Consider the following 228931-nt stretch of genomic DNA (forward strand, 5'->3'; position numbering starts at 1 on the left):
TGTTCCACGTATGCTTTCGCTTCGTCCGCCAGGGATGCCGGTTCCTGCCAGCCCAGCGAAATACCGCCCGCATAGGCTTTGATGGGACGGCTCCTGCCTCCCAGCATGGTGTAAAGAGGCATCCCGGCCGCCTGGCAGCGGATGTCCCACAAGGCCAGATCCAGGCCGCTGAGCGCCAGGGCCGCCGCCGCGCCCATGCCATGGCTGCCGATCTGCATCTTGTAGACCCTGGCCCATACGCCCGAAACGTCCAGCGCATCCATGCCGACAACCAGTTCGCGCAGGGTCGTATCGACCAGGCGCGCGATGGCGCCGGGACATCTGCCGTGATGGGATTCACCCCAGCCTATCAGCCCTTGATCCGTTTCGACCCGAATCAGGACCGCATCGCGCTTGACACTGCGGCCTATGCCCAGGGTCACCGACTTGTCGGTCGGCACGGGAAAGGAAACGGGGTAGGCCTGTATTTGAACGATCTTCATCATGGAGTCCCTTACGGTTTATTCGTAGACTTCGGGGTTGACCAGGTTGGCGAAGCGCTGGCCCTGCAGCAGGCGCAGCACCTCGTCGGCTGTGCCGCGGCTCATGTTCGTCATGCTCGATTCGGTGATGCCCGCCACATGGGGTGTCAGCAGAAGGCGCTCCAGCCCCGCCGGATACAGGCCCGCCGGAATGGGTTGCGCATCATGCACGTCCAGCGCCGCTCCGCCTATGCGCCCCTCCTCGAGGGCGGCCATCAAGGCGGCGGTGTCCACGACCGGACCACGCGATACGTTGATCAGAATGGCGCCGGACTTCATCAGGGCCAGCGTCGGTGCATCGGCCAGCTTGCGGGTTTCCGCCGTAAGCGGACACGCCAGCACGATGATGTCGGCCTGTGCAAACAAGGTCTGCTTGTCGGCAAAGGCCACGCCTTCGGGCAGGCTTGCGGGCCGCCGCGACAATCCCAGCACCTTCATGCCCATGGCGGCAGCCACCTTGGCCAGCGCCCCGCCTATGGTGCCGACCCCGACTATGCCCAGGGTCTGGCCATTGAGTTCCCGCATGCCGTCCGCGCGGGGACGGTTCACCGCCCAGTCCGCCACCGGATCCCGCAATGCGAGAGCGCTCATATTGCGTTGCAGATGGAACATGGCATTGATGCAGTACTCGACAACCGAAGCTGTATTGGACCCCGGCATGTTCGCCACGGGAATCTTGCGTGCGGTGGCCTGCTCCATGGGGATCATGTCCAGCCCGACCCCATGCCGCACCACGCCCTTCAGCCGCGTCTGGTAATCGAAGATGTCATCGGGCAGTTTCGCCCGCACGACCAGCACGTCGGCGTCCGCGACAAGGGCGCGCAATGTATCGGCGTCGGCGCGCGGCGCCACAATGACTTCGGCATGGGCGGCAAGGCGTGCCTGCTGCTCCGCCTGCATGGAGTTGGTCAGTAGAACCTTGGGCAGTATGGCGCTCATTCGATCAGGCCTCCACGATGGGGTTGCTGAGTTCGCCAAGCTCCTGGATGCTTAGCGTTACGCGCTGGCCGTGCCTGAGCCAGGCGGGCGGATTGTGATTGGCGGCCACGCCGGCGGGCGTGCCCGTGGCGATGATGTCGCCGGGATCCAGCGGCATGCGCTCGGACGCATATGCAATGAGCTCGTCGATGCGGAACAGCATTTGCGCCGTACTGGATGACTGCAAAGGCACGCCGTCCACATCGAGACCAATGCGCAGATCGTAGGGATCGGCAATGTCGTCGGCCGATACGATCCAGGGGCCCAGCGGCCCGGTGGCGGCCTGATTCTTGCCGCGCACGAACCCGCCGTCCTCCCGGACCATATTCGTATAGCTTATATCGTTGAATATCGCATAGCCGCTGACATGGGCCATGGCCTCGTCCCGCCCCACTTTCAGCGCGGGCCTTCCAATGACGGCGGCCAGTTCGGCCTCGTAGGTGACCTGGTTGCCGCCGATCAAGGGAACGGCCACGCCCGGCCCCACCACGGTCGAATGCGATTTCACGAATATGACGGGCTCTTCGGGCGCCGGCCGGTTCGATACAGCCAGCCCGTCCCGATAGTTGAATGCCGCGCCCACGATCTTTCCCGGCCTGGGCACGGGCGCCACCAGACGGACCGCCGACAGGGGCAGCAGGCAGGCATCATCCGGTGCCATGCGTTTAAGGGCCCGGGAAAGCGCCACCAGGCCGGACTCGATCCACGCCATCATCGTCGGCTCCAGCCCCTGCAGGGGTCCGGGCCGGGCGGGATGGGCGCCATCGATCAACTGTTCCGGCTTCCCCGGGCCGGCCGCGGCCAGCAGCACGCCGGCCCTTGTCTTTCCTTGATGCTCGAAGCTTATGAAGCGCATGGCCTATACCGTGTATTTCGCGAGCACGCCGCGATCGATTTCGATGCCGAGACCCGCCCCCGTCGGGATGGCCACGACGCCCTTGCTTTGCACGATGGGCTCCGTCGCAAGATGGTCGCGGAATGGATTCTCGCACTGCTCGAACTCGAAGAGCGGCGGCATGGGGCGAAAACTGGGCGGCTGGTCCGGCAACGCCGCGATGAAATGCAGTGTTGCCGCCACACCGATGACCGAACCCCATGCATGCGGAACGCACTCCACTCCGTGCGCCGTAGCCAGCGCGGCGATCTTGCGGCACTCGCTGAAGCCGCCGGCGGCACAAACGTCGGGCTGCACGATGTCCATGGCCTTGCGGGTGACGATGTCGCGAAAGCCCCAGCGAGTGTACTCGTTCTCGCCCCCCGCAACCGCCATGTCGAGCGCGCGCGTGACTTCCACATAGCCATCGAGGTCTTCGGGGGAAATGGGTTCCTCGAACCACTCCACGTTCAGCTTCTCCAGCTCGCGGCCCAGGCGTATTGCGGCGGGCACGGTAAAGCAATGATTGGCATCGACCATCAGGCGGACGTCGTCGCCAATGGCCTTGCGTACCGCTTCCACCCGGGCGATATCCAGCTTTGGCGAGCCCAGCCCGATCTTCATCTTGATCGCGGTGAAGCCTTCTTCGACATAGCCCTGCGCCTCTTCGACGGCCTCTTCGATCAGCCTGTCCATATCGATGAAGTACAGGCCGGTCGCATAGGCCTGCACCGTGTCCCGGAAAGCGCCGCCTATCAGCTTGTGCACAGGCTTGCCGCAAGATTTGCCGATGATGTCCCACAGGGCGATGTCGATGCCGCTGATGGCCGCGATGGCCATCCCGCTGGAGCCGTAATCCTTGATACGGTTATACAGGTCTTCCCAGATCACCTCCACGTCGAAGGCATCGCGGCCAACGATGCGCGGCCCGAATTGCGTATCGATGAAGGCGCGCGACACATGCGCCGGGCCGTAGCACTCGCCCCAGCCCACCATGCCGTCCTGCGTCTCGATTTCTACGATGCAGGATCCGCGTGTCTTGTAGAGCCACCCCCTGGACGAGGTGAAGGGCCGCTCCACCGGCGCGCTGACGACGTGGCACGTTACTTTCTTGATGATGCTCATTTCTTTCCTTCCGTCTTGAATACCTTGGCGGCGACGCTGTTCAGCGTGTTCTGGACGCCGTTGATTTCCTTGGTCAGATCGTCTCCCGTCAGCGGGCTGATCACGACCCCGTTCTTGTCGGCGAACGACTTGAATTCCTTGCTTTCGATCGCCTTGGAAAACAGCGAGATCAGCTTCGCCCTGACATCGTCCGGGATTCCCGCCGGTGCGACAACGTAGGCCATTTGCACCAAGGGTCCGAACGGGAAGACGTCGTAGCCCAGTTCCTTGAAGGTGGGGATGTCGGGCATCACTTCCAGGCGCTCGTTGGCGAAGACGCCCAGCGGACGGACCTTGCCCGCATCGATCTGGCCTTTGCTCTCGGATGGCTTCAGAACCGCGGCCTGGATCTGCTTCCCGGCCAGGTCGATGATCACCTTCGCGCCGCCGGTATACGGCACATTGATGTACTTGGTGCCCGCCGCGCGCGCGGTCATCTCGGCGAAGATGTGATTCAGGTTATGGGTGCCGGGCGTGCCGATCGACACGCCCGGATTCTTCTTCATGTATTCCAGGAAACCCTTGAGGTCCTTGGCGGGGCTGTCCTGCGGCACCAGCAGGATCAGCGGGTCGACCGACACCCGCGCAATGGGGGTGAACTGATCATTCTGCAGCGGCGTCAGTTTCTGCGCGATCTGGGCCAGCGTGGAACTGGTTCCCATGCCCACGGTATAGCCATCGGGCGCCGAGCGCGCGACCCGGGTCATGCCGATGGAGCCCGTCGCCCCCGGCACGTTCTCCACAATCAGGTTTACGCCCGATTGCTGCTGCATGATGTTCTGGAGCTGGCGCGCCGCAATGTCATTGGACCCGCCCGCATTCCATGGAATGACGAACTGAATGTCGCGTTGAGGGAATTCCTTGTCTGCGGACTGGGCGGCAAAAGGGATGATGGCGGCCAGCGCAAGGGCCGCGATGCGTGGGTATTTCATGTCGTCTCCTGGAAGTGGGATGGGCTGTAAAACAAACCTCTTGAACCTCTGGGATGAATTCTACACATGTTTGTTATAACAAACAACAAATAACAAATATTGGTCTTGCGGGTACGGTTCCGTTAACATAGAGGCATCCATGAACGCTTTTACGTAATATGCTCACTCCTTTGGCGCCCCTAGAGAAAAACAACCTCTCGGACAGGGCTTATGACGCGCTCAAGCAGGCGCTGCTTTCCGGACGCTTCCAGCCCGGCGAACGCATTGTCCTGCGCGACGTCGCGGGCGAACTGGGCATCAGCCTGACGCCGGTCCGCGATGCAATAAACCATCTGATTGCGGAACGGGTGCTGGACCGGGGGCCCGGAGGACAAAAAGGGGGAGCCTCGGTACCCAGGCTGGACGCCGAGCAGTTCCGGCAGCTGATGCTGCTGCGGGCCGACCTGGAGTCGCGATTGGCCGACGCCGCGACCTCCAATATCGACGGCCTGGCAGTGCGCCAGTTGGAAACCATCGTGCAGAAAATGCGCGAATCCATCGACCGGGACAACAAGAACACCTATCTGGACCTGCACCGGCGTTTCCACTTTTCACTCTATGCCCATGCGCGCATGGATGTCGTGAACGACATCACGGAAATACTGTGGCTGCGTTGCGGGCCGGCGCTGAACGCGGTCCTGGGCGAATATGTGCCCAGCCTGAAGCAGCGCGATTTTCACAATGAGGCCGTCACCCACCTCAAGGCAGGGAACGCAAGCGAGGTTGCCGAAAGCATCCGCATGGACATTACGGAAGCCGGCGCCTATATCTATGAGCAGTTGAAGCAGCCCTCACGCCAGCCCGAAGCCGCGGTGAAGGCCTGAAGGATCTTGCGCCGCAGCGAGCGATTACAGCCGCTCTTTCAGCTTGCCGAGGAAAAGATCGATGACACGCTGATAATTGCCCGCGGCATGGCCGGCCGAATGCGGCGAGGCGATGACGTTCTCCATGTCCCACAGGGGAGAATCGGCCGGCAAGGGCTCATGTTGGAACACATCCAGGAAGGCGCCGGCAAGGTGGCCGGAACGCAGCGCGTCTATCAATGCCTGCTCCACCACCACGTCCCCCCGGCTGACGTTCACCAGGCTGGCGCCTTCGGGCAGCGCCGCCAGCGCGTCGGGCCCGACCAGCCGCATCGTGTCCTGGGTCAAGGGGCAGGCCAGGATCAGCCAATCCGCCCGGGGAAGCACGTCGGCCAGATCGCGGTAAGTCACCGTCGCCAAAGCCTGCGGCACGGGATCCGGGCCGTGCCGGGCCACGATGATGCGCAAGCCCAAGGCCGTCAGGAACTCGCCGATCAGGCGCCCTATGGGCCCCCAGCCCACGATCACGGCGGTCTGCCCCGCCAGGTCGGCGGGCTGGGTCAGGGAGGCCGCAAGCGTGCGCCACTTATGCTGCGACTGTTGACGCATGATCTGCGGGAAACGCCGGTTCAGCGCCAGCACGCCCGCCACGACAGTGTGGGCGACGGACTGCGCATTCACGCCCGAAGAGGGAGTGACCTCGACCCCGCGCGCCTGAAGCTCCCCGAAAATCGGCCTGTCCAGGCCCGCGGAATGGATATGCACCCATTTCAATTCGGGCGCATTGCGCAGTACGTCGTAGTAACGGGCCGTCAGGTCGTCCAGCACATGCTTGGTGGAGGTGCCGGTGATGTCGCGGCTGACCAGCGCCACATCGACCTGCCGCAGCAGCGCGTCGTCGGCATGTTCGAACTCGATCAGACGATAACGGGAACCGTCGGCCCACTCCGCCAAGCCGGGCCGCAGGCAAGCGGCGGCCTGGGCCGATACAAGAATATTGATGCACGGCATCGGGTGCTTCCCCGTACTTTATTGTTTGACCACGCCGGACTCGATCAGCACTTCCTTCCAGCGGTCATGCTCTTCTTTGACGAAGTCGCGGAACTGCTCGGAACTGCCGGGCATGGGATCGGCGCCCTGCTGGACCATCTGCTTGGAAACGTCGGGCAACTGGATGATGCGGTTGACGCTGTCGCGCAAGGTCGCGACGATTTCAGGCGGCGTACCCTTGGGCGCGAACAGGCCGAACCATGAGCCCGCCCGGAATCCCTTGAAACCGGCTTCGTCCATGGTGGGAACGTCGGGCAAGGACCTGGAGCGCTTGGGGCTGGACACCGCCAGGGGCTTCAGCTTGCCCGACTCGATCAGCGAGCGTACGGACGGAATGGTGGCAAACATGAACTGCACGCGTCCGGCCAGCAGATCGTTCAGTGCTTCGGCGCCCTTATAGGGGATATGAGTGATGTCCAGGTTCTGGAGCTTGCCCATCAGATAGCCCGACAGGTGGGACGACGTCCCGACGCCCGTCGAACTGTAGTTGAACTCGCCGGGCTTGCTCTTGATCTGCTTGGTCAGCTCGGCGATGTTGTCGATCTTCAGGTGCTCGGGCGCGACGACCAGCACATTGGGCACATCGGCAATCTCGGCGACAGCGATCAGGTCGGTCAGCGGATCGTAGGGAAGCTTGGTGAGCGTGGGGTTGATGGCGATGGGGCCGACGGAATCGATGATGAGGGTGTAGCCGTCGGGCTTGGCATTCACCACATAGGCGGTGCCGATATTGCCGCCCGCGCCGGGCTTGTTCTCGACCACGAAGGCTTTGCCGAATTCCTTGGTCATGTGGTCCGCGACCAGCCGCGCAAGGATGTCGGTGGTGCCCCCGGCCGAGAAGGCCACGATGATGCGGACGGGCTGCTCGGGATAGGCGGCGCGGGCCGGCGATGCCGCCAGGGCGAGGCCCGCGGCCAGCAAGGCGCATGTGGCCACCGAACTGCGCAGCACCGACTTGCCGCGGCTGAATAGCGTTTTGAATCTGTTCTTGTCTTGCATGGTTGTCTCCGATCTGATTTATTGTGGTTTTGAACTGCCTGTGTTTACGGCTCAGGTTTTGTAAGAAGGATCCAGGCGGTCGAGCTTGCGCAGCAGCGCGGGCCACTCCATCAGGCCATAGGGACGCCGTGTGCCGGGTTGATAATTGTTCCAGGTTTCTTCCAGGATCTCGGGCGCTACGGCGCGCAGCGGCGTATTGCACGACATGGCCGCCACTTGCGACCTGCAGGCCAGTTCCAGCCTGTGCATCCAGTTGAAGGTCTCGCCCACGCTGCGGCCCGCGACCAGCGCGCCGTGATTGCGCAGGATCAGGGCTTCGCCCTTGCCCAGGTCGCGCACCAGCGATTCTTTTTCCTCGTCCTTGAGCACCACGCCCACATAGTCGTGATAGCCGATCTTCAGGAAGCGCATTGCCGTCTGGGTTATGGGAAGCAGCCCGCACTCCAGCGCCGAGACGGCCATCGAGGCCCAGCTGTGCGTATGGATGATGCAGGCAACGTCGGGCCGGGCCTCGTGGATGGCGCTATGTATGACGTAGCCTGCCCGGTTGATGCCGTAGTTCAGCTCGCCGAAATCCGGTGAGGACAGGATGTTTCCTTCCAGGTCGATCTTGATGAGGCTGGAGGCGGTGATTTCCTCGTACAGCATGCCGTAGGGATTGATGAGGAAGGCTTCCTCGTCTCCGGGCACCCGCATCGAGATGTGGTTGGCCATCATGTCGGCCATGCCGTACAGCTCGACGAGCCGGTAACAGGCGGCCAGATCGATACGGGCCTGCCATTCTTCCGGGGAACACTTCGATTGCATCGAAGCGATTTTCAAACCGCTCATTGCCGTCTCCTGTCTATGTATTCTGACGGCCTTTCATGGCCGGACACCTGCCTGCTGACACAGCGAACCCGGGCCGACGGCCGATCTTTGAAGACTAAAGCGCATTGCGACGCCGTGCTAGTGTATGGCCCGGCAACGGGTGTTCACAAAGAGTGAAGCATTGATATTTGACGTATATAAGACAGGCAGTCTTTCGTCACTATGGACGATCAAAATGGAAACGGCCCGCAGCGCGTGATGGACTGCGAGCCGTCGACGATACCGATGCCATTGCCGCGCCCGTGCGCGGCAATGGCACCAGGTAGCCGCTATTTGATGGATTTCACGTTGGAAGACATGACGCCCGGCGTCTTCGAGGGTCCGGCCGTCATGCCGCCGCTGCCCTGATAGAAGAAATAGCAGGCGTCGGGCACGCGGGCCACCTCCCATTCGACGCATAGCTCTCCGTTATCCTTGATGGCCCATTTGCCCTTCAAGCTGCTGTTGGCAATGAATAGAGCGCCGCTCTCGCGTACGTCCCAGATGAAAATACGCTTGTCCGACAAACGCTCGTGCTCGACCTTTTTCCCCACCACGGTATTCTTGAGTTCCGCGGCGCCCAGATGGGCTTGCTGCGCACCCGCGGTGGGCACCCAACATGCTGCGACCAGACATGCAGCTGCGCAGTAAGAAGCTGGATTGTGTCGAATCATGGAGTCTCCTTTATGTGCCCCTCTACGGCGTTGGAGAGTGCCGAAACGGCGGGCGTAATGGTGGATGCTGCGTAATCGTTCGCACAATATCATGAGCTTTGTATCAAGACAATACAGATCTTTCCAATAAAACCTGCTGTAGGAAGCAAACGCCATCGCCCATGCCGGGGGGCCTGTCGGGCGCCCGCCGGGTCGAAGCGGCAAGAAGAAATCAACCCTCAATCCGGGTTCGACGGCTGATCCAGGATGAGCTCCACCCGGCGATTGGCGGCACGGCCCTGCTCGCTGTCGTTGCCGGCCAGCGGCCGGGTATCGGCATAGCCGATGGCCCGAAGGCGCGAGCTGTCTATGCCGTTGGCCTCCAGGTAGCGGACCACGCTGCCGGCGCGCGCGCCGGACAGCTCCCAATTGGAGGCGTAGCGGCCACCGCGCACCGGCACCGAATCAGTATGCCCTTCCACGGTGATGGCATAGGCGCTGTCCTTGAAGACGGGAACGAGGCGGCGCATGACGGCCAGGCCCTCCAGGCTGAGGTCGGCCTTGGCGGAGCTGTACAGAATTTCGCTATTGATGCGGAAGCTGATCGATTCCTTGTTCCGTATGATTTCGATGTCGTCGCCCAATTCGGGCAGGACCGGAGCGGCCAGGGTCGGCGGCTCCGCTTCTGCCGCCGGGTACAGCGGCGAGGTGCTGGCTGGCGCTTGCGGGTCATCGGGCGAAGCCATGACATGTTCGAGGATCGCTTCGGGATCGGCCTCGCCCAGGACGTAGTCGGGCGCATCCGACAGGAAGATACCCGCAGCGGGGTCGTCGGGCGAGGTGGATGGCTGTGCTCGAGCCGGCGGCGCATCCGGATCGACGGCCGGCCTGGTTTCCATCCGCGCCGCGGAAGAGGCTTCCGTCGAGCCGGAAGGCGAAGTCGGCGGCACGGCCGAAACCGGCCCGGAAGGCGGTGCAAGGGGCGGCGCAGGCAAGGCCCCTGGCGGGAGCGCTTCGGGGGCCGCCGCCAGCTCCGCTTGCCCGGGAAGCAGGCCGCTATGCGCCGGCAGCAAACCCGCCGTCGCGGGCAGCGGTGGATGCTTGGGCACCTGGCCCGACAAGGTCAGCATGGCCACCAGCAGCACCAGCAGCAAGGTGATCATGTCCAGGTAGGTCAGCAGCCAGCTCTCGGTTTCCTCCTGAGGCTCCGGCTCTACATACCACTTGTTGTGAATCGCCGGATTCATGGCGCCTTGGCTTGCGCCTGGGCGCGGCGGCCCGCACGGTCGTTGAGCTCATCCTCGTGCTGATGCATGAAGGAGTTCAGCGTTTCGCGCATCAGGGCGGGGCTGCGCTTCTGGCACATCATGGAAATGCCCTGCATGACCATGTTCATGACGATCATGCGCTGCTCGGTGCGCCGCTCCAGCTTGACGGCCACCGGCTTGAGCAGCAGATTGGCGAACAGGATGCCGTAGAAAGTCGTCATCAAGGCCAGCGCCATCTGCTGGCCGATGGCGGTCATGTCGCCGTCGCCCAGCAGGAACAGCAGGTTCACCAGGCCGACCAGCGTCCCCACCATGCCGAAGGCGGGCGCAAAACCCGCCATGGTCCGGAACAGCTGCGCTTCGGCGCGCTCTTTCGCGCGCAGGCGGGAAATGCGCCACTGCAGCAGATCGACGATATCCTGTTCAGGCGTCATATCGATGACCAGTTGCACGCCCGTCTTCAGGAAGGGATTGGATACGCCCTCCAGCGCGCTTTCGACCTTGCGGATGTCGCCCTTCATCCACAGGCGCGAGATGGCGATCAGGTCGTCGATGTCCTGCTCGGTATACATGCGCTCGTTGCGCAGCACCGTGCCGATCAGCCGGAAGATGCGCAGCACTTCGCTTAATGGATAACTGATGAAGGTTGCCGCCAGCGTGCCCAGCACAACGATGCCCAGGCTGGGCAGGTCAACGAACAGCGCGGCGTCTTCAGCCGAGAAGGCAAGCACCGCGGCCAAAAGAAGAACGCTGCCGACGATGCCGATCAGAGTGGATGGATTCATGAGGCCGTATTGTACTTGGGCCGCGGCCCGGGATACGGCCTGCTCTGTATGGGAATATCAGCCTTTTTTATAGTTTTGCCTTCGGGGCCGGCCGGCCTCAGTCCTGGTCGACCGGAAACAATTTCACGCCGATCAAGGCCGCGACGCCCAGCGCCATCAGCGCCAAGCCGTAATAGCTGCTCGCGGTGATCAGGCCAAAAGCGTTGGTCATGATACCCGCCAGGATGGCCGGCAGACAGAAAGCCAGATAGCTGAGTATGTAGTAAGCCGCCATCAATCCCGCCCTTTCATGCGGCTGTGCCAGGGGCAGCAGGGTGCGCAAGGCACCCAGGAATCCGATCCCGAAGCCGAAGCCGGCCACGATCGTGCCCAGGAAGAACAGGACTGCGGATGTACTGTGTATGGCCCACAGGGTGGCCCCCACCCCCGCCACCAGAGCCACCGTCCCGGATGTGAGCATGCGCTGAGCAGGCCAGGCGCGCAACAGAAGTACGGACACGGCGGCGCTCATGGTCAGGACAAAGATCAGCACGCCGCCTACGACGGGCGAGTGCATGCCTGTGACCCGCCCGGTCAGCGTGGGCCCCAGCGAGAAGTAGAAGCCCCCCAACGCCCAGGCGGCGACGTCGATGGGGGCGACCAGCAGCAGCGCTTTCCAGGCCTGCCGCGGCACGCTGATCGTGGGCAGCATCGCAGCCAGCGCTCCCGGGCGCCTGCCTGCGGTTTCCGGCAAGAAGCAGGCGGCGATCACCAAAAGGATAAATACGACGGCCAGGACCAGGAAACTCAGTTGCAGAGGCGCGGGAGCGAACTGCACCAGCATGCTGGTGCCCAGGGCCCCGACCGCCAGGCCTACCATGGGCGCCACGCTGTTGATCAGAGGACTGCGCTGGCGGTCCAGATCCATCAGGCCCGCCGCCAGCACGCTGGTGGCGGTACCGGTCGCCACGCCCTGGATCAATCGGGCAAGAATCAGCAAGGGCACGGATGTGGCGGCCATGAACGCCACCATGGCTATCGCTTCGATCAGCAGCGCGCCAATAATGACCGGTCGGCGCCCGATGTGATCGGATAACGAACCCAGCACCAGCAAGGCCAACAGCAGCGCGATGGCATAGACGCCAAAGATGACTGTCAGGGTGATGGCCGAAAAGCCCCATGCCTCGCGATAGACGCTGTACAGCGGGGTGGGCGCGCTGGAGGCAGCCAGAAAAGCCAGCAGGATGAGCGTTTGCAGCCGCAATGCGCCGGGATGGCTGATTGAACGCGACTGCCGCGATTCGCAAGAGGAGACGGCCGAAGAAGAGCAGGATGACATGACTGTTTCCGAAGAGAACATAAATATGATGATCGTCATATAGTATGACGATCATCATATTTATGGCAAGCTTATTTGCACGCGATGTATTTTTTCTGCGATCTATGCGTCGGGCGAATCCGGCGTGGTTTTAGGCGTGCTGTTTTCCAGCCAGTCCACGCCGGATTCGCCGTGCCCCGTCAGCCACTCGTTGGCTTTTCGGAAATGCCCGCAGCCGATGAATGGCCGGGGCGGCCGCAAGGCGGACAAGGGCGACGGATGATTGGCCTTGAGAACAAGGACCGGGCCGGCCGGCGGATGCGATTTAAGCAAGGCCTCTTTGGATTGGGCATGGGCGCCCCACAACAGCAGCACCTTGGGACGGGCTTCGCGCAAGACACACTGGATGATGGCGTCGGTAATGATCTCCCAGCCTTGCTTGGCATGCGAGGCCGGCGTGTGCGCCTCGACGGTGAGCGAGGTATTCAACAGCAGCCCCCCTCGCCGTGCCCAGCGCAGCAGGCTATGGCGCTGCTTCACGAACTCGTCGGGGTACTCCTTGGCCAGTTCCGCGAACATATTTCGAAGGCTGGGCGGTATGGGGCAAAAATCAGGCACCGAAAAGGCCAGGCCTTGCGCCTGGTTCGGCCCGTGATAGGGATCCTGACCGAGTATGACCACTTGCACGTCTTGTGGAGCGATTTCCAGCAGAGCCCGGAAGGGGCGCAGGGGAAATATCTGAACACCCGCGGCAAGGCGGTCTTGCAGAAGCGCGTCCAGTTTATGCAGCGTCTGCTGCTCGCGATCGCCGGCAAAGGCATCCTGCCAATCCTGCGGCAAAGCGCGAAGATGGGCGAACAGGTCGCCCTGAAAAGCATTCTGGGCCTGGGCGGAAGAGCCGGGGGCCGATGTCGACGCGTCTTCGTTTTTCATGGATTTAATGCTAGCACAGCGGCGCGCATCTGTTCCCTATGTATCATTCGCCTATATCGGTAGCGGACTCCATAAGGTGCTTGAATGATCGGCAACATAAATACGCTTTTCGGCCGGCTGCGGCTGAAGCAACTCAATTTGATCATCGCCATCGGAAAACATAATTCGCTGCGCAAAGCGGCCGCCGAACTGGCCATGACTCAATCGGCCGCCAGCAAGGCCCTGCGCGAAGCGGAACTGATACTGGGCGACATGCTGTTCGAGCGCAGGAGGGATGGCCTGTACGCCAATCAGTTCGGAGAGTGCGCCATCAACTATGCCCACATCATCCGCAAGGACGTCATCGCGCTGTCCGATGAGCTAAGGGAAATAAAGACGGGGCAAGGCGGCCGGATACGGGTGGGCGTCATCATGGGCGGCGTCCCGAAAGTGTTGAAGGACGCCATCAACAAAGTGTGCGGCCTGAACAAGGACATCGTCGTCGAAATCCATGAAAGCACCAGCGCCACGATGCTGGGCATGCTTAACAGCGACAAGCTGGACATCGTCATCGGGCGCACCAGCGTCAGCCAGCACGCCGACAATTACGACTACATACACCTGGCCGAAGAAGACGTCTCCATCGTTTCGGGCAATGGCAACCCCTTGACCCGAAAGAAGAAGCTGGCCCTGTCCGACCTGAAGGACGCGCGCTGGCTGGCCTATCCGCAGCGCTCGCCGCTGAACATCCTGCTGAAGCAAGAGCTGGAGCGCGCCGACATCAACAGCTTCACAAGCCCCATCGAAACGGCCTCCACCTTCGTCACCATCACGCTGCTTAGCGGCAGCGACGATTTCGTTGCGCTGATTCCCTCAGACATCGCCTCGTTCTTCGCGGCCCATGGCGTCGTAACCGTTCTGCCGATACAGCTGCCTTCACGCTCGCAGCCATTCGGGCTGATAACCCGAAAGCAGGGCAACCTGTCTCGGGCCGCGAAATCGCTTATCGACGCCATCCTTGCATCCCGGGAAATGACGCGGATGCAAGGAGGGGCATCTTAGAACGCGCTACGCTATTTTCCCCAGCGCAGCACCATGGGGTCCAGTCTCTTGGCGGTTTCGATCAGGCCGTCCCGGGTTTCTTTCGTCATGGCGGGGAAGGGATGCCGGCCGGCGGCGCATTTGATGATGCCGCCTTCTTGCATCAGCGCCTTGCTGGTCAGGATGCCGCCCTGGCGGTTCTCGTAGTTGATCAGCAGCAGCCATTGCTGGTAAAGCTGGACCGCGCGCTCACGGTCGCCTGAAAAATAGGCATCGAAGATCAGCTTGATGCCGTCGGGATAGCCCCCGCCGGTCATGGCGCCGGTCGCCCCCGCGTCCAGGTCGGGCAACAGCGTGATGGCCTCCTCGCCGTCCCAGGGCCCCTCGATGGCATCGCCGCCCAGGCGTATCAGTTCCCTCAGCTTGTTGGCCGTTCCGGGCATCTCGATCTTGAAATAGGAGACATGCTCGATCTCGCGCGCCATCCTGGCCAGGAAGGGAGCAGTCAGATTGGCGCCGCTCATGGGCGCGTCCTGGATCATGATGGGAATGTTCACCGCTGAGGACAGGCGATCGAAGAATTCGAAGATCTGGTTCTCGCCGCAACGTATCGTCGCGCCATGGTACGGGGGCAGCAGCATGACCATGGCGGCGCCATGATCCAGCGCGTGCTGGTTGCGCGCCTGGCAGATGTCGGTGCTGTAGTGCGACGTCGTCACGATGACGGGAATGCGGCCGGCCACGCGCTTCAGGATGGTCTCGGTCAGTATCCGGCGCTCATCGTCGCTGATGGCGAACTGCTCGGAGAAATTGGCCAGTATGCTCAGGCCGTCGGAGCCCGCATCGATCATGAAATCGACGCAACGCTTCTGCCCTTCTAGGTCAAGCTCTCCGTTTTCGTGGAAGATGGTCGGGACGACCGGGTATACGCCCTTGTAGCGGGCCTTGCTGTATTGTGTATTCATAAAAAGCTCGGAAAAGGAAATAAACGATAGGAAACAAGCCCATGGGGCTCACGTGATAGCGCTTGATTGCCATGGCATGAATTCGTTCTGGCTATAACAGCAAAGTCTTGCCTAAGCCGCCCAGGGTGTCTATTGAATTATTGCGAATTTGCGTTCGCTTTCCGGCATCTCAACCTAAGCGCATAGAGGAGAAAAGCTGTTCGCTAAACTTCCACACACAAACCTAGGGGAAAACCATGATGGGCAGCGGCCAGGCAGGACATGGCTCCGCCCTATGCAGAGGCGGCGGCATCCGGCTGGAAATCGATTTGAAGCCGTAATCGGCCTGGGTTACTCTGTTGGTTCTTTCAAGAAGGAGTACACACTTATGGCACAAGCCTCGGCCCGGCACATCCTCGTATCCACCGAAGAAAAGTGCAATGAACTGAAAGCCGCCATCGAAGGCGGCGCGGATTTCGCACAGGTTGCAAAAGAGAATTCCAGCTGCCCGTCCAGCCGCGACGGCGGCAATCTTGGCACTTTCGGTCCCGGCCAGATGGTCAGGGAGTTTGACGAGGTGGTGTTCAGCGCCCCCGTCAACGTGGTGCAAGGCCCCGTCAAGACGCAATTCGGCTACCACTTGGTGGAAGTCACCAGCCGCGAAGACTGATTGCGCCCTGCGGCCGGCCGGTCACCCGGCCGCTGCGGCATCGCGCTTGCGGCGCAGGCGCGATGCCCATATTTTCAAGCGCGCATAGGCGATCACGACGCTGGTTGCGCTTAACGCCACCCCGCCCAGGCTGAGCAGAATCAAGGCGACCTTGCGCGCCACGTCGGCATCCAGCATCGAAGGCATGTCCCAGCTATGCAGGAAATTGAAGAGCCAGCGGCCAGTCCGTTGCGCGCGGCTGGAGCTCAATTCTATGCTGCCGGTATGCGGATCCAGATAGAGCCAGGTTTTATCGCTGTTGTCGAACGCAACACACAGCACCGGCAGGCGCCTTTCGGCGCCACCGTACATCGACGCCTGATCTCGATGGAAGTAATAGCGGTCGTACTGATAGTGCCATCGGGCCGATGCGACAGGAGCTTCGATTGCGCGCCGCCCCGCCTTCAACAGCATGCTCTCGGGCCATTGTTCAATGACTTTGCTGGATGAGCCGTCCGGTACGATCAGCCGGGTCGAGTTGCCGCCGTCGCGGGCCAGCAGGAATGGCGTTCCGGCCAGGACGCGCCACTCGATCTCCACCGCATGAAAGCGCTGCCGCTCCAGCATGGACAAGGCTGCGGGCACGTCCAGCGCCAGCCGCTCGGTGCCTGGCACGCCGCCCCGATACGCAGTCAGCTTGGGCCGGGCCTTCGCATCGAAGATGGCAAGGGGATTCATCGACATCAGGCCGCTGAATATCCAGGTGCAGGTGATGGCCGCGAAAGCCAGGCCCAGCAGATGATGCCATCGCAAATAGCCCGCCCGGTAAGGCGAGCGGGAACCCGACTTGTAGGGACGGCTGAAACGCCAGCGCCATAATCCGGCCAGCGTGCCGGTTACCGCCGCGACCACGCCTATGCCGGACAAGGCAATGACGATCCAGGACCAGACGGGATCGATGGGACGGTCGCGGAACATATACAGCCAGTGCAGCCAGGCGCCGACGTAGTTCCAGGCCCGCTCGGCACGCGGCGCATCCATGACGACCTGCCCCGTCGTATCCGATACGTAAAGCAGGGTGTGGGCGGCATCGTCCATCTGGACGCGATGCAGAGGCCGGTGCGCATTCAGCGTCCCCGAATGCGTCCAGCGGTCCTCCATGACCTTCCCCCGATACGATGGGTCGCCGCCCGGAAGATAAGACTCCGCGGCCCGCAGGGCCCGCCGCTCATCGACGGGCCCTGCGGGCTCGCCCGTAAGCGCATCGACGGTCAGGTAGCGGCCATTGCCCTGCCGCAGGCGGTAGTGGGGCTTGCCCGCAATGGAAGTCAGCACGATTTCCTGGACGGCTTCAGGCTTGGCGGCCAGCCGCAACGCCTGCTCCACCGGCAGGCAGCAGCCCGCGGCCTGCAGCACGGGCAGATTATGCAGGCGCTCCTGGGGCATCAGCTTGGGATAGCCGATGAACAGCATGACGACGCCGCTGACGAACCAAAGCGCCATCAGTATGCATGCGGCGACACCGGTCCATCGATGAACCAGATACACCATGCGCTTGAAGCGCGTCCAGAATGTACTCATGAAGACACTCCGGCGTCAGAACCGGTAGGCGGCAGTCAGCTCGACACGGCGCCCCGGCCCCTGGAACCACTGAGTCTGGTTGTAGTACACCGTTTCCACGTAGCGCTTGTCGAACACATTGAAACCGCGCAGCGACAGGGTCAGGTCGCGTCTGGGCTTCCACTGCAAGGCCAGGTCGGTGGTGGTGTAGGCCGGCAGCTCCAGCGTATTGGCGCGGTCGGCGTAGCGCTTGCCCACATAGCGCAGTCCGGCGCTTGCCGTCCAGTCAGGCAGGAAGCGCCAGCTGACCCAGGCATTGGCCAGGCGCTCGGGCACATCGGTCGGCACGTTGCCGTTGCGCGAGACGGCAACGCCCTTGACCGATTCCGAAAAATCATCGTAGCGGGCGCGCAACATGGCCACATTGGCGTCGATGCGCCAATCGGAAGCCAGCTCCAACCCCACCGTGGCCTCGATTCCCTGCGACGACTGCCGGCCGACCTGCACGCTTCGGGTCGGATCCGACACATCGCGGGTCACCAGGTCATCCTTGACGATGCGGTAGGCCGCAAGCGTCCATTCGCCCTTGCCGTCCCAGAATGCCTGCTTGGCGCCGATCTCGACCTGGCGGCCGGTGGACAGGTCGAAGTCCTGATTGGCCGGCGACAGCATGAGCAAGGCGCTGACGGGATCGGCGGCAACGGAATACTGCGCGTAGACAGCCAGATCGGGTACGATTTCATAGACGGTTCCCACTCGCCATCCCACATTGGAGAACCGCTTGTCCAGAACCTGCCGGCCCACCGTCAGGTCGCGCCGCGTGACATCGGCATGGTCGTAGCGCAGTCCGCCCAGCACGGACCACTTGTCGGTGAGTTCCAGCCTGTTCTCGGCGAAAAGCGAGTACTGGAACGCCTTGTTCCGATACTTGGGCGCCGCCGGGTCCACGTCCAGGAAACCGCCCCGGTCGAAGTCGTAAAGGTCGACGATGCTGGACCCCGAGTACGGCGAGTTATTCGAGTGCTTGAAGGCGCTTTGATTTACGTCGAAGCCCACCGACACCTGGCTGGGCAAGCCAAAGACATGCGTATCGAACTTAAGGTCGGTGGTATTGCCGATTTGCGTTTGCTCGTGCCGGATGTCGGTATAGCTGCTGCGGCGGATCCGCCCGCTGTCAGGCAGATAATCGTAATACTCGGCATTGCGCCAATGGCGATCGCTTTCTATATGATAAAGGCGGCTTTGCACCGTTGTCGCATCGTTGGGGATCCAAAGCGCCGACAATTCCGCCCATTGGTCTTTGTAATCGATGGATGCATCGCCGACGTTGTAGTTCTTCTTGCGCAGGGCATCGTCCTGCTGGCCGTTTATCAGCGGCATGCCGAAGTAGCGCTGGGGCTTCTGCCAGCCCTGGGCCAGGCTGAGCGTCAGGCTGAATTCGGGCGACACGTCCAGGCGCAGGGCTCCCGAGAGCGACAAATTGCGTGACCGGCCCATGTCCACCCACCCATCCGATCGGTTGCCGCTGGCATCGAAGCGGTAGGACCATCTGTCATCGATGGCACCGCCGCTGCCAAAACCCAAGCGTTGTGTATTGTCGCTGCCTATCGTTCCCTGGATCTCGTTTTCCACCGGACCCCGGCCGGGCTTCTTGGGAATGACATTGACTACGCCCCCTATGGCGCCTTCCCCATAGATGACGGAGGCCGGGCCACGCAGCACTTCGATGCGCTCGACCGCCCAGGTATCGAAAGGATAGGTGATGCCGATGCCGCCGTACTGGCGCTTGCCATCGTACAGTTGCATGACCGAGGACGAGCCGGTGAAGCCGCGCGCCGACAGCGCCTGGCCGCCATTGCCTGGATGTCCCACCGCGCTGATTCCCGGCGAACGGCTGATGGCGTCCGTCAGGCTGGCATCGCCCTTCTCGTCCAGTTGTTCACGGGTAATGACGCCGACGCTGGCCGGGGTTTGCAGCACGGTAAGGTCGAGCCCCGAGCCGGTGGACGTTTCCTTGGCCAGCTCGCCCACGCCACCGGCGGTGACGGAGATGGCTGGAAGCTGTGGAACGGAATCGGCGGCGTATAAAGGAGCGGATGCCAGAACGAACGGCAGAATGCGCGCTGCGGCGCGCGCGGTACGAGCAGGATTGCGAAGCATGAAAAAACCTCGGGATTTTCGATAATGGATACCGGCATCGCCAGACGCCGGCACAATAAGGACGAATCAGGCGAGGTTGACAGGAGGGGCGCGCGACCCGAGCGGGGGGCCATACGCCGCAAGCGGCGGCAAGGCCGTGAAAAAGACCGGCGAGGGCGTGTCCCGTCCCTGTTCGGAAGGCAGGTCCGGCATCGGCATGGCCGGAATCATGGCCTGAGAGGCGATCAACCCGAAGGGGCAGTTGTCCGCGGGAGAAAGCTTCTGTCCGGCCGGGCTGTCGGACTCATCGGGCAGATCGAGGGTGGTGAACGCTGTGCCGCCACCCGCTGTGCAAAGCGTCAGGACAAGCTTGCCGCTTTGCAACGCCTTGACGTCCGGCATGAAGCCGACAGGCAGGAAGGCCCGGCACGCGAACGCCGCAACCGTCAGCCACAGCAGGAACTGCCGGCCAACAGAAGTGGGGCGAGAGGATGCGCGTCCGGGAAACATGGACGAAATGCTAGCACGATTACTTCCGTTCCAGCTTGATATTTATCCAAGGCGGCGCAGCGGGTCCTGGCGGTAGTATCGTGCAAGCAGGCCATACCATTCGGGCAGCGACCTGGCCAGGGGCTCCGGATCGATGAAGAAAGCTTCGGTGCTGACGGCGAAGAATTCGGCGTTGTCCGTGGCGGCGTAGGGATCCATCGGCAAAGCGTCGTACCAGGCCGCCCCCGCCTCGGATTCCGGGTCGACATCCCCGGGAATCGCCTCTTCCACCGCATCCAGCGCGTCGTTGAAGCGGTCGAAGGATTCGTCCAGCACTTTCCTCCAGTACGCGGGCCGGATATCGGGATGCGCGGAAAGGCCGGGCATCCCGTCGGCGGATCCGGCATACAGGTCGATCTTGTGCGCGAATTCGTGGATGACGACGTTCATTCCCGGCGCGCCGCCGGGCGCGGCGTCTTCCCACGACAGGATCAGGGGCCCTCCTTCCCAGGCCTCGCCGGATGCCTCTTGGACATATTCGTGGACGACGCCGCTTTCATCGACGTCGTTGCGCGGTATGAGGAAGCCGCCAGGGTAGACGATGATCTCGGTCCAGCCCTCGTACAGCACAGGATCCAGCTTGAGTACGGGCAGCGCGGCCTGGATGGCAATGGACAGCATGATCTCGTCGGTGACCTCCAGGCCGTGCGCGCCGCTGAACGTCTTGCTGGCCAGCAGCCAGGCCGCCCGCTGGCGCAGGGCCTCGTCGTCCTCGGCGGAAAGGCCCGCCAGGAAGGCATGTCTGGCGACCGCGCGTCGCCAGACATCGGGGGAGATAAGCGCCAGTTCGCGCGCTACCTGCCGCTGCGTCGCGCCCCGGCCCAAAAGCCACCTAAGCATGTTTTCCCCTTTTCACCAGGCCGCCCGCCGCCTTCAGGATGGAATCGGTCAGGAAGTCCATGGCCTGCGAATGCACCCGCCAATGCTGCCAGTACAGCGGCACATCTTCCGAGGCCCGGGTGCGCAGCGGTACCAGGCGGCCCTCGTCCAGTTCCCGCTGCACCAGCGGCAGCGGATTCATGGTCCAGCCCAGGCCGCTCAATGTGGCCTGAACGAACGCCCGCGACGACGGCAGCCACCATACAGGAGGCTGCCAGGATGCGCCGCCCATGATTTTTTGCGCGAAACGGGCCTGCATGGCGTCCTTGCGGTTGAACACCAGCACAGGCGCCGTGGCCAGGCTGCGCGCGTTCACGCCCTGCGCAAAGTATCTTTCGTGGAACTGCGGCGAGCAGGTGGCCATATAGCGCATGCTGCCCAACGCGTGGATGCGGCAGCCCTGCACCGGATCGGCCAGCGTGGTTACCGCGCCAAGCACGGCACCGTTGCGCAGCAGGGCCGCCGTGTGATCCTGGTCTTCGGACTGCAGGTCCAGCGTGGCGTTCGTGCCGGCGGCGAAGAGCTCGGCCGCGCGCATGAACCAGGTTTCCAGGCTGTCGTGGTTGACCGCCACCGCAATGCTGGCCGCCGTGGCGGCATCGTCCAGCCCAAGGCGGCCCAAGGCGTCGTGCTCCAGCAGCGCGGTCTGTTCCGCCAGTTGAACCAGCACCCGCCCGTCGGGCGTGGCTTCGGCCGGCACGCCGCGCTGCACCAGCAATCGTCCCATGCGCTCTTCCAGCGATTTGATGCGCTGCGAAATGGCGGACGGCGTCACGCTGAGCGAGGCGGCCGCGCGCTCGAAGCTGCCTTCGCGAACCACGGCCGCCAGCGCTCTCAGATTGCCATGGTCGATTTTCATGACGGTTTTTTTGGTGAATTAGCGTTGCTTAATATAGTTAAATTAATTTAGCTTTATTTTACCCAAGCCACAAGCCAGAATATCCCTGTTGCCTTGAACGCCTCCTGCGCGCAGGGCCTCTGCACTCCCCCCACCTGGATTTTCGGCCATGTTTTCTTTCGCATCTCTTCCATCGCTTGCCGCCTGGGCCAGCGGCACCGCCACCGGCTTGGGGTTGTTCGCGGTGGTCGGCGCACAAAGCGCCTTCATCCTGCGGCAGGGCCTGATGCGCGCCCATCTGCTCAGCATCCTACTGACCTGCGCGCTGATCGACGCGGTCTTCATCTTCGCCAGCGTCTGGGGCCTGCAAACCGTGGCGGGCTGGTTCCCCTGGCTGACCGACGCCATACTGTGGTTCGGTGTCGCCTTCCTGGGCTGGTATGCCTTGCAATCGGCAAGACGCGCACTGCAATCGGGCGCGGGCCTGGCCACTGCGCGCCGCGCCGCGCCCTCACGCCGGGCCGCCCTGCTGGGCGCGGTCGGCTTTACCCTGCTGAATCCGCATTTCTGGCTGGACATGATGGTGGTGGGGTCGCTGGCTTACAGCTTTGCGGAGTCCCGCCTGTGGTTTGCGGCGGGCGCGCTTTCGGCCAGCATCACTTGGCTGGCCGTGCTGGGAGCGGGCTCGCGCCTGTTCGCGCCGGTGTTTTCCAACCCACGCGCCTGGCGGATTCTGGATGGCGTTATCGCCCTTGTGATGGCATGGCTGGCCATACGCCTGGCGTATGGCGGCATCTAGAGGACTGCGGGGATGGCCCCTATTCATGCAAAAAAACTGCGGGCGCACCCGCAGTCTTATCGAAGAACAGGCTCTTGCGGCCCGGCTTATTCGATGGTGATATTGCGCTCTTTGATGACCTTGGCCCATGTCGCCGACTCGCTGGCGATATAGTCCTTGAGCTCCTGGCGGGTGCCCGGCATGGGCGTCAGGCCGATCTTGACGAGCTCATCGTGCACATCGGGCGATTTCAGCACTTTGACCAATTCCTGGTTCCAGCGCTCGAGTATGTTTTCGGGCGTCTTGCCGGGCGCGACGAAAGCGTACCAGTTCGTGGCGTTGAAGCCCGGAAAGCCCGATTCCGCAATCGTGGGCACGTCGGGCAGGGCTTCGGAGCGTTCCAGGCCCGTGGTGGCCAGTGCAATGACCTTGCCCGTGGCGATATGGGGTGCGGCCGAAGACGGCGTGGAGTAATAAGCGCCCACCCGGCCGCCCACCACGTCGACCAGAGCGGGATTTCCGCCCTTGTAGGGGACGTGGAGAATATCGACGCCCGCACGCTGGTTGAACAGCTCGCCCGCCATATGCGAGGCCGACCCGACACCCGTCGAGGCATAGTCCAGATCGCCAGGTTTGGATTTTGCCAAGGCGATGTACTCGGCCAGTGTCTTGACCTTCAGCGTGGGATTCACCACCAGGACATTGGGAAAGTTGACGCCCATGGTGATGGGAGCCAGGTCTTTTTCGGGGTCGTAGGGCAGCTTCATCAGGTGGGGGGCGATCGACAAGGGGCCGATGGAACCCAGCAATATCGATGAACCGTCCGGCTTGGCGTTGGCCATGAGCTGATGGGCGATGTTGCCGCCCGCACCCGGTTTGTTCTCAACCACGACCGAAATACCGAGGTTTTCGGACAGCTTCTTGGCGATGATGCGCGCTGCGGTGTCGGTACCTCCGCCCGCCGCGAAGCCGACCATCAGGGTAACGGGCTTGTCCTTGGGAAATTCCTGCGCCGATACCGGCGAGGCGGCCAACGCCGTGAGGAACCCTGCGGCACACAGCCCCGCAAACAGGCGTGATCTGATCATAATAGTCTCCAGTGTTTAAAGTAGTAAAAACCGGCTTGGGTCAGTCGCCCAGGCCGAGTCGATTGGGCCGCCTTTTTTCGATGGCGCTTTTCAGCAACGCCGCAGCCCTGAAAATACCATGTGCAAACTTCCCATAGGGCATGGTCAGGAAAAAAGCCATCACCACCCCCAGATGCAAGGCCAGCAGCAGCGCCATCGCGCCCGTATCGCGGTAGGCCAGCAGCGCCAGGCCGCTCAGGCTGATCAGGAAAAGCAGGACGATGAACCCCCTGTCCATGGGCCGCTGCGCCGCATCGCCATGCATTGGATGGCGCTTGATGTTAAGCCACAGCAGGCCGGCCGGCCCGATCAGCAGGCCGATACCGCCGAAGATGCCCAGCTGGACGGGAAGGCTGAGTATCGGATACGGCGCCTGATAGTCCAGCAGATAATGGTACAGCGTGGCCACCGATGTGGCGGCGAAACAGAGCAGGAAGCCGTAAAAGGTGAAGTGGTGGAAACGGCGGCGCCATAGCGAAAACCGGTCATCTTCGTTGTTGCAGCCCTCGCCGTGTCCGCCGTCCAGGTACTTCAGGGCCAGCACGTTTTTCGTGGCCTCGACAGCCGCCGCCCCCGTGTCCGGCCCCGCCGGCGGCGACACGCCCCGCCAGAACCGGGCCACGCCGATGCCCAGGGCCACCACCGCAAACAGGAACACCGTCCCGAACATCAGGACCAGCGTATTGTGCGGAAAGACGGCATAGAAGTCGCCCGCCAGCGGCTCGTGGAACAGCGAACCATTGACCAGCAGCGTCAGGATCAGGAACAGGGCCAGGCCAGCCGCGCTGGCCAGGGCCGTCGTCAAGCCGGCGCGCTTGTACAGGGCCCCCAGGGCCGGCGGCCAGGCAAAGTCGGAATACGTCTGCATCCGAACGGTCGCCATGGCCTTGGGCACATTGACCGCGAATTCATGCGGTGGCGCATACTGGCAGGAATGCAGGCAGGCGCCGCAGTTATGGCACAGGTTCGCCAGGTAATGGATGTCGGCCTTGTTGAATTCCAGCAAACGCGTCATGGCCGGAAAGACGGCACAGAAGCCTTCGCAATAGCGGCAGGCGTTGCAAATGGTCATGACACGGTCGACTTCCGCTTCGTCGGTCGTCAGCGGTGGAAGGGCGGGATGGGCCAGCGATGCCGCCTCCCGGGTCAGTGCTTCAAGCTGCTGCATGTTCTTTTCCTGGATGTAGCGTTTTTTCCTCTTGGCCGCGGCTGCCGCTCAGGGCCGCGGCGGCGGCCTGCGTGCCCGCAATACGGCCGAAGGCCGTGCCTATGCTCATTCCCACGCCGGCGGTATAACCCTGCCCCAGCACATTGCCGGCCATCACCTCTCCCGCCGCGAACAGATTTCCGCTGGGGCGGCCATCGAAATGCACGGCGGCGTTCTCGTCCACCTTGACGCCGAGATAGGTGAACGTGATTCCGGGCCGCAAGGCGTAGGCATAATAGGGCGCGGTATCCAAAGGACGGGCCCAGTGCGTCTTGGCGGGCTCCAGGCCTTCGGTATGGCAATCGTCCAGGACTTCATGGTTGAAATCGCCCATGCGACAGGCCGCGTTGTAGCTGTCGACGGTTTCCATGAAGGTCCGCTCATCCAGGCCCAGCCGGCGCGCCAGCTCCGGCAATGAGTCGGCCTTCTCGCCCGGGAACACGGGCGGCATGAAGCGGCCCACGGCCTTGGCATCGATGATGGAATAAGCGATCTGGCCGGGCTGCTTGGCAACCAGCCGGCCCCAGATGGCATAGCGCTTGGGCCAGAAGTCCTCGCCTTCATCGTAGAAGCGCCGCGCATCGCGGTTGACGACAATGCCCAGCGACACGCAATCGACCCGCGTGCAGATGCCCCCGTCGTACAGGGGCGCGCGGGCGTCGATGGCCACCGAATGGGACTGGGTGGGATCGCCGATGGCGTCGGCGCCCGCATCCAGCAGGAACTTGAGCAGCACGCCCATGTTGAAACGCGTGCCGCGTATCAGGAAGTTGTCGGCAGGCCATTCGCCCGCCTCGTTCTGGCCCCAGGCTTCACGCAGCCATTCCCGGTTCGATTCGAAACCGCCACTGGCCACTACACAGGCGCGCGCTTCGATGCGTTCGCTGCCGATGCGGGCCGCGACGAAACGGTCTCCGTCCAGTTCCAGCGCATCGACCGGCGCATCGTAGCGTATCTGCACGCCCAGGTTCTCGGCGCTGCGGTAATAGGCGTTGACCAGTGCCTTGCCGCCGCCCATGAAAAAAGCGTTGGTGCGCGCCACGTGCAAGGTGCCCGACAGCGAGGGCTGGAAGCGCACGCCATGCTTGCGCATCCAGTCGCGACAGGATGACGAGGCGCGTATCACCAGGCGTGCCAGCTTCTCGTTGGTGATGCCGCCGGTTACCTTGAGCAGATCCTGCCAGAACTCCTCTTCGGGATAGGCGTCGACCAGCACGTCCTGGGGCGCGTCGTGCATGCAGCGCAGATTGCGCGTGTGCTGGGAATTTCCTCCGCGCCACTCCTTGGGCGCGGACTCCAGGATCATGACACTTGCGCCCGCTTCGCGAGCCATCAGGGCCGCACACAGGGCGGCATTTCCGCCGCCGATTACGAGTACATCCAGCATCGTTCACTTCCCGGGAGAGTCCAGGGCACAAGCCCCTTCGCTCAAGGCCGCGCCAAAAAACGCCAAGAATAGAAACAATATGTTCCCTGCGCTAGTGGGACGTATCGCAACAGCCCTTCATGGTTCGTGAATAGAAGCCCCCGTCCAACGCCCTTCGCGCACCAGGCGCAGAGCGACGTCGCGCATCACGACACGCGTCGCCAGCCCGGCCGGCGAAAGCTCGTCATCGGACAGGCTGACGAGGAGATTGCGGCGGGTCAGGCCTGGATCGGAGATTTCGGACATCAGAAAGGCCTTGTCGGGCAGGCGCGCAATCGCCGCGCCGGGCTGTATGGTGGCCACCAGCCCCGCGCCGACGGCATCCATCAGCATGGCCAGCGAGTCGATTTCCATGGCGATGTTGATGCTCAGGTCCTGCTGGCCTATGGCCCCCGCCAAGAGGGAGCGCAAGCCGTGCATATTGGTGGGCATGACCAGGGGCAGACTGGTCAGCCCCGCCAGCCGTACCTTCTTCTGCTTGGGGAAACCCTTGAAGCCCTTGGCGGCGATCACGAACAGGCGCTCGTCCAGCAGGGGCATGACCGACCATCTCCGGCCCGCTTCGCTGTTGAACACGATGGCCAGGTCCAGTTGCCGCGCATTCAGCATATTCATCAGATGGCCGGACAGGGATTCGACCAGATGGAAACGCACGTCGGGATAGCGCTCGCGCATCGCCAGCATAAGGGGCAGGCCCATGACCGCCGCCGTGGTGGGCGCCATGCCCACGCTGACGTGCCCCGACAGTCTGGCCTGCTGCGCCGCCCGGGCCGCTTCGTCGACGTGGCGCAGGGCCAGCTGAGCCTGCCTGAAGAAGGCCAGGCCGGCGTCGGTCGGCACGACTCCGGTGCCCGTGCGCTGCAACAGGCGGGTGGCCAGCTCGGACTCCAGGCGGCTGATCTGCTGGCTGAGCGCGGACGTGACCACGCCCAGTTCGCGGGCGGCCTTGCCCATGCTGCCCGCTTCGACCACACAGGCGAAATAGCGAAGTTGACGGATTTCCATACGGACGATTGTAGCGGCTGGCCAGCCTGAAACGGCATGGGGATTGCTGGCGGAGAGCCATCAACCAATGCCCGGAGGAACCCCATGGAAAACAAGCACCTTTCACCCAGCATCGCGGACTGGCCCGAGGACGCGCAGGAAGCGGCGCAACTGGTCGTCGACAAATACGGCGAACCGGATGAAATTACCGACACGCAGATCACCTGGCACCGGCCGGGCCCGTGGAAACGCATCGTCGCGACCCGCATGGTCAGCCAGCACGATTTTCCCGCGCCGCATTACGATTCGGTCGAGTCCGTCATCGATTACCGTTTTCCTCCCGACAAGGCGACGCAAGCCTGCCTGTTCGACGGCAGCGTCGTGATCAATCGCACGAGGGGCGAGGTCTCGGCGCGCTGCCACGATGAGGAGGCGAACTTCCTGGCCCTGAACCTGATGCACGACATTGCGACGGGTGTGAAGGACGTCGAACAGGCACGGGATTACTACGCCAAGGAATTCGTGGATTACCGCCGCAAGAAGCCCACGCCCTATATGCAGGGACTGCGGTTTACGCCGGGGGACGGCGGTACGGCCGATCCGGACCTGCGGATGCTGAGCGACGAAGACCTGGAAAAGGCCGCCCAGGAAGGAAAAGAACGTGGCTGACCGGGACGAGGTCACGGAGGAGGTCGCCGACTTCATGCGCGACCGTTCGCTGATGCTGGTCACGGCCGAGTCCTGCACCGGCGGCCTTATCGCCGCCCTGCTTGCGGACATTCCCGGTGCGGGGCGCTTGCTGGATTGCGCTTTCGTGACGTATTCGCCCGAATCAAAGAAGCGCTGCCTGTCGGTCGGCGCCGAAACACTGGAGCGCTGCAACCTGACCAGCGAAACGGTGGCCAGGGAAATGGCCGCTGGCGCCCTGAAGAACAGCCGGGCGAACGTGGCGGTTTCGAATACCGGCGTCGTCGACGACACGGATCGCGACATTCCGGCCGGAACGCAATGCTTCGCATGGGCTTTCAGCCCCCGGCCGGACGGGGAATCGGCGCGCCAGGCGATGTTCAGCGAAACACGCCGGTTCGAGGGCGACAGGACGGAGATCCGGACAGCCGCGGCCAGGTATGCGCTGGAACGCATTCCCCATTATTTCCTAATTCATGCCAAGGCCCCGGCCGATTCAGGCTCCGGCTAAAGGGGCTAACGCGTGAGCAGGACGTAAGCGCCCTGCGACAGATAGACCACGCCTATGGCCATCACCAGCCCTTGCGTCCAGCGCCGGAACTGGTGATCGGTCAGTTTTTCCAGTACGAATTTGCTCAGGCTGGTGCCAAGAATGGCCATGGCGATGGCGATGCCCATCGCCCATTTCTCGACCTCGCTTTCACCGCCCATGATGTGGGTGAAGTAGATGAGCTTGGCCAGGTGCGAGAAGGTCTGGCAGGCGGCTTTGGTGGCCACCACGCTGCGGCGGTCCATCTGGCAGCGCACGTAGAACACGTCCAGCAAGGGGCCGGATACGCCCGCGATGAACTGCATGGATGTGTTCATGAAACCGCAAAGCTCTGCACCGAAGCGATTGTTGGCCTGAGGCACGAATCTGGCCGGAATCAATACGGCCAGAAAAGGGATGATGCCCAGGGCGATCAGGACCATGGCCCGGTCGGGCACGAAGCCTACGAAGGCGAACAGCAGCCCGGCAACCAGCAGACCCAATATGTAGCGGCCAAAGATTCCGTAATGGGTATGGCGCCGCCAAAGGAGCGCGCGCCATCCGTTGGACGTCATCTGCGCCGTGCCGTGCAGCACCATGGCGGCTGAAACCGGCATGTAGGCGATCAGTATGCCCATCAGTATCATGCCGCCCGCCATCCCGAAGACGCCGGAAACAAACGATGTTCCCAACACCGACACAGCCAATAGGGATAGAAGAGCGATCTGCAAGATTACGTACCGGGTTGTGCAAGAGGATAGCGCCCGATTATAGGACCGAAAGCCTCCGTGCACGCCAGCGGTGAAGGGGAATCGACCCGCAAGAGGCATTGCCAGGCGAAGCCGCCCGCCTGACGCAGCTTTTTTTCAATCTTTGGGAAATAGGGGCAAGGCTCTTTTGTGGGCCGAATTGCGATGCGTGCGCGCGATGACGTCGAAGGCCTCCTGGGAAATATCCTTGCCCTCGAGGAAATCGTCGATTTCGCCGTAGCTCACGCCAAAGGCCTCCTCGTCCGGTTTCAAGGGCGAAAGCGATTCCAGATCGGCGGTGGGTATTTTCATGACCAGGGCCTCGGGCGCGCCCATGGCGGCGGCCAGCGCCCGCACACGCCGCTTGTTCAGTCCGGCCAGCGGGGTGATGTCGGCCGCGCCGTCGCCGAACTTGGTGAAGAAGCCCATCAGCGCTTCGGCCGCATGGTCGGTGCCCACCACCAGCCCCCGGTAAGCGCCGGCCGCCGCATATTGCGCAATCATCCGCTGGCGGGCCTTGATGTTGCCCAGAAGGAAATCCTGCTGCCTGTCGTCGCGGAACTGCACCTCGCCCTGCAGCAGGGCGGCCAGCATGGCGTCGCTGGCCGGCTTGATATTGACGGTAAGCAGCGTGTCGGGCTGGATGACGTCCAGCGATGCCTGTGCATCGTGCTCGTCGCGCTGTTCGCCGTAGGGCAGGCGCATGGCGATGAAACTCGCCTCGCGCCCGCGATTGCGGGCCAGCGCGGCGGCGCGCTGCGACAGGCAGCCCCCGACCAGCGAATCGACGCCGCCGCTGATGCCAAGAACCAGCGCGCTGCTGCCGGTTTCCACCAGGTAATCGGCCAGGAACTTCACCCGCCGTTCGACTTCGCTCTCGGCGTCGAAGTCGGCATCGACGCCCAGTTCCTCGATGATGTCGCGCTGCTTTGCGCGCTGTTCCGGTGTTAGCACGATGTATCCCTTCCGGTTTGAAATCCATTGACGGGCCTGGCGGAACGCCGCTCCGGCCTTGAGGGATTATGATACGACAGGTGCCGCCATTCATATATATGGGCGGCCGCCGACCAAAAAGAAAAAAGGATCTTCCCCGCGCATGAGCAAGCCCATATCGGCGACCGTCGTACTCGTCGCCACCCTGACTGTGCAGTCCCTGGTGGCCATGTGCCTGCTCACCCTGCCGGTGGTCGCCCCCGCCGTCGCCGAAACCCTGGGAATTTCGACCGTGTACCTGGGCTTGTACATTGCCTTCGCCTATGCCGGCGCGATGTCGGCCAGTCTGCTGTCGGGCGGAGTCGTACGCCGCTATGGCGCCATACGCGCCAGCCAGATCGGACTGGCGCTGTGCGCGGCGGGCGTGGCGATGTGCGCCATCGAGTCTCCCATCGCCGCCGCGCTGGGAGCCGTGCTCATCGGCCTGGGCTATGGCCCCATCACTCCGGCAAGTTCGCATCTGCTGGCTCGCAGCACGCCGGCCCACCGCATGTCTTTCGTTTTCTCCGTCAAGCAGACCGGCGTGCCGCTGGGCGGAGTGCTGGCCGGCGTCGTCGTGCCCGGGCTGGCCGACATCGCGGGCTGGCAGGCGGCCTTTCTTGTCATCGCCGCCGCCACCCTGCTCTGCGCCGTGGCCATCCAGCCGCTCTGCGCGGACCTGGACGCCGACAAGGATAGGACGCAGGCGGTGTCATTCGGCAACGGGCTGGCGGCTCCCTTGCGCCTGGTGTTCAGCCAGCGCAGCCTGGCCGTGCTGGCCGCCGTGTCCTTCTTCTTCTCGATTACACAATTGTCGCTGACCACCTATATGGTGACCTACCTGCACGACGACCTGGGCATGGGGCTGATCGTGGCGGGATTCACGCTGGCCGTCGCGCAGGCGGCGGGCGTGGCCGGGCGCCTGCTGTGGGGCTATCTATCCGATCGATTCCTGGGCCCCATCGCCATGCTGGGACTGCTTGCGGTATTGATAGCGATATGCTCGCTGGCGACGCCTTTCCTGCAATACGTCGATTCGCAAACGCTGACGCTGATCGTGCTGTCGCTGTTCGGCAGCAGCGCCGTCGGCTGGAATGGCGTCTATCTGGCCGAGGTGGCCCGACAGGCGCCGCCGGGCCAGGCCAGCATCGCCACCGGCGGCACGCTGTCCATGACATTCCTTGGCATCGTCATCGGGCCCCCGATATTCGGGATGATCGCCGGCGCCTTCGGCAGCTACGGCCTGGCCTATGCATCGCTGGTCGTGCCCGCCGGCCTGTGCATGTGGCTGCTGTGGCGTCATCGCAAGGCGTTTGCCGCTGACGCCGCATAGGCCTGGGCCGACTGGTGGAGGACTTGCGCAAGCTGGCGGGCGGCGGGGCCGGCTCCTTCCTGGCTACCGAAGGTCAGGTAGAGCGAGACGCGGCGGATCCGGCCCTCGCTCAAGGGCAAGGGCCAAAGGGCGCCCTCATCCAGGCGCCTTTGTATGAGATGACGCGGCAGCCAGGCGAAGCCCAGCCCGTCGGCCACCATCGCGGCCGAGGTTTCCAGGCTGCTGACCGTCCAGCGCTGGGCGGAGCCCAGCCAGCCCTCATCGCGCGGGTTCACGGTGCCCGAGTCGCGCAACACGACCTGCATTTCCCGCCTCAGGTCGTCGCCGTCCAGCTCGCGCCCCAGGCGATGCAGGGTGTGCGAGGGATGGGCCACGGCGATGAAGTCCACATCCAGCAAGAGGTTTCCCAGATAGCCGGCGGGCACGCGCGTTCCGACCAGCACGTCGGCGCGCTGGCCGGCCAGGGCTTCCTCGGCGCCCGATAGCACGACTTCGGTCAGTTGCAGGCGTGTCTGCCCCGCCACCCGCGTAAATTGCGCCAGAGCATCCAGCAGCAGGGGCGTGGGCAGCGCGGCATCGACCACCAGCCTGACTTCGGCCTCCCAGCCATGCTCCAGTTGCGCCGCCCTTTGCTCCAGCTTGGCCGCGTCGTTCAACAGATCTACAGCCTGGGCCAGCAATGCCTTGCCGCTTTCGGTCAACCGCGCCTTGCGCCCTTCCATCGCCAGGAGCTGCACTCCCACCTGTTCCTGCAGGCGCGCCACCATGTAGCTGATGGAGGACTGGCTGCGATGCAGCGCCTCCGCCGCCTGGGCGTATCCGCCGTGTTCGACGATGGCTTGCAGGACGCGCCATTGCTCCAGAGTGGTCTTCAATGTTGGCATAGGCTTGAAATATGCCTTCGGCCCCGCCCCCTGGGCCGCAAGGCAATGAAATATCTATAAATCCGATAATAATCGACAGAATTTTGCGCTTTTTTATAGAAAAAATAAATCCTAGAATAGTTTCATCGAAGCCATGGCTTCATCAATTCAGGAGCGAAACATGCTGGAAATCAGGAAAGCCGCAGATCGCGGCCACGCACAACATGGTTGGCTGGACAGCCACCATACCTTTTCATTTGCCGAATACTATGACCGCGCGCACATGGGCTGGAGCGCCTTGCGGGTGATCAATGACGACACGGTCCAGGCGGGCGAGGGTTTCGGCGCCCACGGCCACCGCGATATGGAAATTTTTTCCTATGTCCTGGAAGGCGCGCTGGAACATAAGGACTCCATGGGTTCCGGATCGGTCATACGCCCCGGCGACGTGCAGCTCATGAGCGCGGGAACCGGCGTACAGCATAGCGAGTTCAATCACTCGCGCACCGAGCCGGTGCATTTCCTGCAGATCTGGATCGTCCCGAAATTCTCCGGCATCAAACCGAATTATCAGGAAAAGCGTTTCAGCGACGAAGAGAAACGCGGCAGGCTGCGCCTGGTCGTTTCGCCGGACGGTCAGGACGGCTCGCTGACCATCGTGCAGGACGCGCGCGTCTATGCCGGTCTGCTGGACGGGGATGAAAAAATCGAGCAGCCGCTGCCGGCGGGCCGGCATGCCTACGTGCATGTCGCCCGCGGCCAGCTGACGCTCAATGGGCTATCGCTGTCCGCCGGCGATGGCGTCAAGATCGCCGACGAAACGATGCTGACCCTGGCCGGCGGCGAGAATGCCGAAGTGCTGGTGTTCGACCTGCCTTAGAAGTCGTCCAGCACGGCGCCCGTGCTGGCCGTGGAGGCATTGAAGGCGAACTTGGCCTGCACGCCGCGCGTATAACGCGGGGCCGGCTCCTTCCAGGCCGCACGGCGCGCGGCCAGCTCGGCATCGTCCACATGCACCTGCAGCAGCAATTGGTGCGCGTCGATGGTGATGGAATCGCCCTCGTGCACCAGGCCTATCGTGCCGCCCACGGCGGCCTCCGGCGCGACGTGGCCCACGACCATGCCCCAGGTGCCGCCCGAAAAGCGGCCATCGGTGATCAGGCCCACGGAATCGCCCAGGCCCGCTCCGATCAGAGCGCCGGTGGGCGCCAGCATTTCGGGCATGCCCGGGCCGCCCTTGGGACCCAGATAGCGCAGCACCATGACGTCGCCGGCCTTGATCTTGCCGTCTAGTATGGCCTTGAGTGCGGATTGCTCGTCGTCGAAGACGCGGGCGGGCCCGGTAATGACGGGATTCTTCAGGCCGGTGATCTTGGCGACCGCGCCTTCGGGCGACAGGTTGCCCTTCAGTATGGCCAGGTGGCCCTGCTTGTACAGCGCCTTGTCCAGCGGGAAGATCACCTTCTGGTCGGCGGCGGGCACATCGGGAATGTCCTTCAGAAGCTCGGCGATCGTCTTTCCGGTGATGGTGATGCAGTCGCCATGGATGAGGCCGGCGTTCAGCAGCAGCTTCATCACTTGCGGCACGCCGCCCGCCTTGTGGAAATCCACCGCCAGGTAATGACCGCTGGGCTTCAGGTCGCAAATGACCGGCACGCGCTGGCGCACGCGCTCGAAGTCATCGATGGTCCATTCGACGCCGGCCGCATGGGCAATGGCCAGTATGTGCAGGACGGCATTGGTCGAGCCGCCGGTGGCCATGACCACGCTGACGGCGTTCTCGATGGATTTGCGGGTCACGATGTCGCGCGGCTTCAGGTCCAGTTCGACGGCCTTGAGCAAGACTTTTGCGGACTCGGCCGCCGATTGCGTTTTCTCGTCGTGGACATTGGCCATGGTCGACGAGTAGGGCAGGCTCATGCCCAGGGCCTCGAATGCGGAGCTCATGGTATTGGCGGTATACATGCCGCCGCAGGAGCCGGGGCCGGGAATGGCATGCAGTTCGATCTGCTTGAGCTCCTGGTCGCTCATGCGTCCGGCGGCGTTCTCGCCCACCGCCTCGAACACGCTGACGATGTTCAGGTCCTTGCCGTTCAAGCGACCGGGAAGAATCGTGCCGCCGTAGACATAGATGGCCGGCACATTGGCGCGCAGCATGCCCATCATGCCGCCGGGCATGTTCTTGTCGCAGCCGCCGATGACCACGACGCCGTCCATCCATTGCCCCTGGACACAGGTTTCGACGCAGTCGGCGATGACTTCGCGCGAGACCAGCGAATACTTCATGCCCTCGGTGCCCATGGCCATGCCGTCGGATATCGTCGGCGTGCCGAACACCTGCGCATTGCCGCCCGACGATTCAATGGCCTCGATCGCCGCATCGGCCAGCTTCTGCAAGCCGCTGTTGCAAGGCGTGATGGTGCTGTGGCCGTTGGCCACGCCGATCATGGGCTTGTTGAAGTCTTCTTCTTTGTAACCCAGCGCGTAATACATGGAACGGTTGGGCGCGCGGGCCGGACCCTGGGTAATGTTGGCGGAACGCAGGCGTTTTTGGGTGCTCATTTTCTTCCTTTCGTGAATTCATGGCCCAGGAATTCCGGGCCGGCAAATTATTTTTGAAATCAGTTTACCCCCTAAGGCGATTTGGGGCGCCACCCGCTTTCCCGGGATTTCTTCCGAAACTTGATGCAGATCATGGAATGCAAGTGGAAACAATGTGATTATTCGCAACTGAGAATCATTATTGTTTATATTTATGCAGAGCCTATGGAATAAAGTGCGCGCCGGCCTGGCCGCACTGCTTGCCGCCGCCCTGTGCGCCGCCATCGCACAGGCCCAGCCGGCCGCGAAGTACGAGAAAATAACCTTGGCGGGCCCCACCGCGCTGGTCAGCTTCCCCCTGCTGCACATGCTGGAAACCGGCGCACTGAACGACTATACCGACCGGCTGGAATTCCGCCTGTGGCAAAGCCCCGATCAATTGCGGGTGCTGCTGGCCAAAAAGGAAATCGACTTCAGCGCGGCGCCCAGCAATCTGCCGGCGCTGATGGCCAACCGCGGCGAGCCGGTGCGCCTGCTGAACATCTCGGTCTGGGGAATCCTGTGGCTGGTCAGCCGCGACCCGTCCGTCAAAAGCTTCTCGGATCTTGCCGGCAAGGAATTGCTGCTGCCCTTTCACAGGGATCTGCCCTCGGTCCTGGTCGACACCCTGCTGGCCGCCGACGGGAACGAGCCGGGAAATCGCATACAGCTGCGCCGCACGCGCGCTTCCGAAGACGCCATCGCCCTGATGCTGACCGGCCAGAGCCAGAACGCCCTGCTGGTCGAGCCGACGGCATCGCTGCTGATGTGGCGCAACGAGCAGCAGGGCGGCGCGCCGCTATACCGTGTGGAAAGCCTGGAGGACACCTGGCGGGCCCGCTTCCCGGATCAGGCCGACCTGCCCCAGGCCGGCATCATGGCGAACTCGAACGTGGCCGGCGACCTTGCGCTGAGCCGCGCGGTGGAACGGGCCTATGCCGAATCCGCGGACTGGTGCGTGCGGCATGCTCGAGCCTGCGCCGAGATGGTCAACCGGCATATCCCGCATCTGCCCGTCCCGGCCGTGGAAAACGCCATCAAGTCCACCCGCCTGGAAAGCCGCCCCGCCAGTGAAGCGCGCCCGCAGCTGGAAGCCCTGTATACCCTGCTGGGCAAGGACTACCCCCAGGCCATAGGCGGCCGCCTGCCTGACGCCGGATTCTACGGACCATGAGCCCGCCGACCCTGAACGCACCCCGGCGCACCTCCAGGCGCTGGGCCCTGGCCGGCGCCCTGTTGTTGCTGGCCGGCTGGCAGTTCGCGGCCCAGTACCTGGGGCCCCTGCTGATGGCCACACCCATGCAGGCCTTGCGCGGGCTTGCCGCGCTGGCGGAAAGCGATACCTTCTGGGCCAATGCCGGCGCCAGTCTTGCGCGGATAGGCGCGGGTGTGGGAACAGGCTGCCTGATCGGCTTCGCCCTGGGCATACTGGCGGGGCACAATGCCCGATTGCGCGGCCTGCTGGAGCCCTTGCGCTGGCTGCTGATGGCCATCCCTCCCGTGGTCGTCGTCGTGCTGGCCATGCTTTGGTTCGGCCTGGGCTCTTCCATGGTGATTTTCATTACCGTGCTGATGATTGCGCCAGGCATGTATGTGAATACGGTCAAGGGCATGCTGCTGGTGGATCGCTCGCTGATCGAAATGGCGCACGTCTATCGCTTCGATCCCTGGCTGCGCCTGCGGCACCTGTACCTGCCCGCCCTCGCCGCGCCCTTGACGGCCGCCTTGCTGATCGCCACCTGCGGCGGCGTCCGGCTGGTGGTGATGGCGGAAGTGCTCGGCGCCGACAGCGGCGCCGGCTATGCCCTGGCCAATGCGCGCAGTGTATTCGACAGCGGCGAGCTGTACGCCTGGGTCATCCTGATACTGGCGCTGGTGGCGGCGCTCGAGTTCGCTTTGCTGCAACCCTTGCAGCGCCATCTGAACCAATGGCAGGAGCCCAGCCATGCTTGAGCTGCGTGAAGTTTCCTTGCGGTTCGGCCCCGTGCAGGTACTGGATAAAGTCGACTTCCGCCTTGAACCCGGCGAATGCGTTGGCGTGCTGGGCGCCAGCGGCGCGGGCAAGAGCTCCTTGCTGAAGATGGCCGCCGGCCTTTTGCCCGCCACCCAGGGCGCCTGCGTGAACAGCTTCCGCCATGCTTTGCTGGTTTTCCAGGAACCCCGCCTGCTGCCCTGGCGGCGCACGCAGGAAAACGTGGAAATCCCCCTGATCGCTTCGGGCGTACCGCGGACCGAAGCGCGGGAACGTGCGCTGCATTGGCTGTCCCGGGTCGGGCTGGCTTCGTCGGCCCGGGCCTGGCCCCGGGAACTGTCCGGCGGCATGGCGCAGCGCGCCGCCCTGGCCCGCGCCTTTGCGCTGCAGCCCGACCTGCTCTTGCTGGACGAACCCTTCAGCGCCCTGGACCCGGCTCTGCGCACCGACCTGGCCCGCCTGTGCGCCGAATGCGCGCGCGACACCGGCGCCGCCATGCTGTGCATCAGCCATCATCCCGAGGAGCTGGCCGGCATGGTCGAGCGCTGCGTCCTGATCGCGGACGGCAAGCTGAGCGGCCACGGCTTCGCGCCGTCGCGGAACAGCCCTGCTCCCTATTCCGCCCTTGCGGCGGCATCCTGCATTTCGATTGAAAAGGAAGCCCAGCCATCATGAGTTATTCCGTCCTTGTGACCCTCCATCTGTTCGCCGCGCTGATGTTCGTCGGCACGGTCTTCTTCGAAGTATTGATATTGGAGAGCGTGCGCAAGCATGTGCCGCGCGACATGATGCGCACGCTGGAAATAGCGATAGGGGTAAGGGCGCGCAGCCTGATGCCCTGGGTGCTGCTGATCCTGTACAGCGCGGGCATAGGCATGGCCTGGCATCATCGCGCCGCCCTGGCCCACCCGCTGGAGAGCAGCTTCGGCCTGTTGCTGACCATCAAGATCGCCCTGGCGCTGAGCGTCTTCGGACACTTCCTGACCGCCATGACACTGCGCCGCAAGGGCAAGCTGCGCTCCGTCCATTTCAAATACATCCACTTGAGCGTCTTCTGTCACATGGTGGGCATCGTCCTTCTCGCCAAGGCCATGTTCTATCTGCACTGGTAATCACCTTCAACAAAAATATTCACGGGGAAAACATGTCATCCGCTCCTATTTTTCGCCGCATGGCGCTTGGCCTTGCGCTGTCCGCAATCTGGCTGCCCGGCGCGCAGGCCGACAACATCGCCACTTTGGCGCCAGTGGTCGTCCAGGGCGACGATGCGTCGTCACCGCTGCAACCCAGCCCGGCCAAGGAAAAAGCCCGCCTGCAACGCGTGGCGGGCGGCACCAATGTCGTCACCCCGCAAGAGGAAGTGCGCCTGGCCACCCTGCGCGACGCGCTGGACTACCAGCCCGGCATCGTGGTGCAGGACTTCTTCGGCGGCATCGACCAGCCGCGCCTCAACATTCGCGGCTCGGGCATACAAAGCAACCCGCTCAACCGCGGCGTGCTTCTGATGCAGGACGGCCTGCCTCTGAACGAGGCCGATGGGTCTTTCGTGATCGGCCTGCTGGAGCCGCGCAACGCGCGCCTGATCAGCGTGCGCCGGGGCGCCAATGCCTTGTCGGCGGGCGCAAGCACGCTGGGCGGCGAGCTGGATTTCCAGTCCTATACCGGAACGCAGAACGAAGTCATCAGCGTCGAAGGGGGCAGCTTCGGCCGGCTGGGCCTGCATGCCGCCAAAGGCTTCCAGGGCGACCAGCTGGACGGCCGGCTGAGCGTGAGCCACGACGAGTCCGAAGGCTACCGGAATCATGCGGATTCCCATCGCACCAGTATCCAGGGCAATTTCGGCGTGCGCAACGACCGCTTCGAGAACCGCACTTACCTGTCCTACACGGACCTGGCGTTCGACATTCCCACCGTGGTGCCCAAGCAGCGGGTCTGGGACGACCCGCGCGGCGTGATGGGCGACCAGCCCGGCGACAATCCCAATATCTACAAGCGCGATCCGCATCGCAAGACCGAGCAGTTCCGCCTGGCCAACCGCAGCTACTGGGGCGACGATGCGCTGAACCAGACCTTCGGCCTGTACTGGCAGAATATCGACGATACCTTTACCGAGCCTACGGTGTCGACGCCGACCACCGGGGACACCTATGGCGCCCAATGGCAATTGGCGGGCAAGTGGAATACCGTGGACTATCGCCTGGCCCTGGACTGGGCCCGCAGCGACATGGAGCGCGACCTGTACATCGTCAATCCGAACAATGGCAGCAACATGAAGCGCTTCGGCAACTTTTCCATGCTGGCTGAGAACCGCAGCGCGCTGCTGGGGCTGGAATGGCACATCACCCCGCAATGGAGCCTCGTCGGCGACCTGAAATACACCCAGGCCGTGCGCGATACCAAAGACAGGCTGACCGGTCAGAGCCTGGATCAGGACTGGTCTTACGCCAGCCCCAAGGTGGGCATCATCTGGAAGCCCAGCCAGGCCCTGCGCCTGTTCGCGAACGTCAGCCGCAGCAATGAGGCCCCCTCTTACTGGGAAATCATCACCGGCAGCGTCCAGAACCCCATGGCCGGGCAGGCCAGCGCCACGATGAGCAAACTGGACCTGCAACGCGCCCTGACCTATGAAATCGGCGCCGACGGCATCCTGGCCGAGGGCGATTATGCCGCGAACTGGTCCCTGACCCTTTACCGCAGCCATGTCGATGATGAACTGATGAGCGTGACCAACGCATCGGGCTTCGGCTCGGCCGGCACCTTCAACTACACCGACCGCACGCGGCATCAAGGCCTGGAAGCCGGCCTGAACGGCACCCTGCCCGCTCCCGGCGCAGGCGCCTTCGACTACCGCCTGGCCTATACCTACAGCGACTTCCGCTTCATGGGCGGCGAATTCGACGGCAATCGGATTGCGGGCGTGCCGCGCCACCTGATCAGCGCGGAACTGATGTATCGCATCGGCGGCTGGCGCTTCGGTCCGAATCTGCACTGGATGCCGGGCGATACTCCGGTCAACCATGCCAACGTCGCCGGCACCGAACAGAACTCCTATGCACTGCTGGGTTTCAAGCTGGCCTACCAGCACGACAAGCACTGGAGCGCATGGCTGGCGGGCGACAACCTGACCGACCGCAAGTACATCAGCAGCTATGCCATACGCAACACCTCGCTGGCGACGGCCCCGGGCTATCTGCCGGGCAATGGCCGCAGCATCAGCGCTGGGCTGCGCTACGCCTTCTGAGCGCAACTGGCTGCATACCTGGACGGTTTTTTGACGCATAATGCACCTGGATATCAACCAGCCCAGGTGCATGCATGACGACCCTAACCCCTACGGTTCTCATCACCGGCGCGAGCCGGGGAATCGGCGCAGCCACCGCCATCGCCGCCGCGCGCGATGGCTTCGATGTCGCCATCAATTACGTGAAGGATGCGGAGGCGGCGCGCAGCGTGGCGCAGGCGGTCGAGCTGCATGGCCGCAAGGCCGCCGTCATCCAGGCCGACGTAGGCAAGCCGGACGATATTCCCCGCATGTTCCAGGAGGCGGAGCGGCAGCTGGGCCCCTTGACGGCCCTGGTCAACAACACCGGCATCACCGGACCCATCGGACCGTTTTCGCAGACCACCGACGCGACCATAGAGCGCGTCTTCCAGGTCAATGTGTTCGGCGCCATCCAGTGCTGTCGCCAGGCGTTGGCCTGCTTCGAGCGCAACGGAACCGGCGGGGTCATCGTCAATGTGTCCTCGGTTGCGGCCCGTACCGGCAGCCCCGGAGAATACATACACTATGCGGCCAGCAAGGCCGCGCTGGAAGCCTTCAGCCTGGGGCTGGCCCGCGAAGTCGCCGCTTCCGGCGTGCGCGTATGCGGGGTCTCGCCCGGCTCGACGCTGACCGAGATCCACGCCACGGCGGGCGAGCCCGGCCGCCCCGAACGCGTCGCCCCGAAAATCCCCATGGGCAGGCTGGCCCGGCCCGAGGAAATCGCCGAGACCGTGGTCTGGGTCCTGTCGCCGGCGGCATCGTACATTACCGGCACCGTCATCCAATGCGCGGGCGGACTGTAGGCTGATGGCTGATACACCTTTATCTTCCAAGCGCATGACCACACCCGCCATCGAGGTCTGCCCGTCCACCGACCTGGTGGACGGCGGCCTGGCCCACAAGCTACCGGTACGGCACGCCGGCGAAGCAACCACCGCCTTCTTCGTCCGCTACGAGGGGCGCGCCTACGGCTACCTGAACCGCTGCCCGCACATGGGTTCGCCGCTGGACTGGGAAGGCCATGTATTCACACGCGCGGGCGATCAGTTGATGTGCGCGCGCCATGGCGCCACCTTCAGGCCCGACACCGGCGAATGCACCGGCGGGCCCTGCCAGCCCAGCAGGTTGTCCGCCCTGAAGGTGACCGAAGCGGGCCAGGCGGTGCTCTGGTGGCCGGAAGGCAAGACCGAACCGGCATGATGCGTAGCCGCTCAAGAAAAAAGGCGGATGCGGCCATGCCGTACCCGCCCTGAATGCATGCCAGGGCCGGGAAGGCCCTGCGGCATTTACTTCAATTGCGATACGTCGCGGACCGCGCCGCGGTCCGCCGAGGTCGCCAGCGCCGCATAGGCTTTCAGGGCCTGCGACACCACGCGCTGCCTGTCCACCGGCTGCCAGGCGGCGGCGCCGCGTGCTTCCATTTCAGCGCGCCGCTTGGCCAGTTCGTCGTCGCTGATGGCAAGATGGATCTTGCGGTTCGGGATGTCGATTTCTATCGTGTCGCCGTCCTGGACCAGGCCGATGTTTCCGCCTTCGGCCGCTTCGGGCGATGCGTGGCCGATGACCAGGCCCGACGAACCGCCCGAGAAACGCCCATCGGTCAGCAGCGCCGAGCTTTTCCCCAGACCCTTGGACTTCAGGTAGGACGTGGGATACAGCATTTCCTGCATGCCGGGGCCGCCCTTGGGGCCTTCGTAGCGGATCACGACCACGTCGCCCGCCTTGACCTTGCCGCCCAGGATGGCTTCGACGGAATCTTCCTGGCTTTCGTACACGCGTGCCGTGCCCGTGAACTTCAATATGCTTTCATCCACTCCGGCGGTCTTGACGATGCAGCCTTTGGGCGCCAGGTTGCCGTACAGCACGGCCAGTCCGCCATCCTGCGAATAGGCGTGCTCCCTGGAGCGTATGCAGCCTTTTTCGCGGTCCAGATCCAGTTCCTGATAATGGCGGTCCTGGCTGAACGCGGTTTGCGAACGCACGCCGCCCGGCGCCGCCTTGAAGAAATCTTGAACTTCCTGCGCGGCGTTTCCGCCGCCCACGTCCCAGGCGTCGATGGCCTTGCCCAGCGTGCCGCTATGGATGTTGCCGACATCCAGGTTCAACAGGCCGGCGCGCGCAAGCTCGCCCAATATGCCCATGATGCCGCCGGCGCGATGCACGTCTTCGATGTGGAACTTGTCGGTGGCGGGGGCGACCTTGCACAGGCAGGGCACGCGCCGCGAAATGCGGTCGATGTCCGACATGGTGAATTCCACGCCCGCCTCCTGTGCGGCCGCCAGCAAGTGCAGCACGGTATTCGTGGAACCGCCCATGGACACGTCCAGCGTCATGGCGTTCTCGAAGGCCGCGAAGGTGGCGATATTGCGAGGCAGGACCGACGCGTCGTCCTGTTCGTAATAGCGGCGGCACAGATCGACCACCAGCCTGCCCGCGTCCTCGAACAGGCCCTTGCGGCGCGCATGCGTGGCCACCACGGTGCCGTTGCCCGGCAGCGCAAGGCCCAGCGCCTCGGTCAGGCAGTTCATGGAGTTGGCGGTGAACATGCCTGAACACGAGCCGCAGGTGGGACAGGCATTGCGCTCGGCCTCGGCGGCTTCCGCGTCGCTGACGTTGGGGTCGGCCGCCTTGATCATGGCGTCGACCAGGTCCAGCTTCATCAACACTTTCTGTGTGCCCGGCTCGATGATCTTGCCCGCTTCCATGGGGCCGCCGGACACGAACACGACGGGGATGTTCAGGCGCATCGCGGCCATCAGCATGCCCGGGGTGATCTTGTCGCAATTGGAGATGCAGACCATGGCGTCGGCGCAATGCGCGTTGACCATGTATTCGACGGAGTCGGCGATCAGTTCGCGCGAAGGCAGCGAATAAAGCATGCCGCCATGTCCCATCGCGATGCCGTCGTCCACCGCTATGGTATTGAACTCTTTGGCCACGCCGCCCGCCGCTTCGATCTGCCGGGCCACCAGTTGGCCAAGATCCTTGAGGTGTACGTGCCCGGGCACGAACTGGGTGAAGGAATTGACGACGGCGATGATGGGCTTTTCGAAATCGCCATCCTGCATGCCGGTGGCGCGCCAAAGAGCGCGTGCGCCAGCCATGTTGCGGCCATGGGTCGAGGTGCGGGAACGGTATTGCGGCATTTGAATCCCTGAGATGGAAAATACGGGCGAAAAAAATTCTATGATAATCCATCGTATAGTGGTGGATTACCCGGACACGGCAAGGGGTCGGACACGCCGTGTCCCGCAAGCGAAACATCGAACGCAACATCCTTTTTCAGGAGAATTCGTGAATCAAGCCCTGCCTTCCAACCAGGAACCCGGCGCTCTGCGCAACGACATCCGGACGCTCGGAAAAACACTGGGCGATGTCATCAAGGATTGCCAAGGCAAGGCCATTTACGACGTCATCGAAAAACTGCGCCGCGCCGCCGTGAAGTTCCGCCGCGAAGGCAATATCAAGGACAGCCGCATCCTGGAGCGGCAGATCGCCCGCCTGGAAGACGAGGAAGCGTCGTCCGTGGCACGCGCATTCAGCTATTTCCTGCATCTGTCCAATATTGCCGAGGACCGCGATCAGAACAGGCGCCAGCGCCGGCACGAGCTGGCCGCCGACGCGCCCATGCGCGGCAGCCTCCAGCATGCGCTGGATCTGCTGCAAAGCAAGGGCGTGAGCAGCCGCAAGATACTGCGCTACCTGGAACAGGCCTGCATCGTTCCCGTGCTGACCGCGCACCCCACCGAAGTCCAGCGCAAGAGCACGCTGGACCTGCACAGGGAAATCGCCCGTCAGCTGGCGCTTAGCGACGCCACGCAGACGCCCGCCGAAAAACTCCAGTTGCAGCGCAGGCTGGCCGGCCTGGTGGCCACGCTCTGGCAAACCCGCATGCTGCGCCGGCAGAAGCTGACCGTGCTGGATGAGATCGACAATGCGCTGACTTACTACACCAGCACCTTCCTGACCGCCATCCCGCGCTTGTACCAGGACTTGTCCATACGCCTGCAACCGCCCGGCCGCACGCTGTTCGATGTCAATGCCCGGCCCTTGCCGGCCTTCCTCCAGATGGGCAGTTGGATAGGCGGCGACCGCGACGGCAATCCGAACGTCGATGCCTCGACGCTGGAACAGGCCCTGCTGCGCCAATCCGCGCATGTGCTGCGCCATTATCTGCAAGAGGTCAAATCGCTGGGCACCGAGATATCGCTGTCCCATACGCTGAGCGCGGCCAGTCCAGACCTGCTCGCCCTGTCCATGGCCAGCCAGGATGCGTCCGAACACCGCGTCGATGAGCCCTACCGCCGCGCCTTCATCCATTTGTATGCGCGCCTGGCGGCGACTTCCGTCGCCCTGACGGGGCGGCAGCTGGCCCAGCGCCCTACTTACCCGGCTCCGGCCTATGCCGGCCCGCAGGAATTCCAGCGCGACCTGCGTGTCATTGCCGACTCCCTGGACCGGCATCACGGCAGCCTGATCGGGCAATTGCGCCTGTCGGGCCTGTTGCAGGCCGTCAGCATTTTCGGCTTCCACCTGGCCACGGTCGACTTGCGCCAAAGCTCCGACGTGCATGAGCGCGTGCTGACCGAGCTGTTCAAGGCGGCCAAGGCCACATTCAAGGGCACGCCGGTGGACTACCGCAAGCTGTCCGAGGAAGACCGCGTTCAATTGCTGCGCCAGGAAATCCAGCAGGTCCGCCCCCTGGTCTCGCCCTGGCTGCATTACTCGGCCGAAACGGAGAAAGAGCTGGCGATCCTGCGCATGGCCGCCGCCTGCCGGAAAAAATACGGACCGGACGCCATCAAGCAGACCATCGTCTCGCACACCGAAACGCTCAGCGACCTGCTGGAAGTCCTGGTCCTGCAACAAGAGGCCGGGCTCATTTCGCCCCAGGACCGGAAGGGCGCCGACGGCCTGATGGTGGTGCCTTTGTTCGAGACCATACCCGACCTGGTGCGCGGACCGCTGATCATGGCCGAATGGCTGGATCTGCCCGAAGTCGCGCAACGGCTACAGCATGCGCAGGGCGGCATACAGGAAGTCATGCTGGGCTATTCCGACAGCAACAAGGATGGCGGCTACCTGACCTCGAACTGGTCGCTGTACTGCGCCGAGCGGCAACTGGTGCAGGAATTCAAGAAGCGCAAACTGCGCCTGCGCCTTTTCCACGGCCGGGGCGGGTCGGTGGCACGCGGCGGCGGCTCGAGCTTCGATGCCATCCTGGCCCAGCCGCCCGGCACGGTCAACGGACAAATCCGCCTGACCGAACAGGGCGAGGTCATACAGGGCAAGTATAAGGACGCCGAAGTCGGACGCTGGCACCTGGAGAACTTTGTGGCGGCCACGCTCGAAACCAGCCTGGCGGCCAACACCTCGGTATCGCAGTCGGAGGACGACAATATGGCGCGCTTCGGCGCCATCCTGGACTTCATGTCGGAGGTCGCGCAGCAAAGCTACCGCGATCTGGTGTACGGCACGCCGGGCTTCAACGACTATTTCTTCGCGTCCACGCCCATACTGGAAATCGCCGGCCTCAATATCGGGTCTCGGCCGGCGTCGCGCAAGGCCAGCCGGAAGATCGAAGACCTGCGCGCCATCCCCTGGGGATTTTCCTGGGCGCAATGCCGTTTGATGCTGACCGGCTGGTATGGCGTGGGCACTGCCCTGCGCGCGTATGTGGAGCAAGGCTGCGAGCACGCTCCAGCCACATCGTCGGACCGCCTGGCGCAGCTGCGGGAAATGGCCACGGTCTGGCCTTTCTTCAAGACATTGCTGTCCAACATGGAACAAGTCCTGGCCAAGACCGATCTGGGCATCGCCAAACGCTATGCGGGCCTGGTGCCCGACAGGAAGCTGCGCGAAGGCATCTTCGGCCGCATCCGCGCCGAGTTCGAACTGACGCTGGACATGTTCAAGCGCGTCAGCGGCCACGAGCTGCTGGCCAACGACCCCCAGCTCAGCGCCGCGCTGAGCGAGCGCTTCGCCTATATCGATCCGCTGAATCACCTGCAAGTGGAGCTTCTGCAGCGCCATCGCCAGGCGGAAAAAAAGCCCGCCAAGGCGGGCAGCGAGGAAAGCCGCAGCCAGCGGGCCATACACATGACCATCAACGGCATTGCGGCGGGACTCAGGAACTCCGGCTAGATCATGCTGTCGCCGTCCCGGCTGGCGGCGCGCATGTCGCGGATCAGCGCAACAATCAAGGCCACCAGGACGGCGGCCGAGGCCACGGGCCAGACAAGGATATAGCCGGTCAGAAGCATATTCGTCATGTTCTCTCCTTTAAGCACGGGCGGCTGCGATGCGGCCGCCTCCGGTTGAGACGGGGCCGGGCTGGGCCGCGGCCGGTTCGTCATCCTGGTGGAACGAGGTCACTCGTTCAGCCAGCAGGTCGAAATCGAAACGTTCATTGCTGCGCAGGCTGATGGCGACGCACACCGCCGCGCTCACGCCATAGGCCGTGAGCGAACTGAGCAGCACGACATACTCGCGCAGGAATCCGATGGTGAAGGGCATGGACACGATGGCCGCGCCCACGCCCATCGCGATCGCGACACGGCGGTTGAAGAAGGCGAAGACCATCAAGCCGATCACCACCCCCAAGCCCAGCGATGCGCACAGCTCGAAGAACACCGCCACGATGCCGTCCAGCGGCAGGAGCTCGAAACGCGCGGTCGTGAACAGCGCGACTGCGGAAACGACGGCCCAGGTAAAGGCTTTGTTGCTGACCCGGTTCCAGTAGAAACTGACGATCACGGGAAAGACGATGGCTCCCCACAGCGCGCCCACGAACACCAGCATGACAAGGATGTCGAGCCGCAGGCTGGCGAATATCACGCCCAGCATCGTGGCGACCACCATGGTGATGCGCCCCAGCCACAGCATGCGCTTCGGGCAGGGTTTGCCGCGCGCCAGGTTCTTGCCGTAGACGTCGGTCATCACAATGGCCGACAGGGCGGACAGGTCGGAATCGGCGGTCGATGACAGCGACCCCACCACCAGGATGAAGAACAGCGCAATCCCGAATGGCGGCAGGTAGGTCGAGGCCATCTGTGGAATGATGTTGTTCATGTTGCCGTCGGCGGGCTCCAGCCCGACCAGCAGCGCCAGCAAGCCCAGCATGCCCAGGCCGATGACCACCGCGCCATAGCCGAGCGTCGCCGTCAGGAACGTGGACTTGATCAGGTCTTCACGCACGGCAAACAGGCGCTGCGCGATGGTCTGATTGCCGATCGCATAGGCCAGGACGGCCACGAAATAGGGTGCGCCCTGCTCGAGTATGGCTTTGGTCGAGAAAAAGTCCGCTTGCTGCTCGCTCAGGTTTCCCAGGTTCGCCGCCAGCATGTCCGTGCCGCCGGCATTGAAGAAGATCAGCGGAATGATCACCACCGCGGCCAGGATCATCGCGATCAATTGGGCGAAATCCGTCATGACCGAGGCGCGGAAACCGGACCACAAGGTGTATGACAGCACGCCCAGGCCGGCGATAAGCACTCCCTGTATGAAGCTGAGCGGACTCAGTATGGAAACCAGCGCGCCCGCCGCGGTGAAGTTGACCATCAGGCTGATGCAGCTGCCGATGAGGTTGGACACTGCCATGATGAGCTGGCTGGATGTGCCGTGGCGGGCCTGAATGACCTCGGCCAGCGTATGCGCCTTGGGCGCCAGCTTGCGGAAGCGCCGGCCGAAGGGATAGATGAACAGGATCATCAAGGCGCCCCACAAACCGTAGTGCAGCGGGCCGGAAAGCCCGTAGCGGTAGCCCGATGTCGCACTGGCGTAGAACGATGCCGCCCATATCCAGGTGGCGATCATGCTGGCGGCCGAGAGGCCGAAACCAATGGCGTTGTTCGACACCATGTAGCCGTCGACGTTCTCCTTCTTCTTCCCTATGAGCATTGAAAGCAGAAAGGTCAGTCCGTAGAAACCCACCAGCAGCATCAGCGCCGTGGATGTCGATAGTTTAAAAAAATCAGTTTCTTGCATCGGTAAAACAGTCCTCATGTGCATGGCCGCTGATATCGACGCGCGCAGTCAATCCCGCCCGCGCCGGGAACGACTGAGCTCCAGGGCAGACTGGTTGAAAGACACAAATCAGGTGCCTTGTTGCAGCACCGACAGGCAATGGCAAGACGCCGGATAGCGGCAAGGTTGCAAGCGCCTGTGAGCTGCGATGCCGGCCATGGGGCCGACGTTTGTTCCGCGACCGAATCCGGTCGGGCATATTGTTTCGGCTGGTTCCAGCCGGGCCGCCGCGTGGCAACCGTGTGACGGGAAAAATAATTCCCTGTAAATATCTGCCTGAAATCCCCGCCAGAAGCCTCCGGCGCGGACTCCTTCTCAGGCAGCGCTAAGTCTAGCATTGTAGTGCCGCGCGCCCGACAAGTCCAGACTGCTTGCCAAAGCCGCGGCAAGCGCAGCACGGTTTGCTGCGCCGAGCCATGCTGGAAGTATGATGAAGCACCTGATTTTCGAGGACGCGCCAGCCCTATGACACAGTCTTCAATCTTTGCCGGATACATGCTCGCCATGCGGCCGCCGGCCGCATCCGCATACCTTCCTGAACACGCCTGCTCTTTGCCTCGCCTGACGGGGCACGGCAGCCTGCCGTCGGCTTATCCAGTCACGGAGTTCGCGGCCGCATCGATAGGTACGGCCGCGCTGGCGCTGGCCCGCTACATGGAAGTGCGCTTCGGCACCCAAGCCGCGGTTTCAGTCGACCGGCGCCTGGCTTCCATGTGGTTCGCAACGTCGCTACGGCCCCAAGGCTGGCCGCTGCCCTCAGTGCGGGACCCGGTCACAGGCGACTATGCGGCCGCCGACGGATGGATCCGCCTGCATGCCAATGCGCCCCAGCACCGTGCCGCGGCGCTGGCCGTGCTGGACTGTCCTTCCTCGCATAAGGACGTCGCGCAGGCGATAGCGCAGCGGAGTGCCTTCGAGCTTGAAGACGCCATCGTGGCCGCCGGAGGCTGCGCGGCCGCCATGCGCACCAAGGCGGCGTGGGATGCGCATCCGCAAGGCCGGGCGTTGCACGCCGAGCCGCTTTTCCAGTATTCCGAAGCCGACGCCGGGCCGATGTTGGACGCTCCCGCCGGGCCACAGCGCCCCCTTGCCGGCATACGGGTACTGGACCTGACCCGCGTACTGGCCGGGCCGGTATCCACCCGTTTCCTGGCAGGCTACGGCGCGCAGGTACTTCGGATAGATCCGCCCTTCTGGGCCGAACCCGGCATGGTGCCCGAAGTCACGCTGGGAAAGCGATGCGCGCAACTGGACCTGCGCGAGCCGCGGCAGCTGGACCGTCTTGAATCATTGCTCGTGAATGCCGACGTACTGGTGCATGGCTATCGTGCCGATGCGCTGGAACGATTGGGTCTGGATGACGCAGCGCGCCAGCGCCTGCGCCCCGGCCTGGTGGATGTGTGCCTGGATGCCTATGGATGGACGGGCCCATGGCGCAAGCGGCGCGGATTCGACAGTCTGGTACAGATGAGCTGCGGCATCGCCGACGCCGGGATGAGGCATTACGGCACGTCGCAGCCGGCGCCACTGCCAGTGCAGGCCCTGGACCAGGCCACGGGCTATTTGATGGCGGCCGCCGTACTGGACGGCCTGTCCGCCCGCCGCCGGAATGGCCGCGGGTCGCGCACACGCCTGTCCCTGGCCCGGACCGCCGCACTGCTGATGACGCAGACAGCGACGACGTCGACGCCGCTCGACGCCGAAAGCCAGGACGACAGGATGCCGGAGCCGGAGCATACGCAATGGGGGCCCGCGCATCGTCTCAGGCCGCCTTGCGAAGTCGAAGGCGCCGCAATGCGCTGGGATCATCCCGCCAGCGCGCTGGGCAGCAGCCCCGCAAGCTGGACATGAAAAAAGGGGGCTGCCGGACAATGAGCTGGCAGCCCCTTTACGTTTTCCGGCCTTGCGCCTCAGCCGGCGGCCTGCTTCTTGCGCCGTTTCAGGTAGCGCAGCAGCGGAGGTGTGACGACGATCAGTATGGACACCACCCATAAGCCTTTGGAGATGTTGCTGTCATACAGCACATGCAGCTCGCCATTGGTTATGGACAAGGCGCGCCGCAGATTCTGCTCCATCATGTCGCCCAGCACCACACCCAGCACCAACGGCGCCATGGGGAGTCCGCCCTTGCGCATCAGGTAGCCCAGCCCGCCTATGCCCGCCACCATCAGCAGGTCGAAGCTGCCCGCATTGATGGCATAGACGCCGATATAGCTGACAGCCAGGATGCCCGGCACCATCAGCCAGCCCGGCACGGACAGCACCTTGGAGAACACGCGCACCATGGGCACGTTCATGATGAACAGCATGACGTTGGCGATGAACAGCGAGGCGATCAGGCCCCAGACCAGTTCAGGCTTGGTGTCGAACAGCACCGGCCCCGGCGTGATGTTGTACAGGGTGAGCGCCCCCATCATGACCGCCGTCGTGCCCGAACCGGGCACGCCCAGCGTCAGCATGGGCACGAAGGAACCGATGGCCGACGAGGTGGCGGCCGCTTCCGGCGCCACCAGCCCGCGCATGTCGCCGCGCCCGAACTTGGCCTCCGGATCCTTCTCTTCGCAAATGCGCTTTTCGTTGGAGTAGGCCACCGCCGCCGCGACGCTGGCGCCGGCGCCGGGCAGCACGCCCACGCCGAAGCCCAGGAAGGCGCTGCGCACGACGCTCCACCAGGTGTAGGCCACTTCCTTCAGGTTGAACAGCTTGCGTCCGCTGGATTGCACTTCGACCTTGTGGCCGGCCATGACTTTTTCCAGCATCTCCAGCAGCTCGGACACCGCAAACAGCGCGATGACCACCACAACGAACTGAATGCCGTCGAACAGATGCACCGAATCGAAGGTGTAGCGGTAGACACCCGAGTTGGCATCGACGCCCACGGTGGCGATGGCCAGCCCTATCATCGCGGACAGCACGCCCTTGACCGGCTGGTTGCCCAGCAGGCTGGTCAGGCAGCAGAACGCGAAAACCATCAGCACGAAGTATTCGGCCGGACCGAAAGCCAGCGCCCACTTGGCCAGCAAAGGCGCCAGCACAATGATGCCGACCACCGAAACGATGGAACCGAAGAAGGCCGACCAGGCCGACAGCGACAGCGCCACATTGGCCAGCCCCTGGCGGGCCAGCGGATAGCCGTCCAGCGTGGTCATGATGGCGCTGGCCTCGCCCGGCACGTTGATCAGAATGGAGGTGATCCGTCCGCCGTACTCGGCGCCCACATACACGGCCGCCAGCAGAATCAGCGCGGTCTCGGGCGGCAGGTTCATGGCGAAGGCGATGGGTATCAGCATGGCCACGCCATTGATCGGGCCCAGCCCGGGCAGCACCCCGACCAGCGTTCCGAAGAACGAGCCCAGCGCCGCCACCAGGAGATTGGTCCATGAAAAGGCGACCCCGAAGCCGATGCTCAAGTGAGCCAGGATATCGTTCATAGAAAATTCTCCAGAATGCCCAGTGGGAGAACGACGTCGAGCGCACGATCGAACAGAAGGAAAAACAGTACGCTCATGACAGCCCCACCCAGGGCCACCTTGGTCCATGCACCGCCGAAAAGGCGGCCCACCAATATCGTCATGGCCGTGGTGGCGATGATGAACCCCAATGGCTCAAAGAAGAAAGCGTACAGGAAGCAATAGACCACCATCAGCGCGATGCGGCCGTTCGCACCCGGAGGATTGGGTTCCGCCCTGCCGCGCCCCCGGAATGCCAGCCACGCGCCGCAAAGGGCGATAATGCCCGCCAGCAGCATGGGGAAGGCGCGGGGGCCTACGGGCTCGTAGGAGAACGGCGCCTGTATGCCCCATCCGAACCAAGCCATCAGCGCCGCGAAAACCAGAGCGGCGATGCCTAGTATCCGATCATTCATGCTTTACTTCTTGATCAGGCCGAAGGAATTCGCCAGCTCGGTGTAGGCCTTGACGCGCTCCTTGACGTAGGCATCGAGCTCGGCGCCGCTCTTGTTGAACGGGAACAGGCCCTGCTTCTTCTGCAGTTCGGCGAATTCGGGGCTGGCTTGCGTATTCTTGAACGCCTGCACCCACCAGTCGTAATCCGCGTCGGAGACCTTGGGGCCGACGTAGAAGCCGCGGATGATGGGCCAGTCGATGTCGAAACCCTGCTCCTTGGCCGTCGGGATGCTGGACAACTTGCCCGGCAGGCGTTCGCTGTTGAAGACCGCCAGCACGCGTATGGGCGCGCCGCCTTCCAGCATGATGAAGGCTTCCGCCGCATCGCCCATATAAGCCTGGATGTGTCCGCCGCGCAAGGCCGTGATGGCTTCGCCGCCGCCTTCGAATGCGACGAAGCGCATTTTCTTGTAATCGACGCCCGCCGCCTTCGCCGTCAGGGCGGCCTTCATCCAATCCTGGCTGCCCACGGTGCCGCCCGCGCCCAGCACGATCTTGCTGGGGTCGGCCTTGAATGCGGCCATCAGGTCCTTCAGATTCTTATAGGGGGAATCGTCGCGGACCACCGCCACGCCGAAGTCCGAGCCCACGGCGGCCAGCCAGCGGACGTCGTCGACGTTGTACTTGCCGAACTTGCCCTGCGCCAGATTGAGCAGCGAACCGCCGGAGAAGGCGATGATGCTGCCGCCGTCGTCGGGCTTCTGGGCCACCACGTGGTTGTAGGCAACGGCGCCGATGCCGCCCGGCATATAGATGATGCGCATGGGCGCCTTCAGCTGGCCCGCGGCCTTCAAGCCTTCCTGCGCCAGGCGGCAGGTCAGGTCGAACCCGCCGCCGGGCTGCGCCGGCGCGATGCATTCCGGCCGGCGCGGCTCCTCGGCGGACGCCACGCCCGATACCGCGGCCAGCGCTCCCACGCCCACCAGCAAGCCCGCAAGCTGCTTACAGATCCAAAGTTTGTTCATTCCAGTCTCCTGATTAGAAAATATAGGCGGGACCTCTATGCGGCCCTTCCATTACGAATCAGGGGCAAGCGTACGAAAGCTTTCCTTTCTAAAGGCTTTCAATTCTGGAATTAGCGCTTGCGGCGGCCTCGTCCGGGAGCGAATCAAGGGTAAACACCAATGTTGCACGGCAGCCCCGAGGCAAGGATTCCAGATGGAAATGCCCGCGATGGCGCTGCATGATGGCCTGCACGATCGCCAGGCCCAGGCCGGCTCCGGCGGTGTTCTTGCCCGCCTTGCCCCGGCGGAAACGCACGCCCGCGCGATCGATGTCGGGCTGCGACATCCCGACGCCGTTGTCCTCGACGGCGACGGTCGCCTTGCCCTCGTCCATGGATACCGCCACGGTGATGACGCCGTCCGGCGGCGTATAGCGCAAGGCATTGTCGACCAGATTGACGATGGCTTCCCGTATCTGCCATTCCAGGCCCCAGGTGTACACGGGCGCATCCCCGCCTTCCAGGCCCAGGTCCAGGCGCTTTGCGCGGGCGATGGGGTAGACGTCCTTCAGTATGCCGCGCGCCAGTTGCAACAGGTCGACCCGCTCCAGGTCTTCACCCATTTCAAGGAAGCCATTGTCCCGCGCCCGGGCCAGCGTAAGCATCTGGTTGGCCGTGCGCACCGCCCTGTCCAGGCCTTCGCCCATGGCCACCAGAGCCGAACGGACCTCTTTCGGATCCGACTCGCGCAAGGCATAACCCAATTGCGCGCGCAAGACCGTCAAAGGCGTGCGCAATTGATGCGAGGCGTCATCCAGGAACTGGCTTTGCACGCGGGCCTGCTGCGCATAGCGCTCCATATGCAGATTGATGGCGGTGACCAGGGGCTGGACCTCGGCGGGAATGTCCCGCGCCTCGATGGGGCGCAGGTCGTCATGATGGCGCCCTTCGACTTCCTGTCGCAGGCGCGACAAGGGACGCACGGCAAAGAGCACGCCGAACACGACGATCAATATCACCAGGGCCACGGTCACCAGGTCGCGGCCGATGGAGCGCAGCAGCATGGACTGGATGAAGGCCTCGCGCGTATCGACGTCTTCGCCGACCAGCACGACGACCCGCCCTCCGCGGTCGTTGTACAGCGGCGGATCCATGGCCCGCGCCAGAGCGGCGATGCGCACGGTTTCGCCCAGGTAATCGGCGTTGTAGTACTGGGGCACCCCCGAGATGAGCGGACGCTCCGGCAAAGGCAGTTGCTGGTTGCCGATGTCGGCCAGGCCGTCCTCGGTCATGACCCGGTAGTACACGTTTTCGTTGGCCGTCAGTTCGAAGAATTCCAGCATCAGATAGGGCAGCTCGATCGACAGCCCGCCGCTCGCGGTCGAAATCTGGTGATCGATGGACCGCAAGGCGCCGGCCAGCGAGCGGTCGTAGGCAAGATTGATCTGAGAGCGGAGCATGTGATTGGACAGCCACAAGGCCGTCATCATGAAAACAACCAATGCGGGCACCAGCCACCATAGCAATATGGATTTGAGTCCCGGTTCGCGGCCGGCAAGCGACTTGAGCCTAAGCATGGGCCGCAGCTTCCAGGCAGTAGCCCATGCCGCGCAAAGTCTCGATTTGCGTTCCTGTATTGACGAGCTTCTTGCGCAGGCGATGCACCAGCACCTCGACCGCTTCCAGGTTGATTTCGCGGTCGTCGGAGGCGATGCGGTCCAGTATCTGTTGCTTCGATATGGGCTCGCCGCTGCGTTGTATCAGCACCTTCAACACGGCGAACTCGCGCGGCGACAACGCCAGGGGCTGGCCCGCCACGGTGAAGCGCTGCGCCGCAGTGTCCAGGCTGAGCTCCCCCAGCGCCAGCCGTGGATGCTCACGCCCCCGGCTGCGCCGGATCAGCGCCACCAGCCGGGCTTCCAGTTCTTCGATGACAAAGGGCTTGCGCAGGAAATCGTCCGCGCCTTCGTGCAGGGTGTCGATGCGCTCGGCCAGCGAATCGCGCGCCGTCAGCACCAATACCGGCGTACGGTCGTCGCGCGCCCGAAGGCGGGCCAGGAAGGTGTGCCCGTCCATGCCGGGCAGGCCCAGATCCAGGATGATGGCATCGAACTCTTCCAACGCAAGCCGGCGCTCGGCCAGTTCGGCATCGTCGGCCCAATCGGCGATGAAGCCGCCGTGCCGCGCCAGGCTGCGCGTCAGCCAGTGGGCCAGCTCGCTTTCGTCTTCCACAAGGAGTATGCGCATAGATGACAGCCGTCCACGCTTACAGGATATGAAAGTTTATCCTGTAAGCGTGGACGGCTGCACGATGCTACACCGCGCGGTACGATGGCCCGCGCCTGCCGGGTCAGGAAGAAACCGCTTGCGGCCTGCAATCCTTGACCAGCACGTTGCCCACCGACGACGTCGTGCTGCCCAGGGTCTGCTGCGCATCCTGGGTCAGCATCCTGCCTTCCGCCTCGCCGGCGTTCTCGCGGGTGAATTTGTCCGTCGTCCAGGTGTACCCGTTGCCGCGGAAGGTATTGCCTACCATGTCCGCATTGCTGGTGGTGGCGCGCGTCAGGTCCACGGCCTGATTCTGGTATATGACCTTGGCGGCCAGCGCTTCCTCGCCCTGGAATGTGTATTGCACGCTGAGCGCCTGGTTCGAGCCCGGTCCGCAGCCGTATTCCACCGTTTTCTGCGAGAGCTCGCGGGCATCTTTGGGCGTCGAGCAAGCCGCCAGTCCGATACACATCATCACGCCTGCTATTGCTGTTAAATTACGGGTCATGGATAGTCCTTGTCGTTCCAGGCTCAAGGAAAGCTCTGAACAAGTCATTTCGAGCCTCCGCAGCGCCTGCTCTGGCTTTTTTTATACCATCGGCCATATGGCCGGCCTGTAAGCGCCCGTATCAAATTACCGCTTGCTACAACGATATTAAGCAAATAATTCAAATGCACGCCGCCGCCTCGAGGCTTACCCCGTTCCTGAATCGCTGGGGCGGCTTCATGGCTGTCGCCTTCGCCCTGACCATGGGCTTCGCGACCAGTTCCCTGCCCTCGCCGCTCTACCCCATCTATCAAGCGGACTGGCGGCTGCAGCCCAGCGAACTGACCTATATCTACTCCCTGTACATGGCCGGCGTGCTGACGGCGCTGCTCTGCCTGGGCCGGCTCTCCGATACACTGAGCCGATACACAGTGGTTTGCACTTCCCTGGTCCTCATGACGCTGGGCCTGCTGCTTTCGGGCGTAGCATCAGGTATCAACGCCTTACTCTTTGCGCGGGGCGTCATAGGGCTCGCCAATGGCTTATTGACAACGGCCGGCGCTTTCGCGCTGGCGGACACACATCCTGGAAAAGATCGCCGCGTCGCTTCGGTGGCGACCTCCGCGTCGATCGCCGTGGGCGTCGGCCTGGGCCCCTTGCTGAGCGGCCTGCTGGCGCAAACGGGTGTGGCGCCCTTGCGGCTGCCTTATTTCGTCGTGGCCGCGCTGGCGCTTTGCAATCTTTGGCTCACGTGGCGGTCGCGCCATACCTTTGCACCGCGCGCCGGGGCGCGAGCCCGCCTGTCCATCACCCCCAAGCTGGCGCTGCCGGGCAAGGCGACGCGCGCCGCCTTCCTGTTGGCCGGAGCCGCCGCCTTTACGCAATTCGCGGCGGGCAGCCTGCTGGCATCCCTGGTGCCGTCCTTTCTGTACAACCTGCTGCCCTGGAAGGGTCCGGCTGTGCCGGGCATCGCCTTCCTCATCCTTTCGACGGCGTCGGCGGCCACGCAGCTTTGGCAACGCAATATCGCCGCCGCGAAGGGCCTCGTCCTGGGGCTGCTGACCCTGGCAGGCTGCCTGCTTGCCCTTTGCCTGGGCATCTGGACGGGCAGCGCATGGGCTTTCCTGATCACGATGATCATGGCCGGCGCCGGGCAGGGCCTGTGTTTCATGGCCAGCACGCTGATCGCCGGGCAGAACGCGGACGAAAGCCGGCGCAGCGCCAACATGGCCACCTACTTTTCCATTGCCTACATCGGCGCGTCCATCCCCGTCATTGCCGTTGGCCGGCTGGCCGACCATTGGGGGCTGGCGCCCGCTGTTATCATTTTCAGCGCGCTGGCCGTGCTTGCGCTGGCCCTTCTGGCCTGGCTGGCCAGGAATATCCTGCCTTAGGAGCATATGGATGAGTGTGCAGCATATCGAAGCCTTGGCGAAGCGCGGCCCCGCGGGCCGCAACGCGGTGAAGCTGGCCGCCGCGGCCTACTTCCTGTTGTGGCTGGCGCTGGCGATCGAGCCCGTGGACCGCCCTGCCTGGCTGCTGGAAAACATGCTGGTCGCGGGCCTGTTCGCGCTGCTCTGGTTCATACGGCGGCTGTTCCGGTTTTCCAATGCCTCGCTGCTGCTGATCCTGCTGTTCCTGGCTCTGCATACCGTGGGTTCCCACTATACGTACTCCGAGGTCCCGTACGACAGGTGGTGGCAGGCTCTGACCGGCCACACCTTGAACAGCGTGTTCGGGTGGGAACGCAATCACTACGACCGGCTGGTGCATTTTTCCTATGGGTTGCTGCTGGCCTATCCCATACGCGAATTTTTCCTGCGCATTGTCGAGGTGCGGGGATTCTGGGCCTACTTCCTGCCGCTGGACTTCACCCTGAGCACGTCGGCGCTGTACGAACTGATCGAATGGGGAGCGGCCATGCTGTTCGGCGGCAACCTGGGCATGCAGTATCTGGGCACCCAGGGCGACATCTGGGATGCGCACAAGGACATGGGACTGGCCGCGCTGGGCGCCTTGATCGCCATGCTGGCCGCCGCCGCGATCAATGCGCGGCTAAGGCGCGACCTGGCCTGGGAATGGTCGAGCGCCATGAAAAAGCCCGATTCCAGCCGCTAGACGGCAGGCGCGCCGCCCTTTGGCCGGACGGCGCCTGCCTCGGGCCGCCCGCTATTCCCTATTCCTTTACAGCGCCGGTCATGCCCGAGACGTAGTACTCGACGAAGAAGGAATAGACGATCGCCACCGGCAGCGAACCCAGCAGCGCCCCCGCCATCAGCGCGCCCCAATGATAGACGTCCCCCTCGACCAGTTCGGTGACGATGCCCACCGGCACGGTCTTTATTTCGGACGATGAGATGAAGGTCAGGGCGTAGATGAACTCGTTCCAGGACAAGGTGAATGCAAAAATGCCGGCCGAGATCAGCCCCGGCACAGCCAGCGGCAGGATGATCTTGACCAGTATCTGCCAGCGGGTGGCCCCGTCGATCAGCGCGCACTCTTCCAGCTCGTAGGGTATGGACCGGAAATAGCCCATGAGCAGCCAGGTGCAGAACGGAATGAGGAAGGTCGGATAGGTCAGGATGAGCGCCATGCGGGTATCGAACAGCCCCAGCTGGAACACGATGGCGGCCAGGGGGATGAACAGGATGGACGGCGGGATGAGGTAGGCGAAGAATATGCTCAGGCCGATCTGCTTGGAACCCTTGAAGCGCAAACGCTCGATGGCATAGGCCGCGAACACGCTGGCCGCCAGCGAAATAATGGTGGCGGCGGTGGACACGATGACGGTGTTCCATAGCCAGCTCGGAAAAGGCGTGTCGAACAGCAGGTGCTTGAAATGGCTGAGTGTGGGCGCGAAGACCCAGAAGGGATTGACGCTGCTCAGCATCTCTTCGTTGGGCTTGAACGCCGTCATGGCCATCCAGTAGAACGGGAAAAGCAGCACGAAAACGAAAATGCCCAGTGGAATATAGATGGTGACCCATCGGCGCGGCAGGGATTGCAGGTAATCCATGCCTTGCTGGTCGATGTCCTGTGTCTTGCTTTTTCTCATTTGTCGTCCCCGCGTTGCCAGGCCCGGCGCTGCAGCCCGAAGTAGGAAAACATGATGGCCGCCAGCAGGAAGGGGATCATCATGATGGCCAGCGCGGCGCCTTCGCCCAGCGATCCACCCGGTATGGCGCGCTGGAAGGACAGGGTCGTCATCAGGTGGGTGGCATTCAGGGGGCCGCCGCGCGTCAACACGTAGATCAGCTGGAAGTCGGTGAACGTGAACAGCACCGAGAAGGTCATGACCACCGCAATGATGGGCGTCAGCAAGGGCAGGGTCACGTAGCGGAACTGCTGCCAGGGCGTGACGCCGTCGATGGAAGCGGCTTCGTACAGTGCCGGCGAAATGGTCTGCAGGCCGGCCAGCAGCGTAATGGCCACGAACGGGATGCCGCGCCAGACATTGGCGAAAATGGTGGAAAAGCGGGCCATCCAGGGATCGCCCAGGAAATTGATGTAGGTGTCGATCAGGCCCAGCTTGACGAGAGTCCAGCTGATGATGGAGAACTGCGCGTCGTATATCCACCAGAAGGCCAGCGCCGACAAGGCCGTGGGCACGATCCAGGGCAGCAGCACGATGGACCTGAAGAAGGCCTTGAAAGGCAGGTTCTTGTTCAGCAGCAGCGCCAGCCACAGGCCCAGCGCGAACTTCAGGATACTGGCGATCACCGTATAGAAAATGGTATTGAACAAGGCCAGTTGGCTGACCGAATCGCCTATCAGGTAGGCATAATTGCCCAAGCCTATCCATTCGCCGGCCCGCCCTATCTTGGCATCGGTGAAACCCAGCCAGATTCCCAGCCCCAAGGGGTAGGTCAGGAACAGCACCAGGATAATGACCAGGGGCAGCATGAAGACAAGCCCCAGGACATTGCTGTTGTTCAGTGCGCGTGAAAGCATGTTCTTTCCCGGATTGAAGGCCTATCCCGCCCGCCCCGGCATCGCCGAAGCAGGCAGGATGGCCGAACCGCCCGACCAGCCGGGCGAGATGCCCTTAGGTCTTGTAGTAGCGCTTGGCCCGTTCCGCCGCCTGCGCCGCCGCCTCTTTGGGTGTCTTGGCTCCGCTGGCGGCGTTGGCGATCATGTCCAGCACCACATAATCGGCCATCACGGCCGCAGAAGCCGTGCCCAAAGGACCCGCATGGCCGTTGTCCAGCATGAGCGCGGCCGCGTCGCGGTACACCGTGTGCTTGGGATCGACCGTCCATATCGGGTTGGCCTCGTAGGCTTTCAGCGGCTGGCTGACGTAGCCGATGGCCGCTTCCATCCAGGGGTTGTACTGGTCGGCTTCCATCATGAACTGCATGTAGGCCTTGGCCGCATTGGGGTACTTGGAATGCTTGAACAGCATCATCTGGGTGATCTGCATCAGTTCCGTCGGCTTGCCGATGGGGCCGATGGGCAGGTGGGCGTGCTGAATGTCGTCCGCCATGGCCTTCATCTTGGGATCCTGGGAATTCTTGGCGGAGTAATAGACCGAGATGCCGTTGGCGGTCATGCTGACCTGCCCGTCAAGGAAGGCCTTGTTATTGGATGGGTCCTGCCATGACAGCGTGCCCGGCACAAAAGTCTTGTAGAGCTCCTTGGCGTACTCCAGCGCCGCCCAGGTCTCGGGCGAATCGATCACCACATTGCCCTTGGTGTCGACCATCATGCCGCCGTGCGACCACAGCAGCCAGTGCGCCCAGTTGTTGCCGTCGCCCACCGCCTTGCCCAGGGCGAAGCCGCAAGGCGTGTCCTTGGCCTTGAGAGCCTGGCATAGCTTGAGGAAACCGGCCGTATCCTTGGGCACCCCATCGAACCCCGCCGCCTTGACCTGGCTTTCGCGGTAGCACAGCGCATTGCCCACCACGCCCAGCGTGATGGCGATCCAGCGGTCGCCGCGCATGCCATAGCGCTTGCACACGTCGTACCAGCCGCCGTATTTCTTGTCCAGGTAATTGGCCAGGTCGGTCAGGTCGACCAGTTTGTCGGGATACTGATGCGGATCGTCGAACCAGCCTATGACGATATCCGGACCGCTGCCCACGCTGGCCGCGACCGCGGCCTTGGGGCGGACATCTTCCCAGCCTTCGTTGTCCACACGAACCTCGATGCCGGTTTTCTCGGTGAACTTCTTGGTATTGGCCATCCAGAGCTCTTCGTCGCCCTGCACGAAGCGCTTCCATCGCAGCACGCGCAGCTTGGCGTCTTTTTCCGGCTGGATATTGAGGGTGTCGGTTGCTGCATGGGCGCTGCCGCCCATTGCCGACGCCGCCGCGACCGATGCCGTAGACACCAGAAAATCGCGTCTTGTAAGTTTTGTCATGTCTCCACTCCTTGGTTGATGGAACAAGGTTCCGTATAAAGCGGCCTACACTTCGGTTACCTACTTCAACTGCTGATGAGCGCCTTGCCGGTTCCGGCATCGAACAGATGCGTACGCTCGTGATCGGGCATGAGCCGCAGGCTGTCGCCGGCGGAAAAATCGTGCCGTTCGCGAAAGATGGAAATCAGATCCGTGTTGCAGAAGCGGGAATAGACTTCCGTATTGGCGCCCGTCGGCTCTACCACGCCGACTTCGGTTTTCATGCCCTGGCCCGAGGTATCGATGGAAAGGTGTTCGGGCCGCACACCGTAAATCACGCTCTGTCCGTCTTCGCCGGCCACGGAGCCGTTGCGGCGCGGTGCCGGCAGCCGGGTGCCGTCGGAAAATTCCACCTGGGCGCCGCCCGGGTCACGGCGCAGCACGCCGGGAATGAGGTTCATGGCCGGCGAGCCGATGAAGCCCGCGACGAACAGGTTCTCGGGGCGATCGTAGAGATCGAGGGGCCGGCCCCGCTGTTCGACGATGCCGTCGCGCATGACCAGGATCTGGTCGGCCATGGTCATGGCTTCGATCTGGTCGTGGGTGACGTAGACCGATGTGGTGCGCAAGCGCTGGTGCAGCGCCTTGATCTCGGCCCGCATCTGCACGCGCAGCTTGGCATCCAGGTTGGACAAGGGCTCGTCGAACAGGAAGACCTGCGGGTCGCGCACGATGGCCCGGCCCATGGCCACACGCTGGCGCTGGCCACCGGACAACTGGCGGGGATAGCGCTGCAATAGCGCGCCCAGGCCCAGGATTTCGGATGCGCGGTCGACGCGCTGGCGTACGGTTGCCTTATCGATCTTGGCCAGCATGAGCGAGAACGCCATGTTGTCGAACACGGTCATGTGCGGGTACAGGGCGTAGTTCTGGAACACCATGGCAATATCGCGCTCTTTGGGCGGCACGTCGTTCACGACGCGGCCATTGATCAGGATCTCGCCTTCGGTGATCTGCTCCAGGCCCGCGAGCATGCGCAACAGGGTGGATTTTCCGCAACCGGAGGGGCCGACGAGCACCGCGAACTGGCCGTCCTCGATGTCGATGTCAACGCCCCGTATGACCTGCGTGCCGCCGAAATACTTCTGTATTGCCCGTATCTGCACTGATGCCATGCCTCGTTCCTTTCTGTGTTTGTGCTACTTACGGATGACTGTTCCTTCCTTCTGCAACAACATAGGTGGGCCTGCCCGTTCTGGCCCAGTCGATCAGGTTCTGCGCCGCCTTGCGCCTTAATTCACGCTCGGCGGTCTGGGAATAGAAGGCCGCATGAGGCGATAGCAGCACCCTGGGATGCTGGACGATGCGCGAACCCGTGTCGGGCGGCTCGACAGGCAGCACGTCGAGCCCCGCCGAGTCCAGCACACCCCGGTCGAGCGCATCGAGCAAGGCGTCCGTGTCGACCACCGGCCCCCGGGACGTGTTGACCAGCACGCTACCCGGCTTCATCAAGCCCAGCAGATCGCGGCCGACGATGCCCCGGGTTTCAGCCGTAAGCGGCACATGCAGCGTCAGGGCGTCACTGCCCGAAAAAAGCTCTTGCAGCGTCACCCGCTCGACATAGGCCGGGAAATCGCCGTCGATGATGTAGGGATCGCAGGCAATGACGCGCTTGAAACTGGGCCCCGCAATATGCGCCATGCGTTTGCCGATACGGCCCAGGCCCAGTATGCCCAGGGTCATGTCGGATACGCGGCGCATGACGCCCGATGAGGTGAAGTGCCACGTGCCGGCCTTGACGTCGCGATCGTAGAAGGCAATGTGCCGCAGCAACGACAGCATCATGGCGAAGGCATGTGTGGCCACTTCGCCCACGCCGTAATCGGGCGAATTGCCGACCCATACGCCGTGTTCGCGGGCGTCGGCCACATCGACAGTATCGTAGCCGGCGCCGTAGCGACTGACTATACGGATATCCGGCCGGGCCGTAAATACCTTTTTATTGACCGGCGCATACTGGACCAGCAGGCCCTGGCATCCGGCCGAGGCGTCGATGACGTCGGCCTCGCTGCGGCATTGCGCCACGACCAGCTCGATGCCCGCCGCGCCGTACAGCGACTGTTCGAGTTCCAGGTCGGGAAAATCGTAATCGGTAATGAGTACCTTCATGCGCGCTTCCTTGAGCTCAAGGCCCCTTGGCAGACCCTAATGGCTGTCCTTGGGAATGCCGGCGCCGCTCTTGCCGACCAGGAAGTCCAGGTCGGCGCCCTTGTCCGCCTGCTGCACATGGTCCACATACAGCTTGACCCAGCCGCGGTGCATCGGAGCGGGCGGCGGGCTCCATGCGGCGCGCCGGCGTTCGAGTTCGGCGTCGGATACCAGCAAGTGCAGCGTGCGGGCGGGAACGTCGAGTTCGATCATGTCGCCGTCCTGGACCAAAGCCAGAGGCCCGCCGGCGGCGGCTTCGGGCGCCACATGCAGCACCACCGAGCCGTAGGCGGTGCCGCTCATGCGGGCGTCGGAAATGCGCACCATATCGGTGATGCCCTTGCGCAGCACCTTGGGCGGCAGGGGCATATTGCCCGCCTCGGCCATGCCCGGATAGCCCTTGGGGCCGCAATTCTTCAGGACCAGGATGCAGTTCTCGTCGACATCCAGGTTCTCGTCGTCCAGGCGCTGGTGCATGTGATCGCTGTTTTCGAAGACCACCGCCCGGCCTGTATGCTTGAGCAAGGCCGGCGTTGCCGCCGAAGGCTTGATCACCGCGCCGTCCGGACACAGGTTGCCGCGCAGGATAGCGATACCCGCATCGGGCTTGAAGGGATCGTCGAAGGCCCGAATGACTTCGCGGTTCCAGTTGGGCGCGTCCTTGCAGTTGTCCCAGAGGGTGTTGCCGTTGACCGTCAGCGCACTGCGGTCTATGACGGACTCGAGCTCGCGGATGACCGCCGGCAGCCCCCCCGCGTAATAGAAGTCTTCCATCAGATGTTTGCCGGAGGGCTGCAGATCAACCAGACAGGGCAGGCCATGGCCCAGCTTGTCCCAGTCGTCCAGGGTCAGGTCGACACCGATGCGGCCCGCGATGGCCAGAAGATGGATGACCGCATTGGTGGAGCCGCCTATGGCGGCATTGACCCGTATGGCGTTCTCGAAAGCCGCGCGCGTCAGGATGCGCGACATGATCAGGTCGTCCTTGACCATCTGGACAATGCGGCGGCCGGAAGCGCGCGCCAGCACATTGCGGCGCGCGTCGACGGCCGGAATGGCCGCATTGCCAGGCAGGCTCATGCCCAGCGCCTCGACCATGCTGGCCATGGTCGAGGCCGTGCCCATGGTCATGCAGTGGCCATGAGAGCGATGCATGCAGCTTTCGGCTTCGAAGAATTCTTCCTGGCTCATGTTGCCGGCGCGCACGTCTTCGGACATCTTCCAGACATCGGTGCCCGAGCCCAGCTCGCCGCCCCGATACTTGCCGCTGAGCATGGGCCCGCCCGACACCCCTATGGTGGGAAGATCGCAGGACGAAGCCCCCATGAGCAGCGACGGCGTGGTCTTGTCGCAGCCCATGAGCAGCACGATGCCGTCCAGCGGATTGCCGCGTATGGACTCTTCGACGTCCATGCTGGCCAGGTTGCGAAACAGCATGGCGGTGGGCCGCAGCAAGGTTTCGCCCAGCGACATGACGGGAAATTCCAGCGGAAAGCCGCCGGCCTCCCAGACGCCGATCTTGACCTGTTCGGCCAGCGTCCGGAAATGCGAGTTGCACGGCGTCAGCTCGGAATAGGTATTGCAGATGCCGATGACCGGCCGGCCATCGAACTGATCGTGAGGAATGCCGCGATTCTTCATCCAGGAGCGGTAGATGAAGCCATCGCGATCCTGGCGGCCGAACCAAGCCTGGCTGCGGCGTGTTGGACGTTCTTTATTGCTCAAGACCATGTCCCCTTTTTTTCGAGCAAGTCATCAGATACCGCTATCTCTGCGGGCCGGCACTACATCGTGGGGCCCAGCACCCACGGCGCGAATTCGTCTTCGCCGAATCCATGTTCTTCGCTTTTGCTGCGGCTGCCCGAGGCGACCTCGATGATGCGCCGGAATATCTGTTCACCGACTTCCTGCACGGTTTTCCCGCCGTCGAGGATTTCGCCGCAGTTGATGTCCATGTCTTCGCTCATGTGCCGATACATAAGCGAATTGGTGGCCAGCTTGATCGAGGGCGAGGGCTTGCAGCCGTAGACCGAACCCCGGCCGGTCGTGAAACAGATGACATTGGCGCCGCCGGCCACTTGCCCCGTCGCGGACACCGGATCGTATCCCGGCGTATCCATGAAGACCAGGCCGTGGCTTTGCACCGGCTGGGCGTACTCGACCACATCGGACAGGTTGCTGGAGCCCGCCTTGGCGACGGCCCCCAACGATTTTTCAAGTATGGTCGTCAGGCCGCCCGCCTTGTTGCCCGGGGACGGATTGTTGTTCATTTCGCCGCCCAGCCGCGCGGTGTACTCTTCCCACCAGTGGATGCGCTGGACCAGCTTTTCGCCGACTTCCCGTGTGACGGCCCGGCGCGTCAGCAGGTGCTCGGCCCCGTATATTTCGGGCGTTTCGCTAAGGATGGCCGTACCGCCGTGCTGGACGAGCAGATCCATGGCCGCGCCCAGCGCCGGATTGGCGCTGATGCCCGAATAGCCGTCGGATCCTCCGCACTGCAGGCCCACGGTGATATGGCTGATGGGCACGGGCTGTCGCGATACCTGATTGGCTTTCGGCAACAGGCTGCGTATGAGCTGTACGCCATGTTCTATGGTCTTACGGGTGCCGCCTACATCCTGGATGGTCATGGTGTGAAGGCGATCAGATTCGTGCAGGTTTTCGGCGCCCAACAGCGATGATATCTGGTTGGATTCGCAACCCAGCCCGATGAACACGACGGCGGCGAAGTTGGGATGGCGGATGTAGCCGGCAATGACCCGGCGCAGAAGATCGATGCCCTCGCCCGCCGACGCCATTCCACAGCCTGCCTTATGCGTGATGGACACCACGCCGTCGACGTTGGGGAAGTCGGCCAGGGCATCGCCGCGAAACGCGTCGGCAATCTGGCGACAGACCGTGGCGGAACAGTTCACGCTGCTGACGATGCCGATGTAGTTGCGCGTGGCCACCCGCCCGTCGTCGCGGACTATGCCGTTGAAGACCAGGGATTCGGGCGGTGCTTCCTGTGGCCGGACGTCGGCGCAGAAAGCATAGTCCCGCTGGAAATCATGCATGGCCATATTGTGCAAATGAATGTGCTGGCCGGGGGCGATGTCGCGCGTGGCGAAGCCGATGATCTGGTTGTAGCGGCGCACGGGCGCACCGTTTGCAATGGCCCGCACCGCAATCTTGTGGCCCGCCGGAATGGCGTCGGACGAAACAAGCTGCTCGCCCGGGATGGCCGTGCCCGGCTTGATGTCGCGGGTCGCAATCAGAACGTCGTCGTTCGGGCTAAGCCGTATTGCCATATGCGCGGAATTCGACCGGCCGATGGACTCGACCGGCACCACGGTTTCTTGCGCCACGTTGTCTCCTTGGATTTTCGATCGACGGCACTAAGGCCTGCCGGCCGCCTTCTTCGGCGATTTGCAGGCAGTCTATTACATAAAATCGGACAGGTAAAGTGGTAATACCAAAATTGCTTGACAGTTCTTTTTCGGTATGAAACCCTACGCCTTACCGGTCGGGCCGCCTGATCGGGACTCATAACAATAAAGAATCAGAACGACGCTACACACGCAGTTCCCGTGCCATTCAATATAAAAGAACACCCCCGGAGGACGACAAGATGAGTATCAAAACCACTATCAAATTCACCGCTGCCGCCGCAGCCATTTTTGCGTCGGGCATCGCCAGCGCCGCCTGGCCGGAACGCCCCATTACCGTGATCGTGCCATGGGCCGCCGGCGGCGGCACTGACGCCACGGCGCGCATCGTGGGCACCTTGCTTGAAAAGGAATTGGGTAATCCGGTCAACGTCGTCAACCGCGCCGGCGGCAATGGCGTGGTGGGCCATCAGGCCATTGCCAGCGCCAAGCCCGACGGCTACACCCTGGGCATGCTGACGGTGGAAATTTCCATGATGCATCACCAGGGGCTGACCAAGCTCACGCCCAGGGACTACACCGCGCTAGGGTTGATGAATGTCGATCCGGCGGCGATCACCGTCAGCCAGGAATCGCCCTATCAAAACATGGGCGACCTGCTCAAGGCCATCAAGGCCGAACCGGGCAAGCTCAAGGCTTCCGGAACCGGCCAGGGGGGCATCTGGCATATTGCGCTGGCCGGCATGCTTAAAAGCTTGAACATAGACATCAATGCCGTTCCCTTCGTCCCATCCAATGGCGCGGCTCCGGCCATGCTGGAGCTCGCCGCCGGCGGCATCGCCATTGTCCCGGCCGCCCTGCCCGAAGCCCGCGCCATGATCGACGCCGGCAAAGCCCGGCCGCTCACCATCATGGCCGATACGCCCTCCGCGCTCTACCCCAAGGTTCCTACGCTTAAAAGCGCCACCGGCAGCGACTGGAGCATGGGCGTCTGGCGCGGCATAGCCGGCCCCAAGGGCTTGCCCGAAGATGTCAAGACCAAGGTTGAAGCGGCCCTGAAAAAAATCAACGAAAGCGCGGAATTCAAGGAATTCATGGGCAAGCGCGGTTTTGGGATTGCCTACGCCGACGGCGCCGGATTCGCCAAGTTCATGGATGACGGCGATGCCGCCATGGGCGAAACCTTGAAAATGCTGGGCCTGGCCAAATAAGCGCCATGAAGATCAGCAACTTGCTCGCAGGCCTATTCATAGGCCTGTCGGGGATTGCCATCATCTGGTATGCGCAAACCCTGCCGCTCATGCCCGGCCAGGACGTCGGACCGGGCATGTTTCCCACCTTGATCGGCGCGGGCCTGGTCGTCTGCGCCGTGCTTCTGGCACGGCGCGACCTCAAGCCGCCGGTTCGCACGCCCTGGGTGCGCATACATCCCGAATTCCGCCACGGACGCACCCTGGCGGGTTTTCTGCTGGTGCCGATTTCACTGGCTTTGTATGTATGGTTTTCGGAAAGCCTTGGCTTCATTCCAGCCGCTTTTCTGCTTCAACTGGCGCTATATCTCGTATTTCGCGTTCGTCTGCGAACGGCAATACCCGTAGCCATCGCGGGCGCGCTCGTCATCCACTTCCTTTTCTACACGCTGCTGGAAGTGCCCCTGCCCTGGGGAATTCTTGAATCGATCGCCTGGTAGAAGGAAATCTATACCATGCTGGAAAACCTCATCGCCGCTTTCGGACAGGTGTTTGAACTGCATGTCCTGCTTGTCATATTTCTTTCCTCCGCCTATGGCTTGTTCGTCGGCGCCATTCCCGGGTTAAGCGCCACCATGGCGGTGGCCCTGCTGGTGCCGGTCACTTTCTTCATGCCGCCGGTTCCGGCCATCGCCTCCATGGTCACGGCCACCGCCATGGCGATTTTCTCGGGCGACGTTCCGGGCTGCCTGCTGCGCATACCCGGCACCCCGGCGTCGGCCGCCTATACCGACGAAGCCTATAAGCTGACCAAAATGGGCAAGACCGAACTTGCCCTTGGCGGCGGGCTCGTCTGCTCATGCATAGGCGGACTGTTTGGCACCGTCGTGCTTATCGTTGCAGCCCCCGCGCTCGCAGAACTGGCCCTTCAGTTTTCGTCATTCGAATATTTCTGGCTGGTGCTGCTGGGCCTGACCTGCGCCATCTTCATTGCCTCGGCCGATCCGCTGAAGGGCTTTGTCTCGCTGTTCCTGGGACTGATGATTACTTGCGTAGGCATGGGCAATCCCACAGGCTATCCACGCTTTACCTTCGGCAGCGATGCCATGCTCAGCGGACTTTCTCTGGTGCCCGTGATGGTCGGCATGTTCGCCGTGTCCGAGGTCCTGCGCTATGCCGTCAATGCCGCGAAGGAAAGCGGAAGCGTCGTCGGAAACATCGAAAAGGTTTTTTCGGGCACCTTGAAGCTGGTCGCAAAGTATCCCAAATCGGTCATGCGCGGCAGCGTGCTGGGCACCGTCGTAGGCGCCCTGCCCGGCGCAGGGGCGGATATAGCCGCCTACATGTCTTATGCGCTCAGCAAGAAATTCTCCAAGGAACCCGAAAAATTCGGTACCGGCCATCCAGAGGGCATCGTCGAAGCCAGCTCGGCCAACAATGCCTCGCTGGCCGGCGCATGGATCCCCGCGCTGGTATTCGGCATCCCGGGCGACTCCATCACTGCCATTGTGATCGGCGTGCTGTACATGAAAGACCTGAACCCTGGGCCGATGATCTTCATCAACAACCCGGTATCCATGTACTCCATCTTCATCGTCTTCATCCTGGCCAACCTGCTGCTGCTGCCTTTGGGCTATACCCTGATCAAGCTGTCAAAGCACATACTGCGCACGCCACGCAACATCCTGATGCCGCTCATCCTGCTGTTCTGCATCGTGGGCTCCTACGCCATCAACAACAGCATATTCGACGTGGGCGTCATGCTGGCTTTCGGCGTTCTGGCCTACCTCATGGAGGAAAACGGCTTTCCCATCGCACCCACCATACTGGGCGTGGTCCTGGGCAGCATGCTGGAAGAGAATTACATCAGTTCCGTCATCAAATCCGACGGCAACATCCTGGCGTTCTTCGACCGCCCCATCGCCGGAACGCTGGGCGTCATCACCATACTGGTATGGCTGGCTCCGCTGGCCTTGCGCCACATCAGGCAAAGGCAGGCGCCAAGCGCGTACGCGAATGAATAAGCAAGCAGACCAATTCAAGCAGCATCCAACAGGGAGGACCACATGACGGTGCGCAACAATTACGATTTCTCAGGCCGCCATGCCGTCATAACAGGAGGCGCGGCGGGCATCGGCCTTGCCATTGCCGCCCGTCTGACGGAAGGCGGCGCCGGCGTCACGCTATGGGATCGCGATCCGCAAGCCCTGGCCAAGGCGCAGGCCGACCTGGGCTCGCAATCCATCCGCATCGAACAGGTCGACGTGGGCGACGAGGCCTCCGTCCAGTCGGCGGCCGACGCCACCGTCAAAGCCGCGGGCGCCGTCGACATCCTGGTCAACAGCGCCGGCATCACCGGCCCCAACACCAGCGTCTGGGAATACCCGCCGGCGGAATGGGACCGGGTCATGCGCGTCAACCTGCGCGGCCCCTTCCTGTGCTGCCGCGCCATTGTTCCGCACATGCGCGCGAACGACTACGGGCGCATCGTGAACATCGCCTCCGTCGCCGGCAAAGAGGGCAACCCCAACGCATCGGCTTACAGCGCGTCCAAGGCTGCCGTCATCGCCCTGACCAAATCGCTGGGCAAGGAACTGGCGCAAACCGGGATAACGGTCAATTGCATAACACCCGCCGCCGTGCGCACCGCCATTTTCGACCAGATGACGCAGGAGCATATCGACTACATGCTGTCCAAGATTCCCATGAACCGCTTCGGCAAGACCGAAGAGATCGCCGCCCTGGTGGCCTGGCTGTGCTCCGAGGATTGTTCGTTCTCCACGGGCGCCACCTTCGACATATCCGGCGGAAGGGCTACTTACTGACATGGACAGGCAACGATACGCCGCTCAGGCGCTGCGCGATTTTTCCCAGGAGCTGCTGCAGGCGGCCGGCATGGACGCCGGGCCCGCCGAGGCCGTTGCCGACACCCTGGTGGAAGGCGATCTGCTGGGCCACGATACGCATGGCCTGGCTTTGCTGGCGCCCTATATAAAGGAAATCGAGAACAAAACCATGGAGGTGGCCGGCCTGCCCGACACCTTGTCCGACCGCGGCGCGTCCCTGCTGTGGGACGGGCGGCGGCTGCCCGGTCCCTGGCTGGTCCATCAAGGCCTCGACGCATTGATCCCTCGAGCGCGCGAGTTCGGCAGCGCCACTCTGGTCATACGGCGCAGCCACCATATTGCCTGCCTGGCCGCCTACCTGCTGCGCGCAACCGAGAACGGCCTGCTGATCACATTGGCCAGCTCGGATCCCGCCGTGGCCAGCGTTGCGCCTTACGGCGGCACTCAAGCCGTGTTCACACCCAATCCCATTGCCATGGGCATACCCACCTCCGGCACCCCTTTCCTGGTGGACATCTCTTCGTCCATCGTCACCAACGGCATGTGCAGCCGCCTGCAGAAAGCGGGCCAGCAGTTTGACGACGAATGCCTGCTCGATGCGCAAGGCCGCCCCAGCCGCGACCCCGCCGTGCTGTCGGCCGATCCTCCCGGCACCATCATGCCGCTGGGGGGAGTGACGGCGGGCCATAAAGGCTTCGGCATGGCGCTGATGATAGAGGCGCTGACAGGCGGGCTGGCGGGCCATGGCCGTGCCGATCCACCCGATGGCTGGGGCGCGACTGTTTTTCTTGGCCTGCACGATCCGGAAGCCTTTGGCGGCACCGACGCCTTCACGCGCCAGACCGACCACATCGGACAGGCATGCCGCGAAAATCAGCCCCGTGCCGGGGGAAGCTCGGTCCGGATGCCGGGCGACCGCGGCCTGGCGTTGCGATCGGAACAGCAACAGGGCGGCGTTGCGCTGCACCCCACGATTCCTGAAATGCTGACGCAATGCGCCGCCCGCTATGGCCTGTCGTTTCCCCAGGCATCGGGCTAGGGCCAGCCACGACCAACGGAAAACCGCATGAGGGCCAACGTATAATGCGCGCCGGGAACCATCCAGTCCATGCCTATCAAAATCATCGAACCTCAACGCCTGTACCGCCAGATCAGCGAGCAGCTTCGCACGCTGATCGAAAGCGGCGAGTTTCCGCCGGGGTCGCGCCTGCCCGCCGAGCGCGACCTTGCCGTACAGTTGGGCGTCAGCCGGCCATCGCTGCGTGAAGCCCTGATCGCCCTGGAGGTTCATGGCTATATAGAGGTCCATATGGGTTCGGGCATTTATGTCTGCGACCCGCCGACCCCGCCCTCCAAGCGATACGACCTGTCCCAAGAGGAAGGTCCGCTCGAAGTCATACGCGCGCGCGCCCTGCTGGAAAGCGAGGTGGCGGCCACGGCGGCCAAGGCGGGCCGCAAGGCCCAGTTCGACGCCATCGAGGAAGCCATCGACATGATGGCGGCCGATACCGAGGCGGGCCTGGTTCCCCTTGAAGCCGACCAGCTGTTCCATGTGCGCATCGCCGAAGCCACCGGAAACAGCGTGCTCATAGGCGTGGTAAAACAGCTCTTCGAGTTTCGCATGGGCCCGCTCTTTGACAGGCTGCACGGGCATTTTGAATCCGGCGACGTGTGGCCCCAGGCCATTGCGGAACATCGCCGGATACTGAAGGCCTTGCGGGCCAAGGATCCGGACCAGGCGCGCCTGGCCATGCAGGAACACATGGGCGTGGCATTCAAGCGCCTGACTTCCAGCCTGACGGAATCGCCCAGGCGCCGCAAGGCGGCATCGCCGCGATCGCCGTCCGATACCCAGGCCGGCAGGCGGGCCAAGGCGGCCAAGACCACCAAGAAAAAAGGACTGACAAAATGACTACGGAAAAATTCGCACTTGTCACAGGAGCGGGATCGGGAATAGGAAAGAGCATCGCCCTTGCCTTGATGCAGAACGGCTATTCAGTGGCGTTGGCGGGCCGCCGCAAAGATCCCCTGGAAGCCACGGCCCGCGAGGGCGCCGCATACGGCGCGCGATCGCTGGTGGCGCCGGCCGACATCAGCCGTCCCGAAGACGTCGATCGCGTGTTCGGCCTGATCAAGGAACAGTTCGGCCGCCTGGACCTGCTGTTCAACAATGCCGGCATCTTCGCCCGCGCTGTTTCCCTTGAAGAGCTGGAGTACGAGCAGTGGCAGGCGGCGGTGGACATCAACCTGACCGGCGCCTTCCTGTGCACCCAGGGCGCTTTTCGCCTGATGAAGGAACAACAGCCGCGCGGCGGACGCATCATCAACAATGGTTCGATCTCGGCCCATGCGCCGCGTCCCCACGCCGTGTCGTACACCGCGACCAAGCATGCCATCACCGGCCTGACCAAGGCCACGTCGCTGGACGGCCGCCGGTACGACATCGCCTGCGGCCAGATCGATATCGGCAACGCCGCCAGTGAAATGACCGAAGCCATGAGCAGCGGCGTCCTGCAGGCCGACGGGTCGACCCGTCCCGAGCCGGTGATGGATGTCAGGCACGTGGCTGAAGCCGTGCTGTACATGGCCAGCCTGCCGCTGGATGCCAATGTGCAGTTCATGACCGTCATGGCGACCAACATGCCCTTTATCGGCCGCGGCTGACTCCAGCGCGCCGTCCGGTCGATCCGGATACTCTCCGGCCTGAACCGGCCGACGGCGCAGCTGGCGGCTGCATCCGCCGCCAGCGCGCGCGGATGCAGCCCTTCTTTTAATCCAGCAGGCTGGCGTCCCAGGCGTACAGCTTTTGCTCCTGCTCGCCCAGTCCTTCAATGCCCAGGCGCATGACGTCGCCCGGTTTCAGATATACCGGCGGCTTCTGCCCAAGGCCCACGCCCGGCGGCGTGCCGGTGGATATCAGGTCGCCCGGATACAGGGTGGTGAACTGGCTGATGTAATGCACCAGATGGGCCACGTCGAAGATCATGGTCCGGGTGTTGCCGTCCTGGAAACGCTTGCCGTTCACTTCCAGCCACATGCCCAGGTTCTGCGGGTCGGCGACTTCGTCGGCCGTCACCAGCCAGGGGCCGACGGGACCGAAGGTATCGCAACCCTTGCCCTTGTCCCAGGTGCCGCCGCGCTCCATCTGGTACTCGCGCTCGGACACATCGTTCACCACGCAATAGCCGGCGACATAATCCAGGGCCTCGTCCTTGCCCACATAGCGCGCCTTGCGGCCGATGACCACGCCCAGCTCGACTTCCCAGTCGGTCTTGTTCGAACCGCGCGGGATGACGACGGGGTCGTTGGGGCCGGTGGGCGCCGACCATTTGTTGAACAGTATGGGTTCCTTGGGTATGTCCGCCCCCGTTTCAGCCGCATGATCGCTGTAGTTCAGGCCCACGCAGATGAACTTGCCCAGGCCCGCATAGGGAACGCCGAGCCGGCCGGGATTCTCGACCACCGGCAGCGATGCGATATCGGCGCCGGCCAGCGACTTCAGCTGGTCCGGCTGCAAGGTCTGCGCCGTAATATCGGACAGCACGCCCGACAGATCGCGTATCTTGCCGTCCTGATCCAGGCAGCCTGGCTTCTCCTGTCCGATCGGTCCGTAACGTAGTAATTTCATGTAGTGCTCTCTACTCTAGGGGTTAATGGCGTGTCAGTTAGACCAACCGCCGTCGATGATATGCAATGCGCCAGTTGTAAACGATGATTCATCCGACGCCAAGTACAGGGCCAGCGCCGCGATTTCCCGGGTGCCGCCCACGCGGCCCATGGGTTGGCGCGCAACGAAATCGGCGCGGACCTGCTCTTGGGTCTTGCCGTATTTTCCCGCCTGCGCGGCGATCCGTTCCGCCAGCGAGGGGGACTCCACCGTGCCGGGGCAGATCGCGTTGCAGCGCACGCCCTGTGAAACGAAATCGGCGGCCACCGATTTCGTCATGCCGATGACCGCCGCCTTTGTGGCGCCATAGACGAAACGGTTTGGGACTCCCTTGACGCTGGATGCGGCCGACGACATATTCACGATGGAACCGCGCCGCTGTCCGAGCATGCCCGGCAGGAAGGCCCGCATCGTGTGGTACATCGACGCCACATTCAGTTCGAAGGAGTGGCGCCAGGCAGCGTCGTCGCAGTCCAGTATCGATCCGTCGTGAACATAGCCGGCGCAATTGAACAGCACGTCGATGGCACCCAGTTCATCGGCCAGGGCCTGGATCTGCGCCGGCTGCGTAACGTCCAGCTGGCGGGCCTGGCAGCCTTTCAGGCCGGCCAGCAGGCCCGGATCGATATCGGTGGCAATGACCTTGGCCCCTTCCTGAATGAAGAGCTCGGCCGTGGCCCGCCCTATTCCCTGTCCCGCCGCCGTCACCAGCGCCGTCTTTCCCGCAAGGCGTCCAGTCATGATTATTTACCCGCGCTCAGTACGTTATCGGGGAGCGGCGAGCCATGATATTTCTGATAGATATCGTTCAGCTTGCCGTTCTTCAGGTTGGCGCGCACCCAATTATCGACCCATCCTTTGAGTTCGGTGCTTTGCTTGTTCAGGCCTATGCCCAGCATCGCGGTCGACAGCACGATCTTGGACTCCATGTTTTTACCGGGCGTTTTCTTGTTGATGGCCTTGAGCAGCGGGGGCGCCGTGGCGAAGATGTCTCCCTGGCCGCTGGACACCGCCGTAATCGACGTGGCATCGTCGTCGAAACGCAGAATATTGGTTCCGGGCAGCGCCTGCTTGGTGATCGCAATGTCGTTGGTCGTGCCGCGCGTGGAAATCACCGTCTTGCCGACCAGGTCCTCCAGTTTGCTGATGTTCATGTCCTTGGGCGCACCGACCACCGCCTGTATGGCGGCATACGGCACCGAGAAGGCCACGACCTTCTCGCGCTCGGGCGTGATCGAGAAGCTGGCCACGACAAGGTCGGCTTTATTGGTCAGCAAAAAAGGCACGCGGTTGGCGCCGGTCGTGGGCACGATCTCGAGTTTTACGCCCAGATCCTTTGCCAGCAGTTCCGCCGTCTCGACGTCGGAGCCTATGGGCTTGAGGGTGTCGTCCTTGGTGCCGAACGGCGGCGCGCCCAAGTCGATGGCCACACGTATCACCTTGTCTTCCTTGATCTTGGGCAGGTCGTTGGCCTGGGCGGGCGCGGCGCCCAGACCAAGCAAGCACGCCAGGGCGCCCGCGACGAATACGCGCCGCGATGCGGATGCCGCCTTCAATATAGTGTGTGTCTCCATTTCTTCGTCTCCTGGTTTTGTATTACGTTTACCGGACTTGCAGAACGGCGATGCCGCCGCTGCCAGCCGCTAGCTTCAACATCATCCTTGAACCCGTCCGTGGTCATGCCGCGCCACGAGCGGCGTTCAGTCTTTTCTCCAGTTTCCGGCTCCACACGGACATGGGATAGCACATGGCAAAATACAGCGCGGCAGCGCATCCGAAATAAAGAAAAGGCTCGAACGTGGAGTTGTTCAGAATCTTGGCGTTGTACGACAGCTCCGCATAGCCGATGACCAGGGAAGCAATCGACGTGTTCTTGACGATCTGCACCATGAACCCCACCGTGGGCGGCGTTGCAATGCGCAGCGCCTGCGGCAGGATGACCAGCGCCATGCGCTGGAGGCGGCTGAGTCCAAGGCATTCCGCCGCTTCCCACTGGCTGCGCGCCACCGACTGTATGCAGCCGCGCCAGATCTCGCCGAAATAGGCGCTGGACTGTATGGTCAGTGCCAGCGTGGCGGCAAACAAGGCCGGCACGCTGTTCATGCCCAGCAGGTTGGGGCCGTAGAAGCACACGCCCATCAGCACCAGCAGCGGCGTACCCTGAATCAGCTGGATATAGGACGATGCCGCATGCCTGACCGGTTTCAACGGCGAGACCCGAAGCAAGGCCACCGCCATGCCGAGCATGCCGGCAAAAACAAAGGTCAGGCAGGACAGCAGCAGGGTGCCCCAGGCGCCCTGGACCAGATATTCGAACTGTTGGACATTCATGTGCGGCCGCCCTACAAAGCCGTACCCAGCTTGCGCCGGCGCACAAAGACAAACTGGCCGAACAGCCAGAATACGGCGCGAACCAGCCCCGACAGCGCCAGGTACACCACCCACAGCACAATGAAGACCTCGAAGTTGCGGAAGGTATTGGCCTGGACCGAATTGGAAATGCCGAAGAGTTCGTTGGCGCCTACCGCGGACAAGATGCTGGTGACCAGCATCAGCAATACATACTGGCTGGTCAACGCCGGATAGACGCGTTCGATGGCGGGCCGCAGGATGATGTGCAGATACACCTGTGTCGGGGTCAGGCCCAGGCACTCGGCGGCCTCAAGCTGCCCCTTGTGTATGGATTCGATGCCCGCGCGCACGATCTCGCAGGTATAGGCGCCGATATTGATGACGAGAGCCAATATGGCACCGACCATGATGGGCAGGCGCAGGCCAATGCTGGACATGCCGAAGATCAGGAAATAGCTTTGCACCAGCAGAGGCGTGTTCCTTATGATTTCCACGTAGCCGCCCACCAGCTTGCGCAGCCATGTCGGGCCGCTGCTGCGCGCCACGGCGCACAGAACACCCAGAACAAAACCGGCCAGCGTGGCCCAGAACGACATTTGCAGCGTCGTCCCCGCCCCTTCGAGGAATAGCGGCCAATACGACAGCACGCTTTCGAAATCGAACTGGTAGTTCATGGGTTTTCCTGCATGTGCTTGTTCAACGGGCCGTATGGAATTTGTCGAACAAGAAAATGTCTCGATCCACTCGCTTTTATTAATAAAATTTATTTTGATATATATTCGATTTATCCTATGCCAATATCAAGGCCATGGTCAACGGATATGGAGATCAGCCGGCCTAGGGATATCCCTGATGCTCGCTACGCATAGACAGAATTAACAGGCTATTCGGGCTAGACTATTTTTCTTATAAAAATTATATTTTGCATATAAAACCAATGACGCCATGGCGATGACAGCAGAACAGAAAGGAAAACACAGCGGGACATCCGGCGAGCGGGCGGTCCGCTATGCCGCACCGGCGCTGGAGAAAGGCCTGGATATCCTGGAGGCCCTCAGCGCCAGCGCCGGGGGCTATACACTGAACGAGCTGGCGCAGGCGCTGGGCAGGAATGTCAATGAAATATTCCGCATGGTCGTCACCTTGCAGCGGCGCGGTTATATACAAGCCGACCAGAATGATCGCTACACCCTGACCCTGACGATGTTCCAGTTGGCCAACCGCCAGCAGCCGGTCAAGACCTTGGTGGGTTCGGCGCTGCCTCTGCTGCAGGAGCTTTCCGAGCGGGCGCGGCAATCGTGCCACCTGGCGATCTACCAGGGCGGCCGGGTCGTGATCATTGCGCAGGTCGATAGCCCGGAGCGCTGGTCCTTCGGCCTGAAAGTGGGCGTGGTCATGGGCTTGACCGACACCTCGTCGGGCCACGTGCTGCTGGCCTACCAGGACGAGGTCGAGCGCACGCGCATGCTGAGCAGCCATATCCGCGTTGAAGGCGAACAGACCATGGACCCCGGCCAGCTCTTCACCTTGCTCAAAGAGGTGCGCCGCAACGGGTACTCCTGCATGCCCAGCATCCAGATCCAGGGCGTCACCAACATCGCCTTTCCCGTGCGCGGCCTGGGCGGACGCGTCGTGGCGGCCATCAACGTGCCTCACATCGCCCGCATCGACGGCATGCCGCGCCCCGATATCGTTCAGATCACGGACATACTGGCCGATATCTGCGGCCGCCTGTCCAGCCGCATCGGCTATGACGCCAGCCTGGCGGAAGATTCCACGCCCGCCTGAAAGGCGGCCTCAAGATCCGAGCAAACGCTCGAACACGGCGGTGGAACCCACCTGGCCGCCTTTGAGCATGATTTCCACCCCCCTCAAATGGGGCAGATCGGCATGGATGCCGCATACCGCAACGCCCGGATCCAGCTGCCCCAGATAAGACAGGCCCCAGATGTCCAGGCCGCGCACGCAGTGGCTGGACGTATCGCCTCCCGCCACGCCGACGCGGCGCGGCGCGGCCGCCTGGAGCACACGCGCCAGAAAAACACCGCAGGCCTTGGCCAGCGCCGCCGCCGGAATATCGGGCCTGGCCGTTGAGCCGGACGGATCCGCCGTATAGGCCAGCACATGGCGCCCCTGCGACAAGGCCTGCAACACCTGGGCAAGCACCGCGTCGATCCGGACGGAATCGGCGGCCGCCAGCGCATGGGCGTCCAGGGCGATGCGCTGATAGGACACCGCGGCCTCGATCTGGCGAGCCGTCACCGGCGACATGCTGCCCGACAATACGAACACCGGTCCGTCCGACGGCGCCAGCGTGGCTTGGGCATGCACGGGGTTCGCCCCGAGCGTCTTCATTTCGCTCCAATGCGCCAGCAACGCCTGCGCGACGCCGCTAGGCCCGATGGCCAGCACAGGGCGCTCGCAGGCGCGCGTCCAGATCGCGCGTCCCACGATGGGCAGGTGGGCAACATGGCCGATGTCGAACAGTATGCCCTGGGCGCCGTCCGCAACACGCGCATTGATCAGGGCGTCCAGCTCCATGGACGGCAGGTCGTAGCTGGGATACTGGATGGACGCGATATTCTTCAGGCCTTGCCGCGCCAGATGCAGGCGCAGGTCGGACTCGTGCATGGGCGTGACCGGATGGCGGCTCATGGTGGGATGCCGATCCAGCCTGTATGCCCCCTCGCCTGTGCGGAATGCGGCAAACAGATTGCCGAACACACAATAGCGGCTCAGGTTGGGCTGCCCGCCGACGATGGGCAGGAAGGGCGATGCATCCAGATGCCGGCGCAGTATGCCCACGGCCGCCCCTATGCTGCCCGTATCCGGCGAACTGTCGAAGGTCGAGCAGGTCTTGTAAAGCGTCACCGCCGCGCCCAGCCGCGAAAAATAACGGCCCACGCCGTCCAGTTCGCGTTCCTGTTCCAGGGCGTCCATGGATCGGGCGGCGCCCGCGATGCCCAGGCAGTCCAGCGGGCCGGCCGCCGCGCGTTGCCGATCGGTGGGCGGATGCAAGAACAGCATGGCGCGCAGGCCGGCGCCGGACACTGTCGCCAGGGTGTCGGTCGCGCCCGTGAAATCGTCGCCGTAGAACGCCAGCCTTGGCGCGGGCACCGTCATTGCGTCAGGCCTTCCGAGCGAAAAACTCGAGCGCTCGGCGAAGTTCCGGCGCCTCTTTTGCATAGTCGGCCAGATCGACCCCTTCGCTTGCGGCCTGCCAGGCCTGCCGCAGGCTGGCCACCCCGGCGGCGGGCCCGTCGGGGTGGGCCAGGATGCCTCCGCCCGACATGAACAGCAGATCGTCGTTGCCCACGGCCCGCCATGTAGCCGGCACGGTGCCGGCCCATTGCCCGGATGAGAAGGCGGGCAGGACCGCATCGTCCAGCCCCACCGCCAGGTTGGCATAGCAATCGCGCGCCGACTCCACGACCTCTTCGTCGCTTTGCGAGAATTTTCCCTGCAAGCCGTGTACGTGCATATGGTCCACGCCCGCCAGGCGCCAGAGCGTTTGATAGGCCTGGAAGGAAATGCCCAATAAAGGATGGCGCGACAGGGCGCCATAGCCGTTGCGATGGCCATGCAGGGCCAGGGGTGTGGCACGGCGCAGGCTCTGGATGGCGGAATAGCCGCAAGCATTCAGACTGGCCATGACGCAGGTGCCGCCTTCGCGCTCCACCATATCGGCATGCCGGCGCATGGCGTCGGTTTCATCGGTAATGTTGAAGGCCACCATCACCGGCTTGCCCGTGCGCTGCTGATGCTCGCGTACTACGGCCATGACGGCCGGAACCCGCTCGGCCAGCGGAGCATGGACCGGGTCGGCGCAGACCTCGTCGTCCTTGATGAAATCCACACCGGCCCGGCACAGTTGGCCGACCAGATCGGCCGTTTGCGCCGGCGACAGGCCCACATTGGGCTTGATGATGGTTCCGACCAAAGGCCCTTTGGCCACGCCGGTCAGCCGGCGCGTACCCGCTATGCCGACTTGAGGCATATCGAAGCGCCTGCGGTATTCGGCGGGCAAATGCAGCGTTTCCAGCCGCAGCCCCGTCGTTTCACCCAGGTCGTAAAGATTGCCGGCGACGGTGGAGGCCAGCGTGGGCAGATTCGCGCCGATATTCTCGACCGGGAATGAAATCCGTACGCGCGCGCGCCGCCACGGCCCACGGGTACCCTGCCGGTCCAGCCAGGCATTGGGCAGTGCCGGCCCTGGAGCATCGTCCAGCAGATCCACGCTCTCTACGATGGCCCGGGCACGCAGCCGCAGTTCATCGGTTTCGCCCTGAACCCGCGTGAACGTGCCGCAAGACTGCTCGCCGGCCATGATTTCCGCCACCTTGGCGGGTTCGACCGGCGTTTCGATCAGGTAGCTTGCATAAAAACGGTCAGGACTCATGATGGCAATTCAAAGACGAAAGTTGGGCGGCGGCCGGGCAGCGAAAGCTCAAAGCGTGGCAAGGTCGGGAAAGGCTCGTATGGGCTCGCTGCCGTCCCAGCCCTGCGACTCGGCCCGGATGAGATCGAACAGCTTGCCCTTGGGGCCGGCCACTTCCGACAGCTCGATGACCGTGCCGGGGTGGTACTCGGTGTCGAAGTACACGAAACGGCCCCGCTCGCCCACTTCGCCGCTCATGACCGGGCGGAAGCCCTGAGCCGTCAGCCGATCCAGGTCCGCGTCGTAATTGCCTGTCCAGTAGGCCACGTGCTGCAGCCCGGTATTTCCGGCCCGCAGGAAGTCGCGATACATGGAAGGAACATCGTTGCGGCACTGGATCAGCTCGACCTGGACGAAGCCCGAATTGGCCAGCGCCACCGAATTGTGCGGTTCATGGCGCTCGCCCCGATACTGGTAGTTTTCAATGGGCACTTTGGGGTTGTAATACCAGGGGCCGACGCCCAGGCTGCGGCTCCAGTAATCCATGGCGGCTTCGATGTCCTTGACGACATATCCCAATTGGCGGATCTCGCCAAAAAACTTGCTCATCCCTGCTCCTAATAAAACACATCGCATCCATCCGCCCGCGGCAACCCCGGCCGCGGGACGGCCCTGCCTGCCGCGCTACTTGGCCCCTTCGATGATTTCTTCGGGGATCGGCACACCGGCGTACTTCAGGTGAATCTCGTTGAGCTTGCCGTTCTTCAGGTTCGTGCGTATCCAGCCGTTCACCCAGTCTTTCAGTGCGGGCTCGTTCTTGCGCATTGCCACGCCCAGGCGATAGGACTGGATCACGAACTTGACCTCGAATTCCCGCTCGGGATTGCGCTTGCTGATTGCCTTGATGATGGGCGGCGTAATGGCGACGATATCGGCCTGGCCGGTGGCCGCGGCCGTGATCGAAGCGGCTTCGTCGTCGAAACGGACGACCTTGGCCTTGGGCGCCCCTTCGCTGACCAGCTTGTCTTGCGGCCCCCCGCGCGTCACCGCGACCGCCTTGCCGGCCAGGTCGTCCATGCCTTTCAGGGTCAGGCTTTTAGGCGCGCCCACGGCGGCCTGGATGGCGCCGTAAGGAATCGAGAAATCCACCGCCTTGGCGCGTTCCGGCGTGATCGACAACGAGGAAATGATCAGGTCGGCCTTGTTCGACAAAAGGTTGGGGATGCGCGCCGAGTTGGTCGTTTGCACGATCTCGAGCTCTACGCCCAGGTCTTTCGCCAGCAGGCGCGCCGCTTCGACATCCGAGCCGACCGGCTGCATTTTTTCATCGACATAGCCGTAGAAAGGCGCGCCGAGGTCGATGCCGACGCGTATCTTCTTGGCGGCCTTGATGTCGGACAGCGCATCCGCCGAGGCGGTGCCCGCAACCGCTCCCAGACATGCGGCAATGAGCGTGAAATACAGTGCTTTCTTCAATGACATGGTTGTCTCCGTAAGTTATCGTGTATACAAAATCATGATGTGCGCGCCTGCCGCGACACTCATAGCCCATAGGCCAGGAACTCTTTCAGCTCCGGCGTTCGGGGATCCCGCAACATGCTTCCAGGGCCGGTCTCCCAGACCTTGCCCTGATGCATGAAGATGACGGTGTCGGCCACCTTGGCGGCGAATTCCATTTCGTGGGTGACCAGCACCATCGTCATGCCGTCGGCCGCCAGCGCTTCGATAACGCGCAGGACCTCGCCCGTCAGCTTGGGATCCAGGGCGGACGTGACCTCGTCGAACAGCATCACTTTGGGCTCCATCGCCAGGGAGCGCGCAATCGCGACGCGCTGCTGCTGGCCGCCCGAAAGCTGTTCGGGATAGGACTGCGCCTTCTCCAGCAGGCCAACCTGCCGCAGCACCCGGTTGCTGATTTCCGCCGCTTCGGCCTTTGTTCTCTTCTTGACCGCCCGGGGCGCGAGCATCACGTTCTGCTCGACCGTCAGGTGCGGGAACAGGTTGTAGCTTTGGAAAACGATGCCCACGTCGGTGCGCAAGGCACGCAGATCCACATCCGCTCCATGCACCTGATGGCCGCAAACATGGATCTGCCCGTCATCGATGATTTCCAGCCTGTCTATGCAGCGCAGGGCCGTGCTTTTCCCCGAACCGCTCTGCCCGATGATCGCCACTACCTGGCCTTTGGGCACGGCGAAGGACACGCCTTTCAGGACGGTATTCGTCCCAAAGCTTTTATGGACGTTATCCAGCTCAACAACAATCGACATTTCGTTTCCTTTCATGTGTTCGGCTGCGGGCGCATTTTGTATTGCAGCCGCCCTTCCAGCTTGCGGCTCCATGCGGACAGCGGGTAGCACATCGCGAAGTAGATGCCCGCGATCAGGAGATAGATCAGGAAGGGCTGGAAGATCGAGTTGTTGATCAGCTGCCCCGCGCGAACCAGCTCGACGAAGCCCACGATGGAAGCCAGCGACGTGTTCTTGACGATCTGCACCATGAAGCCCACCGTGGGCGGCGTTGCGATGCGCACCGCCTGCGGCAAAATGACCAGCCGCAGGCGCTGGGCCCGCGTCAACGCCAGGCATTCGGCGGCTTCCCATTGAGTCCTGGCCACGGACTGGATGCAGCCGCGCCATATCTCGCCAAGGTAGGCGCTGACGTAGATGACCATCGATATGCTTGCCGCCACCAGGCCGGACAGGGTAAGCCCCGCGATGCTCAGCCCGAAATAGGACACGAAAAGCAGCACCAGCAGCGGCGTGCCTTGAATGATCTGTACGTATACATAGGCCAGCCAACGGATGGGGGCGACCGGGCTGATGCGGCACAGGGCCACCACACCCCCCGCCACGCCGCCGCCGATGAAAGCGATCAGTGACAGGCAGAGGGTCCAGAGCGCTCCGTTCAGCAGGAAGTACAAGTGATTGATGTTGAAACCGCTGGATATCATGGCGTCACCCCATTACCTTGATCTTGCGCCGGCGGGCGAACACGATCTGTCCAAATGCCCAGATGCCGATGCGCATCAGGAGCGAAAGCGCCAGGTAGGCGACGGCCACCAGGATATAAGCCTCGAATGGGCGGAAGGTATCGGACTGCACATGGCTGGCGACCGCGGTCAGCTCCTCGACCGAGATCTGCGATGTAATCGACGAAGCCAGCATCAGCAACACGAATTGACTGGTCAGGGCCGGGTAGACGTTCTCCATGGCCGGCAAGAGGATCACATGCCAGTAAACCTGGGCCTTGGTCAGGCCCAGGCATTCGGCCGCCTCGATCTGCCCGTCGTGTATGGAATCCATGCCGGCGCGCATGATTTCGCAGGTATAGGCGGCAACGTTGATCACCAGCGAAACCAGCGCGGCGCCGAACGCCGATACATGCCATCCCAGGCTGGCCAGGCCGAAGAAGACCAGGAATATCTGCACCAGCAGCGGCGTGTTGCGGATGATCTCCACATAGAAGCCGCAAGCGCGGGACAGCGGGCGAACGGAGCTGCGCCGGCCGATGGCACAGAGCGTGCCTATGCAAAGACCCAACACCGTCGCCGGAAACGATAGCTGTATGGTCAGCCAGGCCCCGTCCAGGAACTGCGGCCATTCCGCCAGTACGCTTGAGAAATCGAATTCGTAGATCATTCTGCCCATTACCTATGTCTCTGGCGCCATGGTATCCGTGCGCCCTTGCGGATGTCCAGCATTCTAAATGATGTATTTTGATTGAATAATGATACGGGTTTTCCATTAGAACCACGCACTTCGCAGCCAAAAACACGACCCTTCACATTGGATCAATTTATTTGTGATTTAATTTGATGTAATAATAATTACCATCATCAGTGGCTTGGCCGCCCCCACCCAACAACGTTCCCGCGTGCCCATGGAAAATTCACACAAGCGGCGCGGCATGTCCCCGCGTATCGGCATCGCCGACGTCGCCCGGCAGGCCGGCGTATCCACCGCGACCGTAGACCGTGTACTGAATCACCGCCCCGGCGTCCGGCCGGCGACCGTACAGGCCGTGCTCAAAGCCGCCGCCGGCCTGGGCTACCTGCCTCAGGACGATCTGTACAAAGCCCTGCGGCCGCAGCCCATGCGGCTGGTTTTCCTGCTGCCCGCCGGCACCAACCGCTACCTGAACATGCTGGGTGACTATGTGGACGTTGCGCGCGAACAGCTGGAGCCGTTCAACGTGCAATGCCGCTGCCGCCACATCGAAGGGTTCAATCCGCAAGTGCTGGTCGACAATCTGCTGCGCGAAGGCCGGCGCGCCGACGGCATCGCCTTCATGGCGCTGGAGCATCCTTTGGTGCGCGAGGCCGTCAACACACTGGCCGAAAAAAACGTCCATACGATTACGCTGATCTCGGACTTGTCCAGTTCACGGCGGGCCGCCTATGTGGGCCTGGACAATCGCGCCGCTGGCCGCACAGCCGGACTGCTGCTTGGCCGCTTCATCGGGCCGCGCGCGGGCAAGGTCGCGATGATCGCGGGCAGCCGGCACTATCGCGGCCACGAGGAGCGCGAAATGGGCTTCCAGCATATCCTGGAAGAGAAGTTCCCCGCCTTGCGGATGGTGGGCCTGCGCGAAGGCCACGATGACGCGCAAACCAACTACCGGCAGTCCAGGCAATTGCTGGATCAATACCCCGACCTGGTGGGCATTTACAACATAGGCGGCGCTTCCGACGGCGTGGCGCAGGCGCTGAAGGAAACCGGCCGCGACCAAAGCACGGTGTTCATCGGCCACGGGCTGACGCCCGATACCCGCGCGCTATTGGTCGACGGCTCGCTGGACGCCATCCTGAACCAGAACCTGCACTCCACCATCACGAACAGTGTGCGCATTTTCGCCAATCTGCGCGAGGGCCGGGAAGCCATGGCGGGAGTCGAATCCATGCAGATCAGCGTGGTGCTGAACGAGAACCTGCCCTGACCGGAAACTTTGCGCCGCACAGGCGGCGCCAGTGCTACTATTCAGCGTTTCCACCACCAAGCGCCGGCCTTTCCGGCACGGGCGCGGGTCAGGCACATCATGTCCTCCAACTCGACCTCCTATCTGCGCACACTGTATGCGGGCGCCTTCATCGTGCTTCTCGCCATGGGCGTGCGGGCCACTTTCGGCCTGTTCATGCAGCCCATGGGTATCGACCATGGCTGGGGCCGGGATGTATTTTCGATGGCTTTCGCCATCCAGAACCTGGTCTGGGGAATGGGCAGCATCTTCGCCGGCATGCTGGCCGACCGCTACGGCTCGGCGCGCACCATTGTGCTCGGGGCGGCCTTGTATGCGCTGGGGATGATGGGGATGCGCCTGTCGAACGATGAGTTATCGCTGTACCTGTCCGCCGGCGTGCTGGTCGGGCTGGGCCAGGCGGGAACCACTTTCCCGGTGATCCTGCCGGTCGTGGCCCGCGCCGTTCCGGCCGCCTACCGCAGCACCGCCATGGGCATTGCCAGCGCGGGCGGCTCCTTGGGCCAATTCGCCATCGTCCCGACCGGGCAATTGCTGATTTCCCAGATGGACTGGACGGGCGCGCTCTGGATGCTTTCGCTGTTCGTGGCCATCGGCGCGCCGCTGTCGGTGTTTTTAAGAGGCCGTCCGGATGTCCGGACGGGAGAACACAGCCTGAAAACAGCCGTACGGCAGGCCGTGGCCGATCGCTCATTCCACTTTCTGTTCTGGAGCTACGCCGTCTGCGGCTTCCACACCGCATTCATTACGCTGCATCTGCCCGCCTATCTGATCGATGGCGGACTTACCGCCACCCACGGCGCGACAGCCATTGCCTTCATCGGCCTGTTCAACGTCGTGGGCTGCTTCTATGCGGGCAAGCTGGGGGAACGGCTAAGCAAGAAGACGCTGCTGGCCGGCGTCTATTTCCTGCGCGCCTTCGGCATCCTTTTCCTGATCTCCATGCCGCTTACGCCCATGGTGGCCTATATCTTTGCCGCATGGATGGGCGTCTTCTGGCTGGGCACCGTCCCGCTGACGCAGGGCCTGATCGGACAGATATACGGCCTGCGGTATGCCGCCACCCTGTCGGGCATCGTCTTCCTGGGCCACCAGATCGGCAGCTTCATCGGCGTCTGGATGGGCGGCTACGTGTATCAGACGACAGGCAGCTATACAATGGTCTGGTGGGCCGGCATCGTGCTGGCGGTCGCCGCCGCGGTTCTTTGCCTGCCCATCAAGGAACAGGCGCGGGCCGTGCCCCTTCCCGCCTGAAGGGGTTCCATCGATCGTCATCCGGGAGCTTCAGCCATGTCGACGCACGACACTCATTCGCACAGCAATCCCGAGGCGCCCCTGCCCAAAAGGGGGCCATGGGGCTACGCCGGCATTCTTGCCGTCCTGGCCGTCATGGCGCTGGCGTTCATAGGCTACCTGTCACCCGACATGCGGGTGCAATGGGCCAACTTCATGGCCCTTTGCGGATTCTGACTCCGCCCCTGCGCCCATCACGCCGACGGGGCAGCCCTCAGGCTTGCGGCCAGGACATCGCTGGAGGTGCGCAGGAGCCCAAGGTCGCTGCCGGCCGCAACGAATCTGGCGCCGTGCGAAGTATAGAAGTGTGCGGCATCAGCCGATCCGACCAGAATGCCCCATGGCTTGCCGACGACGCGCAAGCGGGCCGCCGCCCCCAGGATGGTCTCGCGAACTTCCGGCGCCTCCGGTTTGCCCAGGTGGCCCAGATCGGCCGACAAATCCGAGGGCCCCAGGAAAATGGCCGCCACCCCCTCTACCGCGGCAATCTCTTCCAGATTCTCCAGCCCGGCGCGCGTCTCGATCTGGACCACGATGGCGATCTGCCGCGCTCCTTCCGTCAAATAAGCCGGATTTCGGCCGAACGCATTGGCGCGCGAGGTCAGTGTAAGGCCGCGAAAACCATCCGGCGGGTAGCTGGCTGCGGCCACCGCGGCCCGCGCTTCCTCCGCATTCTGCACAAAAGGAATGAGCAGATTCTGTACGCCGATATCCAGCAGCCGCTTGATGGCGACGGGATCGTTCGAAGGCGGCCGCACCATGGGACTGAGCGGATACGCCGATACCGCCTGAAGGGCTCCATAGATATCCTTGATATCGGCGGGTGCGTGTTCCATGTCGAAAAGCAGCCAATCGAAACCGCCGCCGGCGCACAGTTCGGCGGTGACGGGACTTGGAATGCTGCACCAAAGTCCCCATTGCGCAGCAACTGAGCGCTCGTACAGGCTGGCCAGGAATCGGTTGGGACGGGGATAGGGTAGCGTCATGGTCGGTATGCGAGTAAGTGGCGGTCAAAGGTCGAGGACAAGCAGCGGGCTCTTGGCACGCGAACAGCAGGGCGTGAACCGGTCATTGCGCTCCTTCTCCTCATCGGTGAAATAAAGGTCCCGGTGATCGCACTGGCCGTCCAGCACGCCGGTGATGCACGTGCCGCAAATCCCCTGCTCGCAGGACACCGGGATGTCGATGCCGTGTTCCCCAAGGACCTGTACCACCGTCCGGCCGGCCGGGACGTCATAGACGTTCCCGCTGCTGGCGACTTTGACACGGAAAGTACCATCGCCTGTGCTATCGAGCGGAGCGGCCTGGAAGTACTCGACATGCAGTTGCTCGTCGCTCCACCCGTGAAGGCGGGCGGCGGCCGTGACATGGTCGATGAAGCCTTGCGGGCCGCACACATAGGCATGCACATCCGGCCCGGGGCCGGCAAGCACCGACGCCAGATCCAGCCGCTGGTCAGCAGGCCCATCGTCATAATGGAAGCCGACCCGGGAGGCGAAGCCCGAGGATGCGATCTCGTCTCGGAACGCGGTCCGATCCGGAGTCCGGACGCAATAATGAAGCTGGAAATCCGCTCCGGATTTTGCAAGGCGCTGCGCCATGCACAGCAGCGGCGTCACGCCGATGCCACCCGCGAACAACAGTGTGCGCTGTGCCTCGACCAAGGGAAAGTGATTGCGCGGCGGGCTGATTTCAATCAGATCGCCCTGCCCTACGGCGTCATGCATGGCGCGCGAGCCGCCCCGCGACTGCGCGTCCCTGAGGACGGCAATACGATAATGGCGGCTATCGCCATCGTCGTTGCACAGCGAATACTGCCGCAGCATGCCGTCGGGCAGCCGCACATCGATGTGGGAGCCGGCGCTGAACTCGGGCAGCGGCGCCCCATCCGGCCGAACCAGTTCGAAGGAAGCGATGTCCTGCGCTTCCAGCGACTTCCGGCGGACTTGCACTTGAATCATAGACATGTCTTTCCGTCGTCAGGTTTATGGTGATCAGGAGAAAGACACGCCGATCGAGCCCAAGGGCCCGAAGTCCGCGTGGATCACGTCGCCCGCGGCCACATCCACAGGACGCGTGAATGAACCCGCCAACAGGATGTGACCCGGCTCCAGCATGATGTCGTGCCGCGCGAGGCGGTTCGCCAGCCATACGATGCCCATGGCCGGATGGCCCATGACCGCGGCCGACACGCCCGATTCCTCGATGACGCCGTTCTTCGAGAGCGTAGCGGCGCACCAGCGAAGATCGACGTCCATGGGGCGTACAGGACGGCCCCCGATCACCATGCCCGCCGCGGCGGCGTTGTCGGCGATCGTATCGACGATCGCCCTCGGCACCTCGGTGCGGTAATCGATGATTTCCATCGCCGGCGTCACGTACGCCGTGGCGTCGAGCACGTCGTATATGGTCACGTTCTTGCCGCCCAGGCGCTTGCCCAGCACGAAGGCCAGTTCGACTTCGAGCCGCGGCGCGGAAAAGCGTGCAGCCGGAATGCGTGCGCCGTCCGCATAAACCATGTCATCCAGCAAGACGCCGTAGTCGGGCTCGGTCATTTTCGACGCCCGCTGCATGGCGCGCGAAGTCAGGCCGATCTTGTGGCCTATCACGCGCGCACCCGCCTGTATGCGCATCTCCGCCCACATTTGCTGCACGGCGTAGGAGTCCTCGATCTCCATCTTGGGCCAGGTCTTGCTGACCTGGACAATGGGCTTGCTGTTGTTGCCTGCTACGAAAAGGGCTTCGGCGGCCTGCTGCCGTTCTTTCTGGCTGATCATGGGGTTTCTCCTTGTTTCGTTCTTTCAAGCACGACGAGGGACGGCCTAGGCCCTTCCGCCTTGCCGGTGATGGGTGGCGGGGGCAACGCGTCGTCGCCGGGCCCGATCACAAAGCTGTGTTCCAGCGAATACCAGCGGCCCTGCACGTCGGCATCGGGAGCGGGGACGTTCTCGTGGACGGCGTAATCGCCAACCAGTGCGCGCGTCACGCCGAATTGCACATCCGTCTCCAGATGCGGATCGTCGCTGGAATAGAGTTGCGAAAACTGCGTCTTGTATCCGGGCTTGTGGATCAGGAAATGAATATGGGCCGGCCGCATATTGTGGCGCCCTTGCGCGCGGATCAAGGCGCCAACGGGGCCGCCCACGGGTATCGGATAACCGGAAGGCTTGACGGTGCGAAAGCGCACGCAGCCATCCGCATCCGTACGGAATTTTCCACGCAGGTTCATGTCCGCCTGCTCGGGATCCTGGTTCTCGTAGTAGCCGTCGGCCGACGCATGCCAGACGTCGACCTCGGCCTCCGGTACCGGCCGGCCCTCGTTATCGCGTATCCATGCCGTGACGAATACCGGATCTCCGGGAGTCGGCGAGCGCACGATCGAACCGCCTTGCGGCGTCACCGGGGAGCCCTTCCGCCAGAAGGGCCCCATCAGGTTGGCCGTGGTTCCATCCGGCTTTCCCTTGCCGTTGTTCAACAGGCACACCAGAGCCGACACACCAAGCGATCCGGCCGCCAGCACGACTTCGTTGTGAGACGCCGTGGTCAATTGGCCCGCCTTGGCGATCACGCCGCAGATCTGCCGGAACTCCGCTTCGGTCAGTTCGGTCTCGCGCACGAATTCATGCAGATGCCGGACGGCGGATGCAAGCAACTGGCGTAAACGCGGATCGGGGGTGCGCTCTACTTCGGCCAGCACCGCAAGGGTGAGGTCCGTCTGATTTTCTACGATCATGGCTATTTGATATGCAGTCCGCCGTCCACCACCAGGGTGGTTCCGGTGATGAAGGACGATTCGTCCGAAGCCATCCAGAGGATGGGATATGCGATCTCGACCGGATCGGCCCAGCGTCCCAGCAGCGAGGTGTCCTGGCGCTGCGTCTTCAATTCCTCGACGCTCTTGCCTGCCGCTTTGGTCCGGTTGACATGAAAATCGGTCAAGGTCGAGCCGGGACACACTACGTTGACCCGGATTCCGGACTCGGCTTCCTCGAACGCCAGCGTGCGGGTCATGGCAACCATGGCGGCTTTGGTCGCGTCGTACAACGCCATCCCCTTGCGACCCTTGACGGCATAGCAAGACGATACATTGACGATGGCGCCTTTGCCGGAGCGGCGCAGGTAAGGCAGGGCCGCTCGGCAGAATCCGGCATTGCCTATCATGTTGACGCCGACGACGTCCTGCCACTCCTGCGTCGTGGCGTCGGCGAAGGCGGAGTAATTACGCATGGCCGCATTGTTCACCAGCACGTCGATTCCGCCGAATGCTTCGGCGCATCGGGCCGCTGCGAGCTCGGCCACCCCCGGCTCAGCGACTTCCGCAACCAGTGTCTGCAGGGCGGCGCCCGGCGTTTTCCGCCGGATGTCCGCAGCGCTGCGCTCCAGAGCCTCGGCATCCCGATCCACCAGCATCACGGCGGCACCCTCGGCACAAAAAAGCGCCGAGGTTGCCGCGCCGATACCGCCGCCGGCGCCGGTAATCAGGGCAGCCTTTCCTTTCAGGCGGCCGCTCATATCGAGTACACCGGTTGATCCTCGCCATAGACCAGATGCTTCCTGGCCCATTCCTGAGGCTTTTGATCACGCGGCAACAGGACGCCGGCCGCCCGGACGGCCTGGGGTCGCGCCTGTGTGGCAGTAGGTTCCTTGCCTTGCTGCAAACCTTCTGTCGCTTCGAACAGCATCCGGCGAGCCATTACTATCGCCCGGTCCGAAGGCAGCAGTTTCTCGGCATCGTGATTCTGGATCGGCCCCATGCTTTCTTGCAGCGAGGCATCCTGCGCGGCAAAGCCGAAGACGCCACTGAAGGAGCGTTTCTCTTTCTGCGCCTGCCGGTCGATCAGGTAATCGTTGTCCTTGTTGGCCTTGGGCCGCCAGGTGCCGCCGGGCACGTTGGTGCCGGGTTCGTATTCGCAATGCACGCCCCGGCCTTCCTCCAGATGCTGGCGCTCTTCGGCCGACAAGGGCCGGTCGGGGCGGAAATTGATGCTCCAGGCCCAGCAGTTGTGGTCATCGATCGGCACCCACACATGACCGCCCAAAGCATGGTCGCCGAACGGCGGTATCAGGTTGTACCAGGGGAAGATCCATTGGGTGACGCGCCAATAATATGAGTCGACCTCGCCATTGCGGCGCCCGAACAGCGTCAGGCCCCCGTCATGCCTCTCGATCTCGAAAGTGACGTTGCCGTCTTTCTTGATGTATTCATTGGCCTTGGTGCCCTGATGGAAGGGATCGTTGTCCACTTCGAACTTATGCACGAAGGAGACATGGCTGGTATCGATGCCGCCTTCCATGGCCTGCATGTAATTGCATTCCTGCATCCGCTTGGACACGAACACGTGACTGTCCGGCAGATTCGCCCATTCCACGCCGGGCCCCTCCGGCTGCTTGTCCTTCGGCCCCATGTAAGCCCACACGATTCCCGCACGCTCCATACAGGGATAGCCAGCGATGGACATCTTTTCGCATATCTGCGGCGCTTGCGGAACATCCACGCACTTGCCTTCGATATCGAACTTCAGGCCATGATAGCTGCAGCGGATGCCATTATCCTCATTGCGTCCGAAATAGAGCGATGCGCCCCGATGCGAGCAGAACTCGCTGATGAGGCCCGGCCGACCCTGGGTATCGCGGAAGGCAAGCAGCTTTTCACCCAATATCTGCACGCGGACCGGCGGACAATCGGCTTCCGCGATCTCGCTGCAAAGGAGGATGGGTATCCAGAAACGGCGCAAGAGCGTGCCGGTCGGCGTACCCGGATCGGTCCGCACCAGCGTCTTCATCATGTCCTTCATAGTCTGTCCATTTGGTGATAAACGAGTTCATTCTACGGACAGACGTTGGCAAGGTCAAGAGGGCGGCATGCCTCCCAGGTTCTTCGTCAGCTGATCCGCCATTCCGCAAAGCGCCAGGCCGAACTCGTGCATCCTTGCTTCCGTAAGCCGAACGTCCGGTCCGAAGACACCCAATGAGCCCGCCACCGTTCCGCTACGATCGAAGAAAGGCGCCGCGACGGCGTACGCTCCCTGTATCAGTTCGTTGTGGCCCATGGCATAGCCGCGTTCGCGCGTCACCCTGAGCTGGTCGGTCAGCCAGCCCAGGTCGGCGTTGGTTCCCGCCGCATAGGCTTCCAGTTGGCCCGGCTTCAAAGGCGTAAACGCCAGAATGGCCCGGCCACTGGCTCCTCGGACCAGCTTCTCGCTGTAGCCTACCCCGCGCCGGAAACTGATAGGCTGCGGGCTCTGCATTTCCGCAACGCAGAGCCGCATGTCGCCACGGGGCACGAACAACGCAACGGTCTCGGCGGTCAAGGCCCATGCTTCGGCCATCACGGGCCGAGCGATCTCGCTAAGGTCCAGGGTGCTGCTCCAGACATGCGCCAGGCGCGCCACAGCAGGCCCGAGCCGGAAACGCTGGGGCTCGCCCGACGATGCGACAAAACCCTTGCTTTCCAACGTGTGCAGCAAACGGTACAGGGTGGGCCGGCTCAGGCCGACGCGCTTGACCAGATCGGCCACCAGCAGTTCGCTGTCGCCCGGCTCAAAAGCGGCAAGCACATCCAGCGCCCGGTCCACCGCCCGCACGCCTTCGCCGCTCTTTTCCGATTGCTTGTCCTTTGCTTTCTGTTCTTGTTCCATACGCTTTCAAAGTAGATTACAGGTGGCGCGGGAGTGACAAATCCCTGACACTGAATGATGGCGCAGCGGCTTGCTCGCCCGGACCGGTCCGAACAGCCCCTCGCCGCCATGCCTTGGGATCATAGAAGAATCCCACGGGATAAACAGCCTCGGGCGGACAGATTTCCTGGGAAAAAACGCTAAATATTGATTCAAGGCAAAACGGCGGGCATTTCTCTTCCAAGGACATGGCTGTGGCACCACCCGTTGGTTTTTAACCTCACTGTCGCCAATTTACGGGAAAACCCTGTTGCCACTGTGGACTTAACACCACGAAAATACGAACAGCTGTCCGCCATACGGACAATATGTCTTATTTTGTTGATAAGGCATCACCCCACAGGAGACATCATGTTCAAACGCAAATTCCTGCGATGTACGGGCGCGGTCGCGGCTGCGACTCTTTGCGCCCTGGCCGCTGCACCCGCCGCCGCGCAGGATTATCCCTCCAAACCCATCCGCATTCTGGTCAGTTTCGCTCCGGGCGGGCTGACGGACCTGATCGCACGCGCTCTGCAACCGGAATTGCAGAAAGGGTTCGGACAGCCGGTGGTGGTGGAAAACCGTCCCGGCGCAGGCGGCACGGTCGCCGAGGGCGTGCTCGCGAAATCGCCCGCCGACGGCTATACGATCCTCGTCAGCGCCGACAGCGTACCCGCCAATCCGCACTTGATGCCCAACCTGCCGTACGACACCTTCAAGGATCTGGCGCCGGTAAGCATGCTTGCGCGCATTCCGCTGGTCATGCTGGTGAACAATAAGGTGCCGGCAAAGACGGTAAAGGAATTCGTCGCCTATGCCAAAACGCCGGGAGAGAACGTAAGCTACGGCAGCCCCGGCGTGGGCACCAGCAACCATTTGTCCTTCGAGGTCCTGAAGGAAATCGTGGGCATGGATGTGCCGCACGTGCCATACAAGGGAGGCGGTCCCGCGATAACGGACCTTCTGGGAGGCCATATCCAGGCCCTGCTTATTTCCAGCACGCTTGCCGCGCCCCAGGCGGCATCCGGAAAATTGCGCGCGCTGGCGGTAACCAGCGAAAAGCGGTTGACGCAACTGCCCGATGTGCCGACCTTCGCCGAGGCGGGGGTTCCCGATTTCAAACCCCAGCAATGGACGGGCCTGTTCGTGCCCAGCGGCACTCCACCGGACATCGTTGCACGCATTCACAGCGAGTTTGCCCAAGCCCTCAAGGCTCCGGATGTGCTTGCCCGGCTTGAGCAGCTGAACGCTGAACCGGTAATGAGCACTCAGGAAGATTTCACCGCCTACCTGAACAAAGAACACCAGGCGCTCGGCCGCCTCATCAAAGCGCGCGGGATCAGCGCTCAATAAGCATGGGGCTGGGGCGTGCCTCGCACATGCCCCAGCCAGCCGGACAGCGGCTCCGTCAAGGTACGGCCAACACTCTTCCCTCCTTCTCGAACAGATCCCCCGTATTTCCCCTTCGAATTAGCTAGTCCGCCATCGGGAGCCCGAACAGCCTCGCGCATGCTTCGCAGTGGTCGCGCACGCGCTCGCCCTGGAACGAGCATCACCCTGTTCTCCTGCCTGTTCAACCACCATACTATCGATTATCGATAGTATTGACCCGATAATCGATATACCCTACCATTCTACTTACACGTCTTCCATCAGGCGGAAAAAGTCGGACACACCGATAAATACAAGGAGCAGACAATGAAACGCTTTATGAAGCAAAACCTTATGCCAGGCCTATTGCTTGCGGTGGCCGCAATCGGCGCAAGCAGCGCCGCATTTGCGCAAGAAAAGCCCATTGAGTGGCGCTACTACACGGCGCATACCGCCGATCGCGATGTCTTCAAGCTTGAAACGGATTGGGCCAACATGATCAACGAAGCCGCCAAGGGAAGGCTCCAGGTCAAGGTCTATCCCGGCGGTTCGCTTGGTTTCAAAGAGAGCGATATGCTTGGCGCCTTGAAGAATGGTCTGGTCGAAAGCAGCTATATCTATGCGGGCTACTATGGCCGCACCCAACCGGCGCTGCCGCTGGTTCTGCCTCAGATGGTTTTCAACACGCGCGCAGAGTTCCTTGACATCCTTCCTGCCGCCTATGCGGCCTATGCCGATCTCTATTCGGAGTGGAACATCAATATTGCCAGCATGTGGCCGACGTCCACCTGCCATATCGCAATCATTGGGAAGGAAAAGTTCAATACCATGGATTCCCTGAAGGGGAAGCGCGTGCGCGTTTGGGAGGCTCAACAGGTCAACTCCCTGCGTGCGCTCGATGTGGTCGGCACGGTAGTCCCGCAGAACGACATATACCTGGCTTTCAAGACCGGCATGATCGATGCCATCGTGCACTATCCCGAAGCCCTTCGCACCCTGTCCCTCGCGGAAGATGCCAAATACTTCTCCTTGCTGCAACCCGTGCCAGTGGTGCAAGGCATCGGCATCAGCGAGCGCGCATTCAAAGCCCTGCCCGCCGACTTGCAGGAAATCGTGCGTAAAACGTCGGACGAGCACAGGAAAAAATGGGCCGCCGACGCGAGCACTGACTGCCAGCAAGAGCAACGCCACCTGGATTGGGCCAAGGAGCATAAAGTGGAACGCCTGCCTGATTTCTCCGCCGAGGACCGCGAAAAACTCAGTCGGGCAGCCATCGAAGCGTGGCGAGCACGCGCCGTCCAGGTCGGCGGAGACGCGGAAAAAGTGCAAAAACGCATGGAAGATGCACTGATGAAGCTTCGAAACGGCTAAGCAAGGACGCCGCGCCGTGCCAGCCAGCCCCAACACGCAAGGCAAGCTTCTCTCCGGCCTTGCCTTCGCAGTGAAGGACAACATCGATGTCAAGGGCTGGACTACCGGTTGCGGCAATCCCGAGTGGGCCCGTCGCCAGAAAGTGAGCGATAGAAACGCAGTGGCGGTCACTCGCCTGTTGGAAGAAGAGGCCGTTTTTCGCGGCAAAACAATTACCGATGAGTTCGCCTGGAGCGCTGCGGGAGACAATCCCCACTACGGAGCGCCAATCAATCCCGCCGCCCCCCAGCGCCTGGTCGGTGGCTCATCCTGCGGCTCCGCCTCGGTGGTGGCACAAGGATTCGCCGACTTCGCACTGGGCACGGACACAGGGGGCTCGGTTCGCATTCCAGCCGCCTTTACCGGGCTATTTGGAATGCGGCCCACGCACGGCGCCATACCGATGGAAGGCGTCATGCCTCTGGCTCCAAGCATGGACACGGTGGGCTTCATGGCCCGCGATGCGCGCCTGCTTCGGGCAATCGGCCGCACACTATTGCCAGTCCGGCCTGCATGGGCCTACTCGCGGCTGCTCATCGCCGAGGATGCCTTTGGCAAGATATCGGTCCGGCACAGGGAAGCGCTGGAACCGCAGGTGGCATTTCTAGCCAGGAACGCTGCCAGAACGGAACAGCTACCACTGTTCCCGGGCGCTCAAGGCATGCGGGATGCCGCAGCGGTGTTTCGCGTCTACCAAGCGGCGGAAATCAGGGACTGTTTGGTACCAATGCTGCGCGGGATGGATCCCTTTCTGGGTGCAAGCCTTGGTAAGCGCATTGCGTATGCCCGCTCCATCACCAAGGGCGAGGCACAAGCGGCACGCAAGCATATTGAAGCGTTGGCGATCCGGCTGCTGCACCATGTCGGGCCAGACACGGTGGTTGTGTTGCCTACGACACATGATGTAGCCCCTTTGAGAACGTCCGCCGAGGCGAGCTTGATCGAGCACCGCCAGAGCCTGATCGAATTGAACTGCGCCGCCAGCATTGCGGGAATGCCGCAAATCACCCTTCCAGCGGCCAGGCTCGACCATGCCCCATTCGGGCTTTCTATCATGGGGCCGCCCGGATCCGACCTTACATTACTGAACCTGGCATGTAGCTTGCAGGAGGCGGATACCGAACGGTTGTTTGCTAAAATGGAAGGGTATGTGACCAGCGATCCTGAACATACACCCGGGCATGCCGGAACGCATGCCGGTTTTCCCTACGGATGGATATAAGTGTCTGCAAAAAAAAATAACGATCACAGCGGGAATGGCTTATTCAACCAATCGCTTGAAAAGGGCCTGGCCATTCTCTTGGCATTCAGTCCCGACATGCGCACCATGAATCTGTCGGACATAGCCAAGGCAACAGGCATTAGCCGCAGCGCCGCACAACGTTTCACTTACACCCTCGAGGCATTGGGCTACCTGCAGAAGCACCCGGTCAACAAGCGGTATTCCTTGCGCGTCTCAACGCTGGCATTGGGGTATCGCTATCTGCTGGTCAACCAGAACGTAGAGCGCGCAAACCCTTTCCTGCTCGACCTGAACCTTACCTGTGGAGAGACCGTCAATTATTCAGAGCCCGACTGCAGCGATATGGTCTATGTCGGACGCTTTCCCACCAGTAGAAGGACCCCGGTCCACATGCCATTGGGCCGCCGGCTGCCCATGTATTGCACCTCCGCGGGCAGGGCTTACCTGTCCCGCCTGCCCGTTCAGCAACGCAAGGAAATACTGGAGGCGTCGGAACGGGTGCCCTATACCCACACGACCGTCACCGACATCGACCAGCTTCTCGAGTTGTGCAACGAAGCTGCCGAGTCGGGCTATGCATATGCCAATGGCGAATACTATGCCGGCGACATGAACGTCAGCGCGGCGGTGCTCGACACCAGCGGCGTACCGATAGGAGTGGTTTCGATATCGGCTCCCGAAACGCGCTGGAGCCTTTCCGATCTGCGGCGCCAGCTGGCTCCTCTGGTCATTGAAACGGCCCGGCTGATATCGGTCCGGGATCCCAGCCCGGCCGAGCTGGAACCCTTCGCCATCGGTGCGGGCAAAGCGCCGCCATCAGTAAGCTAGTTGCCGCTGCCGCCTGCTGCGTTCGCTGAAAGATGCGAGGCGTACAGCGTAGCCGCAGCTTCCTTGCTGATTTTTCCGTTACGGACATCTGCCTCCAGCAACTCTTGCTGACGCAACCCCGGATCGCCATAGCCTCCGCCGCCCGCCGTCTTGATCAGTATGCGGTCGCCCTTGAACAAGGTAGTCACCAGCTTGGAGGGAACGATCTCTTTCGCTCCCGTCGCACGCGCAATGATGGTTTCCGCCAACGCGCCCGACGAACCTCCGTTCGCCCCCGAGGCAGCGCAATAATGCCGCTCTCCCCGATGGGTAAAGCTGATCTCGCCTTCCAGTATCTCGTATTCGCGCACGATGCCCAAACCGCCACGTTGCTGGCCCGCACCGCCCGAGTCGATCTGCAGCGCGGATTGATGCACGCGGATCGGAGCATCCGACTCCAGCGCCTCGACCGGCAAATTCATGCAGTTCGTCGCGTCGGTTTCGATGACATCGACTCCATCGCCATCATGGCCCGCTCCACTACCGCCCGCGATCAGCTCTCCAACCACGAACGCCTTGCCGTCCGGTGTGTGCCCACCGAAGGAAAGCAGCAACATTTCTCCCGCCGCGTCGGCGCCAATGGCTTCAGGCACAACTTGCCGAAGCGCCCCAAGGATGACTCCTGTTACACGTTTGATGGTAGCCGTCCTTGCATTTACCGGCGCCGGCTCCAATGGATTCACAATGCTGCCCGAAGGCAGGTGCAGGGAGACAGGCCTGAAGCAGCCGCCGTTGGTGGGGATGTCGGCGCCAGTTATGACCCGGCTTGCAAAGTAGGCCGCCGCCATGGACCCCGAAGGCACCACGTTGAACGGCCCGCGGACTTGTGGGCTGGATCCGGTGAAATCGCAATGGAACCGGCCGTCCTTGATGGTAACGGCCACCTCTATCCTGATCCGCTTGTCGAGTTCTATGCCGTCATTATCATTATGATCGACGTAATGATAGGTTCCTTCCGGCATGGCCAGAAGCGCATCGCGCGTCATGCGCTCCGACCGGTCCAGCAGGTCGCTGAATATCCTGCGGAGCAGGCCGGCACTGAACTTTTCCGACAAGTCCTTCAGGCGATTAAGACCGATGGTGCATGCTGATATCTGTGCATGGATGTCGCCGATGAACACATCCGGTATGCGGCTGTTCAAGCGCATGATCTTTACGATGCTCTCGTTCATTTCAGACCCGCTGCGCAACTTCAACGGGGGAAGCCTCAACCCTTCCTGGAATACCTCGGTGGCATTGGTCGGCACCGATCCAGCGGTCATTCCGCCGATGTCCTGATGGTGTGTCATCGAGCCGCTGAAGGCAACAAGCTCGCCTTGGCAGAAGATCGGCATCACAATACCGATATCGGGCAGATGTGTTCCCCCAAGATAGGGGTCGTTCATCATGTAGACATCGCCATCGCGCATGGTATCCAGGGGAAACTCCTGAATGATTCTTTTAACGACGGGTATCAGCGTGGCCAGGTGTATGGGAATCGCGACAGCCTGGGCAAGCGTTTCCCCATCGACGGTAAACAGGCTGGCCGACGCGTCCAGGCCTTCGCGCACGATAGGAGAGAAGGATGAATGGAACAAGGTCATCTGCATCTCATTGGCGATGCCCTCAAGCTTGTTGCGTACAACCTCTACAGTTATGGGATCCAGTTGCTGTGTCATGAGACCGCCCTATTACACTTCGGTTTTGGTAAGGATGATGTTTCCGCTTTCCTGCACGTGCGCGCTCCAGCCCGGGTAGACTATCGTGGTTGAGTCGGGCTGCTCCAGGATGGCCGGCCCTTCGAACACCGCGCCTGCCGGAAGGTCATGCCGGGCGAAAACCTTGGCCGCCATGGGCTCTCCATGGCCTATGACCGAGATCTCGCGCACACCCTTCGCCGGATCAGGGCCGCCCTTCATGGATGCGGGCCCCATATCGCCGGTCTCGGGCTCCAGTCTATGGATCGCACGCAGGTTCACGATTTTCTCCGCCGTTCCGGGGCTATGGCCGAAAACCCGTTTATAGGCTTGCGTGAAACCCTCGCGCAGCTGCAGCAGTGTGTCCACCCGAAGCTCGAATGGCACCTCTATGTGATGAGCCTGTCCTATATAGCAGACGTCGGCAAAGTACTGGACCGTTACGCGGTCCACGTCCTTGGTTTCGCGCGACATCAAGGTCGAGCACTGGGCGTCCAGCTCGGCAATGGCTTTCTGGATATCGGCAAGATTCGCGGAAGCCAATGGCGTGGGGAACGCCATTGATACCTCGTGCTCGACCGGCGCCATCAACATGCCCAATGCCGAAAGGACGCCGGGATGCTGGGGCAGAAGTATCCGGGAGGTACCCAGCTCGGCCGCCAAGGCGCATATATGTATCCCACCGCTGCCGCCCAAGGGCATCAGGGTGAACTCGCGGGCATCGAAGCCCTGCCTTATGGAGACCAGCCGGATCCCTTCCACCATCTGGGCGGCCACGACTCGGTGTATGCCCAGCGCCGCATCGCGGACGGAGATTCCCAATGGCTCGGCGACCTTCTCGGCAATAACCGAATGCGCCAGTTCGGGTTTCAGCTGGAACCGGCCGCCGGCAAAGTAGTTCGGATCGATATAGCCCAGGACGATGGACGCATCAGCCACAGTGGGCTCGGTTCCTCCCTGGCCATAGCACGCCGGACCGGGCACGGAGCCTGCGGACCGTGGACCAACCCGCAACCCGCCTGCCCCGTCTATCCAGGCCATGCTTCCCCCGCCGGCGCCGATGGCGTTTACATCCACCATGGGAACCCGCACCTGGTATCCCGCAACCAATCCCTGGGAGCGGATCAAGGGCTCCCCCGCGCGGATCAACGCGATATCCGAGCTTGTGCCGCCTATATCGACGCTGATGATGCTGTCGATGTTTTCCATTGTCCCCATGCGCTGTGCGCCGATCACCCCCGCCGCCGGCCCCGAAAGGAACAGCCTGACCGGGCGCTGCCGTGCGATGCCAGCCAGCGAAATGCCGCCCCGCGACTGCATGATCTGCAACTTGGCGGCAACGCCGCCCTGCGCCAATCCGGATTCCAGATCCGATAGATAGGTGTTCACCACAGGCTTGATGTAGGCGTCCAATGTCGTGACGACAGTGCGCTCGTACTCGCGGAAGGTAGGATCCACTTCAGACGATATCGAGACGTCAAGACCCGGATAGGTTTCCCTGATCAGTTCTGCCGCCCTGCGCTCATGCACCGGATTAAGAAAAGAGAACAGGAAGCAAATGGCTATGCTTTCCACACCCTTGTCGACCAAAGATGCCACTGCCTCCGTCAGCGCGGCCTCATCCAATTCAGTCACGACCTGGCCGCTTGCGGAGATGCGCTCGGGAACCTCGGCACGAAACTCGCCCGGCGCGAGGAAAGAAGGAACCTCCGGCTGGAGCCTGACAGAGTAGACGGAGGTTCTCATCTGGCGTCCCAGCTCCAGGATATCCTTGAATCCTTTGGTGGCGATCAGCCCGGTGCGCGGGCCGCGGCGCTCGATAACCGCGTTGGTGGCAACGGTGGTCCCGTGAATGAAGCGCCGTATACCTTCAGGAGTCACCCCCCATTCCTGACATAGGGATCCGATCGCATTCAATACCGCCTGGCTGGGATCGGGCCGCGATGTAGGAACCTTGGCCACATGTAGCGGCTTGCCGCCCTCCCTGCATACGATATCGGTAAACGTTCCGCCGATATCCACTCCAATTTCTATCATTCTGATTTTCCTCTAAACAGACATATGATCTGGGTTACATGGCACTGGGCAAGTAGGTGGCAAGCTGCGGATAGACGGTGATCAAGGCCAGCACCGTCAACAGAAGAATGATGTAGGGTATGGAGCCACGTGCAAGCTCGCCCATCGTGGTGTCCTTGCCTGCTATTCCCTTCAATATGAACAGCACGAAGCCCGCGGGAGGGGTGATCTGACCGACTTCACACAGGATCACGATCACGACCGCAAACCACACTGGATCATGTCCCAACGCGAGTATCAAAGGGAAGGTGAACGGAAGTGTCGTGACCAGCATTTCCGTTGCGCCGATGAACATCCCGAAAATGAAGTAGAAGACATATATGGCAATCAAGAGCATCCAGGGCGACATCTGAAGATCCTGGACATATGCGACAATTTCACGGGGCAGTCCCACCACCGCGAGCGCCATTGAAAAAATCATCGCGCCCATCATGACGAAGCCAATGGATGCACACGTGACGCTGGTCCCCAGCAAGGCCCGGCCGAGGCGCTTCAGCGTGCAGGCCTTGTACATCAATCCGATGATCACAGACGCCAGGACACCCAAGGCGGCGGACTCTGTTACCGTCGCCAGTCCAAAATAGATCGTTCCCATCACGCAGCCGATCAGCGCGATCACGGGCAGCAGATTGACCAGTGCCGGCAACGTCTCACGCAAGGGCAGTACTTCGCCGGCAGAGGGGGTGTATTCAGGCCGGAATTTGGCCTGGATCATGACATATGCCAGAAATAGCGAGACTGCAATGACGGCTGGAATGACGGCTGCCACGAAGCTCGCTCCTACCGAGACGTTGGTAAGGGAGGCATAGATGATGATGGGAATGCTGGGCGGAATAAGGATGCCTAAAGTTCCCGATCCGGCCAGGCTGCCCAGCAAGGCGGTCCGGTTGTATCCTTTCGCCCGCAATTCCGGATAGGCGGCGGACCCCACCGTCGCTGCCGTGGCCATGCTCGAACCGCTGGTAGCGCCAAACAGAGAGCACAGCACGACATTCGACAGCAGCAGCTTTCCAGGTAGACGCTCGAACAAAGGAGTCAGTGCGCGATAGACGCGAATGCTCAGCTCGAACTGCACCAACAGTTCACCCAGCAAGATGAATAGCGGCAAGGCCACCAAAGGGAAGCTGTACAGCATGTTCCAGATGGCGACGGTGGCGATCTGAAAGGAATTCGTTCCTCCACCAAAGAAATACAGAATGATAAGACCGGCAATCCCAAGACCGACTCCCATCCAGAGCCCGCCCGCCATGATGATCAACAGATAAGTAGTAGCTAGTGTCGACATGCTTTCCCCTTGTTCAAGCTTCGTTGTCAACGCGGGTGGAAAAGAATATTTCCTCGCACAACTGATACACGACGACGACGGCAAGCCATGCCGTGCTCGCCACCATCACGGCTCGCCAAGGAGGCTCGTAAATATATGCGGTTTCACTGTGCGCATTAAGTTGATAGCCCAATACCAGGAAATCGAAGGTCAACTGGGCTAGAAGACCAAGAAACAAGAGCGTCGTCAGGTGCACAAGCACAGACATCAAGATCCGCAAGCCGGGACTCAGCAGGGGAAGCAGGGCCGAGATGGCAATGTGCCTTCCTTTAAGCGCCGCATAAGGCAAACCCAGGAAAACGCAGGAAACCAGCAGAAAGCTGGATAGCTCCTCCGTGACGGAAAGCGCGCTTCCCACGAAGTACCGCATGACTGTGGAATAGCCGATGAGCAGCGGCATCGCGGCAATTGCCACTGCGCTCAATATCGCCATGCCAAAACTGACGGCATGCACTATGCGCCGAACTTCATTCATGAGCTTGTCTCCTGTTGTTTTTTGATCTTTCTTCGCTGCTATTGCGACGATATTGCAGCTGTTGATGGAGTATGCCATACTATCGATTATCGATGCAAGCAAATTGAATATCGATACAATAATATTTATGGAGACAAGTCTGTGTCGCTACCCAAGCACAAAAAAGGTGCGCTTTGATGACAGCACCGAATCACATTTCAGCCCACTGCCGCGATGCGGATTTCCCGGCACACGCTGCTTCCGTGTGGGCGGATACGCCGCCCCGCACCATGGAAGGCGAGGCTCCTGCTTCGCTCCGCGGCACTCAGAACGCCGACGTCGTCATCATTGGAGGCGGGTTCACCGGCCTCAATGCCGCCGCCGAGGCGTTGCGGCTCGGCTTGTCTTGCATAGTGCTGGAAGCGCGGCGCGTCGGTTGGGGCGCAAGCGGCCGCAATGGGGGAATGGCCGTACTCCGTTACAAGTCATCCTGGAGCGAGATGGCCGCGAAGTTCGGCAACGCGGCTACAAAACAGCTCTACGGTTATATCCACGAAGCGGTGGACAGCCTGGAACAAAACGTCGACTCGTTCGGCATAGACTGCGAGTTCTCCCGCTATGGGCATCTGACGGCGGCATACCATGTTCGTGCGATGCAGCGGCTTGAAGCTGACGCCGACTGGCTGAAAAGCCAAATCGGTGACACCCGGATAAAGCTCATCGGCAAACAGGAAACTGCCGAACTGATCGGAAGCCAACTTTATGCTGGCGCCTACTTCGATCCCCGCTCAGCGGGCCTGCATCCACTCAACTATTGCAAGGGCCTGAAAGCCGCGTTAGAAAAAAGGGGAGTGATTTTTTTTGAAGGGACGGCGGCTGATGACATCGTGGTGGAACAGGCGGGCGTCGTGGTTACCGCAGCCCAAGGCGAAGTACGCGCCCGGCATGCGCTCATATGTACCAATGCATACACGGACGGGCTTCCCATTGCCTCGGACATTGAACGCCGTATCCTGCCGATTACCGTTGCCGTCGTGGCAACCGCACCGCTGCCACCGGCGCTGCGCTCAACCATCCTGCCGCAAAACCACCTCGTCACAGACACCAAAAACCTGCTTAATTATTACCGCCTTGTCGATGGCGGGAGACTGCTTTTCGGAGGCCGCGGCGAACCTGCATACCAGGACCACCCAAAGAATCATCAACGCCTGCGTGACGAAATGATCCATGTTTTTCCGAACCTCGCCGACATTGGGATCGATTACCGATGGACGGGCGTCGTCGGAATAACGCGAGACAATTTTCCCCACAGCGGCGCCATAGGAGATCGCGTTTTCTACGCAATTGGCTATGGCGGACGAGGTGTGGCACTGACGCATTTACTGGGTAAGCACCTTGCCCGCCGAATTACCGGAGACACAAGCTCACTGGGCGCCATGACGGAAGGGGCCTTCAAACCGATCCCCTTCAAAGGATTGCGCTTGCCGTTGCTAAAAGCTGGGACGGCGTACTACAAGCTCAAGGACAAACTGGAAGCACTTTAATCACTAGGAGGAAAAAAGATGGCTACCGTAACGACTGATGACGGCATAAAGATCGACTACGAATTTGATGATTTCACGAACCCATGGGACGATGAGGCCGAGACCATAGGCTTGCTTCATGGCTCCACCCTGAACAAGAAGTTCTATGCCCCGATGGTCCCGTATCTGGGACGCAAGTTCAGGGTGCTGCGATGGGATCAACGCGGACGAGGCGCATCCACAGCCCCGCCGCCCGGATCGACGCTGTCCGGCGCGCCTGTCGACGATGGCGTAACGGTGGTGCAGCGTTATGCCCGGGACGCCCTATGCCTCATGGATCATCTGGGCATCAAGAAGATCCATTGGGTCGGTGATTCCAGCGGCGGCATTACCGGCGCCAATTTCGCCCTGATGTTTCCCGAGCGCGTTCATACATTGACCTGCATACAGGCCCCGCTGGTCAAGATACCCGCCGACTTCGAGAAGGCCTGGGCGGCCGGGGAAAAGGATCCGGCCACGGCAATAGAAAAATACGGAATGGCTGACTATTACGAGCGAATAGGAACTACTTGGGTTACGGATCCCAAGAAAGGGAATGAGCGTTTCCAAGCCTGGCAGAAGGAAGAGCGAAAGAAAATCGCCACGCATTCCTATATTGGGCACTGGAAATGGCAGTCCCTGGCCGATCTGACAGAGCAGCTGCCTGGAATGAAAGTCCCGGTACAGCTGCTCAGCAGCGATCGCAGCGGCATCTGCCCAGTCGAGCAGCAGGAACGCATACGCGACCTCATCCCCGATTGCGAGCTCAAGATCTATTCCGACTATGGACATGGCATCGCATTCCTTGAACCCGAGCGGATTGCTGCCGACGTCATGGACTTCATTGCCCGCAAGCGGTAGGTAAGCGGCCACATGACAGGAAGGCGGCATGGTGATGCCGCCTTTTTCCAACTTTTCTTCGGAAATCCTAAACAATGCTCGATTACTGCGTCATCGGCGGCGGTATCGTAGGGCTGGCAACCGCGATCGAATTGCAGCAAATGCACCCCGCGTCCAAGATCATGCTTCTGGAAAAGGAAGTGGGCGTCGCGGCCCATCAGACGGGACATAACTCCGGCGTCATTCATGCGGGCATCTACTACCCCGTAGGAAGCCTCAAGGCTCGGCTATGCCGCGACGGCGAGATCGCCACCAAGGAATTCTGCTCCGCCAACGGTGTCCCTTTCAACACTATAGGGAAACTGGTCGTAGCCACCTCCCGGGCCGAGATGGAGCGCCTGGATGCCTTGGCGCGGAACGCCAGTGCCAATGGCATTCCGGCGTCCTTGCTGACTAGGTCCGAGCTCTTGAAACGGGAGCCCATGATCACCGGCCTGGCGGCGCTGCACGTGCCGGCATCCGGCATCGTCGACTACAAACATGTCGCCCAGGCCATGCAGGCCCGGTTCGAGCAGCTTGGCGGTGTAACCGCCTTGGGCGTTCATGTGGATGGCATCAACGAAGACGAACACTATGTCAGCGTGCAGGCCGGCCAGCGCAAATGGCGCAGCAGGCAGCTCGTTGTATGCGCTGGACTTCAGGCCGATCGCATGGCTGCGCTGAGCGGCGTCGAGATCGACTTCCAGATAATCCCATTTAAAGGAGAGTACTACAGCATTGCGCCCGCAAAACGGAATATCGTGCGGCACATGATTTATCCGGTTGCCGATCCCGCCCTGCCTTTTCTAGGCGTACACCTGACACCCACGATGGATGGCTCGCTTCTGGCCGGACCCAATGCAGTGCTCAGCCTGGCCCGCGAAAACTACCAACGTTTCGGCGCCAGTGGCAAAGACGTATCCGAATACTTGAGATTTCCGGGCTTCTGGAAAGTAATCCATGAAAATTTGCGCTCTGGGGCAGGCGAGCTCTATCGCTCTTTATCCAAGGCGGCCTACCTGAAGAGTTGCCAGAAATATTGCCCAAGCTTGACGGAGTCCGACCTGGGCGAATATCGCAGCGGCATCCGCGCCCAAGCGGTCACTCGTTCGGGAAAACTCGTCCATGACTTCCTGTTTCATCAGACTGCGCGCACACTTCATGTCTGCAACGCGCCCTCGCCCGCCGCCACGTCGGCCATACCCATTGCAAGAATGATCGTCGAACGGCTCATGAACGTATCTTGAGCGTTCATGCCCTGAGCATAATTCCATGGCCACGAACGCGTCATGGCGTCGCCCCGTATAATCAGGGTTTACCCTGAGGGACGCCGAGTTCAGCATGGCTGATTCACCCAAGACAAACAAACCCCACTCTCCCGGCTGGGTCCTCTTCGCCCTGGCCGTGGGGGCATTCGCCATCGGGACGACAGAGTTCGCCACCATGAGCCTGCTGCCCTACTTCGCCCAGGATCTGGGCGTGGACGCGCCCACCGCCGGGCATGTCATCAGCGCCTACGCGCTGGGCGTGGTTGTCGGGGCGCCGGTCATCACGGTGCTGGGCGCGCGCGTTCCTCGGCGCACGATGCTGATCTGGCTCATGGCCATGTTCGCCCTGTTCAACGGCCTGTGCGCTTTCGCGCCCAGCTACGGCTGGATGCTGGTCCTGCGTTTCCTTAGCGGCCTGCCCCACGGCGCCTACTTCGGTATCGGGGCTTTGGTGGCGGTGTCGCTCGTGCCGCTGAACAAACGCAACCAGGCCGTCGGGCGGATGTTTCTTGGGCTTACGGTGGCCACGATCATCGGCGTCCCGTTGGCCAACTGGCTGGGGCAGTCGGTGGGCTGGCGATGGGGATTCGCCCTGGTCGCCTTTACCAGCCTGCTGACGGTGATCCTGATTGCTCTACTGAGCCCCAATGCGCCCGCGGCGCCTGGTTCCAGTCCGCTGCGCGAACTGGGCGCGCTCAAGCAAGGCCAGGTCTGGCTGACTCTGGCTGTGGGGGCCATCGGCTTCGGAGGCCTTTTCGCCGTGTACACCTACCTGGCCGACACGCTGATGCAGGTCACAATGGCAAGCCCCGAAACCGTGCCCATCGTGCTGGGCGTATTTGGATTGGGCATGACGGCGGGCAACATTGTGGTGCCCAAGCTCGCGGATCACGCGCTCATGCCCACCATAGGCGGCGTGTTGGTCTGGAGCGCCTGCACCACGGCCCTCTTCAGCGTGACGGCTCCCAGCTTGTGGGGTGTTTCCATCACCGTCTTTCTGATCGGTATAGGCGGCGCGCTCGGCACTATCCTCCAGACGCGCTTGATGGACATCGCCCGCAACGCGCAAGGCCTGGCCGCGGCGCTGAATCACTCGGCGTTCAACTTTGCCAATGCTCTGGGCCCCTTGCTGGGCGGCATGGCCATTGCACGCGGTTACGGATGGGCCTCTACGGGATGGGTCGGATCCCTGCTGGCGCTGGGGGGGTTGCTGTTGTTGTTTCTGTCGATAGCGCTGGACAGGAAAACGGCGGCCGGCCGTTAGCCGGCGCCATTGTCATTGATCGTTGAGGTGGCAAGCCGAAAAATGGCCTGGCGCGATCTTTTTCTTGACGGGTATCTCCGTCTTGCAGCGCGCATGGGCATGGGGACAGCGCGGATGGAAATGACAGCCTGGCGGCGGCGCCAATGGACTGGGCAGCTCGCCCTTCACCGTCTCGAAACGACGCTTGCCGGGCTTGATGCGTGGCACTTCCGCCAGCAACGATTGCGTATACGGATGATTGGGGCGCGCAAATACTTCCGCGACCGGAGCCTCTTCCACGACGCGGCCCAGGTACATGATTGCCACCCGGTCCGAAATATGCTCCACCACCCCAAGGTCGTGACTGACGAACAAGTAGGTCAAATCGAGCTGTTCGCGCAGGTCCATGAACAGGTTCAGGATCTGCGCCTGGATGGACACGTCCAGCGCCGCCACACTTTCGTCGCAAACCAGAAACTCGGGCTGTACCGCAAGCGCGCGCGCAATGTTGACGCGGGCACGCTGGCCGCCTGAAAACTGGTGAGGCAGGCGGCGCTTCATGGTGGGGTCGAAGCCCGACTTATTCAGGTAATCATCGACATAAGCACCCCGGTCACCCTTGATCAAGCCATGGATGGAGGCGGCTTCCCCCACCAGCGCTTCGATGTTCATGCGTGGATTCAGGGCAGCCATCGAGTTCTGGAAAATCATCTGGGCAGCCAGATCGGCATCGCGCGCAGCCTTGCCTTCCAACCCTGCCCGATCAAGGCCCTTCCAGTACACGGCGCCGTCCGAAGGATTCAATATGCCGGCGGCGATGCGCCCCAGCGTGGACTTCCCACAGCCGCTTTCACCGACCAACCCAAGCACTTCCCCCCGCTTGATGATCAAGTCGACCTCGTCCAAGGCATAGACGACAGGAGGAGGTTTTGCCACACCAAGCGCAATGGAAACGCGAGCGGCCAAGTCGGGAGACGCGCCGAAGCGGCGCGAGACCTTGCGCAGCTCCAGCAAGGGCGCGGAATCGTAAGAGGTTGCCGTAACGGTCATGTCTATGCCTGTTCGTAAGAATGAAAGCAGCGGTAATAATCAAGCTCGGTGCCCGTGGCTTCGGGTTGCATTGCACAGGCGTCGGTGGCCCGCTCGCAACGAGTACGGAAGGCGCATCCCCGCGGCATGCGCGACAGACTTGGCGTCACACCGGGAATTTGCGCCAGGCGGCTGCCCCGGCTGTTTTCTGAAGGCACCGAGCGGATCAGGCCACGCGTGTAGGGATGACGCGGCGACTCCAGCACCGAAGCGATAGGGCCCGTCTCGACGATACGCCCGCCATACATGACGGCAATCCGGTCCGCCAGGCCGGAGACGATGGCCAGGTCATGTGTAATCCAGATCACGGCCGTGCCTTGCTGCTCCGTCAGTTTCTGAAACTCGGCAAGGATCTGCGCCTGGATGGTGACGTCCAGCGCTGTCGTGGGTTCGTCGGCAATGATCAAATCCGGGCTATGCAGCAAGGCTATGGCAATCGCCACACGCTGCCGCATCCCGCCAGAAAGCTGGTGCGGATAAGCATCCAGGCGCTCTTCCGGGCTGGGGATTCCAACCATGCCAAGGGCGTCGCGCGCCCTGATGCGCGCTTCCCGATGACTGATCTTCACATGGGCATGCAAGGTTTCCATAAGCTGGACACCTATGCGCAACACCGGGTTGAGCGTCATCATGGGATCCTGGAAGACCATGGCAATGCGCCGCCCCCGCAAGCTGCGGCGAGTTTTTGCGTCAATGGCGGTCAGTTCCTGGCCATCGAACAGAACCTGTCCCGATGCAACACGACCCGGCTTCTCGACCAGGCCCATCAAGGAGAATCCCGTCACGCTCTTGCCGGATCCGCTTTCTCCGACAAGCCCCAGAACCTCTCCGCGGTTCAGTTGAAGCGAGACCTCGTTGACAGCCCGCAGGGGCTTGCCGTCTTCACCTGGAAATTCTGTGACGAGGTCACGGACATCTAGCAATGGAGTCATCGGGTTTTCCTGGGGTTGAGCACATCGCGCAGACGATCACCAACCAGATTGATCGACACAATGGTAATAAGCAGGGCGATACCGGGGTAGAAACTGATCCAGTAAAGGCCGGAAAGCATGAAACGGTAGCCATTTGAAATCAACATTCCCAGCGAGGGCTGTGTGACGGACGCACCCAGTCCAAGAAAGGACAGCGTGGCTTCCAGGCCAATGGCACGGGCGACCTGCATCGTCGCAATCACGATGATGGGGGCAATGCAATTAGGCAGCAGGTAGCGCAGCAGCACGCGGCGCCCCGGAATACGCAGGCAGCGCGCCGCCTCGATGTATTCTTTCTCGCGTTCCACCAATGCCGTACCCCGCGCCGTGCGGGCATACGTTGCCCACTCTGCCACAATGATGGCAAATACGACATTGGTCACCCCGTTGCCCAGAATGGCCAACACCATGAGCGCCATCAGGATGGTGGGAAACGAAAGCTGCAAATCGACCAGGCGCATGATGAAGCTTTCGAGGCGGCCTCCGACATAAGCCGCCAGCAAGCCGATCGTCGTACCAAGAAGCGCCGCGACAACGGCTGACGCAATACCCACCAGCAGCGACGTGCGCAAGCCATACATAATGCCCGATAGAATATCGCGCCCCTGTCCGTCGGTACCCAGATAATAAGGTATGCCGTCGAAGTTTTCCGAGCCCGGCGGCAGGCGGCTGTCCAGAATGTCCAGTTGCGTCAGGTCATACGGATTTTGCGTTGCAAGCCAGGGGGCCAGCAAAGCGACCAGGCAGATAATGAGCAAGCCGATCGTGCCCAAGGCCGCCGTGGGAGACGAAAAAAATCGCTTCAAGGCCGGCATGGCGCGAGGCGGAGGGGGCTCGACAATATCCGGTGTGCCGGACGCGCCGGCAATGCCTGCAGAGGCAGCAAGTTTGGGATCCATATCGTTCATGCCTTCCCCTCGAGCCGGACGCGCGGGTCGAGCAGCGTATAACAAACGTCAATAATGAAATTCAGCGACACGAACAAGACGACCATCATCATCAGGTACGCCACGATCACAGGGCGATCGAGCAGGTTGATGCTGTCGATGATGAGCTTGCCCATGCCAGGCCAACCAAAAATGGATTCGGTCACGACCGAATAGGCGATCAGCGAGCCGAACTCCAGCCCGACGATGGTGATCACCGGGATCATCAAGTTCTTCAGGATGTGCACGAAGATGATCCGCTTCTCGCCCAGCCCCTTGGCATAAGCGAACTTGACATAGTCCTGCATGATCACTTCCTGGACACCCGCGCGCGTCAGCCGCAAGATCAGGGAAGTCTTGAAAAGAGCAAGGTTCAATGCCGGCAACAGCATGTATGACAGGCCGTCAAGGGTCAAGAAGGACCAGCTGCCCATCGTTTCGCCGCGCCCGTTCGACGGAAGCCAGCCAAGCTGTACCGCGAACACCAGAATCATCATCAGCCCGACCCAGAAGGTCGGCAGCGAGAAGCCCAGGATGGAGCCCGCCATGATGAACTTCGCGGAGAACTTTTCCGAACGCAGCCCCGCATACAGTCCCAGCGGCAGACCCACCGCCACAGCAATGATCGTGGCGAAAATGGCCAGTTCCAGCGTGGCGGGCACGCGCTCCATGATCACATCGAGCGCGGGCCTGCTGTACACGAAACTATTGCCGAAGTCGCCGTGCGTCAGCCCGGACAGGAAATGGAAGTACTGCTGCCATAGTGGTTTGTCCAGACCGAGATGCGCGACCATCTGCGCCCGCTCGGCCTGATTGAGATCCGGATTGATCAGAATATCAACCGGGTTACCAATAACATTGACACCGATGAATACAAGTATCGTCATCGCAAAAATGACGAACAGCGATTGTATTAAGCGTCGAATGAGCGAGGTTATCATTTCCTGTTCCTGAGCGTTTACTCGACGCTGATGGCCATGCCATCACGCTGCGGGTCGGCCGCACCGGCCGAGCGGCCACCATCTATACGAATGCCGTGCAGCGCCGCAAAAGCAAAAGTTTGCGGTGAACGCACAACGTCGTACCCGTCGGCGGCCAACTCATCAGAGACCGAACGCCGAATGCGGTTGCAAATGTCGATGGAATTCGAAACACCGACCAATCGTGGCGCTGCGACAGCCGCCTCGATACTCATATCATAGTCAACGATGTTGACGATGCTTTGAGCCACGGTTGGAGCGATGTAGCTGCCACCCGGCGCGCCGATGACGATCGACGGATCGTCCCCTTCAAAGACTATGGTCGGCGCGGCCGAGCTGGCCCGGCGCTTGCGCGGTGCGATCGATGCCGCCTTGCCGGGACGAGGATCGAATCGCGCCATCAGACCGTTGTACATGAAGCCCAGACCGTCGGTGATCGCGCCAGACGGACTGCCCAACGAATGGGTCAAGGCCACGGCATTGCCTTCCTTATCGACGACCGAAATATGGGTCGTATCGCGCTGGGACAAATCCAGGCGCTCGACGTTGGCACGCTCGCCCCGCTTGATCTGATCCGCCAGCATGGCGGCATAGTCCTTGGAGAGCAGTTTCTCGACAGGCACGTCGACATAAGCGGGGTCGCCCATGTTCGTATCCTTGTCGATGGTCATGCGCTTCATGGCTTCGAACAGCGTCCGCACATACTCGGTGGAGCCGTGCCGCATGCTGCCGATATCGAAATTTTCCAGGATATGCAGCAGTTCGATCATGGGCATGCCCGACCCCGGAGGAGGGCTGGAGGCAATACGCCGCCCACGATAGCTGCCCCACACAGGCGCAGCCTTGCTGACGCCGTACTGGGCCAGGTCTTCCAGGCCGATCAGGCCCCCGTTGCGGGCGAAATCGTCGGCGATCTGCTGGGCAATCTCGCCATGGTAGAAGATGTCCGAAGAGCCGCTTTTCGCAATGCGCTCCAGCGTCCTGCCCATATCGGGGTTGCGCAGGATATCGCCTACCTGACGCAACGATCCATCTTCATGAAAATACACGCGGCGGCCCGTTTCGGAAAAGCGCAACTTGTCCAGCGTGTTGGCCTGCCCGTCGCCGCTCTGATCCTTGGTCCAGTACCAGTGCATATGCGGGCGAACCATGAAACCCTCTTCGGCATAGCGAATCGCCGGGCGGATCAGGTCGGCCCAATCCCAGGTGCCGTAGTCCTTCAAGGCTGCTTCGTAGCCTTTGAGCGAACCGGGCGTGCAGCAGGCCAGATAGCCGATTTCGGAGATATTGCCTTCGAGCAGGAAGCCGAAGCCGTCACGGCTCTGGCCAATCAGCTTGTCGAGCCACATGTCCGGCGTTGCGGCGATAGGCGCCAACGCATAGAACTCGAGAATCTCGTGTATGCCGCGTTTAGGCATGTAGACATGCATCGAACCAAACCCGCCAATGCCTGACATCTGCGGGTCAACCACGCCCTGGGTGAATGCGCAGGCCAGCGCAGCATCTATGGCGTTGCCGCCACGTTCCAGGACGCTGGCGCCCGCTTCGACGGCTTCAGGCTGGGGCGCCACTATCGTCGCATTGCGATTCATGCGCGATTCTCCTTGAGCACTTTGGCCAGGAACGCCTTGGCATGGCCCAGAACTTTCATGCGGTCATGCGATACGCCGGCGACCTCTTCCAGCGTCACGCTGACGCCAGCCGATTCAAATGAAGCCTTCAGCGTGCGCAAACGTGCGGGTCGGCTATCGCCGGCGTCGTTGGCACCTTCCATGTAATAGGCCGTTCCGGGCCTGCGGACGATCTCCCAGGTTTCAAGATCAAGGTCGCCCACGAGCATCTGTGTGGGCACCTTCGCCAGTGCGGCGGCATTGAACGGGCGGCCAAACTTCTCGGCCAGGTCGCGAACGCCAACCCACCAATCCTTGTCGGGATCCAGCAGCGTCACCGAACCGGGGGCGCCTATGCTGACCGCCCACAGTTTCTCGGGATGCAGGATGGCGAAGCGGTGGGCGAACTGCCCGCCGCCGGAATAGCCGAACATGGCGAACCTGGACCAGTCCTGCTCATACTTGGCGGCCATTTCCTCGACCATCGCCAGCACGATCTCGTCGTAGCGGATGTCGCCCTCGAACATGTACTTGTAGCCCGAGCGCTCGCCATCGCCCCGCACATTCATCGGGAAGATAGGACAAAGGATGGCGCAATCGTTATAAAGGCCGAATTCGGCAAAACCATCGCGAAAGTCGATGGCCGAGGTGCGGCCCGTTCCGTGCACCGCCACCAGCAGATCGAGCTTGCGGCCATCGGCAACGGTAGGAGGCACATACAGCAACATGTGAAAACGGGGGTCGACGGCCGACGCAAAAATCGCGGTTTGACCGTAATCGTAGACCGCACGCGCACGCGCAGCGGCGGCGGCGCTCGAGCCAGGCTCTTGCATAACTTCTCCTGAGGGATTTGTCATATGCGCCGGGGAGGCGGCTTGCCACCCCGGCAAACGAAGGGGCAGAACAGCCCCTTGATATCAATGCTTACTTGGCGTTGCCCGCGGGACGAATTTCGAAAGCCATCGTGTACTTGTCGCTACGGGGCGTGAAATCGACCTTCTTGCTCGCGCCCAGCACCGCGTTCTCGTAGTGCATGGGCAGTATCCATAGATGGTCAAACGTCAACTCCGACACTTCCTGCAGTTGCTTCTCGCGATCGGCGTCGTTCAAGTTCGATGTAGCCTTGGCCAACAGCTCGTTGATTTCAGGTACGTCGACGCCACCACCGTTGTAGCGGCCCGTGCCTTTCTTCGGATCGCGTCCAGCCACCAGCGCCAGCGCGGGATTGGACACCTCGCCCGTGTTCACGCCCCAGGCGCCCAGGAAGAAGGAATAGTCACGCGCAGCATACTTGGGCGAGTACACGGACCATGGCACGACCTCGACCTTGGTCTCGATGCCGATACGAGCCAACATCTGGCCTACTGCCTGCAGGACTTCGCTGTCGTTCACATAACGACCCGCGGGGCCGTGAATGGTCAGAGCAAAACCATCAGGATAGCCGGCTTCGGCCAGCAATTCCTTGGCCTTGCGCGGATCATACTTGACGGGTTGAACCTTGTCGGAGTGCCCGAAGAAGCCTTCGGCAACGAACTGATCGGCAACGGTGCCATTTTTCTGCATGACGCGGTCGACGATAGCGGGACGATTGATCGCCATGAGCATGGCACGGCGCACACGCTCATCCTTGAAGGGATTTGCGGCCAGCGGCGAGCCGTCCTTGGCTTTGGCAAACGGCGTTTGGTCGCGGAAGACGTCCAGTCCCAGATAGACCAGGCGGGTCGATATGCCACGGATGATCTTCAGGTTCTTGTTTCCTTCAACGCGGCTGACCCCTTCGGCGGGAAGGTTTTCGATGATATCCAGGTCGCCCGCCAGCAACGAAGCCAAACGGCCGCCATCATCGGTGACCATGCGCAGTGTCACCTTGCTCCAAGGCATGGGTTTGGCAAAATAATTGTCGTTGCGCACGAGCTCGATGCGGTCGCCAGGCGTATAACCGGCGAACTTGAACGGCCCTGTGCCAACGGCCGCCTTGCCGGTCTCGAAATCCGCCACGCTGGCATTGGCATAATCGGAACTGATGATGCGGATACGGCTAAGCGAATTCAGCAGCAGGGGGTCGGGCCGGGTGGTTTCCACGACGATGGTGTAGGGGTCCTTGGCAACGACATTGGCAATATTGCGGGTGTATGCCGCAAAAGCCTTGGTCGGCTTGTCGCGCGCACGCAGCAACGACGCCACGACGTCGTCCGCGTCGAACTTGGACCCATCGTGAAAGCTCACGTCTTTGCGCAGGTTGAACTGCCAGTGCGTGTCATCCACGACCTGCCACGATTCGGCCAGTTGCGGATTATTCTCGGCCCGGCCGCCGCGGCTGATCAGGCTGTCGAAAATGTGGCGCGAAGCCGCATTGTTGGGAGAGTTGGAGTCCTGGTGGGGATCCAGTGATGTGATCGGCGCCGCCAGACCCACGTTCAACGAGGGATCTTGCGCCATGGCCGGAACCGCAGCCGCGGTCAGCAGCGTAAACGCAGCGCCGCGCAGCAGATGAGTCAATGATGATTTAAACAATTTTTGCTCCTTTTGGCGGCGAACATCAGGCCCATGCCAGCCAATCTTTTGTATGTCGTCGGCACCTGAAACGTCGTATATAAACAAAGCATTCACAGTTATGTCAAACTTAATTTCTTCGTTTTTTATCTAGTAAAATAAACTGAGCAGCGCCCAAAAAGCAGCTTTCGCCGCAAGACGAACGAATGGAAGACACTCATGAAAAATGAAAAATATGTAATAGAATCAGTGGATAAAGCTTTTTCTCTGTTGATCGAAGTCGCTCGTTCGCCGCGTTCTAACCTAACGAATCTCGCGGAAAAGGCTAAACTGAACAAATCAAGAGCCTATCGTTTGTTGTACACAATGGAACAGCGCAAGGTCATAAAAAAAGAGGAGAACAATACCTATAGCCTGGGCGACACCATGCTGATCCTGGGCATCACCGCAAGCGCCCAGCTCGATCTGATCCGCCTGGCCACCCCCATCATGGAGGACCTCTGCCAGCGAGTGAACGAAACCGTGCAACTGCGCACTGTGGACCATCTCGACGCGCTTTGCATCGCCAAGACCGAGCCCTCCCGCGACCTGCGCGTACACGCCAACATAGGGCGTCGGCGCCCGCTCTATACAGGCTCGCCCAAGTGCCTGCTGGCCTACCAAAGCCAGGAGTTCATCGATCGATGCATTCCCGACTATCCCCCGCCACTCACCGATCACACGCCCAGGACTCGAGACGAGGTCCTTCAGGCGCTTGCAAGCATCCGTCAGCAGGGATATTGCGTCAGCCGCGGCGAAGTCGATACCCATCAGATCGCTTGTTCAGCTCCGGTTTTCAGCTTCAACAACGCCATTGTCGCGACGATACACGCCGTCGCACCCAAGTTCAGAGTCGGTGAGTCCGAGCTGGAGCATATGATCCGTCAAGTCACGTCGGCGGCAGAACGGCTATCGGCCGAACTGGGGCGCTGAACCATTCAGCGGTGTGGAACCAGCACGCCAAGCGGCACGCTGTGGCGGCAGCAAGGCCGGACAATTAGGCATGGCTCCGGATGGCGAAGAACACCCGCCGCAACTGCTTGCGAAGCGCCGCCTTGCCTCGTGCACCTGTCCCGCGAGCCTGAAATACATTCTTTGCAAGATCAATGCCGATTGGCGTAATCTTCATGGTGGACGCCCTTCTGAAATGCAGTGAGTGTTGGCACCCTCGCGGCAGGCACTGCGATACGGGCGTCTTCAGATAGCGGCGCCCATTCCATTGTTTCGCCGCGTGGATGCCAATCATGGATGACGACGCCCTCTCCTTCAATTCACTTCGGCCGCGATTGCAGCAGATCGCCTACCGGATGCTCGGCTCGGTGGCCGAGGCCGAAGATATTGTGCAGGATGCCTGGCTGCGCTGGCACGGGGCGGCGCGCGAGGAGATCGGCAATGCGGAAGCCTGGCTCGTTGCCGTAACGACACGAATTTCCATAGACCGGCTGCGTGCCGCCAAGGTCCAACGCGAGGCCTACACCGGCATCTGGCTGCCGGAACCGGAGATGACCAGCCTGCCCGCCACGCCAGAGCAACTCACGGAGCGCGCCGACGATGTCTCGCTGGCCTTGCTGGCGCTGCTTGAACGGCTTACACCCGAAGCACGGGCGGCATTCCTGCTGCATGAAGTCTTTGATGAAGATTATTCAAGCATCGCGGAAACGATAGGCAAGACGCAGGCCGCCTGCCGCCAATTGGTAAGCCGGGCCAAAGCTCAATTGCGGGAGGGGCGCAGCCGCCGCACCGTGCCGCCCGAAACCCATCTGCGCCTGCTGGAGTCCTTTGCCCGCGCCATACATATGGGCGACTTTGCCGCGATCAACGCCATGCTGGCCGAAGACGCGGTCCTGGTGGGCGACGGCGGCGGGAGGGTCACCAGCTTTCCCCGTCCCATGGTGGGCGGCCGACGCATTGCTCAGCTTTTCTACGCGTCCTTCCTGCGTTTCGGGGGCGAAGCACGCATGCGGCTCGTGGCCCTCAATGGCCAATGGGCATTCCTGCGCTTCATCGAAGGCAAACTGGAATCCGCGATGTCCATCGAATCGGATGGAGAACGTATCGTCCAGATTCAGGTGCAGCGCAATCCGGACAAACTGACGCATATTGCCGCAGCCATTGGAACGGATTGATTTCCGCGCGGGGTGGCTTGCGGCTTTTGGTGCCTGCAGGTCAACACCCTGAGTCCGCCCGGACGCCTACCGCCGATGGCGGCGCAGGTCTACGATGTTGTCCAGCGGCGCATTGCCGCAAAGCGTTCCCGAGTTCCTGGGAAGCTTCTTCATCGTCCGCCTGGAGAAACCATGACACAGCGCATCAACTACATGCAGCAATCGCCCGAACTGTTCAAGAAATTCCTTGAATTCAGCAACCAGCTCAAGTCAGGAGCCATAGAGGAAACGATCCGCCACCTGGTCGCCATCCGCGCTTCGCAGATCAATGGCTGCGCGTTTTGCCTTGACATGCATGTCAAGGAAGCCTACATCCATGGCGAACGTCCCCTCCGCATCCATCATCTTGGCGTATGGCGCGAATCGACGCTTTTCGCTCCCCGCGAACGCGCCGCGCTGGCCTGGACGGAGGCGTTGACGCAGTTGCCCGCGCACGGCGTATCCGACGACGTCTACGAAAAGGTTCGCACGCAATTATCCGAGAAGGAGCTGTCCGACCTGACCTTCGAAGTCATGTCCATCAATGCCTGGAACCGGGTCAATGTCGCCTTCAGGACGGTGCCGGGCTCGGCCGACAAGGCGTGGGGCCTGGATAAGGCGAACCTGGCCTGAGTTCGGCCCGGGCCGCCCAACGAAGGCGCGGCGCGCAATGGACCGCATTGCCGCGCTCGCCCGGTCTGGCCAGGGCATCAATCCCCCGCCAGAGCCCGCTCCAGAAATTCCAGCCTGTCCTGCCCCCAGTATGGCTCCCCGCGATAGACATACCATGGAGCGCCGAAGACCTGCAGCCTAATGGCTTCGTCCGTATGGTGTTCGTACAGATCCGCACCCGCCTCGCGACCGGCATGCAGGGCGGCGCCGTCCAGGCCGCAGTCGTCGGCGATCTGGATCAAGGTCGCGGCATCGGCGATGTTGCGTTCCTCGGCCCAGACCGCGCGCAGCATCGCACCGGACAGCTTCAGGGCGCCGTCGTTATCGCCGGCCTTGGCGACCGATGCAATCATCTTGGAGGCATCCGTCTCGTCGACGGGAAAAAACCGGGGCTGTACGATAAGCGGCATGCCCAGGTGCTGCGACCACCGCTTCAACTCGGTCAGGCGGTAGGCCTGGCGCTGAGGCGGTCGCTTGTCCAGCGGCAAGCCGCCGGACAATGGAAATACCCTGGCCAGATCCATGGGCCGCGGCTCCACGATGGCGCCATGCCGCCTGGCCAGTTCCAGCATCCTTTCGTGGCCAAGGTAAGTCCAGGGAGATTTTGGAGAGAAGTAATACTCGATCGTTTTCATCAGCTTGCGCCTTCGTCCTTGGTGAGGCTCCTACTTTACTACCTCGCCCGGGACGCGGGTGGTGCATTACGCCTTGTACTCTTCTATCGCCGCCTGCAGGAAAACCTCGACCAATTGAATCCGCGGCGACGATCGTGCCCAGATCAACCCAAAACGCCTGGGTTCGCAAGGCGTCGGAAGCGGAAGGCTCACCACATTCAAGCCTTGTTGCCACAGGTTCCAGGCGTGGGGCACTATGGCCACGCCCAGGCCCTTGTTCACCATAAGCGATATGGACTCCGTGGAGGCCAGTTCGAACCGCTCTTTGGGAACGATGCCGGCTTTTTTCAAATACAACTCGATCTGTTGGCCGACCCAGCTATTCTTGTCGTACCGGATGAATGGCTCCTGCTTCAGCAGGTCATGTGCGCTTCTGCCCCGATATCGAGCGGGCGCCAGCAAAAAGAAGTGCTCTTCGCTTAGTAGGCGCCAGCCTATTCTTTTGGGAATTTCGAACGGCGGCTCCAGGGCAATCGCCGCGTCCAGTTCATTCTTTTCCACACTCGGATAAAACTCGGTCGACAAGCCGGGCCGTATGGACACCTGCAGAGAGGGATAACGCTTGATCAGATTGGCAAGAATATTGGGGATGGTGCTGTTGAGCGATGTATTGCCGGCGCCCAGCCGCAGCTCTCCTTTTATTTCCTGCGCATTGGCCAATGCCGTCAACGAATCGATGTCATCCAATATTTTCTGCGATTTATCGAGTATGCGGTGCGCGGCGTTGGTCAGGTGCACGGTCTTTCCGGACCGGGTAATCAGCGTCACGCCAAGCTGCCCCTCCAAGGCCCTCATCTGCTGAGCCACCGCGCCATGCGTTATGTTCAGCCGACGCGCGGCCTCAGCCATGGAGCCGTAGCGATGCACGGCGATGAGGGTGTTCAGGAAGGCGCTGTTCATAAAGATAGTATATATATCTTTTAAAGGTAGGCAGCAAGCAACCTGTCCGGGCACTTGATGCGCACAATGGTCACCCAAGGAGACCAGACATGCGAAGTAAATTATTTGTGCCGGCCTCGCGCCCCGAACTGTTTGCCAAGGCAATGGACAGCCAGGCGGACGCCATCAGTTTTGACCTGGAAGATTCGGTGCTTCACGAGCGCAAAGAGCATGCCCGCAAAGAACTGAGCGCCTTGTTCAATAGCGAGGATTTCGAGCAAAAAAAACAGGCTACGCGCAAGACCGTCATTGTCCGCATCAACCCGCTTGATACGGAGTATTTCGCCGAAGACCTGAAAGCCGCCTGCCATGCGAGCGTGGACATCATCAACATCCCCAAGATAGATTCGGCGGCAGACGTTCTTGCATTCATCCAGCGGCTGGCCGAGACCGAAAGCAGCTACAACGCCAATGCCGGCCGCAAAGCCCATATACGGATTCTGGCAAACGTTGAAACCCCCATCGCCCTTCATAATGCCGCCGACATCGCGGCGGCGCACTCAAGGGTGTGGGGCTTGCAACTGGGCCTGGGCGACATGTTCGAGCCGCTGAACATTGCCCGCTACGATGCGCAGAATGTGCACGCCATCATGTTTTCGCTGCGCATGGCGTCGGCCCGCTCCGGCTGCGTGGTGTACGACTCCGCCTACGCCGACGTGGCCAATATCGAGGGTTATCGGCAGGAAGCCTTGCAGGCCAAGAGCTTGGGATTTCTGGGCAAGACCTGCATACATCCAAGCCAGATCCGTGTCGCCAACGAAGTATTCAGCCCGACCGAGCAGGAAGTCGCCTGGGCCCGGAAAGTCGTTGCCGCGGCATCCGAAAACGACGTCAACGGCGCTTATCTCGTCGACGGGAAAATGATCGATGCCCCCTTCGTTGCGCGCGCCCGCTTCATCATCGAACATGCCAGGCAACTGGCAGCCACCCACCATAGCTCGTAACCCCTATCGGAGACAAAAAAATGCTGAAACCACAATCATTCCTCAACGCCCGTGCCCGAATCGCTGGGGTCTTGTTCCTGGCGGGGTTTGCAGCCGCGTTCGGACCGGCCGCCAACGCCGCCGAACCGTTTCCCAATGGCCAGCCCATAACCCTGGTGGTTCCCTATCCCCCCGGAGGATCGAACGATTCATTCGCGCGGGCTGTAGGCGCCAAGCTCGGCACCAAGTTGAATACCTCGGTCGTGATCGTCAACAAGGGCGGAGCGGGGGGTTCGATCGGGGCCGCGCAGGTCGCGCGATCCAAGCCGGACGGCTACACGCTGGTTGCCGTTTCATCCAGCTTCACCACCAACGCAGCCATACAAGAAAACCTGCCCTTCGATGCCGAAAAGGACTTCAAGGCCGTGGCGCTCATGGCCAAGGGCCCCTTCATTGTCGCCGTGAAAGAGACACTGCCCGTCAATTCCGTAGCCGAACTGATCGCTCTCGCCAAAAAGAACCCCGACTCCATCAATTACTCCAGCTCGGGCCCCGGCAGCAGCAACCAGTTTGCCACCGAGATGTTCAGTTCGGCCGCCGGCATCAAGATGATGCACATACCGTATCGCGGCATGGGCCCGGCCACGGCCGCCTTGATGGGCAACGAAGTCGATGTCCTGATCGCGAGCGGCCCTTCGCTCCTGCCCGCCATCAATACGGGAAAAGCCAAGGCTATCGCCATCACCAGCCTGAAGCCCAGCCCCATCGCACCCGACCTGAAGCCGGTTGCCGAAGCAGTGCCCGGTTACGAGTTCAGCTTGTGGTGGGGAATACTGGCTCCAGCTGGAACTCCCGATCCCATCGTCAACAAACTGAACAAGGCGATCCAGGAAATCGTGACCGAACAGGAGATGAAGGATTTCTTCGTTCGCGAAGGAGCCGAGTATGCCACTGCCTCGGCCCAGGAGTATCAAAAGATCATCAAGGAAGATCTCGTCCGCTGGAAGCAAGTTGCCAAGAAAAGCAACATCACCGTTCAAAAATAAGCCGCAAGCCCGCAGGTTCCCGAGTGTTCGGGAACCTGCATGAAACACCATGGTATCCGTCTATGTCAACACCAAGTTCAGCGCCCCTGTCAGGCATCAAAGTTTTGGATCTAAGCGCATACATTGCGGGCCCGTACGGCTGCAGCCTGTTGTCCGACCTGGGGGCGGAGGTCATCAAGATTGAACCGCCGGACGGCGACAATCTACGCAAGTACCCCTCGACACTGGAGGCTGAAAGCCGCGCTTTCCTGGGAGTAAACCGCGGCAAGACAGGTCTGTGCCTGGACCTCAAGAGCACAATGGGCTACGAGGTTCTGGCAAGGCTGGTTCGGGAAGCCGACGTGCTGGTGCATAACTTCAGGCCGTCCGTGCCGCCACGCCTGAAGATCGACTTTGAAACCCTGAGCCGGATCAACCCCAGGCTGGTCTATTGTTCCATGACGGGTTATGGGAACAGCGGGCCTCTTGCCGACAAGGCGGGCTACGATCAGGTGCTTCAAGCCTATAGCGGCATCTGTGCTTCCCAGGGAAGCGCGGATCAGCCCGAGATCGTCTACGGCTCCGCTGTCGACTATTACGCCGCATCCATGGTCGCAACGGGTGTAACGGCCGCGCTTTACCAGCGCGAACGTAGCGGAGAGGGCCAGGAGGTCAGCGTGTCCTTGCTGGGCAGCGCCCTGGCCATGCAGTCGGCACGGCTCGTCATGGCCGAGGGCGAGCCGAAGCATATCGAACGGGACATGCGCTCCGGCGGCATCACCGGCATACATCCGACAAAAAGCGGCCATCTGTACATATCGGCCAACGCGCCCCATTTCTGGAATGCACTATGCACGCTATCCGGCGTACCCGAGCTGGCGGCCAATGAAAAGTATGACACGGTCAAGAAGCGCGCCCAGCACGCCGGTGAAATCGTGCCTGTGATCCGGCAAGCTCTTCAGGCGAAAACAGCCATGGAATGGGAAGAGATTTTCGGCGTCTCTGTACCGTGTTCGGCAGTGCGGCGCGTTGAAGACATGTTCGACGATGCGCAGGTCGCCGACCAAGGTTTCGTCGTGGAGCAACGTCATCCGAAGGCGGGCGCTTATAAGGGCGTTGCCCGGCTCATAAAGTTCAGCGCCGCCCAGCATAGCGCTCCGCCTTGCAGCGCCCCTCTGTTGGGCCAGCACTCGCGGGAAATTTTGCGCGCTCTGCGATACAGCGAAGAACAGATACGTGCGGCACTGGATTCAGGAGCGGTAATCGACGCTGCCGTCGCCGCCGGCGCCGACGACTCATAAGCCAAACATCAAGGAGCGGTGCGCGGCTGTGCCTGCCATTGCTCCATCGCCTACCGCCAGCGCCACGTTGCCGGCCAGCCTGGCCGCATCGCCGCACGCGAACACGCCCGGAACAGAGCTTGCCTGGGTGGAATCCGTTCTGATCTGCATGCCCATCGGCATCTCCTCGAACTCGCAGCCCAGCTGCGCCGCGATGGGGCTGCCCGGAGTGGTGCGCGTCGTTGTAAACAGGCCGTCCAAAGGAATGATGCGGCCGTCCTTCATGACGACATCCAGGTGTTCGCCGGAGAGCCGCTCGATCGGACCATCCTCGATATGAACGCCGCGGGCCTGCAATGCGGCCTGCTGCTCGCTGTCCGGCGCAAAGCTTCCGTTCAGGAAAAAGGTGGTCTTGCCCCAGTCGGGAAGCATGAGCGCATGATGCATGGAAAGCGCCGAACTCGCCAGCACGCCGATGCGCCCTTGCTGGAGCTCGTATCCGTGGCAGTAGGGGCAGTGAAACACCGTGCGCCCCCAGCGCTCCTTCAAACCAGGCAGGTCAGGCAGATGATCGGTGATTCCGATGGCAAGAATGATCCGCTGCCCTCTCACGGAGCTGGCCCCGTCCATGGATACGAGGAAGCCGTCTTCGGTCTTTTCCACACGCTGAGCCTGGGCATCGAGCCACTCTACGGTAGGATAGGCCAGTAGTTGCGCTCGCCCTTCTGCCGCAAGCACATCCGGCGGGCTGCCATCCCTCGTTAGAAACCCGTGCGAGGCCGTTGCGTAGCGATTGCGCCTCTGTCCCGCGTCGACGACCAGCACCGACCGGCGAGCTCGCGCCAATTGCATTCCCGCGGACATGCCCGCATAGCTTCCGCCAATGATCACGACGTCGTAGTTCATCGAATTCTCCTGTGGCCGCTGTTCAATTTCATGCATCTTAAAATGATACATGATATTCGTCAACAATCGCGCGACGGTTCCACTGAAGGCGGGTGGTTCAGCGGCCTGCTGGACGGCGGGGACGCTTGCCTTTACTGGCGCACAGGGCATCGAAGTCGCCGGCAAGATCGGCCAGGCTGACAGCCTTGAGCCGGGCAACCAGCAGGGACTCCGCCTGCTGGAACGCCTCCTTCAGCGACGCATTGACGACGCGCTCGACGCCGCATTCGGGATGTTCGTTATCGATGCCGATTGCAAATATCTTGGGCCCGCCTACCGCACGATGAATGTCCAGCAGCGTAAGTTCGCTCAGGTCGCAGGCAATGCTCCACCCGCCGCGGTGCCCTTTTTCGGACCGGACATAGCCGGCCCGCCGCAAGCCCGCCATCGTGCGCCGGACAACGGCAGCGTTGGTTGAGAGCATCCGGGCGATCTCTTCGGAAGTGAAAGGCTGATCGTGCCTGGCCATATGAAGCAGCACGTGCAACATGCGGGAGAGGCGGCTGTCTGTTCTCATTCGATTCCAGAATCAATGTGGCGTTTCGAATGCCTAAGCATACATGGGTCCCGAGACCGGCGACGCCAAGGGAGTCCCTTGGAATGAGTGGTGCAAGGGTTTGCGGTCCAGGCGTGCGATTTGGCAACCGGACTTCCTTGGCGTTCGTCGTTAAATCTCATCTAATTCATCATATCAATTCATAATATCAACTGGCTTCAATTACCGTTGCGCCGGCGGCCAGGGCACTCACCAGACAGAACCGACTTATTTCCAGGAGCATATTCATGACAGAACAAAAGCCACATATCGGCCTGATCGGCGTCGGCCTGATGGGGTCGGGCATCGCCGCCAGCCTGTTGCGCCACGGCTTTCCATTGACCGTGCTCGACCATCCGGGCAACCAGCCACTGGACGGCTTATTGGCCGCTGGGGCAAAGACCAGCCAACAGGCTGCGGATCTGGCCGCCGCAGTCGATATAGTCATCCTTTGCGTGACGGGCTCGCCCCAGGTGGAAGAAGTGCTTTTCCAGAAAGGCGGCGTGCTGGAGGGCCTGAGGCAGGGCGGCACGATCATCGACTGCTCCACCGCAATACCCTCCTCCACACTGAAAATAGCCAAGGCGGTCCATGAAGCCGGCGGACGCTTCCTGGATGCTCCCATGACGCGTACCCCCAAGGAAGCCGCCGAAGGACGCTTGAACCTGATCGTTGGAGGCGACCGCGAGGTTTTTGAAGATTGTTTGCCTGTGCTGCAGAGCTACGCCGAAAACATCGCCTATGCGGGCGGCGTTGGCTCCGGCCACCAGATGAAGTTGCTGCACAACTATGTGTCGCTGGGCTTCTCGGCCGTACTGGCCGAAGCGTCGGCATGCGCCCGCCAGACCGGCACGGACCCACAAACCTTCTGCGACATCCTTGCCGCAGGCGGAGGAGGAGGGGTCGTCCTGAACCGATTGCGCCCCTACATCGAATCGGAAGACCCTTCGGGTTTCCGCTTTTCAATGTCCAATGCACTGAAGGACATGGGCTATTACTGCACCATGGCCGAAGAACAAGGCTCCCAGGGCGCAATCGCCCTTGCAATCAAGGAGCTGTACGCGCAAGCGGCGCAGGCCGGGCTCGACCAGTCGCCGGTCCCTGTGCTTATCGACCACCTTTCCGGCCTGGCCACAAGGCAACCGGAATAAAGGCACAAGAATGGCGCGCATCGCAACGGCTCGATTGGCGACCATGGAATCCTGTATGCCCTACAGTCGACAGCGGTGTTAACATCGGCTCCATCGTCGGCGTGGCAGCCGGCCTTGGCAGCAACCATTCCGTCGGAGCGCAAACTTGAAATACCGCAAACTTGGCAACACCGACCTCGAGGTCAGCCTGATCGGCCTGGGCACCATGACCTGGGGCGAACAAAATACCGAATCCGAAGCCCATGAGCAGATTGATTACGCCCTGTCGCAAGGGGTGAACCTGCTGGATGCCGCCGAGATGTACCCGGTGCCCCCAAAGCCGGAAACACAAGGCCGTACGGAAACGTATATTGGCACGTGGCTGGCCAAGACGGGACGACGCAAAGACATCGTGCTGACCAGCAAGGTCTCGGGCCCCGCCACCGATCCGAAACGCCCCGGCCATATCCGTGGCGGCCAGACGCACCTGGACCGCAAGAACATGACCGAAGCGCTGGATGCCAGCCTGAAGCGCCTGCAAACCGACTATCTCGATCTTTACCAATTGCATTGGCCCGATCGCACCACGACTACATTCGGCCGTCCCAACTACCCATGGAAGGACGACGCCTACACCGTACCCATCGAGGAAACCCTGGAAGTTTTGCAGGACTTCATCAAGGCCGGCAAGGTTCGCCATATCGGGGTGTCCAACGAAACACCCTGGGGCGTGGCGCAATACCTGAAGCTTGCCGAAACACGAAATCTGCCTCGCATCGCGTCCATTCAAAATCCCTACAACCTGCTCAACCGCGTCTACGAGAACGGCCTGTCGGAATTCAGCCATCTGGAAGGCGTGGGGCTGCTGGCGTACTCGCCATTGGGCATGGGCGTACTGGCAGGCAAATACCTGAACGGGGCTCGTCCAGATGGAGCCCGCATGACGCTGTTCACGCGCTTCGTCCGCTACTCTAGCCCTCAGGCCGAACGCGCCACCGCCGAGTACGTGCAGTTGGCACGCGAGCGGGGCTTGTCGCCCGCAGCCATGGCGCTGGCATTCGTGAACCAGCAGCCTTTCGTCACCAGCAACCTGATAGGCGCCACCCGGCTGGACCAGCTGAAAGAAAACATCGACAGCGTCGACCTGACCCTATCGGAAGACGTGCTGGATGCCATCCAGGCCATTCATCAGCGATACCCGAATCCGTCGCCTTGACGGCTGATGGGTGCAGCGTTACAGCAAAGTGTGGCATTCAGGCCGGCCTGAAGATGCTTGATCGCTGCACAGGCTGATCAGGCGGGCAGCATGACGCGATTGCGGCCAAACCGCTTGGCCTCATAAAGCAGGCTGTCCGCCCGATCCATGAGCGTATACAGCGTATCGGTCAGTCTGCCCGACGCGACGCCTATGCTCGCCGTTACCCTGTGCGTGTGCGGCAGGCCAGGAAACTGGTTTGTGGCGAGGCTCACGCGTATTCTTTCCGCGAGGTCGCGCGCGCCGAGAATATCGGTTGCCGGCAGCAAGATGGCGAACTCTTCGCCACCGATGCGGCCGGCGATATCGCCCGCCCGAATCGTACGCCGGATGATCCGCCCTACCTCGGCCAGCACCGCGTCTCCCACCGCATGGCTGTACGTATCGTTGATCAGTTTGAAGTCATCCAGATCCACCAGCAGCAGGCTGGCGGCGGCCCTGTCGGCGGTGCGCCGGTTCAGCGCAGGCTGCGCATGGCTTAAAAAGCCGCGCCGATTCAAGATGGTTGTCAACATATCGTGATCGCGATCACTCCGCAAATCCGCGATTTTCTTCTCCAGAACGCCTATCAGCAATAAAACCGACAACACGACGATAAAGAGCACGGAAACAAGATGCGTTGCAGCCCAACCTGCCACCTGGTCGACACCGGCCGCCTCGCTTCGTATCGACGCCACGGACAGGCGTATCGCATACAAGAACAGGCTGATCATGAAACTGGTGTAAACCCAATAGAGCGCCCGATTGGTGAACGTGCCTCGCCGAAGCACACCTATTTTGGACCATGCCAGCAGCAGCATCAGGCCGCAGCCAAGATTCAGGATGTGCATCCGCGTCGCGAGCTGAGGACTGACATAGCAGAAGTACAGCTGACCGACGACTATTAAGGAAAACACGGTGGCGTAGAGAACCGGCCTGAAGTTTCTTTCGCGCGCCCGGCACACAAATCCGTTCGCCAGCAGCCAGGCACTGAGCGAGTAAAAGAGGCTTGCCAGCACGCTGCTGATACCGAGGCCACGCGTAACAAACAAACCTTCAAGGGCTGCACCGCCTGCAAAGCACGCAAAGGCGGCGGCCTGGTACAGCACACAGCGTTGTCTGCCGTGCTTGCGCCATAGCCACATAAAGCATGAAGCAAACAGCAGGGCCAGCGTCGGCCCGAGCAGCATCAGGGCCTGCTCCGCACTAACAGGTTGGAATTTCATAGGGGCATCGATGGGAAGCTGCGCTGTGAAATCTCCACTATGCCGCCTTGGGCATCGTGGTGAATGGTCGCTATCTTGGTGGCGCCCAGGCCGTCCACCTCCTGCGGAGTCAGCGCAAAGCTGCGCGCCAGATGCCCTATTCCCACCGCCTGGAGCGGCTTGCGGCGATCCAGGCCTTTGAAGCGCCAGTGGTTGTATAGCGCCCAGGAAATCAGGATCGCGGCGTTGAGCGCGGCAAGGGCGGCGTAGGCGGACAGCGTAGCCAGTGTGGGCAAAAAGGGCAGCAGCAATGGTGATTGCGGTCCCCGCTCCGCGCCATGCACGATGGCCAGGATGCCGGTGCCGAACAGATAAAGAAACCCGGCCCACCCGATGATGGTCAGGATCGCGTCAAACAGAAGGCCGGCGCGGGAACGTGTGGTAGTGATGATCATGATGCGTCTGAAGACTTGATACCCCGGTCGGGACTGGTCCAGCGCGCGCGCCGGGCTCGTCTGCGGAGCATGACTTTGGGAAAACTGATTAGCGTCGTGAACAGGCTTACCATCCAATAGGCTAGCGGATACCAAACAACCCAGAACAGGGAACGCAGCAAACGGGATTCGTAGCGTGAATCGATCAAGAGGCTGACCGCGAATTGCAGCAGGCACACCATGGCCAGCATCATGCCGGTAAATGCGGGGGGCAGCAGATTGGCAATATGCAGATTGTTGGGCAAGGGAGTGAACTGATTGATTACCCAAAGCGCAATGGATATGGCGAACGCGAAGGCCCACAATGTTGACAAGCCGAACTCCACCATCAGCGGCCACAGGCGCCGGTGCCTCCATATCCAGATCGAACGCAGGTTCTTGAGGAAGACCTCGGCGCCTCCCTGGGCCCAGCGCAAGCGCTGTTTCCATAGCCCCCGCAGCGTCTCTGGCATCAGGATCCAGCACAGGGCGCGCGGCTCATAAAAAATCGACCAGTGATCAAGCTGAAGCTTCCAGCTGATATCGATGTCTTCAGTGATCATGTCCAGGCTCCAGTAGCCCACCCGGTCCAGCGCCGTTCGGCGAAATGCGGAGACTACGCCGGAGACGGTGAACACCTTGCCATATACTCGCTGGGTACGCTTGATCAACCCGATGATCGACGAAAACTCCCCCACCTGGACACGGCCTATCAGCGTCGACCTGGTGCGGATACGCGGGTTCCCCGTGACGGCTCCTACGCGGGGATGCGCCATCAAGGGTGCCACCATGAACACGGCCGCGTCCGGGTCGAGCACCGCGTCGCCATCGATGCAAACCAGATACTCGCTTCTGGCGACCAATGCGCCCATGCGCAGGGCCATGGCCTTGCCTTGATTGCGCCCCAGATGAATGACGCGCAACCTATCATGCCGAGCGGCAAGGCGATTGAGCATCTCGCCGGTGCCGTCCGATGAGCCGTCGTTGATGGCGATCACCTCGATATGCGGGTAGCGCTGGGCCAGCGCCGCCATCAAGGTCTCCTCGCCATGCTCGACTTCGTTATAACAAGGCACCAAAATCGATATCAGCGGCTGGCCGGGCAGTTCCGGTACCTGCTGAGCTTCGCCGCGGGACCAGTGGCGTTCCCAGTGCCACCAGAAATACAGGCCGCCGGAAATCCATAAACCCGACATCAGCAGAGGGTAGAAGAACACAAAGCCAAGCAAGGCCTCGCTGGTGAGCACGAACGTGAACCCGAGGGGCACGCCCAGCACCAGGCATAGTATGAATAAGGCAAACAGGCGATCAATCATGGAGCTGGATACCAGTTAACGGAAATGGCAGGGCGGATGTCCCGCAGCCTGGGTTGATCTGTGGCGTAGTCGTCGGGGTAGTAGCCGAAACTTCGGGCACCGCGCAGCTGCAGCCGCTTCATCCAGCCCGCCAGGATGCCAGTGTCGACGGGGGTGGCTTCAGGCCGCCCTGGGCCAATGCGCCAATCCCGGCTCTGGAGTTCAAAAACAGTGCGGTTCAAAGCATCCGGGCGGCTTTGGGCGACGGCGTCGACCAACTGGTCCAGCCAGGCGTGCTCCTGTCCCGAAGGAACGTTCTCCATCAGGGGCATGGCCATGGGCGCCGTCCAGTCATACGCTTCCAGGAAGTCATCGAGATTCTGGGCGAACCAGGTTTCGCTTTCGGGTTGCAGTATGGGAGCCGCGAAGATGTTGCGGGCAGTCTTCAGCTTGGGACCACGGATGGCGCGGACCCGGTCAGCCAGCTGGACCGTGAAGTCGACAAGGTAGCGGCTCTTGAAACGCGTCCAGCGCCGTAGCATGGCCGGGTCCGCTCGCAGCCGCTCGATGCTGTCAGGCAGACCGGCCTCGCGGTAGGCGGCAAGCGCGGCCGGGCTTGCGTCTTCGAAGTCGCTCAGAAGCGCATCGTCATGGAACAAGATGCCATCGAAAAAGGCATGGCGGGCAAGATCTTCATAGAGTTCACCGATGCGCGCACGGGCAAGGGGGTCGAATGGAGACAGACGCTGGTACTGGCCGGCATCCGGCATGGGTGACGCCTGGGGATCAGCCGGATCCCAGCGCGTGACGTGCGCTATGCCGGCATCGAGATCGAAGGAGAGCACCGGCATCCAGGCATAGACCTCGATATCGGCACGGTTGCGCAGTTGCCATGCCGCTCGATTGAAGAGGTCGGCGCGCATCGGCAGCAAGCGATTGGGAAAGTACAGCGACCTCACTGTACCGTCGCCCTGTGGGTCGGCGAAGGCCTGCAGGAATACGGTATTGACCCGCATGTCCTTGATACGTTGCACCAGCTCCCCCAGATTGCGCTCCATCTGAGCCGGATCGGCATCGTAGACATAGTCCAGATCCACGTGAGCGACTCGCATGAGGGGCCTTGCCTCCATGCCGGCGATGCTGTCCGCAAATGCACGAAGCTGCGGATCGTTGGCCAGCAGCATGCGCGGCGTGGACATGAGCCTGCCCACTTGAGCCGGGCCGTCTTCCAGCGTAAGCGCAAGCTCGTAGCCGTTGGCAGCCACAACCCGCAGCGCGCTTCCGCCTTCAGCGCCATACGGCCAGACCCAAACCCGCGGCGGCTTGCCTGTGGCCTTCAGTATTTTGCGGGTAATCCGGACCACGTCCCGGTCCAAGCGGCGCATGAACGCTGTGTCGGTCTCGTAGCTTCCGGTGCTGCCGTCATAAGTACGAATGGCAGCGGCCGGCTGAGTATTGCCTTGTGGATTGGCGCTGGCGCCATAATGCGATGCGTCGGTGTGCGCCGCGATCTCCACCAGGCCCGAGCGTGAAATCTCAGTGATCTGCGGCCAGGTCAGAAAACGGCTTCGCGCCGTCATGGCTCCGCCGAAATCCACCTTCTGATCTATGGGCGTGTCCATCCACACACCTACCGGCGCCAGCACGGCAGGCCAGTCGAATGCCTTCAGCACAGGCAACACACGCGTATAGAAACTGCGGTAGCCGTCGTCGAAACTGAGCAGCACGGCACGCGCTGGCAGCGGCTTGCCTCCCTGGCGCGCTTCGATGATCTGATCGACCGATACAGCCTGATAGCCGTTCTCGCGTAGCCAGGTAAGTTGTTCAACAAGCTTATCGGTACGAACGCTCAGGTAGGCCTGATCCGGGTCCTGGTCTTCCACATCGTGGTAGGCCAATGCGAGAAAGTGGTTTTCCGGCCAGGGCTGGTCGCGTTGCGCGACCGGCCGCTCGTTCGGGGCGACATAGACGGGGATGTCTTTGGCACATGCCGACATCAACACAAGGACGAGCATCAGCAGGCCGGCCAGAAGAATACGATTACAGTGACTGTGCATGATTGGGTCAGAAGCGATAATTAAGATCAAAGACGATGCGCAGCTCCCGCTCGCGCTCCCCGTCGTAAGGCCGGCTGATACCGGTCAGCATTACGCCCATATCCAGCACATCGTTGCTGCGATAGCGCTGGCCGTAGCCCAGTGCCAGCACGCCGCCGGAGCCATGGCCGCGCTGGCTGTACCCACCGGCTGCCACCGTGCCGACCTGTTCCCATATGGTTTCGTAATGCCTGTACAGCGTGTGCGTTGCGCGCAGCCCCGGCAGAATCATGAAATCGGAGCGCGGATTGAAGTAAGGCACATCGCTGCCCCCACTATTGCGCTGCGCGGCGATCTCCAATGTGCCGTCAAGCTTTAAATGCGGACTGGTGTAAAGGCGCTCTCTGCCTTGCACGCTCAGGCCGTGCCGATCGTTGCCGTCACTGAAATGGGAGAACGAAGCCGATAGTCTCCATTCGCGCTGCTCGTGAGGGCGCCAGCGTACGTACGCCTCGGCGCTATTGGATGAAATATCGCTGTGCAGGGCACGCAACGGCGTATTGCGGGACATTGCCTCGCCCGTGGCACCCAGTTGCCAGTGATCATCCACGTCATAATCGACTGTCAGCCTTAGACCGGGTTTTGCACCGTGCCCATAGTTGTGGGACGACACTTCGCCTTCGACGACAAGGTCTCGGCCGCGCCACTGCGCGCCCGCGCGCAGCCATCGGTAGTTCGCCTCGCCTTCATCGAAGTTCCCCCGGCCATAGCCCCCGCCCCCGAAAATCCGCCAGTTGTAATCGATCGGGGAGGAATAGACGACTGTGTCGATGCCAAGATCATGGCCGCCGTACACCGGGCTGTCGTTGGCCAGGCCCCGATAGCCGTTTACCTGGAGTTCGGGTTTGTTGTGGACCTCCCACTCTCTGCGCAGCCTGCGCACGTCCAGGCCCTCGGGATAGCGCTCATGCGTGTCGCGGCTCAATGCTTCGGCCTGACGCCATTCCTGAAGGTCCATGGCTGTAAATCCCTGCCCGTTCTCGACCACCACGCTACGCGGCGTAAGGGTTTCGGCCATTTTGAGCATGCGTTCGGAAGAACGAGGCAGCAGCCTTGCCCGATATACCGCCGCCAGGTCGGCGCGCAAGCCCGTATGGTTAGGGGCACCGCTAATCATCTCTTCCAGTTGCCGCTGCGCCGCCGGCGTGTCATCAGCCTGCAGCCGCGCGGCGGCTTCCAGGCGGCGGCTCTGCAGGTACAGATCGTTGGGCATGCGCATGGCCAGGCCCTTGTGATACAGCCAGGGGGCATAATGCGGCCCCGACTCGTGAAGCACGCCGCCCGCATCGCCGAACTGTTCATTTTCAGCATAGGCGTAGTACAGCCCGCTTTCAGTGTTGAACTTTTCCACCGTGCCGGCCCGCCCTGTATCCGGGCGTTGAGCCAGCCGGCGATAGAGCTGGGCCGCCTTGTCCGGATGGCGCTCATACAAGTAGGCGGACGCGACATCGCCCAGGGCATAGCCAGGCACAAGCACACCTTCGGCCGACAGCGCCTCGTACTCACGTATCACATCCTTCATGCGCACCCGTGAATGCAGCGCACTCAGCCGGTCGATACGCACCCGGGTGATATCCGGGCGCGTATCGGGTCCGCGCTTGCTCCAGTCTTCGATCAACGCCTCGTAACGAGCCAACGCCCGGTCGGCGATCACAAAGCGCTCGGACTCGGTGCGCGATGGCATCGCGGAGATCCGAACTTGTTCCGCTACGGCATCCGCCTCCAGCCCGCGCATATAGGCTTCGCTGAGCAGTCCCGGATGCTTGCGCGCTTGCTCCAGAGCGCTGGCGGCCAGGCGGGCGCGGCTCAAGGCAAAGACATATTCGCGCTGCACGCGCTTGCTGCCCGCTGCAATCTTCACCGCCTGGTCAGTATGAAATAAGGCTTCGTAGGGCTTTCCGTTATGCGTGTATACGTAGGCCAGCGCCAGCTTCAGGTCGGTATCCCGCGGGCGCTGCCTGATCTGGGCCAAACCGGTTTGCAAGGCGTCGTCGGCGCGGCCGGCATCCGACAATGTCATGATTTCGCCTGCCGCAAATTCCGCCACACGCGGATAGCGTGCAGCGCCTTTGCGAAACAACGCGATCGCCTGTGGCCAGAGCCGCTGGCCGCGATAGCCACGCGCGGCTGCCAACAGCACATCGGCAGGCACGATGCGACCCGCGGGTATAGCCTCGTAAACCGTCACCACTTCGTCCGGACGGCCCGCCCAGCCCGCAATGATGATGCGATCGTACACAGAACGGAAGCTGGCCCCGGGCTCATGCTTGCGCAGCATTTCCAGCGCCGGCCCATAGTCGCCTGCGCGCGCCCTGGTGATCAGACGGTCATATTCCGGCGGGAGTTCAGCCAGTGCAGGATGCGGCATGCTCCATAGCGAGGCTGCGCATATGCTTCCAATCATGCAGGCTTGCCATCCGGCCCGCAGGCGGCATGAATAATTCGAACGTTTTCTGAAGAAGAGCATTTATTTGAATCGCGGCTATAGGGCATCGGCTCATATCAATCTCCAATGATTGAAAGTGACTTTTCAGCACTTGAGCCGGATTGCGACAGACGCTGACCTGGAGCCATGCCGTCGCGCATCATTGGCGCGGTCGCGCCATCATCCCTTGGTCCGCCCATTTGAGGGATGGGCTCGGAAGGACACAAGCGACTTCGTTGTGAGGCGCTATTCTGGCGGAGTGAGACTGCCCGGACTTATGCTTTTCGGACCAAACGTTTGGAATATTCACTATCGCAAAGACTTATATGTCAACGATGGTAAATTGCCGCGCCGACAGTCCGGCGGCCGCTTATGCCGGCTGCCGAAACCGCCGGATAACGCTCAAGAAAGTGGAGGTGGGGAAAATGCAGGCGGCGCCTATTGCGCGTGCTTCCGGAATGCCGAGGGGGCCTTGCCCCAGAACTTACGGAACTCGGTCGAGAAATTCGTGGCTCTTGAATAGCCCACTTCTGCGGCGATGTACGAGATGTCCAGCGTGGTTTGCGACAGAAGCAACGCCGCCTTGCGCATTCGTTCGTGACGGACGAACTCAAACAGGCTTATTCCTGAACAGGCTTCGAAAACCACATTCAGACGCCGCTCGGATATCGACAACATGGCGGCAAGCTCCGATGTCTTGATCGGGCCGTCCTGACGTTCCATGATGATGCGAGATGCCGCGGCAAACAAGGTTTTGTACGAAGGCGGCACGTTCGGTTGCGCATCCATGTCGATGCGCGGAACACTGTTGCCGGCAACCGGCGTCGGCCGCTCCAATCCCAAGGCGAGATCCCGAGCGATCTCGAGGTGAATGCGCACGCGCTCCAATACCTCTTCGGGCTGGAACGGCTTGATGATGTAGTCCACGGCTCCCAAGCGTAGCCCTGTAAGGCGCTCTTCCAGGCCCTGGTGCGCGGACAGGAAGAGGATGGGAACGCGCGCGGTGATCGGATTGGCCTTGAGCATGCGCGCAACTACAAATCCGTCGGGATTGGGCATACGCACATCAAGCAATATCAAATCCGGCTTATTGCCCACCGCCCGGGTGTATCCCTGAGCGCCGCCCATGGCGACAGTAAGACGATAGTGTTTATTACCCAGCACCTCGATCAGGAGACGGAGCTGGTCGGGATTGTCATCGATCAAAAGGATATGTTGCGGATTACTATCTTGCATGGGGGGAGGCAAACCATCTGTATCAAATATAGGCTCTTCCGCATAGGGGGCGACCAGCGGCATCCATTAAGCTTGTTTCTGCGAAGAACAGGCTTAATGGAGTCAATACCGGTGCCTCTTGATTCTATCCCAGGAATAAAGGGTTTGGTGGCCCAGCGCGGGAACCGGCTCGGCACGTGGGCCTACCTAATTCCCTGCCAGCAAAGTCAGCACTTGCCGGGGAAGCTGGTTTGCTTGCGCCAGAACGGCTGCGCCAGCTTGTTGAAGGATCTGGCTACGCGCCAGGCTGGATACTTGCTGGCCGTAATCAGCATCCTCGATGCGGGAGCGGGCCTGCGCAAGATTAATGAGGTCGTTCCGATGTCCGGTAACAATGGACTCCAGCCGATTATGCGCCGATCCCAAATAACTGCGGTAGTCGTTAAGCTGCGCTATGGCGGCATCAATCTTGGCTAAAGGTTCGGCGGTTGCAGGCGTCTGTCTAACGATAGCGATATCGTTGGCGCGTGGGCCGCTCAATATGAACGGCCCACCATTGCGCGCAAAAGCCTTGCCGTGGAAATCATAGTAAAGCACCACCTTGCCGTCGGGTGTCATACCGCTCTTGGCGATGATGGTCGCCTCGGTAGCAGGCTGCGGCGTAGACACTCCGTTGTCCGGGTCGATGTAGGTACGCCCTTTATTGGAGGTAATGACAAGCGTCGCCGTCCCCTTGGCGTAGTCCAGCTGAAGCGATACGTCCTCCTCGATCATGTAATGATCGCCAAATTTGGCAATGAAATATCCTTGTACTTCAGTACCGCTAAGCGGGTCGATGACACGGTGAATCGTGACCTCTGCTGGAGTCGTTCCGTAATAAGCAGCGGCTTGTTCCAGGTTAAGGACAGTATCCCAGTGCGTAACGCCGTTCACCTGCAATTTATAGGCGCCAGCGCTTACGCCGGCTCCAGCGTGCGTTGTCTGTATGGGTGGGCTTAACTGCAAGGGGTTGCCGCCCTCGATTATGCGAAAAGGGAAAAGGCCATTCTCCAGGCCCAACGCAGCCAAGCCCAGGGAACGAAGGTTGAAAGGAAAGACATCGGCCTCGGTATCGTTCGGGCCCACCTGCATGGAAAGCGAACCCGTTTTGGCGAGCAATTCGATACCGTTAAAGTTCGTTTTCTGCGATATATCCTGAACTTGCGCCAGCCGCTGATCGATCTCTTGCTGAATCGCATGGCGGTCAGAAGCGCCAAGAACGCCATTCCCCGCTTGCACGACAAGCTCCCGGACTCGCTGCAGGGCCTCATTCAGTTCATGCACCCCCGCCTCAGCGGTCTGCACCATTCCTATGGCGTCCCCGGCATTGCGCAGAGCCTGATCACGGCCACGCACTTGGCTGGTCATGCGATTGACAATGGCCAGACCCGCTGCATCGTCTTTCGCCGAGTTGATGCGCAAGCCAGACGATAATCGTTCAATAGCTTCGGATAACGATTTTCCCGACCCGCGCAGGGCCTGCTGCGCGAGTAAGGCGTTTAGGTTGGTCTGGATCCTCATGGCGTAGCAAAGCCGCGGCCAAATGCCGCATCATCGGGAAATTGATCTTTGGGGAGTGGCTAGCGGGATAGCGTCCATTGACGCGGCTGGCTCTCTTGTTTACGGCTTCCAGCCCCAATTTCTTTACCACTATCCGGGCTTTAAATTGTAAATGTCCCCGCCCCGCCTTGATCAGAATACGTGTTGTCGGCCACGCCCAAATGCAACGTGGAGAGTCAGCGCTTCAGCGGCTTTTTCGGGAAAGTTTGTTATTGCATGAATTATTAATCTGCTTTACCATGCCTATACATATAAACGTATATACGTTTATATGTATAGGCATGGCTCGCTGAAAATAGAAACCCATTCAGTGATGGCGCCCTTATCAATCGATACTTACAGCCTGCAACTGGAAATTTATAGAACATGTATCGCGAGCAATTATCAATCTTACAAAGGAGGTTGATCACCAACAGGTCGATCACAGGAGACTTATGAAAATCATATCCACAGTATTTATGACGCTGCTCTTGACGTTTCAAGGAGGCGTCCATGCGCAAGAGGACTTCCCTTCCAAAGGGATAACGCTGGTAACACCGTTTGCGCCTGGCGGCGGTAGTGATCTGGTCACACGTGTCTTGGCTGATGGGCTTCAAAATGCCCTTGGTCAGTCAGTAGTTGTACAGAACGTGTCGGGGGCGGGTGGCGTCGTCGGCTCGCAATTCGTCGCTCGGGCCAAGCCCGATGGCTACACGCTGTTGCTGCACCACATCGGCATGGCGACAGCTCCCGCCTTGTTCAAGGATTTGCAGTTTTCACCGCTGGACAGTTTTGAGGATATCGGCCTTTTTGCCGATATGCCTATGATCATTGTCAGCGGGAAAGAGTTTCCACCCAAGAACATGGCGGAGCTAATCAGCTATGTGAAGGCAAAGAAGACGGATGTGACGTTTGCTTCATCGGGTGCGGGCAGCGCCACGCATCTATGTGCGCTCATGTTCGAATCCCTGGTCGGCGAAAAGGTCACCATGGTGCAGTACCGTGGCGCGGCTCCCGCTTTGATCGACGTGCAAGCGGGACGAGTCGATTTGCTTTGCGATGTAACGGGAGGGATCGTCCCCCACATTACATCGGGCAGTGTCAAATCGTTCGTGATAACGGGCTCCACGCGCCTGAAAAGCATCCCCGAATTACCGACCACCGACGAGCTGGGCCTTAAAGGTTTGGATATCAGTGCCTGGTATGGCCTTTATGCACCATCCGGCACACCGAAGCCGGTAGTTGAAAAGCTGTCACAGGCATTGCAAGCCGTCGTCAAGAACCCAGCCGTCCAAGAGCGCCTTGCAAAAATGGAAACCTTTGTCTTCGATGCACATTCAGCGACGCCCGAGGCGCACAGAAAAAAACTGACGGAGCAAATCAAGTTATGGACCGACGTCATTCGCAAAGCAGGAATTTCCGCCCAATGATCATACCCACCAGACCCTCCGCGGAAGCAAAGCGCGCCCGGCTTCGTTCCGTACTGCACGGCGACCGCTGCATCATGGCCGCTTCCACCTACGACCCCTTATCCGCCCGCGTTGCAGAAGACCTGGATTTCGAGGTCGGCGTGCTGGGCGGCTCGGCGGCGGCGCTGGCCGTTCTGGGCGTGCCCGACATAACCCTGATCACCCTTACCGAGCTCGCCGAACAAGTGCGCCGTATTTGCCGGGCCAGCGACATCCCCCTGCTCGTTGATGCGGATCACGGATACGGAAACTCGCTCAATGTAATACGAACCGTGCAAGAGCTCGCCGATATGGGCGCCTGCGGCGTCTCCATCGAGGACACGCTATTGCCGCGCCGATTCGGGTCTCCGGAAGGCGGCGAACTGATATCGGTGGACGAAGGTATCGGCAAACTAAGTGCCGCCGTCGCGACGGCGGCCGGTAGCGGCATCGCAGTCTTCGGCCGGACCAACGCCCTGTCGACCTCCAGCCTCGACGATGCCGTACAGCGGCTCAAGGCCTATGAAAAATCGGGAGTCGACGCGGCATTCGTACCCTATGTGAAGACACGGGCGCAACTGGACGCCATCGCCGCGGAAATAACGCTGCCCATTATCCTGGGAGGCCCGGCCAAGGAGCTTGTAGACACCAACTATCTGGCAAGCCGCCGCGTTCGGGTTTGCCTGATGGGACATCCAACCTTGGGCGCCACGGCGGAAGCGCTGTACTCGGTGGGAAAAGAGATGGCGGCGGGCAGAGAGTCCGGCGCGACGGTTGCCATGGCCTCGAAAGCGACGATGAACCGGCTTATCAGGGCCGACGAGTACGAACAGCAGAATCAACAGTTCCTGAATCCGGGACAGCACCTTGAAAGGACGAATCATGAAAATTGAACTCACAGATACCGATGTCGGAGCACTGATTACCGGGGTCGACATGAACCGCTTAAGCGACGATGAGTGGAAGGAAATATACAATGCCTGGCTGGACAGGCTGGTGCTGGTCATACGCGATCAGGAGTTCTCCATCGAACAATTTCTTGACCAAGGCCGTAGATTCGGAACATTGAAACCACACCGTGTACGTCGGACACGGCATCCGGATTACCCAGAACTCACGCAGATGGGGCTGGGCACCAAGACGGTGACGGGAAAGGTGGACGACGCGGTCTACAACCGGGGGCTCAACTGGCATACGGACGGCCCGTGGGACACCGAGGTTTGCAAGGCCACGCAGCTGTACGCTCTGGAAATACCATCCTCGGGCGGGGACACGCTGTTCGCCAATATGTATACGGCCTATGATGCTTTGTCCGCCGATCTAAAGCGCCGATTGGATGGCCTTTCGGTGGAGTATGTCTATGGCGGCAGAACCCGGCAGGGAATCGGTTTGCTTGAACCGGAGGATCGCGATCTTCCACCGGCTGTTTATCCGGTGGTTCGCAAGCACCCCGAGACCGGCCGCAATTCTTTATTCATCAATCCTGTTCATTTCCTGCGCTTTGTCGGGCTCCCGGATAAAGAGAACGACGAGCTTGCGAGCGAACTCTTTAATCAGTTGGCAGAACCGGGGGCAGAATACCGTCACAAGTGGAAAGCCAAGGACTATGTCATATGGGACAATCGGTGCTTGCTACATGCGGCGACCGGCGGCTATCCCATAAACGAAAAGCGCATCCACTGGCGCGCTACCGTAATGGAAAAATAAGCCATATGCCTATCCTCAATTGCTGGGCGATCCCGTTCGTTTCCAAAGCAATTGACAAGCTGTCCGCGGGGTTCCTGCGCCTCGGCACTCTCCGGCCTCTTGCCGCCAGGCGGATGTCGATGCACAATCAGCAGGCCCTCCGGACAGCGCCGCAAGTGTCTGGCCGAACCGCTCCACCCCGCTCACCCGTATAATCGGCATGAATTTTCTCAACATTTTCTAACTTAAGAGAGTCAGATCTCGTGGATGACTCAACAGTCCAGTTGGTCCGCACCAACGCACCGCTTTACCGCGATGTGGCCTCTGCACTTGAAGCCTGTATTCGAAAAGGCATATGGAAGCCGGGCGACCAAATCCCCCCGGAAAGCGAGCTCGAGGCACGTTTCGGCGCCAGCCGCGGAACATTGCGTGCCGCAGTGGCGGAGTTGGTCAAACAAGGCTTGCTAAAGCCCCAACCCGGCAAAGGCACCTTCGTCCTCGGGCCTTTATTCAATACTATGGAGGCGTATTTCCGCTATGAAGAAGTGGGACGCGATCCGCGCATCACACCCAAGGTTGAGGTATTGAAGAAGGCCCTTGTCAAAGCGGACGAACAAACTGCCTCTAGCCTGGAATTGGAGCCGCAAACCAAGGTCGGTCTTGTTCGGCGTTTGAGGTTTCAAAAGAACGAACCATTCCTAGTGCTGGATTCGTACTTTATCCCAAGCGTCTGGGAGAAAATCAAGAATGCCGACTTCAAAATCCACCCACTCTATGACGTGCTCAAGGAAAATTTTGGCGTCTATGTCGTATCTGCGGATGAATACTTACGCGCCGGCCTGGCATCGGAAGAGATATCGAAGCAGTTGAACATCGAGCCCGGCAGCGCTGTCATCGAAATCGAACGGGTGGCCTATACCTTCGAAAACCACCCGATCGAGTATCGGCGTGCGACGGGGCGAGCGGACAGGTTCCGCTATCACGTCAAGCTAGCTTAAGAGAGCGGCCTACGCCAGCGTTTCAGCCATTTCCGCCGTAATCCTGAGAAACGCATCCATGTCCTCAGGCGTATGGACGTGCAAGGGCGATACCCGCACCCCCCCTTTCAGCTTGAACGAATCCAGCATGCGCTTGGAGTAGATGCTGCTGGCGACCCGTTCGTAGACGATGACGCCGCGCCGCTCATATTCCAGAACCACCCGCGAGAAATCGAGGTCGCCGATGCCGATCATGATGATGAGGTCGCGTTTGCTCAGGTCGGGATGGTCAAGATAGACCGTTACCTTTGGAATTTCCCGCAAGCCCTTGACTGCGCCTTCACCATTCAGCAGCCGCGATAGCAATGCACGCTCGTGCAGTTCGATCTGGTTCATGCCGCTTTCGAACAAGGCCCGGCGATCTCGGCTGTCGGTGAATTTTCCGCCCAGCCAGCAAACATAAGACACGATTTCCGTGAGGGCAGCGAACTGCCATGGCACTCCGCTGCCCAAGCCCCATGCACCGGCGGGTTTTCCATTCAGCTTATGGTGCGGCAGCACTGCGGCCCGCTCCGACAGCCACGCCATTCCCGAACCGCGCGCGCCAAAAAACTTGTACGGTGCAATATTGATGCCGTCCACCGGCGTGCGCTGTAGATCAATCAGGCCGTGAGGCGCGTGTTGGACGGCATCCACCAGAATATAAAGCTCCGGCTTGATGGCCCGCGCTTTCTGAACGATTGCCTCCAGGTCCAATTTGGCGCCCGAAATATTGGAGGCATGGATGACGTTGAGCAGGCATGTGTCCTGATCGATCAAGCCGATGAGCTCTTCGACATCGATGCCGCCCGTATCAGGATTGCTTTGAGCGACGCGCAAAGCCTTACCCGTACGCTGGGCGTAAAGAGACATGGCATCGAAAGACGAAGGATGCTCCAGCGTGGTGGTCACCATGTTGGAGCCGGGCGCGTTCTCTGCAATAGTGCGCACCATGTCGAACATGACCGCCGAGGCCGTCTGGGCCGTATAGACGCTGCCGCCTTGTGCGTTAAGCAGACAGCGGAAGTCCGCCTCACCCGCCGCTTGAACCTCCTGAAGATAGCGTGCAACGGTATGGACACGCTCTATATTGTCAGGAATCGCATCCAGTTCAGCCATGCGTTCAAGCACCGACTTCAATCGGAAAGCGCCCCCCGCATTATCAAAATACAAGCGCCTCTGCCCCGTATGGTCATGATCCACCTGGTGGAACCGGCGCCTGACTTCAGCCATGATGTCTGCGGGAAGAAACTGGCCTTGAGGAAATGACATAGCGATGCTCTTGACATGGTTGGCGTTGCGAAACTACGGCGATTATGGAATCGATCCCGTTTTAAAGAAAGAGAGATTTTTGTATGGGAACACATGAAATAAAGCGATCTGTCCGGCGTTTATCTACGCGACGCCTTTATAAAATGGAAACTATTTTCCAGACTGAAACGTCAAGGAACTTTCGCCATGACTCATAGGTGTTATCCCGTAGAGCGCGCCAAAGCGATACGGCGCCATGCCTGCTCACAAGCATTGATTTAGCTTGCTTCGAGCGCATTAAAACCTTCTATATTATTGATTTCTAAGTGCTTTATCGGCGCGACCACGCGGTTCCGGGCTTCACGGGCAAAGACATTCCTTTGGGGAATATTCAAACTGGACATTAATTCCCTTTTTCATCCGTGAAACTTTTTGCATGATGCATCCTATGTCGAGATGAGGCGCAGCGGAAAACCTTGCAAATGATGCCTTCGACATGATCGGGCACGTACCCGCAGGCTTTGCCGCTGACATCAAGACAATACGCGGCGTGCTCAAGAAGATCGCGCAGCCGCATCAGCCGCTTGATCGACAACAATCACCCATCTTCGGAGAGACTCATGAAATTCAAACACGCATTGAAAGCCACGGCCATGGTGCTGGCCCTGGGCGCCAGCTGCGCCGCTTCCGCCAACGCTCTGGATGACGTCAAGAGCCGGAATACGCTGGTCTGCGGCACGCTCGGCACCTCGGAACCCTTCAGCTTCCAGGATCCCAAGACGCGCGAAGTCGTCGGTTACGAGGTCGACCTTTGCAAAGAGATAGCGAATCACCTGGGCGTCAAGCTCGAGGTCAAGATGATCTCTGTGGCGGCGCGTATTCCCGAACTGGTCGCTGGCCGCGTCGATGTCGTGGCGGCCAACCTGGGCTGGTCTCCGGATCGCGCCAAACAAATCGATTACAGCTATGCCGACTATGTCAGTCCGCAGAAAATCCTGATCCGCAGCGCCGACGCCGGCACGCTAAAGACACCCGCCGACCTGGCGGGCAAACGGGTCAGTGCCGTCAATGGCTCGTCTTCCGAGGCCGGTGCGAAGCGGCTTATTCCTGACGTCACGACCGTGACGTTCAAAGACCCGCCAACTTCCTACCTGGCTCTGGTGCAAAACAAGGTCTCCGGTTTTGTCGGCTCTGAACTGATGCTGCTGAAATTCAAGCAGGACTCGGATAAATCGGCCGTCAAGACGGAAATCATCGACAAGGCGCTGTTCACCGAGCCTTGGGGCATAGGCGTGCGCAAGGGTGAAAAAGAACTGTTGGCGGAAGTCAACAAGGCCATGGCTCAACTGGAAGCATCGGGGAAAGCGCAAACCATCTTCGACAAATGGTTCGGCAAGGACACGAAGTTCTACACCAAGCGCGAATTCAAGTTCGAGGAAATCAAGGGTTAGTCGGGAAAAAGGGGCGGTCGTTTCATGAACTACACACTCGATTTCGGTGCGTTGCTCAGCAACGGCTACCCCGCGCTGATTCTCGGGGGTCTGATGACGACCCTCAAGATGACTGCGCTTGCCTGGCTATTGGCGTTCGGACTGGGCAGCGTGCTTGCCATACTGCGCATGCTCAACCGCCGTCCCCTTAACTATGTCATTGCGCTGTATGTGGCATTCCATCGCAATGTGCCCATGCTGGTACACATCCTGCTTTGGTACTTCGGCGTCGCGGCGCTGCTGCCCGTGGCGCTGAACGACGCCGTCAATCAGTGGGGCGGCGAGTTTCTGTTTTCCATGATTGCCATTGGGCTGGTAACGGCCGCCTATGTCGCCGAAGACTTGCGCAGTGCGATTCGAGCCATTCCGGATGGCCAAATGGAGGCGTCACGCTCGTTGGGCCTGAGCTATCTGCGTTCTATGCGCAAAGTCATTCTTCCGCAGGCCTTCACCATTGCCATTCCGCCATTGACCAATCAGACACTGCTGCTTTTCAAGAACACCAGCCTGGCCATGGCGATCGGCCTGATCGAGCTTACCGGCGCGGGACGCGAGATCGAATCGGCAACCTTCAAGACCTTTGAAGTCTATACCGTCGTCACGGCGCTTTACCTGGCTGTGTCCCTCCTGTTGATGTTAGGAGGAGCCTGCATTTCCAAACATCGCCTTGCCGCGGCCAAACGTTGAGGAGAGAAGATATGCTGGACATTCTTTCCGACAACTGGCTGCTCCTGCTGGTGGGCCAGTACCCCAACGGCGCGATGGGCGGCCTGGTGGCGACCGTCGGTCTGGCGTTGATAAGCCTGGCACTGGCATTCCCATTCGGCATCCTGCTCGCGCTGGGCCGAATCAGCACCATTCGTATTTTCTACTGGCCCAGCACCGCCATCGTCTACATCGTCAGGGGCCTGCCGCTGCTGATGTTCATTTTCTGGGCGTACTTTTTTGTGCCCATCATCATCAATCGACCGGTGGGCGGCGCAACGACCATGATCGCGGCGCTGGTGATCTATGAAAGCGCCTACCTGGCCGAGATCATCCGCAGCGGCATCCAGGCCCTGCCCGCAGGCCAGCTCGAAGCCGGCCGATCGCTGGGCCTGAGCTATATCCAGACCATGCGGCGCGTCATTCTGCCGCAAGCCTTGTACAACACGCTGCCCAGCATGCTAAGCCAGTTCATTTCGACAGTGAAGGAAACCTCGTTGGGATTTGTAATCAGCGTCCATGAACTGACATTCGCCGCCGCGCAAGTCAACAACATACTGCTGACCAAGCCGTTCGAAGTATTCGGGCTGTTGGCGCTCACGTACTTCACGCTCAATTTGATCCTCAGCGGCTTGGTGAAACTGGTTGAAAACCGCATCCAGATCAAACGCACAATGATTGTTCAGGTGACCTAGATGATTCAATTCAAGAACGTAAGCAAGTGGTATGGCGACTACCTGGCCCTTGACGACATCAACGCGCAAGTCAGGCAAGGGGAAGTCATCGTTGTGTGCGGGCCCTCCGGCTCCGGCAAATCAACCCTGATCCGCACCGTGAACCGCCTCGAGCCCATTCAGAAAGGCGAGATCTACGTGGATGACACACCCGTCCACACCTGCCGTTCGATTGATGAACTGCGCAGCCACATCGGCTTTGTATTTCAGCAGTTCAACCTGTTTCCCCACATGAGCGTCCTGGACAACCTGATGATGGCGCCGGTCATGCTTGGACGAATGAACAAGAAGCAAGCGCAAGAGTCGGCGGCGACGCTGCTGGAACGGGTGGGCTTGTCTCACAAGGCCGACGCGTTTCCCGGGCAGCTTTCCGGCGGCCAGCAGCAACGTGTCGCGATCGCACGGGCCCTGGCCATGCGGCCCCGGATCATGCTCTTCGACGAGCCCACCAGTGCGCTCGACCCGGAAATGGTGAACGAAGTGCTGCTGGTGATGAAATCCCTGGCCAAAGAGGGCATGACCATGGTTTGCGTGACGCACGAAATGAACTTCGCCCGAGATGTCGCCGATGTCGTATGGTTCATGGACGCCGGCAAGATCGTCGAAACAGCGCAGCCCGAACAGTTCTTCACGCAGCCGGCCTCCGATCGGGCACGCAAATTCCTGTCCGACATCAGGCACTGATCATGACCCGACCGCCGTGCCGTAAGGGACCGCAAAATTGCAGCACTGCCGCGCCAGTTCCGCGATCTCCTGGTATAGCGCGCTGTTCATGTTCTTCAAGTACATCGAGCAGTACTGTGACTGGGGCGTGGGCTTGGTGGTCTGGGCGACGATCAGCTTTCTTTGCTGTACCAGGCTATAAAAGTAATCCACCGGCAGGCACGACACGCCGAAACCGGCAACCGTCAAACCCGCCATCGCCAGCAGGCTGTTGATCGTAAAAAGGTTCTGCTCCGCGCTGTGGGGCTTAAGCCATTCATCGTAAATACCGTTAAGCCCCGACTCCTGGTCCTGGCGAATCAGGAACATCTTTGAAATTTCCTCGGGCGTGTATATCTTGTCGCCTGAAATGAGTTCGGGGCTGCCCATCCAGGCGAATTTCAACACCCCCAGCGGCTCGGCCTCCAGCAAGGGGCCGCGCAGGTCGCCATGCAGGAAAGCCATGTCTAGGCGTGCCTCAAGCAGGTTCTTATGCAGTTCCGCCGCCATGCCGATGATGGGCGTCACCGTCAGTTGCGGGAAGAATATCTTCAACTCGCGCATCAGGTCGGGCAGCCAGGTCATGGCGGTGATCTCGGTGATTCCCAGCCGAAGCGTCCCCGAGAATGTGTGATGGCCCTTGAGCCTGATCAGCATCACATCGCGCAGCGACAGCAGGCTGTCCGCCATCTCGAAGATTTCACGGCCCTTCTGGGTGATCACCGCCTTCTTCGAGGAGCGGTCAAACACCTGGATATCGAAGTCGGCTTCCAGTTCTTTGATCCGCTTCGTAATCGCCGACTGCGTCGTATTGAGCTTGTCGGCGGCCTTGGCGAACCCGCCCAGCTCCACCACCCAATAGAGCGCCTCGATCTGTTTGAACGTCAACATGGCATCACCTTGCGCTATTGATCCCTATTAAGTTTTCGGCCACCGTACTCAACCCGACACTTTAGGCTATTTGCGCAAAATTTCCATTTTTATCAGATTCCGCTCCTACACGGCCAGGCGGATCGCCGGCCACGGCATGAAACCGATACCTTCACTTATGCTTTTTTTCTCCAGGCAGCTGGCGCTTCCTGCCGCGGAGTTGCGGTAGAAGCGCCATCCACCGTCGATGAAGGTTTTTTAGGCAAGGCATGGCTGGGATGTCCTGGCTCGAATGCGTCGCGGACAACGATAGGCTCGTTCAGCCAATGCGGGACCACATGCGGCTGCCCCATGAGATAGCCTTGAAGACCATGAGTTCCGGCTTCGACGGCATCCGATCGGTCTCGTTCCGATTCGATTTCCTCTGTAATGACGCAGGGGCTTAAATTGGCGCAGAGCTGGGTGAGATTACGCAAGATGCTTTGTGAGGAAGTTGCTCTATCGCTCATGACCGGGCGTAGATAAGCCATATCGATTTTGACAAAATCGGGACGAGAACGAACAACGAAATCCAGGGTGCTATAGCCAGACCCGATACCATCTATGGCTATCTTGCAGCCGAAAGATCTAAGCGCGCGAAGAATGGTTACTGCTTCCTCGTCCTGAGTAATAGCGCTGGTTTCAGTGATCTCGATGATCAATCGAGAGGCAGCTTCCGGTTGTGCTTGCAGCTCGCAAAATATCAAACGCCACCAGCAGTCGAACTTCAATGATTGCGCTGAAACCTTGCAACCAAGACGTATCCCGGGGTGCTCGGTCAACAAGGCGAAAATGGTCCAAAAGATGCTGCGGTCTATCCTGGCCATCAACTTCAAGCGCTCGAGGGCGGCAATATAGACCGTACAAGCGCTAAATCCCGAGGATGATTCGTCCGTCTGCTGGCGCAGCAGGCATTTCCAGTAAATAGTCGATTTTTTGCTTTCGGCCGATACGACGGGCTGGAAAGCAAGGACAAGCGTCCTGGAGGCCATCATAGAGAACAGACTTATCGCACGCATCATGTCCATTCTATAATATGCTTCCCACTGCCCATTTGACCCGGACGACGATTGTGCCCAGGCTTTGCTATTTAAATGAGTGGCTTCGCTAGTCCCTTTTAGGTATAGGGCTTTGGTTCTCCCGTCTATAAAAGTTGTTTCAACTCTTAGAAACGCCTGCTCTTCTGCCTGTGTGACCGGCGCAAAAGATAATAGGGCATTTATGCGTTCACAGAACGCATCTTTTTTGTACAAATAGGCATCGCTGCATTCCGCCAGATCAATAAAGACGTATTCTTCATTAAATAGAATTGCGGTCTTCGGTATACCTATGGTTGCCAGTTGTATTGTTATAAAGGCTGTGGCATGAAGATAGAAGTCGCTGCCATATGCGGCCATAAGCTCGTTCGAGTTCACGATGCGCACTAGAACGAGCTGGCACGAAGACGCCGCAGATGCGCTACCGTTGTCGATAGCGATCGTGCTGTAGGACATACTCTTGCCTCCTAGATCGTAAAGATATTTGCCGTTGAACTTCCAGCCATCTTTTCCTATGAGCGACCGGCTCCGTCAAGCAGACGTCTTCACTTAGTCATGTAGAAAAATATCGCCAAGCTTTTCAAGTTGATCCAAGGCTTGTCCACAACCGAGCACTACGCAATTCATGGCTTTCTCGGCCACCACGACGGGTAGGCCTGTTTCCTCCTGAAGCAGGCGATCAAGGTCGCGAAGCAGCGCACCGCCACCGGTAAGAACGATTCCCTTGTCGGTGATATCGGCACCAAGTTCCGGTGGGGTTTGCTCCAGGGCCATCTTGACTGCCGAGACGATCTGGTTCAGTGGATCGGTAAGCGACTCCAGGATTTCGTTGGACGACACCGTAAAGCTACGCGGCACGCCTTCGGCAAGGTTACGGCCATTGACTTCAATTTCACGAATTTCGGAACCCGGGAAGGCCGACCCTATTTCTTTCTTGATTAGTTCAGCAGTAGGCTCGCCGATGAGCATGCCGTAGTTCCGCCGGATGTACTTAACAATGGCTTCTTCGAACTTATCGCCGCCCACGCGAACCGAGCCCTTGTAGACCATTCCACCCAGCGATATCACGGCCACCTCGGTGGTGCCTCCGCCTATGTCCACCACCATCGAACCACTGGCATCGGAGACCGACAGGCCCGCGCCGATAGCTGCGGCCATGGGTTCTTCGATCAGGTAAACATGCGAAGCACCCGCTCCCAGTGCGGACTCCCTAATAGCTCTGCGTTCGACCTGCGTGGATCCGTTTGGCACACACACGATAATGCGTGGGCTCGGCGCCAGTAAATTTCGCGGATGCACTTTCTGGATAAATTGCTTGAGCATCTGCTCAGTCACTGTGAAATCTGCGATGACCCCGTCTTTCATGGGGCGGATTGCCTCAATATTTCCAGGCACCCGCCCCAACATCTGTTTGGCTTCACTACCAACCGCTTGAATTACTTTTCTGCCATTGCCGGCCCCTCCTTCATGGCGAATGGCAACCACTGACGGCTCGTCGAGCACAATGCCTTTCCCTCGAACGTAGATCAATGTATTGGCCGTTCCGAGGTCAATAGCCATATCGGTGGAAAAATAACGACGCATAAAACCCATCATCGGCGGCGCCTCTTCAGTGTGCAGCAGCGGAAAGGTGCAGGACGCCGGGATAGAACGTTGTGAGGGTGAGCATGTCCGAGATGAACGCCACCTCCATCAGAATCAAGACGAGAGGTATGATGTAGTTTGATATGGCAGAGACTGAGAGAATCACACGCAGCAATACACGCTTTCCCAGCCACATTGGAAACTCGTCTCCCATCTCGACGCGAGCCATAAGATAATCCGAGCGTGAATGAGACTCCTTTCCCGAGGTCAGCCGTGCGTAGTCGTGATGATAGTCCTCAAGATGGATGCTGGCGTTTGAAGACATGTATCTTGTAAGGCGGCGGCTAACCTCCTTCAGGGCGTCGCCTTCCTGATTGAGCCGGTCGGCTCGAATTTCATATCCAGCCTTACCTGCTATGACAGTGAAGACGAGTACTCCAACCGCCAACAGGACTTGAACCATGGCCATCACGGAAGCACTGAAGCCCAATTGGATTGGCGAGTTCTGTAGCAGTGGAATGATCATCAATCCCACTGCGAACATCATCGATGTGAAAAGCCTGAAGCGGTAGGAACGGCGTAATCGTACGGAGGCGTTGTAGCGGCATTTCTGTGAAATGCGCATCCTCATCAAGAGCTTTTCGGCCTCTGTTCTTGGCCGAGCTGGCTCTGCTTGCTTGGATGGTGCGTCCGCTGCTAAGAATGAAGGGTCTTGAATATCTTTCATAGGCTTTTGTTTAAATAGTTTCCGGATGGATAAGCGCTTGGGCGCTATGGGCCGCTCGAAAAATTCGGCCAAACCCGTAGCGGACGACTGCAAGAGTCGTTCAGAAGCACCAGAGCGAGCGAGGCGGGAAGGAAGCATCGTTGCGCACGCTAAAAGTGTGTCGGGCGGGTGGCCCAGCCTCAACACACTTTGCAGGTTAGATCAGGCGTTTAGAACCGCACTTTCACATAAAGCGAGCCCGCATTATCGGAGTTACCCGAGCCGAACTCGCCGTTATAGCTAAGCCCCATGGCGAAGTACTCATCCAGGGCGACTTCGCCGCCAAGGCCTACGAGGAGGCTGTTCTTTGCAATCGGCGCACCAACTACCGAGAATGAACTGCCCGCCCCTTCTATGAAGCGCATCGTTCGGGTCGGCGAGCGATCCTCTCCCGCATGACGCCAACCGAGGTTGGTGCGCACCGTGAACGCCCTGGTTCCACCCGGAAAGACCAGCGCCGAACGCAGGCCCAAGGTGTAGCTCGAGAGCTTGGCCGAGGTCGCGCTTGAGCTAAGCGCAGCATCGCCGCCAGACTCGCTGAAGCTGCCCATGTGTTGGTCGAACCAGCTGATATTGACATAGGGCTCGACGTTGTGGGTTTCGCCCCAGGGTATGACATAGCCGAGATCTCCAAACAGCTGCCAGGTCGAGCCGTGGTAGTCGGCGCTTAGCTTCTGGCCGCCACCAAGGCTGACGTGGCGGTTGGTGTCCAGGGTGTGCCGGGTATACCCTCCGCCCAGCATCAAGTTCAATTTTCCAGCGCCAACGCGCCAGCTGTTGCCCCCGTACAAGGCGAAGGTGTAGTTATTGATATTGCCTTTGGAGCTACGCGCGTTGACACTGAAGTCACCCGAGCTTATTCCGGCCGCGGCACCCAGGCGCCAGCCACCTGCAAGACCCTTGTCTACGCCCACCAACAGCCGCGTGGGTGAATAGCGCGCCGATGCGGCGTTGTCGTTACCGCCCATGTCGATGCTGGCTGCGTTGAAACGCACCCAAAGCGGGTAATCATTGTATTTGGGCTGTGCACCTGTAGGCGTGTCGCCGACAGCCGCTATTGGCTTGCCCGGTTGCAGCTCGGCCCCCAGGTTGGCGCGCATATGGGACTGCAAAGCGGCATTCGTGGAAAGCATGTCCGAGAAGAGCAGGGATCTGGCGCTCGCATGCACCTCGCCCGAGAGCTGGTCAAAGGCTTGCGCAGGATCCGGGGAGAAGAAGGCCTCGTCGACAGTTGCGTTCGCGCCCGCCACAGAGGCCGCGCCGAAGCCTGTGGTACGCTGATTCTGGGTGAAGCCCATGGTGCTCAAGGCTTGATGGTTGACCCCCATCCGCACCGCCACTGCGTTATCCGAGTAGAGCGTGTTCATCGAAATAAGGGGATATGCGGTTCCCGCCCAGTCGGAGCTTGTGAATTGGCCATCGACTCCACCGGCTGCCGTCAAGACCGTATAGTCGTGGTTCAAACGGAAGCGGCCCTGGCCGTTCTCTTCCGAAACAACGAGCTTCGTGTTGGCGATATTGGCTGCACCGGTCACCTCGACCAGATCCGATTGGCCGGCTTTGTTGATCTCGACCTGATAGACCGTACCGGCTTGCCAGTCAATGCTGGCGGTGCTGATTGCTCCAACGGAGTTTCCAGGCTTGATAATGCCGCCATTCTTGCTGATCAGTTTTCCATCGATTTGCCAGTTTCCGCCCAGTGTTGCATCGTTGACCGTTACATCTTGGGCAGCGTGGATGCGTTGTTCGATCAACCCGCCGCTGGTGACTGCTTTGCCATCGATCGAAAGATTGCCGATCGAACTGCCGCCTTCGAAGTTGATTTTTTGCTTCCCGCCTTCCGTCGTCACTTCGCGTACGCCAGTCATCTTGCCGTCATAAGTGGCTAACGCACCAAGCTTTACATAGGTGCCGCCGCTGCCCGAAAGGGTCACACCAAGGTCATCGACGATATTGCCGGCCGTCACGGAGCCATCTTGCAGGTCAAGGTTGACCTTGCTGTTCCCACTGTCGCCGCTACGGTTGACTTGCAGCAATGTGCCGTTGTTTTCGACCAGCTTGGCGCCGTCGCCAACGACGATGTTTTGAGTCTGATGGCCTCGATCCAGGTTCGATACAAAGCTGGCGCCCGTTGTGCTTATCGTACTGTGGGTCAGATATACATTGGCGCTGTTCTCCAGCTTGATGCCGGCCGATTGCTTGCCAGTGGCGGTCAAGTCGCTTCCGCTGATATGAAGCTCGGAAACTTCACGATTGCGCCGGGATTTTTCAGACGTCACAACAGCCACGGCGGATCCCTTGCCCTCTACATTCACCGTGCTGTTGTTCAGAATAACCTTGCCGCCATCCTGAGACACCACAGCATGGCTGCCCCGGCCAGTTGCGCTGACAGTGGAATCCTCTACCGAGACTTCACTACGTTTTCCGTTTGCCTTGACAGCCACGGCGTTGTTGCCGGTTGCCGACACAGTGGAATCGTTCACTTCAACCTGCGAGGACGAAACATGCCTGTTTCTACCATGCTTGCCGCTCCTGTCCTCCTGTTGGGCGAGCACCGCTATGGAGCTCGACCCGGAAGAGCTGATCTGCGCTCTTTCGATCTGTATGTCTCCACCTGCGGCCAGGGCGCCCACGCTTTTATCACCAAGGGCTGCAACCTCGCCACCTATCAGAATGACTTCGGCGCCACGGGTTGCGGCTACACCCACCGCGGGTTTAGAGGCGGAATGCGATCTATGTGTTTTTTCGCCGCTGCCGGCGACGATCTCGCTGCCGATACTGATAACGGAAGTGCCTTTGCCATCCGCCTGCACACCCACGCTCTTGGCATTCAGACGAGAGCCCAGCAGATAGGCCCGGCCAGCGTCCTGCACATCGACAGCGACCCCGCTCCTGCCATTGGCGGTCAAATCAGCGTCAATCACCGCCGCAACGCTACCACGATCCTCAACCGATAAGGCAACGCCATTCGAACCGGTAGCGGCAATGGAACCGCCTATGACACCGACGCGAGCGCCCTTGTTGACGGCAATGCCCTTATCTCTTCCCTGAACCTCGCTGTTGATCAAAAGAGCGCGTGCGCCTTTGCTCACTTGCACGCCGGTGGAATCATCCCCGGTGGCTTCGATGGTTGTGCCAACAACGGACAGCGAGGAATCATTGCCGCTGACGGACGCACCCGTTGCTCGATCCCCATAGGCTTGAACGTCACTGCCAATGAGTTGCGCTTTTCCTTTGCTCCGAACTTCAACCCCAAGTCCCTTTGCCATGACCGTCGAATTGGCAATCAGAGCTTGGGCGCCGTCTTCGACAAGGATCGCCCGGCCATTGCGGCCACTGCTTTTCAAGCTGGAGCCCAAGACGATGGCTTGACTGCCCCTTCCATCGACGTTCAGCGCCACTCCATTGTTCCCGCTCGCTGATACCTTGCTGCCCACCAGGAACGCCTTGCCGCCGTCTTCCACATCCAGCCCGATAGCGTTATTGCCTTTGGTAGAAACGTCGACGGACTTGCCGATCACCACTGAGCGCTTGCTGGATACGCTTACTCCATTTGCAGAATGCCCACGTGTTTGCACACTGGACTTGTCAATGGTGGCAAGCCCTCCTTTGCTCACGCTGACCCCATCGGCGCCATCGCCACGAGTGGATATGCGAGTCCTGTCGACAATGGCAGTGGAACCATGGCCGGACACCTTTATGCCGTCGGAGTATCGGCCATCGCTCGTGATTTCCGCCCTGCGTAGAGTAACCTCCCCGCCATCGAGCGCCTGGACGACATCGCTTCGCGAGCCCCGGGTGCGCAGCTCGGTGCCATCGACATGAATTTTTCCGCCCTGCTTATTGGCCTGCAAAGCCGGCGAGTTGGCATTATTGGTCGTAATTTTACCGTTCTCGAGCGTCACAATACTGTCGCGGCGATGATGTCCGCGATCACGGTCCCCAGTGGCGCTGACAGCAGGGCCTTGCCCGTATTTGTGGCCGCTGGCCTCGATATCGGCGCCCTTCAGCTTGATCTTGCCCCCGCTGTTCGCGTTGACGAGGTTGCCCGCCTGGCCTTGTATGCTGGTCTTGAATCCGCTGATTTCACCGCCACGCTTGGCCTCGAGGTACTTATAGGAAGTACCGTGCTTGAGCTTGACATCGTCCTTACCGCTGGCCACCACGACTTTGTTCGGGCCCGGGCCTGCGGCATATGCTGGGGAAAACACGACTAGCAATGCCGCTGTGAGCGCCGAGAGGGCGATTGCGGGTCTGGATATATTGAGGCCTGACATCAAGAACTCCCCTGTGCTTACGCACGTTTTGGTTTTTTAATCAACGATTGTGTTTAAAATGGCAACAGCGTAGGTTAAATACTTAAATTTATTCTTTTAAATCAATATATTGTTTCAACAATCTTGATTCATCCTGTTGCAGTCCATTTAAATTATATACACAAGTGTGTTAAAACGGGAGGATGTTGCACGTCAACCACGGGACAGTGGGGAACAGAATGACAAGGCTATTCAAACTGCTTGCGAAACGAACTCTTCAATGCAAGAGGCGGCAAAGAATCACGAGACGAAGAAAGATTGGATGCTTACACCATACGCATTTGCCAGCTTAACGGCGCGTTCCAATGGCATGGAAGTCGTTTATCTTGCGCACAGCCCGCAGCACATAGCTCAATATGCCGATGAACTTCGAGCTTTCGGTTTTAATGTGCTGATTTGCTCCAGCATAGCTGCCGTGCGTTCCTGCTTGGCTGCAAGCGCAGCACCATTGATTGTTTTACAGGCAACCCCGGCCACCGTTCATCTCGCCGTTGCTCAACTTCGTGTGGCCTTTTGCCGCGCCAGCATAGTAGTCATCACAGATTTCCCAGACCGACTGTCAAGAGCGGGCGCGCTGTTGTCCGGTGCGGATGCATGTGTGGATGCTGCACCTGATTCCCTTGAGTTGATCGCTGCGCTTTTGGCCTCGCTGCGTCGCCTGAGGGTTGAAGGAAAACACCGAAAAGTGGAGAATATTTTTCACAAAGAGGCTGATGTCGATCCTGGTGAAAGAGCGACGGCATATAAAGCCGTATGTGAGACCAACCCCCAAGGCGAATGGAGTTTGGAGAATGACGGCTGGATCCTAGAGGCTCCGAATGGGGCCAGGATGGAACTGAACCACTCAGAGCGGAACATAATGCTTCGGTTTTTCAGCCATCCGAAAGAACCTCTGACCCGTGCAAGCCAGGATGCTTTATACAACCCGGAAGGTGGTAGAGTTACCCGTAGCCTCGATGTCGCTATCAGCAGGCTGAGAAAAAAGGCTGCTGCGCATGCAATCCGGCTGCCCATACGTAGTATTAGAGGGGAAGGCTATGTTTTCGCTGCCGGCGAGCTGCTGAACAACAATGATGACGCCCAAGCTTGAAGAGTCGGTTTCTGCTCGATCCAATTACCTGAACAAACAAGCGAATGCATGAATGTTGCACCGCCTATGCAGATACTCTTTGGCATCCTATCGATTCATTTTTCCGGGTGCTTTACCGAAAGCTGGTCCGCCAGGATTTCGATCTTGGTATTCAGCAAGTTCATCGACTCGACGCATAGCGAGATTAAGTCATCAGCATGCATATGGCTGATCAATGTATCCCCATTGCTCCCCTCCTCGGTCAAACCATGGTTACGCACCACATTCAGGAGCGACGCCACACCACAAGCTATGGTTCGTGACGATTCGAGTGCGGACAATAATGGTATTGCATCGATCTCGTGCCGTTCTGCCGCTTCGTATATCGTCCTGTCAAATCGCAGGGTATAAAAATAAGGTAAGTGCTTCTGACGTTCCATTTTTTATCAAGAGGTGATGAGCTTCGTGACATTTTTGTATGATGAATTCATTGCCAGCTGCAATGCGACCTCAGCTGCCACACGGTTTGCATACCCCACCCATGAAACTGGATAGAGAAGGATGAGGATAGGCGTTGCTATCGTCGGGATATGATATTAACCGCAAAAAAGTAAAAAACAAACACAGTTGTGTTTATTTTTTACTTTGTCTTCTGCTCTTCATCATCAGTCGCGTCTAAGAATCGGCAGGATTTTCGGTTCAGGCGCCAGGGCTTCTTCAATGGGCTCCATCGGTCGGCAACGATGGGCTCGATAGGAAATAATAGGCAACGCTGGCTTTACCGCCGCCACGTCTCTTTTGTGGTTTAGACGTATCGCAGTTAACCGTTCTTGCCATTTATGGCGAAGCCGTCTCCCATGCGAAAATAAACAACCAATCGATGTGGCTGAAGCTTTCTGGATTTCAGTTAGTCGACATGGTCGCACCGGCATGCGCCGCTACTATGCAAGGCGTGAACGAATAAATGTTTCGACTATGGAGTTGAGGATGCGTTTCTCGCCAGGGGAAAGCGCCAGGAAGTCGTCGAAGCTCACGCCATGAAAAGGCCAAGCGGTTTGAGCATCGTGCTTTTTTGCCCCCGCATCTTTGCTTAGGCTTTCTTTGCCAGGCTCCCTCGCTGACTCCTTTCCCTGCCTGAGCCACTCTGGCGTTACTTTCAATGCGTGAGCCAGCTTGATGAGAGCTACGCTCGTGGGTTCCGTACGCTGTCCGCTTTCATAATTACCTATAGCACTTTGCGTTAATCCACTGGCTAATGCAAGTTCTTTTTGCGTCCAGCCATAGCGCATTCTGACTTCACGCACTCGTTGGCCAAATGTTGTCATTCTTCTTATGATTTCCTATCCATGATGTTAAGCATCGGAAAAATGCTATGCGTTGCCACCAATGAATTAAGCAGATATTCTGAGTACATGCTGTTACACTTATACTGTCGGGTCGATTAGCCGTTGCGGCTGAAAGCTTATCCTATATGCTTCATCACGGACTACAAATATGTAAATTTGTGTTACAATCATTCGGGTGATAAAGCTTAAGCAAACCCTTCTTGACGGATTCAAGTCCATTTGTTTAGAGGCCGTTACTTCAATAGAAACATGAATTCACGGACCGGTAATGTGCAAGAGGCGCGAGCCAAGGCTTGGCATTGCTAATGACAAAGCCAAACCCACCGGAGAATTTTATACATAAAAATTAACCGCAGCTTTTATGATAAAGGAATATCGTGCTTCTAAATTGCCGAATTCTCCGAAGAAATGCGGCTTACTACTTGCCATGGAAAGCCGCTGACACCTAGAAGAGGAAAACGCGGCGAGTTTATTTAGCCTCCATGATGAATCTGGGAACACCATCAAGCATGGCGGTAAAGCGAAAATGCGACGCCGCATGCTGTTTTTTGAGCGCCAACATTTAAACACACATGTGTTTAAATGTTGGCGCTCAAAACGCACTGAATTCGCTTTTGAGGCAATGGTTGCTCACGCATAACATTCGTCGACAGAGCCATAGGCGCTGAGGTTCGCAGTTGCAACCGGCGCGTCGGCTCCACACCAATACTTTAGGAATGTTGGGAATTACCGCATGCGGGTCTTGGCCCAGTGCGGTTGGAATGGTGTAATTAACCGAGTTTGATGAATGCCCTGATCCCCCGATTATGGGGAAGAGCCGGAAGAGCCAGAGAGAGGCTTGATGCAAGTTTTGGTCGGGGCGACATGATTCGAACATGCGACTCCTGCGTCCCGAACGCAGTACTCTACCAGGCTGAGCTACGCCCCGATTACTCGTGAAGCTTGCCGCCGGACTTCAAACAACAAAAAACCGGCAACAACGGGATTGACTACCTACTACCTATCGCGTTCTACCGCGAAAGAACAAAATTCTAACAAAGAATCGCGATGAACGGAAACGGGGAAGCCGGCCAGGGCTTCCCGGGCCAGTCCGGCCTCGGCGGTGGCCGCCTGGCGGGTGTAGTCCAGCGCCTTGGTGTCCTGTATGGCGCGCGCCACGGCGGCGAAGTCGGCGTCGCCGGTGCGTATGGCGTCCTGGATCAGTTTTTTCTGTTCGGCGCTGCCCACTTCCATTACACGGATGAGCGGCATGGTCGGCTTGCCTTCGCGCAAGTCGTCACCTACGTTCTTGCCCAGCGCGTCGGCGTCGCCGCTGTAGTCCAGGACATCGTCGATCAACTGGAAGGCCGTGCCGATATGCCGGCCGTAGGCGGCGGCGGCCGCTTCCTGTTCCGGCGTGGCGCCGCCTACGATGGCGCCCACCTGGGCAGCCGCCTCGAACAGCTTGGCGGTCTTGTAGCGCACCACCTGCAGATAGCGGTCCAGCGAAACGTCGGGATCGTGGACGTTGAGCAGTTGCAGCACTTCGCCTTCGGCAATGACCGTGGTGGCGGCCGACAGGACTGACATGGCGGGCATGGAGTCCGATTCGACCATCATCTCGAACGAGCGCGAATACAGATAATCCCCCACGAGCACGCTGGCCGCATTGCCGAACACGGCATTGGCCGTGCTGCGGCCGCGCCGCAGGTCGGACTCATCGACGACGTCGTCGTGCAGCAAGGTGGCGGTGTGTATGAACTCGACCACGGCGGCCAGAAGATGATGCTTGCTTCCCGAGTAGCCCAGGGCATTGGCCACCATCAGCACCATGGCGGGCCGCATCCGCTTTCCGCCCGCCCCCACTATGTAGTCGCCTATGGTACGGATCAGGACGACGTCTGAATCGAGGCGCGCGCGTATTACCGCATCGACTGCCTTCATATCGTCTTCAATGGGGGCAATTAACTCGGGGAGATTCAAAGCGTGGTCCGGGTTCAAAGTTAGTATCGACACGATCTTTCGGATCAAGGCTAGGATTATACGTGACCCTCCGGCGGCCGGCCTTCGGTAAATTGGCGATAATGTGGGTTTTTCCCGCGATTTGTTCCTGGAGATTTTTGTGACTGCCAACGACTTGAGTACGCTGATTGGCCGCGCCGAACGTGTTCTGGCGCAGTTGGAAGCGTGGCTGCCCCCCGCCCCACCCGACATCGACTGGACGGCGCACGCCTTCCGCTGGCGCAAACGGGGCGCGCGGGGATGGCTGGATGCGGTCCAGAACGTTTCCAGCATCGATATGCGGGATCTTCAGCACATAGAGCGGCAGAAGTCCATCATCGACCGCAACACGCAGCACTTCCTGCACAAGAAGCCGGCCAACAACGTATTGATGACGGGCGCGCGCGGAACCGGGAAGAGCTCCCTGGTCAAGGCCATGCTGGCCGCTTATGGGGACCAGGGCCTGCGCCTTATCGAGGTCGACAAGGCCGACATGGGCGATCTGGGCGACATCGTCGATCTGGTCAGCGGGCGGCCCGAACGCTTCATCATTTTCTGCGACGATCTGTCCTTCGAGGAAGGCGAACCCGGCTACAAGGCCTTGAAGTCGGTGCTGGATGGCTCGGTCAGCGCTTCCGGCGACAATGTCCTCATCTACGCCACGTCGAACCGCCGGCATCTGATGCCGGAATACATGAGCGAAAATCTAAGTGCCAAGCACCAATCCGACGGCGAGATCCATCCCGGCGAGACCGTGGAGGAAAAGATTTCCCTGTCGGAGCGCTTCGGCCTGTGGCTGTCGTTCTACCCCTTCAAGCAGGACGACTACCTGGATATCGTGAATTACTGGCTGGCCGAGCATGGCTGTTCGCAGGCGGATATCGAGGCCTCGCGCACGGAAGCGCTGCAATGGGCGCTTGAACGCGGCTCGCGCTCGGGGCGGGTGGCACGCCAGTTCGCGCGCGACTGGGCGGCAAGGCATGTCTGAAAACATTCCAGAGGCGCCTGCCGCCCCCGCCTCCGCGGACAAGCCTTTCATCAAGGTGGCGGCAGGCCTGATCCTGCGGCCCGACGGCCAGTTGCTGTTGGCCCAGCGGCCCAGCGACAAGCCTTGGGCGGGGTGGTGGGAATTGCCCGGAGGCAAGATCGAGGCGGGCGAATCCACTCTGGAAGCACTGGCCCGCGAGCTGCAGGAAGAGCTTGGCATCCAGATTACCGATGCCTCGCCCTGGGTGACCTATACCCACGAATATCCCAAGAATATCGTGCAGCTGGCGTTTTGCCGGGTCTATGGCTGGGCGGGCACGCCCGCCGGCCTGGAGAACCAGGAACTGGCCTGGGTCGACCCGCAGGCCGAGCTGCCGGTCGGCCCCTTGCTGCCGGCCACCGAGCCGCCCCTGCGCTGGCTTCGACTGCCGGAGCAATACCTGATCACCTCTATCGGCAGCCAGGACAGGCTTGAGCCTTATCTGGAAAAGCTGGCGCTGGCCCTGCAAAAAGGCGTCAGGCTGGTGCAGTTCCGCGAATCCGCCTGGATGGCCGTATCGAAGCCCGACGCCTATGCCGCATTCAAGCGGATCGTGCAAATATGCCATGATGCCGGCGCCCGCTGCCTGGTCAACAGCGGCCACCCCGAAAGCTGGTGGGCGCTGGCCGACGGCGTGCATTTCCGGGCGGCGGATGCCCGCGCCCTGCTTGACCGCGTGCCGCCTTTGACGGGCGGCGGTGAAAACCATGCATCGCGGAACGCCGGCGAACACACCGCTCCGGCGACGAACGAAATCCGGGCCAAGGTCCCCGGCCTGATCGGGGTGTCGGCGCACGATGCCACCGATCTGGCGGCGGCGAGCGCGCTGGGCGCCGACTTCGCCTTACTGGGTCATGTGCTGGACACGCCCTCGCATCCCGGCCAGCCGGGCATGGGGTGGGATAGGTTTTCCTTGCTGGCCGCCCAGGCCGGCTTGCCGGTCTTCGCCATCGGCGGGCAATCGCCCGCCACGCAGGCCGAAGCCAGGCGGCATGGCGCGCACGGCATCGCGGGCATGCGCCAACTGATCGATCAGGATTGAAGCGGGCCGGCCGCCCTCCCCACAGGAAACCGCGCAGGCCGCGGCCGCCTGGACATCAGGGTTCCGGCAAAGCGGCGGCATCCCAGCCGCCGCCCAGGGCCGCAATCAATTGCACGCTGGCCACCAGCCGATCGGACGCCAGCGACAGGGCGGCCCGCTCCGTGCTCAGCGCGGTGGTTTCCACCTGCACCACGCTCAGGTAATCGATCAGTCCCGCTTCGTACTGGTTCTGCGTCAGGCGCAGGGATTCCCTGGCGGACGCCAGGGCACGGCCCTGCGTTGCCTGCTCCTGGCCCAATACGCGCAATTGCACCAGATAGTCTTCCACCTCGCGCAGGGCGGTCAGCACGGTCTGGCGGTAGGAAGCGGCTTGCGCGTCGTAGCCTGCGCGCGCTTCCTTCACCTGCGCCTCGCGCGCGCCGCCATCGAAGATGGTCAGCGCCAGCGCCGGGCCCAGCGACCAGAAGCTGGCGGGCGCGGTCAGCCACTGCGCCCATTGGCCGCTGCGATAGCCGGCTTGCGCGCTGAGCGTCAGATCCGGGAACCAGGCCGCCTGCGCCACGCCGATGCGCGCATTGGCTTCGGCCGTGCGCCGCTCCGCCGCCGCGATGTCGGGCCGCCTTTGCAGCAATTGAGACGGCAGGCCAACAGGAATAGCGGGTACCAATGCCAGCGCCGTCACGGCTTCGAGCGTGAATGCGGATGGGGCTCTTCCAAGCAGCACGGCGATGGCATGCTCCAGCTGCGCCCTTTGCCAATCCAGGGCCAGCAGCTGCGTGCGGCCGTTCTCCAGTTGCGTACGCGATACTTCGACATCCGCCTGCGCCGCCACTCCCGCGTCATAGCGGTTCTGCGTCATGGCCAGCGATCGCTCGTAAGCCGCCACGGTCTGCTGCAACAAGCGCTTTTCGGCGTCCATGATCCGCAGCCTGAAGTAGGTTTGCGCCAGGGTGGACTGCATGCTCAAGCGGGTTGCCGCGACATCGGCCGCACTGGCCTGCAAACCCGCGCTGCTGGATTCCACTGCGCGGCGCACCTTGCCCCACAGGTCCGGTTCCCAACTTACATTTCCGCTTAGCGTGTACTGATTGCCGGTGCTGTCGCCGCTGCCGGAAAACGAACCGGTGCCGCCGTTGCTGCCGCTGCCCGAACGCGTGGCCGATGCCGATGCGCCCAGCGTCGGGAAAAAGCCTGAACGGCTGGACTGAAGCAGCGCCTGCGCCTGGCGGTACTGGGCTTCGGCCTGGACGATGTCCAGGTTGCCTTCCTGCAAAGATTCCATCAGGCCCGTCAGCACCGCATCGCCGTACATCTGCCACCAGTCTCCCCGCAGTACGGCATCACCCGGTTGCGCCGGCACCCAGCCCCGGTTGGCCGCACTGTCGGCGCCACCAGCCAATGCCTCCTTATAAGCCAGGCCAGTGTCGACGGACGGCCGCTGATAGTCCGGTCCCACGGCGCAGGCGCCCAAGGCCAGCGCCATCCCGGCGACGGCCAGACATCTCAGCGCGGGCCAGCTCATCCTGTTCAGTACAACGAGACTATCCATACGTTCCATATCCATAAAAAACGGACCATCCTGCCAGGACCCTATCATGCCGGTGCCGCCGCGGACGCGCCGCGCCTGCGTTTGGCCCAAAGACGGAAGCGGTCCAGGTACAGATACACCACCGGCGTCGTATACAAGGTGAGTATCTGACTGACTATCAGCCCCCCCACGATGGTCAGTCCCAGCGGACGGCGCATCTCCACGCCTGCGCCCGTGGCCAGCACCAGAGGCAGCGCGCCGAACAGGGCCGAAATGGTGGTCATCATGATGGGCCGGAAACGAACCAGGCAGGCCTGATAGATCGCTTCGCGCGACGACAGGCCGTCGCGCCTTTCCGCCAGCAGGGCAAAGTCGACCATCATGATGGCATTCTTCTTGACGATGCCTATCAGCAGGAATACGCCGATCAGGGCGATCAGGGAGAACTCCTCGCCCAGCATCAGCAAGGCCAACAAGGCGCCGATGCCCGCCGAGGGAAGGGTTGAAAGAATGGTGATGGGATGCACATAGCTTTCATACAAAATGCCAAGGACGATATACATGGTCAGCAAGGCCGCCAATATCAGCCAGGGCTGCTGCGCCATGGATTCCTGCAAGGCCTGCGCCGTGCCCTGGAACCCCGCCTGTATCTGCTGGGTGGGCAGGCCGGTACGCGCGACGGCATCCTCGATGGAACGCGTGGCCTGCTCCAGCGTTACGCCCGGCGCCAGGCTGAATGAAATCGATTCCGCCGCGAACAGGCCTTCGTGATTGACGCTCAGCGGCGCGCTGCCCACCTCGAAGCGCGTAAAGGCCGACAAGGGCACGCGATTGCCATCGGCCGTAACCACCTGCACCTGCTTCAACGATTCGGCATCCTGGGCATAGCGCTCGTCCACGCCCATGACGACATGGTACTGATTCAGCGGACCGTAAATGACCGAGACCTGACGCTGGCTGAAAGAGTTGTTCAAGGTGGAGGCGATCAGGGACATGTTGACCCCCAGCCGCGTGGCCGCATCGCGATCGATGACCAGCTCCACGCGCCGCCCCTTGTCCTCGACGTCGGTGTCCACATCGACCAGTTCGGGCAGGCCGGCCATGGCCCTCTGTACTTTCGGCAGCCATTCCTTGAGCAGCGCCAGCTCGCTGCCCATCAGCGAGTAATCGTAGGATGCGCCGCTGCTCTGGCGCCCCCCTACAAAGATGTCCTGCTGCGGCACCAGCGTAAGCCGCGCGCCCGGCACGCCCTGGAACTTGCCGCGCAGGCGGTTCACGATCTGGGTGGCGCTGGCATTGCGTTCGGCAAGCGGCTTGAGCTGTATCATCATGAAGCTGGAGTTGCTGCCGCCCCGCCCCCCGACAAAGCCCGTGACGCTTTCTATGGCGGGATCCTGCATCAGCGTTTTTCTGAACCCGTCCAGCTTGGGCCTCATGGCATGAAAAGACGTGCCCTGATCGACGCGGAAGAAACCCAGCAACTGCCCGGTATCCTGCTGCGGAAAAAATCCCTTGGGAACGACCGCGTACAAATAGAAATTGAGCCCTATGGTTGCCGCGAGTAACAGCATCATGAAGCGGCCATGCGCCAGCGCCCATCCCAGAGAGCGCTTGTAGCCGCGCCAGAAAAATGCCCCCACGCCGCGCCTTCGGCTTGCTGCCCCCCAAGGGGGCGCTTTTTGCCTTGGGGCGGCCCGGCGGCAAAAAAATGCCCCCACGCTGCGCCTTCGGCTTGCTGCCCCCCAAGGGGGCGCTTTTTGCCTTGGGGCGGCCCGGCGGCAAAAAAATGCCCCCATGGCCTTGAAGGCCCGTGTCAGCATGCCCGCCCGTCGCGGCCGGCGGCCCGGGCCTGCCTTTAGAATCCGCGCGCACATCATGGGCGTCAAGGTGACGGAAATCACCAGGGACACCAGTATGGACACCGACAGCGTAACGGCGAACTCCCGGAACAGGCGGCCCACCAGTCCGCCCATGAGCAGCATGGGAATGAACACGGCCACCAGGGACAGGCTCATGGCCAGGACGGTGAAGCCCACTTCGCGCACGCCACGGATCGCGGCGCGCAAAGGCGACATGCCTTTTTCGATATGGCGCATGATGTTCTCGAGCACCACGATGGCATCGTCGACCACGAAACCGGTGGCCACGATCAGGGCCATCAACGAGATCGTATTCAGGGTATAGCCGAACCACAACATCAGGCTGAAGGTGGTGATGAGCGATGCGGGCACGGCGATGGCGGGAATCAGGGCGGCGCGTATATTGCGCAGGAACAGCAACACCACCAGCACCACCAGGACAACCGCGATCATCAGCGTGATCTCGGCCTCGTGGAGCGACGCCCGTATGCTGGGCGTGCGGTCCTGGGCGACGGTCAGCGCAACATGCGCCGGCAGCATGGCCTCGAATGCCGGCAATTGCTCGCGTATGGCATCGACCGTTTCGATGATGTTGGCATCGGCCTGCCGCCGAATGATCAACAGCACGGCCGGACTGTCGTTGAAATAGCCGGCATTGAACAGGTCCTCGACCGAATCCTCGACCCGTGCGACGTCCTGCAGCCTGATCGGCGAGCCTTCGCGCCAGGCGACGATCAGCGGCTTGTATTGCTCCGCCCGTGTCAACTGGCCTCCCGAACTGAGCTGCCAGTTGTAGCGGTCGTTCTCCACCACGCCGTTGGGACGCATGGTGTTGGCGTTCGACAGGGCCGTACGCACCTCATCCAGTGCCACGCCGGCGCTGTTCAGCGTCTGCGGATTGAGGCTGACGCGTATGGCCGGCAGCGAACTTCCGCCGACCTCGACCTCGCCCACGCCCACCACCTGAGACAGTTTCTGCGCCAGCACGGTGGACGCCAGATCGTACAACTGCCCTTGGGTGGCCGTCTTCGACGTCAGGGCCAGCACCATGACGGGCGCCGAAGAGGGGTTCACCTTGTGATAGGTGGGATTGCTGCGCAGGCTGGACGGCAGCATGCTGCGCGCCGCATTGATGGCCGCCTGCACGTCCCGCGCGGCGCTGTTGATATCCCGATCCATGTCGAACATCATGAAGATGCGGGTCGAGCCTTCGGTGCTGCGCGAGCTCATTTCGCTAAGCCCCGCGATCGACCCCAGCGACTGCTCCAGTGGCGTCGCCACGCTGGACGCCATGGTTTCCGGACTGGCGCCCGCCATCTTGGCCGACACCGATATCATGGGAAAATCGACCTGGGGCAAGGGCGCCACAGGCAGGAACAGGAAGGCCAGCCCGCCCGTCAGCACCAGCGCCGCGCACAACAGCGTGGTGGCCACCGGCCGCATGATGAACAGTGAAAACAGCCTCATGGGGCAAGCCCGCCGTCCGCGGCGCGCCTGCTCCGGTACACGCCGGTGCGTCGCGCCAGCCGGTCGAACATCAAGTAGATGACCGGTGTGGTGAACAGGGTCAGGACCTGGCTGCACAGCAGTCCACCCACCATGACCAGCCCCAGGGGCTGGCGTAGCTCGGAGCCCGAGCCGGTGGCCAGCATGAGCGGTATGGCGCTGAACAGCGCGGCCAGCGTGGTCATGAGTATGGGCCGGAAGCGCAGCAGGGCCGCTTCATGGATGGCCGCCCGTGGCGCCAGCCCCCGGGTGCGCTCCGCATCCAGCGCGAAGTCGATCATCATGATGGCATTCTTCTTGACAATGCCGATCAGCAGAATGATGCCGATGACGCCTATCATGTCCAGTTCCGAGCCGCTGATCAGCAAGGCCAACAAGGCGCCTATGGCCGCCGACGGCAGGGTGGACAGTATGGTGACCGGATGGATGTAGCTTTCGTACAGGATGCCCAGGACGATGTACATGGCGGCCACCGCCGCCAGCATCAGCCACAAGGTGCTGGATAGCGAGGCCTGGAAGGCGCGCGCCGCGCCCTGGAAGCGCAGGTCCAGTGAGGCGGGCATGCCCAGCTCGGCCTGCGCGGCGCGGATGGACTCCACCGCGTCGGACAAGGCCATGCCGGGAGCCAGGTTGAAGGAGATGGTCGTGGCGGGGAACTGCCCAAGACGCTCTATGGATAATAAAGAACTGCTTTCCTCGATGCGCGCCAGGCTGCTCAGCGGCACTGGCGTGCCCGAGGTGGTGGGCACATAGATCTGGGCCAGGGCGCGGGGACTCTGCCGGAACTGGGATGCCACTTCCAGCACCACGCGGTATTGCGCCGATTGTGTGAAAATGGTGGATATCTGCCGTTGCCCGAAGGCATCGTACAGGGCGTCGTCGATGGCCGCATTGCTGACACCCAGGCGGGCCGCCGCGTCTCGATCGATGACCAGCGTGGTCTGCAAGCCGCTGCCCTGCAGGTCGTCGACCACATCGCGCAGTCCCGGCACCTGGCGCAGCGCCTGCACCAGTCTTGGCGTCCACTCCAGCAGGACGCCATGGTCGGGGTCGGACAGGGTCATCTGGTATTGGGTGCGGCTTACGCGGTCATCCACCGTCAGGTCCTGTACTGGCTGCATGAACACCTGGATGTCCGGCAGCGCGGCAAGGTCTTCGCCCAGCCGGTCGATGATGGACCGGGCGTCGGCGCCACGCTCGCCCAGCGGCTTCAGCGCAATCTGCATGCGTCCGGTATTCAGGGTGGCATTGGTGCCGTCTATGCCGATGAACGAGGAGACCGCCTGAACGTCGGGATCCTTCAGTATGCGGTCGACGGCCTGCTGCTGGCGTTGCGCCATCGACGTGAAGGACACCGTTTGCGGCCCCTGGCTGATGGCCTGGATCATGCCGGTGTCCTGTTGCGGGAAAAAGCCCTTGGGCACCAGCGCATACAGCAATCCGGTCAGCAGCAGCGTGCCCAGCGCCACCCATAGCGTGGCGCGCTGATGGGCCAGCACCCATTGCAGGCCTTTGTCGTAGGCATGGATCAGGCGGTCCATCCACTGGCCAGCTTTCTGCTGGAAGCGTCCATACGTCATTTCCGATTCGGGCCGCAGCAGCCGCGCGCACATCATGGGGGTCAGGGTCAGCGAGATCGCCAGCGACAGCAATATGGCGACGGCCAGCGTTATCGCGAACTCGCGGAACAGCCGGCCGATGACGTCGCTCATGAACAGCAGCGGAATCAGCACGGCGATCAGCGACAGGGTCAGCGACACCAGCGTAAAGCCGATCTGGGATGCGCCCTTCAAGGCGGCCTTCAGCGCGCTCTCGCCCTCTTCGATATGGCGGGCGATGTTCTCGATCATGACGATGGCGTCGTCGACCACGAAACCGGTGGCGATGGTCAGCGCCATCAGGGTCAGGTTGTTGATGCTGAACCCGGCCAGATACATGATGCCGAAGGTTCCCACAAGGGACAGGGGCACCACCACGCTGGGGATGAAGGTAGCCGTCCAGCTGCGCAGGAACACAAAGGTAACCAGCACCACCAGGATGATGGCCAGGATCATTTCGTACTGAACATGGTCGATGGAGTCGCGTATGGTCTGCGTGCGGTCGGTGGCGACCTCCACCTCGACCCCCACGGGCAGGGCCTGTTTCAGCGACGGCAGCAAGGCCTTGACGCGGTCCACGACCTCGATCACATTTGCGCCGGGCTGGCGCTGGATGTTCAGCAAGATGGCGGGCGTGGTTCCCATCCATGCCGCCTGACGGATGTTCTCGGCGTCGTGGCGGGCGTCGGCGATATCGCGCAGGCGCAGCGGAGCTCCATTCTCGTAGGCGACAATCAGCTGCTCGTAGTCCTGGATGGAGCGCAGCTGGTCGTTGGCGTTGATGGTGGTGGACCGCTCGGGGCCGTCCAGATTCCCTTTGGGCTGGTTGACGTTGGCGCCCACGATCGCCGAGCGCAGGCTGGCCAGCGTCAAGTCATGAGCCGCCAGCGCCTCAGGGTTGGCCTGTATGCGCACCGCGGGGCGCTGCCCGCCGGCAATGCTGACCAGGCCCACGCCCGATATCTGCGACAGCTTCTGCGCCACGCGTATGTCGATCAGGTCGCGCACCTGGTACAAGGGCAGGGTCGGCGACGTAACGGCCAGGCTGATGACGGCGGTGTCGGCCGGATTCACCTTGTTGTAGATGGGCGGGGCCGGCAGATCGTTGGGCAGCAGGTTGGATGCCGCATTGATGGCGGCCTGGACCTCCTGCTCGGCCACGTCCAGGGGCAGATCCAGATCGAACTGCAAGGTAATCAGCGACGAGCCGCCGGAACTGGACGAGGTCATCTGGGTCAGGCCCGGCATCTGGCCGAACTGGCGCTCCAGCGGCGAGGTGACCAGCGCCGTCATGACGTCGGGACTGGCGCCCGGATACAGCGTCGTAACCTGGATGGTGGGATAGTCGACCTGCGGCAATGCCGACACCGGCAGCAAGCGATAGGCCAGCACGCCCGAGATCAGCAAGGCGACCATGGCCAGCGTCGTGGCGACGGGCCGCAGGATGAACAGGCGCGACAGGTTCACGGTGGTTCCCTAATGCGCCCGGCGGGGAGCGGCCGCCTCCGGATGGGCGCCCGCGCCTGCCGCCAGGCCAGCCGGCGCGACCGGCGGGGCGCTGGACTGGGGGTCGGTAACGATGTCGACCGCCGCGCCTTCGCGCAGGCGATCCAGCCCTTCTATCACCACGCGCTGGCCTGCGCTCAGCCCCGACTCGACCGCGATGCGCTTGTCGTCGACCCGCCCGGTGACAATGCGTTGAATGTGTACCTTGTCGCTTTCATCGACCACGTAGACAAAGGCTCCGATGGAACCTTGCTGGACAGCCATGGTGGGAACCAGCAGCGATTGGGCGGTGTCCACGCGCAGCCTGACGTTGACGAACTGATTGGGAAACAGGGATTCGTCCTCGTTGGCGAAACGGGCCTTGAACTTGACCGTGCCGGTGGCGACATCGATCTGGTTGTCGACGGACATCAGTTCTCCTGTGGCGATCTTGCGCAGGTCGTCGCGGTCGTACAGATCGACCGCCAGGGTTTTTCCGGCGCGCAGCTGGGCCAGGACCTCGGGCAGCTGCGCCTGCGGCAGCGTGAACACCACGGAAATCGGCTGGGTCTGTGTGATGACCACAAGCCCATCCGTATTCGAGGCATTGACCATATTGCCCTCGTCGACCTTGCGCAAACCCAGGCGCCCCGATATGGGCGCGGTGATGCGCGTGAAATCCAGTTGCAGGCGGGCGCTGTCGACGGCGGCCTGGTCGCTTTTGCGCGAACCCAGGAATTGCTGGACCAGGGCGGCTTGCGCATCCACCTGCTGCTTGGCGATGGAGTTTTGCTTGAACAGCAACTGATAGCGCTGCAAATCGCGCTGGGCATTCTTGAGCTGGGCTTCGTTCTGCTTTTGCTGGCCCAGGGCCTGGTCCAGCTGGACCTGATAGGTGCGCGGATCGATCTGCGCGAGCAACTCGCCGGCATTCACCTTCTGGCCGTCGGAAAAGAATATTTTTTGCAGCTCTCCATCCACACGGCTGCGCACCGTGACCGTATTGAAGGCGGTCACCGTTCCGATGGCTTTTAGCGTGTGCTGTATGGGGCCTTGCTGAACGGTCGCCACGCGAACCGGCGTCTTCATATTGGCCATGGCGGCCATGCGGTTGACGCCCGAAGCCGGCCGCCCCCCGGTCGACGAACCGGCGCCGCGCCCGGCAAACCAGTATGCACCGGCGGCCAGCAGGACAAGGACAAGAACGAGCCATGGCCAGCGGCGCTGGCCGGACCGATGAGTTACGGAGCGGGGTTCCGCCATGCAAGGTTCTCCGGGTTCGAACGAAACAGGCGACATTTTCGCCTATTGACGGCCACAGGAACACAGAAATTGCGGATTTGAAATGGAACGCAACAACTATTGAAACGCGGCGAAAACGATGGCGTCTGAAGCAAGCCGCCTGTCGGCCGCCCTGCCACGCCCGAACTTAGACGTTGCAGCGAGCCAGCTTGAAGGACACGTCGTTGGTGACGGGTTGCGGCTTGAGCTCACGGTCTTGTGATGCAAACCGGACCCATATTACGTACTTGTTGGCGCTCATTTCGGGGAAGATGTTCAGCGCCGTGTCGACCCAGACCCGCAATAACTGGAAGACCTTGCCGCCCAGCATTTCCTGGTAGGCGCCCTGCCGGGCCACCAGATCGACCACATCGCCCGAGTCGCGCAGCATGCGCAGGATAAGCGCCAGGCCTTTATAGAGAGGCAGGAAAGGCGTGATCCATCGGTGCAGATCGGTGGATCGCACTTCGGGGGGTTTGATCTGCCAGGAAAAATAGGAAGGCATATCGACCTGCGACGACCCGCCCGGCACGGCAATGCGGCCGCGCAGGCTGGCCAGCCATTCGTTGTCGCGCAATTCCTGGCCTATGCGGCCCTGGGCGCCCAGTTCGGCGGCCGCCCCCTGTATCTCGGCCAGCATGGTGTCCAGCGTTCGGGCATCGACGTCGGGATGCTGGCGCAGCGCGCCCAGCGCCACCCGCTGCCGTTCGAGGTCCTGCAGTACAGCTCCGCGCAGATCGGTACGGTCGCAGATGTCGAGAAGATCGAACAGCGTGGCGACCGAAATCTGGTGATGGTGGACGTCGGTCCCTTTGGCGAAAAAGAACAACCTGTCGAACAGGTGCTCGACTCTTAATAGAGACCGTACGCGCTCGTTGCAAGGGTATTCATAAAGAATCACGCGACCAAAAACCTTTTCAATGACTAGGAACGACTACCGGAAGAGCGGCCAGCCTATTGCCGTGCCAGAACGCACCAGGCATCGTGCAGTTCCCGGGCGCGGCGCACGAGGTCATCGAGACTGGTGTGTCCGTCGTTGAGAACGACGTCGTCGGCAACAGCCAAACGCGCCTCTCGTGACGCTTGTGCTGACATGATACGCGCAATAGCCTCTGGCGTCAGCCCACTGCGGGCCTGCACTCTTTTGACCTGAGTTTCGGGGTCGCAATCGACGACGCAGATGCGATCTACCCGCCCTTGCCAGCGCCCCGATTCGACCAGCAACGGCACCACGAAGACAAGATAACATCCTTGCGCCGAGGCAGCTCTTTTTTGTGTAACCGAACTTATCAAAGGATGAATAATTGATTCGAGTCGCTGCCGGGCCAAGGGACTTTCGAAGACCAGCTCGCGCATGGCCTGCCGGTCGAGCGCGCCGGTGGGTGCAATGATGTCGGGGCCGAATTCATGCCGGATCGCCTCGATTGCGGCGCCACCCGGCGCAGTCAGCTCATGCGCAATGACGTCGGTATCGATGACGGCGGCGCCCCACTCGGCGAATAGATCCGCAACACGGCTTTTGCCGGAACCTATTCCACCAGTCAGGCCAATTTTGTACACAGCTGCACCTCGGCTAGCAAAACCACGAATGTACCGCAGTCGCGTGCAGGAAAACACCGGCGCCGCCCACTGCCAGAAAAGGGCCGAATGGATAAGCGCCCCGGGGCCGCAGCGACCTCTGCCGCCACATGGCAAAGGCCAGGCCTGCCATGCAGGCCAGCAGGAGCGCCCAAGGCAAGGGCTGCCAGCCCATCCAGGCGCCCAATGCCGCAAGCAGCTTGAGGTCGCCATGGCCCATGGCATCACGGCCGCTCAGCCACTTGAAAGCGCCCAGCAGGCACCACAGGAAACCGTAGCCCAGCATGACGCCCGCCAACGCGTCGTGCAAAGCCGGGCCCTCGCCCGCCCATGCGACGCCAAGGCCCAGCCACAGCAAAGGCTGGGTCAGCGCGTCGGGCAGCAGGCCGGTTTGGGCGTCGATGCGCGCCGCCAGCAGCAACAAGATACCGGCCAGCGCGGCGGCAAGGAAATAAGCGCCCGGCCCATGCCGGACAAACAGCAGGAAAAAGCCCGTCGCCATGCACAGCGCGGCGGACATGGAGAAGCCGTAGGCGGGGCTGAATGCAAGCGCCCCTGGGCGGCCTTTCGCGGCCATGCGGGCCCCATCGGCCTCGACGCCGCCGCCCATTCGGCCTGCCGGCACCAGGGCCTCGCCCAATGACAGCGCCATGCTGCGGGCATCGGCGGCTTCGCCGGCATCGATCCTGCGCCGGTAAGCCAGGGCCACACGGCCGCAGCAAGCGCTGAGCACGACGCCGGCGGCGGCCACCGCGGCGGCCGATGCATGCAAGGCGAGGGTGGCTGGCAAATCCGGCAAGGTCCGGTCTCCCAAGGTGAATTCACCGTTTTACGGCGGTGGCAATTAGTGCGTAGAATGCATGTTCCTGGCCCTACTGTCGATGGAACATTATGTCTCGTTCAATTTCGCTCATTCAATGCCTCAGCGGCAAAACCCTGAGTGCCATGGCATTGGCGCTGCTGCTGGCCGGCTGCGCCCAGCAACGCGCGCCCAGCTACTACGAAACCCCGCATGACAGCACCGAGGCCGATGCGCAGAGCCAGGCCCAGGGCCGCAGCGGCGCGCGCGCGCCGTCGCAGATACAGCTGGGCTTCGGGGCCGACCAGAAAGCCGGCAAGCAACAAGCGGGGCAGGAAGCCGCCGGCGAGCAAACCGTAATAAAGGCGCGCCCCCTGGCCGAGGCCAAGACCTTTCTGGGTACCATACCTTGCATGGCCGGCGTTGCGGCATGCTCGGCGCAGCGCCTGACGCTGACACTGGCGCCGGGCGGAGAGTGGCGCTCGCGGGCCGTCATGCTGGACAAGCCCGATGCCAGGCACAACATTATTCAGCAGGGCTGCTGGGATGTAATCGGCACACAGCCCTTGCGCATCGTGCTCAAGCTGAACGAGCAGGCCAGCATGGCCAGCCTGACCTTCGTGAATGACAACGTGATGCGCATCGATGTCATCAACAATGCCAAGCCCACGCTGGAATACCGGCTGACCCGCCAGGCGGACATCGACGCCATCGACGAGCTGGCCGCCAAGGCGCCGCTGCACTGCGGCTGAAGCCGCCGAGGCGATGCGTTAATTGGCGCGCTTGCCCAAAACACAGTGGGCAAGCTCGACCGCGTTTCTGACCTGCATTTTCTGGAAGATGCGTGCCCGGTGTGCTTCGACAGTGCGTTGCGACACGCCCAGTTCCGCGGCGATGATCTTGTTTGGCTTGCCGCGTGCGACGTAATCCATGACGTCGCGCTCGCGGGGAGTCAGAACCGAAAAGGGCGATTCGCCGGCGTCGTGTACATTCCCCACCTTGCTCTCCTTGTTGTTATCGGTGACGCATTCTGTCATGGGGAAATGGACACGTCTGCTGTCACTTCTTACAGATTTCCAGGTTGTCTATAAGGCGGGTGGCCCCCAGCTTGGCGGCGGCCAGCACCACCAGCGGCTCGCCGGCCTGTATCTCGCCGGCCTGGGGACGGAGCAGGTCGCGCTGACGACGCAGCGACACGTAGTCGACCTGCCATCCGTGCGCCGACAGGTCCTCGGCGGCCTGCGACTCCAGCGCCTGCGCGTCGGCATCTCCCGCCTCTATGGCGGCCTGCACTTTTTTCAGGGTGGCGAACAGCCGCGGCGCCTCGGCCCGCTCGGCGGGCTGCAAATACATATTGCGCGACGACAGCGCCAGCCCGTCGGCATCCCGCACCGTTTCGTGGGCCAGGATGTTCACGGGCAATTGAAACTGGCGGCACATATTGCGCACGACCATCAGTTGCTGGTAGTCCTTCTTGCCGAAAACCGCGACACTGGGCTGCACGCAGGAAAACAGCTTCATGACCACAGTGCTGACCCCTCCGAAAAAGCCCGGACGGAATTCGCCTTCCAGGATGCCGCCCAGGTCAGGCGGCGGCTGGATCTGGAAGTTCTGGGGCTCGGGGTACATTTCCCGCTCGTTCGGGGCAAACAGGACATATACATCGCGCTCGCGCTCCAGCTTCTCGATATCGTCGGCCAGGGTGCGCGGATAGCGGTCGAAATCCTCGTTCGGCCCGAACTGCAGCCGATTCACGAAAATGCTGGCAACGACCGGATCGCCATGCTGGCGGGCCAGCTTCATCAGGGACAAATGCGCCTGATGCAGATTGCCCATGGTCGGCACGAATGCGACCCGCAGCTGTCCGCGCAGCTGGTCGCGCAGTTCTTCAATGGTGTGAACGACTTTCAAGAAAATCTCCGTTCGGAATGGAGGTGTCCGGCCGCCGGTCAGGCGGCGGCACGCATGTACGAGAGACGCACGTAGATCGGCGCGTAAGGTTCGGCCTGCGTAATTTCAAGCAGCGACTCGCGCGCCAGCTCCAGCATGGCCAGGAAATGAACGACCACGACGGCGGCGGCGTCGCCCTGGTGGACGCGCTCCATGAACAGCTCGGTGAACTCCATGAACTGCACATCGCTCAGGCGGCGCAGGATTTGGCTCATGTGGTCGCGCACGGACAACTGCTCGCGCGTGATGCGATGGTGGGCATTGAGGCTGGCGCGGCGCATGATGTCGAGCCAGGCGCTGCGCAGATCTTCGGCGCTGACGTCGGGCAGCGCCTGCTCCACCTGCACGTCGGCGTAGGCGTGCGTGCGCTGGAAATCCCTGCCCAGCTGCGGCAGGGCGTCGAGTTTCTGCGCGGCCAGCTTCATCTGTTCATATTCCAGCAAGCGCCTGACCAGCTCGGCGCGCGGATCGTCGACCTCTTCGCCGGTGTCGGACTTCTTGACCGGCAACAGCATGCGCGACTTGATTTCGATAAGCAGGGCGGCCATCAACAGGTACTCGCCGGCCAGTTCCAGGTTCTGCTTGCGGATCTGGTCCACATACGACAGATACTGGCGCGTGACCTCGGCCATGGGAATGTCCAGCACATTGAAATTCTGCTTGCGGATCAGGTACAGCAGCAGATCCAGCGGCCCCTGGAAAGTCTCAAGGAATACTTCCAGCGCATCGGGCGGAATGTACAGGTCTTGGGGCAGGGCGAACAGCGGTTCGCCGTACAGGCGGGCCAACGCCACGCTGTCGACGACATCGGGCGTGCTGTCTATGGCGGGATCGACCAGGGCGGACAGGTCTTGCGCCGCTACCTTGGGCAAGGGCATGCGGGGCCGCTAGTCGGCTTGATAGACGTACGGCTTTTGCGGCACCCGGCTGGCGCGGAAGCCCTCCTGGAATTCAGGATCGATATTTTTGTCCCACAGGCGCGCACGGCCTTCGCGCTGCCGCATTTCGGTGTCGGGGTGTTCCGTTTTGTATTTTTTAAGGAACTGGGTAATTTCGGACTCGTAATTCTTTGCCATAATGCTTGCTTGCCAGATGGTTAACCTTGGAAATCCGAGTGTACTTCACTCGGCCGCAATTTAAACTGCCCGATGCCCCCAGAAACGCCAGCCTCATCCCCCAGCGCCCCCGGCGGCCAGGCACTGTCGGCGCGCGAACGCCGCGCCGTCCGCATGATACCGTTCATCGTCGGCTGCGCCCTGTTCATGCAGATGCTGGATGCGACCGTGGTGGCCACCGCCCTGCCCGTCATGGCGCAGTCGCTGGGCTCCAGCGTGGTGCGCATGAATGTGGCCATTACCAGCTATCTGCTGGCCGTCGCCGTATTCGTGCCGATCAGCGGATGGGCCGCCGACCGCTTCGGGGCCAGGCGCGTCTTCCTGGCCGCCATTTTACTCTTTACGCTCAGTTCCATCGCCTGCGCGGCATCGCAGAACATAGGCCAGCTGGTCGTCTCGCGGGTGATCCAGGGCCTGGCGGGCGCCATGATGGTGCCCGTGGGTCGGATCATACTGCTGCGCAAGGTGCCGAAAACGGAGCTGCTCAAGGCCATGGCCTTTTTGTCGCTGCCCGCCTTGCTGGGTCCGGTCATCGGCCCTCCGCTGGGCGGCTTCCTGGTGACCTATGCCTCGTGGCACTGGATTTTCCTGATCAACATACCCGTCGGGATCGTGGGCATCGCCCTGATCCTGTATTACATACGCGACGACTACCCCGCCCAGCCGCGCCGCCTGGACTGGATAGGCTTCCTGCTGAGCGGCGTGTCCCTGGCCACCCTGGTATCGGGTTTCGAGGCCATCGGCCACCGTTCGCTGCCGCTGACGCAACTGCTCGCCCTGGTCGGCGTGGGACTGGCCTGCGGGCTGCTGTATATCTGGCATGCCAGGCATACCGAGCATCCCATCATCGACCTGTCGCTGCTGCGGACCCCGACCTTCGCCATCTCGACCCTGGGCGGCAACCTGTGCCGCTTCGCCGTCGGCGCCACGCCCTTCCTGCTGGCGATCCTGCTGCAGGTGGGTTTCGGACTGTCGCCGTTTTCGGCCGGAATGATCACCTTTACCAGCGCCGTGGGCGCCATGGCCATGAAGCTGGTGGCCACGCCCATCATCCAGCGTTTCGGCTTCAAACGCGTCCTGACGGCCAACGCCCTGATCACAGGCCTGTTCGTTGCGCTGTGCGGACTCTTCAGGGCGGACACCCCCATCTGGATCATGGCGCTGATACTCATCGTCGGCGGCTTCTTCCGCTCGCTGCAATTTACCGCCGTCAACACCCTTACCTATGCGGACCTGGGCCCCGAGGAAATGAGCCGGGCCAGCAGTTTCGCCGCCATGGCCCAGCAGCTGGGCATCAGCCTGGGCGTGGCCTGCGCGGCGGTCGCCCTGAACCTGAGCATGGCCTGGCGCGGCGGGGTGGAGCTGACGCTGGTGGACATTATCTGGGGATTCGTGGTGATCGGGCTCGTGACCGCGGCATCGGCCCTGTCGTTTGCCCGCCTGGACCCGCGCGCCGGCGACCATCTGCACACCAACAAGCAGGCCCCGAAATAAGCGAAGTCAGCCCGCGTCCTGCCGCGCCGTGGAATCCGCCCCGTTGCCCAGCAGCATGACGAGCTTGCAGTCGGGGCGGGTGGCCAGGCGGAAGGTGATCTGCTGATAATGGAGTATGCCGTCGTGCGGATGGTTGAATTCACGCAGGCCGCCCTCGCGGTCGACCACGGTATGGCGGGTCCACCAGTGGGCGAACACGGCGCTGGACTGCAATAGATCGCCCAGCACCGTGCGCACGTCGGCCTCGTCCGCATGCGCGCCGGCGTCGGCGCGAAACTCCGCCACGACGCGGCTGGCGCGCTGCTCCCAGTCCACGACCAACTCGCGGGCCGCCGGATCCAGGAAGATGTAGCGCAGCAGGTTGGGCGACTCGTCGCGGTCGGGCCAGCCGTCGAACAGGCGCAGCAAGGGGGCATTGCGTGCCAGCACATTCCAGCAGCGGTCCAGGATGTAGGCGGGCGCCGTGATGCTGTGCACGCAGTCCGCCAGCCGGGCCGGCAATGGCGTGATCAGGTCGCGCCCATGATCGGGATCGGCGCATTCGGCCAGCTCGAACAGGTAATGGCGTTCGGCGCGCGCCAGGCTCAGCACCGACGCCAGCCTGGCCAGGACGCCGGCCGATACCGAGACGTCGCGCCCCTGCTCTATCCATGTATACCAGGTCACGCTGATGCCGCACAGTTGGGCCAGTTCTTCGCGGCGCAGGCCCGGCGTGCGCCGCCGCGCGCCGGCGGGCAGGCCCATGGCCTCGGGCTGCACCCGGGCGCGCGCACGCCGCAGGAAATCGCCCAGCGCCTTGCGCCGGGCCGACCCGGCCTGTTCGGCGGAGGCCGCCATGCCAGGCTTGCTGTCTTGCATGACCATGGCCTCGCCGTGCCTATCTTAAGGTGCTGGCCAGGCTGCGGCGCACGTCTTCTTCGTCGCGGCCGCTGCGCCGCACGTAGTCCTTGACCTGGTCGTCGCCGATATTGCCCACGTTGAAATACTGGGACATGGGATGGCTGAAGTAAAAACCCGACACGCTGGATGCCGGATACATGGCATAGCCTTCGGTCAGCTGCATGCCGATCTCTTCGGCCTCCAGCACCTCGAACATCTCCTTCTTGACCACATGCTCGGGACAGGCCGGGTAGCCTGGCGCGGGGCGTATGCCCTGGTACTTCTCGGCAATGATGTCCTCGTTGCTGAGCGACTCGTCGGGAACATAGCCCCACAAGTCGCGGCGCACGCGCGCATGCAGGCATTCGGCAAAGCCCTCGGCCAGGCGGTCGGCGATGGACTTGAGCATGATGCTGGAATAATCGTCGTTGTCGTCCAGGAAAGCCTTGTCGTGCTTCTCGATGCCCAGGCCGCCGGTCACCGCGAACATGCCGATGTAGTCGGCGATGCCCGTCTCTTTCGGCGCAATGTAGTCGGCCAGGCATTTGTTGTCGACGCCTTCGCGCTTGACCGTCTGCTGGCGCACATTGCGCCAAGTGAACAGGACTTCGGATCGCGACTCGTCGCGGTAGATCTCGATGTCGTCATCGTTGACGGTATTGGCCGGGTAAAAAGCCACCACACCGCTGGCCGTCAGCCAACGGCCTTCGATGATTTTCTTCAGCATGGCCTGGCCTTCGGCGTAGACCTTGCGCGCCTGCTCGCCCACGACTTTGTCGTCCAGGATGGCGGGATACTGGCCGAACAGGCTCCAGGTCTGGAAGAAGGGCGTCCAGTCCAGAAAGTGGGCGACCTCGGACAGGTCGTAGTTCTTGAATGTGCGCCGCCCAATGAACTTGGGACGCGGCGGCGTGTAGCTGGACCAGTCGATCTTGGGACGGTCGGCGCGCGCCTGTTCCAGGCTGACCAGCGGCGTCGCCTTGCGATTGGCATGGCGGGTGCGCACCAGCTCGTATTCTTCGGCGACCTCGGCCAGGTAGGTATCGACCTGGTCCGACATCAGGTTGGTGGCCACGCCCACTGAACGGCTGGCGTCGGGAACGTAGATAACCGGGCCTTCGTAATTGGGCGCGATCTTCACGGCCGTATGCACGCGGCTGGTGGTTGCCCCGCCCACCAGCAGCGGTAGCTTGCGGCTGCGGAAATAATCGTCGCGCTGCATCTCCGATGCCACGTAGGCCATTTCCTCCAGGCTGGGCGTGATCAGCCCGGACAAACCAACGATGTCGCAGTTCTCTTCCTTGGCCTTGGCCAGGATCTCGGAACAGGGAACCATGACGCCCATGTTCACGACTTCGAAGTTATTGCACTGCAGGACGACGGTAACGATGTTCTTGCCGATATCGTGCACATCGCCCTTGACGGTGGCGATGACGATCTTGCCCTTGGAGCGCACGTCGCCGCCGGCGGCCTCGATCTGCCGCTTTTCCTCTTCGATGAAGGGGATGAGGTGAGCCACGGCCTGCTTCATGACCCGCGCGGATTTGACCACTTGCGGCAGGAACATCTTGCCGGCGCCGAACAGGTCGCCCACGACGTTCATGCCGTCCATCAATGGACCTTCGATGACCTGTATGGGCCGTCCGCCCGCGGCGGCGATCTTTGCGCGGACCTCTTCGGTGTCCTCGACGATGAAGGTGGTAATGCCGTGCACCAGCGCATGCGACAGACGCGCCTCGACGGGCTGCTCGCGCCAGGTCAGGTCTTCTTCCTTCTTTGCCCCCGAGCCTTTTATGGTTTCGGCCAGCTCCACCAGTCGCTCGGTGGACGTCCGCTCGTCGGCCGGATCGGTCTTGCCCAGCGGCTCGGCCCTGTCCAGCACCACGTCCTCGACCATATCAAGGACTTTCTTGTCGATGTCCTGATACACGCCCAACTGCCCGGCGTTGACGATGCCCATGGTCATGCCCTGCTGGATGGCGTAATACAGGAACACAGTGTGTATCGCCTCGCGCATGGCCTCGTTGCCGCGGAAGGAGAAGCTGACGTTGGACACGCCGCCCGACACCCGCGCGTAGGGCAGATTCTTCGTGATCCAACCCGTGGCCTCGATGAAATCGACGGCGTAATGATTATGCTCCTCGATGCCGGTGGCGATGGCGAACACATTGGGGTCGAAGATGATGTCTTCCGGCGGGAAGCCCACCTCGTCGACCAGCAGGCGGTAGGCGCGCTCGCATATCTGCTTGCGCCGCTCCAGGTTGTCGGCCTGCCCCTGCTCGTCGAAAGCCATGACCACGGCGGCCGCGCCATACTTGCGGCACAGGCGCGCGTGCTCCAGGAAGGCGGCTTCGCCTTCCTTCATGGAAATGGAATTGACCACCGCCTTGCCCTGCACGCAGCGCAGGCCCTGCTCGATGACCTCCCATTTGGAGCTGTCTATCATGATGGGAACCCGCGCAATGTCGGGCTCTGAGGCGATCATGTTCAGGAAGCGGCGCATGCACGCCGCCGAATCCAGCATGGCCTCGTCCATGTTGATGTCGATGATCTGGGCGCCGTTCTCGACCTGCTGGCGCGCGACGGCCAGCGCCTCGTCGTATTTTTCCTCGCGTATCAGGCGCAGGAACATCTTGCTGCCCGTCACGTTGGTGCGCTCGCCCACGTTCACGTACAGCGAGTCCTCGTCTATGGTCAGCGGTTCCAGGCCCGACAGGCGGGTCTTGACCGGAATCTGCGGCACGGCGCGCACCGGCAGGCTGGCCACCTTGTCGGCAATGGCGCGGATATGGTCGGGGGTGGTCCCGCAACAACCCCCGGCCATATTGACCAGCCCGGCCTTGGCAAACTCTTCCAGCAGCGAAGAGGTATCGCCCGGCGTCTCGTCGAAGCCCGTATCCGCCATGGGGTTGGGCAGGCCGGCATTGGGGTAGACACAGATATAGGTGTCGCAGATCTTTGACAGCTCGGCCACATAGGGCCGCATCAAGGCCGCCCCCAATGCGCAGTTCAGCCCTATGGTGACGGGCCGCGCGTGGCGCACCGAATTCCAGAACGCCTCGACCGTCTGGCCCGACAGGATGCGGCCGGATGCGTCGGTGACGGTTCCGGAGATCATGACGGGCAGGCGCACGCCCCGCTCTTCGAAGACGGTTTCCACGGCGAAGATCGCCGCCTTGGCATTGAGCGTGTCGAAAATGGTTTCGATCAGGACGATGTCGATGCCGCCGTCCAGCAGGCCGTTCAACTGTTCGGTGTACGCGTCGCGCAGCTGCTCGAACGTGACGTTGCGCGCGGCGGGGTCGTTCACGTCCGGTGAAATGGAAGCGGTCTTGGGCTGAGGCCCCAATGCGCCCGCCACGAAGCGCGGCCGATCAGGCGTGCTGAAGGCGTCGCAGGCGCCGCGCGCCAGTTTGGCCGATTCCAGGTTCAGCTCGTAAGCCAGCTCCGGCAGGCCGTAGTCGCCCTGGGCGATGGCGGTGGCGCCGAAGGTATTGGTCTCGATGACGTCGGCGCCGGCCTCCAGGTAGCTGCGGTGTATCTCGGAAATGATGTCGGGACGGACCAGCGAGAGCAGTTCGTTATTGCCCTTCACGTCCTTGGCGTGCTCCGCGAAGCGCTGGCCGCGGAAATCCATCTCGCTTAGTTTGTATTGCTGGATCATGGTGCCCATGGCGCCGTCCAGGATCAGGATGCGTTCGGCAAGCAGGCGCGCAAACTCGGCGCCATGCGTGTAAGCGGAAAGGGGATAGGGCAAGGACGGATGGGACACGTGGCTACCTGACAGTAAACAAGGCCTCCATTGTATCGCCCGCCGATGTTCCGCGGCCCGCCGGCGGGACGATGGGCGAGGCAAGGCCGCACTGCCGGCAGGGTCGCGGGATTTCCATGGCCGGCCGCCATGATATATTTCGTCACGAAAAAGGTGCTTTCGAGGCGAAAACCCGCGTCCAGCCAGACCGTGGCCATGCCTTGCGAAAGTTAAATGGGAAACAGGCGTCGCGCTTGCCTTGGCAAGAGTTCCGCGTCCAAACTGTGCTGCCCCCGCAACGGTAAGCATGCCCCGCATGCCAGCCCGACACCGGCCTTGATCACCCTTGGTTCATCTTCCGTTCTGCGTCCAGCCCGCCTGCCGTTTTCCCGGCCGGTCCGGATCGATGCGGAGATGCTTTTTCTTCCGACGTGCGGGGACGCACGTTTTTCAGGGTCCATCATGCCTTTCAAATTAAACCGGCAAGCGCTTGCCGTTCTTTCCTGCTTCCTTCCTCTGGCCGCTGCGGCCCAAACCGACAATTCCGTTTCCCGGCTGGACGACATCGTCGTCACCGCCAGCCGCACGGCGCAGCTGGAAAAAGACGTCATTGGCGACGTAACCGTCATCAAGAAGGAGGATCTTCAAAAGGAAGGCCAGAACAGCGTTGCCGAGATACTGGCCAAGCAGCCGGGCATCCAGTTCTACAGCAACGGCGGCCCGCAGACCGCCACGGGCGTCATGCTAAGGGGCAACGAGCCCCGCCATACGCTGGTCCTGATCGACGGAATCCGCGTCAACAGCATGATCACGAGCGTAACGAACTGGAATGCGATCGATCCGGCCACGATAGAACGCATCGAGGTCATACGCGGCGCGGCCAGCAGCCTGTATGGTTCGGATGCGATCGGCGGCGTCGTGAACATCATCACGAAGAAAACCGGCGAGGACCGGCCGCTGAGCGCATGGGGCAATATCGGCTACGGCAGCAACGACACATTCAAGTCCAGCGCAGGCATCTCCGGCGCCCAGGACGGATGGGACTACGCCCTATCCAGCAGCCTGGCCGAAAGCGGCGGCTTCAATGCCACGCGCCGCCCTGAAAAACCCACCGCGTTCGACATGTACAACAAGGATGACGACGGCTACACGCAGCGCTCCCTCAACGCGTCGCTGGGCTACCGCTGGCAGGCCGGCCATCATATCGGCCTGACCGCCTATAACGGCTATATGAACGGCGACTACGACGCGGGCTCCGATCCGCGCCGCGCCTATGCCATCACGCGGCAGCAAGCCTATTCCATCACCAGCACCGACGACATCACCGATGCCTGGCAGAGCGTGCTGAGGTTCGGTTATTCCAAGGAATTCGTCGATAGCCGCAGCGTCGACTCGTTCACCGGGGAGTTCGGCTCCGGCACGCTAGGCAGCCAGCAAAAATCGTACTCCTGGCAGAACAATCTGAAGTTTTCAGAGAATCAGAACGTATCCCTGATCCTGGAGCGCCTGGAAGAGCGCCCCGGAAGCTCATCCGAATTCACCATCAATCAGCGCAACACGAATTCGGCCGGCCTGGTGTACCGCGGCGACTTCGACCGGCATCACCTTCAAGCCAGCGTGCGCAACGACAACATCTCGGGCTACGGAAACCAGGCCACGGGCGGACTGGCCTACGACCTGGACCTGAACGACCAGTGGCGCGTGGGCGTGGCGGGCAACACGGGCTTTCGCGCCCCCAGCTTCACCGAACTGTATTCGCCGCTGAATTTCGGCTTCGTGGGCAATCCCGACCTGGCGCCCGAAAAGTCCCGGAATATCGAAGCGAGCATCCGTTACACCTCGGATACCACGCGCTTGAGCGCCGTGGCCTATCAGAACAAGGTCAGGCAGCTGATCGACGGCTATGTCTGCTTTCTGGACTGCGGCGGCTTCAACGGAAGCTATCATGCCGAGAATGTGGACTCGGCCACCTTGCGCGGGCTGAGCCTGGAAGCGGAGCAGGATATCGGGCGCACGACGCTGCGCGCCGGCGCGGATTTTCTGAATCCACGCAACGACAAGACGGGCGATCAGTTGCGCTGGCGCGCCAGGCAGGTGTACCGCCTGAGCGTGGATCACCGCTTCGACGCGCTGCGCGTAGGCGCCGAGTATCAGTTCACGGGCAAGCGCTACAACGATGCGGACAACAAGGTATCCATAGGTGGCTACGGCTTGTACAACCTGACGGCGGCCTACGATTTCAGCAAGCATGCCGGAGTGCAGGTGCGCTGGAACAACCTTTTCAACAAGGATTACACCAATGTCCATGGATACAACATGCCCGGCTCGAACGTATTCGTGAACTTCTCGTTCCGGATGTAGGACGCATGAAGCCCGGCATGCGCGCACGAACCGTCGCGGCACGCCTTGCCGCGTACTGTTTCACGGCAGGCGCCTGTGCGATGCTTCCGCCATCCGCGCAGGGCCACACGGATGCGGCCGGGGCGGCGCAGGCTCGGGCCGCCCGCGCCATCACCCTGGCGCCGCATATCACCGAACTGGTCTTCGCCGCGGGCGCGGGGGAGCGCATCGTCGGCACCGTCTCCAGCAGCGATTTTCCGCCCAAGGCAAAAAGCATTCCCCGCATCGGCGACGGAATCAATGTAAACGTGGAAAAGACGCTGGCGCTGCGTCCCGATGTCGTCATCGCCTGGCTGCCGTCGGGCGCGGCTCAGACCCTGGCTCCGTCGCTGTCGCGCCTGGGCCTGCCGCTGCTTTACTCCCGGCCCCAGGCGCTGGATGACATCCCCGGCCAGGTCCGGCGGTTCGGACAGCTGTTCTCCACCGAGGCCGCCGCCCTTCCCGCCGCCAAGGCGTTGGAAGAACGCATCGCGTCCCTGCGCGCCGGGCACGCCGGGGCCAGGACGGTGTCGGTCTTTATCGAGGTCGGAGCATCGCCCTTGTACACGATAGGCGCGGATCCCTTGCTCAACGATGCGCTGCAAAGCTGCGCCGGCGTGAACATCTATGCCGATACCGCCATTGCCGCACCCCAGATCAGTGCGGAAAGCGTCCTGGTCAAGCAGCCGCAGGTCGTCATTGCACCGGCATCCGGCAGCACACGCGTGGACGAAGTGCGCGAACGCTGGGCCGCCCTGGGTCTTCCGGCCGCCCTGAAGGGCCATGTCTACGGGATAGACCCGGATGCCTTCTTCCGCCCGGGACCGCGCCTCGTGGACGCGGCGCAAGAACTCTGCAGCTATCTGGACATGGCCCGATAGCCCCCTGGATCTCCTTTTTTTGCCTGATTCGTCCCTGGATTATGAAAGCGAAGTTTTCAAAAAACCCATTATTTGTAAAAAAATACGCTTCATGTAACAATCCATCACCCTGTGCGGAAGGATAATCGGCCGCTTGGCTGATCGGTTCAACGTTAAGCAGAGAAGAATAATGAAAACACTCTTGATTACCGGCTTGCTGGCGGTTGTTCTGAGCGGCTGCGCGGTGCCCCAGGCCACCCGGAACTACACGGCGGATCTGTATGCCGGCAACGTCCCCGGCGCCACCGAGAACGCCATCCAGCAATCCGATGAAAAAGACGGTGCGCCGCGCAACCTGCTCTGGGCCCTGGAAGCTGGAACCTTGCTGCGGCACAACGGCCTGTTCGAGCGGTCGACCAAGATGCTCGATGGCGCGGAAGTGCTCATGAAAGAGGACGACACGCGCAACCTGGCGGCCAGCGGCGCCAATCAGGGCCTGGCCGTGCTGGTCAACGACAACGTCATGCCCTACAGCCCCGCCGTGTACGACACGGTCATGCTGAACACCTACAAGGCGTTGAACTTCTGGCAGCAGGGGGACTATGACAATGCGCGGGTGGAATGGAACCGCACGGACGACAGGCAACGGCGCGCCGCGGAGCATTTCGAAAGCGAAATCGACAAGCAGCGCGATGAGATCAAAAAGGAACAGAACGCCGATCTGGTCGAGCGCAGCGTTTCCGACTCGAGCGGCGCGCTCAAGGCCGCCGGAGTCGACATCGAGCACTGGGCTCCCTATACGGGCTATGTCAATCCCGCGTCCCTGTATCTGCACGGCCTGTACTTTCTGCTGAACGGCGAGAACAAGGCCGACTACGACAAGGCGCGAGAGAGCCTGAAGCGCGCCTTCGCCCTGACCAAGAACAGCCAGGTCAAGGCCGACATGGACGCGACCAAGCGGCCCAAGAAGCTCAAGCCGTCCATATGGATCATTTTCGAGAACGGCCTGGCCGCCCGCAAGGAAGAACGCCGGATCGACCTGCCGCTGTTCCTGGTCAGCGGCAACGTCAGCTATACCGGCATTGCCCTGCCTGTCATGGGCGACGGCCAGTCGGCCTATCCCTATGTGGCGGTGGGCCGCCAGCAGAGCCAGCTGCTTGCCGATATGGACACCATCATACGCGGTGAATTCAAGACCAAGTTCAGCGGCATCCTGATCCGGGAAATCATACGCGCCACGGCCAAGACGGTCGTGCAGAAGCAGTTGAACGATTCCAATCCCTGGCTGGGACTGGCCGCGGCCATTGCGCAGGCCGCCACCACGCAGGCCGACCTGCGCGGCTGGATGAGCCTGCCGCAGAACTTCCAGTTGCTGAATGTCCCCTACCCCGCCGATCAGCAGCTCGTCCTGAGCTTTCCCGGCGGCAGCGACGTCACCGTGGATCTGCCCGAGAAAAAACAGCCCATCGTCATCTATGTGCGCGCGCTGAATCCGGCAAGCCAGCCCAGCATCCACATGCTGGCCTCCAAATAATCCGTCATCAGCGAGAACCATCGTGAATACCAAGCTCCTGCTCTCCAGTCTGGCCGTGACCCTGGCGCTTACCGGCTGCGCCACCACCACCCATTATGTCGACCAGAAGAACGACACGGTCGCCGTCATGGGCCTGGACTACAAAGACTTCGAAAGCGCCGCCAGTGAAATGGTCAACCAGATGCTGGCATCGCCCCTGATGGTCCACCCCAAGGCATCGCAGGGTGGGCGCTACGTCATGGCCGTGTCCAATATCGTCAACGACACCACGCAGCGCATCGACACCGACCAGCTCACCAAGAAAATCCGCATCAGCCTGCTGAACTCGGGCCGCTTCATCGTGACCACGGCCATAGGCATAAACGGCGCCGAAGACGACATGACGCGCAAATCGCGCCAACTGCGCAATTCGAAGATGGTCAACCAGAAAACCGTGAAAAAGGACGGCCGCGTGATCGCGCCCGACTATTCGCTGTCCGGGAAGATCATCCAGCGCGTGAACCGCGTGAACAGCCGCACCCAGCAGGTCGATTACTACTTCCAGCTGACCATGACCAATCTGGACGATGGCCTGGCCTACTGGGAAGGCGAATACCCCATCGTCAAGCGCGGCGACAACCGGACGGTGACCTGGTAATGAAGACACTTGCCTTCCTGGCACTGGCCATGCTGTGGCCGCTGCAGGCGAATGCCGAAATAGTCGTCGTCCAGGCCAAGGGATATGGCGACACCTACGAACAGGCCGTGGAATCGGCGCTGGGCGACGCTGTCAAGCAGGTCAACGGCGCCAGCGTGGCCACGCGCTCGGCCAGCCCCAAGGCCTATGTGCAGGTCAAGGACGCCAAGGAAACCCGCACACAGGGCTCGGCGGATACCTCGCTGAAAAAGGAAACCAGGGAAGGCGGCATCTTTCACGACACGGTGACCGATAACACCGATACGGCCAAAAGCGCCTTCGACAACACCACGGCCACATCGGGCAAGACCGCGCTGGAGATCGGCGTGGGCAGCAGCAACGAGGTGCGCAGCCAGGGCAAGGTCAAAAGCTACAAGGTGCTCTCGCAGGAATGCACCGACAAAGGCTGCCAGGCCGAGCTTGAAGTCGCCATAGAGAAGTTCGAGTACAAGAGCAAGGCGGCGAAGCTGGAGCGCGACAGCATCAGCGTGGTCGCCACCGGTCGGCTGCGCAACAGCAAGACCGCCGCTCAGTTGCGCCAGGCCGTTACCGACAAGCTGGTAAGAAGCGGACGCTTCACGGTGCTGGACCGTGGCAACGAAGCCGAAATCGAGAAAGAGCTGGCCTTCCTGGACAGCGACAAGGTGTCCGACGAGCAGCGCGCGCGCCTGGGCCAGGCGCTGGGCGCCGACTACCTGCTGGTGCTGAACCTGACGCAGGCCGGCGTGGCCACCAAGGTAAAGGAAACGCATGTGGACATGACCGGCGAATACAGCCGTGAAGTCTCGCACTCCACCAGCGCCTCCATGCGCTATTCACTGGTCGAGTCCGCCACCCGGGCCGTGAAATGGTCCGATTCGATGTCCTTCCGCTCGGGCGGCAGCCAGGTCAACGCCGCCATGGACACGTTCCTGGACAAGGTCGTGGGCGACGTCGGCGAAATCATCAACCCGCCCAAGGTCGTCGGCGTGCATAACGGCAAAGTCATCATCAATCGCGGCGCCGGCATCGCGGCCGCCGGACAAACCTACGACATCTATTCGGTGGGCGAAGAACTGGTCGATCCGGATACCGGCGAAACCCTGGGCGCCACCGAGGAAAACATCGCCACCATCCGCATCGTGGACGTCAAGCCCAAGCTGGCCTACGGCGAAATAGTCAAGGGCAGCGCCGACGCGGTCGAAAAAGGCGCCATCGCCCGAATGAAAGCGCCCGCAGCGGCGCCGGCCAAGAAAAAAGCGCCCGCCCGCAAGGCCAAGCCTTCGGAATCCGATCAGAACATCGATGCGGCGGGGGGCGTCATTCTGTAAAGCGGCCCGCGGCCAAATGGATTATTCTTTTACATTGTCCGGCTGGCCGCAACGCCATCGACAGCGGCCGGCACGGTCAATCAACGCCGAAATTCGTCGCCGCGTTGACGCCACGCTTTAACCATACGCCGCACAATCATGAATCACGCAGATACTTTCACCCTTGCCGGCCGCAGCTATACATCACGTCTGCTGGTCGGCACCGGCAAATACAAGGACTTCGACGAAACCCGCCAGGCCATAGACGCCAGCGGAGCCGAGATCGTCACCGTCGCCATACGCCGAACCAATATCGGGCAGAACGCGGGCGAACCCAATCTGCTGGACTTCCTGCCTCCCTCGAAATTCACCATCCTGCCCAATACCGCCGGATGCTATACCGCCGACGATGCCGTGCGCACCCTGCGCCTGGCGCGCGAACTGCTGGACGGCCACGATCTGGTCAAGCTTGAAGTGCTGGGCGATAAAGACAACCTTTTCCCCAACATGCCGGAAACGCTGGTCGCCGCCAGGACGCTGGTCAAGGAAGGCTTCAAGGTCATGGTCTATTGCACCGACGACCCCATACAGTGCCGCATGCTGGAAGACATAGGCTGCATTGCGGTCATGCCGCTGGCCTCGCTCATCGGCTCGGGCATGGGCATACTGAACCCCTGGAACCTGCGCCTGATCATCGACCAGGCGCAGGTTCCCGTCCTGGTGGACGCCGGCGTGGGCACGGCGTCCGACGCCGCCGTGGCCATGGAGCTGGGCTGCGATGCCATCCTGATGAACACCGCCATCTCGGGCGCCCGCAATCCCGTGCTCATGGCCAGCGCCATGAACAAGGCGGTGCAGGCCGGGCGCGAAGCCTTCCTGGCGGGGCGTGTGCCCCGCAAGTTCTACAGCGCCGATCCCAGTTCCCCCACGGAAGGCCTGATTCAACCCCGCTCCTAGGCAGGCAAGTGCAGCACATGATCCCCAATACGCTTACCATCGCCGGCGTCGACCCTTCCGGCGGCGCCGGCATACTGGCCGACATCAAGACCATGAGCGCCCTGGGCGCCTACGGAACCGCGGTCATCGCCGCCCTTACCGCACAGAATACGCAGGCGGTCACGGGCATATCGCCCGTTCCCCCCGCCTTCGTCGCCGAGCAGATCGACACCCTGTTTGCCGACGTGCGCATCGACGCCGTCAAGATAGGCATGCTGGGTCAGCGGGCGGTCACGCGCGTGGTGGCCGACCGCCTGGCGCACTGGAAGCCCGCGCACCTGGTGCTGGATCCGGTCATGGTGGCCAAGAGCGGCGATCACCTTCTGGAGCGCTCCGCCGTGGACGAGCTGCGCGAAAGCCTGCTGCCCCTGGCCACCCTGCTCACGCCCAATCTGCCCGAAGCCGGCGTGCTGCTGGGATCGTCGCCGGTCGACTCGCTGAAGGAAATGCGCCGGGTAGCCGAAAAGCTGCGCAGGCTGCTGAACGATTCCGGCGAACGCTGGATCTTCCTGAAGGGCGGCCACCTTCCAGGCAACGACACCATCGACGTCCTGCACGACGGCGACCGCCTGATCGAGCTTCCCGGACGGCGCATCGAGACCCGCAATACGCACGGCACGGGCTGCACGCTTTCAGCCGCGCTGGCCGCCCTGCTGCCGCGAGTGAACGACGTTCCGGAAGCCGCCCGCCAGGCCAAGGCCTACCTGGTCCAGGCCATTGCGCGCTCGGGCGAATTGACGGTCGGCAAGGGCCACGGTCCGGTGCAGCATTTTCATGGATGGTGGCCCGCGCCAAGCCAGGGCAAATAAGCTATAGTAGGAAAACTTGGCGCATTCTGCCCGCAGGGCGGCATGCTGGCCTATACGCTACCATTCATTACCTTTGTTTTTCTTTGTAGAAGCTATGAACGTTACTGCGCTGTCTGAAATCGAACGAGCCCGGTTCAATATGGTCGAGCAGCAGATCCGGCCCTGGGAAGTCCTTGACGCACGGGTCCTGCAGGCGCTCTTCGAGGTGCAACGCGAACGCTATGTGCCGGCGCCCATGCAGGGAATGGCCTTCTCCGATGTCGAACTGCCGCTGGTGATCAATTCGGTCGATACGCGCGAAAGCATGCTTACGCCCAAGGTGGAAGCCCGCCTTGCGCAGGAACTGCAGCTCAAGCCCACCGACTGCGTGCTGGAAATCGGCACCGGCTCGGGCTATCAGGCCGCCCTGCTGGCCAAACTGGCGCAGCAGGTGACCAGCATCGAAGTCGATAGCCGGCTGGCCGCCTTCGCGCTGCAGAACCTGCAACGCAATCAGGTCGGCAACGTCAAGGTCGAAACCGGCGACGCGCATGCGGGCTGGGGCACGACCGAATACGACGCCATCCTGCTGACCGGCTCGGTGCCCGTCGTGCCCGACGCCCTGAAGTACCAATTGCGCATCGGCGGGCGCCTGGTCGTGGTCGTAGGCCAGAACCCGGTCATGACGGCATGCCGCATTACGCGCAACAGCGCGGCAAGCTTCGACACCGTCGCCCTGTTCGACACGGTCATCAAGCCGCTGCGCGGCGCGACGGTTCCCCAATTCAAATTCTAGATGCCTAAAGCCCGCCGGCGCGCAAAACAACTTGGATTCGCGCTGCTTCTGGCAATCGGCGCGGCGCCGGTCTACGCCCAGGATCTGCTTCAAATCTGGCAGATGGCGCTGCAGCGCGACCCCATCTATGCGGCCAGCCGTGCCGGCCGCGACGCCGACCAGGAAATCATCCCCCAGGCCAGGGCCCAACTGCTGCCCTACATCACGGCCAACGCCGTCGCCGAAGTGGACGACGCCCGGCGCCTGCAAGGCCTGAACGAAAGCTCCAGGCAGCGCCGCGGACTGTGGGCGCTGACGCTGGTGCAGCCTTTGTTCGACGTTGGCGCCTGGGGCGGCCTGAAGCGCGCCGAATTCATCGCCAAGTCGGCCGATGTCATCCAGGCCCGGGCCTATCAGGAATTGATGCTACGCGTTTCGCAGGCGTATTTCGATGTCCTGGCGGCGCAGGACACCTTGCGCGCCCTGCGGGCCCAGAAATCGGCGGTCGAAACACAATTGCGCGCCGCCAAGCAAGGCTTTGATCTGGGCAGCACCACCATCACCGACACCTATGAAGCGCAGGCGCGGCTGGATCTGCTGAACGCCAGCGAACTGCAGGCGGTCAACGTGCTGCAGGTCAGCCAGGATCAGTTGGCCAAGATCATCAACGAGCGGCCGCAAGAGCTTGCGGAGCTGGCTCCCGGCACCGTGCTGCCGGCGCCGCAGCCGAACCGCCTGGAAGACTGGACTTTTCAGTCATCCAGTTCCAGCCTGGCTGTCGCCCAGGCCGAACTGGCCACCAAGATTGTCGAAAAGCAGATCGACATTGCGAAAAGCCAGCACTACCCCACCCTGCACCTGCAGGCCCAGACCGGCAGCGCCTCGGACCGCGGCCTGTACTATCCCAACGGCGGGCCGCGTTCGCTGGACAGCACGATAGGCGTGCAGCTTTCCATCCCCATTTTCACCGGTGGGGAAATCTCCTCTGTCGTCCGCGAACATACATCGCGGCTGCAACAGGCGCGCTACGAGCTTGAAAACGCCAAGAGACAGGCGGTGCAATCGACGCAGCAGTATTTTTCGGGCGTGACCTCGGGCCTGGCCCAGATCAAGGCACTGCAAGCAGCCGAGAAATCCAGCCAGGCATCTCTGCAGGCCAATCAGACAGGCTACGAAGTGGGCGTGCGCATCAACATCGACGTGCTCAATGCCCAGCAGCAGCTGTACGAAACGCAGCGCAGCCTGTCACGCGCGCGCTACGACACGCTGATGAACAGCCTCAGGCTGAAGGCCAGCAGCGGCATCCTGAACGATCAGGACATCGTCGCCATCAATCAATTGCTGAACGGCAGCGCGCGCTGAATTTTCGCGCCTGCCGCAAACAGCGGATCAACGCCGGATCTTGCCGATCAGGGACGTCGTGGATCGCTGGAACTCAAAAGGTATCGCCACCGCCCTGCCGCCCCAGCTTTTTACGCTGGCGGTCTCGGGCAGGGTTTCCATGTCGTAGTCGCCGCCCTTGACGATGACGTCGGGGCGCAGTTGCTCGATGAGCGCCTGCGGGGTGTCTTCTTCGAAGCTGGTCACCATGCCGACGCAGGACAGGGCCGCGATCAATGCGGCGCGGTCCGCCAGGCAATTCAAGGGACGATCCTCACCCTTGCCCAGGCGGCGGACGGATTCGTCGGTGTTCAGCGCCACGATCAGGCTGGCGCCCAGTTGGGCGGCCCGGTCCAGGTAGGTGACGTGGCCCCGATGCAGGATGTCGAACACGCCGTTGGTGAAGATGAGCGGACGCGGCAACACGCCCGCCCGGATCGCCGCCACGCAATCGTCCCGCGTCAGCACCTTGGATTCGAAGCGTGCGGGCTTGCTTGCCGGCTTGTCGGTGTCCATCTTGGAAATGGGCTCCATTATGCCGGCGACAGCCCTTTCAGCAGGTCTTTGCGGTAGCGGTTCAGGTCTTGCACGGTATTGAAGGTGCTGTCCATGAGCAGCGACATATTGTGCAGGATGCGCGAGCTGACCTTGCCTTCCCAGTCCTTGTCGAAGCAGATCTGGTTGTCGAGCCAGTTTTCCAGCCAGCCCGGCGAGGGCAGCTTGGACTGCACCGTATCCTGAGGGTACATGTCTTTGTTCACGTGCAGGTTGGTGGGGTGCAGGGCCTGCGGCGTGCGATGCGCCGACGCCATGAGCACGCCTATCTTCGAGAATGCGATGCGCGCGCTATGGCCGAATTCACGGCCCTGATGCACCAGGGCGCGCTTCATGTAGCGCAGGTAGGCGCCGGCATGGCGGGCCTCGTCCTGCGCGATGATTTTATAGATGGCCTTGATGACGGGCTCGGTATGCCAGTCGGAAGCGCGCCTGTACCAGTGATTGAGCCGGACTTCGCCGCAAAAATGCAGCATCAGTGTTTCCAGCGCCGGCGCCGGGTCGAACTCGAAGCGCACTTTGTGCAGTTCTTCTTCGGTGGGCACCAGTTCGGGGCGGAAGCGGCGCAGGTATTCGATAAGCGCCAGCGAGTGCTTCTGTTCCTCGAAGAACCACACCGACATGAACGCGCTGAAATCGCTGTCGTCGCGGTTGTCGCGCAAGAACATTTCCGTGGCCGGCAGGGCGGCCCATTCGGTAATGGCGTTCATCTTGATCGTATAGGCCTGATCGTCGCTCAGCTTGCTGGGGTCGAAGTCGTCCCAGGGAATATCGGTGGCCATATTCCAGCGCACCGCTTCCATGGATTTGAACAATTCAGGGTAAAGCATGGGGATCTCTCTTAATGTATATCCGGTACACCGGGCGGGGCTTGGGCTTGCTATCGGCCTTGCACTATAAAGGGGCCATTTAACAAAAACATGTCAGGCCGGAAATTTGGGCGCTTATCGTGCGCCAGACGGGTTTGGAGATTGGACATGGCCTATTGGCGTGTCAGCGCCCACACCGCCACGCCCAGGCCCACCGCAATGACGGCCAGCAGAGCGATCAGCAGCCTGTTTGTCTGCTCTTGCGCGCGCCGCATGCGTTCCAGCTCCAAGTTTAACCCAGGGCCGGTGTCCTGCCGGCTGAGGTTGGCATAGACCAGCCGCGGGATCTGGGGCAGTATCTGCGACCATTGGCTGGCTTCCTTGTCCAGCTGCTTGCGCAGGCCCGCCAGCCCGACGCGCTCGTGCATCCATTTCTCCAGATAGGGCTTGGCCGTTTTCCATAAGTCCAGGCCTGGATCCAGCTCGCGCCCCATGCCTTCGACATTCAGCAGTGTCTTCTGAAGCAGGACCAGCTGAGGCTGGATTTCCACATTGAAGCGGCGCGAGGTCTGGAACAGGCGCAACAGCACCTGGCCCAGCGATATCTCGGACAGGGGCCGGTCGAAATAGGGTTCGCACACGGCGCGCACCGCGCCTTCGAGCTCTTCTTCGCGCGTGGTGGCAGGCACCCATCCCGATTCGATATGCAGCTGCGCCACGCGATGGTAGTCGCGCCGGAAGAAGGCCAGGAAATTCTGGGCCAGATAATTCTTGTCGAATTCGGACAAGGAGCCCACGATGCCGAAATCCAGCGCAATGTAGCGCCCCAGCGTTTCCGGCTGGTCGGACACGTAGATATTGCCCGGATGCATGTCGGCATGGAAAAAACCGTCGGTGAAGACCTGGGTGAAGAAGATCTCGACCCCCATGCGGCCCAGTTCCCGGGTATCGATGCCGGCTGCCTTCAGGCGTTCGATCTGGCTGACCGGGATGCCGCGCATGCGCTCCATGGTGAACACCGTGGTCGCGCAATATTCCCATACGACTTCCGGCACCATCAGCAGGTGCTCGCGGCCGCGCTCGGCGGAGAAATTGCGGCGGAGCTGGCTGCAGTTGGATGCCTCGCGGATCAGATCGAGCTCGTCGTGCAGGTAATTGTCGAATTCGGCCACCACCTGGCGCGGCTTCAGGCGGCGCCCGTCGGCCGCCAGGCGTTCGACCAGCCTTGCCAGCACGCCAAGCAGGGTCAGGTCTTTCTCGATGATCTCGCGCATGCCCGGGCGCAGCACCTTGACGGCCACCTCGCGCCCGTCGTGCAGCACGGCAAAATGCACCTGGGCAATCGATGCGGAGGCGACCGGATCGGTCTCGAAATGCTTGAAGAGCGTATGCGGCGAAGCGCCCAGTGCGGCTTCGATGCTTGCCGCCGCCTGATCGGACGGAAACGGAGGAACCCGGTCCTGCAGCAGGGCCAGCTCCAGCGCCACATCCAGAGGAATCAGGTCGCGGCGCGTGGAAAGCACCTGGCCGAACTTGACGAAAATGGGCCCCAGCGATTCCAGCGCCAGCCGCAGCCGCAAACCGCGCGGCGCCTTGGGCGGGCGCCCGAAACGGACGACGCGCAAAAGGCCATGGGCGACGGGGTGCTTGATGCTCGACAGCACCAGCTCGTCCAGCCGGTAACGCAGGGCGATGAAAATGATATGCAGCAGGCGAAGAAGCGTGAGCATGGAATCAGCCTTTACCCAGGGAGCCGCGCGTTCCGAGCGCCGCCACGCGGGCCTCCAGGCCGTCGAGCCGTTCGCGCATGGCACGCAGGCCGACCGCCCAGTCGTCGAAAGCGGGGCGGGTGGCCATCAGGCCGCTTTCTTCGGACAGGAACTCGCCCACATTGCCGGCCAGCCGGCCCGCCGTCTGCTGAAGGCCCTGCGCCGCGGCTTTGCCAGCCCGCAACAGGCGCAAGGCGGCCATGTCCCCGACCAGCCTGGACAAGTCGTCCTCGACATCCCAGCGCAGGTCGCGCGCCAGGTCGGACACCACCCGGGCCAGGCCGGCATCGCCTTCGATGTGCATGATTTCAGCCAGCGCGTCGGGACTGCGCGAACGCAGCAGCGAGGGCAAGCCGGACAGCTTGTCTGCGGGAATGGTCAGGGTTACATCGGGAATCACGGCCGGATCGCAGGCCTGGACGAAGCCGCTGGCCTGCAAGGCAAAGCCTGTCTTGAAGCCGCCGATCGCGAACCTGACGGTTTTCCCCGCGTGCCGGCTCAGACGGTCGCGCGCCCAGTCTTCCCGCTGCAGCAGCTTGTTCAGGACACGGGCATGTATCGCGGAAGGGGCAAAAAAGGGGGGCAATGAAAACATGGTCGGGCGTGCGCGGCTAAGCCGTATATTTAGAGCCTGTATAGCAAGAGCTCAAGTTTAACGGTTTTACGCGCGCACAACCCCCGCCAGCCGATCAGCTGGCGTATTCGACCGGAATCTGCTGTATGCCCGCCAGCAGCCAGCCGGCGTTGTCGGCCTTGTACAGGTTCCAGACCTCTTCGAAACGGAAAGCCTCGGCATCCTTCGCTTCGCGCAGCATGCCCGAATAACGGACGCTGGCCAGATGGCCGCCCGACACGGCTTCAATGCCCAGGAGTTCGGCGTTGAGCAGCACGACTTCGGTCACGTTTTCACCGCTGCGGGCCAGGATTTCGGGTTTGACTTCGGCGATCAGGTCGTCGGTCATGTATTCGCGCAGCTTGTCCACGTTGCCGCTATCCCATACCGACTGGATTTCGATGAATTGCGCCTTGGCGGTGGCCAGGAAGGACGCCGTGTCGAAATCGCCGGGGATGAACCATTTTTCATCGACGGGAGGCGCGGGCACCGTGCTGGCCGACGCCGCCGGCGCCGCCGTTGCCGCCGCGGCGCCCGACTGCTGGCGCCAGGTGTTTTGCGGCTGGGCGGCGCTTTGCCGGTTCATGGGGCCGGAACCGCCCGCCTGCTGCATGGCCGGACGCGCCGCACCGCCGCGCAGCTTGCGCACGATGAACATCACACCAAAGACCAGCAGGCCGATCAGCAGCAGGCTGGACATCATTTCAAGGAATGCGCCGGACAGGCCCAGGCTGGAAAGCAGGGCTGCGATGCCCAGGCCGGCCGCGATGCCGGCAATGGGACCCAGCCAGCGGGAAACGCCGCTTTTGGCTGCCGTGCCTGCGGCCGCCGCGCCGGCTGCGCCAGCGGCGGGGGCGGCGGCGCGCGATGTGGTGTTGGCGGCAGGCGGGGTAACGGCCTGGCGCTGTTGCGTTACATTGGACGACTGGCGGCCAAAGCTTTTGCCGCCGCCCATGCGGCGGGCTTCGGCGTCGAAGGACACCGACAACATGGCGCCCGCCGAGACCACCAGCATGGCCACCGCAAGCAGCCGTGAAAAGCGTTGAGACATGTATTGCTCCTGTAAGGCAGCACGCCGGCCGGCGTGCTTGCCGAATAAGTTCTCTTTAATAATGTGCATCACCCGCGAGATTAATCTTACGGGAAGCTGAACGTTAGCATAACGTAGGACCGGCGGAAAGAAAAGAAGTTCCTTCAGCCCAGATTGACGCCCTCGTGCAACGCGACCAGGCCGGCGCTGAGGTTGAAATAGCGCACCTGCGACAAGCCCGCCGCGCTGAGCATGTCCGCCAGGGTGGCCTGGTCGGGGTGCATGCGTATGGATTCAGCCAGGTAGCGATAGCTTTCTTCGTCGCCCGCCACCTTCTTGCCCAGCCAGGGCAGGATGTTGAATGAATACCAGTCGTAGGCCGGCGACAGCGGCTTGGCGATGCGCGAGAACTCCAGCACCAGCAGCTTGCCGCCCGGCTTCAGGACGCGCCGCATTTCAGACAGCGCGCGATCCTTGTGCGTCATGTTGCGCAAGCCGAAGGCCACGCTGACGCGATCGAAATAGGCATCGGGAAAAGGAAGCTTTTCGGCGTCGCAAACCGCCGTGGGCACCAGCAGCCCCTTGTCGGTCAGGCGGTCGCGTCCGACCCGCAACATGGAATCGTTGATGTCGGTAAGCCAGACTTCGCCGGTGGCGCCCGCCTTTCTGGCGAAGGCTCGGGCCAGATCGCCGGTGCCGCCGGCAATGTCCAGCACCTTCATGCCGGGACGGACGTTCGCCCGGCCGATGGTGAATGCCTTCCAGACGCGATGCAGGCCTACGGACATCAGGTCGTTCATGACGTCGTAGCGGTCGGCCACCGAGTGGAATACCTGGGCGACCTTGCCGGCTTTTTCAGCTTCGCTGACCGTCGTGAAGCCGAAGTGCGTGCTGGATTCCGGCGACGATTCGACCGAGGGCCGGCCGGAGGGGGGAATACGGGTATTTTGCATGGTTTGTCAATCGTACATCATTCGGGGCCGTTAGAATGCGCAAGGTCGCGCTCGCGACAAGGATTCGTGCCGACAAACCGCCGTCATTTCCGGCTCGAAGCCGAAAATCCTTTCTTGCGCCGGATTTTCACAAACCTGAAATATTCGAGCCATATTATGGTCATGAAAGGCCCGCGGCATGGCCGCCGTCCCATCCGGACGGAAGTCGTCCCGACCCACCCAGGCCGACCCTTACGAAACGCTTTACATTATTATCAGGCGCTATGAGCACGACCATACTCGTTGTAGAAGATGAGCCCGCCATCCAGGAATTGATTTCGGTGAACCTGTCGTTCGCCGGCCACAAGGTGCTGCGCGCCTTCGATGCGGAGCAAGCCCAGACCCTGATACGGGCCGAGCTTCCCGATCTGATCCTGCTGGATTGGATGCTGCCCGGCGCGTCGGGCATCACCCTGGCCAGGACGCTGCGCTCCGACGAGCGCACCCGCGGCGTCCCGGTCATCATGCTGACCGCCAAAGGCGCGGAACACGACAAAGTGGAAGGCCTGGAGGCCGGCGCGGACGACTACATCACCAAACCGTTCTCGCCCAAGGAACTGATCGCCCGCATCAAGGCGGTGCTGCGCAGGCGCGCTCCCCAATTGACGGACGACGTCATACAGATCGGCACGCTGAAACTGGATCCGGCCACCCACCGCGTAAGCGGCGCAGACATGGCGCTCACGATAGGCCCCACCGAGTTTCGCCTGCTACACTTTTTCATGACGCATACCGAACGCGTGTTCTCGCGCGCCCAGCTGCTCGATCAAGTGTGGGGCGACCATGTTTTCGTCGAAGAGCGCACGGTGGACGTGCATATCCGGCGGCTGCGCAAAGCCCTGGAACCCAGCGGACATGAAAACCACATTGAAACCGTGCGCGGCGCGGGATACCGGTTTACCAATCAACTTCCCAAGCTCGCGTAAGCGAGCAGCAAAGGCTACCCGGCCCCACGGCCCTGAAACGTTGTCAACATGATCAAAACCATCATTTCAATCGGCCTGTGGGCAGCGCTGGGCTGGCTTTGCGGCGCCTGGCTCGGGCCCCATACGGGCTGGGGCGTCTTCTCGCTGGGCCTGGTCGTCATGATTCTGGTCAGCGGCGTGCAGCTTTCGCGCATTGGACGCTGGGTCTCGGACATCGACGCGCCGCCGCCCCCATCGGTCGGGCCCTGGGACGAGATACTGGCTCCCATCTACCGCAAGCTGCGCAAGGACAAACAGGACCTGGCCCTGCTGAACAGGCACGTCGACGGCATCATGCTGGCGGCGGAAGCCCTGCCGGACGGCGCCATCACCCTGGACGAGGCCATGCACCTGACGTGGTGCAACCAGACGGCCAGCGATCACATCGGCCTGGATCTGAAAGCCGACCGCGGGCACAGCATCTTCAATATTCTGCGCGCGCCCGAATTCGCCCGCTATGCCCGCCAGACCTCCTGGCCCGGCCCCATCCTGCTGCACATGGACAAGCCGGGGCAGGAGAAGACCCTGCTGGTGCAATTGACGCGCTACGGCGTCGGCCAGTTCCTGATCGTGACCCGCGACGTCACCCAGGTCGAAAAGCTGGAAACGACGCGCAAGGACTTCGTGGCCAATGTGTCGCACGAGCTGCGCACCCCGCTGACCGTGTTGTCGGGCTTTCTGGAAACGCTGCGCGACATGCCGGAAGAGTCCCTGAGCGCCGAGCAGCGCCTGCGCTACCAGACGCTGATGCTGGAGCAGGCCCAGCGCATGCAAGCCATTGTGGCCGACCTGCTGACCCTGTCGACGCTGGAATCGTCGCCGCATGCGGAAGGCGAACCGGTGCGCATGAGCACACTGATCCACACCGCCCTGCAGCAGGGCCGCATACTGTCCAACGACCAGCATGTCTTCGTCGAGAACATTGCCGAGGACTTGTACATTACCGGCATCGAAACCGAGTTGGCCTCGGCGGTATCCAATCTGCTGACCAACGCCATCCGCTACACGCCCAAGGACGGCACGATCACCGTCAGCTGGTATATAAGCGAAGGCGGCCATGCCTGCTATTCCGTCCAGGACACCGGCATAGGCATTGCCTCGCAAGACCTCCCCCGCCTGACGGAACGCTTCTACCGCGTCGACCGGGGCCGATCGCGGGCCACCGGCGGCACGGGGCTGGGCCTGGCCATCACCAAGCATGTGGCCATGCGGCACAATGCCGAACTGACCATACACAGCCGCTTCGGCGCGGGCAGCCTCTTTTCATTGATCTTCCCGCCCGCGCGCGTCAGCACGCCAGACCAGTAGCCGCACCATGGAAAATGTCCCGCGCCGGCCGGTCCGGGACATCCTGAAAAATACCGATAAAATGGGGACACGCAGCGCCACAGGAGGCAAAGCAAAACCGTTTTCGGAGTCCCCCGATGTCCACACAAAAAACGCTACCCCCCTTCCACTTGGCCTTTCCGGTACGCGACCTGGCCGAAGCACGCCGCTTCTACGGCGAACTGCTGGGCTGTCCGGAGGGCCGCTCGTCCGACCAATGGATAGACTTCGACTTCCACGGCCACCAGATCGTTGCACACTTGGCGCCCGAAGAATGCGGCAGCACCGGAACCAGCAGCGTGGACGCGCACAACGTGCCGGTCCGCCACTTTGGCGCGGTGCTTGAAATGGGCGCATGGGAAACGCTGGCCGACAAGCTGCGCAAGGCCGGCACCCGGTTCGTCATTGAACCCTATGTGCGCTTCAAGGGCGAAGTCGGCGAGCAGGCCACCATGTTCTTTCTGGACCCCTCGGGCAACGCGCTGGAATTCAAATCCTTCAAGAACCTTGACTCGCTGTTTGCCAAATAGGCACGGCGCAAGACCGGATGCCGCGCGTGAATGACGCAGTGCCGCAGGGCTGGACCGTCGTCCCTCAAGGCGACCGCGCCCTGCTGCTGGTATTCGGCGACGGGATAGCCGTGGAAGTCGGAAGGCGCTGCGCGGCCGCGGCCGCCGCCTTGCGGCAGGCAGCCATCCCGGGCGTTACCGACGTCGTCCCCGCATTCAATTCGGTGGCCGTGCATTATCAACCGCGCCCATCCTGCTCCGGCGCCGCATTTCGACAGTTGGCGGACGAGATCGAAAGCGTGTTGGCTTGCACGCTCGATGCGCGGCAGGCGCCCGCCGCAGGGCGGCAGATCGAGATCCCCGTCTGCTACGGCGGCCAGTTCGGGCCGGACCTGGACGAAGTGGCCGCGCACTGCAAGCTCGACGCCGCCGATGTCGTCCGCCTGCACAGCGGGCAATCCGCCTATGTCTTCATGCTGGGCTTTGCGCCCGGCGCGCCCTATATCGGCGTACACGACAAGCGGCTGGCCATAGGCCGGCGCCCCACGCCCCGGACGGCCGTGCCGGCCGGCTCGGTGGCCATCGCCAACCTTCAGACCATGATTTACCCCAACGTGTCGCCGGGGGGCTGGCACATCATCGGCGCCACGCCGTCCATCTTGTTCGATCCGGCAAAGACCCCTTCCACGCTGCTGGCGCCGGGCGATACCGTCCGCTTCGTCCCGGTCAGCCCCGATGAATATCTTGCACTGAAACAGGAACAGGAACGAGAACAGGCATGAGCATCACCGTCCTCAAGCCCGGCCTGCTGTCCAGCTTCCAGGACCTGGGCCGCAAGGGCTACCAGCATCTGGGGGTGCCGGTGGGCGGCGCCATGGACAGCCGCGCGCACCGGCTGGCCAACCTGTTGGCGGGCAATCCCCAGGACGAGGCCACGCTTGAAATCACTTTGTCGGGTCCGACGCTGCGGTTCGATTCGCCGGCCTGCATTGCCATCGCCGGCGCGGCCCTGGGTCCGACCGTGAACGGCAAGCCCGTTCCCAACAACCGGCCCCTTGTCATCCGCCAAGGCGACGTGCTGGCCTTCGGCGCCAGGACGGCGGGCCTGCGGGCCTATGTCGCCTGGCATGGCGGCATCGATCTTCCGGTGCTGTTGTCCAGCCGCAGCACCTACTTGCGCGGCGGCTTCGGCGGTTACAAGGGGCGCGCCTTGCGGACCAACGACGTCCTGCGCCTGCGCAGCCCGCTGGATGGCCCGGATCTCGATGCGCTGGCACGGGAATTGTGGAACATCAAGATCTATCTCCCCGCCCCGCTTGGACTGGCGCCACGCAGCGCCGTGCGCGCCATGCCCGGAGCCCATACCTCATTGTTCAAGGACAAGTCGGTCGATGATTTTTTTTCCAGCGAGTACCGGATAAGCCCCCAGTCGGAACGCATGGGCTATCGGCTGGAAGGAAACACGCTGGAATTGAAGAGCAACGCGCAATTGCTGTCGGAGGCCACCAGCTTCGGCAGCGTACAGGTGCCCCCTGACGGCAAGCCCATAGTCCTGATGGCGGACCGCCAGACCACCGGGGGCTATGCGAAGATTGCCCACATCGCCAGCGTCGACCTGCCCGCCATCGCGCAATGCATGCCTGGGGACGCGCTTGGTTTCATGCCGGTCGAGCTGCAAGAGGCTCAGGCGCTGGACATGCAGCGCGAAGAGGCGTTCGAACAGCTATGCCAGGCTCTTGCCCCTGTGCGCAGGCTGCTGCAGGGCGATTGAGGCGCCCCGGCCAGCCGGCGGAAAACAGCCGCGCGGGTATGCTGCGGACAAGACGTTTCTATGCCGCCAGCCGGCTCAATGCGGCAGGGCGGCTGTCGACCACCGTCAAGATGGACAGAAAGCCGCTGATATCGAATACTTCATGGACTTGCGGCTGAAGGCCGCACAAGACCAGCTGGCCCTCGTTCTGCTTCAGGCGCTTGGCCAGCATCAGTACCACCCTCAAGCCCGCGCTGGAGATGTAGTCCAGCTGCCCCAGGTCCAGCACGCAAAGCCGCTCGCCTTGCTCCACCCAGGCCAAAAGCCCGGACTCGACATCGGCGGCATTGGCGCTATTGATCTGGCCTGCCGGCGAAACCACCAGAACTTCGCCTATCTTTTCACTGGAAAGAGTCATAGTGCAACCGTTGGATTCAAAGAAGCCGATTGTAACGACTGTGCCCCGGAGCACCAAGAGGAATCCGTTAAAAAAGTTCGCACAGCCCCCCGCACAGCGACTATCATATTTGTAATCATGTGTTAAAAATCTCGCACACAACATTACATTCCGCGTCCCGAACGCCACCGAGCCCACGTCATGCCGTCTCCTTTGAAGATGAAGCTGCCGCCCCTGCCCACTTTCAAGCGCCCCCATGACCTGGTCTATGCATGCAATGACAAGCCGCCGGCATTTGCGCTGTGCGGGCTGGCCCTGCAGCACTGCGCCACCGCCCTGGCCCTCATCGCCTACGTCCTGGCCTCCGCCCGGATAGGCGGACTGGACGCCGAGTCGACGCGCAGCATGGTCACGGCCACCATCCTGGGCATGGCGCTGGCCACCTTCCTGCAATCCTGGGGCGGCCGGCTGGGCTCGGGCATGCTGTTGATCCACATGCCCGACCCTTTGCTGGTCGTCATATCGGGCATGATCGCCGCTGAATACGGCATAGGAGGGCTGGTCCTGGTGGGCGTGGTCAACGGGACTGTCGCATTGGGCGCGGGATTCATCGTTCCGCGCCTGCGGGCGGTGTTGCCGCCGACGGTGGCCGGCGTCGTGGTCTGCGTTGCGGGCCTGTCGCTGATCCCACCCGCGCTGACCCATACCAGCGGCCTGAACGCGGCCTCCGGCGTGGACCGGATCGATGTCTTGATCGGCGGACTCACCCTGCTGGTGATCGTCGCACTCTCCATCTGGGGCAACCACCGCGCCAAGCTGTTCGCCTTGCTGGCCGGCCTTGCCGCCGGTGTTGCGCTGGCGGCCTTCTTCGGCCGGCTGCATGGCTTCGACACCCTGGGCGCCACACCGGTTTTCGGCTTCCCCGTCCCGCCGGCACCCAAGTTCGGGATCGATCCGGGCGTCCTGGCAGCCGTTGCCGTGCTTGCCCTGATGACCCAACTGGACACCTTCGGCTGCGTCGTGCTGATGCACAAGATGAACGACGCCGACTGGCGCAGGCCCGACATGCGCATGGTGGGCGGAGGCATACGCGCCAATGGGCTGGGCAATCTGCTGGGCGCCTGGATGGGCGCATGCCCAAGCGCCATCTCGTCCGCCAACATCGCCTTGACCCACATCAGCCGGTCGACATCCCGCTGGATAGGGTTGCTGACCGGCCTGCTGCTGGCCTTCATTGCCTTCCTGCCCCAGGTCACGCTGGCCTTGACGCTGATTCCCACGCCGGTCATCGGCGCCGTCGAGCTGTATGCCGCCGCCTACCTGATCGTCTCGGGCATCGAGCTTATCGCGTCACGCGCCATGGACGCCCGCGGCATCTTCATGATCGGCCTGTCCTTCGTGGCGGGCATGGGGGTCATATTCCTGCCCGGCATGGCCGAAGCGGCGCCCGAATCGGTCCAGTTCATGGCCAAGAACGGCATCATCGTCGCCGGCCTGACCGCCATCGGCCTGAACCTGCTTTTCCGGCTGGGCACGTCCCAGCGTGCGTCGCTCGAACTGGACGGCGACGGGCCGCAGACTCAAAAAATCGTGGAATTCGTCGAGGCGCAGGGCGCCGCCTGGGCCGCGCGCCGCGATGCTGTGCGCCGCGCGGCCCAGGCGGCGATGGAAGCGGCCGAAGCCCTTCAGGCGGCGGGCGGCAATCGCCGCCTGGTGAAAATCCGCGGCAGCTTCGACGAGTTCAATCTCGACTTCGAGCTGCTGCATGAAGGGCTGCCGCTGACGCTGCAGGCCAAGCCGGGCGCCTCCCCCGCCAATCTGCTGGATGTCGACGACGATGCCTTCCACTTGGCGCTGGACGAGGCGCTGGCCGGCGTGTCGCATACGCTGCTCAGGCGCCTTGCGGACAGGCTCAGCAGCGGAACCCGTAGCGGGCACTCCTTCCTTCGATTACATTTCGACCACTGACTCCATCAGCCGATACGCTATGCAGACGCTCGCCTCCCTGTCATTGGCCCCCGGGCCCAACGCCGTCCCCCAGGCGCTTGCCTGGCTGGAATCGATCGCCGAGGCCGAGCGCTGGCCCGCGCGCCTGGCATTTCAGCTGTCCCTTTGCCTGGACGAAGCGCTGAGCAATGTCGTCATGTATGGCTTCGGCCCGCAGGACGACGGCCTTGGGCAGCCGCAAATCTCGCTGGAGCTTCTGCGGGGGAAGCAGTCCATTGTCATCGACATCGTCGACAACGGCGTTCCCTTCGATCCCACACAGCGCGCTTCAGCCGAGCTTGCAGCGACGCTGGACGACGCCCGCATCGGCGGCCATGGCATACGGCTGATGCGGCATTACCTGCAGAGCATTGAATATCGCCGCGACGAAGGCAAGAACCACCTGCGCTTGACGGCGGCGAATGCCGTCGACGGAGCATAGGCCTTGAGCGCCGCGATACCCGCCGCACGCAGCGCCTGCCGCCCGGCCGACCCTCCGGTGTCGGCCTTCGCGCGTATCGACACCGCGGCCATCGCGCACAATCTGCGGCATCTGCGGCGCCTGGCAATGGGCGAAAGCCGCCGGGCGCCCCTCATATGGGCTGTCGCCAAAGCCGATGCCTACGGCCATTCACTGGTCCATGCGCTTGCGGGACTGGAGTCGGCCGACGGACTGGCCGTGCTCGCCCTGTCCGACGCGCTCCAGGCCCGGGAAATGGGCTGGAACAAGCCCATACTCGTCATGAGCCCCCGGTTCCGCGCCGACGATTTGCGCAACCCCGCTCTTTGTCCACTGCATCTGGTCATCGACAGCGAAGAGCAACTGACCGAGCTGCATGCGCTGCGGACCGGCCCGCCGCCCCACATATGGTTGCGCCACAGCGGCCAGCTGCATCACTCCGGTTTCGGCGGCACCGACTATCCGCGGGCGTATCGGCGGCTGCAGGAACTATGTCTTGCGGGGCGCGTGGCCGCCGTGGGCCATCTATGCCACTACGCCGCCTCCGAAGACCCGCACAGCCTGACCGCCGAGCGGCAAGCATTCCGGGAGGCGATTGCGGGCCTGCCCGGCGCCCTGTGCACGGAAAATTCGGCGGCCCTGCTGACGGCGCCGGGCTATGCGGGGGAAAACGATTGGGTGCGCAGCGGAATTGCCTTGTACGGGCTCAGCCCTTTGCCGGGCACGAACGGCGCCGACCTGGGCTTGCGTCCGGCCATGACGCTGCAAGCGCCCATCTATGGCCAGCAGACCTTGCGGGCGGGCAGCCGGCTGGGCTATGGCGGAGGCTTCCTGGCTCCTCGGGACATGCGCATCGGGCTGGTACGCTGCGGGTACGCCGACGGATATCCGCGCCGCATCGCAGAGGACGCCTACGTACTGATCGATGGCCGGAAAAGCCGGATCGTAGGCAGGGTATCGATGGACACGCTGACCATAGACCTGACCGGTCACCCGCTTGCCGCGCCGGGCACGCTGGTCACCTTGTGGGGTGAGGCCGGCCTGCCCACGGAGCAGCTTGCCCGATCTGCGGAAACGATTGCGCCGCAATTATGCACGGGACTGACGGCGCGCGTGCCGCGCCTGGCCGCTACGCAGTGCGCAGCCTGGGCGCCAATACCAGGAACGCCAGCGTAGCCGTCAGGTATACGGCCCCCGTCACGGCCAGGCCGCCCGAGATCCCCAGGGATGCAAACAAGCTGCCCACCATCAAGGGCCCCAGCATCTGTCCGAATTTATCCGCCGCGCGCATGACGCTGGTCGCACCGCCCGCGCCATAACGCTGAACGTTGTCTAGGGACAGCATGTATGCGGTTTGCGCGCCGCCGGCCAGGCAGCTGGCCAACGCCAGCAGCACGACGGAAAGCGCGGCGGCGACAATGCCGCTGGCAAAATACAGGCTTAGCAAACCGGCGCTGCCGACCAGGCCGCCCGCCACGATCCAGTATTTCTTGTGGACGCTCTGGTCAGCCAGCCGGGCCATATAGGGCCCCACGTAGATGACGCAAAAACCGTAAAGCATGAGCACGCGCCCGACACTGCCGGCGGTTGCCCCATAGGCTTCCGCATACAAGGGCAGCGCGTAGGTCAACAGGCCGACTTGCGCAATCGAAAACGGAACGACGCAGCCCGCCAGAAGCATGCCGAAGTCGCGCGTGGCCAGCAGCTTGCGCAGCGCCGCCCATGAGCGCAGCGACGGGCCGGCCGCAAAGCTTACCGCCTTCTGGCTCAGGAGATGGCGGTATGGCCACATCAGGGTCAATACGCCTGCGGCGGGCAGAGCGGTCAATATCGCCGCGACGACGAAGACGACGCTGGAGCCCCATTGCTGCATGAGCATCGCTCCCACGGCCGCGCCTGACAAATGTCCGGCAAACAGGCCGGCGATGACGGACGCCATGTTGCGTCCGCGATACGCAGCGGGACTGCGAACGACGATAAAGCCTTGCAGGCCCATCCATGTCAGTCCGTAGCCCAGGCCGACCAGTCCTCGCGCCCCGATGAAGACGGGCAAAGAGCCGGCCCAGGCGCAGGCCAGGTTCCCGGCGCAGGACACCAGCAGGCCCGCGAGCACGGGAAACTGCCAGCCACGCCGGTCGGTGAGGCGGCCGGCCAGCAAGGCCGTCACCAAGCCGCAAGCCATCTCGGCGGCGATGGGCAGCGCCATCAGGAAGGCCCCCCCCTGCTCCAGCGACTCGGGCGGCAGGAGCGACCGGGCATAAAGCGGAAGAAAGCTCAAGGGCAAGGCCATGGCGAACAGGAAACCGAACATGACGGGACGCACCACCAGCCCCACCTGGGAGCTGTCGTCCAATCCAATGGGCTCGCCCGTGGCCGCCCGCAGCGGCGCCGAGAATGCCCTGTCCATCAAGAGGGCGAGCAGCAGGAACAGTTCGATGGCCGCCACCAGGGCGACGGCGACCACCGTGCCGGCATCCAGGATCCGCGCCCGCACGCCGGCGGCAATCAAGCGCTCGTCCAGCACTATGCGCAGTTGGGCCAGCACCGGCCCGCCGGGCTGGGCGCTAAGCGGAAATACCAGGCCATCGCTTGCGCCGCCCTCCATGGAAACCGGCAAGGCGCCGTGCGCGTCCGCCCGGTTCAGCATCCGCCCATCGGCGTCCAGCAACTGCACCTCTCCTATCATGGGAAAGGCGGCGGCCAGCCTGGCCATGGGTCGCTCGACGCCGCGCAGGTGGTCCGGCGCTATGCCGTAACCCAGCACGCGATCCAGGTCGCCCTGCAGGCCCTGGCCGACAATGCGCGTGTTGTCCAGGGTTACCTCGACCCAGACATGGCGAAACGTCTGGATGGTGTAGGCGGCATAGAGGCCTTGCGCCAGCAGCAGGATCAGCAAGGGCACAAACAGCCTGGTCTTGCTGGCCGCCGCCAGTTCGTGCAAAGGCATGGCATAGCGAAACATCAGGGCGAGAATCAGAGCCGCGCCCAGCGTGGTCAGGGCCAGCACCTCGAGGTTCTCGGTCAGCAGCGTGTTCTTTCGCAACTCTTGCGGCTGCACCTGCAGAATCACCGCGCCGCCAAGAGCGGTGGCGGTTCCTGCCAGGGGAACCGCCACCGTCACCAGACCGCCTCCGGCCTGTTGCGCCGCGCCCAATGCGCTCAGGGTGACGCCCTTGCCCTCGTCCCGCCCCGACGCCAGGGCATGCAGCAAGGGCGCCGCCTCGGGGGCCTTGCCGACCGCGGCCAGCACCCGCCCGTCGGACAGCACGACACTGGCTCCCCGCATATCGGGAGCCCGCTCCTGCAACCCGTCCAGCAGCACCGACAGGCCGAAGAACTGTGCCAGGGGTTTGCCCAGATCGATACCGGTCTGGATCTGCGCGGAGGTGTCGCGCGCCAGCAGTTCCACGCGCTCCGCGGTGTTGTCGGCGATCAAGCGATTCAGGGCCGACAAGCTCAGCGTGCCGATCAGGGCCTGCGCCAGCAGCAGGACGAGCATGCATGCCAGCAGCACGTCACGCAGCGGTCGACGCCGGCGTCCAGAAACCGCATTCTCACCATTTTTCATGTTTGCTTCCGCAACCGTATCCAGAAATAAGCCCTGCCCGCCATTCCAACCCTGCGTCATGTCAGCAATAGTAATTTACAATCGGGTTCAAAAGCACACTTTTCTGGTCGTCCAGGACGTCCCAACCTTTCCGTTGAGTAGTCACTTATGCGATTGACCTCGCTGCGCAGCAAAATCTTCCTGCTTGTGGGCCTGACCCTGCTTATAAGCGCGATCGCCGTCATGCTCGTCACCGAACGGGATGTCAAGCGGACCGTGGTCACCAGCGAAGAACTGGCGGTGCGCAATGTGCTGAACCTGCTGGTGCGCGACAGCGAGGCGCGCTGGGGCAGCCTGCTCAACGACAAGATATCCACCGTGCGCAGCAGCCGCCAGCAACTCATGCAGCTTGGCAACACCGTAAGGTCCGTGCTGGCCATGTATGCCGCACAGGTCGAGCGCAAGGAATTGAGCCTTTCGGAAGCGCAGGGGCTGGCCAGGGAATGGGTCAACGATCTGTCGATAGGAGAGGAGCGCTTCAGCTTCATTTTCAATCACGACCTCATCGCCATCGCCAGCGGCAACAGCGAGTGGCTGGGCATGAACCTGTCGACACTGAAGGATTTCAAGGGCCGCGACCTGGCCGCCTCGGCCTACCAGGAAGCGCAGACCTCCGGCCAGAGCTTCGCCATCTATCGCTGGCCGCCGCCCGGCACTGCGGGAAAACGCGAACTGCGCTATGCCTACTTTGCCTACTTCGAGCCCTGGGACTGGATATTCGCCGTCACCGACGACGCGCGCCAGGTTTCGGACCAGTTCGACAGGCGCCGCCAGGAAATGGAGCATGCCATCGGCGAATCGCTGGCGTCGCTGACCCTGGCGCAATCGGGCTTCGCCTTCATTGCGGCGGACGATGGCACACTGGTGTCGCCGCTGCCCTCCGGCCATGCCGGCCTGCTCGGCGACGTCGATGAAGAAAGCGGCAAAACCTTGCGCGAACTGCTGGACGGAATCCCCAGCACCGGCGATGTCTCCAGCTTCGGATTTACGCCCCGGGACACGGATGACTCCTGGCAAATCAGTTCGGCCTATTTCAAGCCCCTGGGATGGACGATCGTGGCCGCTGTTCCCAGCGAGGACCTGACACGGGCGGCAACGGAGTTGCGCAATCGCCTGGGCATGGTTTTCCTGGCCATCCTGCTGGTTTCGCTGGCCATCGCCTGGGCCTTTTCGGTGCGCCTTACGCGCCCGCTGCAACAGCTCAGCGATTTTGCGCGCGTCCTGCCGGAGCAGGACCTGAGCGCCGCCAGCCCGATACCGCCGCATATCGCCCGCCTGCCGCAAAACCAACCCGACGAAGTGGGCCGCCTAGCCGCCACCTTCATGTTCATGGACAAGGAGCTGCGTGAGAAAGTCGCCAAGCTGGTGCAGGAAACCTCATCGCGCGAGCGCTTCGAAAGCGAACTCAATATCGCCCATGGCATACAGATGGGGCTGCTGCCGATCCCGCTTCCGGCATCCATACTGAAGAAGATCGACCTGTACGCCACCATGATCCCGGCCAAGGAAGTCGGCGGCGACCTGTACGACTACTTCATGCTTCCGGATGGGCGCCTGTGCTTTGCCATCGGTGATGTGTCGGACAAGGGCGTTCCCGCGGCGCTGTTCATGGCCGTCACCCGCACGCTGATCCGCGCATCGGCCGAAGACGAGACCTCTCCGGCCCTGCTGATGGAGCGCGTCAACAATCGCCTGTCCGAAAACAACCCCAACCTGATGTTCGTCACACTCATCCTCGCCGTTCTTGATCTGGCCAGCGGCGAACTGCAGTGGGCCAACGCCGGCCATCCGTCGCCCTGCGTCCTGAGCGCCGGCGGCGACTGGCGCCTGCTGGAGGGCCGTAGCGGCCCCGCCTGCGGCGTGATGGAGGGCGTGCCCTACAAGCAGTTCTCGACCATACTGGAACCCGGCGAAACCATAGTAGGCTTTACCGATGGCGTGACCGAAGCGCTGGATCCCGACGGCCATCTCTATGGCGAACCCCGTTTGTACGCCCTGCTGACCGGCACGGGATCCGATACGGCGCAGAGCACGACAAGCACACTGCTGGATGACGTACGCGCCTTCGCCCAAGGCACGGAACAGTCCGACGACATTACCCTGATCGCAGCAAAAAGGCCCGCCCCATGATTTTCCGCCTCCTGCTTCCCGCCCTCCTGGCCCTATGCCTGTTCGCCTTTCCGCCCCTGGCCGTCCAGGCCGCCGGGCAGGCGCCAGCGGCGCAGGACAGCGTCTTTCCCACCACCCCCAAGGCCAGGCCGGATGGCAAGCGCTGGCGCATCGGATATGTGGACGGCGGCGACTACGCCGATTACCCGCTGACCCTGGACGCGATCGTGGATGGCCTGCAGCGCCTGGGCTGGCTGACCACTACGTCTGACGTGCCCGAGCGCCTGAGCAGCCGCGATCTTTGGACCTGGCTGTCCAAGAATATCAAAAGCGATACGCTGGAGTTTGTCCAGGACGCATGGTGGCAGCCCGGCAATTTCGACGCCGGAAAACGCGAGGCCGTGCGCACCGCCATTGCCGACAGAATCCGTCAGCGCGGCGACGTCGACCTGGTGATTGCCATGGGAACCTGGGCGGGCCAGGACATGCGCGCCATCGGCCCGCCGGTTCCCACCATCGTGGGATCGACCAGCGACCCGCTGGCCGCGGGCATCGTCGACAGCGCCCAGGACAGCGGACGCGACAACCTTCACGCACGGATCGAGCCCGACCGATACCAGCGGCAGGTGAGGCTGTTCCGCGAGATCGTGCCCTTCAAGAAGCTGGGCATCGTCTACGAAGACAGCGAAGCGGGGCGCACTTACGCCGCCGTGGACGCCGTGGAGCAGGTGGGCAAGGAATTGGGCTTTGCCGTCCAGCATTGCCATGCCCAGTCCAGCAGCGTCTCCACGGAGACGGCCATCGCCAATGCATTGCAGTGCTACCGCGACCTGGCGCAGCAGCGCGTCGATGCGGTCTACGTCACCACGCATCGCGGCGTGACGCTGGATTCGATATCCGACATCGCCAAAGCCCTGCGCCAAGCCAAGATACCCAGCTTCTCGATGGCCGGATCAAGGGACGTCGAACGCGGGATACTGCTCAGCCTGGCCCAAGCCGATCTGTCCTATGTCGGGCTGTTCCACGCGGAAACCATCGCCCGCATCTTCAACGGCGCCAAGGCGCGCCAGCTCAGCCAGCTCTGGGTGGACCCGCCCAAGATCGCGCTGAACCTGGCGACGGCGCGCATCATCGGCTTCGATCCGCCGGTCGATATATTGCTGGCCGCCGACGAGGTATACGAAGCCGACCGGTAATCAAATGCCGCCGTAGCGGCCGGGCTGCACCGCCGCATGGTGGGCCAGCAGCGCGGCCAGTCGCTGCCGCGCCGTACCGCCCGCGCTGTTCCAGGTATCCAGCAGGCGGTCCGCGCCGCTGCGCCCCGAGTCCAGCACGAATTCGGGGTAGGCCAGCCAGGATGCATCGTGCGGGGCCAGGCCCGAACGCGCCACCGACAGTACCTGCGCACACAAGGCCTTGACGCGCCCATCGCCCACGCCGGTGCGCATGGCCGGTTCGCGCAGCTCGCCCAGCGCCTGCCAGCCCCATTCGTTCACCAAGCGCCAGGCCTCGTCCAGATTGGCCAGCAGGCCCTTTTGCACCGCGGAAGGGGCCGGAAGCAGGCTGAGCGCCTGCGCCGGACCCGCTTCGCGCAGCAGGCATTCGTCGGCGAAACCCGCGCCGGGAGCCCGGGCCTCGATATAGGTCTGCGCCCCGCAAGCCGCAAACAGCGTCTCCAGTCCGCCATCGCGCCGCCAGGCATCCAGGAGCTCGGCCAGCGGCGGCTCGGCGTCCAGCCGATAGCGCAAGCGGGCGTCCAGGAACTGACCGATCTGCGAATATTCGAAATGCCGTGCGTGCGGGACCAGCTCGACCGTGGAGCCGTCGTCGCTGCGCCGCCCCCGCCATGCCGGGGCGGTCAGGAAATCCTCCAGGCAGGGATCGCCCTCCAGCAAGACCGTGGGCACGGACTTGTAATCGTAGGAGGGCGCCAGCGGCAAGCCGCGCGCCACGGTGCCCGCGCCGAACATCCAGTGAAAGAAATCGCCCAGATCATGGAAGGGCCGCGAAGGATACTGGCATAGCCACGCATCGCCCGGGAACCGGGCGGGTCCGAATACGCGAGGCCAGATCGTCATGCGGTTTTCCCTCAAACCCGTGTCCCGGCCCGATTCCAGAGGACTGTTGGCGAACAGGGCCAGGCTGGCCGGCGCAAGCGCAATGGCGACATTCAGCGCCCGGATGGCGCCCTCGACCGGCACCGACGTGTTGGCGCCATTCTGCGCCTTGGCATCGATGCCCTCCCAGTGATGCCATCCGCGATGGTCACGAAGCTCACGGTAGATGGGCCGCGGCACGCACACCTTGGCATACCAGTGCGCATCGCGCGGGCAGTCCGGATGCTGCGAGGCATTCAGAATGCAAGCTTCATCCGCCTCCAGGGCCTGCAGGGTATCGGCAAGCTCCCGATGCGCCAGCGCGGCCAGGCGGTCCAGCCCCCGGGGGCCGTCGTCGACCGGCGCCAGGGCGGTTTCCAGCAGATTGAAGCCATTGTCCAGGCCGCATTCCGCCGTGGCGGTATGCAGGCCGATGCAACGTCCGCCCTGCATCATGTCCTGGCTGGACACGCCTCTTTCCTGCTTGACCTCGCGCAAGGCGGAAAAATAGGCCTCCACCGGCAGGCTGGCGCCGGTGCGCGCATGCGCGACGACCATTTCGATCTCCAGGCCCAGCCTGGGGCGATAGAGACGAGCCGGGGAACCGGCCCGGCCGCGGGAATCCAGCCCGGCGGCAGCCGGCGCGACAGAGGCGGCTCCGGCCGCCGCCTCCTTACAGGAAGAGCTGGTACGCGGGGTTTTCGCTTTCATTCCAGTAGGGATAGCCCAGGCCGTCCAGGAAGGCCTTGAAGGCCTTCTTGTCGGCGGGCGGCACCTGTATGCCGACCAGTATGCGGCCGTAGTCGTCGCCCTGGTTCCGATAGTGGAACAGGCTGATGTTCCAGTCGGGGTTCATGGCGCCCAGGAAACGCATCAGCGCGCCGGGGCGTTCGGGAAACTCGAAACGGAACAGCATCTCGTGCTCGGCCAGCGTGGAGCGTCCTCCGACCATATAGCGCAAGTGGGTCTTGGCCATCTCGTTGCCGGTCAGGTCGAGGGTGGGAAAGCCCTTCTTGCGGAAGTTGTTGGCCAGCTTTTCGGGTTCGGCCTCGGAATTGATCTGCAAGCCCACGAATACATGGGCCTTGTCGGGATCGGAGATGCGGTAATTGAATTCGGTAACGCTGCGCTTGCCCACCGCTTCGCAAAGCCGCAGGAAGCTGCCGCGCTTTTCAGGCAGGGTCAATGCGAACACCGCTTCGCGCGCCTCGCCCACGTCGGCGCGTTCCGCCACGAAGCGCAGGCGGTCGAAATTCATGTTGGCGCCGCAGGTAATGGCCACCAGGGTCTTGTCCTTCCATTTGTTCTGGGCCGCATAGCGCTTGGCGCCGGCCAGCGCCAGCGCGCCGGCGGGTTCAAGCACGCTGCGCGTGTCCTGGAATACATCCTTGATGCCCGCGCAGATTGCGTCGGTATCGACCAGCACATAGTCGTCGACATATTCGCGCGCCAGCCTGAAGGTTTCCACGCCGACCTGCTTGACCGCCGTGCCGTCGGAAAACAGGCCCACGTCGCTCAAGGTGATGCGGCGCCCGGCCTTGACGCTGCGCGCCATGGCGTCCGAATCGACGGTCTGCACGCCGATGATCTTGATCTCGGGCCGCAGTTGCTTCACATACGCGGCCACGCCCGCGATCAGGCCGCCGCCGCCGATGGCCACGAAAATGGCGTCGATGGGCCCCGGGTGCTGGCGCAGGATTTCCATGCCCACCGTGCCCTGCCCGGCAATCACGTCAGGATCGTCGAAGGGATGCACGAAGGTGAGCTTTTCCTTCTTCTCGAGTTCCTTGGCGTGCTCGTAGGCATCGGTAAAGCTCTCGCCCATCAGCACGACCTCGCCGCCCAGGCCGCGAACCGCATTGATCTTTACCTGCGGGGTAGTAACCGGCATGACGATGACGGCCCTGCAACCCAGCCTGCGGGCCGAAAGCGCCACGCCCTGCGCGTGGTTGCCCGCCGACGCGGCAATGACGCCGCGCTTGAGTTCGGCCGGGCTCAGGTGGGCCATCTTGTTGTAGGCGCCACGCAGCTTGAAACTGAAAACAGGCTGTGTATCTTCGCGCTTGAGCAATACCTTGTTATGAATTCGGGCAGAGACCTGCGGAGCCAATTCAAGAGGCGATTCGACGGCGACGTCGTACACCTTGGAGGTAAGGATGCGTTTAAGATAGTCTGTTGACATGGAGAGGGGCGAGTGAAGAGAGGAGAGGCCAGCGATAATTGTAAGTAAGTACTTACTTCAAAGAATACCATAGGGATTTCCCCATCAACCGCTCTACACTGGCGCGCTTATGGAAGCATGGCTGCAATCGATCATTCACTGGCTCCTCCTGACCCTGGCTTTGCCGCGTTTCGGCCTGAGCGCTATTTTCATCGTCAGCCTGATCTCGGCGACCCTGCTGCCGCTGGGTTCGGAGCCGGCGGTTTTCGGCTTCGTGAAGATCGCGCCGCATATGTTCTGGCCCGCCGTCCTGGTGGCGACGCTGGGCAATACGATAGGCGGCGCGATCAGCTACGGGATGGGGCTGGGGGCGGAGAAGGCTTATGAGCGCTGGCGGGAGAAGCATCCGCACAAGCCCAAAAGCAAGGCGGGCGGCCGCTGGCATGACTACGTAAGCTATTGGCTGCACCGCCTGGGTCCGCCGGCGCTGCTGTTCTCATGGCTGCCATTCCTGGGCGATCCCTTGTGCGCGGTGGCGGGATGGCTGCGCCTTTCGTTCTGGCCGAGCATGCTTTACATGGCGATCGGGAAGTTCCTGCGCTATCTGGTGATGACGGCGGCCTTGTTGTGGTTCTTTCCGGGGTCGCCTTGACGGCGCAGGCATGCAGGGGCTTCGTTTTAGAAGGCCCAAGCCCATTATCGACGGCGGAGCTTGTCCTCTGAAGCGTAAGCATGTCATCAACTCGCGGGGTCATCATCGGAAGCGCCTGCACGTTGTCGACTCGCGGATTCATTATCGGGAGCGCAAGCACGTGGTCGACTCGCGAATCTTCATCGGAAGCGCTAGCACGTTGGGGCCAAGGGGGGCGTCGGGCTAGGCGCCTTGCGGTCCCGGCTTCGCCGTGACTTCCCGCACAGCTTGCCAGGCCGGGGCGACCGCGAACTCGCGCGTCGGACAGCCACCGGCTGTCCGAAAGCGTCGCGCTCGAACAGCGCGGTCTTGCTTCCCCGCCCTGGCAAGCTGTGCGGCGCATGCGCAAACCGCCCGCCGCCCCCCTTGGCCCCAACGTGCCAGTGACACTGTGGATGTGCCAGCAGAACCCGGACGCGTCTGCATGTATTTGTATCGGTGCTTCCGGAACGGCAGGATTCACGTATCACGGCACGATCGAGTGGAATGACAAGGATTGATCCGTAGCAAGCGACAGCGACTCCGCTCACCCAGCCAAATAGCCAAACATCGCGCGGCGTCGCGTGGCGCATACAGAATAATGGCAATGTCGCGAACTAGACCCCGCACGTCGCAAGCAAGTTCTCTGCTATTCCTCCATGCGAGGTGCCGTGGGTGGGGCCGGGGGACGGCGGTTTGCGTGCACGCCGCGTGAAGCGTCGGAAACGGGAGGCAAGTGCGCGCTGTTCGAGCACGACGTTTTCGGACAGCCGGGGGCTGTCCGACGTGCGAGTTCGCGCACGCCCGTTTCCGAGGCTTCACGCGGGGAATCCAGGCGCAGCCTGGATCGTGCGCGCCTAGCCGGCACCCGGCCCCACCCACGGCGCCGGCCCATGAAAAACGATTGAGATAAAGCAACAAGCCACAAACATGGCCCATGCAGGAAGCACCAGGGCGAAAGGAACAAGCAAACGGGAAACTCACGAAGCAGCCAGGCAAAGGAGGCTGCAAGCTCGTCCTTCAAGGACCAATAAGCCGTTCTAGATTACACTTCTCGTTATCCCTTACACTACCTCTTTAAGGGACCACCTTTTCCACAAGCCATGAACGCCCCTGTAGCCAGTCACCTGCTAGCCGCCCAGGCACCCCTTGCCAGCACCCCGCGCCTGCGAGAAATCCCCTACAACTACACCTCCTACTCCGACCGCGAAATCGTCCTGCGCCTGCTCGGCGAAGAAGCCTGGCAGATGCTCTCGGAACTGCGTGGCGAACGGCGCACCGGGCGTTCCGCCCGCATGCTGTTCGAAGTACTGGGCGACATCTGGGTCGTGCGCCGCAACCCCTACCTGCACGACGACCTGCTGGACAATCCCAAGCGGCAGCACCTGCTCATACAGGCCCTGAACCACAGGCTGAACGAAATCGACCAGCGGCGCGACAGCAACGCCGCCGAACGCGACACCAAGGTGGCGCGGCTGCTGGGTGCCGCGCGCACCGCCGTTTCCGCCTTCGAGCACGAATTCATCCAGACCCGCGACCTGCGCAAGAAAGTCGTCCGGCGCCTGGCCCGCATCACCCATAAAGACAACATCAAGTTCGACGGCCTGTCGCGCGTATCCCATGTCACCGACGCCACTGACTGGCGCGTCGAATACCCCTTCGTCGTCTTGACGCCCGACAACGAAAACGAAATGGCCGCGCTGGTGCGCGCCTGTATCGAACTGGACCTGACCATCATCCCGCGCGGAGGCGGCACCGGCTATACCGGCGGCGCCATCCCGCTGACCTGGAGGTCGGTCGTCATCAACACCGAAAAGCTGGACGCGCTGGGCGCCGTCGAGACCACGGCGCTGCCCGGGGTGGACGAACCCGTGCGCACCATACTGACCGGCGCCGGCGTCGTCACCCGGCGCGTGGCCGAAGCCGCCGAAGCCGCCGGCCATGTGTTCGCCGTGGACCCCACCTCCGCCGATGCGTCCTGTGTAGGCGGCAACGTCGCCATGAACGCCGGCGGCAAGAAGGCCGTGCTGTGGGGAACCGCGCTGGACAACCTGGCCTGGTGGCGCATGGTCGACCCCGAGGGCAACTGGCTGGAAGTCACGCGCCTGGATCACAACATGGGCAAGATCCACGACGTGGCCGAAGCGCGATTCGAACTGAAATGGTTCGACGGCAGTGCCCTGCCCGGAGCCTCCCTGCTGCGCAGCGAAATCCTGGCGATCGAAGGCGCCCGCTTCCGCAAGGCGGGCTTGGGCAAGGACGTGACCGACAAGTTCCTGGCCGGCCTGCCCGGCATACAGAAGGAAGGCTGCGACGGCCTCATCACCGCGGCGCGCTGGGTGCTGCACCGCATGCCCGCACATACCCGCACCGTCTGTATGGAGTTTTTCGGCCAGGCGCGCGATGCCGTGCCGTCCATCGTCGAAGTCAAGAACTACCTGGATGGCCCGGGCCGCGAGCGCGGAGCCATACTGGCCGGGCTGGAACATCTGGACGAACGCTATCTGCGCGCCGTGGGCTATTCCACCAAGAGCAAGCGCGGCGGCCTGCCCAAGATGGTGCTGATCGGCGACATCGTCGGCGACGATGCCGACGCGGTCGCCTTGGCCGCCAGCGAAGTCGTGCGCATCGCCAACACCCGCCACGGCGAAGGCTTCGTTGCCGTCAGCGCCGAGGCCCGCAAGAAGTTCTGGCTGGACCGCTCCCGCACCGCGGCCATCGCCCGCCACACCAATGCGTTCAAGATCAACGAAGACGTCGTGATCCCCCTGAACCGCATGGGCGAATACACCGACGCCATCGAGCGGATCAACATCGAGCTTTCCACGCGCAACAAGCTGCGCCTGCTCGACAAGCTGGAACTCTTCCTGCAAGGTGACCTGCCCATCGGGAAGATCGAAGATCACGACGACGCCGATCATACGCGCGAAGAGGTGCTGGCCGAGCGCACCCGCGACGCCCTGCAATGCCTGCGGACCGTTCGCCAGCGCTGGACCTGGCTGCTGGAGAACCTTGACCGCCCTCTGGCCCAGTCCATCGACACTTTGCGCGAGCTCGGCCTGGACGAACAGGCTCCGGCCCTGACCCAGCGCCTGGCGCAGCAGGCCGACGCCACCGTATTCGACCTGGTGCAGGACCATACCCTGCGCATTTCCTGGAAAACCGAAGTCCGCGCCCTGATGGAGCGTTACTTCGCCGGCGCCGATTGCGCCGCCGTGCTGGCCGAGATACAGGCCATCCACGATCGCGTCCTGAAAGGCCGGGTGTTCGTGGCCCTGCACATGCATGCGGGCGACGGCAACGTGCACACCAACATTCCGGTCAATTCCGACGACTACGAGATGCTGCGCGAGGCCAACGAAGCCGTGGCCCGCATCATGCAGATCGCGCGGAATCTGGACGGCGTCATTTCCGGCGAGCACGGCATAGGCCTGACCAAGTACGAATACCTGACTCAGGAAGAGCTCGCACCCTTCCAGGACTACAAGCAGCGCATCGATCCGAACGGCCGCTTCAACGCCGGCAAGCTGATGCCGGGCGCCGACCTGCGCCATGCCTGGACGCCCAGCTTCAATCTGCTGGGGCATGAATCCCTTATCATGCAACGCAGCGAGATCGGCTCCATCTCCAACGCCATCAAGGACTGCCTGCGCTGCGGCAAATGCAAGCCGGTGTGCGCCACTCACGTGCCGCGCGCCAACCTGCTGTACTCGCCGCGGAACAAGATCCTGGCCACCTCGCTGCTGATCGAGGCCTTCCTGTACGAAGAACAGACCCGGCGCGGCGTCAGCCTGAAGCACTGGGAAGAATTCGAGGACGTGGCCGACCACTGCACGGTTTGCCACAAATGCTACAACCCCTGTCCGGTGGACATCGACTTCGGCGACGTGTCCATGGAAATGCGCGCGCTGCTGCGCCGCATGGGCAAGAAGTCCTTCAACCCCGGCACCACCGCCGCCATGTTCTTCCTGAATGCCAAGGACCCGCGCGTCATCAAGGCCACGCGCACGGCCATGATAGACGTGGGCTACAAGGCGCAGCGCATGGCGCACGACGTCCTGTCGGTCGCCTCGCGCAAGCAGACGGCCAAGCCGCCCGCCACGCTGGGCAAGGCGCCCATACGCGAACAGGTCATCCATTTCGTGAACAAGAAGATGCCCGGCGGCCTGCCCAAGCAGACGGCCCGCAAGCTGCTCGATATCGAAGATCCCGACTACGTCCCCATCATCCGCAATCCGGCCGCTACCTCGCCGGACACCGAGGCCGTTTTCTATTTCCCGGGCTGCGGCTCCGAACGCCTGTTCTCGCAGGTGGGCCTGGCCACCCAGGCCATGCTGTGGCATGCCGGCGTGCAGACGGTGTTGCCGCCTGGCTACCTCTGTTGCGGGTACCCGCAGCGCGGCAACGGCATGACCGACAAGGCCGAGAAGATCATCACCGACAACCGGGTGCTCTTCCACCGCATGGCAACCACCCTGAACTACCTGGATATCAAGACGGTCGTGGTCAGTTGCGGCACCTGCTACGACCAGTTGGCCGGCTATGAGTTCGAGAAGATATTTCCGGGCTGCCGCCTGATCGACATCCACGAATACCTGCTCGAAAAGGGCATCGACATCCACGGCGTGCAAGGCGTGCGCTACATGTACCACGATCCCTGCCATACGCCCATGAAGCTGCAGGATCCGATGAAGACGGTCAAGGCGCTGGTGGGCGACAGCGCCATCAAGACGGACCGCTGCTGCGGCGAATCGGGGACCCTGGCCGTGTCGCGCCCCGACATTTCCACGCAGGTCCGTTTCCGCAAGACCGAGGAGCTGGCCAAGAACTCGGCCGCCATCCGGGCCGACGGCTACGAGGGCGAAGTCAAGATGCTGACCTCCTGCCCCTCATGCCTGCAAGGCCTGTCGCGCTACGAGGGCGAGACCGGCATGGAAGCCGACTATATCGTGGTGGAAATGGCGCGCCACATCCTGGGCGCCGACTGGATGCAGAACTACGTGCGCGACGCCAACGCGGGCGGCATAGAGCGGGTGCTGGTATAAGCACCCGGAGGGCGCCGCCTTAAGGGGCGCCCTCATCGAAGCTGCACACGGTATAGATATCCAGTCCCGTATCCTTCAGGGCCTGGGAGCCGCCCAAGTAGGGCAGATCGATGATGGCCGCGGCCTCGATCACGTTGGCGCCCAGGCGCTGCAGCAGCTTGGAAGCGGCCAGCATGGTTCCGCCGGTGGCGATCAGGTCGTCGATCAGCAGCACGCGCTGGCCCGGGCGCACCGAATCGGTGTGCATCTCGACCGAGGCGTTGCCGTATTCCAGCGAATATTCCTCGGCCACCGTCTGGAAGGGCAGCTTGCCCTTCTTGCGCACCGGCACGAAGCCCAGGTTCAGTTCGTAGGCCAGCACCGAACCCAGGATGAATCCACGCGCGTCGACGCCCGCAACCAGATCCAGCCGCTGCCGCATGTAGCGATAGACAAAGAGATCGATCAGGACCCGGAACGAACGCGGGTCTTGCAATACCGGGGTAATATCGCGGAACGTTATACCGGGCTTGGGCCAGTCCGGGACGCTGCGGATTACGCTACGAACATAGACGGCGGGATCAATATGCATTTAAATCGCCAAAAGACTAAGGAATTTCAGGAACAACTATACGCTGCCAGCGGTACGCGAAGTTTACAGGATTGCGGCCGTTACAACTGAATTCCCGCCACCGCTCCGCCTCGCCGCCGCCGGCCTTTGCACGGCCACGCCGGGCGAACGGCATTTGTACGTTTAAAATCGCCAAATGGAAAAACTACCTCTCCCCGAGCCGGGCGCCATGCTGGCGTCGGCCCACCGCAGCTTCGCCACCGAGATCGCCGGATTGCAGGCCCTGGACGCCCGCCTGGACGATACGTTCGAGCGGGCCGTGGCCATGGTGCTTGGCTGCCAGGGGCGCATCGTCGTTACGGGCATAGGAAAGTCCGGACACATCGCCAAGAAGATCGCCGCCACGCTGGCCTCCACCGGCACGCCCGCGTTCTTCATGCACGGCGCCGAGGCGATACATGGCGATCTGGGCATGCTGACGCGCCAGGACATCGTGCTGGCCATTTCCTATTCCGGCGCGGCGCATGAACTTTTGACGATATTGTCGGTCGTAAAGCGCATGGGTGCCCGACTGATTTCCATTACCGGCAATCCGCAGTCCGAACTGGCCCGCAGCGCCGACCTGCACCTGGACGCGCATGTTGCGCAAGAGGCCTGCCCGCTGAACCTGGCCCCCACCGCCAGCACCACCGCGGCGCTGGTACTGGGCGACGCCATTGCCGTCGCCTGTCTCGAGGCCCGCGGCTTCAGCCGCGAGGATTTCGCCCGTTCGCATCCGGGCGGCGCCCTGGGCCGGCGGCTGCTTACCCTGGTGCGCGACGTCATGCGCCAGGGTGACGCCCTGCCGGTCGTGCACACCGGCACGCCGATACCCGAAGCCTTGGTCGAAATGTCGTCCAAGGGCATGGGCATGACCATCGTCGTCGACGACCAGCGGCTGCCCGTGGGCATCTTCACCGACGGCGACCTGCGGCGGCTGATCGCGCGGCACGGCGATATCCGGCGCCTGACCGTCGCCGACGGCATGAGCCGCAACCCCAAGTCGGTCGCGCCCGGCGCGCTGGCGGTGGAAGCGGCCACCCTGATGGATGCCGGCCGGCTGAACCAGATGCTGGTTCTGGACGATGCCGGGCTATTATTAGGCGCTTTGCATATGCACGACTTGCTTGCCGCCAAGGTAATCTGACCATGAACCTACCCCATGTCTCCCACCCCGCCGAAGCGCTGATCCTGGCCAGGATCGCTCCCGCCGTGCTCGAACGGGCCCGCCAGGTACGCCTGATGGCCTTCGACGTCGACGGCGTGCTGACTGACGGCCGCCTCTGGTACGGCGAGCACGGCGAAGTGGCCAAGGGCTTCAACGCGCTGGACGGGCACGGCTTGCGCCTCATGAAGGAAAGCGGCGTTGCCGTCGCTCTGGTGACCGGCCGCGAAGGGCCCATCGTGGCGCGCCGGGCCGCGGAGCTCGGCATCGCCCTGGTGCATCAAGGGGTGCGGGACAAGGCGGCGGCCGTCGCCGCGCTGGCCCAGGAAAATGGATGCGCGCTGTCCGAAGTGGGCTATATGGGCGACGACATCATCGACCTGGCCGCCCTGCAACGCGTCGGCTTCGCGGCCAGCGTGCCCAACGCGCCCCCCTATGTATCGCAAGTGGCCCACTGGGTATCGTCGCTGCCCGGCGGATCCGGCGCCGTGCGCGAATGCTGCGACGTCATACTGGCGTCGCAAGGCAAGCTGGGCGCCTTCTTCAATCCCGCCGCCATGCGCATGAGCGGCGCCATCCAGTAAACCCATGAAAGAACGCGCACCCGCCCTGATTGCCATCCTGCTGCTGCTGACCCTGGTCATCGGCACATGGTGGGCGGCCGATTATGCCCAGCGCGCCATCCCCATCGATCCCCCCAGGCGCATCACGCACGAGCCCGACTCGTGGTCGTCCGACTTCGTCATGGTGCGCACCGATCCCGAAGGCGTCGCCATCAACCGGCTGGAGGGCGACTACATGCAGCACTACCCGGACGACGATTCCTATGAGATCACCAAGGCCCGAGCCGTTGGCCAGCAACCGGGTTCTCCGATTACCATAGGAACGTCCAATACGGCCATCATGGACCAGGGCGGCGGACGCATCGTCATGAAGGGCGACGCCCATGTGCACAGGATGCCCGATCCGGACAATTCCGCCCTCGATGTGAAAAGCCAGCAACTGACCATCCTGCCCGACGAGGACGTGGTGTTTACCGACTTGCCCGCGCTCGTGGTCCAAGGCAAATCCACCATGAACGGCAAGGGTATGCGTTACGATAACAATACGCGGCAATTGCAGGTTTTTTCCGCCACGGGCGTCAAGATATCCGGCGAAGAATCCCGGCCCAGCCGTTCCACCCCTTCCGGCACGACAGAAAAAAAACCATGAATCCACTACGCCTCCCCCGCTGCTTCGCATGGCTGACCGCCCTGGCTATCGCCGGCATGGCCGGACTTGCACATGCCCAACCGGCCGGCAAGCCCGCCGAAGAACCCGATACGCTGATCCTGTCCGACACGCTCAATTACGACGACGTCAAGAAGGAAAGCGTTTTCACCGGCAATGTCATCATGACCCGCGGGCTGATGACATTGCATTCCGACAAGCTGATCATGCGTGAAGACGCCGAAGGCTTCCAGTACGGCACCGCCACGGTGGGCCCGGGCAAGCTGGTCCACATCCGCCAGGAAAACCCCGAGAAATTCGAGGTCATCGAGGCCCAGGGGCTGCGCAGCGAGTACGACGGCAAGAAGGAAGAGCTGGAAATGATCGGCCAGGCCGTCATTACCCGCTATGTCTGCGGCAAGCCCTTCGACAACGTCAAGGGGGAAAGAGTCATCTACAAGCAGAAGACCGACACCTACGAGGCGTACGGCGGCCCCAATTCCGCAGCCAACGGCGGACGGGTGCGCTCGCTGGCCCAGCCTCGCGCCAAGGCCGATGCGGCGGCCGCCGAATGCAAGAAGAAATCGGCAAGGTGATGCCGTCCCGGCGTCCGTGAGGCAGCGCCTTTGTTTATTTGAAAGCACCCATTTATGTTTCCATCCCATAAGCCGAAACCGGGCGGGGCGCGCTCTCCCAGCGACACCCGCGGCAGCCTGCACGCCACCGGCCTGCGCAAGACCTATGGCAAGCGCACGGTGGTGCAAGATGTCTCGCTGTCGGTCGACAGCGGGGAAGTCGTCGGCCTGCTGGGCCCGAACGGCGCCGGCAAGACAACCAGTTTCTACATGATCGTGGGCATCGTCCCCACCGATGCGGGGCGCATCGAGATCGACAATACGCCCATTACCAGCATGCCCATGCACAAGCGGGCGCGTCTCGGGCTGTCCTATCTGCCGCAGGATGCCTCGGTGTTCCGGCGCCTGACGGTCGAGGAAAACATACGCGCCGTGCTGGAGCTGCAAGTGGACGAAGGCGGCGCCCCCCTGTCGTCGTCGCAGATCGGCGAAAACCTGGAATCGCTGATCGACGAACTGCAGATCGGCCATATCCGGCGCAACACGGCCATTTCCCTTTCGGGCGGCGAACGCCGGCGCGTGGAAATCGCGCGTGCCCTGGCCACGCACCCCCGCTTCATCCTGCTGGACGAGCCCTTTGCCGGCGTCGACCCCATCGCGGTGATCGAGATCCAGCGCATTGTGCATTTCCTCAAGAACCGCAACATCGGCGTGCTCATCACCGATCACAATGTGCGCGAGACCCTGGGCATATGCGATCGCGCCTACATCATCAGCGAGGGCAAGGTGCTGACCAACGGCCACCCCAGCGAAATCATCGACAACGAGGCCGTGCGCAAGGTCTACCTGGGCAAGAATTTCCGCATGTAGCCGAGGCTCCGCCCTGTTTCGCCATATGAAAACGCCCTGCCAGGGCGTTCGCGCATTCTGTTTCCATTCTTTCGGTTTGTGGGTTCCCCTGGGAAAACCCGTGTCAAACCCATTCCGTTTGATCCCGCGCACTTGATTTACTTTGCATAATCTATACACTGAAATCATTGCCAATACATTACAAGGAGAATCCCTTATTTCCCAACCGCGCTTCGGCGCAAGCTGTTTTTCTTTGCAAGGAGAGCTCAATATGAACCTGAGCATCAGTGGTCGTCACCTGGAAGTAACTCCCGCCATCAGGGAATATGTAATGAACAAAATGGCGCGGGTAGCGCGGCATTTTGACAATGTCATAGACACACAGGTCATACTCTCGATAGAACGTCTGCAACATACCGCCGAGGTCACCATGCGCCTGCGCGGCAAGGACATACACTGCGCGGCCATCGACGAGAATCTCTACGCAGCCATCGATCTGCTGGCCGACAAAATCGACCGCCAGGTCATCAAGTACAAGACCAAGGTGCAGAATCACGCCCACGAGCCTGTTAAGCGGCAAGAAGCAAGCGCCGTCGAATAACACTCGCCCCCGGTTTCGCGTCCGCGCCGGCAAGCCCTGACCGCTTGCACAGAATGCGCCGAACGAACGGGCATCCGGCCTCAATCGCCCCGTGTGATTGGGGCCTTAGTTATGCTACTTT

The 228931-nt window shown here is 61.8% G+C and carries 203 protein-coding genes, 1 tRNA gene, 1 pseudogene and 1 riboswitch (1 of these 206 cut by a window edge); of the genes and pseudogenes, 86 read left to right on the forward strand and 119 right to left on the reverse strand.

Features of this window, described 5'->3' with window-relative positions; genetic code table 11:
- The 5 genes in view from OEG81_RS15220 to OEG81_RS15240 are tightly spaced (at most 15 nt apart) and all read right to left on the reverse strand, a layout consistent with a single transcriptional unit that may run on beyond the window.
- Positions 1–485 carry the 5' end (the start) of a mandelate racemase/muconate lactonizing enzyme family protein gene (locus OEG81_RS15220; protein ID WP_317135352.1) on the reverse strand. Its footprint begins 661 nt before the window's first position, so only the first 485 of its 1146 coding nucleotides appear in the window; it begins with the start codon at positions 483–485; the stop codon falls past the left edge of the window.
- Positions 486–500: 15 nt separating this feature from the next.
- Positions 501–1460, reverse strand: a complete 960-nt coding sequence (locus OEG81_RS15225) for an NAD(P)-dependent oxidoreductase (RefSeq protein ID WP_264130124.1) — start codon at positions 1458–1460, stop codon at positions 501–503.
- Positions 1461–1464: 4 nt separating this feature from the next.
- Positions 1465–2355 (reverse strand): fumarylacetoacetate hydrolase family protein, encoded by an 891-nt coding sequence (locus OEG81_RS15230; RefSeq protein ID WP_264130125.1) that lies wholly within the window; start codon positions 2353–2355, stop codon positions 1465–1467.
- Positions 2356–2358: 3 nt separating this feature from the next.
- Positions 2359–3498 (reverse strand): mandelate racemase/muconate lactonizing enzyme family protein, encoded by a 1140-nt coding sequence (locus OEG81_RS15235; protein WP_264130126.1) that lies wholly within the window; start codon positions 3496–3498, stop codon positions 2359–2361.
- Positions 3495–4469, reverse strand: coding sequence for a Bug family tripartite tricarboxylate transporter substrate binding protein (locus OEG81_RS15240; protein ID WP_264130127.1), 975 nt, complete (start codon positions 4467–4469; stop codon positions 3495–3497). Before OEG81_RS15240 ends, OEG81_RS15235 begins: the two co-directional genes overlap by 4 nt.
- Before the next feature lie 158 nt (positions 4470–4627).
- Here OEG81_RS15240 and OEG81_RS15245 point away from each other — a divergent pair, with 158 nt between their 5' ends.
- Positions 4628–5332 (forward strand): GntR family transcriptional regulator, encoded by a 705-nt coding sequence (locus OEG81_RS15245; RefSeq protein ID WP_264130128.1) that lies wholly within the window; start codon positions 4628–4630, stop codon positions 5330–5332.
- Between the two features lie 24 nt (positions 5333–5356).
- On the opposite strand, the gene OEG81_RS15250 is transcribed toward OEG81_RS15245, so the two are convergent.
- From OEG81_RS15250 to OEG81_RS15285, 8 genes are all read right to left on the reverse strand, one after another.
- A complete protein-coding gene (locus OEG81_RS15250; RefSeq protein ID WP_264130129.1) occupies positions 5357–6322 on the reverse strand; it encodes a D-2-hydroxyacid dehydrogenase in 966 nt (321 codons plus the stop codon).
- 18 nt (positions 6323–6340) lie between these two features.
- Positions 6341–7360 carry a Bug family tripartite tricarboxylate transporter substrate binding protein gene (locus OEG81_RS15255; RefSeq protein ID WP_264130130.1) on the reverse strand — a complete coding sequence of 340 codons (1020 nt, stop codon included), beginning with the start codon at positions 7358–7360 and terminating at the stop codon, positions 6341–6343.
- 51 nt (positions 7361–7411) lie between these two features.
- A complete protein-coding gene (locus tag OEG81_RS15260; RefSeq protein WP_264130131.1) occupies positions 7412–8191 on the reverse strand; it encodes a class II aldolase/adducin family protein in 780 nt (259 codons plus the stop codon).
- Positions 8192–8499: 308 nt separating this feature from the next.
- On the reverse strand, positions 8500–8823 hold the full coding sequence (locus OEG81_RS15265; protein WP_264130132.1) for a hypothetical protein: 324 nt from the start codon (positions 8821–8823) through the stop codon (positions 8500–8502).
- Positions 8824–9101: 278 nt separating this feature from the next.
- Positions 9102–10109 carry an OmpA family protein gene (locus OEG81_RS15270; protein ID WP_264130133.1) on the reverse strand — a complete coding sequence of 336 codons (1008 nt, stop codon included), beginning with the start codon at positions 10107–10109 and terminating at the stop codon, positions 9102–9104.
- Positions 10106–10915 carry a motility protein A gene (locus OEG81_RS15275; RefSeq protein ID WP_264130134.1) on the reverse strand — a complete coding sequence of 270 codons (810 nt, stop codon included), beginning with the start codon at positions 10913–10915 and terminating at the stop codon, positions 10106–10108. The genes OEG81_RS15270 and OEG81_RS15275 overlap by 4 nt, the downstream gene beginning before the upstream one ends.
- Before the next feature lie 97 nt (positions 10916–11012).
- Positions 11013–12233 carry an MFS transporter gene (locus tag OEG81_RS15280; RefSeq protein WP_264130135.1) on the reverse strand — a complete coding sequence of 407 codons (1221 nt, stop codon included), beginning with the start codon at positions 12231–12233 and terminating at the stop codon, positions 11013–11015.
- A gap of 102 nt (positions 12234–12335) precedes the next feature.
- Positions 12336–13145: a uracil-DNA glycosylase gene (locus tag OEG81_RS15285; RefSeq protein ID WP_264130136.1), complete on the reverse strand. Its 810-nt coding sequence runs from the start codon at positions 13143–13145 to the stop codon at positions 12336–12338.
- An 84-nt stretch (positions 13146–13229) separates the two neighbouring features.
- Here OEG81_RS15285 and OEG81_RS15290 point away from each other — a divergent pair, with 84 nt between their 5' ends.
- Positions 13230–14186 carry a LysR family transcriptional regulator gene (locus tag OEG81_RS15290; protein WP_264130137.1) on the forward strand — a complete coding sequence of 319 codons (957 nt, stop codon included), beginning with the start codon at positions 13230–13232 and terminating at the stop codon, positions 14184–14186.
- 11 nt (positions 14187–14197) lie between these two features.
- Here OEG81_RS15290 and OEG81_RS15295 read toward each other — a convergent pair whose 3' ends face one another.
- Entirely contained in the window at positions 14198–15130 is a 933-nt protein-coding gene (locus OEG81_RS15295) for a dihydrodipicolinate synthase family protein (RefSeq protein ID WP_264130138.1), read from the reverse strand.
- Positions 15131–15497: 367 nt separating this feature from the next.
- On the opposite strand from OEG81_RS15295, the gene OEG81_RS15300 reads away from it, so the two are divergent.
- Entirely contained in the window at positions 15498–15779 is a 282-nt protein-coding gene (locus tag OEG81_RS15300; RefSeq protein WP_264130139.1) for a peptidylprolyl isomerase, read from the forward strand.
- Positions 15780–15800: 21 nt separating this feature from the next.
- On the opposite strand, the gene OEG81_RS15305 is transcribed toward OEG81_RS15300, so the two are convergent.
- From OEG81_RS15305 to OEG81_RS15325, 5 genes are all read right to left on the reverse strand, one after another.
- Complete coding sequence (locus OEG81_RS15305) at positions 15801–17339, reverse strand: PepSY domain-containing protein (RefSeq protein ID WP_264130140.1); 1539 nt, start codon at positions 17337–17339, stop codon at positions 15801–15803.
- Between the two features lie 15 nt (positions 17340–17354).
- Complete coding sequence (locus tag OEG81_RS15310; protein ID WP_264130141.1) at positions 17355–19478, reverse strand: TonB-dependent receptor; 2124 nt, start codon at positions 19476–19478, stop codon at positions 17355–17357.
- A gap of 66 nt (positions 19479–19544) precedes the next feature.
- Positions 19545–19967 (reverse strand): DUF2946 family protein, encoded by a 423-nt coding sequence (locus tag OEG81_RS15315; protein WP_264130142.1) that lies wholly within the window; start codon positions 19965–19967, stop codon positions 19545–19547.
- A gap of 42 nt (positions 19968–20009) precedes the next feature.
- Entirely contained in the window at positions 20010–20846 is an 837-nt protein-coding gene (locus OEG81_RS15320) for a zinc-dependent peptidase (protein WP_264130143.1), read from the reverse strand.
- On the reverse strand, positions 20839–21744 hold the full coding sequence (locus OEG81_RS15325) for a LysR family transcriptional regulator ArgP (protein WP_264130144.1): 906 nt from the start codon (positions 21742–21744) through the stop codon (positions 20839–20841). The genes OEG81_RS15320 and OEG81_RS15325 overlap by 8 nt, the downstream gene beginning before the upstream one ends.
- A gap of 148 nt (positions 21745–21892) precedes the next feature.
- Here OEG81_RS15325 and OEG81_RS15330 point away from each other — a divergent pair, with 148 nt between their 5' ends.
- On the forward strand, positions 21893–22522 hold the full coding sequence (locus OEG81_RS15330; RefSeq protein ID WP_264130145.1) for a LysE/ArgO family amino acid transporter: 630 nt from the start codon (positions 21893–21895) through the stop codon (positions 22520–22522).
- An 86-nt stretch (positions 22523–22608) separates the two neighbouring features.
- On the opposite strand, the gene OEG81_RS15335 is transcribed toward OEG81_RS15330, so the two are convergent.
- The 4 genes from OEG81_RS15335 to OEG81_RS15350 all read right to left on the reverse strand — a co-directional run bounded on the left by OEG81_RS15335 (position 22609) and on the right by OEG81_RS15350 (position 27266).
- Positions 22609–23589: a Bug family tripartite tricarboxylate transporter substrate binding protein gene (locus tag OEG81_RS15335; RefSeq protein WP_264130146.1), complete on the reverse strand. Its 981-nt coding sequence runs from the start codon at positions 23587–23589 to the stop codon at positions 22609–22611.
- Between the two features lie 40 nt (positions 23590–23629).
- The gene (gene tcuB / locus OEG81_RS15340) at positions 23630–24796 is read right to left on the reverse strand and encodes a tricarballylate utilization 4Fe-4S protein TcuB (protein WP_264130147.1); all 1167 of its coding nucleotides are present in this window, start codon (positions 24794–24796) and stop codon (positions 23630–23632) included.
- Entirely contained in the window at positions 24783–26222 is a 1440-nt protein-coding gene (gene tcuA / locus OEG81_RS15345; protein ID WP_264130148.1) for an FAD-dependent tricarballylate dehydrogenase TcuA, read from the reverse strand. Before tcuA ends, tcuB begins: the two co-directional genes overlap by 14 nt.
- 117 nt (positions 26223–26339) lie before the next feature.
- On the reverse strand, positions 26340–27266 hold the full coding sequence (locus OEG81_RS15350) for a LysR family transcriptional regulator (protein ID WP_264130149.1): 927 nt from the start codon (positions 27264–27266) through the stop codon (positions 26340–26342).
- An 84-nt stretch (positions 27267–27350) separates the two neighbouring features.
- Here OEG81_RS15350 and OEG81_RS15355 point away from each other — a divergent pair, with 84 nt between their 5' ends.
- Positions 27351–27914, forward strand: coding sequence for a hypothetical protein (locus OEG81_RS15355; RefSeq protein ID WP_264130150.1), 564 nt, complete (start codon positions 27351–27353; stop codon positions 27912–27914).
- Positions 27907–28443, forward strand: a complete 537-nt coding sequence (locus OEG81_RS15360) for a CinA family protein (protein WP_264130151.1) — start codon at positions 27907–27909, stop codon at positions 28441–28443. The genes OEG81_RS15355 and OEG81_RS15360 overlap by 8 nt, the downstream gene beginning before the upstream one ends.
- Positions 28444–28448: 5 nt before the next feature.
- On the opposite strand, the gene OEG81_RS15365 is transcribed toward OEG81_RS15360, so the two are convergent.
- Together OEG81_RS15365 and nadE are read right to left on the reverse strand one after the other, a co-directional pair.
- A complete protein-coding gene (locus OEG81_RS15365; protein WP_264130152.1) occupies positions 28449–29192 on the reverse strand; it encodes a sulfite exporter TauE/SafE family protein in 744 nt (247 codons plus the stop codon).
- Between the two features lie 135 nt (positions 29193–29327).
- Complete coding sequence (gene nadE, locus OEG81_RS15370) at positions 29328–30164, reverse strand: ammonia-dependent NAD(+) synthetase (protein ID WP_264130153.1); 837 nt, start codon at positions 30162–30164, stop codon at positions 29328–29330.
- Between the two features lie 142 nt (positions 30165–30306).
- Here nadE and OEG81_RS15375 point away from each other — a divergent pair, with 142 nt between their 5' ends.
- Complete coding sequence (locus OEG81_RS15375) at positions 30307–31515, forward strand: MFS transporter (RefSeq protein WP_264130154.1); 1209 nt, start codon at positions 30307–30309, stop codon at positions 31513–31515.
- On the opposite strand, the gene OEG81_RS15380 is transcribed toward OEG81_RS15375, so the two are convergent.
- Positions 31482–32399, reverse strand: coding sequence for a LysR family transcriptional regulator (locus OEG81_RS15380; protein ID WP_264130155.1), 918 nt, complete (start codon positions 32397–32399; stop codon positions 31482–31484). The genes OEG81_RS15375 and OEG81_RS15380 overlap by 34 nt on opposite strands.
- A 160-nt stretch (positions 32400–32559) precedes the next feature.
- On the opposite strand from OEG81_RS15380, the gene OEG81_RS15385 reads away from it, so the two are divergent.
- On the forward strand, positions 32560–33258 hold the full coding sequence (locus tag OEG81_RS15385; RefSeq protein WP_264130156.1) for a pirin family protein: 699 nt from the start codon (positions 32560–32562) through the stop codon (positions 33256–33258).
- Here the strand turns inward: OEG81_RS15385 and ilvD (OEG81_RS15390) are convergent.
- Positions 33255–34940: a dihydroxy-acid dehydratase gene (gene ilvD, locus OEG81_RS15390; RefSeq protein ID WP_264130157.1), complete on the reverse strand. Its 1686-nt coding sequence runs from the start codon at positions 34938–34940 to the stop codon at positions 33255–33257. The genes OEG81_RS15385 and ilvD (OEG81_RS15390) overlap by 4 nt on opposite strands.
- Before the next feature lie 193 nt (positions 34941–35133).
- On the opposite strand from ilvD (OEG81_RS15390), the gene OEG81_RS15395 reads away from it, so the two are divergent.
- From OEG81_RS15395 to OEG81_RS15425, 7 genes are all read left to right on the forward strand, one after another.
- Positions 35134–36132 carry an ABC transporter substrate-binding protein gene (locus tag OEG81_RS15395; RefSeq protein ID WP_264130158.1) on the forward strand — a complete coding sequence of 333 codons (999 nt, stop codon included), beginning with the start codon at positions 35134–35136 and terminating at the stop codon, positions 36130–36132.
- Positions 36129–36911 (forward strand): ABC transporter permease, encoded by a 783-nt coding sequence (locus OEG81_RS15400; RefSeq protein WP_264130159.1) that lies wholly within the window; start codon positions 36129–36131, stop codon positions 36909–36911. Before OEG81_RS15395 ends, OEG81_RS15400 begins: the two co-directional genes overlap by 4 nt.
- Complete coding sequence (locus tag OEG81_RS15405; protein ID WP_264130160.1) at positions 36904–37605, forward strand: ATP-binding cassette domain-containing protein; 702 nt, start codon at positions 36904–36906, stop codon at positions 37603–37605. The genes OEG81_RS15400 and OEG81_RS15405 overlap by 8 nt, the downstream gene beginning before the upstream one ends.
- Positions 37602–38042 carry a CopD family copper resistance protein gene (locus tag OEG81_RS15410; protein WP_264130161.1) on the forward strand — a complete coding sequence of 147 codons (441 nt, stop codon included), beginning with the start codon at positions 37602–37604 and terminating at the stop codon, positions 38040–38042. The genes OEG81_RS15405 and OEG81_RS15410 overlap by 4 nt, the downstream gene beginning before the upstream one ends.
- Positions 38043–38074: 32 nt before the next feature.
- Positions 38075–40171 (forward strand): TonB-dependent receptor family protein, encoded by a 2097-nt coding sequence (locus OEG81_RS15415; RefSeq protein WP_264130162.1) that lies wholly within the window; start codon positions 38075–38077, stop codon positions 40169–40171.
- 74 nt (positions 40172–40245) lie between these two features.
- Positions 40246–40995 (forward strand): SDR family oxidoreductase, encoded by a 750-nt coding sequence (locus OEG81_RS15420; protein WP_264130163.1) that lies wholly within the window; start codon positions 40246–40248, stop codon positions 40993–40995.
- A 34-nt stretch (positions 40996–41029) separates the two neighbouring features.
- Positions 41030–41392, forward strand: coding sequence for a Rieske (2Fe-2S) protein (locus tag OEG81_RS15425; protein WP_264130164.1), 363 nt, complete (start codon positions 41030–41032; stop codon positions 41390–41392).
- Positions 41393–41478: 86 nt separating this feature from the next.
- Here OEG81_RS15425 and ilvD (OEG81_RS15430) read toward each other — a convergent pair whose 3' ends face one another.
- On the reverse strand, positions 41479–43338 hold the full coding sequence (gene ilvD / locus OEG81_RS15430; RefSeq protein WP_264130165.1) for a dihydroxy-acid dehydratase: 1860 nt from the start codon (positions 43336–43338) through the stop codon (positions 41479–41481).
- A gap of 40 nt (positions 43339–43378) precedes the next feature.
- Here ilvD (OEG81_RS15430) and ppc point away from each other — a divergent pair, with 40 nt between their 5' ends.
- Positions 43379–46336, forward strand: a complete 2958-nt coding sequence (ppc, locus tag OEG81_RS15435) for a phosphoenolpyruvate carboxylase (RefSeq protein ID WP_412034077.1) — start codon at positions 43379–43381, stop codon at positions 46334–46336.
- On the opposite strand, the gene OEG81_RS15440 is transcribed toward ppc, so the two are convergent.
- Both OEG81_RS15440 and OEG81_RS15445 read right to left on the reverse strand, forming a co-directional pair.
- Positions 46333–46464, reverse strand: a complete 132-nt coding sequence (locus tag OEG81_RS15440) for a putative transporter small subunit (protein WP_317135353.1) — start codon at positions 46462–46464, stop codon at positions 46333–46335. The two genes, ppc and OEG81_RS15440, sit on opposite strands and share 4 nt — an antisense overlap.
- 10 nt (positions 46465–46474) lie before the next feature.
- Complete coding sequence (locus OEG81_RS15445) at positions 46475–48178, reverse strand: sodium:solute symporter family protein (protein ID WP_264130167.1); 1704 nt, start codon at positions 48176–48178, stop codon at positions 46475–46477.
- A gap of 504 nt (positions 48179–48682) precedes the next feature.
- Here OEG81_RS15445 and OEG81_RS15450 point away from each other — a divergent pair.
- The gene (locus OEG81_RS15450; protein ID WP_264130168.1) at positions 48683–50068 is read left to right on the forward strand and encodes a CoA transferase; all 1386 of its coding nucleotides are present in this window, start codon (positions 48683–48685) and stop codon (positions 50066–50068) included.
- Positions 50069–50127: 59 nt separating this feature from the next.
- Here the strand turns inward: OEG81_RS15450 and OEG81_RS15455 are convergent, their stop codons facing one another.
- From OEG81_RS15455 to OEG81_RS15480, 6 genes are all read right to left on the reverse strand, one after another.
- Positions 50128–51648, reverse strand: a complete 1521-nt coding sequence (locus OEG81_RS15455) for a tripartite tricarboxylate transporter permease (RefSeq protein WP_264130169.1) — start codon at positions 51646–51648, stop codon at positions 50128–50130.
- On the reverse strand, positions 51645–52082 hold the full coding sequence (locus OEG81_RS15460) for a tripartite tricarboxylate transporter TctB family protein (RefSeq protein WP_264130170.1): 438 nt from the start codon (positions 52080–52082) through the stop codon (positions 51645–51647). Before OEG81_RS15460 ends, OEG81_RS15455 begins: the two co-directional genes overlap by 4 nt.
- A 3-nt stretch (positions 52083–52085) precedes the next feature.
- Positions 52086–53087, reverse strand: coding sequence for a Bug family tripartite tricarboxylate transporter substrate binding protein (locus OEG81_RS15465; RefSeq protein ID WP_264130171.1), 1002 nt, complete (start codon positions 53085–53087; stop codon positions 52086–52088).
- Positions 53088–53175: 88 nt separating this feature from the next.
- Positions 53176–54642 carry a sensor histidine kinase gene (locus OEG81_RS15470; protein WP_264130172.1) on the reverse strand — a complete coding sequence of 489 codons (1467 nt, stop codon included), beginning with the start codon at positions 54640–54642 and terminating at the stop codon, positions 53176–53178.
- Positions 54635–55312, reverse strand: coding sequence for a response regulator (locus OEG81_RS15475; protein WP_264130173.1), 678 nt, complete (start codon positions 55310–55312; stop codon positions 54635–54637). The genes OEG81_RS15470 and OEG81_RS15475 overlap by 8 nt, the downstream gene beginning before the upstream one ends.
- A gap of 103 nt (positions 55313–55415) precedes the next feature.
- Entirely contained in the window at positions 55416–55841 is a 426-nt protein-coding gene (locus OEG81_RS15480; protein WP_264130174.1) for a hypothetical protein, read from the reverse strand.
- A gap of 164 nt (positions 55842–56005) precedes the next feature.
- Between OEG81_RS15480 and OEG81_RS15485 the strand changes: the two genes are divergently transcribed.
- Together OEG81_RS15485 and OEG81_RS15490 are read left to right on the forward strand one after the other, a co-directional pair.
- Positions 56006–57214: an MFS transporter gene (locus tag OEG81_RS15485; RefSeq protein WP_264130175.1), complete on the forward strand. Its 1209-nt coding sequence runs from the start codon at positions 56006–56008 to the stop codon at positions 57212–57214.
- Between the two features lie 10 nt (positions 57215–57224).
- Positions 57225–57938 carry a DUF2238 domain-containing protein gene (locus tag OEG81_RS15490; protein WP_264130176.1) on the forward strand — a complete coding sequence of 238 codons (714 nt, stop codon included), beginning with the start codon at positions 57225–57227 and terminating at the stop codon, positions 57936–57938.
- 58 nt (positions 57939–57996) lie between these two features.
- Here OEG81_RS15490 and OEG81_RS15495 read toward each other — a convergent pair whose 3' ends face one another.
- The 7 genes from OEG81_RS15495 to OEG81_RS15525 all read right to left on the reverse strand — a co-directional run bounded on the left by OEG81_RS15495 (position 57997) and on the right by OEG81_RS15525 (position 66656).
- Positions 57997–58875 carry a carbohydrate ABC transporter permease gene (locus OEG81_RS15495; protein WP_264130177.1) on the reverse strand — a complete coding sequence of 293 codons (879 nt, stop codon included), beginning with the start codon at positions 58873–58875 and terminating at the stop codon, positions 57997–57999.
- A complete protein-coding gene (locus OEG81_RS15500; RefSeq protein WP_264130178.1) occupies positions 58872–59771 on the reverse strand; it encodes a carbohydrate ABC transporter permease in 900 nt (299 codons plus the stop codon). The genes OEG81_RS15495 and OEG81_RS15500 overlap by 4 nt, the downstream gene beginning before the upstream one ends.
- A 94-nt stretch (positions 59772–59865) precedes the next feature.
- On the reverse strand, positions 59866–61179 hold the full coding sequence (locus OEG81_RS15505) for an ABC transporter substrate-binding protein (RefSeq protein ID WP_264130179.1): 1314 nt from the start codon (positions 61177–61179) through the stop codon (positions 59866–59868).
- A 65-nt stretch (positions 61180–61244) separates the two neighbouring features.
- A complete protein-coding gene (locus OEG81_RS15510; protein ID WP_264130180.1) occupies positions 61245–62333 on the reverse strand; it encodes an ABC transporter ATP-binding protein in 1089 nt (362 codons plus the stop codon).
- Positions 62334–62361: 28 nt separating this feature from the next.
- Positions 62362–63327 carry a C-terminal binding protein gene (locus OEG81_RS15515; RefSeq protein WP_264130181.1) on the reverse strand — a complete coding sequence of 322 codons (966 nt, stop codon included), beginning with the start codon at positions 63325–63327 and terminating at the stop codon, positions 62362–62364.
- A gap of 36 nt (positions 63328–63363) precedes the next feature.
- Complete coding sequence (araD, locus tag OEG81_RS15520; RefSeq protein WP_264130182.1) at positions 63364–65097, reverse strand: L-arabinonate dehydratase; 1734 nt, start codon at positions 65095–65097, stop codon at positions 63364–63366.
- 53 nt (positions 65098–65150) lie between these two features.
- The gene (locus tag OEG81_RS15525; RefSeq protein ID WP_264132615.1) at positions 65151–66656 is read right to left on the reverse strand and encodes a UxaA family hydrolase; all 1506 of its coding nucleotides are present in this window, start codon (positions 66654–66656) and stop codon (positions 65151–65153) included.
- 320 nt (positions 66657–66976) lie between these two features.
- On the opposite strand from OEG81_RS15525, the gene OEG81_RS15530 reads away from it, so the two are divergent.
- From OEG81_RS15530 to OEG81_RS15560, 7 genes are all read left to right on the forward strand, one after another.
- A complete protein-coding gene (locus OEG81_RS15530; RefSeq protein WP_264130183.1) occupies positions 66977–67945 on the forward strand; it encodes a tripartite tricarboxylate transporter substrate binding protein in 969 nt (322 codons plus the stop codon).
- Between the two features lie 5 nt (positions 67946–67950).
- A complete protein-coding gene (locus OEG81_RS15535; RefSeq protein WP_264130184.1) occupies positions 67951–68424 on the forward strand; it encodes a tripartite tricarboxylate transporter TctB family protein in 474 nt (157 codons plus the stop codon).
- Positions 68425–68439: 15 nt separating this feature from the next.
- Positions 68440–69948, forward strand: coding sequence for a tripartite tricarboxylate transporter permease (locus OEG81_RS15540; protein WP_264130185.1), 1509 nt, complete (start codon positions 68440–68442; stop codon positions 69946–69948).
- 42 nt (positions 69949–69990) lie between these two features.
- Positions 69991–70749, forward strand: a complete 759-nt coding sequence (locus OEG81_RS15545; protein ID WP_264130186.1) for an SDR family NAD(P)-dependent oxidoreductase — start codon at positions 69991–69993, stop codon at positions 70747–70749.
- Between the two features lies 1 nt (position 70750).
- Entirely contained in the window at positions 70751–71809 is a 1059-nt protein-coding gene (locus OEG81_RS15550) for an Ldh family oxidoreductase (RefSeq protein WP_264130187.1), read from the forward strand.
- Positions 71810–71878: 69 nt separating this feature from the next.
- On the forward strand, positions 71879–72682 hold the full coding sequence (locus OEG81_RS15555) for a FadR/GntR family transcriptional regulator (protein WP_264130188.1): 804 nt from the start codon (positions 71879–71881) through the stop codon (positions 72680–72682).
- Positions 72679–73434, forward strand: a complete 756-nt coding sequence (locus tag OEG81_RS15560) for an SDR family oxidoreductase (RefSeq protein WP_264130189.1) — start codon at positions 72679–72681, stop codon at positions 73432–73434. The genes OEG81_RS15555 and OEG81_RS15560 overlap by 4 nt, the downstream gene beginning before the upstream one ends.
- A gap of 106 nt (positions 73435–73540) precedes the next feature.
- Here OEG81_RS15560 and OEG81_RS15565 read toward each other — a convergent pair whose 3' ends face one another.
- The 5 genes from OEG81_RS15565 to OEG81_RS15585 all read right to left on the reverse strand — a co-directional run bounded on the left by OEG81_RS15565 (position 73541) and on the right by OEG81_RS15585 (position 77463).
- Positions 73541–74398 (reverse strand): fumarylacetoacetate hydrolase family protein, encoded by an 858-nt coding sequence (locus tag OEG81_RS15565; RefSeq protein WP_264130190.1) that lies wholly within the window; start codon positions 74396–74398, stop codon positions 73541–73543.
- A gap of 33 nt (positions 74399–74431) precedes the next feature.
- Entirely contained in the window at positions 74432–75178 is a 747-nt protein-coding gene (locus OEG81_RS15570) for an SDR family oxidoreductase (protein ID WP_264130191.1), read from the reverse strand.
- A 2-nt stretch (positions 75179–75180) separates the two neighbouring features.
- A complete protein-coding gene (locus tag OEG81_RS15575; RefSeq protein ID WP_264130192.1) occupies positions 75181–76011 on the reverse strand; it encodes a transporter substrate-binding domain-containing protein in 831 nt (276 codons plus the stop codon).
- Positions 76012–76114: 103 nt separating this feature from the next.
- Positions 76115–76768: an amino acid ABC transporter permease gene (locus tag OEG81_RS15580; protein WP_264130193.1), complete on the reverse strand. Its 654-nt coding sequence runs from the start codon at positions 76766–76768 to the stop codon at positions 76115–76117.
- 11 nt (positions 76769–76779) lie between these two features.
- On the reverse strand, positions 76780–77463 hold the full coding sequence (locus tag OEG81_RS15585; RefSeq protein ID WP_264130194.1) for an amino acid ABC transporter permease: 684 nt from the start codon (positions 77461–77463) through the stop codon (positions 76780–76782).
- Between the two features lie 271 nt (positions 77464–77734).
- Between OEG81_RS15585 and OEG81_RS15590 the strand changes: the two genes are divergently transcribed.
- On the forward strand, positions 77735–78577 hold the full coding sequence (locus tag OEG81_RS15590; protein ID WP_264130195.1) for an IclR family transcriptional regulator: 843 nt from the start codon (positions 77735–77737) through the stop codon (positions 78575–78577).
- A gap of 9 nt (positions 78578–78586) precedes the next feature.
- Here OEG81_RS15590 and OEG81_RS15595 read toward each other — a convergent pair whose 3' ends face one another.
- The 7 genes from OEG81_RS15595 to OEG81_RS15625 form a co-directional block, all read right to left on the reverse strand.
- The gene (locus OEG81_RS15595) at positions 78587–79912 is read right to left on the reverse strand and encodes a four-carbon acid sugar kinase family protein (protein WP_264130196.1); all 1326 of its coding nucleotides are present in this window, start codon (positions 79910–79912) and stop codon (positions 78587–78589) included.
- Positions 79913–79916: 4 nt separating this feature from the next.
- On the reverse strand, positions 79917–81188 hold the full coding sequence (locus OEG81_RS15600) for a ribulose-bisphosphate carboxylase large subunit family protein (RefSeq protein WP_264130197.1): 1272 nt from the start codon (positions 81186–81188) through the stop codon (positions 79917–79919).
- A gap of 48 nt (positions 81189–81236) precedes the next feature.
- Positions 81237–81776, reverse strand: a complete 540-nt coding sequence (locus tag OEG81_RS15605; RefSeq protein ID WP_264130198.1) for a VOC family protein — start codon at positions 81774–81776, stop codon at positions 81237–81239.
- 75 nt (positions 81777–81851) lie between these two features.
- On the reverse strand, positions 81852–82649 hold the full coding sequence (locus OEG81_RS15610) for a transporter substrate-binding domain-containing protein (RefSeq protein ID WP_264130199.1): 798 nt from the start codon (positions 82647–82649) through the stop codon (positions 81852–81854).
- 59 nt (positions 82650–82708) lie between these two features.
- The gene (locus OEG81_RS15615) at positions 82709–83437 is read right to left on the reverse strand and encodes an amino acid ABC transporter ATP-binding protein (RefSeq protein ID WP_264130200.1); all 729 of its coding nucleotides are present in this window, start codon (positions 83435–83437) and stop codon (positions 82709–82711) included.
- An 11-nt stretch (positions 83438–83448) separates the two neighbouring features.
- Positions 83449–84120 carry an amino acid ABC transporter permease gene (locus OEG81_RS15620; protein ID WP_264130201.1) on the reverse strand — a complete coding sequence of 224 codons (672 nt, stop codon included), beginning with the start codon at positions 84118–84120 and terminating at the stop codon, positions 83449–83451.
- 4 nt (positions 84121–84124) lie between these two features.
- Positions 84125–84808: an amino acid ABC transporter permease gene (locus OEG81_RS15625; protein WP_264130202.1), complete on the reverse strand. Its 684-nt coding sequence runs from the start codon at positions 84806–84808 to the stop codon at positions 84125–84127.
- A 241-nt stretch (positions 84809–85049) separates the two neighbouring features.
- On the opposite strand from OEG81_RS15625, the gene OEG81_RS15630 reads away from it, so the two are divergent.
- From OEG81_RS15630 to OEG81_RS15640, 3 genes are all read left to right on the forward strand, one after another.
- Positions 85050–86105: a LacI family DNA-binding transcriptional regulator gene (locus OEG81_RS15630; RefSeq protein ID WP_264130203.1), complete on the forward strand. Its 1056-nt coding sequence runs from the start codon at positions 85050–85052 to the stop codon at positions 86103–86105.
- 99 nt (positions 86106–86204) lie between these two features.
- On the forward strand, positions 86205–87398 hold the full coding sequence (locus OEG81_RS15635) for an MFS transporter (RefSeq protein ID WP_264130204.1): 1194 nt from the start codon (positions 86205–86207) through the stop codon (positions 87396–87398).
- Positions 87399–87434: 36 nt separating this feature from the next.
- The gene (locus tag OEG81_RS15640) at positions 87435–87614 is read left to right on the forward strand and encodes a hypothetical protein (protein WP_264130205.1); all 180 of its coding nucleotides are present in this window, start codon (positions 87435–87437) and stop codon (positions 87612–87614) included.
- A gap of 17 nt (positions 87615–87631) precedes the next feature.
- Here OEG81_RS15640 and OEG81_RS15645 read toward each other — a convergent pair whose 3' ends face one another.
- Genes OEG81_RS15645 through OEG81_RS15675 form a run of 7 tightly spaced genes read right to left on the reverse strand, consistent with a single transcriptional unit; the run spans position 87632 to position 94075 of the window.
- The gene (locus OEG81_RS15645) at positions 87632–88423 is read right to left on the reverse strand and encodes an HpcH/HpaI aldolase family protein (RefSeq protein WP_264130206.1); all 792 of its coding nucleotides are present in this window, start codon (positions 88421–88423) and stop codon (positions 87632–87634) included.
- A gap of 24 nt (positions 88424–88447) precedes the next feature.
- Positions 88448–89404 (reverse strand): PDR/VanB family oxidoreductase, encoded by a 957-nt coding sequence (locus OEG81_RS15650; RefSeq protein WP_264130207.1) that lies wholly within the window; start codon positions 89402–89404, stop codon positions 88448–88450.
- A gap of 27 nt (positions 89405–89431) precedes the next feature.
- Positions 89432–90214 carry a 2-oxo-hept-4-ene-1,7-dioate hydratase gene (hpaH, locus tag OEG81_RS15655; RefSeq protein ID WP_264130208.1) on the reverse strand — a complete coding sequence of 261 codons (783 nt, stop codon included), beginning with the start codon at positions 90212–90214 and terminating at the stop codon, positions 89432–89434.
- Positions 90211–91170 carry a dioxygenase gene (locus OEG81_RS15660; protein WP_264130209.1) on the reverse strand — a complete coding sequence of 320 codons (960 nt, stop codon included), beginning with the start codon at positions 91168–91170 and terminating at the stop codon, positions 90211–90213. Before OEG81_RS15660 ends, hpaH begins: the two co-directional genes overlap by 4 nt.
- A gap of 2 nt (positions 91171–91172) precedes the next feature.
- The gene (locus tag OEG81_RS15665; RefSeq protein WP_264130210.1) at positions 91173–91949 is read right to left on the reverse strand and encodes an SDR family NAD(P)-dependent oxidoreductase; all 777 of its coding nucleotides are present in this window, start codon (positions 91947–91949) and stop codon (positions 91173–91175) included.
- Entirely contained in the window at positions 91946–93232 is a 1287-nt protein-coding gene (locus OEG81_RS15670; protein WP_264130211.1) for an aromatic ring-hydroxylating dioxygenase subunit alpha, read from the reverse strand. The genes OEG81_RS15665 and OEG81_RS15670 overlap by 4 nt, the downstream gene beginning before the upstream one ends.
- A gap of 54 nt (positions 93233–93286) precedes the next feature.
- A complete protein-coding gene (locus tag OEG81_RS15675) occupies positions 93287–94075 on the reverse strand; it encodes an IclR family transcriptional regulator (RefSeq protein ID WP_264130212.1) in 789 nt (262 codons plus the stop codon).
- Positions 94076–94465: 390 nt separating this feature from the next.
- On the opposite strand from OEG81_RS15675, the gene OEG81_RS15680 reads away from it, so the two are divergent.
- The 4 genes from OEG81_RS15680 (at position 94466) to OEG81_RS15695 (ending at position 98948) form a co-directional block, all read left to right on the forward strand.
- Entirely contained in the window at positions 94466–95449 is a 984-nt protein-coding gene (locus OEG81_RS15680; RefSeq protein WP_264130213.1) for a Bug family tripartite tricarboxylate transporter substrate binding protein, read from the forward strand.
- Positions 95450–95794: 345 nt separating this feature from the next.
- Complete coding sequence (locus OEG81_RS15685) at positions 95795–96838, forward strand: TRAP transporter substrate-binding protein (RefSeq protein ID WP_264130214.1); 1044 nt, start codon at positions 95795–95797, stop codon at positions 96836–96838.
- A 16-nt stretch (positions 96839–96854) separates the two neighbouring features.
- Positions 96855–98099: an amidase gene (locus OEG81_RS15690; protein WP_264130215.1), complete on the forward strand. Its 1245-nt coding sequence runs from the start codon at positions 96855–96857 to the stop codon at positions 98097–98099.
- Complete coding sequence (locus OEG81_RS15695; protein ID WP_264130216.1) at positions 98100–98948, forward strand: IclR family transcriptional regulator; 849 nt, start codon at positions 98100–98102, stop codon at positions 98946–98948.
- Here the strand turns inward: OEG81_RS15695 and OEG81_RS15700 are convergent.
- The 4 genes from OEG81_RS15700 to OEG81_RS15715 are packed head-to-tail and all read right to left on the reverse strand — an operon-like array spanning position 98945 to position 104616.
- On the reverse strand, positions 98945–100645 hold the full coding sequence (locus OEG81_RS15700) for a hydantoinase B/oxoprolinase family protein (RefSeq protein ID WP_264130217.1): 1701 nt from the start codon (positions 100643–100645) through the stop codon (positions 98945–98947). The two genes, OEG81_RS15695 and OEG81_RS15700, sit on opposite strands and share 4 nt — an antisense overlap.
- A gap of 12 nt (positions 100646–100657) precedes the next feature.
- Positions 100658–102700, reverse strand: coding sequence for a hydantoinase/oxoprolinase family protein (locus OEG81_RS15705; protein WP_264130218.1), 2043 nt, complete (start codon positions 102698–102700; stop codon positions 100658–100660).
- Positions 102701–102734: 34 nt separating this feature from the next.
- Complete coding sequence (locus OEG81_RS15710) at positions 102735–104024, reverse strand: TRAP transporter large permease (protein ID WP_264130219.1); 1290 nt, start codon at positions 104022–104024, stop codon at positions 102735–102737.
- Between the two features lie 13 nt (positions 104025–104037).
- A complete protein-coding gene (locus tag OEG81_RS15715) occupies positions 104038–104616 on the reverse strand; it encodes a TRAP transporter small permease (protein ID WP_264130220.1) in 579 nt (192 codons plus the stop codon).
- Between the two features lie 98 nt (positions 104617–104714).
- Between OEG81_RS15715 and OEG81_RS15720 the strand changes: the two genes are divergently transcribed.
- From OEG81_RS15720 to OEG81_RS15735, 4 genes are all read left to right on the forward strand, one after another.
- Positions 104715–106061 (forward strand): NAD(P)/FAD-dependent oxidoreductase, encoded by a 1347-nt coding sequence (locus OEG81_RS15720; protein ID WP_264130221.1) that lies wholly within the window; start codon positions 104715–104717, stop codon positions 106059–106061.
- A gap of 18 nt (positions 106062–106079) precedes the next feature.
- A complete protein-coding gene (locus OEG81_RS15725) occupies positions 106080–106940 on the forward strand; it encodes an alpha/beta fold hydrolase (RefSeq protein WP_264130222.1) in 861 nt (286 codons plus the stop codon).
- A gap of 74 nt (positions 106941–107014) precedes the next feature.
- Positions 107015–108205, forward strand: coding sequence for an L-2-hydroxyglutarate oxidase (gene lhgO, locus OEG81_RS15730; protein ID WP_264130223.1), 1191 nt, complete (start codon positions 107015–107017; stop codon positions 108203–108205).
- A 94-nt stretch (positions 108206–108299) separates the two neighbouring features.
- Positions 108300–109490 (forward strand): MFS transporter, encoded by a 1191-nt coding sequence (locus OEG81_RS15735; RefSeq protein WP_264130224.1) that lies wholly within the window; start codon positions 108300–108302, stop codon positions 109488–109490.
- A 12-nt stretch (positions 109491–109502) separates the two neighbouring features.
- Here the strand turns inward: OEG81_RS15735 and OEG81_RS15740 are convergent, their stop codons facing one another.
- The 7 genes from OEG81_RS15740 to OEG81_RS15770 all read right to left on the reverse strand — a co-directional run bounded on the left by OEG81_RS15740 (position 109503) and on the right by OEG81_RS15770 (position 117559).
- Complete coding sequence (locus OEG81_RS15740) at positions 109503–110519, reverse strand: ABC transporter ATP-binding protein (protein ID WP_264130225.1); 1017 nt, start codon at positions 110517–110519, stop codon at positions 109503–109505.
- Positions 110520–110521: 2 nt separating this feature from the next.
- Positions 110522–111490, reverse strand: coding sequence for an ABC transporter ATP-binding protein (locus OEG81_RS15745; protein WP_264130226.1), 969 nt, complete (start codon positions 111488–111490; stop codon positions 110522–110524).
- Positions 111487–112344 (reverse strand): ABC transporter permease, encoded by an 858-nt coding sequence (locus OEG81_RS15750; protein WP_264132616.1) that lies wholly within the window; start codon positions 112342–112344, stop codon positions 111487–111489. Before OEG81_RS15750 ends, OEG81_RS15745 begins: the two co-directional genes overlap by 4 nt.
- A gap of 89 nt (positions 112345–112433) precedes the next feature.
- Positions 112434–113396, reverse strand: a complete 963-nt coding sequence (locus OEG81_RS15755) for an ABC transporter permease (protein WP_264130227.1) — start codon at positions 113394–113396, stop codon at positions 112434–112436.
- A 17-nt stretch (positions 113397–113413) separates the two neighbouring features.
- Complete coding sequence (gene ggt / locus OEG81_RS15760) at positions 113414–115027, reverse strand: gamma-glutamyltransferase (RefSeq protein ID WP_264130228.1); 1614 nt, start codon at positions 115025–115027, stop codon at positions 113414–113416.
- Positions 115024–115878, reverse strand: coding sequence for an alpha/beta hydrolase family protein (locus OEG81_RS15765; RefSeq protein WP_264130229.1), 855 nt, complete (start codon positions 115876–115878; stop codon positions 115024–115026). The genes ggt and OEG81_RS15765 overlap by 4 nt, the downstream gene beginning before the upstream one ends.
- 91 nt (positions 115879–115969) lie before the next feature.
- Complete coding sequence (locus OEG81_RS15770) at positions 115970–117559, reverse strand: ABC transporter substrate-binding protein (protein ID WP_264130230.1); 1590 nt, start codon at positions 117557–117559, stop codon at positions 115970–115972.
- 198 nt (positions 117560–117757) lie between these two features.
- On the opposite strand from OEG81_RS15770, the gene OEG81_RS15775 reads away from it, so the two are divergent.
- Complete coding sequence (locus OEG81_RS15775) at positions 117758–118510, forward strand: IclR family transcriptional regulator (protein ID WP_264130231.1); 753 nt, start codon at positions 117758–117760, stop codon at positions 118508–118510.
- 82 nt (positions 118511–118592) lie between these two features.
- Here OEG81_RS15775 and OEG81_RS15780 read toward each other — a convergent pair.
- Positions 118593–118706: pseudogene (locus OEG81_RS15780) on the reverse strand (IS110 family transposase); the annotation flags it as partial.
- 115 nt (positions 118707–118821) lie between these two features.
- Between OEG81_RS15780 and OEG81_RS15785 the strand changes: the two are divergent.
- Positions 118822–119703: an RNA polymerase sigma-70 factor gene (locus OEG81_RS15785; RefSeq protein ID WP_264130232.1), complete on the forward strand. Its 882-nt coding sequence runs from the start codon at positions 118822–118824 to the stop codon at positions 119701–119703.
- 171 nt (positions 119704–119874) lie between these two features.
- The gene (locus OEG81_RS15790; protein ID WP_264130233.1) at positions 119875–120354 is read left to right on the forward strand and encodes a carboxymuconolactone decarboxylase family protein; all 480 of its coding nucleotides are present in this window, start codon (positions 119875–119877) and stop codon (positions 120352–120354) included.
- A gap of 77 nt (positions 120355–120431) precedes the next feature.
- On the opposite strand, the gene OEG81_RS15795 is transcribed toward OEG81_RS15790, so the two are convergent.
- The gene (locus OEG81_RS15795; protein ID WP_264132617.1) at positions 120432–121031 is read right to left on the reverse strand and encodes a 2-hydroxychromene-2-carboxylate isomerase; all 600 of its coding nucleotides are present in this window, start codon (positions 121029–121031) and stop codon (positions 120432–120434) included.
- A gap of 63 nt (positions 121032–121094) precedes the next feature.
- Entirely contained in the window at positions 121095–121967 is an 873-nt protein-coding gene (locus OEG81_RS15800) for a LysR family transcriptional regulator (RefSeq protein WP_264130234.1), read from the reverse strand.
- 89 nt (positions 121968–122056) lie between these two features.
- Between OEG81_RS15800 and OEG81_RS15805 the strand changes: the two genes are divergently transcribed.
- The 3 genes from OEG81_RS15805 to OEG81_RS15815 all read left to right on the forward strand — a co-directional run bounded on the left by OEG81_RS15805 (position 122057) and on the right by OEG81_RS15815 (position 125255).
- Positions 122057–122950 carry an HpcH/HpaI aldolase/citrate lyase family protein gene (locus OEG81_RS15805; protein ID WP_264130235.1) on the forward strand — a complete coding sequence of 298 codons (894 nt, stop codon included), beginning with the start codon at positions 122057–122059 and terminating at the stop codon, positions 122948–122950.
- A 20-nt stretch (positions 122951–122970) separates the two neighbouring features.
- Positions 122971–123975 (forward strand): tripartite tricarboxylate transporter substrate binding protein, encoded by a 1005-nt coding sequence (locus OEG81_RS15810; protein ID WP_264130236.1) that lies wholly within the window; start codon positions 122971–122973, stop codon positions 123973–123975.
- A 62-nt stretch (positions 123976–124037) separates the two neighbouring features.
- Positions 124038–125255: a CaiB/BaiF CoA transferase family protein gene (locus tag OEG81_RS15815; RefSeq protein WP_264130237.1), complete on the forward strand. Its 1218-nt coding sequence runs from the start codon at positions 124038–124040 to the stop codon at positions 125253–125255.
- On the opposite strand, the gene OEG81_RS15820 is transcribed toward OEG81_RS15815, so the two are convergent.
- Positions 125250–126140: an NAD(P)/FAD-dependent oxidoreductase gene (locus OEG81_RS15820; RefSeq protein WP_264130238.1), complete on the reverse strand. Its 891-nt coding sequence runs from the start codon at positions 126138–126140 to the stop codon at positions 125250–125252. The two genes, OEG81_RS15815 and OEG81_RS15820, sit on opposite strands and share 6 nt — an antisense overlap.
- A gap of 97 nt (positions 126141–126237) precedes the next feature.
- Entirely contained in the window at positions 126238–126696 is a 459-nt protein-coding gene (locus tag OEG81_RS15825; protein WP_264130239.1) for an Rrf2 family transcriptional regulator, read from the reverse strand.
- Between the two features lie 266 nt (positions 126697–126962).
- Here OEG81_RS15825 and OEG81_RS15830 point away from each other — a divergent pair, with 266 nt between their 5' ends.
- Both OEG81_RS15830 and OEG81_RS15835 read left to right on the forward strand, forming a co-directional pair.
- Positions 126963–127865: an NAD(P)-dependent oxidoreductase gene (locus OEG81_RS15830; RefSeq protein WP_264130240.1), complete on the forward strand. Its 903-nt coding sequence runs from the start codon at positions 126963–126965 to the stop codon at positions 127863–127865.
- 145 nt (positions 127866–128010) lie between these two features.
- A complete protein-coding gene (locus OEG81_RS15835) occupies positions 128011–129060 on the forward strand; it encodes an NADP(H)-dependent aldo-keto reductase (RefSeq protein ID WP_264130241.1) in 1050 nt (349 codons plus the stop codon).
- A 77-nt stretch (positions 129061–129137) separates the two neighbouring features.
- Here the strand turns inward: OEG81_RS15835 and OEG81_RS15840 are convergent, their stop codons facing one another.
- The 7 genes from OEG81_RS15840 to OEG81_RS15870 form a co-directional block, all read right to left on the reverse strand.
- Positions 129138–130304: a GGDEF domain-containing protein gene (locus tag OEG81_RS15840; protein WP_264130242.1), complete on the reverse strand. Its 1167-nt coding sequence runs from the start codon at positions 130302–130304 to the stop codon at positions 129138–129140.
- Positions 130301–130738, reverse strand: coding sequence for a poly-beta-1,6-N-acetyl-D-glucosamine biosynthesis protein PgaD (gene pgaD, locus OEG81_RS15845; RefSeq protein ID WP_264130243.1), 438 nt, complete (start codon positions 130736–130738; stop codon positions 130301–130303). The genes OEG81_RS15840 and pgaD overlap by 4 nt, the downstream gene beginning before the upstream one ends.
- Entirely contained in the window at positions 130735–132072 is a 1338-nt protein-coding gene (gene pgaC, locus OEG81_RS15850; RefSeq protein ID WP_264130244.1) for a poly-beta-1,6-N-acetyl-D-glucosamine synthase, read from the reverse strand. The genes pgaD and pgaC overlap by 4 nt, the downstream gene beginning before the upstream one ends.
- A complete protein-coding gene (gene pgaB, locus OEG81_RS15855; protein WP_264130245.1) occupies positions 132069–134108 on the reverse strand; it encodes a poly-beta-1,6-N-acetyl-D-glucosamine N-deacetylase PgaB in 2040 nt (679 codons plus the stop codon). Before pgaB ends, pgaC begins: the two co-directional genes overlap by 4 nt.
- Positions 134109–134115: 7 nt before the next feature.
- Positions 134116–136551: a poly-beta-1,6 N-acetyl-D-glucosamine export porin PgaA gene (gene pgaA / locus OEG81_RS15860; protein WP_264130246.1), complete on the reverse strand. Its 2436-nt coding sequence runs from the start codon at positions 136549–136551 to the stop codon at positions 134116–134118.
- A 459-nt stretch (positions 136552–137010) separates the two neighbouring features.
- Complete coding sequence (locus OEG81_RS15865) at positions 137011–137871, reverse strand: DNA-binding response regulator (RefSeq protein ID WP_264130247.1); 861 nt, start codon at positions 137869–137871, stop codon at positions 137011–137013.
- Positions 137872–137994: 123 nt separating this feature from the next.
- Entirely contained in the window at positions 137995–139347 is a 1353-nt protein-coding gene (locus tag OEG81_RS15870; protein ID WP_264130248.1) for a flagellin, read from the reverse strand.
- Between the two features lie 473 nt (positions 139348–139820).
- Here OEG81_RS15870 and OEG81_RS15875 point away from each other — a divergent pair, with 473 nt between their 5' ends.
- The 4 genes from OEG81_RS15875 to OEG81_RS15890 all read left to right on the forward strand — a co-directional run bounded on the left by OEG81_RS15875 (position 139821) and on the right by OEG81_RS15890 (position 143497).
- Complete coding sequence (locus OEG81_RS15875) at positions 139821–140795, forward strand: Bug family tripartite tricarboxylate transporter substrate binding protein (RefSeq protein WP_264130249.1); 975 nt, start codon at positions 139821–139823, stop codon at positions 140793–140795.
- Positions 140792–141706 (forward strand): isocitrate lyase/PEP mutase family protein, encoded by a 915-nt coding sequence (locus OEG81_RS15880; RefSeq protein WP_264130250.1) that lies wholly within the window; start codon positions 140792–140794, stop codon positions 141704–141706. The genes OEG81_RS15875 and OEG81_RS15880 overlap by 4 nt, the downstream gene beginning before the upstream one ends.
- Positions 141696–142520, forward strand: a complete 825-nt coding sequence (locus OEG81_RS15885; protein WP_264130251.1) for a TauD/TfdA dioxygenase family protein — start codon at positions 141696–141698, stop codon at positions 142518–142520. Before OEG81_RS15880 ends, OEG81_RS15885 begins: the two co-directional genes overlap by 11 nt.
- 242 nt (positions 142521–142762) lie before the next feature.
- Positions 142763–143497 (forward strand): GntR family transcriptional regulator, encoded by a 735-nt coding sequence (locus tag OEG81_RS15890; RefSeq protein ID WP_264130252.1) that lies wholly within the window; start codon positions 142763–142765, stop codon positions 143495–143497.
- A gap of 9 nt (positions 143498–143506) precedes the next feature.
- Here the strand turns inward: OEG81_RS15890 and OEG81_RS15895 are convergent, their stop codons facing one another.
- Positions 143507–144787, reverse strand: a complete 1281-nt coding sequence (locus OEG81_RS15895) for an aminotransferase class V-fold PLP-dependent enzyme (RefSeq protein ID WP_264130253.1) — start codon at positions 144785–144787, stop codon at positions 143507–143509.
- A 599-nt stretch (positions 144788–145386) separates the two neighbouring features.
- Here OEG81_RS15895 and OEG81_RS15900 point away from each other — a divergent pair.
- Genes OEG81_RS15900 through OEG81_RS15915 form a run of 4 tightly spaced genes read left to right on the forward strand, consistent with a single transcriptional unit; the run spans position 145387 to position 148379 of the window.
- Positions 145387–146217 carry an ABC transporter substrate-binding protein gene (locus tag OEG81_RS15900; RefSeq protein ID WP_264130254.1) on the forward strand — a complete coding sequence of 277 codons (831 nt, stop codon included), beginning with the start codon at positions 145387–145389 and terminating at the stop codon, positions 146215–146217.
- 24 nt (positions 146218–146241) lie between these two features.
- Positions 146242–146943, forward strand: coding sequence for an amino acid ABC transporter permease (locus tag OEG81_RS15905; protein ID WP_264130255.1), 702 nt, complete (start codon positions 146242–146244; stop codon positions 146941–146943).
- Between the two features lie 11 nt (positions 146944–146954).
- Positions 146955–147656, forward strand: a complete 702-nt coding sequence (locus OEG81_RS15910; RefSeq protein ID WP_264130256.1) for an amino acid ABC transporter permease — start codon at positions 146955–146957, stop codon at positions 147654–147656.
- Positions 147657–148379: an amino acid ABC transporter ATP-binding protein gene (locus OEG81_RS15915; protein ID WP_264130257.1), complete on the forward strand. Its 723-nt coding sequence runs from the start codon at positions 147657–147659 to the stop codon at positions 148377–148379. It begins immediately after the preceding gene.
- Here the strand turns inward: OEG81_RS15915 and OEG81_RS15920 are convergent, their stop codons facing one another.
- The 5 genes from OEG81_RS15920 to OEG81_RS15940 all read right to left on the reverse strand — a co-directional run bounded on the left by OEG81_RS15920 (position 148380) and on the right by OEG81_RS15940 (position 156970).
- On the reverse strand, positions 148380–149288 hold the full coding sequence (locus OEG81_RS15920; protein ID WP_264130258.1) for a LysR family transcriptional regulator: 909 nt from the start codon (positions 149286–149288) through the stop codon (positions 148380–148382).
- A gap of 155 nt (positions 149289–149443) precedes the next feature.
- The gene (locus tag OEG81_RS15925; RefSeq protein ID WP_264130259.1) at positions 149444–150799 is read right to left on the reverse strand and encodes an EAL domain-containing protein; all 1356 of its coding nucleotides are present in this window, start codon (positions 150797–150799) and stop codon (positions 149444–149446) included.
- A gap of 93 nt (positions 150800–150892) precedes the next feature.
- Positions 150893–151939 carry a rod shape-determining protein gene (locus OEG81_RS15930; RefSeq protein ID WP_264130260.1) on the reverse strand — a complete coding sequence of 349 codons (1047 nt, stop codon included), beginning with the start codon at positions 151937–151939 and terminating at the stop codon, positions 150893–150895.
- 13 nt (positions 151940–151952) lie between these two features.
- Entirely contained in the window at positions 151953–152654 is a 702-nt protein-coding gene (locus OEG81_RS15935) for an SLATT domain-containing protein (protein ID WP_264130261.1), read from the reverse strand.
- A 209-nt stretch (positions 152655–152863) separates the two neighbouring features.
- Positions 152864–156970, reverse strand: coding sequence for an autotransporter domain-containing protein (locus OEG81_RS15940; protein WP_264130262.1), 4107 nt, complete (start codon positions 156968–156970; stop codon positions 152864–152866).
- 259 nt (positions 156971–157229) lie between these two features.
- On the opposite strand from OEG81_RS15940, the gene OEG81_RS15945 reads away from it, so the two are divergent.
- Positions 157230–158099 carry a winged helix-turn-helix domain-containing protein gene (locus tag OEG81_RS15945; protein ID WP_264130263.1) on the forward strand — a complete coding sequence of 290 codons (870 nt, stop codon included), beginning with the start codon at positions 157230–157232 and terminating at the stop codon, positions 158097–158099.
- Positions 158100–158194: 95 nt separating this feature from the next.
- Here the strand turns inward: OEG81_RS15945 and OEG81_RS15950 are convergent, their stop codons facing one another.
- From OEG81_RS15950 to OEG81_RS15965, 4 genes are all read right to left on the reverse strand, one after another.
- A complete protein-coding gene (locus OEG81_RS15950) occupies positions 158195–158518 on the reverse strand; it encodes a hypothetical protein (RefSeq protein WP_264130264.1) in 324 nt (107 codons plus the stop codon).
- A gap of 501 nt (positions 158519–159019) precedes the next feature.
- The gene (locus OEG81_RS15955) at positions 159020–159403 is read right to left on the reverse strand and encodes a helix-turn-helix domain-containing protein (protein ID WP_264130265.1); all 384 of its coding nucleotides are present in this window, start codon (positions 159401–159403) and stop codon (positions 159020–159022) included.
- An 872-nt stretch (positions 159404–160275) separates the two neighbouring features.
- Positions 160276–160352 (reverse strand) — tRNA-Pro (locus OEG81_RS15960).
- Between the two features lie 68 nt (positions 160353–160420).
- Positions 160421–161386 carry a polyprenyl synthetase family protein gene (locus OEG81_RS15965; protein WP_264132618.1) on the reverse strand — a complete coding sequence of 322 codons (966 nt, stop codon included), beginning with the start codon at positions 161384–161386 and terminating at the stop codon, positions 160421–160423.
- Between the two features lie 139 nt (positions 161387–161525).
- Here OEG81_RS15965 and OEG81_RS15970 point away from each other — a divergent pair, with 139 nt between their 5' ends.
- Positions 161526–162392, forward strand: coding sequence for an ATP-binding protein (locus OEG81_RS15970; protein ID WP_264130266.1), 867 nt, complete (start codon positions 161526–161528; stop codon positions 162390–162392).
- Positions 162385–163473 carry a thiamine phosphate synthase gene (locus tag OEG81_RS15975; RefSeq protein WP_264130267.1) on the forward strand — a complete coding sequence of 363 codons (1089 nt, stop codon included), beginning with the start codon at positions 162385–162387 and terminating at the stop codon, positions 163471–163473. The genes OEG81_RS15970 and OEG81_RS15975 overlap by 8 nt, the downstream gene beginning before the upstream one ends.
- A 55-nt stretch (positions 163474–163528) precedes the next feature.
- On the opposite strand, the gene OEG81_RS15980 is transcribed toward OEG81_RS15975, so the two are convergent.
- The 7 genes from OEG81_RS15980 to OEG81_RS16010 all read right to left on the reverse strand — a co-directional run bounded on the left by OEG81_RS15980 (position 163529) and on the right by OEG81_RS16010 (position 175107).
- Complete coding sequence (locus OEG81_RS15980; protein WP_317135354.1) at positions 163529–165022, reverse strand: efflux transporter outer membrane subunit; 1494 nt, start codon at positions 165020–165022, stop codon at positions 163529–163531.
- A gap of 44 nt (positions 165023–165066) precedes the next feature.
- Entirely contained in the window at positions 165067–168327 is a 3261-nt protein-coding gene (locus OEG81_RS15985; protein WP_264130268.1) for an efflux RND transporter permease subunit, read from the reverse strand.
- Positions 168324–171431 (reverse strand): multidrug efflux RND transporter permease subunit, encoded by a 3108-nt coding sequence (locus OEG81_RS15990; RefSeq protein ID WP_264130269.1) that lies wholly within the window; start codon positions 171429–171431, stop codon positions 168324–168326. Before OEG81_RS15990 ends, OEG81_RS15985 begins: the two co-directional genes overlap by 4 nt.
- A gap of 9 nt (positions 171432–171440) precedes the next feature.
- Positions 171441–172712: an MdtA/MuxA family multidrug efflux RND transporter periplasmic adaptor subunit gene (locus OEG81_RS15995; RefSeq protein WP_264130270.1), complete on the reverse strand. Its 1272-nt coding sequence runs from the start codon at positions 172710–172712 to the stop codon at positions 171441–171443.
- Positions 172713–172878: 166 nt separating this feature from the next.
- On the reverse strand, positions 172879–173631 hold the full coding sequence (zapD, locus tag OEG81_RS16000) for a cell division protein ZapD (RefSeq protein WP_264130271.1): 753 nt from the start codon (positions 173629–173631) through the stop codon (positions 172879–172881).
- A gap of 53 nt (positions 173632–173684) precedes the next feature.
- Positions 173685–174290, reverse strand: coding sequence for a dephospho-CoA kinase (gene coaE / locus OEG81_RS16005; protein WP_264130272.1), 606 nt, complete (start codon positions 174288–174290; stop codon positions 173685–173687).
- A gap of 13 nt (positions 174291–174303) precedes the next feature.
- On the reverse strand, positions 174304–175107 hold the full coding sequence (locus OEG81_RS16010) for a prepilin peptidase (RefSeq protein ID WP_264130273.1): 804 nt from the start codon (positions 175105–175107) through the stop codon (positions 174304–174306).
- A 92-nt stretch (positions 175108–175199) separates the two neighbouring features.
- Here OEG81_RS16010 and OEG81_RS16015 point away from each other — a divergent pair, with 92 nt between their 5' ends.
- Positions 175200–175859: a copper resistance protein NlpE N-terminal domain-containing protein gene (locus tag OEG81_RS16015; protein WP_264130274.1), complete on the forward strand. Its 660-nt coding sequence runs from the start codon at positions 175200–175202 to the stop codon at positions 175857–175859.
- Positions 175860–175877: 18 nt separating this feature from the next.
- On the opposite strand, the gene OEG81_RS16020 is transcribed toward OEG81_RS16015, so the two are convergent.
- The 4 genes from OEG81_RS16020 to OEG81_RS16035 all read right to left on the reverse strand — a co-directional run bounded on the left by OEG81_RS16020 (position 175878) and on the right by OEG81_RS16035 (position 178133).
- Positions 175878–176105, reverse strand: coding sequence for a response regulator transcription factor (locus OEG81_RS16020; RefSeq protein ID WP_264130275.1), 228 nt, complete (start codon positions 176103–176105; stop codon positions 175878–175880).
- Positions 176106–176166: 61 nt separating this feature from the next.
- A complete protein-coding gene (panC, locus tag OEG81_RS16025) occupies positions 176167–177018 on the reverse strand; it encodes a pantoate--beta-alanine ligase (RefSeq protein ID WP_264130276.1) in 852 nt (283 codons plus the stop codon).
- A gap of 38 nt (positions 177019–177056) precedes the next feature.
- Positions 177057–177935 (reverse strand): segregation and condensation protein A, encoded by an 879-nt coding sequence (locus tag OEG81_RS16030; protein WP_264130277.1) that lies wholly within the window; start codon positions 177933–177935, stop codon positions 177057–177059.
- Positions 177936–177944: 9 nt separating this feature from the next.
- Positions 177945–178133 carry a DUF3460 family protein gene (locus OEG81_RS16035; RefSeq protein ID WP_264130278.1) on the reverse strand — a complete coding sequence of 63 codons (189 nt, stop codon included), beginning with the start codon at positions 178131–178133 and terminating at the stop codon, positions 177945–177947.
- Positions 178134–178205: 72 nt separating this feature from the next.
- On the opposite strand from OEG81_RS16035, the gene OEG81_RS16040 reads away from it, so the two are divergent.
- The gene (locus OEG81_RS16040; protein WP_412034078.1) at positions 178206–179666 is read left to right on the forward strand and encodes a DHA2 family efflux MFS transporter permease subunit; all 1461 of its coding nucleotides are present in this window, start codon (positions 178206–178208) and stop codon (positions 179664–179666) included.
- A 6-nt stretch (positions 179667–179672) separates the two neighbouring features.
- Here the strand turns inward: OEG81_RS16040 and OEG81_RS16045 are convergent, their stop codons facing one another.
- Positions 179673–180524 carry a helix-turn-helix transcriptional regulator gene (locus tag OEG81_RS16045; protein ID WP_264130279.1) on the reverse strand — a complete coding sequence of 284 codons (852 nt, stop codon included), beginning with the start codon at positions 180522–180524 and terminating at the stop codon, positions 179673–179675.
- Positions 180525–180543: 19 nt separating this feature from the next.
- The gene (metH, locus tag OEG81_RS16050) at positions 180544–184317 is read right to left on the reverse strand and encodes a methionine synthase (RefSeq protein ID WP_264130280.1); all 3774 of its coding nucleotides are present in this window, start codon (positions 184315–184317) and stop codon (positions 180544–180546) included.
- A 134-nt stretch (positions 184318–184451) separates the two neighbouring features.
- Positions 184452–184650: riboswitch (cobalamin riboswitch) on the forward strand.
- Between the two features lie 108 nt (positions 184651–184758).
- Here metH and OEG81_RS16055 point away from each other — a divergent pair.
- The 9 genes from OEG81_RS16055 to OEG81_RS16095 all read left to right on the forward strand — a co-directional run bounded on the left by OEG81_RS16055 (position 184759) and on the right by OEG81_RS16095 (position 194955).
- Positions 184759–186657 (forward strand): TonB-dependent receptor domain-containing protein, encoded by a 1899-nt coding sequence (locus OEG81_RS16055; RefSeq protein WP_264130281.1) that lies wholly within the window; start codon positions 184759–184761, stop codon positions 186655–186657.
- An 80-nt stretch (positions 186658–186737) separates the two neighbouring features.
- A complete protein-coding gene (locus OEG81_RS16060) occupies positions 186738–187556 on the forward strand; it encodes a cobalamin-binding protein (protein WP_264130282.1) in 819 nt (272 codons plus the stop codon).
- Positions 187557–187725: 169 nt separating this feature from the next.
- Positions 187726–189069 (forward strand): COG3014 family protein, encoded by a 1344-nt coding sequence (locus tag OEG81_RS16065; protein WP_264130283.1) that lies wholly within the window; start codon positions 187726–187728, stop codon positions 189067–189069.
- Between the two features lie 22 nt (positions 189070–189091).
- Entirely contained in the window at positions 189092–189706 is a 615-nt protein-coding gene (lpoB, locus tag OEG81_RS16070) for a penicillin-binding protein activator LpoB (RefSeq protein WP_264130284.1), read from the forward strand.
- Positions 189706–191055 carry a penicillin-binding protein activator LpoB gene (locus OEG81_RS16075; RefSeq protein WP_264130285.1) on the forward strand — a complete coding sequence of 450 codons (1350 nt, stop codon included), beginning with the start codon at positions 189706–189708 and terminating at the stop codon, positions 191053–191055. The genes lpoB and OEG81_RS16075 overlap by 1 nt, the downstream gene beginning before the upstream one ends.
- A gap of 138 nt (positions 191056–191193) precedes the next feature.
- Complete coding sequence (locus tag OEG81_RS16080; RefSeq protein ID WP_264130286.1) at positions 191194–191991, forward strand: thiazole synthase; 798 nt, start codon at positions 191194–191196, stop codon at positions 191989–191991.
- A 17-nt stretch (positions 191992–192008) separates the two neighbouring features.
- On the forward strand, positions 192009–192839 hold the full coding sequence (gene thiD, locus OEG81_RS16085) for a bifunctional hydroxymethylpyrimidine kinase/phosphomethylpyrimidine kinase (protein ID WP_264130287.1): 831 nt from the start codon (positions 192009–192011) through the stop codon (positions 192837–192839).
- Positions 192840–192933: 94 nt separating this feature from the next.
- The gene (locus OEG81_RS16090; RefSeq protein WP_264130288.1) at positions 192934–193614 is read left to right on the forward strand and encodes a protein-L-isoaspartate O-methyltransferase family protein; all 681 of its coding nucleotides are present in this window, start codon (positions 192934–192936) and stop codon (positions 193612–193614) included.
- The gene (locus tag OEG81_RS16095; protein ID WP_264130289.1) at positions 193615–194955 is read left to right on the forward strand and encodes a TolC family outer membrane protein; all 1341 of its coding nucleotides are present in this window, start codon (positions 193615–193617) and stop codon (positions 194953–194955) included.
- A 27-nt stretch (positions 194956–194982) separates the two neighbouring features.
- On the opposite strand, the gene OEG81_RS16100 is transcribed toward OEG81_RS16095, so the two are convergent.
- The 6 genes from OEG81_RS16100 to ubiE form a co-directional block, all read right to left on the reverse strand.
- On the reverse strand, positions 194983–195507 hold the full coding sequence (locus OEG81_RS16100; RefSeq protein ID WP_264130290.1) for an adenylyltransferase/cytidyltransferase family protein: 525 nt from the start codon (positions 195505–195507) through the stop codon (positions 194983–194985).
- The gene (locus OEG81_RS16105; protein WP_264130291.1) at positions 195507–196358 is read right to left on the reverse strand and encodes a ferritin-like domain-containing protein; all 852 of its coding nucleotides are present in this window, start codon (positions 196356–196358) and stop codon (positions 195507–195509) included. Before OEG81_RS16105 ends, OEG81_RS16100 begins: the two co-directional genes overlap by 1 nt.
- Positions 196359–196510: 152 nt before the next feature.
- Entirely contained in the window at positions 196511–198067 is a 1557-nt protein-coding gene (gene ubiB, locus OEG81_RS16110; RefSeq protein ID WP_264130292.1) for a ubiquinone biosynthesis regulatory protein kinase UbiB, read from the reverse strand.
- A gap of 4 nt (positions 198068–198071) precedes the next feature.
- Positions 198072–198701 carry an SCP2 domain-containing protein gene (locus OEG81_RS16115; RefSeq protein ID WP_264130293.1) on the reverse strand — a complete coding sequence of 210 codons (630 nt, stop codon included), beginning with the start codon at positions 198699–198701 and terminating at the stop codon, positions 198072–198074.
- Between the two features lie 94 nt (positions 198702–198795).
- Positions 198796–199770 (reverse strand): Tim44 domain-containing protein, encoded by a 975-nt coding sequence (locus OEG81_RS16120; RefSeq protein WP_264130294.1) that lies wholly within the window; start codon positions 199768–199770, stop codon positions 198796–198798.
- A 143-nt stretch (positions 199771–199913) separates the two neighbouring features.
- The gene (gene ubiE, locus OEG81_RS16125) at positions 199914–200702 is read right to left on the reverse strand and encodes a bifunctional demethylmenaquinone methyltransferase/2-methoxy-6-polyprenyl-1,4-benzoquinol methylase UbiE (protein WP_264130295.1); all 789 of its coding nucleotides are present in this window, start codon (positions 200700–200702) and stop codon (positions 199914–199916) included.
- 263 nt (positions 200703–200965) lie between these two features.
- On the opposite strand from ubiE, the gene phoB reads away from it, so the two are divergent.
- The 5 genes from phoB (at position 200966) to OEG81_RS16150 (ending at position 205312) form a co-directional block, all read left to right on the forward strand.
- Positions 200966–201667 carry a phosphate regulon transcriptional regulator PhoB gene (gene phoB / locus OEG81_RS16130; protein WP_264130296.1) on the forward strand — a complete coding sequence of 234 codons (702 nt, stop codon included), beginning with the start codon at positions 200966–200968 and terminating at the stop codon, positions 201665–201667.
- A 48-nt stretch (positions 201668–201715) separates the two neighbouring features.
- On the forward strand, positions 201716–203014 hold the full coding sequence (gene phoR, locus OEG81_RS16135) for a phosphate regulon sensor histidine kinase PhoR (RefSeq protein WP_264130297.1): 1299 nt from the start codon (positions 201716–201718) through the stop codon (positions 203012–203014).
- Between the two features lie 116 nt (positions 203015–203130).
- Positions 203131–203562 (forward strand): VOC family protein, encoded by a 432-nt coding sequence (locus tag OEG81_RS16140; RefSeq protein ID WP_264130298.1) that lies wholly within the window; start codon positions 203131–203133, stop codon positions 203560–203562.
- Between the two features lie 17 nt (positions 203563–203579).
- Positions 203580–204323, forward strand: coding sequence for a 5-oxoprolinase subunit PxpB (pxpB, locus tag OEG81_RS16145; protein ID WP_412034079.1), 744 nt, complete (start codon positions 203580–203582; stop codon positions 204321–204323).
- Entirely contained in the window at positions 204320–205312 is a 993-nt protein-coding gene (locus tag OEG81_RS16150) for a biotin-dependent carboxyltransferase family protein (RefSeq protein ID WP_264130300.1), read from the forward strand. Before pxpB ends, OEG81_RS16150 begins: the two co-directional genes overlap by 4 nt.
- Before the next feature lie 58 nt (positions 205313–205370).
- Here OEG81_RS16150 and OEG81_RS16155 read toward each other — a convergent pair whose 3' ends face one another.
- Positions 205371–205709, reverse strand: coding sequence for an STAS domain-containing protein (locus OEG81_RS16155; RefSeq protein WP_264130301.1), 339 nt, complete (start codon positions 205707–205709; stop codon positions 205371–205373).
- A gap of 180 nt (positions 205710–205889) precedes the next feature.
- On the opposite strand from OEG81_RS16155, the gene OEG81_RS16160 reads away from it, so the two are divergent.
- The 3 genes from OEG81_RS16160 to alr are packed head-to-tail and all read left to right on the forward strand — an operon-like array spanning position 205890 to position 209310.
- Positions 205890–207656, forward strand: coding sequence for a solute carrier family 23 protein (locus OEG81_RS16160; protein ID WP_264130302.1), 1767 nt, complete (start codon positions 205890–205892; stop codon positions 207654–207656).
- Positions 207657–207675: 19 nt separating this feature from the next.
- Positions 207676–208116, forward strand: a complete 441-nt coding sequence (locus OEG81_RS16165) for an ATP-binding protein (RefSeq protein ID WP_264130303.1) — start codon at positions 207676–207678, stop codon at positions 208114–208116.
- A gap of 3 nt (positions 208117–208119) precedes the next feature.
- Positions 208120–209310, forward strand: a complete 1191-nt coding sequence (gene alr, locus OEG81_RS16170; protein ID WP_264130304.1) for an alanine racemase — start codon at positions 208120–208122, stop codon at positions 209308–209310.
- Here the strand turns inward: alr and OEG81_RS16175 are convergent.
- Positions 209264–211702, reverse strand: coding sequence for an MFS transporter (locus OEG81_RS16175; protein WP_264130305.1), 2439 nt, complete (start codon positions 211700–211702; stop codon positions 209264–209266). The two genes, alr and OEG81_RS16175, sit on opposite strands and share 47 nt — an antisense overlap.
- Positions 211703–211849: 147 nt before the next feature.
- Between OEG81_RS16175 and OEG81_RS16180 the strand changes: the two genes are divergently transcribed.
- Together OEG81_RS16180 and OEG81_RS16185 are read left to right on the forward strand one after the other, a co-directional pair.
- Positions 211850–213871, forward strand: coding sequence for a SpoIIE family protein phosphatase (locus OEG81_RS16180; protein WP_264130306.1), 2022 nt, complete (start codon positions 211850–211852; stop codon positions 213869–213871).
- Entirely contained in the window at positions 213868–215046 is a 1179-nt protein-coding gene (locus OEG81_RS16185) for an ABC transporter substrate-binding protein (RefSeq protein ID WP_264130307.1), read from the forward strand. Before OEG81_RS16180 ends, OEG81_RS16185 begins: the two co-directional genes overlap by 4 nt.
- Here the strand turns inward: OEG81_RS16185 and OEG81_RS16190 are convergent, their stop codons facing one another.
- On the reverse strand, positions 215047–216504 hold the full coding sequence (locus OEG81_RS16190; protein WP_412034150.1) for a glutamate-cysteine ligase family protein: 1458 nt from the start codon (positions 216502–216504) through the stop codon (positions 215047–215049).
- Positions 216505–216619: 115 nt separating this feature from the next.
- Entirely contained in the window at positions 216620–218128 is a 1509-nt protein-coding gene (ilvA, locus tag OEG81_RS16195) for a threonine ammonia-lyase, biosynthetic (RefSeq protein WP_264130309.1), read from the reverse strand.
- 109 nt (positions 218129–218237) lie between these two features.
- On the opposite strand from ilvA, the gene OEG81_RS16200 reads away from it, so the two are divergent.
- The gene (locus tag OEG81_RS16200) at positions 218238–218759 is read left to right on the forward strand and encodes a YqaA family protein (protein WP_264130310.1); all 522 of its coding nucleotides are present in this window, start codon (positions 218238–218240) and stop codon (positions 218757–218759) included.
- Positions 218760–219880: 1121 nt separating this feature from the next.
- Positions 219881–223822, forward strand: a complete 3942-nt coding sequence (locus OEG81_RS16205) for an FAD/FMN-binding oxidoreductase (RefSeq protein WP_264130311.1) — start codon at positions 219881–219883, stop codon at positions 223820–223822.
- Between the two features lie 19 nt (positions 223823–223841).
- On the opposite strand, the gene OEG81_RS16210 is transcribed toward OEG81_RS16205, so the two are convergent.
- Positions 223842–224393: an adenine phosphoribosyltransferase gene (locus OEG81_RS16210; RefSeq protein WP_264130312.1), complete on the reverse strand. Its 552-nt coding sequence runs from the start codon at positions 224391–224393 to the stop codon at positions 223842–223844.
- Positions 224394–224568: 175 nt separating this feature from the next.
- On the opposite strand from OEG81_RS16210, the gene OEG81_RS16215 reads away from it, so the two are divergent.
- From OEG81_RS16215 to hpf, 6 genes are all read left to right on the forward strand, one after another.
- Positions 224569–225558: a KpsF/GutQ family sugar-phosphate isomerase gene (locus OEG81_RS16215; protein WP_264130313.1), complete on the forward strand. Its 990-nt coding sequence runs from the start codon at positions 224569–224571 to the stop codon at positions 225556–225558.
- Entirely contained in the window at positions 225555–226160 is a 606-nt protein-coding gene (locus OEG81_RS16220) for a KdsC family phosphatase (RefSeq protein WP_264132621.1), read from the forward strand. Before OEG81_RS16215 ends, OEG81_RS16220 begins: the two co-directional genes overlap by 4 nt.
- A gap of 4 nt (positions 226161–226164) precedes the next feature.
- Positions 226165–226788 carry an LPS export ABC transporter periplasmic protein LptC gene (gene lptC, locus OEG81_RS16225; protein WP_264130314.1) on the forward strand — a complete coding sequence of 208 codons (624 nt, stop codon included), beginning with the start codon at positions 226165–226167 and terminating at the stop codon, positions 226786–226788.
- Positions 226785–227381, forward strand: coding sequence for a lipopolysaccharide transport periplasmic protein LptA (gene lptA, locus OEG81_RS16230; RefSeq protein ID WP_412034080.1), 597 nt, complete (start codon positions 226785–226787; stop codon positions 227379–227381). Before lptC ends, lptA begins: the two co-directional genes overlap by 4 nt.
- A gap of 54 nt (positions 227382–227435) precedes the next feature.
- Positions 227436–228230 carry an LPS export ABC transporter ATP-binding protein gene (lptB, locus tag OEG81_RS16235; RefSeq protein WP_264130315.1) on the forward strand — a complete coding sequence of 265 codons (795 nt, stop codon included), beginning with the start codon at positions 227436–227438 and terminating at the stop codon, positions 228228–228230.
- A gap of 250 nt (positions 228231–228480) precedes the next feature.
- A complete protein-coding gene (gene hpf, locus OEG81_RS16240; RefSeq protein WP_264130316.1) occupies positions 228481–228810 on the forward strand; it encodes a ribosome hibernation-promoting factor, HPF/YfiA family in 330 nt (109 codons plus the stop codon).
- Positions 228811–228931: the final 121 nt, after the last annotated feature.

This window comes from Pollutimonas sp. M17, from assembly GCF_025836975.1.
In the GTDB taxonomy this organism is placed as follows: domain Bacteria; phylum Pseudomonadota; class Gammaproteobacteria; order Burkholderiales; family Burkholderiaceae_B.

What these genes read in the sequence shown, in the direction of transcription:
- OEG81_RS15985 (WP_264130268.1), bottom strand. Translation starts at nt 168,327, where the DNA reads ATGAGGCTGTTTTCACTGTTCATCATGCGGCCGGTGGCCACCACGCTG.
- OEG81_RS15515 (WP_264130181.1), bottom strand. Translation starts at nt 63,327, where the DNA reads ATGAAGGTACTCATTACCGATTACGATTTTCCCGACCTGGAACTCGAA.
- thiD (WP_264130287.1), top strand. Translation starts at nt 192,009, where the DNA reads ATGATCCCCAATACGCTTACCATCGCCGGCGTCGACCCTTCCGGCGGC.
- OEG81_RS15395 (WP_264130158.1), top strand. Translation starts at nt 35,134, where the DNA reads ATGCAGAGCCTATGGAATAAAGTGCGCGCCGGCCTGGCCGCACTGCTT.
- OEG81_RS15665 (WP_264130210.1), bottom strand. Translation starts at nt 91,949, where the DNA reads ATGAGCGGCCGCCTGAAAGGAAAGGCTGCCCTGATTACCGGCGCCGGC.
- lptB (WP_264130315.1), top strand. Translation starts at nt 227,436, where the DNA reads ATGTTTCCATCCCATAAGCCGAAACCGGGCGGGGCGCGCTCTCCCAGC.
- pgaC (WP_264130244.1), bottom strand. Translation starts at nt 132,072, where the DNA reads ATGATTGATCGCCTGTTTGCCTTATTCATACTATGCCTGGTGCTGGGC.
- OEG81_RS16075 (WP_264130285.1), top strand. Translation starts at nt 189,706, where the DNA reads ATGAAGACACTTGCCTTCCTGGCACTGGCCATGCTGTGGCCGCTGCAG.
- OEG81_RS16045 (WP_264130279.1), bottom strand. Translation starts at nt 180,524, where the DNA reads ATGCAAGACAGCAAGCCTGGCATGGCGGCCTCCGCCGAACAGGCCGGG.
- OEG81_RS15810 (WP_264130236.1), top strand. Translation starts at nt 122,971, where the DNA reads ATGCTGAAACCACAATCATTCCTCAACGCCCGTGCCCGAATCGCTGGG.
- OEG81_RS15400 (WP_264130159.1), top strand. Translation starts at nt 36,129, where the DNA reads ATGAGCCCGCCGACCCTGAACGCACCCCGGCGCACCTCCAGGCGCTGG.
- OEG81_RS16080 (WP_264130286.1), top strand. Translation starts at nt 191,194, where the DNA reads ATGAATCACGCAGATACTTTCACCCTTGCCGGCCGCAGCTATACATCA.
- OEG81_RS15735 (WP_264130224.1), top strand. Translation starts at nt 108,300, where the DNA reads ATGGCTGATTCACCCAAGACAAACAAACCCCACTCTCCCGGCTGGGTC.
- OEG81_RS15600 (WP_264130197.1), bottom strand. Translation starts at nt 81,188, where the DNA reads ATGAGTCCTGACCGTTTTTATGCAAGCTACCTGATCGAAACGCCGGTC.
- OEG81_RS15420 (WP_264130163.1), top strand. Translation starts at nt 40,246, where the DNA reads ATGACGACCCTAACCCCTACGGTTCTCATCACCGGCGCGAGCCGGGGA.
- OEG81_RS15650 (WP_264130207.1), bottom strand. Translation starts at nt 89,404, where the DNA reads ATGTCTATGATTCAAGTGCAAGTCCGCCGGAAGTCGCTGGAAGCGCAG.
- phoR (WP_264130297.1), top strand. Translation starts at nt 201,716, where the DNA reads ATGATCAAAACCATCATTTCAATCGGCCTGTGGGCAGCGCTGGGCTGG.
- OEG81_RS15905 (WP_264130255.1), top strand. Translation starts at nt 146,242, where the DNA reads ATGAACTACACACTCGATTTCGGTGCGTTGCTCAGCAACGGCTACCCC.
- ilvD (WP_264130157.1), bottom strand. Translation starts at nt 34,940, where the DNA reads ATGAGCACCCAAAAACGCCTGCGTTCCGCCAACATTACCCAGGGTCCG.
- OEG81_RS15255 (WP_264130130.1), bottom strand. Translation starts at nt 7,360, where the DNA reads ATGCAAGACAAGAACAGATTCAAAACGCTATTCAGCCGCGGCAAGTCG.
- OEG81_RS15915 (WP_264130257.1), top strand. Translation starts at nt 147,657, where the DNA reads ATGATTCAATTCAAGAACGTAAGCAAGTGGTATGGCGACTACCTGGCC.
- OEG81_RS15680 (WP_264130213.1), top strand. Translation starts at nt 94,466, where the DNA reads ATGTTCAAACGCAAATTCCTGCGATGTACGGGCGCGGTCGCGGCTGCG.
- ppc (WP_412034077.1), top strand. Translation starts at nt 43,379, where the DNA reads ATGATAATCCATCGTATAGTGGTGGATTACCCGGACACGGCAAGGGGT.
- OEG81_RS15225 (WP_264130124.1), bottom strand. Translation starts at nt 1,460, where the DNA reads ATGAGCGCCATACTGCCCAAGGTTCTACTGACCAACTCCATGCAGGCG.
- OEG81_RS15565 (WP_264130190.1), bottom strand. Translation starts at nt 74,398, where the DNA reads ATGAAATTACTACGTTACGGACCGATCGGACAGGAGAAGCCAGGCTGC.
- OEG81_RS15385 (WP_264130156.1), top strand. Translation starts at nt 32,560, where the DNA reads ATGCTGGAAATCAGGAAAGCCGCAGATCGCGGCCACGCACAACATGGT.
- OEG81_RS15840 (WP_264130242.1), bottom strand. Translation starts at nt 130,304, where the DNA reads ATGAAATTCCAACCTGTTAGTGCGGAGCAGGCCCTGATGCTGCTCGGG.
- OEG81_RS15635 (WP_264130204.1), top strand. Translation starts at nt 86,205, where the DNA reads ATGTCCTCCAACTCGACCTCCTATCTGCGCACACTGTATGCGGGCGCC.
- OEG81_RS15465 (WP_264130171.1), bottom strand. Translation starts at nt 53,087, where the DNA reads ATGAACAAACTTTGGATCTGTAAGCAGCTTGCGGGCTTGCTGGTGGGC.
- OEG81_RS16140 (WP_264130298.1), top strand. Translation starts at nt 203,131, where the DNA reads ATGTCCACACAAAAAACGCTACCCCCCTTCCACTTGGCCTTTCCGGTA.
- OEG81_RS15270 (WP_264130133.1), bottom strand. Translation starts at nt 10,109, where the DNA reads ATGAATCCGGCGATTCACAACAAGTGGTATGTAGAGCCGGAGCCTCAG.
- OEG81_RS15295 (WP_264130138.1), bottom strand. Translation starts at nt 15,130, where the DNA reads ATGAATACACAATACAGCAAGGCCCGCTACAAGGGCGTATACCCGGTC.
- OEG81_RS16060 (WP_264130282.1), top strand. Translation starts at nt 186,738, where the DNA reads ATGCTTCCGCCATCCGCGCAGGGCCACACGGATGCGGCCGGGGCGGCG.
- OEG81_RS15310 (WP_264130141.1), bottom strand. Translation starts at nt 19,478, where the DNA reads ATGCTTCGCAATCCTGCTCGTACCGCGCGCGCCGCAGCGCGCATTCTG.
- OEG81_RS16200 (WP_264130310.1), top strand. Translation starts at nt 218,238, where the DNA reads ATGGAAGCATGGCTGCAATCGATCATTCACTGGCTCCTCCTGACCCTG.
- OEG81_RS15610 (WP_264130199.1), bottom strand. Translation starts at nt 82,649, where the DNA reads ATGTCATTGAAGAAAGCACTGTATTTCACGCTCATTGCCGCATGTCTG.
- OEG81_RS15300 (WP_264130139.1), top strand. Translation starts at nt 15,498, where the DNA reads ATGGCACAAGCCTCGGCCCGGCACATCCTCGTATCCACCGAAGAAAAG.
- hpf (WP_264130316.1), top strand. Translation starts at nt 228,481, where the DNA reads ATGAACCTGAGCATCAGTGGTCGTCACCTGGAAGTAACTCCCGCCATC.
- pgaB (WP_264130245.1), bottom strand. Translation starts at nt 134,108, where the DNA reads ATGCACAGTCACTGTAATCGTATTCTTCTGGCCGGCCTGCTGATGCTC.
- OEG81_RS15700 (WP_264130217.1), bottom strand. Translation starts at nt 100,645, where the DNA reads ATGACACAGCAACTGGATCCCATAACTGTAGAGGTTGTACGCAACAAG.
- OEG81_RS15375 (WP_264130154.1), top strand. Translation starts at nt 30,307, where the DNA reads ATGAGCAAGCCCATATCGGCGACCGTCGTACTCGTCGCCACCCTGACT.
- OEG81_RS15950 (WP_264130264.1), bottom strand. Translation starts at nt 158,518, where the DNA reads ATGGAACGTCAGAAGCACTTACCTTATTTTTATACCCTGCGATTTGAC.
- OEG81_RS15570 (WP_264130191.1), bottom strand. Translation starts at nt 75,178, where the DNA reads ATGACTGGACGCCTTGCGGGAAAGACGGCGCTGGTGACGGCGGCGGGA.
- OEG81_RS15875 (WP_264130249.1), top strand. Translation starts at nt 139,821, where the DNA reads ATGAAAATCATATCCACAGTATTTATGACGCTGCTCTTGACGTTTCAA.
- OEG81_RS15775 (WP_264130231.1), top strand. Translation starts at nt 117,758, where the DNA reads ATGAAAAATGAAAAATATGTAATAGAATCAGTGGATAAAGCTTTTTCT.
- OEG81_RS15745 (WP_264130226.1), bottom strand. Translation starts at nt 111,490, where the DNA reads ATGACTCCATTGCTAGATGTCCGTGACCTCGTCACAGAATTTCCAGGT.
- OEG81_RS16175 (WP_264130305.1), bottom strand. Translation starts at nt 211,702, where the DNA reads ATGAAAAATGGTGAGAATGCGGTTTCTGGACGCCGGCGTCGACCGCTG.
- OEG81_RS16185 (WP_264130307.1), top strand. Translation starts at nt 213,868, where the DNA reads ATGATTTTCCGCCTCCTGCTTCCCGCCCTCCTGGCCCTATGCCTGTTC.
- OEG81_RS15765 (WP_264130229.1), bottom strand. Translation starts at nt 115,878, where the DNA reads ATGCAAGAGCCTGGCTCGAGCGCCGCCGCCGCTGCGCGTGCGCGTGCG.
- OEG81_RS15525 (WP_264132615.1), bottom strand. Translation starts at nt 66,656, where the DNA reads ATGGCAATACGGCTTAGCCCGAACGACGACGTTCTGATTGCGACCCGC.
- OEG81_RS15350 (WP_264130149.1), bottom strand. Translation starts at nt 27,266, where the DNA reads ATGGAAATCCGTCAACTTCGCTATTTCGCCTGTGTGGTCGAAGCGGGC.
- OEG81_RS15280 (WP_264130135.1), bottom strand. Translation starts at nt 12,233, where the DNA reads ATGTCATCCTGCTCTTCTTCGGCCGTCTCCTCTTGCGAATCGCGGCAG.
- OEG81_RS16090 (WP_264130288.1), top strand. Translation starts at nt 192,934, where the DNA reads ATGAACGTTACTGCGCTGTCTGAAATCGAACGAGCCCGGTTCAATATG.
- OEG81_RS15580 (WP_264130193.1), bottom strand. Translation starts at nt 76,768, where the DNA reads ATGAATGTCCAACAGTTCGAATATCTGGTCCAGGGCGCCTGGGGCACC.
- araD (WP_264130182.1), bottom strand. Translation starts at nt 65,097, where the DNA reads ATGGTCTTGAGCAATAAAGAACGTCCAACACGCCGCAGCCAGGCTTGG.
- OEG81_RS15575 (WP_264130192.1), bottom strand. Translation starts at nt 76,011, where the DNA reads ATGGAGACACACACTATATTGAAGGCGGCATCCGCATCGCGGCGCGTA.
- OEG81_RS15705 (WP_264130218.1), bottom strand. Translation starts at nt 102,700, where the DNA reads ATGATAGAAATTGGAGTGGATATCGGCGGAACGTTTACCGATATCGTA.
- OEG81_RS15710 (WP_264130219.1), bottom strand. Translation starts at nt 104,024, where the DNA reads ATGTCGACACTAGCTACTACTTATCTGTTGATCATCATGGCGGGCGGG.
- OEG81_RS15485 (WP_264130175.1), top strand. Translation starts at nt 56,006, where the DNA reads ATGCACGCCGCCGCCTCGAGGCTTACCCCGTTCCTGAATCGCTGGGGC.
- pgaA (WP_264130246.1), bottom strand. Translation starts at nt 136,551, where the DNA reads ATGATTGGAAGCATATGCGCAGCCTCGCTATGGAGCATGCCGCATCCT.
- OEG81_RS16165 (WP_264130303.1), top strand. Translation starts at nt 207,676, where the DNA reads ATGCAGACGCTCGCCTCCCTGTCATTGGCCCCCGGGCCCAACGCCGTC.
- OEG81_RS15320 (WP_264130143.1), bottom strand. Translation starts at nt 20,846, where the DNA reads ATGCTTAGGTGGCTTTTGGGCCGGGGCGCGACGCAGCGGCAGGTAGCG.
- OEG81_RS15895 (WP_264130253.1), bottom strand. Translation starts at nt 144,787, where the DNA reads ATGTCATTTCCTCAAGGCCAGTTTCTTCCCGCAGACATCATGGCTGAA.
- OEG81_RS15470 (WP_264130172.1), bottom strand. Translation starts at nt 54,642, where the DNA reads ATGCTTAGGCTCAAGTCGCTTGCCGGCCGCGAACCGGGACTCAAATCC.
- OEG81_RS15495 (WP_264130177.1), bottom strand. Translation starts at nt 58,875, where the DNA reads ATGAGAAAAAGCAAGACACAGGACATCGACCAGCAAGGCATGGATTAC.
- OEG81_RS15550 (WP_264130187.1), top strand. Translation starts at nt 70,751, where the DNA reads ATGGACAGGCAACGATACGCCGCTCAGGCGCTGCGCGATTTTTCCCAG.
- OEG81_RS15935 (WP_264130261.1), bottom strand. Translation starts at nt 152,654, where the DNA reads ATGAAAGATATTCAAGACCCTTCATTCTTAGCAGCGGACGCACCATCC.
- OEG81_RS16015 (WP_264130274.1), top strand. Translation starts at nt 175,200, where the DNA reads ATGTCTCGTTCAATTTCGCTCATTCAATGCCTCAGCGGCAAAACCCTG.
- OEG81_RS16150 (WP_264130300.1), top strand. Translation starts at nt 204,320, where the DNA reads ATGAGCATCACCGTCCTCAAGCCCGGCCTGCTGTCCAGCTTCCAGGAC.
- ilvD (WP_264130165.1), bottom strand. Translation starts at nt 43,338, where the DNA reads ATGCCGCAATACCGTTCCCGCACCTCGACCCATGGCCGCAACATGGCT.
- OEG81_RS15355 (WP_264130150.1), top strand. Translation starts at nt 27,351, where the DNA reads ATGGAAAACAAGCACCTTTCACCCAGCATCGCGGACTGGCCCGAGGAC.
- OEG81_RS15995 (WP_264130270.1), bottom strand. Translation starts at nt 172,712, where the DNA reads ATGGCGGAACCCCGCTCCGTAACTCATCGGTCCGGCCAGCGCCGCTGG.
- OEG81_RS15590 (WP_264130195.1), top strand. Translation starts at nt 77,735, where the DNA reads ATGGCGATGACAGCAGAACAGAAAGGAAAACACAGCGGGACATCCGGC.
- OEG81_RS16105 (WP_264130291.1), bottom strand. Translation starts at nt 196,358, where the DNA reads ATGCTTTACCCTGAATTGTTCAAATCCATGGAAGCGGTGCGCTGGAAT.
- OEG81_RS15750 (WP_264132616.1), bottom strand. Translation starts at nt 112,344, where the DNA reads ATGCCGGCCTTGAAGCGATTTTTTTCGTCTCCCACGGCGGCCTTGGGC.
- OEG81_RS15450 (WP_264130168.1), top strand. Translation starts at nt 48,683, where the DNA reads ATGACACAGTCTTCAATCTTTGCCGGATACATGCTCGCCATGCGGCCG.
- OEG81_RS16095 (WP_264130289.1), top strand. Translation starts at nt 193,615, where the DNA reads ATGCCTAAAGCCCGCCGGCGCGCAAAACAACTTGGATTCGCGCTGCTT.
- OEG81_RS15685 (WP_264130214.1), top strand. Translation starts at nt 95,795, where the DNA reads ATGAAACGCTTTATGAAGCAAAACCTTATGCCAGGCCTATTGCTTGCG.
- OEG81_RS15415 (WP_264130162.1), top strand. Translation starts at nt 38,075, where the DNA reads ATGTCATCCGCTCCTATTTTTCGCCGCATGGCGCTTGGCCTTGCGCTG.
- OEG81_RS15595 (WP_264130196.1), bottom strand. Translation starts at nt 79,912, where the DNA reads ATGACGGTGCCCGCGCCAAGGCTGGCGTTCTACGGCGACGATTTCACG.
- OEG81_RS15945 (WP_264130263.1), top strand. Translation starts at nt 157,230, where the DNA reads ATGCAAGAGGCGGCAAAGAATCACGAGACGAAGAAAGATTGGATGCTT.
- OEG81_RS15880 (WP_264130250.1), top strand. Translation starts at nt 140,792, where the DNA reads ATGATCATACCCACCAGACCCTCCGCGGAAGCAAAGCGCGCCCGGCTT.
- lptC (WP_264130314.1), top strand. Translation starts at nt 226,165, where the DNA reads ATGAAAGAACGCGCACCCGCCCTGATTGCCATCCTGCTGCTGCTGACC.
- OEG81_RS15500 (WP_264130178.1), bottom strand. Translation starts at nt 59,771, where the DNA reads ATGCTTTCACGCGCACTGAACAACAGCAATGTCCTGGGGCTTGTCTTC.
- OEG81_RS15555 (WP_264130188.1), top strand. Translation starts at nt 71,879, where the DNA reads ATGCCTATCAAAATCATCGAACCTCAACGCCTGTACCGCCAGATCAGC.
- OEG81_RS15815 (WP_264130237.1), top strand. Translation starts at nt 124,038, where the DNA reads ATGTCAACACCAAGTTCAGCGCCCCTGTCAGGCATCAAAGTTTTGGAT.
- OEG81_RS15920 (WP_264130258.1), bottom strand. Translation starts at nt 149,288, where the DNA reads ATGTTGACGTTCAAACAGATCGAGGCGCTCTATTGGGTGGTGGAGCTG.
- lptA (WP_412034080.1), top strand. Translation starts at nt 226,785, where the DNA reads ATGAATCCACTACGCCTCCCCCGCTGCTTCGCATGGCTGACCGCCCTG.
- hpaH (WP_264130208.1), bottom strand. Translation starts at nt 90,214, where the DNA reads ATGATCAGCCAGAAAGAACGGCAGCAGGCCGCCGAAGCCCTTTTCGTA.
- tcuA (WP_264130148.1), bottom strand. Translation starts at nt 26,222, where the DNA reads ATGCTGGATGTACTCGTAATCGGCGGCGGAAATGCCGCCCTGTGTGCG.
- phoB (WP_264130296.1), top strand. Translation starts at nt 200,966, where the DNA reads ATGAGCACGACCATACTCGTTGTAGAAGATGAGCCCGCCATCCAGGAA.
- tcuB (WP_264130147.1), bottom strand. Translation starts at nt 24,796, where the DNA reads ATGCAGCAGCTTGAAGCACTGACCCGGGAGGCGGCATCGCTGGCCCAT.
- OEG81_RS15930 (WP_264130260.1), bottom strand. Translation starts at nt 151,939, where the DNA reads ATGATGGGTTTTATGCGTCGTTATTTTTCCACCGATATGGCTATTGAC.
- OEG81_RS15585 (WP_264130194.1), bottom strand. Translation starts at nt 77,463, where the DNA reads ATGAACTACCAGTTCGATTTCGAAAGCGTGCTGTCGTATTGGCCGCTA.
- OEG81_RS15480 (WP_264130174.1), bottom strand. Translation starts at nt 55,841, where the DNA reads ATGACCCGTAATTTAACAGCAATAGCAGGCGTGATGATGTGTATCGGA.
- OEG81_RS15560 (WP_264130189.1), top strand. Translation starts at nt 72,679, where the DNA reads ATGACTACGGAAAAATTCGCACTTGTCACAGGAGCGGGATCGGGAATA.
- OEG81_RS15235 (WP_264130126.1), bottom strand. Translation starts at nt 3,498, where the DNA reads ATGAGCATCATCAAGAAAGTAACGTGCCACGTCGTCAGCGCGCCGGTG.
- OEG81_RS15330 (WP_264130145.1), top strand. Translation starts at nt 21,893, where the DNA reads ATGTTTTCTTTCGCATCTCTTCCATCGCTTGCCGCCTGGGCCAGCGGC.
- OEG81_RS15725 (WP_264130222.1), top strand. Translation starts at nt 106,080, where the DNA reads ATGGCTACCGTAACGACTGATGACGGCATAAAGATCGACTACGAATTT.
- OEG81_RS15620 (WP_264130201.1), bottom strand. Translation starts at nt 84,120, where the DNA reads ATGATATCCAGCGGTTTCAACATCAATCACTTGTACTTCCTGCTGAAC.
- OEG81_RS15540 (WP_264130185.1), top strand. Translation starts at nt 68,440, where the DNA reads ATGCTGGAAAACCTCATCGCCGCTTTCGGACAGGTGTTTGAACTGCAT.
- OEG81_RS15715 (WP_264130220.1), bottom strand. Translation starts at nt 104,616, where the DNA reads ATGGCATACTCCATCAACAGCTGCAATATCGTCGCAATAGCAGCGAAG.
- OEG81_RS15660 (WP_264130209.1), bottom strand. Translation starts at nt 91,170, where the DNA reads ATGATCGTAGAAAATCAGACGGACCTCACCCTTGCGGTGCTGGCCGAA.
- OEG81_RS16180 (WP_264130306.1), top strand. Translation starts at nt 211,850, where the DNA reads ATGCGATTGACCTCGCTGCGCAGCAAAATCTTCCTGCTTGTGGGCCTG.
- OEG81_RS15675 (WP_264130212.1), bottom strand. Translation starts at nt 94,075, where the DNA reads ATGGAACAAGAACAGAAAGCAAAGGACAAGCAATCGGAAAAGAGCGGC.
- OEG81_RS15440 (WP_317135353.1), bottom strand. Translation starts at nt 46,464, where the DNA reads ATGACGAATATGCTTCTGACCGGCTATATCCTTGTCTGGCCCGTGGCC.
- OEG81_RS15900 (WP_264130254.1), top strand. Translation starts at nt 145,387, where the DNA reads ATGAAATTCAAACACGCATTGAAAGCCACGGCCATGGTGCTGGCCCTG.
- OEG81_RS15800 (WP_264130234.1), bottom strand. Translation starts at nt 121,967, where the DNA reads ATGAACAGCGCCTTCCTGAACACCCTCATCGCCGTGCATCGCTACGGC.
- OEG81_RS16115 (WP_264130293.1), bottom strand. Translation starts at nt 198,701, where the DNA reads ATGTTTTCATTGCCCCCCTTTTTTGCCCCTTCCGCGATACATGCCCGT.
- OEG81_RS15260 (WP_264130131.1), bottom strand. Translation starts at nt 8,191, where the DNA reads ATGAGCGGTTTGAAAATCGCTTCGATGCAATCGAAGTGTTCCCCGGAA.
- OEG81_RS15955 (WP_264130265.1), bottom strand. Translation starts at nt 159,403, where the DNA reads ATGACAACATTTGGCCAACGAGTGCGTGAAGTCAGAATGCGCTATGGC.
- OEG81_RS16100 (WP_264130290.1), bottom strand. Translation starts at nt 195,507, where the DNA reads ATGGAGCCCATTTCCAAGATGGACACCGACAAGCCGGCAAGCAAGCCC.
- OEG81_RS15975 (WP_264130267.1), top strand. Translation starts at nt 162,385, where the DNA reads ATGTCTGAAAACATTCCAGAGGCGCCTGCCGCCCCCGCCTCCGCGGAC.
- OEG81_RS15305 (WP_264130140.1), bottom strand. Translation starts at nt 17,339, where the DNA reads ATGAGTACATTCTGGACGCGCTTCAAGCGCATGGTGTATCTGGTTCAT.
- ubiB (WP_264130292.1), bottom strand. Translation starts at nt 198,067, where the DNA reads ATGCTCACGCTTCTTCGCCTGCTGCATATCATTTTCATCGCCCTGCGT.
- OEG81_RS16040 (WP_412034078.1), top strand. Translation starts at nt 178,206, where the DNA reads ATGCCCCCAGAAACGCCAGCCTCATCCCCCAGCGCCCCCGGCGGCCAG.
- OEG81_RS15245 (WP_264130128.1), top strand. Translation starts at nt 4,628, where the DNA reads ATGCTCACTCCTTTGGCGCCCCTAGAGAAAAACAACCTCTCGGACAGG.
- OEG81_RS15630 (WP_264130203.1), top strand. Translation starts at nt 85,050, where the DNA reads ATGGAAAATTCACACAAGCGGCGCGGCATGTCCCCGCGTATCGGCATC.
- OEG81_RS15830 (WP_264130240.1), top strand. Translation starts at nt 126,963, where the DNA reads ATGACAGAACAAAAGCCACATATCGGCCTGATCGGCGTCGGCCTGATG.
- OEG81_RS15640 (WP_264130205.1), top strand. Translation starts at nt 87,435, where the DNA reads ATGTCGACGCACGACACTCATTCGCACAGCAATCCCGAGGCGCCCCTG.
- OEG81_RS15490 (WP_264130176.1), top strand. Translation starts at nt 57,225, where the DNA reads ATGAGTGTGCAGCATATCGAAGCCTTGGCGAAGCGCGGCCCCGCGGGC.
- OEG81_RS16055 (WP_264130281.1), top strand. Translation starts at nt 184,759, where the DNA reads ATGCCTTTCAAATTAAACCGGCAAGCGCTTGCCGTTCTTTCCTGCTTC.
- OEG81_RS15325 (WP_264130144.1), bottom strand. Translation starts at nt 21,744, where the DNA reads ATGAAAATCGACCATGGCAATCTGAGAGCGCTGGCGGCCGTGGTTCGC.
- OEG81_RS15755 (WP_264130227.1), bottom strand. Translation starts at nt 113,396, where the DNA reads ATGATAACCTCGCTCATTCGACGCTTAATACAATCGCTGTTCGTCATT.
- pxpB (WP_412034079.1), top strand. Translation starts at nt 203,580, where the DNA reads ATGCCGCGCGTGAATGACGCAGTGCCGCAGGGCTGGACCGTCGTCCCT.
- OEG81_RS16205 (WP_264130311.1), top strand. Translation starts at nt 219,881, where the DNA reads ATGAACGCCCCTGTAGCCAGTCACCTGCTAGCCGCCCAGGCACCCCTT.
- OEG81_RS15455 (WP_264130169.1), bottom strand. Translation starts at nt 51,648, where the DNA reads ATGAACGATATCCTGGCTCACTTGAGCATCGGCTTCGGGGTCGCCTTT.
- OEG81_RS15530 (WP_264130183.1), top strand. Translation starts at nt 66,977, where the DNA reads ATGAGTATCAAAACCACTATCAAATTCACCGCTGCCGCCGCAGCCATT.
- OEG81_RS16065 (WP_264130283.1), top strand. Translation starts at nt 187,726, where the DNA reads ATGAAAACACTCTTGATTACCGGCTTGCTGGCGGTTGTTCTGAGCGGC.
- OEG81_RS15505 (WP_264130179.1), bottom strand. Translation starts at nt 61,179, where the DNA reads ATGACAAAACTTACAAGACGCGATTTTCTGGTGTCTACGGCATCGGTC.
- lhgO (WP_264130223.1), top strand. Translation starts at nt 107,015, where the DNA reads ATGCTCGATTACTGCGTCATCGGCGGCGGTATCGTAGGGCTGGCAACC.
- OEG81_RS15820 (WP_264130238.1), bottom strand. Translation starts at nt 126,140, where the DNA reads ATGAACTACGACGTCGTGATCATTGGCGGAAGCTATGCGGGCATGTCC.
- OEG81_RS15790 (WP_264130233.1), top strand. Translation starts at nt 119,875, where the DNA reads ATGACACAGCGCATCAACTACATGCAGCAATCGCCCGAACTGTTCAAG.
- OEG81_RS16215 (WP_264130313.1), top strand. Translation starts at nt 224,569, where the DNA reads ATGGAAAAACTACCTCTCCCCGAGCCGGGCGCCATGCTGGCGTCGGCC.
- OEG81_RS15510 (WP_264130180.1), bottom strand. Translation starts at nt 62,333, where the DNA reads ATGGCATCAGTGCAGATACGGGCAATACAGAAGTATTTCGGCGGCACG.
- OEG81_RS15670 (WP_264130211.1), bottom strand. Translation starts at nt 93,232, where the DNA reads ATGAAGGACATGATGAAGACGCTGGTGCGGACCGATCCGGGTACGCCG.
- OEG81_RS15445 (WP_264130167.1), bottom strand. Translation starts at nt 48,178, where the DNA reads ATGCAAGAAACTGATTTTTTTAAACTATCGACATCCACGGCGCTGATG.
- OEG81_RS15825 (WP_264130239.1), bottom strand. Translation starts at nt 126,696, where the DNA reads ATGAGAACAGACAGCCGCCTCTCCCGCATGTTGCACGTGCTGCTTCAT.
- OEG81_RS15250 (WP_264130129.1), bottom strand. Translation starts at nt 6,322, where the DNA reads ATGCCGTGCATCAATATTCTTGTATCGGCCCAGGCCGCCGCTTGCCTG.
- OEG81_RS15615 (WP_264130200.1), bottom strand. Translation starts at nt 83,437, where the DNA reads ATGTCGATTGTTGTTGAGCTGGATAACGTCCATAAAAGCTTTGGGACG.
- OEG81_RS15335 (WP_264130146.1), bottom strand. Translation starts at nt 23,589, where the DNA reads ATGATCAGATCACGCCTGTTTGCGGGGCTGTGTGCCGCAGGGTTCCTC.
- OEG81_RS15605 (WP_264130198.1), bottom strand. Translation starts at nt 81,776, where the DNA reads ATGAGCAAGTTTTTTGGCGAGATCCGCCAATTGGGATATGTCGTCAAG.
- OEG81_RS15980 (WP_317135354.1), bottom strand. Translation starts at nt 165,022, where the DNA reads ATGGATAGTCTCGTTGTACTGAACAGGATGAGCTGGCCCGCGCTGAGA.
- OEG81_RS15785 (WP_264130232.1), top strand. Translation starts at nt 118,822, where the DNA reads ATGGATGACGACGCCCTCTCCTTCAATTCACTTCGGCCGCGATTGCAG.
- OEG81_RS15240 (WP_264130127.1), bottom strand. Translation starts at nt 4,469, where the DNA reads ATGAAATACCCACGCATCGCGGCCCTTGCGCTGGCCGCCATCATCCCT.
- OEG81_RS15315 (WP_264130142.1), bottom strand. Translation starts at nt 19,967, where the DNA reads ATGTTTCCCGGACGCGCATCCTCTCGCCCCACTTCTGTTGGCCGGCAG.
- OEG81_RS15380 (WP_264130155.1), bottom strand. Translation starts at nt 32,399, where the DNA reads ATGCCAACATTGAAGACCACTCTGGAGCAATGGCGCGTCCTGCAAGCC.
- OEG81_RS15285 (WP_264130136.1), bottom strand. Translation starts at nt 13,145, where the DNA reads ATGAAAAACGAAGACGCGTCGACATCGGCCCCCGGCTCTTCCGCCCAG.
- OEG81_RS15870 (WP_264130248.1), bottom strand. Translation starts at nt 139,347, where the DNA reads ATGAGGATCCAGACCAACCTAAACGCCTTACTCGCGCAGCAGGCCCTG.
- OEG81_RS15275 (WP_264130134.1), bottom strand. Translation starts at nt 10,915, where the DNA reads ATGAATCCATCCACTCTGATCGGCATCGTCGGCAGCGTTCTTCTTTTG.
- OEG81_RS15460 (WP_264130170.1), bottom strand. Translation starts at nt 52,082, where the DNA reads ATGAATGATCGGATACTAGGCATCGCCGCTCTGGTTTTCGCGGCGCTG.
- ilvA (WP_264130309.1), bottom strand. Translation starts at nt 218,128, where the DNA reads ATGTCAACAGACTATCTTAAACGCATCCTTACCTCCAAGGTGTACGAC.
- OEG81_RS15865 (WP_264130247.1), bottom strand. Translation starts at nt 137,871, where the DNA reads ATGCCGCTGGTCGCCCCCTATGCGGAAGAGCCTATATTTGATACAGAT.
- OEG81_RS15740 (WP_264130225.1), bottom strand. Translation starts at nt 110,519, where the DNA reads ATGACCGTTACGGCAACCTCTTACGATTCCGCGCCCTTGCTGGAGCTG.
- OEG81_RS15720 (WP_264130221.1), top strand. Translation starts at nt 104,715, where the DNA reads ATGACAGCACCGAATCACATTTCAGCCCACTGCCGCGATGCGGATTTC.
- OEG81_RS16160 (WP_264130302.1), top strand. Translation starts at nt 205,890, where the DNA reads ATGCCGTCTCCTTTGAAGATGAAGCTGCCGCCCCTGCCCACTTTCAAG.
- OEG81_RS15805 (WP_264130235.1), top strand. Translation starts at nt 122,057, where the DNA reads ATGCGAAGTAAATTATTTGTGCCGGCCTCGCGCCCCGAACTGTTTGCC.
- OEG81_RS16120 (WP_264130294.1), bottom strand. Translation starts at nt 199,770, where the DNA reads ATGTCTCAACGCTTTTCACGGCTGCTTGCGGTGGCCATGCTGGTGGTC.
- OEG81_RS16190 (WP_412034150.1), bottom strand. Translation starts at nt 216,504, where the DNA reads ATGGTCGTCGCGCATGCGCGCACCGGCGCCAGCCTGCCGGTGGAGGCC.
- OEG81_RS15645 (WP_264130206.1), bottom strand. Translation starts at nt 88,423, where the DNA reads ATGACGCTACCCTATCCCCGTCCCAACCGATTCCTGGCCAGCCTGTAC.
- OEG81_RS15940 (WP_264130262.1), bottom strand. Translation starts at nt 156,970, where the DNA reads ATGTCAGGCCTCAATATATCCAGACCCGCAATCGCCCTCTCGGCGCTC.
- OEG81_RS16035 (WP_264130278.1), bottom strand. Translation starts at nt 178,133, where the DNA reads ATGGCAAAGAATTACGAGTCCGAAATTACCCAGTTCCTTAAAAAATAC.
- OEG81_RS15410 (WP_264130161.1), top strand. Translation starts at nt 37,602, where the DNA reads ATGAGTTATTCCGTCCTTGTGACCCTCCATCTGTTCGCCGCGCTGATG.
- OEG81_RS16155 (WP_264130301.1), bottom strand. Translation starts at nt 205,709, where the DNA reads ATGACTCTTTCCAGTGAAAAGATAGGCGAAGTTCTGGTGGTTTCGCCG.
- ubiE (WP_264130295.1), bottom strand. Translation starts at nt 200,702, where the DNA reads ATGCAAAATACCCGTATTCCCCCCTCCGGCCGGCCCTCGGTCGAATCG.
- OEG81_RS16030 (WP_264130277.1), bottom strand. Translation starts at nt 177,935, where the DNA reads ATGCCCTTGCCCAAGGTAGCGGCGCAAGACCTGTCCGCCCTGGTCGAT.
- OEG81_RS15910 (WP_264130256.1), top strand. Translation starts at nt 146,955, where the DNA reads ATGCTGGACATTCTTTCCGACAACTGGCTGCTCCTGCTGGTGGGCCAG.
- OEG81_RS15625 (WP_264130202.1), bottom strand. Translation starts at nt 84,808, where the DNA reads ATGATCTACGAATTCGATTTCTCAAGCGTACTGGCGGAATGGCCGCAG.
- ggt (WP_264130228.1), bottom strand. Translation starts at nt 115,027, where the DNA reads ATGAATCGCAATGCGACGATAGTGGCGCCCCAGCCTGAAGCCGTCGAA.
- pgaD (WP_264130243.1), bottom strand. Translation starts at nt 130,738, where the DNA reads ATGATCATCACTACCACACGTTCCCGCGCCGGCCTTCTGTTTGACGCG.
- OEG81_RS15425 (WP_264130164.1), top strand. Translation starts at nt 41,030, where the DNA reads ATGACCACACCCGCCATCGAGGTCTGCCCGTCCACCGACCTGGTGGAC.
- OEG81_RS15290 (WP_264130137.1), top strand. Translation starts at nt 13,230, where the DNA reads ATGATCGGCAACATAAATACGCTTTTCGGCCGGCTGCGGCTGAAGCAA.
- OEG81_RS15405 (WP_264130160.1), top strand. Translation starts at nt 36,904, where the DNA reads ATGCTTGAGCTGCGTGAAGTTTCCTTGCGGTTCGGCCCCGTGCAGGTA.
- OEG81_RS15925 (WP_264130259.1), bottom strand. Translation starts at nt 150,799, where the DNA reads ATGTCCTACAGCACGATCGCTATCGACAACGGTAGCGCATCTGCGGCG.
- OEG81_RS15475 (WP_264130173.1), bottom strand. Translation starts at nt 55,312, where the DNA reads ATGCGCATACTCCTTGTGGAAGACGAAAGCGAGCTGGCCCACTGGCTG.
- OEG81_RS15545 (WP_264130186.1), top strand. Translation starts at nt 69,991, where the DNA reads ATGACGGTGCGCAACAATTACGATTTCTCAGGCCGCCATGCCGTCATA.
- OEG81_RS15535 (WP_264130184.1), top strand. Translation starts at nt 67,951, where the DNA reads ATGAAGATCAGCAACTTGCTCGCAGGCCTATTCATAGGCCTGTCGGGG.
- OEG81_RS15885 (WP_264130251.1), top strand. Translation starts at nt 141,696, where the DNA reads ATGAAAATTGAACTCACAGATACCGATGTCGGAGCACTGATTACCGGG.
- OEG81_RS16210 (WP_264130312.1), bottom strand. Translation starts at nt 224,393, where the DNA reads ATGCATATTGATCCCGCCGTCTATGTTCGTAGCGTAATCCGCAGCGTC.
- OEG81_RS15230 (WP_264130125.1), bottom strand. Translation starts at nt 2,355, where the DNA reads ATGCGCTTCATAAGCTTCGAGCATCAAGGAAAGACAAGGGCCGGCGTG.